Annotated in this window: 187 protein-coding genes and 5 tRNA genes (2 of these 192 running past the window's edge); 111 read left to right on the forward strand and 81 right to left on the reverse strand. The window is 64.5% G+C overall.

The window, feature by feature from the left end; genetic code table 11:
• Window positions 1-1,337 carry the 5' portion of a penicillin-binding protein 1A gene (locus AB2N08_RS00270; protein ID WP_367609425.1) on the reverse strand. Its footprint begins 1,081 nt before the window's first position, so 1,337 of the gene's 2,418 nt are visible here — the first part of the coding sequence; the start codon lies at window positions 1,335-1,337; its stop codon lies beyond the left edge, outside the window.
• A 193-nt stretch (window positions 1,338-1,530) separates the two neighbouring features.
• Here AB2N08_RS00270 and AB2N08_RS00275 point away from each other — a divergent pair, with 193 nt between their 5' ends.
• Window positions 1,531-3,786, forward strand: a complete 2,256-nt coding sequence (locus AB2N08_RS00275; RefSeq protein WP_367608627.1) for an OPT family oligopeptide transporter — start codon at window positions 1,531-1,533, stop codon at window positions 3,784-3,786.
• A gap of 295 nt (window positions 3,787-4,081) precedes the next feature.
• On the opposite strand, the gene AB2N08_RS00280 is transcribed toward AB2N08_RS00275, so the two are convergent.
• Window positions 4,082-5,587, reverse strand: a complete 1,506-nt coding sequence (locus tag AB2N08_RS00280) for a peptide MFS transporter (RefSeq protein WP_367608628.1) — start codon at window positions 5,585-5,587, stop codon at window positions 4,082-4,084.
• Window positions 5,588-5,859: 272 nt separating this feature from the next.
• On the opposite strand from AB2N08_RS00280, the gene ppnN reads away from it, so the two are divergent.
• Window positions 5,860-7,281 (forward strand): nucleotide 5'-monophosphate nucleosidase PpnN, encoded by a 1,422-nt coding sequence (gene ppnN, locus AB2N08_RS00285; protein ID WP_367608629.1) that lies wholly within the window; start codon window positions 5,860-5,862, stop codon window positions 7,279-7,281.
• A gap of 220 nt (window positions 7,282-7,501) precedes the next feature.
• Here ppnN and lysS read toward each other — a convergent pair whose 3' ends face one another.
• Window positions 7,502-9,034, reverse strand: coding sequence for a lysine--tRNA ligase (gene lysS, locus AB2N08_RS00290; protein ID WP_367608630.1), 1,533 nt, complete (start codon window positions 9,032-9,034; stop codon window positions 7,502-7,504).
• A 22-nt stretch (window positions 9,035-9,056) separates the two neighbouring features.
• A protein-coding gene (prfB, locus tag AB2N08_RS00295) for a peptide chain release factor 2 (protein WP_367608631.1) occupies window positions 9,057-10,161 on the reverse strand; the annotation gives its coding sequence in 2 pieces (ribosomal slippage) (window positions 9,057-10,079 and window positions 10,081-10,161; 1,104 coding nt in all).
• 146 nt (window positions 10,162-10,307) lie between these two features.
• Between prfB and AB2N08_RS00300 the strand changes: the two genes are divergently transcribed.
• Window positions 10,308-12,320, forward strand: a complete 2,013-nt coding sequence (locus AB2N08_RS00300) for a bifunctional 2',3'-cyclic-nucleotide 2'-phosphodiesterase/3'-nucleotidase (RefSeq protein ID WP_367608632.1) — start codon at window positions 10,308-10,310, stop codon at window positions 12,318-12,320.
• Between the two features lie 181 nt (window positions 12,321-12,501).
• On the opposite strand, the gene AB2N08_RS00305 is transcribed toward AB2N08_RS00300, so the two are convergent.
• The 9 genes from AB2N08_RS00305 to AB2N08_RS00345 form a co-directional block, all read right to left on the reverse strand.
• Complete coding sequence (locus tag AB2N08_RS00305; protein WP_367608633.1) at window positions 12,502-12,822, reverse strand: DUF2288 domain-containing protein; 321 nt, start codon at window positions 12,820-12,822, stop codon at window positions 12,502-12,504.
• A gap of 16 nt (window positions 12,823-12,838) precedes the next feature.
• On the reverse strand, window positions 12,839-13,525 hold the full coding sequence (locus tag AB2N08_RS00310; protein WP_367608634.1) for an RES family NAD+ phosphorylase: 687 nt from the start codon (window positions 13,523-13,525) through the stop codon (window positions 12,839-12,841).
• 23 nt (window positions 13,526-13,548) lie between these two features.
• A complete protein-coding gene (locus tag AB2N08_RS00315) occupies window positions 13,549-13,986 on the reverse strand; it encodes an MbcA/ParS/Xre antitoxin family protein (RefSeq protein ID WP_367608635.1) in 438 nt (145 codons plus the stop codon).
• Window positions 13,987-14,086: 100 nt separating this feature from the next.
• Window positions 14,087-14,899: a hypothetical protein gene (locus AB2N08_RS00320; RefSeq protein ID WP_367608636.1), complete on the reverse strand. Its 813-nt coding sequence runs from the start codon at window positions 14,897-14,899 to the stop codon at window positions 14,087-14,089.
• Window positions 14,889-15,623, reverse strand: a complete 735-nt coding sequence (locus tag AB2N08_RS00325) for a hypothetical protein (protein ID WP_367608637.1) — start codon at window positions 15,621-15,623, stop codon at window positions 14,889-14,891. The genes AB2N08_RS00320 and AB2N08_RS00325 overlap by 11 nt, the downstream gene beginning before the upstream one ends.
• On the reverse strand, window positions 15,623-16,786 hold the full coding sequence (locus AB2N08_RS00330) for a sialidase family protein (protein WP_367608638.1): 1,164 nt from the start codon (window positions 16,784-16,786) through the stop codon (window positions 15,623-15,625). The genes AB2N08_RS00325 and AB2N08_RS00330 overlap by 1 nt, the downstream gene beginning before the upstream one ends.
• A gap of 255 nt (window positions 16,787-17,041) precedes the next feature.
• On the reverse strand, window positions 17,042-18,151 hold the full coding sequence (locus AB2N08_RS00335; RefSeq protein ID WP_367608639.1) for a metallophosphoesterase: 1,110 nt from the start codon (window positions 18,149-18,151) through the stop codon (window positions 17,042-17,044).
• A 271-nt stretch (window positions 18,152-18,422) separates the two neighbouring features.
• Window positions 18,423-20,126, reverse strand: a complete 1,704-nt coding sequence (gene recJ, locus AB2N08_RS00340; protein WP_367608640.1) for a single-stranded-DNA-specific exonuclease RecJ — start codon at window positions 20,124-20,126, stop codon at window positions 18,423-18,425.
• Between the two features lie 22 nt (window positions 20,127-20,148).
• Window positions 20,149-21,165, reverse strand: a complete 1,017-nt coding sequence (locus AB2N08_RS00345) for a hypothetical protein (RefSeq protein ID WP_367608641.1) — start codon at window positions 21,163-21,165, stop codon at window positions 20,149-20,151.
• A 212-nt stretch (window positions 21,166-21,377) separates the two neighbouring features.
• Here AB2N08_RS00345 and AB2N08_RS00350 point away from each other — a divergent pair, with 212 nt between their 5' ends.
• From AB2N08_RS00350 to AB2N08_RS00385, 8 genes are all read left to right on the forward strand, one after another.
• Window positions 21,378-22,661, forward strand: a complete 1,284-nt coding sequence (locus tag AB2N08_RS00350; protein WP_367608642.1) for a lipoprotein-releasing ABC transporter permease subunit — start codon at window positions 21,378-21,380, stop codon at window positions 22,659-22,661.
• Between the two features lie 48 nt (window positions 22,662-22,709).
• A complete protein-coding gene (locus AB2N08_RS00355; RefSeq protein WP_367608643.1) occupies window positions 22,710-23,975 on the forward strand; it encodes a lipoprotein-releasing ABC transporter permease subunit in 1,266 nt (421 codons plus the stop codon).
• 4 nt (window positions 23,976-23,979) lie between these two features.
• On the forward strand, window positions 23,980-24,687 hold the full coding sequence (gene lolD, locus AB2N08_RS00360; protein WP_367608644.1) for a lipoprotein-releasing ABC transporter ATP-binding protein LolD: 708 nt from the start codon (window positions 23,980-23,982) through the stop codon (window positions 24,685-24,687).
• Window positions 24,688-24,691: 4 nt separating this feature from the next.
• The gene (locus AB2N08_RS00365; protein WP_367608645.1) at window positions 24,692-25,498 is read left to right on the forward strand and encodes a TatD family hydrolase; all 807 of its coding nucleotides are present in this window, start codon (window positions 24,692-24,694) and stop codon (window positions 25,496-25,498) included.
• Window positions 25,499-25,623: 125 nt separating this feature from the next.
• A complete protein-coding gene (locus AB2N08_RS00370) occupies window positions 25,624-28,413 on the forward strand; it encodes a type VI secretion system Vgr family protein (protein ID WP_367608646.1) in 2,790 nt (929 codons plus the stop codon).
• Between the two features lie 24 nt (window positions 28,414-28,437).
• Complete coding sequence (locus tag AB2N08_RS00375; RefSeq protein ID WP_367608647.1) at window positions 28,438-30,177, forward strand: esterase/lipase family protein; 1,740 nt, start codon at window positions 28,438-28,440, stop codon at window positions 30,175-30,177.
• 134 nt (window positions 30,178-30,311) lie between these two features.
• Window positions 30,312-31,967, forward strand: a complete 1,656-nt coding sequence (locus tag AB2N08_RS00380) for a T6SS immunity protein Tli4 family protein (RefSeq protein ID WP_367608648.1) — start codon at window positions 30,312-30,314, stop codon at window positions 31,965-31,967.
• 82 nt (window positions 31,968-32,049) lie between these two features.
• Window positions 32,050-34,401, forward strand: a complete 2,352-nt coding sequence (locus AB2N08_RS00385; RefSeq protein ID WP_367608649.1) for a DNA internalization-related competence protein ComEC/Rec2 — start codon at window positions 32,050-32,052, stop codon at window positions 34,399-34,401.
• Window positions 34,402-34,408: 7 nt separating this feature from the next.
• Here the strand turns inward: AB2N08_RS00385 and AB2N08_RS00390 are convergent, their stop codons facing one another.
• Both AB2N08_RS00390 and AB2N08_RS00395 read right to left on the reverse strand, forming a co-directional pair.
• Complete coding sequence (locus AB2N08_RS00390; RefSeq protein WP_367608650.1) at window positions 34,409-35,830, reverse strand: sensor histidine kinase; 1,422 nt, start codon at window positions 35,828-35,830, stop codon at window positions 34,409-34,411.
• Window position 35,831: 1 nt separating this feature from the next.
• A complete protein-coding gene (locus AB2N08_RS00395) occupies window positions 35,832-36,518 on the reverse strand; it encodes a response regulator transcription factor (RefSeq protein ID WP_367609426.1) in 687 nt (228 codons plus the stop codon).
• Window positions 36,519-36,639: 121 nt separating this feature from the next.
• On the opposite strand from AB2N08_RS00395, the gene AB2N08_RS00400 reads away from it, so the two are divergent.
• The 3 genes from AB2N08_RS00400 to AB2N08_RS00410 all read left to right on the forward strand — a co-directional run bounded on the left by AB2N08_RS00400 (window position 36,640) and on the right by AB2N08_RS00410 (window position 38,948).
• A complete protein-coding gene (locus AB2N08_RS00400) occupies window positions 36,640-37,170 on the forward strand; it encodes a Spy/CpxP family protein refolding chaperone (protein ID WP_367608651.1) in 531 nt (176 codons plus the stop codon).
• Complete coding sequence (locus AB2N08_RS00405) at window positions 37,167-38,054, forward strand: intradiol ring-cleavage dioxygenase (RefSeq protein WP_367608652.1); 888 nt, start codon at window positions 37,167-37,169, stop codon at window positions 38,052-38,054. Before AB2N08_RS00400 ends, AB2N08_RS00405 begins: the two co-directional genes overlap by 4 nt.
• Before the next feature lie 78 nt (window positions 38,055-38,132).
• Window positions 38,133-38,948, forward strand: a complete 816-nt coding sequence (locus AB2N08_RS00410) for an alpha/beta fold hydrolase (protein WP_367608653.1) — start codon at window positions 38,133-38,135, stop codon at window positions 38,946-38,948.
• Window positions 38,949-38,956: 8 nt separating this feature from the next.
• Here the strand turns inward: AB2N08_RS00410 and AB2N08_RS00415 are convergent, their stop codons facing one another.
• The gene (locus tag AB2N08_RS00415) at window positions 38,957-39,217 is read right to left on the reverse strand and encodes a hypothetical protein (protein WP_367608654.1); all 261 of its coding nucleotides are present in this window, start codon (window positions 39,215-39,217) and stop codon (window positions 38,957-38,959) included.
• Between the two features lie 134 nt (window positions 39,218-39,351).
• On the opposite strand from AB2N08_RS00415, the gene dcd reads away from it, so the two are divergent.
• On the forward strand, window positions 39,352-39,918 hold the full coding sequence (dcd, locus tag AB2N08_RS00420) for a dCTP deaminase (protein WP_367608655.1): 567 nt from the start codon (window positions 39,352-39,354) through the stop codon (window positions 39,916-39,918).
• A 284-nt stretch (window positions 39,919-40,202) separates the two neighbouring features.
• Here dcd and AB2N08_RS00425 read toward each other — a convergent pair whose 3' ends face one another.
• From AB2N08_RS00425 to AB2N08_RS00435, 3 genes are all read right to left on the reverse strand, one after another.
• Window positions 40,203-42,464 (reverse strand): Orn/Lys/Arg decarboxylase N-terminal domain-containing protein, encoded by a 2,262-nt coding sequence (locus AB2N08_RS00425; protein WP_367608656.1) that lies wholly within the window; start codon window positions 42,462-42,464, stop codon window positions 40,203-40,205.
• Window positions 42,465-42,643: 179 nt separating this feature from the next.
• Window positions 42,644-43,279, reverse strand: a complete 636-nt coding sequence (locus AB2N08_RS00430) for a DUF4337 domain-containing protein (protein WP_367608657.1) — start codon at window positions 43,277-43,279, stop codon at window positions 42,644-42,646.
• Window positions 43,276-43,788 carry a dihydrofolate reductase gene (locus AB2N08_RS00435; RefSeq protein WP_367608658.1) on the reverse strand — a complete coding sequence of 171 codons (513 nt, stop codon included), beginning with the start codon at window positions 43,786-43,788 and terminating at the stop codon, window positions 43,276-43,278. The genes AB2N08_RS00430 and AB2N08_RS00435 overlap by 4 nt, the downstream gene beginning before the upstream one ends.
• A 105-nt stretch (window positions 43,789-43,893) precedes the next feature.
• Here AB2N08_RS00435 and AB2N08_RS00440 point away from each other — a divergent pair, with 105 nt between their 5' ends.
• The 13 genes from AB2N08_RS00440 to AB2N08_RS00500 all read left to right on the forward strand — a co-directional run bounded on the left by AB2N08_RS00440 (window position 43,894) and on the right by AB2N08_RS00500 (window position 59,596).
• On the forward strand, window positions 43,894-44,070 hold the full coding sequence (locus AB2N08_RS00440) for a hypothetical protein (protein ID WP_367608659.1): 177 nt from the start codon (window positions 43,894-43,896) through the stop codon (window positions 44,068-44,070).
• Between the two features lie 427 nt (window positions 44,071-44,497).
• Window positions 44,498-46,003: an undecaprenyl-phosphate glucose phosphotransferase gene (locus tag AB2N08_RS00445; RefSeq protein WP_367608660.1), complete on the forward strand. Its 1,506-nt coding sequence runs from the start codon at window positions 44,498-44,500 to the stop codon at window positions 46,001-46,003.
• A 69-nt stretch (window positions 46,004-46,072) separates the two neighbouring features.
• A complete protein-coding gene (gene epsL / locus AB2N08_RS00450) occupies window positions 46,073-47,356 on the forward strand; it encodes an XrtB/PEP-CTERM-associated polysaccharide biosynthesis outer membrane protein EpsL (protein ID WP_367608661.1) in 1,284 nt (427 codons plus the stop codon).
• A gap of 102 nt (window positions 47,357-47,458) precedes the next feature.
• The gene (epsE, locus tag AB2N08_RS00455) at window positions 47,459-48,247 is read left to right on the forward strand and encodes a polysaccharide export protein EpsE (protein WP_367608662.1); all 789 of its coding nucleotides are present in this window, start codon (window positions 47,459-47,461) and stop codon (window positions 48,245-48,247) included.
• A 67-nt stretch (window positions 48,248-48,314) separates the two neighbouring features.
• Window positions 48,315-49,742: a chain length determinant protein EpsF gene (epsF, locus tag AB2N08_RS00460; RefSeq protein ID WP_367608663.1), complete on the forward strand. Its 1,428-nt coding sequence runs from the start codon at window positions 48,315-48,317 to the stop codon at window positions 49,740-49,742.
• A gap of 15 nt (window positions 49,743-49,757) precedes the next feature.
• Window positions 49,758-50,663 (forward strand): chain length determinant protein tyrosine kinase EpsG, encoded by a 906-nt coding sequence (gene epsG / locus AB2N08_RS00465; RefSeq protein WP_367608664.1) that lies wholly within the window; start codon window positions 49,758-49,760, stop codon window positions 50,661-50,663.
• 77 nt (window positions 50,664-50,740) lie between these two features.
• On the forward strand, window positions 50,741-52,048 hold the full coding sequence (locus AB2N08_RS00470) for a lipopolysaccharide biosynthesis protein (protein WP_367608665.1): 1,308 nt from the start codon (window positions 50,741-50,743) through the stop codon (window positions 52,046-52,048).
• Window positions 52,049-52,069: 21 nt separating this feature from the next.
• On the forward strand, window positions 52,070-53,011 hold the full coding sequence (locus tag AB2N08_RS00475) for a polysaccharide pyruvyl transferase family protein (RefSeq protein WP_367608666.1): 942 nt from the start codon (window positions 52,070-52,072) through the stop codon (window positions 53,009-53,011).
• A gap of 2 nt (window positions 53,012-53,013) precedes the next feature.
• Complete coding sequence (locus AB2N08_RS00480; protein ID WP_367608667.1) at window positions 53,014-53,973, forward strand: beta-1,6-N-acetylglucosaminyltransferase; 960 nt, start codon at window positions 53,014-53,016, stop codon at window positions 53,971-53,973.
• Window positions 53,960-55,033, forward strand: a complete 1,074-nt coding sequence (locus AB2N08_RS00485) for a glycosyltransferase family 2 protein (RefSeq protein ID WP_367608668.1) — start codon at window positions 53,960-53,962, stop codon at window positions 55,031-55,033. Before AB2N08_RS00480 ends, AB2N08_RS00485 begins: the two co-directional genes overlap by 14 nt.
• Window positions 55,034-55,130: 97 nt before the next feature.
• A complete protein-coding gene (locus tag AB2N08_RS00490; protein ID WP_367608669.1) occupies window positions 55,131-56,441 on the forward strand; it encodes an O-antigen ligase family protein in 1,311 nt (436 codons plus the stop codon).
• 45 nt (window positions 56,442-56,486) lie between these two features.
• Window positions 56,487-58,352 carry an acyltransferase family protein gene (locus tag AB2N08_RS00495; RefSeq protein WP_367608670.1) on the forward strand — a complete coding sequence of 622 codons (1,866 nt, stop codon included), beginning with the start codon at window positions 56,487-56,489 and terminating at the stop codon, window positions 58,350-58,352.
• 41 nt (window positions 58,353-58,393) lie between these two features.
• Window positions 58,394-59,596 (forward strand): glycosyltransferase, encoded by a 1,203-nt coding sequence (locus tag AB2N08_RS00500; RefSeq protein WP_367608671.1) that lies wholly within the window; start codon window positions 58,394-58,396, stop codon window positions 59,594-59,596.
• On the opposite strand, the gene AB2N08_RS00505 is transcribed toward AB2N08_RS00500, so the two are convergent.
• The 6 genes from AB2N08_RS00505 to AB2N08_RS00530 form a co-directional block, all read right to left on the reverse strand.
• Entirely contained in the window at window positions 59,586-60,689 is a 1,104-nt protein-coding gene (locus AB2N08_RS00505; protein WP_367608672.1) for an acyltransferase family protein, read from the reverse strand. The genes AB2N08_RS00500 and AB2N08_RS00505 overlap by 11 nt on opposite strands.
• A 191-nt stretch (window positions 60,690-60,880) precedes the next feature.
• The gene (locus AB2N08_RS00510; protein ID WP_367608673.1) at window positions 60,881-61,924 is read right to left on the reverse strand and encodes a glycosyltransferase family 4 protein; all 1,044 of its coding nucleotides are present in this window, start codon (window positions 61,922-61,924) and stop codon (window positions 60,881-60,883) included.
• 7 nt (window positions 61,925-61,931) lie between these two features.
• On the reverse strand, window positions 61,932-63,116 hold the full coding sequence (locus AB2N08_RS00515; protein WP_367608674.1) for a WecB/TagA/CpsF family glycosyltransferase: 1,185 nt from the start codon (window positions 63,114-63,116) through the stop codon (window positions 61,932-61,934).
• Window positions 63,103-64,227, reverse strand: a complete 1,125-nt coding sequence (locus AB2N08_RS00520) for a glycosyltransferase family 2 protein (RefSeq protein WP_367608675.1) — start codon at window positions 64,225-64,227, stop codon at window positions 63,103-63,105. The genes AB2N08_RS00515 and AB2N08_RS00520 overlap by 14 nt, the downstream gene beginning before the upstream one ends.
• 322 nt (window positions 64,228-64,549) lie before the next feature.
• On the reverse strand, window positions 64,550-65,086 hold the full coding sequence (locus AB2N08_RS00525) for a serine O-acetyltransferase (protein WP_367608676.1): 537 nt from the start codon (window positions 65,084-65,086) through the stop codon (window positions 64,550-64,552).
• Window positions 65,087-65,220: 134 nt separating this feature from the next.
• Window positions 65,221-66,837, reverse strand: coding sequence for an Atrophin-1 multi-domain protein (locus AB2N08_RS00530; protein ID WP_367608677.1), 1,617 nt, complete (start codon window positions 66,835-66,837; stop codon window positions 65,221-65,223).
• 754 nt (window positions 66,838-67,591) lie between these two features.
• Here AB2N08_RS00530 and AB2N08_RS00535 point away from each other — a divergent pair.
• Window positions 67,592-68,356, forward strand: coding sequence for a hypothetical protein (locus AB2N08_RS00535; protein ID WP_367608678.1), 765 nt, complete (start codon window positions 67,592-67,594; stop codon window positions 68,354-68,356).
• 17 nt (window positions 68,357-68,373) lie between these two features.
• Here AB2N08_RS00535 and AB2N08_RS00540 read toward each other — a convergent pair whose 3' ends face one another.
• The 12 genes from AB2N08_RS00540 to wrbA (AB2N08_RS00595) all read right to left on the reverse strand — a co-directional run bounded on the left by AB2N08_RS00540 (window position 68,374) and on the right by wrbA (AB2N08_RS00595) (window position 83,627).
• The gene (locus tag AB2N08_RS00540; RefSeq protein ID WP_367608679.1) at window positions 68,374-69,273 is read right to left on the reverse strand and encodes a rhamnan synthesis F family protein; all 900 of its coding nucleotides are present in this window, start codon (window positions 69,271-69,273) and stop codon (window positions 68,374-68,376) included.
• Between the two features lie 180 nt (window positions 69,274-69,453).
• A complete protein-coding gene (locus AB2N08_RS00545; RefSeq protein WP_367608680.1) occupies window positions 69,454-70,920 on the reverse strand; it encodes an Atrophin-1 multi-domain protein in 1,467 nt (488 codons plus the stop codon).
• Window positions 70,921-70,985: 65 nt separating this feature from the next.
• Complete coding sequence (thyA, locus tag AB2N08_RS00550; RefSeq protein WP_367608681.1) at window positions 70,986-71,780, reverse strand: thymidylate synthase; 795 nt, start codon at window positions 71,778-71,780, stop codon at window positions 70,986-70,988.
• Between the two features lie 42 nt (window positions 71,781-71,822).
• On the reverse strand, window positions 71,823-72,941 hold the full coding sequence (locus AB2N08_RS00555) for a threonine aldolase family protein (protein WP_367608682.1): 1,119 nt from the start codon (window positions 72,939-72,941) through the stop codon (window positions 71,823-71,825).
• An 88-nt stretch (window positions 72,942-73,029) separates the two neighbouring features.
• The gene (locus AB2N08_RS00560; RefSeq protein ID WP_367608683.1) at window positions 73,030-75,066 is read right to left on the reverse strand and encodes a methyl-accepting chemotaxis protein; all 2,037 of its coding nucleotides are present in this window, start codon (window positions 75,064-75,066) and stop codon (window positions 73,030-73,032) included.
• Window positions 75,067-75,246: 180 nt separating this feature from the next.
• Window positions 75,247-77,082, reverse strand: a complete 1,836-nt coding sequence (locus tag AB2N08_RS00565) for an ABC transporter transmembrane domain-containing protein (protein WP_367608684.1) — start codon at window positions 77,080-77,082, stop codon at window positions 75,247-75,249.
• 18 nt (window positions 77,083-77,100) lie between these two features.
• The gene (locus AB2N08_RS00570) at window positions 77,101-78,177 is read right to left on the reverse strand and encodes a lipocalin-like domain-containing protein (RefSeq protein WP_367608685.1); all 1,077 of its coding nucleotides are present in this window, start codon (window positions 78,175-78,177) and stop codon (window positions 77,101-77,103) included.
• Entirely contained in the window at window positions 78,177-80,732 is a 2,556-nt protein-coding gene (locus AB2N08_RS00575) for an FtsX-like permease family protein (RefSeq protein WP_367608686.1), read from the reverse strand. Before AB2N08_RS00575 ends, AB2N08_RS00570 begins: the two co-directional genes overlap by 1 nt.
• Window positions 80,729-81,190, reverse strand: coding sequence for a DUF4124 domain-containing protein (locus AB2N08_RS00580; protein WP_367608687.1), 462 nt, complete (start codon window positions 81,188-81,190; stop codon window positions 80,729-80,731). Before AB2N08_RS00580 ends, AB2N08_RS00575 begins: the two co-directional genes overlap by 4 nt.
• 13 nt (window positions 81,191-81,203) lie before the next feature.
• Window positions 81,204-82,625, reverse strand: a complete 1,422-nt coding sequence (locus AB2N08_RS00585; protein ID WP_367608688.1) for an FAD-binding oxidoreductase — start codon at window positions 82,623-82,625, stop codon at window positions 81,204-81,206.
• Window positions 82,618-83,016, reverse strand: a complete 399-nt coding sequence (locus tag AB2N08_RS00590; protein WP_367608689.1) for a DUF2069 domain-containing protein — start codon at window positions 83,014-83,016, stop codon at window positions 82,618-82,620. The genes AB2N08_RS00585 and AB2N08_RS00590 overlap by 8 nt, the downstream gene beginning before the upstream one ends.
• Window positions 83,016-83,627 (reverse strand): NAD(P)H:quinone oxidoreductase, encoded by a 612-nt coding sequence (wrbA, locus tag AB2N08_RS00595; protein WP_367608690.1) that lies wholly within the window; start codon window positions 83,625-83,627, stop codon window positions 83,016-83,018. Before wrbA (AB2N08_RS00595) ends, AB2N08_RS00590 begins: the two co-directional genes overlap by 1 nt.
• 83 nt (window positions 83,628-83,710) lie before the next feature.
• Here wrbA (AB2N08_RS00595) and AB2N08_RS00600 point away from each other — a divergent pair, with 83 nt between their 5' ends.
• On the forward strand, window positions 83,711-85,108 hold the full coding sequence (locus tag AB2N08_RS00600) for a YihY family inner membrane protein (RefSeq protein ID WP_367608691.1): 1,398 nt from the start codon (window positions 83,711-83,713) through the stop codon (window positions 85,106-85,108).
• Here the strand turns inward: AB2N08_RS00600 and AB2N08_RS00605 are convergent.
• Window positions 85,101-85,892 carry an alpha/beta fold hydrolase gene (locus AB2N08_RS00605; protein ID WP_367608692.1) on the reverse strand — a complete coding sequence of 264 codons (792 nt, stop codon included), beginning with the start codon at window positions 85,890-85,892 and terminating at the stop codon, window positions 85,101-85,103. The genes AB2N08_RS00600 and AB2N08_RS00605 overlap by 8 nt on opposite strands.
• Before the next feature lie 201 nt (window positions 85,893-86,093).
• Here AB2N08_RS00605 and AB2N08_RS00610 point away from each other — a divergent pair, with 201 nt between their 5' ends.
• Window positions 86,094-86,546, forward strand: coding sequence for a CBS domain-containing protein (locus tag AB2N08_RS00610; protein WP_343028101.1), 453 nt, complete (start codon window positions 86,094-86,096; stop codon window positions 86,544-86,546).
• Window positions 86,547-86,558: 12 nt separating this feature from the next.
• On the opposite strand, the gene AB2N08_RS00615 is transcribed toward AB2N08_RS00610, so the two are convergent.
• Window positions 86,559-88,856 (reverse strand): EAL domain-containing response regulator, encoded by a 2,298-nt coding sequence (locus AB2N08_RS00615; RefSeq protein ID WP_367608693.1) that lies wholly within the window; start codon window positions 88,854-88,856, stop codon window positions 86,559-86,561.
• Between the two features lie 213 nt (window positions 88,857-89,069).
• On the opposite strand from AB2N08_RS00615, the gene aroC reads away from it, so the two are divergent.
• Window positions 89,070-90,164: a chorismate synthase gene (gene aroC, locus AB2N08_RS00620; protein ID WP_367608694.1), complete on the forward strand. Its 1,095-nt coding sequence runs from the start codon at window positions 89,070-89,072 to the stop codon at window positions 90,162-90,164.
• Between the two features lie 472 nt (window positions 90,165-90,636).
• Here the strand turns inward: aroC and AB2N08_RS00625 are convergent, their stop codons facing one another.
• On the reverse strand, window positions 90,637-92,130 hold the full coding sequence (locus AB2N08_RS00625; protein ID WP_367608695.1) for an HDOD domain-containing protein: 1,494 nt from the start codon (window positions 92,128-92,130) through the stop codon (window positions 90,637-90,639).
• Window positions 92,127-93,818, reverse strand: a complete 1,692-nt coding sequence (locus AB2N08_RS00630; protein WP_367609427.1) for a putative bifunctional diguanylate cyclase/phosphodiesterase — start codon at window positions 93,816-93,818, stop codon at window positions 92,127-92,129. Before AB2N08_RS00630 ends, AB2N08_RS00625 begins: the two co-directional genes overlap by 4 nt.
• A gap of 559 nt (window positions 93,819-94,377) precedes the next feature.
• Here AB2N08_RS00630 and upp point away from each other — a divergent pair.
• The 3 genes from upp to AB2N08_RS00645 all read left to right on the forward strand — a co-directional run bounded on the left by upp (window position 94,378) and on the right by AB2N08_RS00645 (window position 95,931).
• The gene (gene upp, locus AB2N08_RS00635; protein ID WP_367608696.1) at window positions 94,378-95,028 is read left to right on the forward strand and encodes a uracil phosphoribosyltransferase; all 651 of its coding nucleotides are present in this window, start codon (window positions 94,378-94,380) and stop codon (window positions 95,026-95,028) included.
• 13 nt (window positions 95,029-95,041) lie between these two features.
• Window positions 95,042-95,407 (forward strand): Hpt domain-containing protein, encoded by a 366-nt coding sequence (locus tag AB2N08_RS00640; RefSeq protein ID WP_367608697.1) that lies wholly within the window; start codon window positions 95,042-95,044, stop codon window positions 95,405-95,407.
• Between the two features lie 320 nt (window positions 95,408-95,727).
• Window positions 95,728-95,931, forward strand: coding sequence for a cold-shock protein (locus AB2N08_RS00645; protein WP_137176112.1), 204 nt, complete (start codon window positions 95,728-95,730; stop codon window positions 95,929-95,931).
• A 118-nt stretch (window positions 95,932-96,049) separates the two neighbouring features.
• Here AB2N08_RS00645 and AB2N08_RS00650 read toward each other — a convergent pair whose 3' ends face one another.
• Entirely contained in the window at window positions 96,050-96,955 is a 906-nt protein-coding gene (locus AB2N08_RS00650; protein ID WP_367608698.1) for a LysR family transcriptional regulator, read from the reverse strand.
• A gap of 171 nt (window positions 96,956-97,126) precedes the next feature.
• Between AB2N08_RS00650 and aceB the strand changes: the two genes are divergently transcribed.
• The gene (aceB, locus tag AB2N08_RS00655; protein ID WP_367608699.1) at window positions 97,127-98,716 is read left to right on the forward strand and encodes a malate synthase A; all 1,590 of its coding nucleotides are present in this window, start codon (window positions 97,127-97,129) and stop codon (window positions 98,714-98,716) included.
• 6 nt (window positions 98,717-98,722) lie between these two features.
• On the opposite strand, the gene gloB is transcribed toward aceB, so the two are convergent.
• Window positions 98,723-99,523: a hydroxyacylglutathione hydrolase gene (gene gloB / locus AB2N08_RS00660; RefSeq protein WP_370662391.1), complete on the reverse strand. Its 801-nt coding sequence runs from the start codon at window positions 99,521-99,523 to the stop codon at window positions 98,723-98,725.
• 26 nt (window positions 99,524-99,549) lie between these two features.
• Here gloB and AB2N08_RS00665 point away from each other — a divergent pair, with 26 nt between their 5' ends.
• The 7 genes from AB2N08_RS00665 to AB2N08_RS00695 all read left to right on the forward strand — a co-directional run bounded on the left by AB2N08_RS00665 (window position 99,550) and on the right by AB2N08_RS00695 (window position 104,779).
• Window positions 99,550-100,338 (forward strand): class I SAM-dependent methyltransferase, encoded by a 789-nt coding sequence (locus AB2N08_RS00665; RefSeq protein ID WP_367608701.1) that lies wholly within the window; start codon window positions 99,550-99,552, stop codon window positions 100,336-100,338.
• Window positions 100,339-100,345: 7 nt separating this feature from the next.
• Window positions 100,346-100,822, forward strand: a complete 477-nt coding sequence (gene rnhA, locus AB2N08_RS00670; RefSeq protein ID WP_367608702.1) for a ribonuclease HI — start codon at window positions 100,346-100,348, stop codon at window positions 100,820-100,822.
• A gap of 65 nt (window positions 100,823-100,887) precedes the next feature.
• On the forward strand, window positions 100,888-101,595 hold the full coding sequence (gene dnaQ, locus AB2N08_RS00675) for a DNA polymerase III subunit epsilon (protein WP_367608703.1): 708 nt from the start codon (window positions 100,888-100,890) through the stop codon (window positions 101,593-101,595).
• Window positions 101,596-101,632: 37 nt separating this feature from the next.
• Window positions 101,633-101,707: transfer RNA gene (locus tag AB2N08_RS00680), tRNA-Val, on the forward strand.
• A gap of 130 nt (window positions 101,708-101,837) precedes the next feature.
• Window positions 101,838-101,912, forward strand: a tRNA-Val gene (locus AB2N08_RS00685).
• Window positions 101,913-102,080: 168 nt separating this feature from the next.
• Window positions 102,081-102,593, forward strand: a complete 513-nt coding sequence (locus tag AB2N08_RS00690) for a hypothetical protein (RefSeq protein ID WP_367608704.1) — start codon at window positions 102,081-102,083, stop codon at window positions 102,591-102,593.
• Between the two features lie 215 nt (window positions 102,594-102,808).
• The gene (locus tag AB2N08_RS00695; RefSeq protein WP_367608705.1) at window positions 102,809-104,779 is read left to right on the forward strand and encodes an MHYT domain-containing protein; all 1,971 of its coding nucleotides are present in this window, start codon (window positions 102,809-102,811) and stop codon (window positions 104,777-104,779) included.
• Between the two features lie 3 nt (window positions 104,780-104,782).
• Here the strand turns inward: AB2N08_RS00695 and AB2N08_RS00700 are convergent, their stop codons facing one another.
• Complete coding sequence (locus AB2N08_RS00700) at window positions 104,783-106,819, reverse strand: diguanylate cyclase (protein WP_367608706.1); 2,037 nt, start codon at window positions 106,817-106,819, stop codon at window positions 104,783-104,785.
• Between the two features lie 376 nt (window positions 106,820-107,195).
• Between AB2N08_RS00700 and AB2N08_RS00705 the strand changes: the two genes are divergently transcribed.
• From AB2N08_RS00705 to cphA (AB2N08_RS00720), 4 genes are all read left to right on the forward strand, one after another.
• On the forward strand, window positions 107,196-108,593 hold the full coding sequence (locus AB2N08_RS00705; protein ID WP_367608707.1) for an amino acid permease: 1,398 nt from the start codon (window positions 107,196-107,198) through the stop codon (window positions 108,591-108,593).
• A 99-nt stretch (window positions 108,594-108,692) separates the two neighbouring features.
• Window positions 108,693-109,307 (forward strand): isochorismatase family protein, encoded by a 615-nt coding sequence (locus AB2N08_RS00710; protein WP_367608708.1) that lies wholly within the window; start codon window positions 108,693-108,695, stop codon window positions 109,305-109,307.
• A 133-nt stretch (window positions 109,308-109,440) separates the two neighbouring features.
• Complete coding sequence (locus AB2N08_RS00715) at window positions 109,441-110,901, forward strand: iron-containing redox enzyme family protein (protein ID WP_367608709.1); 1,461 nt, start codon at window positions 109,441-109,443, stop codon at window positions 110,899-110,901.
• A gap of 91 nt (window positions 110,902-110,992) precedes the next feature.
• Window positions 110,993-113,626: a cyanophycin synthetase gene (gene cphA / locus AB2N08_RS00720; RefSeq protein WP_367608710.1), complete on the forward strand. Its 2,634-nt coding sequence runs from the start codon at window positions 110,993-110,995 to the stop codon at window positions 113,624-113,626.
• Window positions 113,627-113,904: 278 nt separating this feature from the next.
• Here cphA (AB2N08_RS00720) and cphA (AB2N08_RS00725) read toward each other — a convergent pair whose 3' ends face one another.
• The 3 genes from cphA (AB2N08_RS00725) to AB2N08_RS00735 are packed head-to-tail and all read right to left on the reverse strand — an operon-like array spanning window position 113,905 to window position 118,279.
• Complete coding sequence (gene cphA, locus AB2N08_RS00725; RefSeq protein WP_367608711.1) at window positions 113,905-116,493, reverse strand: cyanophycin synthetase; 2,589 nt, start codon at window positions 116,491-116,493, stop codon at window positions 113,905-113,907.
• Window positions 116,490-117,371, reverse strand: a complete 882-nt coding sequence (locus tag AB2N08_RS00730; RefSeq protein ID WP_367608712.1) for a cyanophycinase — start codon at window positions 117,369-117,371, stop codon at window positions 116,490-116,492. The genes cphA (AB2N08_RS00725) and AB2N08_RS00730 overlap by 4 nt, the downstream gene beginning before the upstream one ends.
• Window positions 117,368-118,279 (reverse strand): isoaspartyl peptidase/L-asparaginase, encoded by a 912-nt coding sequence (locus AB2N08_RS00735; protein WP_367608713.1) that lies wholly within the window; start codon window positions 118,277-118,279, stop codon window positions 117,368-117,370. The genes AB2N08_RS00730 and AB2N08_RS00735 overlap by 4 nt, the downstream gene beginning before the upstream one ends.
• A 234-nt stretch (window positions 118,280-118,513) precedes the next feature.
• On the opposite strand from AB2N08_RS00735, the gene AB2N08_RS00740 reads away from it, so the two are divergent.
• The 4 genes from AB2N08_RS00740 (at window position 118,514) to AB2N08_RS00755 (ending at window position 123,534) form a co-directional block, all read left to right on the forward strand.
• On the forward strand, window positions 118,514-119,779 hold the full coding sequence (locus AB2N08_RS00740; RefSeq protein WP_367608714.1) for an Hsp70 family protein: 1,266 nt from the start codon (window positions 118,514-118,516) through the stop codon (window positions 119,777-119,779).
• Between the two features lie 65 nt (window positions 119,780-119,844).
• Complete coding sequence (locus tag AB2N08_RS00745) at window positions 119,845-120,504, forward strand: 3'-5' exonuclease (protein WP_370662392.1); 660 nt, start codon at window positions 119,845-119,847, stop codon at window positions 120,502-120,504.
• Window positions 120,505-120,612: 108 nt separating this feature from the next.
• Window positions 120,613-121,260, forward strand: a complete 648-nt coding sequence (locus tag AB2N08_RS00750) for a tetratricopeptide repeat protein (protein ID WP_367608716.1) — start codon at window positions 120,613-120,615, stop codon at window positions 121,258-121,260.
• A 93-nt stretch (window positions 121,261-121,353) separates the two neighbouring features.
• The gene (locus AB2N08_RS00755) at window positions 121,354-123,534 is read left to right on the forward strand and encodes a prolyl oligopeptidase family serine peptidase (RefSeq protein WP_367608717.1); all 2,181 of its coding nucleotides are present in this window, start codon (window positions 121,354-121,356) and stop codon (window positions 123,532-123,534) included.
• A 65-nt stretch (window positions 123,535-123,599) separates the two neighbouring features.
• On the opposite strand, the gene AB2N08_RS00760 is transcribed toward AB2N08_RS00755, so the two are convergent.
• Window positions 123,600-124,175, reverse strand: coding sequence for a helix-turn-helix domain-containing protein (locus tag AB2N08_RS00760; protein WP_367608718.1), 576 nt, complete (start codon window positions 124,173-124,175; stop codon window positions 123,600-123,602).
• A gap of 174 nt (window positions 124,176-124,349) precedes the next feature.
• Between AB2N08_RS00760 and AB2N08_RS00765 the strand changes: the two genes are divergently transcribed.
• The 6 genes from AB2N08_RS00765 (at window position 124,350) to moaD (ending at window position 131,252) form a co-directional block, all read left to right on the forward strand.
• Window positions 124,350-125,555, forward strand: a complete 1,206-nt coding sequence (locus AB2N08_RS00765) for a glycine C-acetyltransferase (RefSeq protein ID WP_367608719.1) — start codon at window positions 124,350-124,352, stop codon at window positions 125,553-125,555.
• 19 nt (window positions 125,556-125,574) lie between these two features.
• Window positions 125,575-126,537 carry an NAD-dependent epimerase/dehydratase family protein gene (locus tag AB2N08_RS00770; RefSeq protein ID WP_367608720.1) on the forward strand — a complete coding sequence of 321 codons (963 nt, stop codon included), beginning with the start codon at window positions 125,575-125,577 and terminating at the stop codon, window positions 126,535-126,537.
• A gap of 68 nt (window positions 126,538-126,605) precedes the next feature.
• Entirely contained in the window at window positions 126,606-127,988 is a 1,383-nt protein-coding gene (locus AB2N08_RS00775) for an L-serine ammonia-lyase (RefSeq protein WP_367608721.1), read from the forward strand.
• A gap of 260 nt (window positions 127,989-128,248) precedes the next feature.
• Entirely contained in the window at window positions 128,249-129,724 is a 1,476-nt protein-coding gene (thrC, locus tag AB2N08_RS00780; RefSeq protein ID WP_367608722.1) for a threonine synthase, read from the forward strand.
• 1 nt (window position 129,725) lies between these two features.
• A complete protein-coding gene (locus AB2N08_RS00785; RefSeq protein WP_367608723.1) occupies window positions 129,726-130,973 on the forward strand; it encodes a molybdopterin molybdotransferase MoeA in 1,248 nt (415 codons plus the stop codon).
• 21 nt (window positions 130,974-130,994) lie between these two features.
• Window positions 130,995-131,252, forward strand: coding sequence for a molybdopterin converting factor subunit 1 (gene moaD / locus AB2N08_RS00790; protein WP_367608724.1), 258 nt, complete (start codon window positions 130,995-130,997; stop codon window positions 131,250-131,252).
• 12 nt (window positions 131,253-131,264) lie between these two features.
• On the opposite strand, the gene dctP is transcribed toward moaD, so the two are convergent.
• From dctP to AB2N08_RS00815, 5 genes are all read right to left on the reverse strand, one after another.
• Complete coding sequence (dctP, locus tag AB2N08_RS00795) at window positions 131,265-132,305, reverse strand: TRAP transporter substrate-binding protein DctP (RefSeq protein WP_367608725.1); 1,041 nt, start codon at window positions 132,303-132,305, stop codon at window positions 131,265-131,267.
• A gap of 180 nt (window positions 132,306-132,485) precedes the next feature.
• Window positions 132,486-132,710, reverse strand: coding sequence for a hypothetical protein (locus AB2N08_RS00800; protein ID WP_367608726.1), 225 nt, complete (start codon window positions 132,708-132,710; stop codon window positions 132,486-132,488).
• A 14-nt stretch (window positions 132,711-132,724) separates the two neighbouring features.
• Window positions 132,725-133,672: an alpha/beta fold hydrolase gene (locus AB2N08_RS00805; protein WP_367608727.1), complete on the reverse strand. Its 948-nt coding sequence runs from the start codon at window positions 133,670-133,672 to the stop codon at window positions 132,725-132,727.
• Window positions 133,669-133,872 carry a helix-turn-helix transcriptional regulator gene (locus tag AB2N08_RS00810; RefSeq protein ID WP_367608728.1) on the reverse strand — a complete coding sequence of 68 codons (204 nt, stop codon included), beginning with the start codon at window positions 133,870-133,872 and terminating at the stop codon, window positions 133,669-133,671. The genes AB2N08_RS00805 and AB2N08_RS00810 overlap by 4 nt, the downstream gene beginning before the upstream one ends.
• Complete coding sequence (locus AB2N08_RS00815) at window positions 133,869-134,279, reverse strand: hypothetical protein (protein ID WP_367608729.1); 411 nt, start codon at window positions 134,277-134,279, stop codon at window positions 133,869-133,871. Before AB2N08_RS00815 ends, AB2N08_RS00810 begins: the two co-directional genes overlap by 4 nt.
• 137 nt (window positions 134,280-134,416) lie before the next feature.
• On the opposite strand from AB2N08_RS00815, the gene AB2N08_RS00820 reads away from it, so the two are divergent.
• From AB2N08_RS00820 to AB2N08_RS00830, 3 genes are all read left to right on the forward strand, one after another.
• Window positions 134,417-135,682, forward strand: a complete 1,266-nt coding sequence (locus tag AB2N08_RS00820) for a TIGR03862 family flavoprotein (protein WP_367608730.1) — start codon at window positions 134,417-134,419, stop codon at window positions 135,680-135,682.
• Window positions 135,683-135,746: 64 nt separating this feature from the next.
• The gene (locus AB2N08_RS00825; RefSeq protein ID WP_367608731.1) at window positions 135,747-136,934 is read left to right on the forward strand and encodes a tetratricopeptide repeat protein; all 1,188 of its coding nucleotides are present in this window, start codon (window positions 135,747-135,749) and stop codon (window positions 136,932-136,934) included.
• A gap of 81 nt (window positions 136,935-137,015) precedes the next feature.
• Window positions 137,016-137,357: a hypothetical protein gene (locus AB2N08_RS00830; RefSeq protein WP_367608732.1), complete on the forward strand. Its 342-nt coding sequence runs from the start codon at window positions 137,016-137,018 to the stop codon at window positions 137,355-137,357.
• A 7-nt stretch (window positions 137,358-137,364) separates the two neighbouring features.
• On the opposite strand, the gene arfB is transcribed toward AB2N08_RS00830, so the two are convergent.
• Window positions 137,365-137,772 (reverse strand): alternative ribosome rescue aminoacyl-tRNA hydrolase ArfB, encoded by a 408-nt coding sequence (gene arfB, locus AB2N08_RS00835; RefSeq protein WP_367608733.1) that lies wholly within the window; start codon window positions 137,770-137,772, stop codon window positions 137,365-137,367.
• 179 nt (window positions 137,773-137,951) lie between these two features.
• Between arfB and AB2N08_RS00840 the strand changes: the two genes are divergently transcribed.
• Window positions 137,952-139,169: a YeeE/YedE family protein gene (locus AB2N08_RS00840; RefSeq protein WP_367608735.1), complete on the forward strand. Its 1,218-nt coding sequence runs from the start codon at window positions 137,952-137,954 to the stop codon at window positions 139,167-139,169.
• Window positions 139,170-139,401: 232 nt separating this feature from the next.
• On the opposite strand, the gene AB2N08_RS00845 is transcribed toward AB2N08_RS00840, so the two are convergent.
• The 6 genes from AB2N08_RS00845 to hpnC all read right to left on the reverse strand — a co-directional run bounded on the left by AB2N08_RS00845 (window position 139,402) and on the right by hpnC (window position 144,376).
• Window positions 139,402-140,208, reverse strand: coding sequence for a head GIN domain-containing protein (locus AB2N08_RS00845; protein ID WP_367608736.1), 807 nt, complete (start codon window positions 140,206-140,208; stop codon window positions 139,402-139,404).
• 5 nt (window positions 140,209-140,213) lie between these two features.
• Window positions 140,214-141,023 carry a DUF1700 domain-containing protein gene (locus tag AB2N08_RS00850; RefSeq protein ID WP_367608737.1) on the reverse strand — a complete coding sequence of 270 codons (810 nt, stop codon included), beginning with the start codon at window positions 141,021-141,023 and terminating at the stop codon, window positions 140,214-140,216.
• A 15-nt stretch (window positions 141,024-141,038) separates the two neighbouring features.
• Window positions 141,039-141,188 (reverse strand): hypothetical protein, encoded by a 150-nt coding sequence (locus tag AB2N08_RS00855; RefSeq protein ID WP_367608738.1) that lies wholly within the window; start codon window positions 141,186-141,188, stop codon window positions 141,039-141,041.
• Between the two features lie 31 nt (window positions 141,189-141,219).
• Window positions 141,220-142,650 (reverse strand): hydroxysqualene dehydroxylase HpnE, encoded by a 1,431-nt coding sequence (gene hpnE / locus AB2N08_RS00860; protein ID WP_367608739.1) that lies wholly within the window; start codon window positions 142,648-142,650, stop codon window positions 141,220-141,222.
• Window positions 142,637-143,470, reverse strand: a complete 834-nt coding sequence (gene hpnD, locus AB2N08_RS00865; protein WP_367608740.1) for a presqualene diphosphate synthase HpnD — start codon at window positions 143,468-143,470, stop codon at window positions 142,637-142,639. Before hpnD ends, hpnE begins: the two co-directional genes overlap by 14 nt.
• A gap of 96 nt (window positions 143,471-143,566) precedes the next feature.
• Window positions 143,567-144,376, reverse strand: coding sequence for a squalene synthase HpnC (gene hpnC, locus AB2N08_RS00870; RefSeq protein WP_367608741.1), 810 nt, complete (start codon window positions 144,374-144,376; stop codon window positions 143,567-143,569).
• 129 nt (window positions 144,377-144,505) lie between these two features.
• On the opposite strand from hpnC, the gene AB2N08_RS00875 reads away from it, so the two are divergent.
• The 12 genes from AB2N08_RS00875 (at window position 144,506) to AB2N08_RS00930 (ending at window position 160,472) form a co-directional block, all read left to right on the forward strand.
• The gene (locus AB2N08_RS00875; RefSeq protein WP_367608742.1) at window positions 144,506-145,645 is read left to right on the forward strand and encodes an efflux RND transporter periplasmic adaptor subunit; all 1,140 of its coding nucleotides are present in this window, start codon (window positions 144,506-144,508) and stop codon (window positions 145,643-145,645) included.
• Window positions 145,642-148,740 (forward strand): efflux RND transporter permease subunit, encoded by a 3,099-nt coding sequence (locus AB2N08_RS00880; RefSeq protein WP_367608743.1) that lies wholly within the window; start codon window positions 145,642-145,644, stop codon window positions 148,738-148,740. The genes AB2N08_RS00875 and AB2N08_RS00880 overlap by 4 nt, the downstream gene beginning before the upstream one ends.
• A gap of 293 nt (window positions 148,741-149,033) precedes the next feature.
• Window positions 149,034-149,120 (forward strand) — tRNA-Leu (locus AB2N08_RS00885).
• A 31-nt stretch (window positions 149,121-149,151) separates the two neighbouring features.
• On the forward strand, window positions 149,152-150,492 hold the full coding sequence (gene tig / locus AB2N08_RS00890; protein WP_367608744.1) for a trigger factor: 1,341 nt from the start codon (window positions 149,152-149,154) through the stop codon (window positions 150,490-150,492).
• Window positions 150,493-150,570: 78 nt separating this feature from the next.
• On the forward strand, window positions 150,571-151,188 hold the full coding sequence (gene clpP / locus AB2N08_RS00895; RefSeq protein ID WP_367608745.1) for an ATP-dependent Clp endopeptidase proteolytic subunit ClpP: 618 nt from the start codon (window positions 150,571-150,573) through the stop codon (window positions 151,186-151,188).
• A 181-nt stretch (window positions 151,189-151,369) separates the two neighbouring features.
• Window positions 151,370-152,638 carry an ATP-dependent Clp protease ATP-binding subunit ClpX gene (clpX, locus tag AB2N08_RS00900; RefSeq protein WP_367608746.1) on the forward strand — a complete coding sequence of 423 codons (1,269 nt, stop codon included), beginning with the start codon at window positions 151,370-151,372 and terminating at the stop codon, window positions 152,636-152,638.
• A gap of 270 nt (window positions 152,639-152,908) precedes the next feature.
• Entirely contained in the window at window positions 152,909-155,323 is a 2,415-nt protein-coding gene (gene lon / locus AB2N08_RS00905) for an endopeptidase La (RefSeq protein WP_367608747.1), read from the forward strand.
• Window positions 155,324-155,622: 299 nt separating this feature from the next.
• The gene (locus AB2N08_RS00910) at window positions 155,623-155,895 is read left to right on the forward strand and encodes an HU family DNA-binding protein (protein WP_367608748.1); all 273 of its coding nucleotides are present in this window, start codon (window positions 155,623-155,625) and stop codon (window positions 155,893-155,895) included.
• Between the two features lie 82 nt (window positions 155,896-155,977).
• Window positions 155,978-156,054: transfer RNA gene (locus tag AB2N08_RS00915), tRNA-Asp, on the forward strand.
• 25 nt (window positions 156,055-156,079) lie between these two features.
• Window positions 156,080-156,156, forward strand: a tRNA-Asp gene (locus AB2N08_RS00920).
• A gap of 115 nt (window positions 156,157-156,271) precedes the next feature.
• On the forward strand, window positions 156,272-158,191 hold the full coding sequence (locus tag AB2N08_RS00925) for a SurA N-terminal domain-containing protein (RefSeq protein WP_367608749.1): 1,920 nt from the start codon (window positions 156,272-156,274) through the stop codon (window positions 158,189-158,191).
• 151 nt (window positions 158,192-158,342) lie between these two features.
• Window positions 158,343-160,472, forward strand: coding sequence for a glycoside hydrolase family 3 C-terminal domain-containing protein (locus AB2N08_RS00930; protein ID WP_367608750.1), 2,130 nt, complete (start codon window positions 158,343-158,345; stop codon window positions 160,470-160,472).
• Window positions 160,473-160,474: 2 nt separating this feature from the next.
• Here AB2N08_RS00930 and mnmH read toward each other — a convergent pair whose 3' ends face one another.
• Window positions 160,475-161,536: a tRNA 2-selenouridine(34) synthase MnmH gene (gene mnmH, locus AB2N08_RS00935; protein ID WP_367608751.1), complete on the reverse strand. Its 1,062-nt coding sequence runs from the start codon at window positions 161,534-161,536 to the stop codon at window positions 160,475-160,477.
• Entirely contained in the window at window positions 161,533-162,186 is a 654-nt protein-coding gene (locus AB2N08_RS00940) for an arylesterase (protein ID WP_367608752.1), read from the reverse strand. Before AB2N08_RS00940 ends, mnmH begins: the two co-directional genes overlap by 4 nt.
• 85 nt (window positions 162,187-162,271) lie before the next feature.
• Between AB2N08_RS00940 and AB2N08_RS00945 the strand changes: the two genes are divergently transcribed.
• Window positions 162,272-162,913, forward strand: a complete 642-nt coding sequence (locus AB2N08_RS00945; RefSeq protein ID WP_367609428.1) for an ABC transporter ATP-binding protein — start codon at window positions 162,272-162,274, stop codon at window positions 162,911-162,913.
• Here the strand turns inward: AB2N08_RS00945 and AB2N08_RS00950 are convergent, their stop codons facing one another.
• Window positions 162,914-164,446, reverse strand: coding sequence for an NAD(P)H-hydrate dehydratase (locus AB2N08_RS00950; protein WP_367608753.1), 1,533 nt, complete (start codon window positions 164,444-164,446; stop codon window positions 162,914-162,916). It abuts the gene before it with no gap.
• A 110-nt stretch (window positions 164,447-164,556) separates the two neighbouring features.
• On the opposite strand from AB2N08_RS00950, the gene AB2N08_RS00955 reads away from it, so the two are divergent.
• Together AB2N08_RS00955 and AB2N08_RS00960 are read left to right on the forward strand one after the other, a co-directional pair.
• Window positions 164,557-168,156 carry a hydantoinase B/oxoprolinase family protein gene (locus AB2N08_RS00955; RefSeq protein ID WP_367608754.1) on the forward strand — a complete coding sequence of 1,200 codons (3,600 nt, stop codon included), beginning with the start codon at window positions 164,557-164,559 and terminating at the stop codon, window positions 168,154-168,156.
• A 95-nt stretch (window positions 168,157-168,251) separates the two neighbouring features.
• Window positions 168,252-168,692 carry an FKBP-type peptidyl-prolyl cis-trans isomerase gene (locus AB2N08_RS00960; RefSeq protein ID WP_367608755.1) on the forward strand — a complete coding sequence of 147 codons (441 nt, stop codon included), beginning with the start codon at window positions 168,252-168,254 and terminating at the stop codon, window positions 168,690-168,692.
• Here AB2N08_RS00960 and AB2N08_RS00965 read toward each other — a convergent pair.
• The 3 genes from AB2N08_RS00965 to AB2N08_RS00975 form a co-directional block, all read right to left on the reverse strand.
• Window positions 168,689-169,597, reverse strand: coding sequence for a YdcF family protein (locus AB2N08_RS00965; protein WP_367608756.1), 909 nt, complete (start codon window positions 169,595-169,597; stop codon window positions 168,689-168,691). The two genes, AB2N08_RS00960 and AB2N08_RS00965, sit on opposite strands and share 4 nt — an antisense overlap.
• A gap of 129 nt (window positions 169,598-169,726) precedes the next feature.
• Window positions 169,727-171,031, reverse strand: a complete 1,305-nt coding sequence (locus tag AB2N08_RS00970) for a TonB family protein (RefSeq protein ID WP_367608757.1) — start codon at window positions 171,029-171,031, stop codon at window positions 169,727-169,729.
• A gap of 11 nt (window positions 171,032-171,042) precedes the next feature.
• A complete protein-coding gene (locus AB2N08_RS00975; RefSeq protein WP_367608758.1) occupies window positions 171,043-172,674 on the reverse strand; it encodes a response regulator in 1,632 nt (543 codons plus the stop codon).
• A 226-nt stretch (window positions 172,675-172,900) separates the two neighbouring features.
• On the opposite strand from AB2N08_RS00975, the gene purL reads away from it, so the two are divergent.
• Window positions 172,901-176,932, forward strand: a complete 4,032-nt coding sequence (gene purL, locus AB2N08_RS00980; protein ID WP_367608759.1) for a phosphoribosylformylglycinamidine synthase — start codon at window positions 172,901-172,903, stop codon at window positions 176,930-176,932.
• Window positions 176,933-176,974: 42 nt separating this feature from the next.
• On the opposite strand, the gene AB2N08_RS00985 is transcribed toward purL, so the two are convergent.
• From AB2N08_RS00985 to AB2N08_RS01015, 7 genes are all read right to left on the reverse strand, one after another.
• A complete protein-coding gene (locus AB2N08_RS00985; protein ID WP_367608760.1) occupies window positions 176,975-177,379 on the reverse strand; it encodes a GNAT family N-acetyltransferase in 405 nt (134 codons plus the stop codon).
• Between the two features lie 112 nt (window positions 177,380-177,491).
• Window positions 177,492-178,268 carry a peptidylprolyl isomerase gene (locus AB2N08_RS00990; RefSeq protein WP_367608761.1) on the reverse strand — a complete coding sequence of 259 codons (777 nt, stop codon included), beginning with the start codon at window positions 178,266-178,268 and terminating at the stop codon, window positions 177,492-177,494.
• Between the two features lie 84 nt (window positions 178,269-178,352).
• Window positions 178,353-179,132 carry a peptidylprolyl isomerase gene (locus AB2N08_RS00995; RefSeq protein WP_367608762.1) on the reverse strand — a complete coding sequence of 260 codons (780 nt, stop codon included), beginning with the start codon at window positions 179,130-179,132 and terminating at the stop codon, window positions 178,353-178,355.
• A 104-nt stretch (window positions 179,133-179,236) separates the two neighbouring features.
• On the reverse strand, window positions 179,237-179,530 hold the full coding sequence (locus tag AB2N08_RS01000) for a BolA family protein (RefSeq protein ID WP_367608763.1): 294 nt from the start codon (window positions 179,528-179,530) through the stop codon (window positions 179,237-179,239).
• The gene (locus AB2N08_RS01005; RefSeq protein WP_367608764.1) at window positions 179,527-180,159 is read right to left on the reverse strand and encodes a septation protein A; all 633 of its coding nucleotides are present in this window, start codon (window positions 180,157-180,159) and stop codon (window positions 179,527-179,529) included. The genes AB2N08_RS01000 and AB2N08_RS01005 overlap by 4 nt, the downstream gene beginning before the upstream one ends.
• A 13-nt stretch (window positions 180,160-180,172) precedes the next feature.
• Window positions 180,173-180,568: a peptide-methionine (R)-S-oxide reductase MsrB gene (gene msrB / locus AB2N08_RS01010; protein ID WP_367608765.1), complete on the reverse strand. Its 396-nt coding sequence runs from the start codon at window positions 180,566-180,568 to the stop codon at window positions 180,173-180,175.
• A 30-nt stretch (window positions 180,569-180,598) separates the two neighbouring features.
• A complete protein-coding gene (locus AB2N08_RS01015) occupies window positions 180,599-182,089 on the reverse strand; it encodes a YdiU family protein (RefSeq protein ID WP_367608766.1) in 1,491 nt (496 codons plus the stop codon).
• 177 nt (window positions 182,090-182,266) lie between these two features.
• On the opposite strand from AB2N08_RS01015, the gene AB2N08_RS01020 reads away from it, so the two are divergent.
• The 4 genes from AB2N08_RS01020 to AB2N08_RS01035 all read left to right on the forward strand — a co-directional run bounded on the left by AB2N08_RS01020 (window position 182,267) and on the right by AB2N08_RS01035 (window position 187,232).
• Window positions 182,267-183,919 (forward strand): 3-(methylthio)propionyl-CoA ligase, encoded by a 1,653-nt coding sequence (locus AB2N08_RS01020; protein WP_367608767.1) that lies wholly within the window; start codon window positions 182,267-182,269, stop codon window positions 183,917-183,919.
• A gap of 17 nt (window positions 183,920-183,936) precedes the next feature.
• Complete coding sequence (locus tag AB2N08_RS01025) at window positions 183,937-184,779, forward strand: DUF817 domain-containing protein (protein ID WP_367609429.1); 843 nt, start codon at window positions 183,937-183,939, stop codon at window positions 184,777-184,779.
• Between the two features lie 72 nt (window positions 184,780-184,851).
• Window positions 184,852-185,049 carry a YqaE/Pmp3 family membrane protein gene (locus AB2N08_RS01030; RefSeq protein ID WP_367608768.1) on the forward strand — a complete coding sequence of 66 codons (198 nt, stop codon included), beginning with the start codon at window positions 184,852-184,854 and terminating at the stop codon, window positions 185,047-185,049.
• A 92-nt stretch (window positions 185,050-185,141) separates the two neighbouring features.
• Window positions 185,142-187,232 carry a 3-hydroxyacyl-CoA dehydrogenase NAD-binding domain-containing protein gene (locus AB2N08_RS01035; RefSeq protein ID WP_367608769.1) on the forward strand — a complete coding sequence of 697 codons (2,091 nt, stop codon included), beginning with the start codon at window positions 185,142-185,144 and terminating at the stop codon, window positions 187,230-187,232.
• Window positions 187,233-187,353: 121 nt separating this feature from the next.
• Here the strand turns inward: AB2N08_RS01035 and AB2N08_RS01040 are convergent, their stop codons facing one another.
• A complete protein-coding gene (locus AB2N08_RS01040; RefSeq protein WP_367608770.1) occupies window positions 187,354-189,054 on the reverse strand; it encodes an MFS transporter in 1,701 nt (566 codons plus the stop codon).
• 480 nt (window positions 189,055-189,534) lie between these two features.
• Here AB2N08_RS01040 and AB2N08_RS01045 point away from each other — a divergent pair, with 480 nt between their 5' ends.
• The 4 genes from AB2N08_RS01045 to AB2N08_RS01060 all read left to right on the forward strand — a co-directional run bounded on the left by AB2N08_RS01045 (window position 189,535) and on the right by AB2N08_RS01060 (window position 192,666).
• The gene (locus AB2N08_RS01045; protein WP_367608771.1) at window positions 189,535-190,431 is read left to right on the forward strand and encodes a hypothetical protein; all 897 of its coding nucleotides are present in this window, start codon (window positions 189,535-189,537) and stop codon (window positions 190,429-190,431) included.
• Window positions 190,432-190,643: 212 nt separating this feature from the next.
• Window positions 190,644-190,946: a Dabb family protein gene (locus AB2N08_RS01050; protein WP_367608772.1), complete on the forward strand. Its 303-nt coding sequence runs from the start codon at window positions 190,644-190,646 to the stop codon at window positions 190,944-190,946.
• A 5-nt stretch (window positions 190,947-190,951) separates the two neighbouring features.
• On the forward strand, window positions 190,952-191,734 hold the full coding sequence (locus AB2N08_RS01055) for an SDR family oxidoreductase (protein ID WP_367608773.1): 783 nt from the start codon (window positions 190,952-190,954) through the stop codon (window positions 191,732-191,734).
• 23 nt (window positions 191,735-191,757) lie between these two features.
• Window positions 191,758-192,666 (forward strand): SDR family oxidoreductase, encoded by a 909-nt coding sequence (locus AB2N08_RS01060; RefSeq protein ID WP_367608774.1) that lies wholly within the window; start codon window positions 191,758-191,760, stop codon window positions 192,664-192,666.
• Window positions 192,667-192,827: 161 nt separating this feature from the next.
• Here the strand turns inward: AB2N08_RS01060 and AB2N08_RS01065 are convergent, their stop codons facing one another.
• The 3 genes from AB2N08_RS01065 to ygfZ are packed head-to-tail and all read right to left on the reverse strand — an operon-like array spanning window position 192,828 to window position 194,940.
• Window positions 192,828-193,589, reverse strand: a complete 762-nt coding sequence (locus AB2N08_RS01065) for an NRDE family protein (protein ID WP_367608775.1) — start codon at window positions 193,587-193,589, stop codon at window positions 192,828-192,830.
• Window positions 193,580-193,870 (reverse strand): DUF4936 family protein, encoded by a 291-nt coding sequence (locus tag AB2N08_RS01070; RefSeq protein WP_367608776.1) that lies wholly within the window; start codon window positions 193,868-193,870, stop codon window positions 193,580-193,582. The genes AB2N08_RS01065 and AB2N08_RS01070 overlap by 10 nt, the downstream gene beginning before the upstream one ends.
• 2 nt (window positions 193,871-193,872) lie before the next feature.
• Window positions 193,873-194,940, reverse strand: a complete 1,068-nt coding sequence (gene ygfZ / locus AB2N08_RS01075) for a CAF17-like 4Fe-4S cluster assembly/insertion protein YgfZ (protein WP_367608777.1) — start codon at window positions 194,938-194,940, stop codon at window positions 193,873-193,875.
• A 113-nt stretch (window positions 194,941-195,053) separates the two neighbouring features.
• On the opposite strand from ygfZ, the gene mltG reads away from it, so the two are divergent.
• From mltG to AB2N08_RS01140, 13 genes are all read left to right on the forward strand, one after another.
• The gene (gene mltG, locus AB2N08_RS01080) at window positions 195,054-196,055 is read left to right on the forward strand and encodes an endolytic transglycosylase MltG (RefSeq protein WP_367608778.1); all 1,002 of its coding nucleotides are present in this window, start codon (window positions 195,054-195,056) and stop codon (window positions 196,053-196,055) included.
• The gene (gene tmk, locus AB2N08_RS01085; RefSeq protein WP_367608779.1) at window positions 196,052-196,678 is read left to right on the forward strand and encodes a dTMP kinase; all 627 of its coding nucleotides are present in this window, start codon (window positions 196,052-196,054) and stop codon (window positions 196,676-196,678) included. The genes mltG and tmk overlap by 4 nt, the downstream gene beginning before the upstream one ends.
• Before the next feature lie 2 nt (window positions 196,679-196,680).
• On the forward strand, window positions 196,681-197,703 hold the full coding sequence (locus AB2N08_RS01090) for a DNA polymerase III subunit delta' (protein WP_367609430.1): 1,023 nt from the start codon (window positions 196,681-196,683) through the stop codon (window positions 197,701-197,703).
• Window positions 197,704-197,713: 10 nt separating this feature from the next.
• Window positions 197,714-198,091, forward strand: coding sequence for a PilZ domain-containing protein (locus tag AB2N08_RS01095; RefSeq protein WP_367608780.1), 378 nt, complete (start codon window positions 197,714-197,716; stop codon window positions 198,089-198,091).
• A 44-nt stretch (window positions 198,092-198,135) separates the two neighbouring features.
• Window positions 198,136-198,654 carry a GNAT family N-acetyltransferase gene (locus tag AB2N08_RS01100; RefSeq protein WP_367608781.1) on the forward strand — a complete coding sequence of 173 codons (519 nt, stop codon included), beginning with the start codon at window positions 198,136-198,138 and terminating at the stop codon, window positions 198,652-198,654.
• A gap of 89 nt (window positions 198,655-198,743) precedes the next feature.
• Entirely contained in the window at window positions 198,744-199,526 is a 783-nt protein-coding gene (locus AB2N08_RS01105; RefSeq protein WP_367608782.1) for a TatD family hydrolase, read from the forward strand.
• A 4-nt stretch (window positions 199,527-199,530) separates the two neighbouring features.
• A complete protein-coding gene (locus AB2N08_RS01110) occupies window positions 199,531-200,208 on the forward strand; it encodes an ankyrin repeat domain-containing protein (RefSeq protein WP_367608783.1) in 678 nt (225 codons plus the stop codon).
• 125 nt (window positions 200,209-200,333) lie between these two features.
• Entirely contained in the window at window positions 200,334-201,248 is a 915-nt protein-coding gene (locus AB2N08_RS01115; RefSeq protein WP_367608784.1) for a methyltransferase domain-containing protein, read from the forward strand.
• A gap of 320 nt (window positions 201,249-201,568) precedes the next feature.
• On the forward strand, window positions 201,569-201,769 hold the full coding sequence (locus AB2N08_RS01120; RefSeq protein ID WP_367608785.1) for a hypothetical protein: 201 nt from the start codon (window positions 201,569-201,571) through the stop codon (window positions 201,767-201,769).
• Window positions 201,770-201,876: 107 nt separating this feature from the next.
• A complete protein-coding gene (locus AB2N08_RS01125) occupies window positions 201,877-202,104 on the forward strand; it encodes a DUF6139 family protein (protein ID WP_367608786.1) in 228 nt (75 codons plus the stop codon).
• 181 nt (window positions 202,105-202,285) lie between these two features.
• The gene (gene lpxO / locus AB2N08_RS01130) at window positions 202,286-203,185 is read left to right on the forward strand and encodes a lipid A hydroxylase LpxO (RefSeq protein WP_367608787.1); all 900 of its coding nucleotides are present in this window, start codon (window positions 202,286-202,288) and stop codon (window positions 203,183-203,185) included.
• Window positions 203,186-203,332: 147 nt separating this feature from the next.
• Entirely contained in the window at window positions 203,333-203,932 is a 600-nt protein-coding gene (gene wrbA / locus AB2N08_RS01135) for an NAD(P)H:quinone oxidoreductase (RefSeq protein ID WP_367608788.1), read from the forward strand.
• Window positions 203,933-203,950: 18 nt separating this feature from the next.
• Window positions 203,951-204,649, forward strand: coding sequence for a glutathione binding-like protein (locus AB2N08_RS01140; RefSeq protein ID WP_367608789.1), 699 nt, complete (start codon window positions 203,951-203,953; stop codon window positions 204,647-204,649).
• Window positions 204,650-204,655: 6 nt separating this feature from the next.
• On the opposite strand, the gene AB2N08_RS01145 is transcribed toward AB2N08_RS01140, so the two are convergent.
• Together AB2N08_RS01145 and AB2N08_RS01150 are read right to left on the reverse strand one after the other, a co-directional pair.
• Window positions 204,656-205,390, reverse strand: a complete 735-nt coding sequence (locus AB2N08_RS01145) for an SDR family oxidoreductase (protein ID WP_367608790.1) — start codon at window positions 205,388-205,390, stop codon at window positions 204,656-204,658.
• 146 nt (window positions 205,391-205,536) lie between these two features.
• Window positions 205,537-207,507, reverse strand: a complete 1,971-nt coding sequence (locus tag AB2N08_RS01150; RefSeq protein WP_367608791.1) for a peptidase U32 family protein — start codon at window positions 207,505-207,507, stop codon at window positions 205,537-205,539.
• 228 nt (window positions 207,508-207,735) lie between these two features.
• Between AB2N08_RS01150 and AB2N08_RS01155 the strand changes: the two genes are divergently transcribed.
• The 8 genes from AB2N08_RS01155 to AB2N08_RS01190 all read left to right on the forward strand — a co-directional run bounded on the left by AB2N08_RS01155 (window position 207,736) and on the right by AB2N08_RS01190 (window position 217,989).
• Window positions 207,736-208,839 (forward strand): LacI family DNA-binding transcriptional regulator, encoded by a 1,104-nt coding sequence (locus AB2N08_RS01155; protein ID WP_367608792.1) that lies wholly within the window; start codon window positions 207,736-207,738, stop codon window positions 208,837-208,839.
• Window positions 208,840-209,325: 486 nt separating this feature from the next.
• Window positions 209,326-210,522: a fumarylacetoacetate hydrolase family protein gene (locus tag AB2N08_RS01160; protein WP_367608793.1), complete on the forward strand. Its 1,197-nt coding sequence runs from the start codon at window positions 209,326-209,328 to the stop codon at window positions 210,520-210,522.
• A 41-nt stretch (window positions 210,523-210,563) separates the two neighbouring features.
• Window positions 210,564-211,367: an SDR family NAD(P)-dependent oxidoreductase gene (locus AB2N08_RS01165; RefSeq protein WP_367608794.1), complete on the forward strand. Its 804-nt coding sequence runs from the start codon at window positions 210,564-210,566 to the stop codon at window positions 211,365-211,367.
• A complete protein-coding gene (locus AB2N08_RS01170) occupies window positions 211,364-212,248 on the forward strand; it encodes an SMP-30/gluconolactonase/LRE family protein (RefSeq protein WP_367608795.1) in 885 nt (294 codons plus the stop codon). The genes AB2N08_RS01165 and AB2N08_RS01170 overlap by 4 nt, the downstream gene beginning before the upstream one ends.
• A 22-nt stretch (window positions 212,249-212,270) precedes the next feature.
• Window positions 212,271-214,052 carry an IlvD/Edd family dehydratase gene (locus tag AB2N08_RS01175; RefSeq protein ID WP_367608796.1) on the forward strand — a complete coding sequence of 594 codons (1,782 nt, stop codon included), beginning with the start codon at window positions 212,271-212,273 and terminating at the stop codon, window positions 214,050-214,052.
• 113 nt (window positions 214,053-214,165) lie between these two features.
• Window positions 214,166-215,176: a D-xylose ABC transporter substrate-binding protein gene (gene xylF, locus AB2N08_RS01180; protein WP_367608797.1), complete on the forward strand. Its 1,011-nt coding sequence runs from the start codon at window positions 214,166-214,168 to the stop codon at window positions 215,174-215,176.
• 109 nt (window positions 215,177-215,285) lie between these two features.
• Window positions 215,286-216,830 (forward strand): D-xylose ABC transporter ATP-binding protein, encoded by a 1,545-nt coding sequence (xylG, locus tag AB2N08_RS01185; protein WP_367608798.1) that lies wholly within the window; start codon window positions 215,286-215,288, stop codon window positions 216,828-216,830.
• A gap of 16 nt (window positions 216,831-216,846) precedes the next feature.
• On the forward strand, window positions 216,847-217,989 hold the full coding sequence (locus tag AB2N08_RS01190) for a sugar ABC transporter permease (protein WP_367608799.1): 1,143 nt from the start codon (window positions 216,847-216,849) through the stop codon (window positions 217,987-217,989).
• 21 nt (window positions 217,990-218,010) lie between these two features.
• Here AB2N08_RS01190 and AB2N08_RS01195 read toward each other — a convergent pair whose 3' ends face one another.
• Together AB2N08_RS01195 and AB2N08_RS01200 are read right to left on the reverse strand one after the other, a co-directional pair.
• Window positions 218,011-218,979, reverse strand: a complete 969-nt coding sequence (locus AB2N08_RS01195; protein WP_367608800.1) for an IS1595 family transposase — start codon at window positions 218,977-218,979, stop codon at window positions 218,011-218,013.
• Window positions 218,980-219,124: 145 nt separating this feature from the next.
• A complete protein-coding gene (locus AB2N08_RS01200; protein WP_367608801.1) occupies window positions 219,125-220,705 on the reverse strand; it encodes an aldehyde dehydrogenase (NADP(+)) in 1,581 nt (526 codons plus the stop codon).
• A 227-nt stretch (window positions 220,706-220,932) separates the two neighbouring features.
• On the opposite strand from AB2N08_RS01200, the gene AB2N08_RS01205 reads away from it, so the two are divergent.
• The 5 genes from AB2N08_RS01205 to AB2N08_RS01225 all read left to right on the forward strand — a co-directional run.
• Window positions 220,933-223,155 carry an exo-alpha-sialidase gene (locus AB2N08_RS01205; protein WP_367608802.1) on the forward strand — a complete coding sequence of 741 codons (2,223 nt, stop codon included), beginning with the start codon at window positions 220,933-220,935 and terminating at the stop codon, window positions 223,153-223,155.
• Window positions 223,152-225,443: a glycoside hydrolase family 95 protein gene (locus AB2N08_RS01210; RefSeq protein WP_367608803.1), complete on the forward strand. Its 2,292-nt coding sequence runs from the start codon at window positions 223,152-223,154 to the stop codon at window positions 225,441-225,443. The genes AB2N08_RS01205 and AB2N08_RS01210 overlap by 4 nt, the downstream gene beginning before the upstream one ends.
• Window positions 225,444-225,488: 45 nt before the next feature.
• A complete protein-coding gene (locus AB2N08_RS01215; protein ID WP_367608804.1) occupies window positions 225,489-227,168 on the forward strand; it encodes a GH35 family beta-galactosidase in 1,680 nt (559 codons plus the stop codon).
• A gap of 65 nt (window positions 227,169-227,233) precedes the next feature.
• Window positions 227,234-230,104, forward strand: coding sequence for a glycoside hydrolase family 31 protein (locus AB2N08_RS01220; RefSeq protein WP_367608805.1), 2,871 nt, complete (start codon window positions 227,234-227,236; stop codon window positions 230,102-230,104).
• Between the two features lie 61 nt (window positions 230,105-230,165).
• Window positions 230,166-230,686: the 5' end (the start) of an SGNH/GDSL hydrolase family protein gene (locus AB2N08_RS01225; RefSeq protein ID WP_367608806.1), read on the forward strand. 574 nt of this gene lie beyond the right edge of the window; only the first 521 of its 1,095 coding nucleotides appear in the window; the start codon lies at window positions 230,166-230,168; the stop codon falls past the right edge of the window.

Raw genomic sequence — 230,686 nt, forward strand, 5'->3', positions numbered from 1 at the left:
AGGTTGTAGTCGAAGCCGCCCACCAGCGCGTGGTAGGCGCCGGTATCGGCATCGATCGCGACGAACGCCGCTTCCACCTGTGGCACCTGCACGATGGCCCAGTCGCCGGCCTTGTTCTTCGATACGCGAATGACAGCGCCCGGCGTGAGCCGCAAAGCCTCGCGCGCGCTGGGCTGCAAGCCGGGGCTGGCAAACTTCAGGCCGGCGCCCTTGATCACGGCGTCTTCACCGGACATCAGCGACACCCGCACCTCGCTCGGGCTGGCCGCCAGCACGACAGCCACCAGCAAACCATCGCTGGAACGGCGTGCCTGCAGCGCATCGGCAATGGCTTCATCGCGCTGCTCGGGATCAAGCGGCAACTCGACGCGCGCCTCGGGGCCGCGGTAGCCGTGGCGGCCGTCGTAGGCCAGCACATTGCGCCGCACCGATTCATAGGCCGCCTTTTGCTCGGCCGCGCGGATGGTGGTCGTGACCACGATGCCGCGCGTGTAGGCTTCTTCGCCGAATTGCTCGTAGACGGCCTGGCGCGCCAGTTCCGCCACATACTGGGCCGGCGTGTCGAAGGTCTGGCCGGCGTCGCGCTTGACGCGCAGCGGCTCGGCGAGGGCGGCTTCGTATTGGGCCCGCGTGATGTCGCCCAGTTCGAGCAGGCGCTTGAGGATCGCGTGCTGGCGCGCTGCGGCGCGCTTCGGGTTCGACACCGGATTGGTGCGCGCCGGGTTTTGCGGCAGGCCGGCCAGCATTGCCGTTTCGGCCAGCGACAAGTCATCGAGCGTCTTGCCGAAGTAACTGCGCGCGGCGCTCGAGAAGCCGTACGAGCGCTGTCCCAGGTAGATCTGGTTCATGTACAGCTCGAGGATCTGGTCCTTGGTGAGCGAATCCTCGATCTTGTAGGCCAGCGCGACCTCGGTCAGCTTGCGCGAGATGGTTTTCTCGTTGGTGAGGAAGAAGTTGCGCGCCACCTGCATCGTGATGGTCGACGCGCCCTGGCGAAAGCCGCCGCGCAGATTCGCGCGCGCCGCGCCCATCGCGCGAATGAAGTCGATGCCGCCGTGTTCATAGAAGCGCGTGTCTTCGATCGCCAGCACGGCGTTTTTCATCATGGCCGGGATCTTCGCAATCGGCACGAAGTCGCGGTGCTCGACGCCGAACTGGCCGATCAGCACATTGTCTTGCGTGTAGATGCGCAGCGGGATCTTGGGGCGGTAGTCGGTGACGGCGTCAATTGGCGGCACCTTGTGGCTGATCGCGCTCCACACGCCGATGGCCAGGCCGGCCGCGATGAGCACGAGCGCAGCGAAGAAGATCAGGATGAAGGCGTACGCGCGCTTCATGCCGAGCAGGGTTTTTCCGGACTTCTGGTTGGTCGTGCTCAATGCCGAACTCTCGCTGTAAGGCCGTGGTGCGGCCAGGATCGGGCGATTATAGTCCGCTTTCAGCCGGCGCTTTCTTTCCGTTCGTGCATGTGCCATATTCCTGCTTTTGGTTCGTCCGTCGGGGCGAGCCGCGCCTGCAATGAAGGACACCATGCCCCCTGATTCAAGCACTTCCACGTTCAAACCTTACATCCCCGCCCACGCCCACCTGGCCGAAATGACGCCGCGCGCTTTGATCATGGGCGTCATCCTGGGCATGATCTTCGGCGCGTCGTCGCTGTACCTGGTGCTGAAGGTCGGCCTGACCGTCAGCGCCTCGATCCCGGTCGCCGTCATCGCCATCACGCTGTTCGGCGTGGCGAAGCAGCTCGGCGCGCGCGAGTCGACCATCCTCGAGAACAGTATCGCGCAGACCGCCGGTTCGGCCGGCGAATCGCTGGCATTTGGCCTGGGCGTGACGATGCCGGCGATTTTGATCCTTGGCTTCGATCTCGAGATCTCGCGCGTGCTGCTGGTTGGCGTGCTCGGTGGCCTGCTCGGCATCCTGATGATGATCCCGCTGCGCCGCACGCTCATCGTCGACCAGCACCGTGAACTCAAATACCCGGAAGGCACGGCCTGCGCGGAAGTGCTCAAGGCCGCCGCCACCGACGTCTCGCGCGATGCCGCCGGCGAAGTGCGCATGCCTGGCAGCGACGCGGCCCGGATCGCCAAGCGCCGCGCGCTGCTGATCTTCGGGGGCTTTGGCATCGGCATCCTGTACAAGACGCTCTCGGTGTCGTTCAAGGGCTGGCGCGACACGGTCAACTTCGAGCTCGGCGCGCCCCTCAAGACCGGCAGCATCGGCGCCGAAATCTCGCCCGAACTGGTGGGCGTGGGCTACATCATCGGCCCGCGTATCGCGTACACGATGGCCGCTGGCGGCGTGCTGGCATCACTGATGCTGGTCCCGATGATCAAGTTCTTCGGCGAGCTGGCCAGCACGCCGCTTTCGCCCGGCACGATTCCGATCCGCGACATGACGGGCGACGATATCCGCAGCGCCTATATCCTCTATATCGGTGCCGGCGCAGTGGCCACGGGCGGCCTGATTTCGCTGGCGCGCTCGCTGCCGACGATCTGGAACGGCTTGCGCGGCGGCCTGGCCGGCATGAAGAACGGTAGCACCGGTGACGCTTCGTCGCGCACTGACCGTGACATCCCGATGAAGTGGGTCGTCATCGGCTGCCTGGCGATCATCGCCGTGATCTCGCTGGCGACGCCGCTGCACATGAACGTGCTCGGTGCGGTGCTGATCCTGGTGTTCGGCTTCCTGTTTGCCACCGTGTCGTCGCGGCTCGTCGGCGAGATCGGCTCGTCGTCCAATCCCATCTCGGGCATGGCCGTGGCCACGCTGCTGTTTACCTGCCTGATCTTTTTGCTCATGGGCTGGACGGGCGGGCAGTATTACGTGACTGCGCTGTCGGTCGGCGCGATCGTGTGTATTGCCGCCAGCAATGCCGGCACCACGTCGCAGGATCTGAAGACCGGCTATCTGGTCGGCTCGACGCCGCGCATGCAGCAGTACGCGATCCTGTGCGGCGCGTTTGCGTCGGCGCTGATCCTGGGGCCGGTGCTGCTGAAACTGAACGAGGCGGGCACCGTGTACGTGCCGGCGGCGCAGGTGGCGCCTGGCCTCACGGTCGATGCGACCACACTGACCGACACCGGCACGCTGCACGGCCCGCAGGCCGACACCGACCCGAATACCTATAAGGTCTGGCACAAGACCGACACCGTTGGCGGCCCGGCCGGCAAGTACTTCGTCGATAACGCGGGCAAGGCCGTGTACCTGGTCGACCCGGGCATCAACGGCCACCACAAGACGCGCCCGGACGGCACCGAGGTAAAGAAATACGACGCGCCGAAAGCGGTCCTGATGTCGTACATCATCAAGGGCATCCTCGATCGCGAACTGCCATGGACGCTGGTGCTTTTCGGCGTGATGATCGCCATCGTGCTCGAGATGGCGGGGATCGCGTCGCTGGCGTTCTCGGTGGGCGTGTACCTGCCGCTGGTGGCGACGCTGCCGATTGCCATCGGCGGCACGGTGCGCTGGCTGGCCGATCGGCGCAATAACCAGCTGCCGCAGAACGTGGGCCTGAATGAAGAAGAACGCCAGGCCGCGAACGACCGCAGTTCGGGCGTGCTGCTGGCATCGGGTTATATCGCCGGTGGCGCGCTGGCCGGGATCATCATCGCGATCACGGCGGGCGTGCTGACCGACTTCGATGCCGCTGCTGCCCAGTGGGCCGAGGCGTACAACCCGTTCTTCTCGGGCGCCAGCGCGAATGTGCTGAGCATGCTGCCGTACGCGGTGATCGTGGCGCTGCTGTATTGGGTAGCGCGTGAAAAGCCGGTGAAGTAAGGTGGACAGGGACGCGCAGTCAGCTATGCCGTCCATCCCAACAGCCGGTGTCAGGTCTGACATTTAGACACGACCTCAGCCCTAGCCACTTCCAGTGCCGCGTTGCCGGTATTAGCATGGCTCTCTGTCAGCTAGATGGGCTAGCCGAATGTCGAGCTTGTGTCCGAATGTCAGACCTGACACTGGCTGTGACCTCACCTGTTGCGGATGTTGCTAGGTCCTCATAACGATGCAAGGTGGTTGAAATGAAAACGGCGGCCCGCAGGCCGCCGTTTTTTTATTGGTGCAACGACGCTTACTTCACGCCGTGCATCAGCTTCTGGATCACCGGCGCCAGCAGCACCAGCAGGATGCCGCCGCCCAGCAACGACAGCAGGCCGAAGTTGTAGCCACTGAGCGCCGAGGCCACCGTCATGCCGGTTTCACCGGAGACGTGCGAGGCGAAGATGCCAGACAGGTTGTTGCCGATACCGGTCGACAGGAACCAGCCGCCCATGCCCAGGCCAACCAGGCGGGTAGGGGCCAGCTTGGTGACCATCGACAGGCCGATCGGCGACAGGCACAGCTCACCGATCGACTGGATCACGTACACCGCAAACAGGGTCCAGAACGGGATCTTGCCGTTGCCGTCGATCAGCTGCGACAGTGCGAACACCAACAGGCCGAACGCGATGCCGTTGAAGATCAGGCCCAGGCCGAATTTGCGCGGGATCGACGGATTCGCGTTGCGCTTGCCCAGCCACACCCAGACTGCGGCGATGATCGGCGCAAAGACGATGATGGCGATCGAGTTCACCGACTGGAACCAGGCAACCGGGAAGGTCCAGCTACCGATGTCGCGATCGACGATGTTATCGGCCAGGAAGGTAAACGAGCTGCCGGCCTGCTCGAAGAAGCACCAGAACAGGACGTTGAAGAAGAAGATGATCATCATCGCCCAGGTCTTGTCGCGGGCAACTTTGCCTTCGCGGATACCTTCGATGATCAGCATCGCTGCCAGGCCGATGAACAGCACGGTCAGCAGGATCTGCAGATTGGCGGCGCCAGCCTGCAGCAGCATGTACACGATCGGGATCACGATCAGCGAGCCGATCACGACGATGGCAAGCCGTTTCGGGCTGGCCAGTTCGCCGACCGGCGCGCCGATGCCCTTGAGCGTCTTGCGGCCGATGAAGAACCAGACCAGCGAGATCAGCATGCCGATGCCCGAGGCCAGGAACACGATCTTGTACGATGGCATGGCGGCGGTGCCGAATACTTTTTCGGCCAGCAGCTGGGTCAGGATCGGTGCGAAGAATGCGCCGACGTTGATGCCCATGTAGAAGATGGTGAAGCCGGAATCGCGGCGGGTGTCGTTCAGCGCGTACAACTGGCCGACCATGGCCGAGATGTTCGGCTTGAACATGCCGTTACCGACGATGATGGTCGCCAGGCCCAGCTTGAAGACGTCTTCGTTCGGGATCGAAATCATGAACAGGCCGGTCGCCATGAAGATGGCGCCGACCAGGATCGAACGTTGATATCCGATGACGCGGTCGGCCACGTAGCCGCCGAAGACCGCGCCGGCGTACACCAGCGCGAGGTAGGAACCGTAGGTGAGGTTGGCACTGGCCTGGCCGGCAGCATCGCCCGCGTAGAATTGGCCGACGATATAAAGAACGAGTGCCCAACGAATGCCGTAGAAAGCGAAGCGCTCCCAGAATTCAGTCATGAACAGCATCCACAGCGGTGCTGGATGGCCCATGATCTGTTTGAATTCTGGAATCGGTCCCTTGGCTGGGGTAGTAGCTGCACCGCTCATGCGGTTCCTCCCGAAAATGTAATGACAAGGTAATAGATATATGGCGCTATTCGACGGGCGAACATTCCAATAGGCACGCATTCTAGTGCATATCCTGCATCACAAGAAGTTTTTTTCCGGATGTGCTAATGCGTCCCGAACATGGTGCACGGGACGCTATTTTGGGGCACGCATGCGCCATCGGATTGGCGTATATTGCTGTACAGGACGGTCAGAATCCTGGCAATCCGCACCGCAGAACGCACCACAGAGCAGAACGAGGACACCAGATCATGACGCCAGCAGGACATGAAGTACCCGTAGTAGATACAGAACTGCCGCCGGAGAGCCGGCAGGTGGTCGATACGCTGATTTCCCCCGAAGGCCAGCTCGAAGTGCTGTCCAAATCCGAAGTAAGCAAACTGCTCGACACCGGCCGCACCGGCCTGTATGACGTGTTTCGCAAATGCGCGCTGGCGGTGCTCAATAGCGGCAGCGACATCGACGACGGCAAGGAACTGCTCGAACGTTACGCGAGCTTCGACATCAGCATCCTGCAGCGCGAGCGCGGCATCAAACTCGATATCCGCGGTGCGCCGGCCAGCGCGTTCGTCGATGGCAAGATGATCCGCGGGATCCACGAGCACCTGTTCGCCGTGCTGCGCGATATCGTGTTCGTCAGCTTCGATGTCACGGATAACCCCAAGTTCGACCTGACCCGCACCGACGGCATCACTGACGCCGTGTTTCACATCCTGCGCAATGCCAACGTGCTGCAGGCGCAGCGCAATCCGAACCTGGTCGTGTGCTGGGGCGGGCATTCGATCAGCCGCATCGAATACAACTACACCAAGAAGGTCGGCTATGCGCTGGGCCTGCGCGAACTCGATATCTGCACCGGCTGCGGCCCGGGCGCGATGAAGGGTCCGATGAAGGGCGCGACAATCGGCCACTCGAAGCAGCGGCTGCCGGGCGGGCGTTATCTCGGCATCTCGGAGCCGGGCATCATCGCGGCCGAATCGCCGAACCCGATCGTCAACGACCTGGTGATCATGCCGGACATCGAAAAGCGCCTGGAAGCATTCGTGCGCACCGGGCATGGCATCGTCGTGTTCCCGGGCGGCGCCGGCACAGCCGAAGAGATCCTGTACATCCTGGGCATCCTGCTGCATCCTGATAATGCCGAGATTCCGTTCCCGCTCATCTTCACGGGCCCGGCATCGGCGCGCGATTACTTCACGCAGATCGATGCGTTCCTGGCCTTGACACTGGGCGAGGCCGCGCAGCAGCGCTACCAGATCATCATCGACGATCCGGACGCGGTGGCGGTGGCGATGGTGAAGGGGATCAGCGAAGTGCGGGCCTTCCGCAAGGCGCACAGCGACGCCTATTACTACAACTGGCGCCTGAAGATCGACCACGAATTCCAGAAGCCGTTCCGGCCGACGCACGAGAACATGCGCAACCTGGACCTGCACCGGGGGATCCCGACGCACCTGCTGGCGGCGAATCTACGCCGCGCGTTTTCGGGCGTGGTGGCGGGGAACGTGAAAGAAGAAGGGATTCGCGCGATCGAGCAGTTCGGCAAATACGAGATCCACGGCGAGGCCGCGATCATGGGGCCGATGGATGCGCTCCTGGCGTCGTTCGTGGAGCAGAGCCGGATGAAGCTGCCTGGCAAGGCGTATGTGCCTTGCTATACGATTGTGCAGTGAGCTGACGACCTGCGCATTCATCGGCCCGCGCCCTCAGCACGTCGTTCCCGCGTAGGCGGGAACCGCAGTTCTTCGAGCCGCCACTAGCTTCAATTGTACTGGCGGCTCAAGCACACTTGGATTCCCGCCTCCGCGGGAATGACGTTCTGAGGTAGCAGGCCAGATGTAAAAAGGCCGCCTTCCGGCGGCCTTTGTCATGTCAGCGTTTGCAGCCCGACACTCAGTCCTCTTTACGCAAGTGCGGGAACAGCAGCACGTCGCGAATATTCGGCGAATCCGTAATCAGCATCATCAAACGATCGATGCCGATGCCGCAACCACCTGCCGGCGGCATGCCGTATTCGAGTGCGCGGATGTAGTCGGCGTCGTAGAACATCGCCTCTTCATCGCCTGCATCCTTGGCTTCGACCTGCGCCAGGAAGCGCGCGGCCTGGTCTTCAGGATCGTTCAGCTCCGAGAAGCCGTTGGCGATCTCGCGGCCGACCATGAACAGCTCGAAACGCTCGGTCACACCGGCGCGTGTGTCCGATGCGCGCGCCAGTGGCGACACTTCGGCCGGGTAGTCGACGATGAAGGTCGGTTCCCACAGCTGCGCTTCGGCGGTTTCTTCGAACAGCGCCAGTTGCAGCGCGCCCAGGCCGGCAGTGGCGAATGGCTTGACGCCGAACTTCTTCAGTTCGACCTTGATGAACTCGGCGTCGTTCAGCTGCTCGGGCGTGTAGCCCGGCGCGTACTTGTCGATCGCTTCGATGATCGTCAGGCGCTGGAACGGCTTGGACAGGTCGAGCTCACGGCCACCGTACGACAGCACGGCGCTGCCATGCGCATCGACGGCTGCCTGGCGGATCACCTGTTCGGTGAAGTTCATGATCCACTTGTAGTCGGTGTACGCCGCATAGAATTCCATCATCGTGAATTCAGGGTTGTGACGGACCGACACGCCTTCGTTGCGGAAGTTGCGGTTCACTTCGAACACGCGATCGAAGCCGCCGACCACCAGGCGCTTGAGGTACAGCTCGGGGGCGATGCGCAGGTACATTTCCATGTCCAGCGCATTGTGGTGCGTGACGAACGGTTTCGCAGCAGCGCCGCCCGGGATCGGGTGCAGCATCGGCGTCTCGACTTCCATGAAGCCGTTGTCTTCCATGAAGCGGCGCATCGACGACATCGCGGCGGTACGCGCCTTGAACGTGCGGCGCGTCTCTTCGTTCATGATCAGGTCGACGTAACGCTGGCGGTACTTGGTTTCTTGGTCGGCCAGGCCGTGGAATTTGTCCGGCAGCGGACGGATCGCTTTCGTGATCAGGCGCAGCTGGCTGACCTTGACGGTGAGTTCGTCGACCTTGGTCTTGAACAGCGTGCCTTCGACGCCGAGGATGTCGCCCAGGTCGTAGCTGCGCAGTTCTTCCATCGCCGCTTCACCGGCGCTGTCGAGGGTAATGTAGATCTGGATGCGGCCGCTGGCGGACGGGCCAGAGCTGTCTTGCAGCGTCGCGAACGCGGCTTTCTTGCCCGCTTCACGGCGCAGCATCATGCGCCCGGCCAGCACCACCGGTACCGGTTCGGCTTCGAGTTCTTCGCGCGTCTTGCCGCCGTAGGTGTCCACCAGATCGGCTGCCTTGTGCTGCGGGACGAAGTCGTTCGGGAACGCGACGCCTTTTTCGCGGATCGCCGCCAGCTTGACGCGGCGCTCGGCCATGATCTTGTTTTCGTCGGCGCCCAGGGGCGCCTGTTCTTGATGTTCCGTGGTCATAGGATCGTGATCTTGTAGGGTGTCAGACGTTCTGCTTGAGCGATGCCGAGATGAAATCATCGAGGTCGCCATCCAGGACGTTCTTGGTATTGCCGGTCTCGAAGCCGGTACGCAAATCCTTGATGCGCGACTGGTCGAGCACGTACGAGCGGATCTGGTGGCCCCAGCCGACGTCGGTCTTGGAATCCTCGAGCTTCTGCTGTTCGCTCATGCGGTTGCGCAGTTCAAGCTCGTACAGCTTGGCGCGCAGCATGTCCCAGGCCTCGGCCTTGTTGCGGTGCTGCGAGCGGTCGTTCTGGCACTGGACCACGATGCCCGACGGGCCGTGCGTCAGGCGCACCGCGGAGTCGGTCTTGTTGATGTGCTGACCGCCGGCGCCGGACGCGCGATAGGTATCGATGCGCACGTCGGCCGGGTTGATTTCGATCTCGATTGAATCGTCGACTTCCGGATACACGAACAGCGACGTAAACGACGTGTGGCGGCCGTTGGCCGAGTCGAACGGCGACTTGCGCACGAGGCGGTGCACGCCGGTTTCGGTGCGCAGGTGGCCGTAGGCGTACTCGCCGTCGACCTTGATGGTCGCGGTCTTGATGCCCGCGACTTCACCGTCGGACTGCTCGAGGATCTCGGCCTTGAAACCCTTGCGTTCGCAGTAGCGCAGGTATTGACGCAGCAGCATCGAGGCCCAGTCCTGCGCCTCGGTGCCGCCGGCGCCGGCCTGGATGTCGATGAAGCAGCTCGCGTGGTCCATCGGGTTGCTGAACATGCGGCGGAACTCCATCGCCTCGATGATCTTCTGGATCGCTTCGGTGTCGCCGGCGACGGCTTCGATGGTGTCATCGTCGCCTTCTTCGCGCGCCATCTGGAACAGGTCGAGCGCGTCGGCCAGGTCGGCCTTGGCTTTCTCGAGCGTCAGTACGACGCCCTCGAGCGCCTTCTTCTCTTTGCCCATTTCCTGGGCGCGCTTCTGGTCGTTCCAGATGGTCGGGTCTTCCAGCTCCTGGTTGACCTGTTCTAGTTTCTCTGACTTCTTATCGAAGTCAAAGATACCTCCGAAGTTCGGCCTCACGACCCGTCAGGTCGTTCAGCAGGGCGGAAATGGCGTTGATGCGTTCGGCTTCCATGGTCTCGGCAGTCTCATTGTTGGTTGAAATCGAACCGGGGATTATACCCGATGAATGCCCCGATACCTGCATGGCCGACCCCTGTATGGCTTGCCGCGCAGCAGGGCAAGCGGTACCATCGCCCGGTCTTGTTACCCGGATTACCCATGAACCGCTCCCTGCGTTACCAAATCAGCATCGCTTTCTCGTCCCTGCTGATTGTTCTTCCTGCCCACGCTCTCGATAAAGCGCCCACCGGCGCCACCGCCGTCCTGGCCGTGCTGGAGACGTCCGACCTGCACGCCAACGTGGTCGGCTACGACTACTACAAGCTGGCGCCCGAGCCATCGATCGGCGTCGACCGCACCGCCACGCTGATTAAAGCGGCGCGCAAGGAGTTCGCCAACACGCTGTTGCTCGACAACGGCGACACGATCCAGGGCACGGCCTTTGCCGACTACCAGGCGCTGGTCAAGCAGCCCGCCTGCGGCGAGGTGCTGGGCATCTACAAGATCATGAATGCGCTTGGCTATGAGGGCGGCACGGTCGGCAACCACGAATTCAACTACGGCCTGCCGTTCCTGAACCGGATCACGGGCAGCGCCTTCCAGGTCAAGGGCGTGGAAAAGGGGGCAACATGCGCCGGCCCGGCGTTCCCGATCGTGCTGGCCAACGTCACGAGTTTGCAGACCAAGCGGCCGCTGTTCGCGCCGTACCAGATCATCGACAAGAAGATCACGGCGCGCGGGCCCGATGGCAAGCCGGTCGAGACGACTGTGAAAGTGGGCATCATCGGCTTCACGCCGCCGGACATCATGTCGTGGGACAAGCGCTGGCTGGAAGGCCGCGTGGCGGTCGCCGGCGTGCGTGAAACCGCCGAAAAATACATTCCGGAGATGCGCAAGAAGGGTGCGCAACTGATCGTGGCCCTGTCGCACGGCGGCCTGGATGACAGCCCGTATTCGCCGAAGATGGAAAACGCCAACTGGCACCTGGCCAAGGTGCCGGGCGTCGACGTCATGCTGCTGGGGCATGCGCACCAGCTGTTCCCGAACGCCGAGAGCACGGTCGGACAGTTCAACCTGCCGGGCGTGGACAAGGTGCGCGGCCTCGTGCACGGCGTGCCGGCCGTGATGCCGAGCCAGTGGGGCAAGCACCTGGGCGTGGTCCAGCTGCACCTGACCTATGACGGCAAGGCGTGGTCGGTCGACAAGGACAAGACGGTGGTGCAGGCGCGCGCCACGCAGACGGGCGCCAAGACCTTCGTCGAGCCGGACGCGCAGGTGGCCGCGCTGGTGAAGGCCGAGCACGAGGCGACGATCGCATACGTGAAAACGCCGGTCGGCCGCTCGGCGTTTCGCATGACGAGTTATTTCGCCGATGTGGGCGATCCGTCGGCGCTCGAAGTCGTCAACCGCGCGCAGGCCGAGTACGTGAGCCAGTACGTGAAGGCGAACCTGCCGCAGTACGCCACGCTGCCGGTGCTGTCGGTGTCGGCGCCCTTCAAGGCGGGCTTCCCGGGCGTGACCGATTACACCGACGTGCCGGCGGGCGACCTGGCGCTGAACAATGCGGCCGACCTGTACCTGTTCCCGAACTCGCTGTATGCGGTGAAGGTCGATGGCGCGGGCCTGAAGGCGTGGCTGGAAACGGCGGCGCAGCGCTTCAACACGATCGATCCGGCACTGAGCACGCCGCAGGAACTGGTCAATGCGCGCTTCCCGAGTTTTAACTTCGACACCATCACGTCGAAGGATGTCGCCTACGAGATTGACGTCACGAAGAAGCCGGGCGAGCGCATCGTGGAGCTGACGTATCTGGGCAAGCCGGTGACGCCGAAGCAGGAGTTCCTGGTCGCGACGAATAACTATCGGGCCAGTGGCGGTGGCGGGTTCCCGGGGCTGGATGGCGGCAATGTGGTCATCGCGTCGCCCGACAACAACCGCGACATCCTGATCGCGCACATCCGCGCGGCGAAGGAACTCACGCGCGCGTCGCACGGCGCGGCGCGCAGCTGGCGTTTTGCGCGGGTCGAAACCAGGGGGCCAGTGGTATTCCACTCGGCGCCGGATCTGGAAGCGCTGGCGCGCGAGGCGGGGCTAAGTAATGTCAGCCAGGTCAAGGCCGACGATGGCAGTGGCAAGGGGACGGCGTTGTACGCGGTCGATTTGTCGAAATGATGTTGGCTACGGCCCGCGCCTTGTAAACGTCATCCCAGCGGAGGCTGGGACCCAAGTAAGCGTACAGTCCCGGTACTCTCGAAACGGCCGGCTGCGCTGAGGACTTGGATTCCCGCCTTCGCGGGAATGACGTTTTCGCGCTAACGAAGGACGGCACGGCTACCGTCCTTCGAGCAGCACTTCAATGCACCTGCTGCTTCTCTTCCTGCACCAGCACGAACGGACTCACGACCGACGCCCACAGCGTTGCATCGGTCTCCATCCAGGCCCGGGCCTGTTCGTCGCTCACCTTGGCCATCCGACCGTCAGTCATCCAGCGCGTGATGCTGTCACGGTCGTCGTGCGCGATGCGCAGGGCGACGTCGATCAAGTCCAGCGCGCCCGCTACCCACACCACGCTGCCGCTGGCGAAGTGGCGTTCGAGCTCGCGCCATTTGACGCGGCCGGTTTCGCGGTTGATCTTGTCGTGCAGTTCGGTGTCGTTCTCGGGTTTGGTCTTCATGTGCGTGTAAATCGGGTCAAAGAATCTCGACCGCAGGATGCGGCGAACCCGCCCATGTTAACCGATAGGTCTGCGCCTTGCGCACATTGCCCACCAGCGCCGGGCGGAAGCACGCCAGGCAGGTGCCGCCGGCGTGGCGCACGCTGGGGAAGATCACACCGAGAGAACCGGCGCCCAGCAAGTCGTTCGCCAGCGCCTGCGAGGCGATGTAGCTGGCCGGGTCGAGACACGCTTCAAAGGCCGCAATGCCGCGCAGGTCGTGGAAGGTCGCGCTGAAATCGGCCAGCAGGCACTGGTAACTGACGCTGTCGTCGAAGCGGTCGATCTCGGCGTATTCGACGGTCTTGTGGAAGATGACTTCGGCCAGCGACGTCTCCGCGTCGAAGCCGCAATACCAGGCGCCGCGCTCGCCGTCGTTGAAACGGCTGCCTTCCGGGCGTGCATACGTGAACGCGGCATTGATGATGCGAAAGTTGGGCACGCCGAACACCAGTTCGTCCATGCCGATGCCCGGCGCCTGGCCCGATTCGGCGCGCAGGCGTTCGCTGGTGGCGTTATCGAGGTCGAACAGGTCGCGCAATGCGGCGTCGGTCTCGGCCAGGGGCGCGAGCACCGAGTCTTCGACGTCGGCGAAGCGCGACGGGATCAGGCGGCAGGTGTCGAGCTGGCGCAGGAGCGTCAGGCGTGGCGTAACCCTGGGCATAACGCGTGTGGTGTTGCGGGAACTCACAGGCCGCCGCGCCGGGCATCGAGCAGCTTGCGCACCGTTTGCATCGCCAGCAGGCCGCCGGCCTGCATGAACGCGAGCGGCGTGCGGCCCCCGAAGATCGGGTTGGTATTGGGCAGGCGCACCCATTCGTCGGCGAGCTTGTCGCCGTACAGGATGTGCAGGCTTTTATAGATGCCGAGCAGGTAGGAGATGCGCGTGATGCGATCGACTTCGAGCACCCGGTCCGGGTTTTTCTTCCAGTCGTAGAACGAGGATGACGACAGGCCGCCGAGCAGTTCGCGCGCATCGTCGTCGCGCAGGCCCCAGGCGGTGGCAAGGCGGAAGAAGCCGGTCAGGGCCGAACGCGACAGGCGCTCGCGCTCGGCCTTCGAGGTGAGGTCGACCAGCGTCGCCGGCTCGAAACGGCTCTTGGGGTAGGCATAGGCTAAGCTCATGGTTCCTCCGGTTTTGGAGTATTTATACTCCAATTCAGAACCGCTTGCAAGCGCCGTATGGCAAGCGCGCGGGCGGCTGCCCGGCGCGCGCGACGTCAGATCAGTCGCCGCCGACCGCCGTGAGGACCGCGCCGGCGCCGGCGCTGAGCATCCAGCCGGTCATGAGCAGATAGAACATCAGCAGCGTAAACAGCACCGACACGCGGCGCGCGTCCAGGCCGGCGAACAGCGGCTTCTTGTCGTAGGCAACGCCGACGAAGTAGGCGCCGAACACGGTGGCCAGGTAATGCACCGCGCCGAACGTCTCGCCCAGCTCACCCTTGCGCGGATGGTCGATCAAGAGGTGCGACAGGATCACCAGCACCAGGTACGGGATCGACGCGGCCAGCGGCGGCAGGTAGACGCCGAAACGCTCGACGAAGGTGCGGACCGCCGGACGCTTTCGCGCCAGCAGCGGCAGGAACAGGTTGTGGATCAGGCCCGAGATCAGGATGAGCTTGAGCAGCACGGCCTTGTGCAGGCTTTCTTCGCCAAAGCCCAGGTTATGCAGATTGGTTTCGGCCTGGCGGTTATTTTGCAGAAAGAACTCGGGCGACTGGATCTGCAGGATGCGCTGGAACCAGCTGATTTCTTCCAGCGCGGCCAGGGCGACCAGGCCGGTCAGGCCGAGCAGCACCAGCACTTCGAGACGCATGCCGCCGTTCTTCCAGCGGTCGATGGCCACGTAACCTAACAGCCCCGCGGTGAGCGAGAAGGCCAGGAACTGCATCCATTCGACGATGCCGTCCTCGACCAGCAGGCGCGAGAGTTCATGGGGATTGCCCGACCACGCCAGCGCCAGCAGCAGGATGAATGCGTTGATGATGCTGGCCGAAATGATGACCGGATGTTTGTACCACTGATTATTGACCACCAACTTGCTCCTTCAGAGACGAAAAATGTTCAGCCGCGAGCGGCTGGAGTGCGGGGCCCGGCACGGGTTCGGCGTCGAATTCGACGTCAATCGAGCCAATCCGGTCCGAGGCGCGCCGGCCCGTGCGGCGCAGGGCGCCGGCCAGCAGCGCGACGAGCGCCCAGCCGAACAGCAGCGGATCGAGCAGGGCGTCCCACAGGTTCCCGCTTGGCAGGCGCAGGACCGAGAACAGGACGACGGCGCCCAGGATTGCCGCTGCGGTGCCACGCGCGTGCCCCTGGACGATCGCCAGCGCGCAGGCGCCGGCCGCGATGACCGCGACGACCGGCGTCAGGACGCCGCCGAAACCGGCGTAATAATAGCCGCTCGTGAGAAGGCCGAGCGCATCGAGATACAGCAGCAGGCCGGCCACGGCGAGCACGCCGGCCAGCGACTGCGGCATGGCCTGGCTGCGGCGCACGCCGTTCCAGCGTTCGGTCAGGCGCAGCAGGCAGCAGCCCACCAGCAGGCCGCTCGGATACTGGAACGCCAGGCCCAGGTACCAGGCCGGGGACAGGTTGCCCGGCAGGGCCATCGTGGCCAGCGATCCGGCCATGATGGTGGCCAGCATGCTGCGCGAGATGGGCGCGGCGCCGCGCCACAGGGCGCAGACCACGGTGGCGGCGACGATCGCCCAGCCGAGGCGGCCGTACAGGATTTGGCTTGCGAGATCCGGCAATGTCATCAGGTCGTGCCTTCCGGTTGGATGCGGTAGCGATGGTGGGCAATCGCCTGGCGTTGCCAGGTGTACGTCACGTGCAGCTCGTTGCCGACCTGCTGCATCGATGGATACGAAAATTCGTCGCCGGCCGGCCCCTTGGCGATGTCGGCGATCGTGCGCCAGGTGCGCATGTCATCCGAGATCGACAGGCGCAGGATGCTGCGCGACGACGCGCCGCCCTCGACGTGATTATGCAGCATCAGGAACTGGCCGCTCGACAGGCGTATCGCGGCGACCGACGTGCTGTAGTTCGGCAGGTCGAGCGCCGGCAGGTCTTGCCAGGTGGCGCCGCCGTCATGACTCGATGCATGCTGGACCAGCTGCTGGTCGCTGTCGTCGCGCATCAGGGCCCGCACCTCGTTCTTCGACACGGCGACAATGGCCGGCTGCAGCGTCGAGGTGCTGTTGCCGATGCGCGCCAGCGTGGTCGGATTGCCGTCGGCGTCGAACGCCATCAGCATCGGATACTTGTTGCCGATCTCGAAATACACGGGGAGCCACCAGCCGCCGTCGTCCAGTGTCAGCGGCGCGGTGCGTACCAGCGCGCTGGTGTTGAACAGGGGCGACGTGGGCAGGATGCGGCGCACCTGGAAGCTCTTGCCCTGGTCTTGCGAGACCAGGTGGGCGATGCGCGCCGCAGCCCAGCCGCCCAGGCCCGTGGCCACGACGTACAGGTGGATCCGGCCGGCGCGGTCGGCCCAGGCGACCGGGTTGCCGACGCGGCGCACGCCGAAGCCCAGTTCAGCGCCGAGCGAATCGCGGCTGACCACCATCGTCGGTGCGCTCCAGGCGCCATTGGCCCAGGTGGAGGCGAACACCTTGACATCCGGGCCGCTCTCGCGGCTGCCAGCCCACCAGAACGCGAGCATGCGGTTGCCTGGCAGCGCTGCGAGCGTGCTGGCGTGGGCCGATGGCATGCCTTGCGGCGCAGGGATGTGGGCGTGCGACAGTTCGGTGAGCGTTACGCGGCCAGGTTTGGTCGTGCTCAAGCTGGGTACGGCCGCTGCGGCTGCGGGCGCGCTGCGCCAGCGCAGTGCTTCCGCAGCGATCACGAGCACGACGAGCAGCACACAGCCGAGCAGGATCGCATGATGTCTACGCGGCCGGGTGATCGCGGGAGTCTCCATTCGCTTCCAGTAGAGGAACCCGGCCAGTGCGCGGGCATTGAACGTCCCGCCGTTAGTGACTTGCCAATGTCGCGGGAGGCGGCCGGAAATCACGGCCGGGAAAAGGCGCTATCCTACCGGAAAGAAGCGGAAAAGAACATTGGCCGAGTGTAAAAGACGCGTCTGTACGCCGTGAAACGACGCGACTATTTGCCTTGGTGGCGATGTTGGCAACATGATTTCTAGTGTCCTTTTTGACAGACGGGTGCGGTGCGATCAAGGCTGGGCGCGCAAGGTCAGCTTGAGGATCTCGCCTGGTTGCCAGAGGCGCATGCGCGGGCCCCAGCCACCGGCGCCGCGACTGACGACCAGTTGCATGTCGCCGATGCGGTACCAGCCCACCAGGTAGGGAAACTCGCGCTGGGCCAGATAGGTGAATGGCCAGACCTGACCGCCGTGCGTGTGCCCGGACAGCATCAGGTCGATGTTCTTTTGCGCGGCACGCTCGATCAGGCCGGGTGCGGGAATGTGCGCGAGCAGGATCGTGGCGCCGTCCAGCCGCGTGGGGAGCGTGCGTTCGAGGCCGGCATTGATGTCGCGGCCGCCGCGCATGGCGCGTCCGATATCGTCCAGGCCCGCAAGGTGCAGGCCCGGTGCGATCTCGACATGCTGGTCGCGCAGCCATTTCACGCCGCCGGCCGCAAACTCGTCGATCGTGCCGCCGGCATCGCCGTAGTATTCATGGTTGCCGGTGACGGCCCATACGCCCAATGGCGGGCGCAAGCGCTTGAGGACAGGCGCGAGCAGGGCGTCGTTGATCGGCTCATCTTCGACCTGGTCGCCCAGCATTACCACGGCATCGGGCCTCAGCGCATTGATCTGGTCGACCCGCCCGCCGAGCCATTCTGCGCGGCGCTGGGCGCCGAGGTGGGTGTCGCTGATCGCGACCAGTACGGTGCCATCGAGCGCCTGTGGCAGGCCAGGCAGTGTCAGTTCCTGCTCGACGATCGCGGGCGCGCGCACCGCCTGGAAAATGGCAAAGGCGCTGACCGACACCCCGGCGATCGCCCCCAGCGCGAGAATGCGCGGCGCCCAGGTACGCCACCAGAACCCGAAGCCGGTGATCACGTCGGCCAGTAGCAGATATTGCGTCATGCAGAACAGCGCCCCGAGCCACGTCATCGAAAATTGCCCGGGCCACCAGCGCCAGTCCAGCGCCGAATCGCCAAGCTGCACACCCCACAGATAAAACGCCCACAGCGCCACGACGCCCACCCACCAGACCCGTGCCGGCACATGCGATCGCACGGGCCCGAGCGCGTACAAGCGATGGGCGACATAGAAATGCATCAGCGAGCCGAGGTAATTAATGATGATCGAAAACATGCAAGCTCCCGCCAGCTGTCAGCCAGCGCGTAATGTCAGTGAACGGGGAATGAAACGCGCCGCGGCAGTACGGCGTGCAGACAAACCGGCCCATCATAGCGAACCGCTCAAAATCATGTCGCCTGTAACTATCGCTAACGCATCAAAGTTATCAAACAATTTGACTCTGACCCTAATTGTTACCTTGACTGCAGAGTCCGTTTCACAATTAGGGTCAGAGTCGAATTGTTGAGCAATTGCTCGCGGGTTTGCCTGCACATTTGCAGCATGATCAGGCGGATTCGGCGTGCTCGACAAGGAGCTGGACTTTGGTGACGCCGTTGTATTCGTTGGCGTCGAGGCGGAAGGCGACGCGGGCGCGGTCGCTCAGGCTGTCGGTGTGGCCGAACCAGATGGCGTCGTAGCGGCGGCCGTTTTTTTCCAGCTGCAGTTTCAGGTGGCGCTCTTTCAGGATGCGCTGGCTGACGACGCGGAACTCGTCGCAGAAGACCGGTGGCGCGAAGCCCTGGCCCCAGACCTGGCCGTCCATCAGTTCGATGAACTGGGTCGAGTAGAATTCGTCTTCGAGCGGGCCGTCGGTTTCAATGATGCGTTCGAGTTGCGCTGCCGTCAGCCAGGCCTGGCCGACTGCCTCGAATGCCTGGCAGAAGGTGTCGAAATTAGCGTGGCGCAGCGACAGGCCGGCTGCCATCGCGTGGCCGCCGAACTTGTCGATCAGGCCCGGCACGCGTTTGGAGACCAGGTCGAGCGCATCGCGCAGGTGAAAGCCCGGGATCGAACGCCCCGAACCCTTGATCATGCCGTCGCCGGCCGGTGCGAAGGTAAACGTCGGACGGTAGAACTTTTCTTTCAGGCGCGAGGCGACGATGCCGATCACGCCCTGGTGCCAGCCTTCGTCGAACACGGTGATGGTGCTGGCGCCGGTCGGCTCGAATGTATCGAGGTGCAGCAGGGCGGTGTCCTGCATCTCGGCCTCGATTTCGCGCCGCTTGAGGTTGATCTCGTTGAGCTGCTGGGCGATGGCCCAGGCGCGGCCTTGGTCGTCGGTGGTCAGGCATTCAATGCCGAGCGCCATATCCTGCAGGCGGCCGGCGGCGTTCAGGCGCGGGCCGACCGCGAAGCCCAGGTCGAACGGGGTGGCGCAGCGCGCTTCGCGGCCCGCGACCCGGAACAGCGCCGCCACGCCCGCATGCATGCGGCCCGCGCGCATGCGCTTGAGACCCTGCGCGACGAGGATGCGGTTGTTGGCGTCGAGTTTCACGACGTCGGCCACCGTGCCCAAGGCAACCAGGTCGAGCAGATTGTCGAGCTTGGGCTGCGTCTGCGCATCGAACACGCCGCGCCGGCGCAATTCGGCGCGCAGGGCCAGCAGCACGTAGAAGACCACGCCCACGCCCGCCAGGTTCTTGCTCGGGAAGCCGCATTCAGGCTGGTTCGGGTTGACGATCACGCGCGCCGCAGGCAGTGCGTCGCCCGGCAAGTGGTGGTCGGTGACGACGACTTCGATGCCCAGCGCGTTCGCCGCCAGCACGCCGTCGACGCTGGCGATGCCATTGTCGACCGTGACGATGATGTCGGGCGCTTTTTCGCGCGCGGTCAGGGCGACGATTTCGGGCGTGAGGCCATAGCCGTATTCAAAACGATTCGGGACGATGTAGTCGACCTGCGCGCCCATCGCGCGCAAGCCGCGCAGGGCGACGGCGCAGGCGGTGGCGCCGTCGCAGTCGTAGTCGGCGACGATGGTCATGCGCTTGCCGGCGGCGATGGCGTCGGCGAGAAACGCCGCGGCGACATCGATGTGTTTCAGGCCGGACGGCGGCGACAGGGCCGCCAGCTCGCTCGAGAGTTCACGCGCGTTGAGCAGGCCCCGCGCCGCGTAGATCCGCGCCAGCACGGGGTGCACGCCGTCCTGGCGCAGCAGTTCGGCGGTGCGAAACGGGCAGGGGCGGGTTGAAAGTCGGGTCTTGATGGTCAATGTCGATCTCGGTATGAATAACTTACTTGAGCAGATCCAGGCTCGGGCTGCGCCAGAATTTGCGCTGCGCCATGGCGCTCGTCGTGGCCTCGAGCAGGCCTTCGCGGCTGCTCAGCACCAGGTGCAGCTTGCCCACGCGGCCAGCCTTCACGGCCGCCAGGAGCGGCGCGAACAGCGTCGTTTCCAGTTGCGCCATCTCTTGCAGCCAGACGCCCCAGTCAGATGCCTGCGCCGATTCGGCCAGCGTGCCGACCACCAGCGTGCGGTCGGTGGCGAGCAACCCGTCCAGCCGGTCGAGTGAGCCAGGCCGCTGTTCGCCGAGCGCGCCCAGCCAGCCCGGGACCGCAACGCTGGCCAGCGGCTGCCCCGGTGCGGGCGCCGTGCTGCCGGCGCCCCATACCCAGAACGCGTTCACGACCGGCAGCCGCCGCGTTTCGCGCGCGGCGTTCACCGGATGCGCGTGCCACGCCATCTGCACCTCGTTCTGCAGGCGCCGGTAGGCCAGCGCCGGCTGCCCCTTCGGCATGAAATCGGTCAGGTCCATGTTCACGACCGTGTCGGGACTGGCGGTCTCGAAACCGGTCCAGTCGTCCGCGCGCAGGAACCACGTGTGCGCGTCGCCGTAGCGCAGCGCGTGGCCGATGTCTTCACACAGGTCGGCGGCTGCTGCGAACAGCGCGCGGCTGTCGTCATCGCTCAATGGCACCTGACGCGTATCGGCCATCGTCAGGTGCGTGCGGGCGATCTGGATGTGACCGGGGCTGACGATGTACCAGGTGCCTCCCTCCGGATCCAACCCGAAGCCACGCATCGCGGCGACAGCGACATCGAGCCGGCCCTCCGCGCCCAGACCGAGCGCGCGCGCCAGCCAGGTTTCGTGGGGCAGGGCGTGGGTGCTCTCGGCGACCCGGGCGCGGGTGACATGCGAGGTGCGCGAAAGTAGCGAAGACAGCGCCGGCGTGTTCATGGCGCGGACCAGGTCGGGAGCAAATTCAGGGAGCGGCAGGGCGAACGGCAGGACGAGCGTAATATGAGCCATCCCGCTATTCTAGGGCAAATCGCCGCCGCCAGTGGACCGCTGCGGCGATTCTCCACCGCGATTCTGCACCACATGCTCAGTAGAACGAGCTCGTGGGTTTTTGATAATTGCGCCACAATCGTGGTTTGTCTGGCAAACTGCCGGGCTGGCGCAGCTACGGCTGGCGCAGCTACCTACAAAAAGATTTACGCGGATCGGTCGACACACACAGCATGAGCATCACCCACAAACTCCCCTACGAATGGCAGATCGGCCTGCGCTACACGCGCGCCGGCAAGCGCAGTGCCCGCAACAGCTTCATCTCGTTCATTTCGATGGCATCGGTGGCCGGCATCGCCCTCGGCGTGGCCGCGCTGATCGTCGTGCTGTCGGTGATGAACGGCTTCCAGAAAGAAGTCACCAACCGCATGCTGTCGATGCTGGCCCACGTCGAGGTGTTCGACAGCCGCGGCGCGCTGCCCGACTGGCGCGCCACCAGCCTGCAGGCGCTGCGCAACCCGCAAGTAAAAGCTGCCGCGCCGTTCATCGATGCGCAGTCGATGCTCCTGGTCGACGGCGTCATGAAGCCGGCGCTGCTGCGCGGCGTGGCGCCGGTCGAAGAAGCGCAGGTATCGGACATCACGCGCCAGATGAAGGCCGGCAGTTTCGCGTCGCTGCGCGCGGGCTCGTTCAACGTGGTGCTGGGCCGCGCGCTGGCCAAGTCGCTCGGGGTCGAGGTGGGCGACCGCGTCACGCTGCTCGTGGCGAGCAGCGGGATACTGGGCGGCGCCAGCACGCCGGGCGAGAACCCGCTGCCGCGCACGCGCGCGCTGACGGTATCGGGCATCTTCGAGGCCGGCCATTTCGAGTTCGATTCCACGCTGGCGCTGATCAATATCGACGACGCCCAGGTGGCAACGGGCGCCACGGCGCCGGCCGGCATCCGCCTGCGCCTGCAAGACCTGCACCAGGCGCCGCAAGTGGCGTACGAACTGCAGCGGTCGATGCAGGGCGAATTGATCATGCGCGACTGGACCAAGGTTAACACCGTCTGGTTCGCGGCCGTGCAGTCGCAGAAGAACATGATGTTCATTATCCTGACGATGATCGTGGCGGTGGCCGCGTTCAATCTGGTGTCGACGCTCGTCATGACCGTCAAGGACAAGCAGGCCGACATCGCCATCCTGCGCACGCTGGGCGCCTCGCCGCGCGCGATCATGAAAATCTTCATGGTGCAGGGCACGCTGGTCGGCTTGCTGGGCGGGTTGTCAGGGGTGGCCCTGGGCGTGCTGGTGGCGCTCAATGTCGACGTGATCGTGCCGGCGATCGAGCGTTTGTCGGGCGTGCACTTCCTGTCGCAAGAGGTATACCTGATCAGCGAGATGCCGTCCGAACTGCTGTGGGCCGACGTTGGCTGGATCGGCGGCGTGGCCGTGCTGCTGTCGTTCCTGGCCACGATCTATCCAAGCTGGGCGGCCTCGCGCGTGAAACCGGCGGAGGCGCTGCGGTATGAATAAGCGCGCGTGCGGCGACCGTGTCGATTCCAATTTCAACGATAAGAATTCATGAGCATCATCCACAAACTGCCGTACGAGTGGCAGGTCGGCCTGCGCTACACGCGCGCCGGCAAGAGCAGCGGGCGTAGCAGCTTCATTTCATTCATCTCGCTCATTTCCGTGGCCGGCATCGCGCTTGGCGTGGCGGCCCTGATCATCGTGCTGTCGGTGATGAACGGCTTCCAGAAGCAGGTCACCGATCGCATGCTGTCGGTGCTGGCCCATATCGAAGTGTTCGACGCCTCGGGCAGCATGCCGGATTGGCAGGCCAGGGCAAAAGAAGCGGCGCAGAATCCGGCCGTACTGGGATCGGCGCCATTCGTCGAAACCCAGGGTTTATTGGTGCGCGACGGGATCATGCGCCCGTCGATCGTGCGCGGCGTGCTGCCGGGTGTCGAAGACAATGTGTCGACCGTCGCACAGCAGATCCGCGCCGGCAGCTTCGATGCCTTGAAGCCCGGCAGCTTCAATATCGTGCTGGGTTACGCGCTGGCGCGCGCGCTCGGCGTGGGCCTGGGCGACAAGGTGACGATGGTGCTGGCCCAGGGCCAGGTCACGCCGGCCGGCATGGTGCCGCGCACGCGCAGCTTCACGGTGGCCGGGATCTTCGAGGCCGGGCACTTCGACTTCGATGCGGCGCTGTCATTCGTCCACATCGAGGATGCGCAGCGCCTCGAACGGCAGCAGGCGCCATCGGGCCTGCGCCTGCGCATCGCGAACATGCGCGAAGCGCCCCAAGTCGCAGCGGAGTTGAAGGCCTCCATGGAGGGCGACCTGGTCGTGCGCGACTGGCCCAAGCTCAATGCCAACTGGTACGCTGCGGTGCAGACCGAAAAAAAGATGATGTTCATTATCCTGACGCTGATCATCGCGGTGGCCGCCTTCAACCTGGTCTCGAGCCTGGTGATGACGGTGACCGAGAAGCAGGCCGACATCGCGATCCTGCGCACGCTGGGCGCATCGCCCGGCTCGATCATGAAAATCTTCATGGTGCAGGGCGCGGTGGTCGGTGTGCTCGGCACGCTCGCGGGGGTGGCGATGGGGGTGGGCTTCAGCTTGAACATCGGTGTCATCGTCCCGTTCATCGAACGGTTGCTGGGAGTGGAGTTCTTGTCCAAGGATATATATTTGATCAGTACCGTGCCGTCCGAGCTGTACACGCCGGACGTCGTCACCATCGGCATCGTGTCGGTGGTGCTGGCCTTTGCGGCCACGATTTACCCAAGCTGGGCCGCTTCGCGTGTGAAGCCGGCGGAGGCGCTGCGCTATGAATGATGTCATGAACCACGAATCGAATACAACCAACGTACCCGTGCTGGCCTGCCGTGGCCTGGGCAAAACTTTCAGCCAGGGCGACGCCATCGTGCGCGTCATCGACGGCATCGACTTCGCCGTGTACCGCGGCGAGCGCGTGGCCATCGTTGGCGCGTCGGGCTCTGGCAAGTCGACGCTGCTGCACCTGCTCGGCGGCCTGGATACGCCCAGCAGCGGCACGGTGAGCCTGCGCGGCGAAGATTTCGCGAGCCTGTCCGAATCGCGCCGCGGCGAATTGCGCAACACGGCGCTGGGCTTCGTCTACCAGTTCCACCACCTGCTGCCCGAATTCACGGCGCTCGACAATGTGATGATGCCGCTGCTGATCCGCCGCATGCCGCGCGCGGACGCGCTGGTGCAGGCGCAGGCGATCCTCGAGCGCGTGGGCCTGGGCAAACGCGTGATGCACCGGCCGGGCGAACTATCAGGGGGCGAGCGGCAACGCGTCGCGCTGGCGCGCGCGCTGGTCACGCAGCCAGCCTGCGTGCTGGCCGATGAACCGACCGGTAACCTCGATCACACGACGGCGCAGGTCATCTTCGACCTGATGCTCGAACTGTCGCGCACCCTCGGCACCGCGTTCGTGATCGTCACGCACGACATGGAACTGGCGCGCCGCTGCGACCGCGTGCTGCGCATGACCGAGCACGGGCTGCAAGCGGCGGAGAGCTAAGGCCATGTGGATCGACACGCACGTTCACCTCGACGCCCGCGAATACGGCGGCGATGGCGTCGGCGTCGCACGCAAGGCGCAGGCGGCCGGCGTGTCGATGATCGTCATCATGGCGGTCGAGCGGGGTAACTTCGATGCGGTCGCCGGCCTGGCTGCGGCCAGCCCGAACGCCTGCTATGCGCTGGGCATCCACCCGATCTGCGTACCGCAGGCGCAGGACGACGACCTGGCGTATCTGCGCACGCGCGTGGAAGCGGCGCTGGACGATCCGCGCTTCGTGGGCATCGGCGAGATCGGCCTGGATTTTTTCATCCCCGAACTAACAACGCCCGAGATGCGCGCCAAGCAGGAGCGGTTCTTCCGCGAACAGCTGCGCATCGCGCGCGACTTCGGCCTGCCCGTCATGACGCACGTGCGCCGCTCGCAAGACCAGGTGCTCAAGCACCTGCGCCAGATTCGCCCGCCGGGCGGGATCGCGCACGCGTTCAATGGCAGCTTCCAGCAGGCGCAGAATTTCATCGACCTGGGCATGCACCTGGGCTTTGGGGGCAACCTGACGTTCACGCGCGCGCTGCAGATCCGGCGCCTGGCCACCGAGTTGCCGCTCGAGTCGATTGTGCTCGAGACCGATTCACCGGACATCGCGCCGAGCTGGATTCATCCCGGCCGCAACAGCCCCGATCAACTGCCCGGCATCGGCGCAGCCCTGGCCGCATTGCGCGGCCTCGATGTTGATGTGGTGCGCATCGCAGCCCATCGCGCCTCGCTTGCGGCCATCCCGCGCCTTGCCGGCTTGTGCGGCATCCTCTGAAGCAGCCGCTTCCGTAAAGTTCCCGTAATCTCACTCGACAATTGTGACACCTGACAAATCGCTGTAAGGACAGCGTGCCAAGATGTGCTTCCACGAGAATCACATTGAATGGACAGGAGATCCACTTGGACAGCGCCAGCGAATTCCTGCGCATGCTGCAGCACGAACGTTCGCTGACGGCGGCCCACCGGCCGATCCGGCTGCGCCTCGGGTCTGCCGATCATCTGTTCGACACCGTCCTGCTGCCACAACGCGTTACCGGCAGCGAAGCCATTTGCGGCGGCCTTGAATACACTGTTACTTGCGTCGCTTCCACACCGTGCCTGCCGCTCAAGGAACTGATTGCGCTGCCGGCCGACATCCAAATGGTCACCGACCGCGGCCAGTTGCGCGGCGCCTGCGGCATCGTCGCCGAAGCACGCGCCGGCGATTTCGACGGTGGCCTGGGCGTGTATCAGCTGGTGATCCGCGACGCGCTGGCGATCATGGAAAAGCGCGTCAACAGCCGCGTGTTCCGCTACCAGAATGAACTCGAGATCGTGCAGGTGCTGTTCGACGAATGGCGCCAATCCAACGGCGTGCTGGCCAGCGCTTTTGAGTACGAACTCGATCCGCTGTTCGACATGCGCCAGTTCCCGCCGCGCGAACAGACCATGCAATACAACGAATCCGACGCCGCCTTCGTGCGGCGCCTGCTGCGCCGGCGCGGCGTGGCCTGGACCTTCCGCCCCGGCCACGCGCGCACCAAAACGCAGGGCGCAGAACGCGACGCCTCGCCCACGCACACGCTGGTGCTGTTCAACGATCCCAACTCGCTGCCGAAGAACAGCGCCGGCGCCGTGCGCTACCACCAGGGCGGCGCCAGCGAAGAGCGCGACACGATTGTTTCGTGGTGCGCCGCGCGCCGCCTGCAGGCCGGCAGCACCACGCGTCACAGCTGGGACTATCGCAATCCGCTGGGCACCCAGTTCATGACCGCCACCGCGCGCGGCATGGCCGACCAGGGCCCCAGCGGCAACCAGCTGGCCGCGAGCCTTGACGACTACCAGGTCGAGATGCCGCATGCCGGCAACGACGTCGAAGACCACTGGCGCCTGGGCCAGTTGCGGATGAACCGGCACGAACTCGATACCAAGTGCTTCCACGGCGAAGGCAATGTGCGCGATCTGCGCGCCGGCGAGTGGTTCACGCTGAGCGGGCACCCCGAGATCGACACACACCCGGCCCCCGAGCGCGAGTTCGTCATCACCGCATTGCACCTGGAGGCCGAGAACAACCTGCCAGGCGACGTCGCCACCCGCGTGCGGCGCCTGATGGGCGCGTTGTTGCCCGGCGCCGAGACCGCATTCACCGCGGCAACGCCCACGCTCGATGCGATGCATGTGCGGGTGAGCTTCGACGCCGTGCGGCGTGGTATTGCGCTGGCCCCGGGGTTCGATCCGGGCGCCGATCTGCCGCATCCGCAACTGCAAAGCGCGATCGTCACCGGGCCGCCCGGCGAAGAGGTCCATTGCGATGCGCTGGGAAGAGTAAAAATTCGGTTTCCCGGGATGCGCACGGGCGACCATCGGCATGCCCACGGGGCAGGGGCGTCGGACACGCCGGCCGATTCGGCCTGGGTGCGCGTTGCATCGAACTGGGCGGGCAACGGCCCGGGGAGCCGCCAGCAATTGGGCTCGCTCAGTTTGCCGCGCGTTGGCACCGAGGTACTGGTCGCCTTCCTCGGCGGCGATCCGGACCGGCCCGTTATTTTGTCGCAGGTGTTCAACCAGCGTGGCGATCCGCCGGCGTTGAGTGCGCGGGGCGGATTGCCAGGCAACCGGTACCAGTCTGGCATGCGGAGCAGGGAAGCTGGCGGTCTTCAGGGTAACCAGCTGCGCTTTGACGATACGCCGGGTGAGATCGGCGCGCAGCTGGCGAGCGATCACGCTGCGTCGCAGCTGAATCTCGGCTGGCTGGGGCAGCCCAGAGACAACGGCGTGGCAGCGCCCCGCGGTGACGGCGCCGAGTTGCGTAGCGACGGGCACACCGCCGTGCGCGGGCAGGCCGGCGTCCTGATCACGGCTGAAGCATCCGACAGCAGCGGTGGACACCAGATGGATCGCGCTGGACTGATCGGTTTGGCTGAACTCATGCAAAGCGTCGTGGACCAGGTGGCGAAGTTGGCTGAACCGCACACAGCCGACGAGGCGACAACCGGCAACCTGGCGGAACTGGTCGACAAGCTCAAGCGATGGGACGCCAGCTCGACGACGTCGCCGGGCGCCACGGGTGCGGCCCCGATTGTCGCAGTGACGGCGCCGGCGGGCATTATTCTTGGCAGTCACGCCAATGTCGCCCTCAGTTCGGAAACAAAGATCGATCTCGCCAGTGGAGGCGACGCCGCCGTTTCTGCCGGGCGCAATGTGTTTGTGCGCGCCGCCCGTGGCATCAGCGCTTTCGCCCAGGCCCTGGGTATCAAGCTCATTGCGGGCCGGGGCAGTGTAACGGTCGAAGCGCACCAGGGCACGGTCGATATCAAGTCGTCGGGCCGGATCAGCCTGATTTCCGCCGAGGCCATCTACATCGAAGCGCCATCGGTGCGCATCGTGTCGCAGGGAGCACAAACCGAATGGGCGAATGGCCGACTCGTTCAGCAAAGCAGCGGCGAGCACGTGGTCAAGGCTGCGTCGCACGTGTATGGCGACCCCGGGGGCAGCAGCCTGCTGGCGCCGGCATTCACGGGCAGCGACTTGCGAACCGACGAACGCATACTTTTGCGCCATTTGCAAACGCGGGAACCTATTCCAGGTCAACGGTACATCGCGCACCTTGAAGATGGCAGGACTGTCGAAGGAATGAGCGACGCGCACGGGCGGACGGCGCTGGTCCAAAGCGACACGCTCGGCCCGGTTCGCTTCGAACTTCTCCCATAACTTCACCGCAAAGGCTGTACGGACATGAGTGAAACCACCCGCCCGCTCCCATCACTCATTCCGTTGCCGCACGGCGGGTGGCAAGTCAACTCCTACATGTCGTCAACGGCGTACACACTGCGGGGCCTGAGCCTCATACCGCCCAACAAGGTGATTCCGGTCATCGTCGTCCCTGGCATCATGGGGACCAATTTGCGCGCCAGGAAAACGCCGCGCCTCGGTCGCGTCGATGACGAACGCAATGGCGTGGCCGCACCTGGCCGGCCCGTCTGGCGCCCTCCCAATGGCGACTTGAGCGGACTCAGTGCCGCGAGGGCATGGGACAGGTACACACCGCGAGAGCGCCAGTTGCTGTTCAACGCCGCCACGCTCGAAGTGGACGACAGTGGCCCCGTGGTCATGCCCGGTGCCGGGGACGGCTATGTGCTGACCGAACCCGAGGTGCGAGAACGCGGCTGGGGCGAGGTCCACGCCGCCTCTTATGGCGCCTTGCTGTATGGATTGCAAACGCGCCTGAATCAGACGTTCGGGTTCGACGAGCAGGGCAATCAACGCTTCATCCAGCCGCACTGGAAAGACGTGATGGACTGCGACCCGCAGCACTGGGGCCTGCGACAGTTTCCGCCATTGACCGAAGACCATTTGGTAAAACATGCCCAGTATTATTTTCCGGTGTACGCGGCGGGCTACTGCTGGCTACAAGACTGCAAGACGTCAGCGGCGCTGCTTGAAGAGCGCATCTTGCAGATTATCGCGTCATGGACGCGTACCAGGCGAGAATGCACCAAGGTGATTCTGGTGACCCACTCGATGGGGGGCCTGGTGGCCAGGGCTTGTGCCAAGCGAATCCCGAATCACATCGCTGGCGTGATTCATGGGGTGATGCCTGCTTTAGGCGCACCGGTAGCCTATCGCAGGACTGCTTGCGGCACCGAGCCGTTCAACCCCGTGAGTTACCCGCTAGGCAAGCTCGAGGGGGCCGGGCTGGCAATGGTCCTGGGGACCACCACCGAAAAAACGACGCCCGTGCTGGCGACATCGCCCGGCGCGCTCGAACTCTTGCCCAATCATCTGTATCCGGCGCCATGGCTGCACGTGCGTGTAATCAGGTTTGCGGGCGGTGCGGCAGTCATGAATCATGCCGAAAGTCGGGCGGCAGGCGGGTACCAGACCAAACCATATGATGCATTGCATTTTCCAAATGCGAACCTGCAGAATCCCTACGACTTGTATCGTGACCTCACATCCTGGTTTCGTTTGATTAACCCACGGCTTGCGGATCCAGCCGATCAGTATGTAAAGAAGCGGCGCGGTATAGAAGCCGAGGTCAGGGCCGCAGTCAGCACGGCAGAAGCATTCCACAGAGAGTTGGGGGATTACTACCACCCGAATACGTATGCCTTCTACGGCAACGACAAGGCGCAGCTGTCGTTCGGCCAGATTCGATGGGTCGCTTTTCAGCAAACCAGTTCAGCGGTAACTCTCACGCCCGCCAACCTGGCGACCGCGCGCTATATGGGGCAGAGCGCCACCGGACAGCGGCGCGTGCTGGTCGAGGAAAAGAGCGAACTTCGGTTCGCTCCGGATCAGCAGGAAACGCGCGGCGATGGCACCGTGCCGCATCAATCCGGCGCCGGACCCGCGGGCAAGGTAAAGCAGGTGTTTGCAACCGAGGGGCACGACCATCTGGGAGCGTACAACAATGAGCATGTGCTCATGTTGACCCTCCGATTGATTACCAAGATTGTCCAGGAGATCTCGTGACCGGTCGGCTCCGGAGCAGGCTGGCGAATATGCTGGCCGGGGCCCTGTTTGCCGGATTGGTGGCCACGTGGGCAGTGGGAAAGGTCCTGGATCAACGCGATGTAGTTCGCCAGGACCAACACGAGGTAGCGCGCATGACTGACAAGATGAAAACAGTGTGTGTCGGAAGATTCCTGATCGACATGCCAGAAGAAGCGCAAGTCGAGTTGAGCCAGACTCGGGTCGATGGTTTCACGATTTCGGCATTCGACGAATCCGAAGAGGCGTTCCAGAGACGCGTGGCCGCGCGCGAGACGCAACTTGCGGCGACGCCAGACCGGCCCGGTGGTCACAAGAATCTTGAATCCGTGAAGCACGTAAGCACTGCAAACGGTTTGACAGGCAAGATATTCACACATGGCCGCACTGTCGTCGAAGGAACACGCGGCAACGGGCTGGGCGTCGAGCGCTATCTCGACGAAGGCATCACCGTCGAGGCGCTGGTGCACGGCAGCGGCATCAGCATTGATCTGTCGTTCGAAGATCGCGGCCTCGAATGGGTCGACGATTTGCCCAGACTGGTCAACAGGCTGGTTGCGAATCCCGATAACCGCATCCCTGCCGAGCCGGGATTCTGCACCGACCGCGCTTTCTTCCAGGACCCACTCACCGCCGATCAGCGTGAACAAATCATGATGGTTGCACGCCTGCCGAGTCATCCGGATATCGAGTTCATGCTGATTCTCGCTGCCGGAGGCAAGCCGGAACAGCAAGGCGTGCTGGCGCGATCCGATGCGGCGGACGAGGGTTTGCCGGCAGCGCAGCGAATGCGTATTTCAAGACTGCGGGCGGCGCCCAGGCAGATCGGCGGACTTGCCGGCGAAGAGTTGGTTGAACTGGTCGTCGAAGACAATGAGGCCCGCGTCCACAGCTTCTGGTGGGAAGTGGCCGGCACCGAGGACGACGTCCTTACGCCACATCTCGTCTTCAGGATGAATACCGGCCATGGCAACTACGAGCCCGTCTCTTCCTCGCTCTCCGATGGTGCCGCGATAGGGCTATGGCACCGTGTCGCCACCAGCATTCGCCTGCGCTCTGCCAACCCTGTAGTCGCCAGCCCGGACGAGAGGCCGTCAACAACACTCGGCACTTACGCAGCGGCAGGCGAACAGTGTCCCGCTAGCGGCTGGTGGCTGTGCGCTGATGGCGGCAAGGGCTTTGGCGTGCTTGGTGGTCAACGACAATTCCTCACGAAGGGCGCCAGGATGCCGCAGGCGCTGTTGCTTCCGCGGCGCACTTTCTTGGAAAGAGTGCGTGGCGTTCAACCCAGCTTTGAATTTACCAGCCGCACGTTCTGGCGACTTGTCGACAAGCGGACCCGCGAACGTTTGCCACCGCTGCAGTCGCTGGCGCTGCCTGTCGTTCCCGGCCACGCCCAGCTCGCCGGCAGCCCTGACGGCGAGTATCGACCGACGGATGGGCTCGCCGGAAGTGTTGCTGGAAGTGTCGCCGGAAGTGTCGCCGAAAGTGTCGCCATCACCGGCGCGCCGTGCCCGGTGAGCGGGTGGTGGCGTTGCGAACTGTCTCAGGCACTGGACGGCACCCGCTGGTTCGCGCAAGGCGCCTTGCTCCCGCCGGCAACCATCGCTGGCCCGGCGGGCATGCTCGCTCGTTCGATCAACCGGCCGGCAACGGTCCAGCGCCGGGTCGCATGGCGCCTGGTGCGTCGCGCAGACGTACCGACGCATGGCGACGCCAGTGCCGCCATGGAAGGATCATCGGCGCATCAACCGCAGGCCCAGGAATCCTAGCGCTGTGGTCACGCCAGAACGGCAAGCCGCCTGGCAGGCGCCAGCGCGCGCTGCCACCCGACGCAGCGCCACCGGATAGCCGATGCGCAGCGCCATCCTCGCATTCGCCGCAGGCGCTGCCTGGATTCAAACCCAGTCAGCATTGCCCGAGCCGGTCGTTCTCGCGGCGTGCAGCGGTGGCGCCATCGCCGCCAGCCTGTGCTTGCGCGGCATTGTCCGGATGCTGGTCGCCGGCCTGCTGCTCGGCGCCTGCTGGGCCGCATTGCTCGCCCACCTGGCATTGCACGAATCCCTGCCGAGTACCGACGAAGGCCGCGACATCGCCATCACCGGCGCCATCGCCAGCCTGCCGCACCGCTTCGACGGCGGCGTGCGTTTCCAGTTCGACGTGGCGCAGGTCGACACGCCCGGCGCGACCGTGCCGCCGAAAATCATCCTGTCATGGTACGGCGCTACCGCCGCCGACCCATCCTTTGGCCACCCCGGTGAACGCTGGCGCCTCGTCGTACGCTTGCAGCGCCCGCACGGCAACGCGAATCCGCATGGCTTCGACTACGAAGCGTGGCTGCTCGGGCAAGGCATCCGCGCCACAGGCTACGTGCGCCCGGCCGGCCAGCGTAACGAACGCCTGGACGCATGGACCCCGGGTGCGGGCTACGCCGTGGAGCGGGCGCGCGGCTGGCTGCGCGCCCGCATCCTGGCGGTCCTGGACGGCGAGCCGTATGCCGGCGTGATCGTCGCGCTGGTGATCGGCGACCAGCGCGGCATCGACCAGGACGACTGGGACGTGTTCAACCGAACCGGCATCAGTCACCTCGTCTCGATCTCCGGCTTGCACATCACGATGCTCGCGGGCCTGGCCGCGTGGGCGATGTCGTGGCTGTGGCGCCGCTCGTTCTGGACCGCTGCCAACCTCCCGCTACGCCTGCCGGCCCAGAAAGCGGCGGCGCTGGCCGGCGCCACGGTCGCTTTGCTGTACGTGCTGCTGGCGGGGTTTGGCGTGCCGGCCCAGCGCACCTTGTATATGCTGGCGGTCGTCGCGTTGGCGCTGTGGACCGGGCGCATCGCGTCGATGTCGCATGTGCTGTGCCTCGCGCTGGGCGTGGTCGTGCTGCGCGATCCGTGGGCGATGCTGTGGCCCGGCTTCTGGCTGTCGTTCGGGGCGGTGGCCGCGATCCTGTACGCGTGCAGCGGGCGACTGGGCGTGCCCACGCGCGGCTGGCGCGCCGGCCTGGCAGTGGCCGCGCGCACCCAGTGGGCCGTCACGCTTGGCTTGGCGCCGCTGACGCTCCTGTTGTTCGGCCAGGTTTCGCTGGTCAGCCCGATCGCCAACGCGGTGGCCATCCCCGTCATCAGCCTGTTCGTTACGCCGCTGGCGCTGGTGGGCAGCGTGCTGCCGTCGCCGCTGGCCGCCGTGGTGCTCGGCATCGCGCACCTGGCGATCGTCTGGCTGGTGTGGCCCTTGCAGCACCTGTCCGCGCCCGCGTTCGCGGTGTGGACCGCCCCGGCGCCGGCGCCATGGATCCTCGTGCTGGCACTGGCCGGCACCGCGTGGATGCTGGCGCCGCGCGGCTGGCCGCAGCGCTGGGTGGGCCTGGCCGCATGGACGCCGCTGCTGACCCAGTTGCCAAGCGCGCCGATGGCGGGCCAGTTCGACGTCACCGCGTTCGACGTCGGCCAGGGCATGGCGCTGCTGGTCGAAACACGGCACCATCGCCTGCTGTATGACACTGGTCCGCTGTATGCACCCGGCGCGAGCGGCGCCACGCGCGTGATCCTGCCGTACCTGCGCGGGCGGGGCATCGGCCGGCTCGATGCGCTGGTGATTTCGCATAGCGACCTCGATCACGTGGGCGGCGCCGCCGCGGTGCTAGGGACGCTGCGGGTAGGGCAGATGATCTCGTCGCTGCCGCATGGCCACGGCCTGCTGCGCAAGACGACATCGCCAGGCCGCTGCAGCGCCGGCCAGACGTGGTCGTGGGATGGCGTGCGCTTCGAGATGCTCGGACCCGATGTCGCCAGCTACGCCAACCCACGCCTGAAATCCAACGCGCGCAGCTGCGTGCTGCGCATCAGCGCGGGCGGCAAGGCGATCCTGCTGGCCGGCGATATCGAAGCGGCGCAGGAAGCGGCATTGCTGCGCACCGATGCAAAACGGCTGCGCGCCGACGTGCTGCTGGCGCCACACCACGGCAGCGGCACGTCGTCGAGCGCGGCGTTCCTGAGCGCTGTAGGGCCGCAGTTGGGTATTTTCCAGGTGGGCCATCGCAATCGTTATCGCCACCCGCAGAAAGCGGTTTACGCACGTTATGGCGCGATGGGCATCGCGCGTCTGCGCACCGATGAGCGCGGCGCCGTCACGCTGTCGTTCGGCCCAGGCGTGGCCGTGGCGACTTACCGCGCCACGCACGCCCGCTATTGGCACGGACGCTAAGCGATGCTCAAGCGCGCGGCAGGGTAATCGTCACCTGCAAACCGCCGCCCTCACGATTAGATGCCGCGATCTCGCCACCATGTGCCTGCACCACACGCTGCGCGATGGCCAGCCCCAGGCCATGCCCATCGACTCCGGTGCGCGAAGCGCCAGAGCGGAAGAACGGCTGGAAAATCGCCGGCAGATCGTCTGGCGCGATGCCCGGCCCGCGATCGAGCACCTCGACCCGTGCCACGCCGTCCACAGCGCGCACGGACACCGACACGATGCCGCCGGGCGCGCCATGTCTGGCCGCATTGCGCACCACGTTCTCGAGTGCGCTCCAGAGCAGATCGGGGTCGCCGCTCACGCCGACGTTGTCACCGGCGTCGAATGCCAGCTGCAGTGCAGCGCCGCCGTCGGCCTGCCCAGCTTCAAAGCGCGCATCGGCCACGATGCCGTCGACCAGATCGACCAGGTCGACCGGCTCGCGCCGCAGCACGTCGGGCGAGGCTTCCAGGCGCGAGAGCGTCAGCAGTTCGCCGACCAGTTTGTCCATGCGGTTGCTTTCGCGCTCGATGCGCTCGAGCGTGATGCCGACCTTGTCGGGCTGCTGGTGCGCCAGGCCAAGGGCGGCCTGCATCCGCGCCAGCGGCGAGCGCAGTTCGTGCGAGACGTCGTGCAGCAGGCGGCGCTGCCCATCCATCAACGCGCGCAGGCGCGCGCTCATGCGGTCGAAGTCGCGGCCCAGGTCGATCAACTCGTCGCCGCTTTTCGAGCCCGGCCCGAAGCGGGGCGCGAGGTCGCCAGCGGCGGCGGCCTCGAAGGCGCTGCGCAGGGCGCGGATGGGCCGCGAGAAATACCAGGCCAGCAGCGCCGCGAACAGCAGGCTGGCCAGCACCGCGGCGCCGATCACGACGGTCTGGCCGATGCGGCGCCGGGCGCCGGGGTCGAGGGCAGGGGCCAGCGGATCGGGGCCGCCGCCATCACGCGCACCATCATGCGCACCATCATTGCGCCCGATCTGGCGGCCGAAATCGCGCGAGACGAACGCGATATAGCCCTCGCCGCCTGGGGCGACCAGGCGCCGCGCACCGCGCCACACCGCGCCTTCGCCGGCCTGCGCGCCATTGCGCAACTCGCGCTCGACTTCATGTATCAATTCGGCCGGCACCGTGCGGCCGAGCAGTTCGCGGCGCGACGCGTCGAGCACGAACAGCTGCGGGCGCCGCATATCGTGCAACAGGCCGCGCAGGGCGGGCAAGCCGCCGTGGCGCAGCGTGGCGGCGGCGGCGTCCAGGGCGATGGCCGCCGGCGGGCCGCTGTCGAGCACTGGCGTCGTGCGCTGGCGCGCCTGGTCGCGCAGCCAGAACGCGCCGCCCACGCCGATCGTCGCCGCCACCTGCGCCAGCAGGATACACAGGAAGAACTTCCAGAACAGCCGGCCCATGCTACTCCTTGATCAGCTGGTAGCCCTGGCGGTAGATCGTCTGCAGGCACGAGCGGCCATCGGACAACGGCCCCAGTTTGTGGCGCAGGCTGCTCAGGTGGACATCGATATTGCGATCGAAGCGCGCCAGCGGCCGGCCCAGGCCCTGCTCGGACAATTCGTTCTTGCTCACCGGGCGCCCGGCATTGCGGGCCAATACTTCGAGCAGGTTGAATTCGGTGCTGGTCAGGTCGAGTGCCTGGCCGTCCCAGGTTGCGCGGCGCTGCTCGGGCAGCATGGTCAGCTTGCCGACGCTGAGCACGACGCCCGGCCCGCTGTCGGGCGCGGCCTGGGTGCGGCGCAGGATGGCGCGCACGCGCGCCGTCAGTTCGCGCGGCGTGCACGGCTTGGCCACGTAATCGTCCGCGCCCAGCTCGAGGCCGAGGATGCGGTCGGCGTCGTCGCCGCGCGCGGTCAGCATCAACACCGGCATGCGGCTGCCGGCGCGGATCTGGCGCAGCGCCTCGATGCCGCCCGCGCCCGGCATCATGACGTCGAGGATGGCGATGGCGTACTGGCCGGCCAGCGCCGCGCGCGCGCCGTCCTCGCCATTGTGCACGCAGGTGACAGGAAAGCCTTCCTGTTCGAGGTATTCGGCAAACATGCCAACCAGTTCGACGTCGTCGTCGATGAGTAATACGTGATTCATGTCGACAGAATAGCGCAGCACGTCAAAGTCGTCTGCATCGCTTTACCCGGATTTACCTGCCTTCAACGCGCTTTACACGGCGCCGCCACACAATGGCGACTCCAACTACGCGAGGTCCACGATGACACTACATTCAAAATTGAGCGGCCTGCGCGCCGCGACCGCGTTCTCGGTCTGCCTCCTGGGCACGCCCGCCGCCCTGGCCCAGGCCATGCCGCCACCGGATGGTCCGGACCACGACGGTCCGCCGTTCGGTCAGATGCATGAGCGTGACGGCGAACCGGGCCCGTTCGGGACGCCGCCATTCCTGCGCGGCCTCGGCCTGACCGATGCGCAGAACGACCGCGTCTTCACGATCCTGCACAGCCAGGCGCCCAAGCGCCGCGCGCTTGAAATGGCCGAGCGCAAGGCCGACGAATCCTTGCGCGAGGTGGCGCAGACGCCGGAACTCGACCAGGCCGCGGCGTCTGCCGCTGCGCAGGCGCTGGGCCAGGCGATCGCCGACCAGGAGCTGCTGCGCCTGCAAACGCGCGCCCAGCTCAAGGCGGTGCTGACGCCGCAACAACGCGCGCAGCTTGACGCGCCACGTGGCAAAGGCCGCAACGTCGAGCGCGCCCGCAAGAAAGCCAGGCAGGAAGGCGCCAGCCAATGAACGCGCCTCGTAATTGCCTGTCCGTGCACGACGATCACCATCAGGGCCTCGGCGCCGACCTGACACGAATGCTGGCCCAGCCGGCGACGCGGCGCCAGTCGCTGCGCTGGCTGTTTGCCGGCGCGGGCAGTGCCGTATTGCCCCTGGCCGGTTGCGGCGGCGGCAGCGCCGACGACAGCTTCGGCCTGTCCAGCTCCACCACCACGACCGGCTCCGGCAGCACCACCGGCAGCGCGGTCTGTTCGGTGATTCCCGAAGAAACGGGCGGCCCGTATCCGGCCGACGGCACCAACCGCAATACCAGCGGCGTGGCCAATGCGCTGGTCTTGTCCGGCATCGTGCGCAGCGATATCCGGGCCAGCGTGGCCGGGGCCAGCGGCGTCGCAGCGGGCGTGCCACTGACCATTCGCCTGAAGATCGAGAACGTGGCGCAAGGCTGCGCGGCCGCCGCTGGCGCCACCGTCTACCTGTGGCACTGCACGCGCGAAGGCGGCTATTCGATGTACAGCAATGGCATCGTGGGGGAAAATTATCTGCGCGGCGTGCAGGAAGCCGACAGCGAAGGCTATGTCACGTTTACCACCATCTTCCCGGGTTGCTACGAGGGGCGCATGCCGCACGTGCACTTCGAGGTGTATCCCACGCTGGCCAAATCGACGAGCGCGGCCAACCGCATCAAGACGTCGCAGTTCGCGTTCCCGCTGGCGATCACCAATGAGGCCTACACCAGCAGCGGCTATGCGAGCAGCGTGAGTAACCTGGCGCGCATCAGCTTCGCCACTGACAACGTGTTTTCAGATGGCACGGCGCTGCAGATGGCAAGCGTCACCGGCACGGCGAGCCAGGGCTACAACGCCACCCTGACAGTAGGTGTCAGCATGTAAAATTTGTACCAAAGATCGGCGCCGGGGCGGTGCGCGCCATTACAATAGGCCGCTGAAACCGGCCACCGCTCCCCATCCATGTCCAAACCGCTGCTGCACTTCGCCCACGGGAACAGTTACCCGGCCGGCACCTACAACCGCCTGCTGGCGCTGCTCGCCGAGCATTACGACGTGCGCACGCTCGACATGCACGGCCACGATCCGCGCTACCCGGTCGGCGACGGCTGGAACACGCTGGCCGATGAACTGATCGCGCACCTGGAAGGGTATGGCCAGCCGGCGATCCTGGTAGGCCACTCGCTGGGCGGCGCGCTGTGCACGATGGCGGCGCGGCGCCGGCCCGACCTGGCGCGCTGCGTGGTGATGCTCGATTCGCCCGTGGTGGCCGGCTGGCGCGCGCTGGCCTGGCGCCTGGCCAAGCTGGCAGGGTGGGGCGGCCGGCTTTCGCCCGCGCGCTTCTCATACAAGCGGCGCGAACGCTGGCCGGACCGCGACGCCGCCTACCGCCACTTCAACGCCAAGTCGATCTTCCAGGCCTGGGCGCCGGGCGCGCTTGACGATTATATGGAGCATGGCCTGGCGCCGCATCCCGAGGGCGTCACGCTGCGCTTCAGGCGCGACGTCGAATCGGCCATTTATCAAACGCTGCCGCATCACATGGGCGCCGTGATTCGCGCGCCGTTCCCGGTGCCGGTCGGCTTCATCGCCGGGACCGAGTCCGAAGAGATGCGCCGCGCCGGGCTGGCGCCCACGCGCAAGCTGGTGGGCGAGCACCTGGTCATGATCGAAGGCGGGCATTTGTATCCGCTGGAGAAGCCGGCCGAAACGGCGCGGCTCACGCATGCGATGGTGCAGAGCTTGTTGCGCCAGTCCGGGGCACCGGACCCGCGCTAACGACGCCGTCAAGGGTTCGAGTTCAATGGTTGCAGCGCGCTGTCCATCGCATCGCGCGCATCCTGGGCGCCGACGGTCTTGAGCATGCGGTCGGTGCTCTTGCGCTGCGGGATGCGCGAGCCAGTCATCAACTGGTCTTCGGGCACGACTGCCGCGATGGCGGGCGCCGTTGCGGCGGGCGTGTTCACCGGCTGCGTCGGCGGCGGTGTCGTGCAAGCGGCAAGCGCCGTCAGACAGGCAGCCAGCGTGGCTTTCATTGCATTGTGCATGCGTATCTCCCAGGTTGGTTGGTGACTTATAGTAGCGATACATTGTGAAGCTCACAATCATTCATTCCCATAGGCTCACGAGCGGCCCCTTTTCGCGTAAAATCGCGTGATTTTCTCCCTGCTGGAAACCACAAATGACTATCAAGAGCGACAACTGGATCCGCCGCATGGCGCAAAGCACTGGCATGATCGAGCCATTCGAGCCGCAGCAGGTGCGCGAGCAGGATGGTCGCCGGATCATCTCGTTCGGCACCTCGTCGTACGGCTATGACATCCGCTGCGCCGATGAATTCAAGGTCTTCACCAACATCAACAGCACGATCGTCGACCCGAAGAATTTCGATTCCAATTCGTTCGTCGACATCAAGAGCGACGTCTGCATCATCCCGCCGAACTCGTTCGCGCTGGCGCGCACCATCGAGTACTTCCGCATCCCGCGCAACGTGCTGACGATCTGCCTTGGCAAATCGACCTACGCGCGCTGCGGCATCATCGTCAACGTGACGCCGTTCGAACCGGAATGGGAAGGCTACGTGACCCTCGAATTCTCGAACACGACCCCGCTGCCGGCCAAGATCTACGCCGGCGAAGGCTGCGCGCAGGTGCTGTTCTTCGAGAGCGACGAAGTGTGCGAAACCTCGTACAAGGACCGCGGCGGCAAGTACCAGGGCCAGAGCGGCGTGACGCTGCCGAAGACCTGATGTGACAGGCCGGTGGCCTGCTGCAGGCGCGCCGCATCTTCTGCCGCCGACACGTCGTTCCCGCGCAGGCGGGAACCCAAGCCTTGTATGCCGCTACTAGCACATGGGCGTTCGGCGGCTCGGAGAAACTTGGGTTCCCGCCTTCGCGGGAACGACGGGTTAACGGATCCTGGTAACATCAGCACGATGCAGCATCGGTCTCCCCGCCACATCGCGTCATGAAGAAAAAGGCCCGGATCGCTCCGGGCCTTTTTTTGCGCTCTCGAATGACGAGCGCTCTTGTCTTACGCGTCGTCCTGCCGCACGCAGTCGACGAAGTAGCCACGCTTGCCATCGACCTCGCGCTTGACCAGGCCGTGCACGTCGGTCTCGAAGCCCGGGAAGCGCTCGTTGAAGTCACGCGCAAAACGCAGGTAATCGACGATCGTGCGGTTGAAACGTTCGCCCGGGATCAGCAGCGGGATGCCCGGCGGATACGGCGTGAGCAGGATCGCCGTGATGCGGCCTTCGAGTTCGTCGATCGCCACGCGCTCGATCTTGCGGTGCGCCATGTGCGCGAACGCATCCGACGGCTTCATCGCCGGGATCATGTCCGACAGGTACATCTCGGTCGTCAGGCGCGCCACGTCGCGCGACTTGTAGAACGTGTGGATTTCGGTGCACAGGTCACGCAGGCCATGGGTCTCGTAGCGCGGATTGGCCGCGGCGAACTGCGGCATTGCGCGCCACATCTGCGCGTTGCGGTCATAGTCGTCCTTGAACTGCTGCAGCGCCGTCACCAGGGTATTCCAGCGGCCCTTGGTAATCCCGATGGTAAACATGATGAAGAACGAGTACAGCCCGCACTTCTCGATGATCACGCCGTGTTCGGCCAGGTACTTGGTGACGATCGACGCCGGAATGCCCGTGTCGCCGAACTGGCCCGACAAATCCAGGCCTGGCGTGACGATGGTGGCCTTGATCGGGTCGAGCATATTGAAGCCCGGCGCCAGGTCGCCAAAACCGTGCCACGATTCTTCGGCGCGGATCATCCAGTCGTCCTGGGTGCCGATGCCTTCTTCCGAGAATTTGTCCGGGCCCCAGACCTGGAACCACCAGTCGGTGCCAAAGTCCTGGTCGACCTTCTTCATGGCGCGGCGGAAGTCCAGCGCTTCCAGGATCGATTCTTCCACCAGTGCGGTGCCACCCGGCGCTTCCATCATCGCGGCGGCGACGTCGCACGAGGCGATGATCGAGTACTGCGGCGACGTCGAGGTGTGCATCAGGTAAGCCTCGTTGAAGGCATCCTGGTCGAGCTTGACCGCCTGCGATTCGCGCACCAGCACCTGCGACGCCTGCGACAACCCTGCCAGCAATTTGTGCGTGGACTGGGTCGAGAAGATCATCGACTCTTTTGCGCGCGGGCGGTTCTGGCCGATCGCGTGCATGTTCTTGTAGAAGTCGTGGAAGGTCGCATGCGGCAGCCACGCTTCGTCGAAGTGCAGCGTGTCGATTTTACCGTCCAGCATTTCGCGCAGCGTCTCGACGTTGTAGACCACGCCGTCGTAGGTCGACTGGGTGATGGTGAGGATGCGCGGCTTCTTGTTGACGGCTTCGCGGGCGAACGGATTGGCCTCGATCTTGCGGGCGATCGATTCGGGCGTGAACTCGGACAGCGGAATCGGGCCGATGATGCCCAGGTTGTTCCGGGTCGGCATCAGGAACACGGGGATCGCGCCGCACATGATGATCGAGTGCAGGATCGACTTGTGGCAGTTGCGGTCGACCACGACGATGTCGCCCGGCGCGACGGTGGAGTGCCACACCATCTTGTTCGAGGTCGAGGTGCCGTTGGTCACGAAGTAGCAATGGTCGGCGCCGTAGATGCGCGCGGCGTTGCGTTCGGACTTGGCGATCGGGCCGGTGTGGTCGAGCAGCTGGCCGAGTTCTTCGACCGCGTTGCAGACGTCGGCGCGCAGCATGTTCTCGCCGAAGAACTGGTGGAACATCTGGCCGATCGGCGACTTCAAAAAGGCGACGCCGCCCGAGTGGCCGGGGCAGTGCCACGAGTACGAACCGTCGTAGGCGTAGTTCACCAGCGCGCGGAAGAACGGCGGGGCCAGGCTGTCCAGATATGCCTTGGCTTCGCGGATGATGTGGCGCGCCACGAATTCGGGCGTGTCTTCGAACATGTGGATGAAGCCGTGCAGCTCTTTGAGCACATCGTTCGGGATGTGGCGGCTGGTGCGCGTCTCGCCATAGATGTAGATCGGGATGTCCGCGTTCTTGTGGCGGATTTCCTTCACAAAGGCGCGCAGGCCGACCAGCGCCGAATCGGTATCCTCCAGCGAGCCGCTGCCGAATTCCTCGTCATCGATCGACAGCACGAACGCGGATGCGCGCGACTGCTGCTGGGCGAACTGCGACAAGTCGCCATAGCTGGTCACGCCAACGACCTCCATGCCTTCTTGTTCCATCGCCGCCGCGAGGGCGCGAATGCCAAGGCCGGAGGTGTTCTCCGAGCGGAAGTCCTCGTCGATGATGACGATGGGGAAACGAAATTTCATGGACAGCTCCAAAGCGAAGCGCCGTACGGAGCGGCCGCGCCACAGCGGATCATTCCGAAGTGGGGCAGGGCCGCCGCGCACGGCACCGTAGAAAATGAGAAGCGGATTTTCGCAGAAATTGCGGGTTCCGGTGCAGGTTTTTTGCTAGATTAGCCACTCAGGCGGATCGGTGTCGCACCCTAGCTCCCGAAGCGGCGCCCGGCGCGCCGGATCCCTTCGGTCAGCAGTGCGGCAGCCAGCGCGGCGCCCAAGGGCACGGGCGAAAGAGCAGTGGTGCTGTCGTGCAAAAAAGCGAACAGCCCGAGCGTGATGCCGAAGGTGGCCACGGCGCCGGTGAGCGTGAGCAGCCAGGTGCGGCGCGCCAGCAGCGTGATGGCCGCCAGCGAGATCGCGATCTGCTGCGCCACCGACGCTGCGGCCCACTGCCGCTGGCGGTGCAGCGCTTCTTCGGAGCGCTTGTTCCATTCACTCGACGATGCTTCCCAGCGCTCGGCGTCCTTGCGGATGACTTCCTTCTCGAGCCGATAGCGCTCGGCATCCTGGCTATAGCGGCCAGTGTCGACACCGGGCAGCGTCGCGGCCAGTTCGGCCAGGTTCTGGCGGCTCGACTTGGCCTGGTAATGGGCCCAGGCGTTGGCGGCGCTGGTCTTCTCCATCGCGGCCGTCGTCTTGAACAGGCTGGCGTCGTTGTGCGACGAGGTGCCCAGGAACGCGAACAGCGTACCCACCGTGGCCAGCACCGCGATCAATACCGCGATGCGGCCGGCGAAGCCGTCGCCGCCGCGCGATCCAGGTGGTCGAAGCATGTCGCTCATGGTGTGTCCTTGCTGCTGCGTTGTTCGCTGCGTTGATAGGTGACGTAGGCGTAATCGAAACCCTGCTCGCCGGCGTGGTGGGTCTCGCGCGCGGTTTCATGCCACACGGTGGGGTCGATCGTGGGGAAGAACGTGTCGCAGGTGAAGCGGTGATCGATGTGCGTGACGATCATGGTGTCAGCCAGGTCCATCGATGCGTTGAAGATCTGCGCGCCACCAATGATGCTTGCTGGCGCGCCGTCCAGCAGCGCAATGGCTGCGGCAAGCGATGCCGCGCGCTCGGCGCCGTCGTGCGACCAGTCGGCGTTGCGGGTGATGACGATATTGCGCCGGCCGGGCAGGGCGCGACCGATCGAGTCGAACGTCTTGCGACCCATGATCACCGGTTTGCCAAGCGTGACGCGCTTGAAGTGCGCCAGGTCTTGCGGCAGGTGCCAGGGCATGCGGTTGTCGATGCCAATGCCGTTGTCCAGGTCAACGGCCACCACCAGGGTCAGCTGCGCAATCATGACGGCGTGCGCGCGAAGGTGGTTGCGTGAGAGTCGTACATGGATGTCCTGTCGTCGTGCGGTAATGAAGACCTTGCATGATACCAACATCCAGGGGGTTTATCGATGGGCAACAGGCAGAAACTGGCAGTTCGGCGCCGTCTTGACAACAGTCTGGCGCGCGGTGCCAGCGTGAGTCGTTATGCCGATCGACAAGGCGAGCGACCGATTGATATCGGCGATTTAAAACGTTTCGATTTCGAGGGAAATAAAGCGCGTACGAAACTTGATTTGCAGGAATGAAATGCGTATTGCTTAAAATAATTACAATATTTTGCTGCATCGCGTCAAATCGGCTGACATCTCGAGAAAATTAGCATATAGTTTTAATTAACGTGTTGACCTAAATCAGCAAATCCAAGCTTTATTTTCTGTTTCGCAGCATGGAATAGTTTCATTTTTCCTGTTTCCAGGCAGAATCTGTTACGCGGCGCTGCACCATAAGGCGTGACGCAGCAATCGTTTCGCCGGACGGCGAGATCATGGCGATCAGGAGTCAAAAAATACAATCTTGCGGCGCTGAATAGCGATTCTCCGGAAACAGTCGAGCACTTGCATATCTTGCTTCCATCGATGATTTCCGCAGACTCGCCAAGTGGGCGCGCAATTCGGTGCCTGTCTTAAAACAGCAGTGCAATTTATTCAGTTATTAGTGATTGGATCTGTCACGATGAACAACTTTGATCCCGCTGCCGTCGTAGGCAAACACGGCGAACATCTTCCGCGCGATGCGGCCGGCGACATCGGCTCGTTGCTGAAAAAGCCCCGAGCGCAATCGTCGGCCAGATACTGGCTGCCGTTCTTCATCAACCTCCTCAAGCTCTCCGATATCGTGGTCTTGCTGTTCGCAGGCTTCGGTGGCTTTTTCGTGCGCTTCGGGCTGGATGCCAAGCTGACACCGCCCGGCCACCTCTTCATTTATCTGAGTACGCTCGTGATTATCGTGTCGCTGCATTGCGCGCAGGCCTACCGAGAGCGCGAAATCCTGTCGCTGAACTCGCTCTTGAGCACGCTCGGACTGGGCTTCATGGGCGGCCTGTCGCTGATCCTGACCGTGGGCTACCTGTCCGGTACCTTGTCGGAGTATTCGCGCGTGTGGGTGGCGACCAGCGCCTGCGCCTGGTTTGTCCTGCTGCTGGCCAACCGGCTCGTGCTCACGCGGGTCATCTACCGCGCACGCCTGGCAAACATGCTCGACGAGTCGATCATCATTGTCGGCGCCAACGAACGCGCCGAACTGATTGTCAATGCGCTCAAGCGTAACGGCCACTCGAATATCAAGGTGCTCGGCATCTTCGATGACCGGATCGAGCGCGGCGTTCCTGCGTCGCTGCTTCCCCATATTCTGGGCTCGACCTGCACGATGCTCAACTATATCCGTTCCAATCCTGTCGACCGTGTCGTGGTAGCGCTACCTTGGCTGGCGACGGAGCGCGTCGAGGCGCTGCTGAAGAAACTGCGCACCGTCCCGGTCCGGATCGACCTGGTGCCGAACAACGTCGTGTGGCAATTCCCATCGATTAATATGGAGCGCCTCGCGGGGGTGCCGGTCCTGACGATTGCCAATAGTCGCATCGGCGAGCAAATGGGACGCCTCAAGCGGATCGAAGACCTCGTGATCTCCAGCATTCTGCTTTTGCTGGTCAGCCCGGTACTGGCGATCTGCGCGCTCGCCGTCAAGCTCGATAGTCCCGGCCCCGTGATTTTCAAGCAGCGCCGCCATGGTTTCAATAACCAGGAATTCGAAGTCTGGAAGTTCCGCTCGATGAAGGCCGGCGACTGCGCCAGTACGGACGTGAAGCAGGCCACCAGGAATGACACCCGGATCACCCGCGTTGGCAGCTTCCTGCGCCGCAGCAGTCTGGACGAGTTGCCGCAGCTGTTCAATGTGCTGTTTGGCCATATGTCGATCGTCGGCCCGCGCCCTCATGCCATTAAGCACAACCTGGAATTCGGCGCGATCATTTCCGAGTATTACGCACGCCACAACGTCAAGCCGGGCATCACCGGTTGGGCACAGGTGAATGGATTCCGAGGGGAAACAGATACGCTTGATAAAATGCAGCGTCGTGTCGAGCATGATCTCCATTACATCGAGCACTGGTCGCTGATGCTGGATTTGAAGATTCTCGTCATGACGGCGTTTGCAGTGTGGTTTCACAAGACTGCATATTGAGTACTGGCCAGACGTTGACAGCGCGATTGGCGTGCTGGCGAGTGAATATATTCTCGGATTGGATGAGTCTTGGTTTTAACGCAGAGCGGCAAAAATGATGGATGGTCGGTTTCTAATGTCTCGTTACGCCAGTCGCCGGGCGACGCTTCTTTCGTGACGCTATTAAGAGCGGGATTGGTGACATTGATGTGCTCAGCGATTAGCATGCCCGCGTTGTCAGACACATTCCAGCCGTTTGTCCAGGCGGGTATCGATCATGACGACAATCTGTTCCGCACGCCCGAAGGGCAGACGCGGGGCAGTAATGGCGGTTCCGATACCGCCCGGACGGTAGGTGGCGGGACCCGGTTCGAACTCCCCGTCAGTCGCCAGTTATTCAGCGGTATTGCGGAAGCGGTGTCCGTCAAATTCGATCACAATCGCCAGCTGGACCATACACGCAAGAATCTGCGGGGCGACTGGCACTGGTTCGTCGCCAGGAACTTCGAGGGTCATATTGGCGGCCGCTACGTGCAGGAGCTGCCGTCATTTTCCGATTTTAATTCCGATCAGCGCAATCTGCGCACGAGCAAGCGGCGCTACGCGGACGGCAGCTGGCGTTTCCATTCGAGCTGGCGCTGGCATGCCGGCTATGCCAAGGATGAATTCTCCTACGATCTGGCATCCCAGCGCACGAGCGCCCGTACGGAAGAAGCCAAATTGACAGGTGTCGATTATCTGGCCCGCAGCGGCAGCACGGTCGGCGTGCAATTGCGCCGGCTCGAGGGAAAGTATCCGTTCCGGTCATCGTTCGGCGGCACCGATCTGTTTGCCAACGGCTACATCCAGGACGAGGCGAAACTCAATGTGCTGTGGTTGGCATCGGGGCGCACGCAGGTTCTGTTTCTCGGCGGCTGGGTCCAGCGCAAGCAGAAATCGGATATCGAGCGCGCCAAGAGCGGCACGAACGCGCGCCTGATTGTCAACTGGGCGCCGACCGGGCGCATCAAGCTGTCAGGGCAGGCCTGGCGCGAGTTTTCCGCCATCGACGGCGCGCTGATCGACAGCGCCCTGAATGACGGCGCGAGCGCCGCGATGACCTGGGATTTCTCCGAAAAAATCCAGGGCGTTGTCGACCTGAAGCACGAAGACCGGACATTCTCACCCTATGGCGGCTCCGGCGCGCAGATGGGCTGGACGTCGACCAGCGACAGCAGCAAGACGCACTCCGTGGGCCTGATCTACAAGCCGCTGCGCAGCATCACGCTCAAGGCGACCGCATTTCGGGACGAGCGCGCCGGTAGCGTGATCGCTGGCACCAGGAGCTTCAAGGCGAACGGCGCCGCCCTCAGTGCGATCCTGGAATTTAATTGAATGAATTTTTGCTAAGTAAAATGTCACAAAAGGCAATTTTCCTTGGTAAAATTTCAATGAATCGCAGCAGCAACGACACTTGGTAAAAGGAATCCGCAGAATATGAAACGAATCTTGCTTGGGATCTTCGCCGCATTACTGGCGTGGGGAAGTGGCAGTGCGTACGCCGATGAGATGGTGCTGGGCGGCGGCGACGTCGTCAAGATTTCCGTGTTCGGCAATCCCGACCTGACGGTGGAAACACGTGTCAGTGAAGCAGGCTTCATCACCATGCCGCTGGTCGGCCAGGTTCCCGTGGCCGGCCTGTCGGCGGCCGCCGCGGAAGCGAATATCGCCACCATGCTCGAGCGGGGCGGCTTCGTCAAGAAGCCCCAGGTCAACCTGTTGATCACGGCGCTGACCAGCCAGCAGGTGTCGGTGCTGGGCCAGGTCACGCGCGCCGGCCGCTATCCGATCGATGGCCGCCGCAGCGTGCTGGACTTGCTGGCGCTTGCCGGTGGCATCGGCCCCGACGGCGGCGACGTCGTCACCGTGATCCGCAAGCGTGACGGCAAGGTGCGCAAGGAGCAGGTCGACACTGCCGTACTGATGAAGAATGCCGACATGACGAGCAACTTCGACGTGCAGGGCGGCGACATCATCTTTGTCGAGCGCGCGCCGCGCTTCTACATTTACGGCGAAGTCCAGAAGCCGGGCATGCTGCGCCTCGAGCGCCAGATGACCGTGCTGCAGGCGCTGTCGGCCGGCGGCGGCCTGACCCCGCGCGGCACCGAACGCGGCCTGCGCGTCAAGCGTCGCGACGAACAGGGCAAGCTGCAGATCGTTTCCGTAAAGGGCGACGATCTGTTGCTGCCGGACGATGTGGTGTACGTCAAGGAAAGCCTGTTTTGAACCGCACGCCTTGCCCAGCCGCTGAGCGCGCCGCGCGCGTGTCATTGCACGTCATCGAAAGCCAATCATGAATCCAAGCCAGTTGTTACTCGCCTTGCGCGCCCGCTACAAGATCGTCCTGCTCGCGCTGGGCATGACCATTCTCGGCGCCGTGGCGATCAGCCTGATGCAGTCGAAGACCTACACGGCCGGGGTGTCGATGGTCGTGAACTACAAGGGCGTCGATCCCGTGACCGGCCTGAGCGCGCCGGCCCAGCTGATGCCCGGCTATATCGCCACCCAGGTCGATATCATCCGCAGCAAGAGCGTCGCACTGAAAGTGGTCGACGACCTTGGGCTGGCAAACAAACCCGAAACGCAGGCGGCATTCAAGGAAGCCACCGGCGGGCGCGGCACGGTGCGCGACTGGGTCGCCGACGGCCTCTTGACCAAACTGGACGTGGTGCCGGCGCGCGAAAGCAGCGTGCTGTCCATCAATTTCCGTGGCAGCGACCCGCAGTATGTCTCGACGGTGGCCAATGCGTTTGCCAACGCCTACCTCGACGTGAGCGTGCAGCTCAAGACCGATCCAGTGCAGCGCGCCAGCGGCTACATCACGAGCCAGATCAAGACCCTGCGTGATCGCTACGAACAGGCGCAAAAGCGTCTGTCGGCCTACCAGAAAGAAAACGATATCTACAGCGCGGACAACCGCCTGGACGTCGAGACGACGCGCCTGAACGAACTGTCGAACCAGCTCGTGATGGTGCAGAGCCAGAGCATGGACGCAGCGTCGCGCCGCCGCCAGGTGGAGGGCAATGCCGGCAACTCGCCGGACGTGATGAACAATCCGCTGATCCAGACCCTGCAAAGCAGCCTGTCGCTGGCCGAGGCCAAGCTGGCCGACACCGCGCAGCGTCTATCGCCGAACCATCCGCAGTACATCGCCGCCAAGTCGGAAGTCGACAAGCTGCGTTCGAACCTGCAGGCGCAGATCCGCAGTTCGTCGAACAGCGTGGTCGCCACCGCCGACATCACGCAGCGCCGCGAAGGCGAGCTGCGCGCGGCCGTGGCGGCGCAAAAAGCCAAGGTGCAAGCCCTGAACGGTGCGCGCAACAGCTTCGACGTCCTGACCAATGAAACGGAAAACGCCCGCCGTGCCTACGAGGCGGCAAGCCAGCGCCTGAACCTGATCAGTCTGGAAGGCGAGTCCAAGCAGGCCGATATCGCCGTGCTGACCGCCGCGACGCCGCCGCTGTACGCGTCCGGTCCACGCATGCTGATCAATATTGCGCTGGCCATCGTTGCCGGCACCATCTTTGGCCTGGGCGCCGTGCTGGTCCTGGAACTGCTGGACACGCGCATCCGTTCCGCATCCCACCTGGCCGACGCGTTCGACCTGCCGCTGCTGGGCGTGATCGGCAAGCCGCGTGTCGCCGTCAAGAAGAAAAAAGTGCTTACGGGACCGCCTGGTGGCGGTCGCGCAGGCAATCCGGCGCATCAGCCTACCGTCTAGATTGGAGCGTCAACCATGAATTCCACTATTTCATCCGTCGCGTTTGCCGCCGACCCGGAGCGCAACGAGCGCGGCGCCAGCCGCCAGCAAGATGACTCCATTGGCGCCATCCTGGTGAGCAGCGGCCGCCTGTCGACCGTCGACGCCGACAAGGTGATGCGGTTTTCGCTCGAGCGCAAGCTGCGCTTTGGCGATGCGGCCATCGAGCTGGGTCTGTTGACCCCGGCCGACATTGACCTGGCGTTATCGCGCCAGTACGAATATGCGTATTTGCTGCCTGGCCAGAGCGCCATCAGCGATGAAGTGATCGCGGCCTACGAGCCGTTCACGGCGCGGGTCGAAGCGCTGCGCGCGCTGCGTCACCAGCTGATGTGGCGCTGGTTCGATACCGGCCCCGAGCGCCGCGCGCTGGCGATCACCGGCGCCGAAGCCGGCGATGGCCGCAGCTTCCTTGCGGCCAACCTGGCTGTGGTGTTCTCGCAGCAGCATCAGCGCACCTTGCTGATCGATGCCGATCTGCGTGCACCGCGCCAGCATGCGCTGTTTGCACTGGATAGCCGTACCGGCCTGGCGGCCATCCTGGCCGGGCGCAGCGGTACGGAAGCGATCCAGCGCGTGCCCGCGCTGTCCGGCCTGTCGGTACTGACGGCCGGCGCAGCGGCGCCGAATCCTTCCGAACTGCTGGGCCTGCCAGCGTTTGGCCGCCTGCTGCGCGATCTGGCTGCCGATTACGACGTGATCCTGATCGATACCCCGGCGGGCGATGCTTATTCTGACGCGCAACTGGTTGCCAGCCGCGCCGGCGCCGCCGTGATCGTGGCGCACCAGGACGCCAGCCAGTTGAAGAAGATGCGCGAGCTGGTCGGGTTGTTGACCGATGCCCGCGTGCATCTGGTGGGAACCGTACTCAACGAGTACTGATCCATGACGATGACCATCAGCCGTTTCATTCGTCCCTGCTTGAACACCCTGACCGCCACGGCGCCAGGGGCGGGGGCATGAGCGCGGCTGCCTCACCGATGCCGGGGATTTCGCGAGCGTTCGGCAAGACCCTGATGACCACCATGGGCATGACCGTGGTGGGCTTCATCTCGTCCGTCATCACCGCACGCATCCTGGGTCCTGAGGGCCGCGGCCTGCTGTCGGCGGCCATCCTGATCGGTTCGATCTCCGCTGGCGTGGCGCAGTTTGGCATGGGCAGCAGCTATGTCTACCATTTTGGCGCGGCCAGACGTTTTCCTTACTTGCGCTTCTTCTTGGGCGCGCTGCTGAGCATCTGCATCCTTGCCACCGGCCTGGCGGTCGCGGGCTTGCGATTGAGCGACGAGGTGCAGCTGCACCGCTTCACGTGGCTGATCCTGGCATTCACGGCGTTCATGGCGAGCCAGAGCTATATCTTTTCACTCACACAACTGCATTCCGATCTCCATTTCTTTAACATCATGCGGTTCACGCAGGTGTTCGGGAACCTGGTGCTGATGCTGCCGCTGGTGCTGTGGTTCGACGTGGTGTCGTTCGAGCAGATCCTGTTCGCACAGGTTCTGATGCTGATCAGCGTCACCGTCATGGGTCTGTGGTGGGCGCGCAAGCACCGGATCTGGCAGTTGAAGGTGGAGGTCAAGGAACCGGTGCGGCCGTGGTTTGTCATGCGCTACGGTTTTCACCAGCATGGCATTGGCATGCTGAGCCTGTTCCTGCTGAACTTCGACAAGATCTTCCTGCTCAACCGCGGAACGATTGCAGAGTACGGCTACTACATGCTGGCGTTCTCCACGTCGCGGATGATCGGCGCCGTGCAGGACGCGATCTCGGTCGCGCTGTTTTCGCGCTTTGCCGGTCGCGATGAACAACAACTGGGCCAGGCCGTTCGCAACGCGTTTCGGGTGAGCTTCTTGCCGCTGTTGGCGATTGCGACGGTGATCGCGGCGGTATCGCCGTGGGCCCTGAGCCTGGTCTACGGCAAATCCTTCGCCGCGATGACCCTGCCGTTCGCCATTCTGCTGTTCGAGTGCGTGATTGGCGGCGCCAGCTGGACCCTCGCGCAGCGCTTCAACGCCGCCGGCCAGCCGGGGCTGGTGTTGGCGCGCCAGTTGATTTCGATTGTCCCGGTGCTGATCGCGATCCCGTTCTTGCCGAGCGAGAACACCTATGTCTACCTGGCGCTCTTGATGCTGTGCGGTGCGTGCCTGCGCCTGGTCACGACGCTTTACCTTGGCGTTACCCGGCTCAAGGAGCCGATGCCCGGTTTTATCCCAACGCGACAAGACCTGGACCTTATGCGCCGTCTGCTGACGCGTTCCAAATAAATCGCATTTTTCGGAGCTACCTTGAAAAACCACCGCTTGATGATGTCAGAACTGCAAAAAAAACACGACATCATTCATGATTTGTTGATTGGTAAAGATTTTCATTACATCGACATCCCGATGCACGACAATATCGGTGATCTGTTGATCATGCAGGGCACGCTTGCGTTCTTCAAGAAAAAGAACCTGTCGCCGAAGACGACGTCGACGTCGTGGGGCTTCGATCCGGCGTGGGTCAAGCCGGGCGATATCCTGGTGTTCCACGGCGGCGGCAACTTCGGCGACCTGTATTCGAACATCAACGACCTGCGTGAAGAGATCATCACGCGTTTCCCGAATAACCGCATCGTGATGCTGCCGCAAACCATATTCTTCACGAGTGAAGAAAAGCGCGACCGCTCGGCGGCGGTGTTCCGTCGCCATCCCGACGTGCACATTTTCATTCGCGACCGGGTGTCGCAGCAACTCGCCGCGCTGTTCTCGGATCACGTCTATCTGGTGCCGGACATGGCGCACCAGCTGTATCCCATCAAGAGCGACAACAGCGCAAAAGGGGTGCTGCGTATCGAACGCGTGGACGTGGAGAAGCCTGTGGTGCCGGAGTCGCTCAAGGATCTGCGCTTCGACACCCGCACGGACTGGGTCGAAGTGGTGGGCGAGGAAAAACGTCTGATCGCCTTTGGCTGGCGCATGCAGGGCGGTTTCATCAAGTATGGTTGGCAACCGTTCCGCAAACGCCTGGGGCCGTGGTACTGGGTGCCGGTCGCCCAGCGTTTCTCGTCCCGGGCGGTGGCCCTGTTTTCGCGCCACGACCATATCGTCACCGACCGCCTGCACGGCCATATCCTGTCGTGCCTGATGGACAAGAAGAACACCGTGATCGACAACAGCTACGGCAAGAATTCCACGTACATCGCTGAATGGACCGGCGAGAGCGATCTGGTGCAACTGGTGAAGGTCTGACCGTGCGGATTGCCTATCTGATCTTGGCGCATAACGATCCCGCGCACCTCCAGCGGCTGGTACAGCGTCTGGCAGCGCCAGGGGCGGCATTTTTTGTGCACCTCGACGCCAAGTCGGATATCAACGCGTTCGCATCACTCGGGTCGGCCGTGACGTTCTGCGAGCGTCGTGTCAACTGCGGCTGGGGCGACATCTCGCTCGTCGATGCGACGCTGGAATTGATGCGGTGCGCAGCAGCGGCGCCGGGCGGCTTCGACCGTTTCGTACTGCTGAGCGGCGCCTGCTACCCGGTGCAAACGCCGGCCTATATCGAAGCGTTCCTGGCTAACCATCGCGACACCGAGTTCATCGAAGTGTTTGCACTGCCAAACGTCCGGTACGAAAAGCGCCTGGAGAGAATCACGCGCGTCTGGATTCGCAAAGGCAAACCCCTTGCGCGGCTGCGCTGGCCGCTGCAGCGTGTGCTCAACAAGATCCTGCCCGAGCGTAACTATGAAAAGGTGCTTGCAGGCGGTGAACCGGTCACCGGGTCACAGTGGTGGTGCCTGACCGGCGAGGCGGTGCATCACGTGCTCGACGTCACCTCACGGCAGCCGGCTCTCTACCGTTTCTGCAAGTTCGTCGACTGTCCCGACGAGTTTTACTTACAGTTCATTTTGTGGAATTCGCGCTTCCGCTCACACATCAGCCATAGCCTGACGTTCACGCACTGGGCGCCCGGCAAAACCGGTCCGGAGATGCTCGATGCCAGTTTCTTGCCGCAATTCGAAGGGCCGGTCGTTCGAGACTCCGAGAGCAATAATGCGCCCGGCGACAAGCGCGAGGTGCTGTTTGCGCGCAAGTTCTCCAGTGCGTCAGGCCCTGTGCTAGACGCGATCGATGGCATGGCCGCGCGGCGCCAGCAGCGGACGGATGATCGGAGACATGTGATTCAACATAAGGTAAGTAATGGCCAAAATTGATATTTTGCTGCCGGTGAAAAACGGCAAGGATTTTTTGGCCGAGGCGATCGACAGTGTGCGTGCGCAGACGGTGACCGACTGGCGGCTGCTCGTGCTCGACCACGGCTCGACCGATGGCAGCCGTGAATTGGCCGAGGCCTGCCATGTGCGCGACGCGCGCATCGAAGTGCACAGCTTCCCGCAGGCGCAGGGCTTGTCGGGCTTGCTGAACTGCGGCCTCGAGATCGCCGATTGCGAATATGTCATGCGCCACGATGCCGACGATGTATGCATGCCGGACCGGATGGCGGTGACGCTGGCCGCATTCGAGGCGCTGCCCGACTGCGTGGCCATCGGTGGCCAGGCCGAACTCGTCGACACGACCGGCCAGCATCTTGGCAATATGGACATGCCGGTGGGCGTGGCGCGTGTCAGCGCGGCCAGCCTGTTTCGCAATCCGGTGGCGCACCCGACCGCCATGCTGCGCTTCGATGCATTGACGCGTCTTGGTGTGCGTTATGGCGCTGACTTCCTGAAGGTGTTGCCCGCGCATCAGAGCATCGAGGTCAGCAACCTGGCCGAGGATTACTTCCTGTTCGGGCAGCTGGCCGTCCTTGGCCGCTGTGCCAACGTTCCGCAGCGCCTGATACGCTACCGCCTGCACGGAAACAACGTCAGTGCAACCAGGTATGCGGACCAGGTTGCACTCTCGCTCGTCATCTCGCGTTTCCTGACACGGTCGTTCTGCGCGCTGCACGGCCTGCCATGGTTCGACCCGGCGCCGTTTTGCAATCACGGCGGCCTGCTGCTCGATGTCGACGGCCAGATGAACTTCGATGCTGAATTCGAGACCATGGCCGGAGCGCTGCGGCGCGGTTTCGGGGCGTCCCCGGACCTGGAACGCGAACTGCGCTTCCGCAAGATGATTTCGACCCGCAACGAGGCGGCGCTGCTCTGGCGATACGGCCGTTTTCGCAGCGCCCACGTGCCTGAAAACGACGAACGTAGCGCCGTGCGCTACTGGCTGTCGCGACGCCTTCCTGGCAAGCGCCGGATCAGCGTTGCCCCGGAACTTGCGTGATGACGTTCCCTAATTCTTTCATGGGTCATACACAATGCGTGCCTGGTTGAGAAACCCGTTCGGAATGCCGCTGTTGACGGTATCGGGGATCGCCGTAATGTGCCTGCTCATCGGCGCCGTCATCCCCGGGTTTGTCGACGTCATGGGCGGGCAGTTCGGTCGCCTGGCCGCCTTGCCGGCCCTGCTGTTGTTTGGCTTGCTGCTGATCTACGACTATAAAAAGTTGTTGATGCTGATCTTGCTGTTGCGATCGGTCGGCGACATGGCGCTGGAATCGACGCAGTTCGGGATCGGCGGCGCGCGCATGGGCATCGGCGGTCTGATCAACCTGGTGGTGATCATGATCGCCTGCATCATGGTGCTGGAAAAGCCGCAAGGTTTCCCGAGCAGGCTGGCGCGTTACTGGACGCCGCTGGTACTGATGATGGGGGTCGGTGTCATCATCTCGTTCGACAAGACCAGTGCCATCAAGCAGTATCTGGGCTTTTTGTCGAATTTCGCCATCTTCATCATTGCCGTGTACATGGTGCGCTCCGTCGAGGATTTCAACAAGGCCGTGCGGATCGTGGTCTGGTCGTCGTTGATTCCATCGCTGTATTCGCTGGTCGATGTCGCGTTGAACATGCATGACAGCGGCTTCCGGCTTCGCTCGACCTTTTCTCACGCCAATGTACTCGCCTTTTACCTGACGCTGATGCTGGTGCTGTGTCTGTATCAGCTCAAGAGCCGCCTGTCGACCATCGGGTCAACGGGGCGCGTGGTGATCTGTTGCTATATGCCGGTGCTGGTGGGGCAGTTGCTGCTGACCCAGACCCGCAGTGCCTGGCTGGCCTGTTTCCTGGTATTCGTGCTGTATGCATTCCTGTTCGAGCGCAAATACCTGCTGTACTTGCTCCTTCTGCCACTGGCGGCGGTGCTCATTCCTTCAGTGTCCGAGCGTCTCATGGATCTGAGCCAGGGCAACGAAGTTGGCCGCTACGCCCGCCTCAATTCCTTCGCCTGGCGGGTAACGCTGTGGGAATCGGCGATTCACTGGATGGAGCCAGCGCGGCTCATCTACGGGTATGGGCTGGGTGGCTTCGAATACTTCTCGTCGACATTCTTCGACATGGCCGGCGACACCAAATGGAGTGCTCACAATGTGTATGTCGAGCAGCTGTTCGATGTGGGCGCGATCGGCTTGGTGTGCTACCTGTGGCTCTATGCGCGTGTGCTATTGACCATCCGCCACTTCGCGCGCATGGATGCGGTGTCCGGTTTCCTGCTGATGGCAGTCGTGGTGCAGTACCTGATCGTGTCGCTGTCCGACAATATGTTTGGTTACCTGGTATTCAACTGGTACTTCTGGTTCACGGTGGGTGGCGCGTGCGCCTTGGTGAATCTGCAGTCCCGGACCAAGCCGGCGTGAGCCGGGTCCGCTGCATCTCACTGTATCTCACTGGAGTAAGCACGTATGAAATACGTCCCAGAGATAAATGGTATCCGCGCGCTCGCTGTACTCGCAGTCTTCCTGTTCCACCTGAACGTTGCCAGCGTTCCAGGTGGATTCGTGGGCGTCGATGCGTTCTTTGTCATATCGGGGTATCTGATCACCTCGATCATCGGTGTCGACCTGGCGCGCAAGCGTTTTTCGTTCCGCGAATTCTACGCACGGCGCATGCTGCGTATCCTGCCTGCCTTGTTTGTCGTGACGCTCGGCACGGCACTGGTGTTTTCCCTGATGTTCCCGCCGAGTACGTCCGACCGGCTTCTGCGCTCCTTGTTCGCCGGTCTGTTGTCGTACTCGAATATCTGGTTCTACTTCACGGTCGATTACTTCGCCGTCAACCTGACCGAGCCGACTTTGCACTACTGGTCGCTGGCAGTGGAGGAGCAGTTTTATCTCGTGATGCCGGTCTTGTTCTGGCTGGCGTGGCGCCAGGGCGGCCGCAAATTCGCTCTGGGTTTCTTCGCTGTGTTGTTTGCGGTCTCACTGCTGGCGAGCGGCTACGTGGTGGTGCACGATCAGCCCCAGGCGTTCTACATGCCCTGGTTGCGGGCCTGGGAGTTGTTGGTCGGCTCTCTCGCTTCTTTCGTGCAGCGTGATCGGCTGCCCCAGGCCTTGCGCCGTGCGCTGGCCGAGACAGGCATGCTGGTCTTGTTGGCGACCATCTTCCTGTACGACGAAAAACTGCTGTTTCCCGGCTTCTCCGCATTGCCGCCGGTAATGGCGACGGTGGCGCTGATACTGGGCGCCGACAGCCGCAGCCTCGCCGGTTGGGTGCTCAAGACGCCACCGGCCCAATGGTTCGGCAAGATTTCCTACTCGCTGTACCTGGTGCACTGGCCGGCGATCTGCCTGCTGTCTCTCGTGTTCACCTTGACCACCAAATACAAGATCGGCATCTTCCTGATCAGCGTGGTGCTGGCATGGGTGTTATGGCGTTTCGTGGAGGCGCGGTATCGGGTTGCTCCGGGGCAGGCCGGGTGGAATAAAGTGTTCGTGCGCACCGGCGCGGTGACCGTACTGTGCGCCATGGCGTTCACCTCCGCCAACCTCGCCGGACTGCGGCTTTGGCAAAGCAATCCGGCTGCGATCGCGTATGCGGCCGTCAACCTCGATACCTCCTACTTCAATCGCAATACCTGCTTCCTGACGGACCAATCGGACTCGCTGCGCTTCTACCGCCAGGACCTGTGCTTGCAATTGAGCAGTGACCGCAAGAATGTACTGGTGATGGGCGACAGCCATGCCGCCAATATCGTCGAGGCGCTCAAGCGCCAATATGCAACGGTCAACGTGATGCAGGCAACCGCCGTTGGCTGCAGGCCGCTGCTGGGCAACCGGGGCGCCAAACGCTGCACCGACCTGGTCGATTACATCTACCGCGATTGGTATCCGCGCAATGCGTCCCGTGTCCACAAGGTGATCCTGGCCGGCCGCTGGGAGGATGGCGACCTTGCCGATTTCGAGCGTTCCATCGGCGCGCTGAAAGCACTGCAAGCCTCCATCATCGTCTACGGTCCGGTGCCCGAATACATCGTGCCGGTGCCGCTGATCCTCGCCTACCAGGAAATCGGCCGCATTCCGCTGAGCATGAATCTGAAGCGTCCGGACCGTGAACGGATCGACACGCTGATGCGCCAGCGCCTGGACCTTGAAGTCGCGTACTTTTCTCCGTACCGGAAACTATGCGGCGCAGTCACCTGCCTCGTCGACGAAGGGGGCGCGTCGCTATACCTGGATCGCGATCACCTCACGTCGCGTGGCGCCGATCTCGCCGTTGTCGGCATGCCGATCGTGGGCGTGCCGGATCAGATCGCCATACGCAAGAATTGAACAATGGAAGGCCGTTGGCCACCGCATCGATAAAGAGAAACATGAAGATTGCATATTTGGTAAATCAGTATCCTAAAATTAGCCACAGTTTCATCCGGCGCGAGATCCTGGCCCTCGAGCGCCAGGGCTATGAAGTGCAGCGCCTCGCCATGCGCGGCTGGGGCGACGAACTGCGCGACGAGGAAGACGTGCGCGAGCGCGCTCTCACGCGCTATGTGCTGCAGGACGGCGCCCTGGCGATGGGCCTGGCTGTGATGCGCATGGCCATGAAGCGGCCGGGCCGCTTCATGAAAGCGCTGGCGCTGGCCTGCAAGATCGGGTTGCGTTCAGACCGACCGCTACCGCTGCACCTGATCTACCTGGCCGAAGCATGCCGGATTGTGCCGTGGATGGCCGAGCATGGCGCGCGCCACTTGCACGCCCACTTCGGCACCAATTCCGCCGAGGTGGCGATGCTCGCCGGCATGCTGGGCGGCCCGGCGTACAGCTTCACCGTGCATGGCCCTGAAGAATTCGATAAGCCGGAACGCCTCTGGCTTGCAGAAAAGATCAGGCGCTCTGCCTTTGTGGTCGCGGTCAGCTCGTTCGGCCGCAGCCAGTTGTTCCGCTGGGCGGCCTACGCCGACTGGCCGAAGGTGCAAGTCGTTCATTGCGGGATCGATCCGGGTTTTCACGCGGTCCCAGTGCGCCGGATCCCGGCCGCGCCGCGGCTGGTCTGCGTTGGCCGCTTGTGCGAGCAGAAGGGCCAGATGCTGCTCGTGCGCGCCGTGCAGGCAGTGGTGGCCAAGGGCATCCCGATCCACCTCGTGCTGGCCGGCGACGGCGAGATGCGCGGCGCGATCGAAGCGCTGATCAAAGAGTGCGCGTTGGAGGACCACATCAGCATTACCGGCTGGATCAATGGTGACCAGGTGCGCGAGGAAATGCTGTCGGCGCGCGCCATGGTGCTCCCGAGCTTTGCCGAGGGCTTGCCGGTGGTGGTGATGGAAGCGATGGCGTTGCGCCGTCCTGTGCTGACCACCTATATCGCCGGCATTCCGGAACTGGTACGTCACGGTGAAACGGGCTGGCTGTTCCCGGCCGGCGATGTCGCCGAGCTGGCCAAGGTGCTGGAAGACTGTCTGGCCGCGTCGCCCGAGCAACTGGAGACGATGGGGGAGGCCGGCTACCAGCGCGTCCTGGCGCGGCACGCGGTCGACACCGAAGCGGCAAAACTGGCTCGTTTGCTCAACATCACTTGCTAACCGTGACGACCCTGGCTCGACCAAGCTTATCCAGACCATGCAGGCCGAGCGCCAATGCGCGGCGCCGGATCGGCATATCGTAGTATCGATCCAGCACCCAGCACAGGGGTAGCAAGAATGCGATAAAGCCGATGCCAACCCACAGGGGCTGGCTGTTCAGATTCACGCCGCTGTCGCGCAGGACGATCGGAATCCATTTCGCCAGCGGCACGTGCAGGACGTAGACGGGATACGATATCAGCCCGAGAAACTTGAAAATCGGCGCGCTCGCATGGCCGGGATTGAAGATCATCGCAACGAGAATCAGGGCAGGGAAGATCGCTGTCACGCAGACGAAGTCGAATATCGCCTGCATCGTGCGATGGGGCGAGGCGCTCAGGAGCAGGGCGACAATCACGAGGATTATCCACGGGACGAATCTCGCGCCAGTCATCTTGCTATGGCGCTGCAATCCACGTGCGCAAAACAACCTCCAGATCAGGATGCCGGCCGAAAAAGAATAAGCGACCCGGCACAGACCCGGCACAATATCTCTGGCGTCATAGCCGAAATTGAGGCTGCCATTCCAATACAGAACGAGCGTGATCCACAGCGCGGCCACGCTCGCTATCGCCAGCAAGACACTGCGGTTCAGCCAGCGCAAGGAAAAGGCATACACGATATTTGCCAGCATTTCCGAAAACAGCGACCAGGCGGGCCCATTGAGCGGAAACGGACTATTCTGCCCGGAGACATTTGGTATCAGGAATAGTGCGGAGATCGCGATCACGACGGCATGTCCAACCGGCGATATATCCATCGCGATCCAATAGACGCCAGTGACCGCGCAGCCGAGCAAATACAGGGGATAGATCCGTACGATACGCATCCATACGAACTGGACTGGCGAGAGATCGCGTTTCAAACGTTCTTGATACGCGTTTGAGATGACAACGCCGCTCAGGATAAAAAAAAGATCGACGGCCAGGTAGCTTTGTTGAAAGTCCAAGCCACCGAAAAATGGTACGTGCCGCACGAGCACGAGCAGCGCCGCAATGCCGCGGATGCCGTCGAGCGTACTGAAGATATGCGTCTTGGCGCGAACATTATTCAATCAGGATCTCCTTTTGGCACGGGAAAGATTCGATCCGGATTGTTTTTATGTGCGCACCGTATTTACAATTATTCTATAACATACCTTCGGTAAAAACCATTAATTATATAATTGGTTAGTCGAGATTGTCCTGGACGCGACACCACTAACGCACTATGGGCGCTCTTCGCAGTGTTCCTCGACCGCGCCATTCAGGATGGCCGGCGATTCGCGCCAGCCTGCTTGCCGGCCAGCTGATTCATCAGATCCGTCAGGCTGGCGGCGGCAGCTGGGAAGCTGAACTTGTCGAGCGAAGCCTGGCGCGCGCGTTGCGATAATGTCTGGCGCAGTGCGGCGTCGTCCCAGACCGCGCGCAGTGCGCTGACCATGGCCGGCACGTCTCCGGGTGCAACGAGGATGCCGTCGACGCCGTCGGCGATATAGTCATTGGTGCCGGCGCAGGCGGTGGCCACAAGCGGCACGCCGCGCATCATCGATTCGATCACCGTCACCTGGCCCGATGGCGCGTCGATGTCGGCGATCGGAATCACGTTGATTCGCGAACCCAGCGCCAACTGGTGGCATTGCGCCAGCGACAGGCCGGAGCGGAAGCTCACGCAGGGCGGCGGATCGATGTGGGCGGTGGCGTGTGGGCCGGCCACAATGATGGTCTTGTAGCCTAGCTGGCCTGCAGCTTCGGCCAGAAGCGCATAGTCGCGGTTGGCCGTACCGAGCGCAACGATGTAAGGCTCATCCGAATGCTCGGCCCAGGTCTCGCCGGCCGGCAATTCGGCGCTCAGCGGCACGAACACGAAGCGTTCGCGCGGCAGTTGCAACCAGTTGCTGTAGATGTCGATCTCGGCGCGCGAGTGCACCACGAACACATCCACCGCCGGCAGGCAGAAGCGCGCCAGTTTCCCCTTGATGCCGCCGTAAGGCTGGGCCAGGTTAAAGCACCAGGCGATCAATGGCAGGTTCTTGCGCCCGCTGAGACGCTTCAATAGCGCGACGATTACCGCCAGTTGCGGGAACGTGGTGACGATGCCGGTCGGGCGCTTGCCGAATGTCTGCACAAAGCCTTGCCAGCCGTGGCGCAGGTAATCGAGCCACTGGCGTCCCGACGATACGGCGCGTGAACGGTCATGCTCGTAGAGGGCGGGAATCTGATGGGTGCGGTGATGCCGGGCATCGATGAAAGGCATCAACCAGCCGGGTTCCGTGGTCTTGACGAACGGCGACAATACAATCCAATCCATGCTGTTCTTATCTTGGTGTCATGAGCCCTGGGGCGGTTGACGGCGTCGCTACGCCATCGAGTCCCTCGAGCAAAAATTTAACATTCTGCAAACGCATGGCGCGCCGCGCTTCAGCGCCCTGCGCCTGCACACTCAGCGGTGCGCCGACCTTGCTCTGGTGGCCGTACAGCAGCAGCAGCAGGCCCAGCGCTGCACTGTCGAGGCTGCAATCGGCCAGCAACTCGAGGCGGATGTGGCGCCGCTGTCCGGTCGCGCGCGCCAATGCCGCGCGCAGTTCTGCCAGCCCAGCATCGTGCCACGCGCCGCCCAGTGTCAGGGCATAGTGCCGGCCATCGTCCCGTTCGTGGAGTACTGGCGGCGCCGTGGCGGCCCGGGCTTTGCGGGCAGCCAGCGCCCCGGGCAGGGCCCGGGTGGTAAGCAGGCGCAGCAGCGCTACGCCGTCGCTCCAGTAGCGCCGCCACAAGGCCGGTTCTTCTTTGATCCGCCATAACCATTCCAGGCCAAACCGGCCCACGCCGGCGGGCGCGCGGCTGACGGTGCCGGCAACGAAATTGACCACCGCGCCCAGATGGCTGATCAACGGTGTCTGCAGCGCGTCCAGGTTGTGTTCGATCCAGGCCTGGCCGCGCTTGGCGCCCAGCGCCACCACCAGCAGGTCGGCATCGCTGGCATTGATCTGCTCGATCACGGCGGGCGTGCTCATCTCTGCCAGCGTGCCGAAACCAGGCGAGTACGCGCCCACGCAGCGCATGCCCCCCTGATCGGCGTTCAGGGCATCGGCTGCCTGCTGCGCCACGCCGTCCGGTCCACCGAAGAAATACACCTTGAGTGGCGTGGTGCGTTGCGCGCGCAGTTGTTCGAAAACGGTGGAGCCGGCAACCCGTTCGGTGAACGGCAAGCCGAGCAACCGGGCCAGCCAGATCACGGGCATTCCGTCCGCCAATGACAGGGAGGAGCGCATCACGGAGTCGCGAAACGCCGGATCCTGCCCGCTGGCGATCAAGAAATTCAGGTTGGGCGTCGAGAAGAAGCAGCGCTCGCCATCGCGCGCGCGCGCCAGCAACAGCTGCACGGTTTGCCCGGTATCGATCGCATCGAACGGCAAGCCGAGCACGCAATACACGCGGCGCGTGAAGTCGGTCGCGACAGGATCGCTGGCGGACGGCGCCGCTTGAAGATTATTCGCTATCACGTTTGGACCTCACCCAGGCAACTTGACGCTGGAACAGAAAGCGGAAATACAGCGGTATTTTCGCCAAGACATAGACGACGGCCAATCCGAGTTCCTTGCCGCTCAGCACTGCGCGCCCGTGGCGCGACCATGCAAGCAGGATGGCCGCGCCGAGCATTGCCCCCGCCAGCAGGGCGACCACCAGCGGCGCAATCGGGCCGCCAAACAGGGCAAGCAACACGCCCAGGCCAGCCAGCGAACACACCAGAAGAACCAGCAAGGCCAGCGGCGGTACGCACAGATCGAGACCGAAGGCAAACAGACTGGCGCTGGCGCGGCGAACCCCGGCGAACAAGGTGGCGGGCGCCAGGCTGGTGATCATGCTCAGATGGCCATGCTCCCAGCGCGTACGCTGGCTCTGCACGCCCTCGTTGCTGGTCGGGAAAACACTGTGGACCAGCGCATGAGGGCAAAACATGGGCGCGCTGCCAGCGACTGCCAGGTCTGCCCCGAGCTTCATGTCCTCGACGATATGGCCAGTGGCCAGGCGCGCGGCACTGATTGTCTGCCAGGGAAAGGCCATGCCGGTGCCCATCAGCTGGCATGGCCAGTGGAGGCGGAACCAGCCAAGCGGCCGGACCTTGTTCTTCACGATCCAGGCAAATTCGGCAATCTTCTTCAGTGCGCTGGCCCCGGCCGGTGAGTGCATCAGGTACAGCGCCTGCACGGGACGATGGTGTTGCGCAGCCAGGCCTGCGAGGCGCGCGATGGCGCCGTCGGCAACGATACAGTCGGCATCGACAATTACCACCACGTCAGGCGGTGTGGCCGCGAGCGCCTGGACGCCGAAGTCCAGCGCGTATCCCTTGCCGCGCAATTGGTCATGGTGGCGTTCGATCACGTCAACGCCGGCCATGCGGGCGACGTCGGCGGTCCGGTCGCGGCAATTGTCGGCAACCACCAGGATGCGGTCGCCCGGGGCGAGCTGCGGCTGGAGGCTGGCCAGCGTTGCCAGCAGGCCCGCTTCTTCATTGTGGGCCGGTATCAATATGGCAGTGCGTGGACGCGAACGGGGCAGCGCAGCGGCGGCCCGCACGGGGAACAGCGCCAGCAGCACCTGTGCCAGCAGCACCAATACTGGTACGGACACGATGCAAAGTACCACTAGCAAAGCGGTCGAAAGGGCAGATATCAAGTTGATCCTTCCTGGAGTCGAGCGACGCGAATGCGCGAAGCGTTGGGTGCAGATCTGCCTGCCTGACCCTTGGGGAATGGTCACGCCAACCAATGTTGCTGGTCAGCACGTCGATGTCCTAGTGACCTCGATCAATATAATAAACGCAATTTCTGCTTAGCGATAAGTTATGCGAAAACTTTTCTTTTAGTGATTTATGGGTGAGGGTTGCACCGGGGCCCCAAGGAGCCGCCGTCGCGTCTGGCTGCTTTTGAGGAAGCTAGTCGACAGGCTTGGGCTGCGCCTTGGGAATGTTAATCACACGTGCCGGCGACCCCACTGCCGTACTTCCATCTGGCATATCGTGTAACACGACCGACATGGCGCCGATGCGGCAATTGTTGCCGATCTTGATGCCACCCAGAATTTGCGCGTAGGCGCCGAGTTCGACATTGTCACCCAGCACAGGCACCGGACCGTCGACGTAGCGGTTTCCGATCGTCACCCCCTGGCGCACGGTGCAGTTCGCGCCGATGATCGTGTCGGGGTGAATGAAGATATTTCCGAAATGCCAAATACGCAAGCCAGGACCGATGGTGGCGGCCTTGGGAAGGCTGACGCCAGTGAATGTCTCGATCAGGCGGAAAGCCAGCCAATACAGTTTCATGAGGCATTTTTTGCCCAGGCCGTCCGGGCGCAAGTCAAGACGACGCCCACGTCGATACAACCAGACAGCCCAGATTGACTGCTCGCTGAGGAACGGGCGCCGCAAGCCATACCGTGCCAGATCGCAGTCCCAATCGTGCCTATCCTGCATTATGTCCTCGAGGTAAGATTCCGCAAGGGCGTAGTGTAACGAATTTTTTCGCTCACGAAATTCTTGCGAAGCGTAACCACGAAAAAAAAGCCGCGCTGAGGGCGCGGCTTTTAGTGACGGCTACTGCGCCGCGATCAAGTCGACGGGACAAGCTCCGCTTTGACCGATGACGCGCCGCTGGCGCCGCTGGTAGCGATCAGCGTGACCATCGCATTGGCTGGCCACAGGAAGCGCACCGACTGCCCATTCCCCAAATCGCCGGTATTGAACGTCTGCGTGCCGGTTGCCGATACGTGCAGTCGCAGCGTCGCGCCGCCAGTGGCGGTAACGGTGTATTTGACATAGGTGCCGGCGGCAGGAATCGCCCACTTCACGCGGGTCAGGCCCGTGTTATTGGCGTTCGAGTAGATCGTCTTCTTGGTTGCGCCTTCAAACTCCAGGCTTTGCAGGTCAGAATTGAATTTCGCCGTGGCCGTCCCCGACTGCCGATACCAGCCGCCGCGCACCGACAAGATGTTCATGTTCTTTTGCGCCTGGATAGCGGCAGCTGCGGAGTTGCCGTTGCCGTCGACCCAAGTCTGGGCCGAGACCACCTGGCGCAGGCCGCCACGGATCTGGTCGAGCTGGCCGGCGATCGTGTTGTCCCAGCCTTTTGGCATCAGGCTGAAGCCGGAATCGTTTTCGACATAAATCACGAATGGCGTACCGGTGTTGCGATCGACGACATAGGCGCCGTACGTCTTGAGGGTCTCGACGATCTTCTTCAGATCGGGATTGACGATCGCGCTGCTGTCGAAACTTTGCGGCAGCATCAGCAATGCGCCTTGCGGAATGGCGCCGGTGTTGGCGGATGCCGAATTGTCGGCCGATGTCGCCGGAAACACATAAGCGGGGCTGCTGACGCCGTTGGCCAGGCCGTTGTGGGCCAGCGACATGGCAAGCGCGTGCGGGTAGGTGGCCTGACCATCCTTGACTTCGTGCTTGCGGATCAGCCCGGCAGTCGGCGGGATGCCGACCGCGCGGGCGCCCTGGTAGTAGTGCGCGGGATCGCCCCAGCCCGTGCCGGACAACTTGGCCCACGAATACATGGCCGCTTTCCATTGACCATTGACGTTCCTGAGATACCAGAACGAATGGATCGTGTTCGTGACCGGGTCGACGATATCGGCATGGCCATCGGTACCCAGGGCCGGCAGGACGCCTGCAGGCCAACGGGGGATGGTGATGATACGGCTGCCGCCGTTGTCCGGGTCCGCCACGCCGACCGTGTTGGTATCGGTGGAGCTGGAGCCGATGACGGTGACCGGCCCGTCAGTGGGGGACGCGAGGAACACGCCGGTCGAATAACCGCCCGATGCAACGGTCGGGAAGTAGCTGGACTTCGGAATGACGTAGGTGCCAAACACCGGATTGACCGGACGCGAATTCCATAACGAGTCAGCCGCGTAGGGACGCAGGAAGGTGCCATAGACGCTGGCGCCCGTATTGGCAGCGTTGGTCGGCGTCGAGGTCGACGTGGCTGGCGTGGCCGGGGTGGGTGCGACGACGGGATCGGGGGTGATTGTCGGCGTGACGACTGCGGTCACAGGCGGTGTGATCGTTGGCGTTGGCGTTGGCGCTGGGCTGACGGCAGGCGCAGTCACTTGCGGCGTCGCGACTGCGGGCGAGCTCTCCGTAGCGGTCGCAGGCTTGGTAGCCGCAGGCTTGGTTGTCTCGGTGGCAGGCGTGGCGGCCGGGGTAAACGCGGACACGGAACGCGCTGCAGTCGCGGAATCAGTGTCAGTGATGCTGTCACCGCCACCGCCGCATGCTGCGAGCGTTGTAAGTACCAGAGTTGAAAGGACCCATCGGGTCGTGGTGTTTAGTGAGAGTGTCATATTGGGGGTCGTAAGGTTCGGTATTCGTGGATGCGGCTTCAGGCTCTTCAATTTAGGCCTGTGGAATAACGTAATCTTACGGCACAGCAATAGATTCCACACGGAAAAAAAGATTTTTTAAGGGAACTTTGGGAATTTTGCGACAGAACATTGACGACATTTCTATTGCCGTTAATAAACCAATATTTCTATTAGTTATCGGCGTGAAATGATTTGTTCATTCTGTAAGGCTCGACGTTCAACGCTTGGCTTTTCATTTCGACAAATCGAATAGGAATCATGCAAAGTTGTCGAAGACTTCATGCGACCGCACCGGAATGTACTTACATCTGGTGGTCGTTGATATATTTCAATATATAAACGATATGCGCTAAACCGCAATGAATATTAATTCATAGAAATATTTGAAGTATCTTGCGCACGGCTGAAATGTACTTTCATGCACGCTGCTCAATCGTTCAAAAAATGCAATAAAATAACCCAAGCGCCTGCCCAGATGATTTATCCTTACTCATCGGGCAACACGGCGAACGGTCTTCGTCCGGCACGAATACAGGCTGGACCAATGTGTTGGCCTGCAGTGCCAGAATCCATTCGGATGCCATCCAGTTAAACAAGACGGAATACTATGTCGAAGCTAAAAAAGCCCAATGTGATCCTCATGTCGGCGACGATTACGCCATCGAAGGACATGCCAGGTTCAACGCGGATGGATCCAGCAATCCGGATGAACGACTATATCGAAGCACTGAAGTATTACGAGTCGGTGGCGCCGGACGTGGTGGATCGCATCGTGTTCCTTGAAAACTCCGATACCGATCTCGCGCCGCTGAAGAACGCCTTGCAGCGCAAGTCATACAAGAACGTCGAATTCATCAGCGTCAGCTCGGACTATCCGCCATCGAAAGGCAAGGGATATGGCGAGTTCCGGATGTTCGATGAAGGCCTGTTGGCCAGTGAGGTCATCGGGATGGACGACCATATCTGGAAGGTGACGGGAAGGTTGAAGATACTGAATATCGAACAACTGATCCTGTCAGCGCCGGCGGATTACGAGGTGTATTGCGACCTTAGAGACGTGCCGTTGATCGGGGAGTCTTTAGGGGGCAACCTCTGGATGGAGTTGCGTACCTTTGCATTTCGTCGTGACGCGTATGACCGCTATTTCAGGGGCGAGTTTTCCAAATCGTTCGTGCTGGAAAAGACGTTCTTCGAGATCATGAAGAATGAATTGAACAATCCGGGTGCCCAGATCGTGCCGCGCTTTCGCGTGCAACCGATTATCGATGGGTATTCAGGGTATTCCAATGCCAATTATCGTAGCACCAGCTACAAGGCAAAGGAGAAGCTGCGCATGATTGCAAGAAAAGTGGCGCCTGGTTTATGGCTCTGAGCCGGGTGCCGGCATCATCACCAGGGATGCCCTTGGCTCGCCAGGAACGCATGCAGTGCATCGCGTGAATGGAGATGGGAATTCACGCCGAATAGCGAGCGCTTCAGGAACGGGAATCCCGCGGCAACCAGTTCCATGGGCTTGTAGAGGGAGGGGTTGCCTGATATTTCGACCTTGCCATACCAGTGCGCGCCTACGGACATATGCCTCGCTGCCACCCTTGCGAAACGCGTTTCCTGGGTTCGAACGACATGCCGCATATTGTTCAAGCTGATTACTGGAAAGAGCACCGGGGTCAGCGCCAGCATCTTCCTTCTGGTGAAATCTTTGAGTACAAATGCGTAGGACTGAATATGGTTTTCCAGTTCTGACGATGCAGTAAAGCCCGTCAAATCCCACTTGGCCGTTTCGATCATTGCTCTGGTTCCAGTAAATGGTCCCAGTACGGAATCGTTCATCACCAGGACATTCGCATGCTCGGATTTTTGACTGATTTCGCTTAGCCCCAATCGGTATGCGGAAAAGTCAAATCCATTCAGGGCCTTCCAGTACAGCGCATCTGCGTAAGCGGAAAGCTCTTGCGGCATGTTCGATCTGTCGCTGGTAGCGACAATCACGCACAGCGCGACGCCTGAATCCCGTAGCCGTGACAGGGAAAAGACATGCGCCTTGGTGAGTACACCCGAAGGCGCAAAGATGAAGTAGATCACCCAATCCGGCTTCGCCGTGACCGCCGTGATTACTTCGTAGTCAGGCTGCAGTTGACTATCGAACACAATGCGCTTGATCACTTCGCACGGCCGCCACCAAGGCACGTTATCAGGAATAAAATCCCAATTCATGGAAAGTCCGGTCACGCTGTGGGCTGCCGGCGCAACAGTGGGAAGTTCGCTTTCCACGCATGGATTCAGCTGCATATCGACACCGCTTTGTTGTCCGGATTTCTCGAAATTCAGGTCAAGCCGCCTGACCCACGTAATTTTTAACGTGCGTAAATATAGTAGTCGACTTTTAGCTAAAAATTAACTTATCCGGAAAACTCTTTGGCAGAAAGCCACGCTCCTGGCGCGGTTGCTTGCTTCAAGCCACGTGCGATATCACGGTGATGGTGCGAGATGCGCTTTCACCGAGGATGGGCCACCCGTGCCGCTGGTCGCGACCAAAGTCAGCCTGGCGTCAGCAGGCCAGCTGAACCGTAGCGACTGTCCGTCCGCCAGATCCTTGCTCTCTTGCACCAGGCGCTTGTTGGACAGCACGTGCACGCGCAGGGTCGCGCCGCCAGTGGCGGCCACCGTGAATGTCATGTCAGTCCCTGGCGCCGGCACCGCCCAATTTACTCGGGTGAGCCCCGTGTTTGCGTCATTGATCTGCACGGATTTGGTCGTGGCCGCATCGAAGACCAGGCTCTGCGTGGCCTGGTCGTAGTTCGCAGACGCCGTGCCGGATTGTCGTTGCCACGGGCCGCGCATCGACAGGATGTTGCCCTTCTTCTGCGCCTTGACGGAGGCCGAGACGGATTTGCCATCAGCGCCGATCCAGTCCTGCGCCGATACCACCTGGCGCAGGCCGGCACGGATCTGGTCGAGCTGGCCGGCGATCGTGTTGTCCCAGCCCTTTGGCATCAGCTTGAATCCGGCATCGTTTTCGACATAGATGACGAACGGGGTGCCAGTGTTACGGTCAACGACGTAGGCGCCGTACACCTTGAGCGTCTCGACGATCTTCTTGAGGTCGGGATTGACGATCGCGCTGCCGTCAAAGTCAGGGGGCAGCATCATCAACGCGCCTTGCGGGATGGCGCCGGTATTGGCCGATGCGTCATTATCGGCTGCGGTTGCCGGGAACACGTAGGCGGGGCTGCTCTTGCCGTTGGCCAGGGCGTTGAAGGTCAGCGACATGGCCAGCGCGTGGGGATAGATCGCCTGGCCATCCCTGATTTCGTGCTTGCGTATCAGGCCAGCCGTCGGCGGGACGCCGACCGCGCGCGCGCCCTGGTAATGGTGCGCCGGGTCGCCCCAGCCTGTGCCGTTCAATTTGCTCCACGAATACATCGCCGCCTTCCACTGACCATCCACGTTTCTGAGATACCAGAATGAATGGATCGTCTTCGTGATGGGGTCGATGATATCGGCATGGCCGTCCGTGCCCACGGCAGGCAGGACGCCGGCAGGCCAGCGGGGGATCGTGATCAAGCGGCTCGCACCGTTGTCGGGATCGGCCACGCCCACCGTCTTGGTGTCGGTGGAGCGGGAACCGATGACGGTCACGGGCGGGTCCGTGGCGGCGGCGAGGAAGACGCCGGTGGAGTAACCGCCCGAGGCAACGGTGGGGAAGTAGCTGGACTTTGGCACCTCGAACGTGCCGAACACCGGCTTGACCGGACGTGCATTCCACAACGAGCTGGCCGCATAGGGCCGCAGAAAGTGGCCAACGGTGTTCGTGCCGGCGGCCGCCGTCTGCGACGGCTTGGCCGGCCGGTCGGCGCAGATGCCGACCGCTGCCAGCCCCGTGCTGACGAGGGCGAGCAGGATGCGCAGGGTCAACGTGCTTGATGCGGGTGTCATGTCGATCCCTTCAGTGTTGGGTCAAGGATTGCCGCCCCAGGCGCGTCGCCAGGCACCCGTGCAGATCAAACGGCCACCGGCGCCTTGATCCCCGGATGCGGATCGTATCCCGTGATCTCGAAATCGTCGAACCGGTAATCGAACAGCGAATCCGGCTTGCGCTTGATGATCAGCTGCGGCAAGGCGCGCATCTCGCGCGACAGTTGCAGGTCGACCTGCTCCATGTGATTGGCGTACAAATGGCAGTCGCCGCCGGTCCAGATGAAGTCACCGACTTCCAGGCCCGCCTGCTGCGCCATCATGTGGGTCAGGATCGCGTACGAGGCGATATTGAATGGCACGCCCAGGAAGATGTCGGCGCTGCGCTGGTACAGCTGGCACGACAGCTTGCCATCGGCCACGTAGAACTGGAACAGCGCGTGGCAGGGCGGCAGTTTCATCGACGGCACGTCGGCCACGTTCCAGGCCGAGACAATCATGCGGCGCGAATCGGGCGTGGTCCGGATCTGTTCGAGCACCTGTGCGATCTGGTCGATATGTTCGCCCGTCGGGGTCGGCCAGTTGCGCCACTGGTAACCGTACACCGGTCCCAGATTGCCGTCGGCGTCGGCCCATTCGTCCCAAATCGACACGCCGTTCTCTTTCAGATAGGCGATGTTGGTCGAGCCCTGCAGGAACCAGATCAGTTCATGGATGATCGACTTCAGGTGCACTTTCTTCGTGGTCAGGAGCGGGAAGCCGTCCTGCAGATTGAAACGCATCTGGTAGCCGAACACCGAGAGGGTGCCGGTGCCGGTGCGGTCGGTCTTGGTGGCGCCATGCTGTTGAACATGGCGCATGAATTCGAGATATTGGCGCATTGCGGGTCTGTGGTAGGTACGGTATGACACCCCGTCATTCTATCATTCGGTGTGGCGGTGGCTGCCGGCGCCGGTCGGCTCGGCCAGGCGGTCGGCAAAACGCTGCAGCGCGAGGCGCAGCGCGTCGTCGGGCATCGCCAGCAGGTTGTCGCCGACGTAGATTTCAACGATGCTCGTCGCGGGCAGGGCGCCATGGCCGGCCCGGTTGAACAGCCAGATGCCGTCCTCGCGCGCGAGTGTGTCGCGGATCGCCAGAGCGCTGTCGCGGTCCACCGGCAAATGCAAGTGGAGCATGTTCGCCTGGGGCGCTGCCGGATTGACGCGGATCGCCGGATGCGCACGCAGCGCGGCGTACAGAAATTGCGTGCGCTTGAAGTAGTCGGGCATGGCGCCCAGGCGTGCGTCGAACTCCATGGCGGCGGCCACCACATATGGCGAGCGGTGAATGACGTTGCCGCCCTGGCGCCGGAACCACTCGGCGCAGCGCGCCACGAACTCGCGGCTGCCGGCCAGCATGGCGCCACCCAGGCCGCCGATACCCTTGTACAGCGAGACATATACCGAGTCGAATCCGGCGGCGATCTGCGCCGGGCTGCGGCCATAGCCAGCCGCCGCTTCCCACAGGCGGGCGCCGTCCATGTGCAGGTGGATGCCGCGCTCGCGGCAGCCGCGCTTGATCGCGTCGAGTTCGTCCCAGGTCGAGAGCTGGCCGCCGATCTCGCGCATCGGAATCTCCATGCCGACGGCGCCCAGGCGGTCAGGCACGGCCAGCAGATCGGCGGCCGTCCAGGGCCGGTGCCGGTCGCCAACGGGCAGCGCCTGGAAGTGGTCAAGCAGTTGGTAGTTGGCGCGTTCGTGCACGAAGATGTGCGAGGTCGGGTGCAGGGCGACGAGGCGGCTGGCCCGGTCGGCAGAGGCCAGGCGCAGCGCCGTCACCTGCGCCATCGTGCCGCTCACGCAAAACACGGCGGCCTCGAAGCCGAGCGTCGCGGCGACCTTGGCTTCGAATGATTGGATCAGCTCGCCATTGCCATAGACATCGTGATCGATGTCGTGCTGCTCGCACCAGGCGGCCATCGCGGCGAATTGCTCCGCAGGACGGCGCTGGCGATGGCCGGGGAAGATGGTGTGGCAGTGACGTTGCAGGGCGGGTTCTGACAAGGCGCTCTCCGAGGGACGGGAACGCTACTGTACACCGCTGCGGTCGAACCAAGGGAGCGCCCGGCCGGATGGCCGGGCGCGGGCGCGATCAGCCGTGGGTCAGTGCCGGACGGCGCGGGGTCGATGCGGGGGCATCAACACCGACGGCAGGATCGTCTTCGGACAGGCGGAAGCTGCGCACCGAGCGGGCCAGCGCGTCGGCCTGCTCGTGCATCGCCTGCGCTGCGGCGCTGGCTTCTTCGACCAGCGCGGCGTTTTGCTGGGTCGTCGTGTCCATCTCGACCACGGCGCGGTTGACTTCCTCGATGCCCTGGGTCTGTTCCTGGCTGGCGTTGCTGATCTCGGCCATGATATCGGTCACGCGCTGCACGCTGGAGAGCACTTCCTGCATCGTGCTGCCGGCTTGCGCCACCAGTGCGCTGCCGGCATCGACTTCCTGGTTCGATGCGTCGATCAGGCCCTTGATTTCCTTGGCCGCCGCCGCGCTGCGCTGCGCCAGGTTGCGCACCTCGGACGCCACGACCGCAAAGCCGCGACCCTGCTCGCCGGCGCGCGCCGCTTCCACGGCCGCGTTCAGGGCCAGGATATTGGTCTGGAAGGCGATGCCGTCGATCACGCTCGTGATTTCCGAAATCTTGCGCGAGGCGTTCGTGATCGAATCCATGCGCGAGACGACCTGCGAGACTGTGTCGCCGCCTTTCTGCGCCACGCTCGATGCGCTGCGGGCAAATTCATTGGCCTGGCGCGCATTGTCGGCATTCTGGCGTACGGTCGTGGTCAGTTCGTCCATCGACGACGCAGTCGTGGCCAGGCTGGCCGCCTGTTCTTCGGTGCGGCTGCACAGGTCCAGGTTGCCGGTCGAGATTTGCTGCGAGGCGGCGGCGATGTGCTCGGCGCCGTCGCGCACTTTGCCGACCACGCCCGACAGGCTCTCGCCGATCTCGTTGATGGCAACCGTCAGGCGACCGATTTCATCGTTGTTGCGCGGCGCGCTCCTGGCGGTCAGGTCGCCGCCGGCGATGCGGCGGGCCACGGCTTCGACTGCGGCCAATGGGCGCGTCACGCTCGAGCGCACCAGCAGGTACAGCAGGGTGGCCAGCACGGCCAGCGCTGCGATGCCGAACAGGATGAAGCGGTTGCGCAGTTCGGTGGCGGCCGCAGTGATTTCGTCGGCGTAGGTGCCGCCGGCGATGATCCAGTTCCACTCTTTCATGTGCGTATAGGCGGCGAACTTTTCACGCGAGGCCGATTCGCCCGGATTTTGCCAGTCGTAGCGGATCGTGCCTTCCTTGTTCTCCAGCATCTCCTTGATGAACTCGTGGCCATCAGCCGATTTGCTCTCGAGGATATTCTTGCCCTCGCTGGTCGGGTGCACCAGCAGTTCGCCGTAGGTCTTGCCCGGCACGGCCGACAGCACGAAGAAGTAACCGGTGTCGCCGACCTTGATCGCGTTGATGCGCTCCTTGAGGAAGGCGATGTCCTTGCTGATGTCCACGCCCACGTACAGGGCCCCGACGACCTTGCCGGCGCTGTTGCGCACCGGTTCGTACTGGGTGATGAACTGCTTGCCGAACAGCGCGGCCAGGCCGACGTAGGTGCGACCGGCGCGCAGCGCCGCGTAGGCAGGCGAGGCCTTGTCCAGCGCCGTGCCGACGGCGCGCTCGCCGTTTTCCTTCTTGACCGACGTGGTCACGCGCACGAAATCCTCGCCGGCGACGGCGAATACGGTGGCATTGGCGCCGGTGCGTTCGGTGAAGCTGTCCGGCACGCCGAAGTCGAGGTTGAGCGCCTTGCCGGCCACGCTCAGGGTCGGCACCTGGCGCCCGCCGATGTCGACCATGGTGGTCTCATCGAGCGCGTATTCGCCTTGCAGGCTCGAGCTGAAGATGCGGCCGAAGCTGACCGCCTGGCTGGACACCGTCTTGTTGAACAGTTCGACGGTGCTGGCGACGCCATGCAGCTCGCTGCTCACGCTCTGGATTGCGCGCTTTTCCAGCATGCTCGAGGTTGACATCGTGATCGTGCCGATCAGGACGGCAATGATGATGCCGGCCAGAGCGAACGTCACGGCGCTGATACGCGTGCCAACATTCCAGCTGGATAAACTAAATTTGTGGTTGCTCATGAAAAGTGAGGAAGGTTAGGTGATATAACCCGCGATCATACCTGCCAAGCTTTTCTTGCGGCAATAAATAGTGAGTTCTGGCAGTCGATTAAGTGTTGCGATGCAACACCGCAACGGAATGTGTCGCAAATTAACGTATTGGATCGGCGCTGGCCGCGCCGACCGCCAGGCGGCCTTCCGTCAGGCCGCTACCGGCGCGTGGGTCTGGAACTGCAGCGCCGCCAGGTTGGCATACACGCCGCGCAGGGCAACCAGTTCGTGGTGCGTCCCCATCTCGACGATCTTGCCGCCGTCAAGCACGACGATGCGGTCGGCACGCTGCACGGTGGCCAGGCGGTGGGCGATGATGATCGTGGTACGGCCCACCATCGCCGCTTCGAGTGCGCGCTGCACGAGGCGCTCGGATTCGGCGTCGAGGGCGCTGGTGGCTTCGTCGAGCAGCAGCAGCGGCGGGTTCTTGAGCAGCGCGCGCGCAATGGCGATGCGCTGGCGCTGGCCGCCCGACAGGCGTACGCCGCGCTCGCCAAGGAACGAACGGTAGCCTTCCGGCAGGCGCTCGATGAATTCATGCGCCGCCGCCATGCGCGCGGCCGCGATCACTTCGTCGTCGGTGGCGTCGGGGCGGCCGTAGCGGATGTTTTCCATCGCGTCGAGCGAGAACACCACGGTATCCTGCGGCACGATGCCGACCGCGCCGCGCAGCGCCTGCAGCGACAGGTCGCGCACGTCGACGCCGTCGAGGCGAATACTGCCCGACTGCGGATCGTAGAAGCGCAGCAGCATCTGGAACAGCGTGGTCTTGCCGGCGCCGGACGGGCCGACCACGGCGACCGTCTCGCCGGGCTGGATGTCGAGTGCCAGGTGCGACAGGGCCGCTTCGTGCAGGCGCGATGGATAGGCGAAGGTGACGTCATCGAGCGTCACGCGCGCGCCGTTGGCGGTGCGGGCCGGCAGGACGGCCGGATGCAGCGGGTCCTGGATTTCCGAGCGCGCCGCCAACAGTTCAAGCAGGCGTTCGGTGGCGCCGGCGGCGCGCTGGGCGTCGCCCATCACTTCGGACAGCGCACCGACCGAGCCGGCCACGATGCCGGCGTACAGGATGAACTGACCGAGTTCGCCGCCGGTCATGGTGCCGGCAATGACAGCGTGCGCGCCCAGCCACAGCACGAACACGATCGCCCCGAAGATCAATACGATGGCCAGCAGCGTCAGGGTGGCGCGCGCGCGGATGCGGCGCATGGCGGTGGCAAACGCGCTTTCGACCTCGGTGCCGAAACGCCCGGCCTCATAGCCTTCGCGGGTAAACGCCTGCACGGTGGGCATTGCGTTGAGGATTTCGCCGGCAACGGCCGACGCATCGGCGATGCGGTCTTGCGAATCGCGCGAGAGCTTGCGCACGCGGCGTCCGAACAGCACGATCGGCAGCACGACCAGCACCAGCAGGCCCAGGATGATGGACGTCAGGCGCGGGCTCGTGATGAACAGCATGACCAGGCCGCCGACGAACAGCAGCGTGTTGCGCAGCGCAAGCGAGATGCTGGTGCCGACGATCGCCTGGATCAGCGTGGTGTCGGTGGTCAGGCGCGACAACACTTCGCCGGTGCGCGTGGTCTCGAAAAACTCGGGACTCTGGCGCACCACGTGGCGGTATACGGCGCTGCGGATATCGGCGGTGACGCGTTCGCCCAGCCACGACACCATGTAGAAGCGCGCGGCGGTGGCCACCGCCAGCACGGCGGCCACGCCGAACAGCGCCAGGAAGGTGGCGTTGACGTTCTCGATGCCGCGCGCGGTGGCCGAGGCGCCGAAGCCCAGGTCGATCATCTGCTTGAAGGCGGCCGGAATGGCCAGCGTGGCGCCGGCCGCGAACAGCAGCGCGATGCCGGCCAGGATGAACTGGCGGCGATACGGCGCCATGAAGGGCGTCAACCCCTTCAGGGTGGACAGGCTGCTCTTGCGGGAGACATCGGCGTCGGCGGAGGCGGAAGCGGTGGAGCTGGTAGAGCGGGTGGTCATCGTGTCTTCGTGGGATTCTTATAATTTCATCGGCTGCACATAGCCGCTCATTTCCAGGTAGCCGCGGCCGACGCGGCGGCCATTTTGCTGGATCGTTACCGCGCCTTCCCAGTACACGGCGCCGGTCGAGCGGCGCGAATCGAGTTCCTGGTCGTTCTGCAGCGGGGCGATCTGCCACACCTGGTCGCCGGTGGTGACCGTGGTGGCGATCGGATAGGTGGCCTGCGTGCGCGGCGATGTCCACAGCGTTTTTGGCGTGAACGTGATCTGCTCCGGCGCGTAGTGCGTCACCTTGCCCGCCTTGTCGCGCCGCGTGGCGTGCGCCCATAGTTTACCACCTTGGCTGTCGCGGACCTGGAAAGCCATCAGCGCGCCGCCGTCGTCCAGATTGGCGCCGACCCAGTTCCAGCCCACGGCGTCGGGTTGCAATGCTTCGCTCGACCATTCGTGATCGAGCCAGGCGCTGCCGGTGACGGCGGTGGCGGCCATGCCGGCGCGGCCCACGCTGCCCGTGACGGCCAGTTGCGGCTCGCTGTAGTAGTAGCTGGCGTGCTGCGAACTGGGGCCCTTGCGCGAATAGCCGCCCTGGCCCTGCACCAGCACGGGCTGGGTCGGGCGCATGCGCAATTCCAGCGTGAGCTGGTTCGAGCGGATCGTGACACGGTAGTTGCCGTCCTTGTCGCGCACCATGCGCCAGTCGTCGAGTTTCAGGTCGGTGTTGCCGGGGCGGGCCCAGGCCAGGCTGAAGCCTTCGCGCGCGCTGCGCTGGTCGTGCACGAGGCGGCCCACCGATGGATCGGACAGCGCCGCATGGCCGATCACCAGCTGGCGCGGAGCGAAGTGGCTCGGATTGGCGTTATCGACGCCGGTGCGGCTGCGAAAGAACGTGACCTGGAAGCCGAGCGGGCGCTTGTCGGGCGTCTCGACCCAGCCGGTGACATACCACCACTCGGTGCGAAATTCGGGATGGGCGCCGTAGTCGCGCGGGAACGACAGCGCGGCGCCGGGCGTGACCGGGGCGAACACGGGCGGCTGGGCCAGGGCCGACAACGGCAGTGCCAGCAACCATACCAGCAGAAACAAGATAAGACGCATTACCAATCCTCTCTGACAGCGCGCACCGGGCCGCCCGACAACGCCTGGCGGCCCGACACGAGCGCGGTAGCGACGGACGCGGCGACCAGCACCGCGGCCACGCTGCCAAGCAATGGCCAGGGCAGGTGCAGGCCCATGGTCCAGTGAAACGACTGCGGGTTGATCACGAAGACCAGGATCAGGCTGATCACCAGCCCGAGCACGAAACCGGCGATGACGCCCAGGCCGGTGAGCAGGCCGCCTTCAAAGGCGAGCAGCTGCAAGACCTGGCGCCGCGTGACGCCGACGTGGCGCAGCATACCGAATTCTCGCGCCCGTGCCAAAGTCTGGGCCGAAAAACTGGCCGCGATGCCCGATAGGCCGATGGCGATGGCAATCGCTTCGAGCAGGTACGTGACCGCGAAACTGCGGTCGAAAATCTTCAGGCTCGCGGCGCGGATGTCGCCCGGGCGCATGAAGGTGAGCGCCGCGCCAAACGGCAGCGCGCGCAACTGCGTCTCCAGCGCGGCGGCATCGACGCCGTCAGCCGTCCACAGCGCGGCGTCGGTGACGGAACTTTCGCCCGTGAGCCGGCGGTAATCCGCCAACTGGATGACGACCGAGCCGCCCTGGTTCGCGTAATCGCGCCAGGCGCCGGCGACGAAGAACGGGGTCTCGGCGCCGCCCAGCGGCAGGCGCAAGGTCTGGCCAACGCGCGCGCCGTACAGGTCGAGCAGCGCCTCGGAGACCCAGGCCGGCCGCGCACCGCTTGGCACCGGCACGCTGGCGCCGACCAGATACAAGAGGCGCGCCGGATCGCGCACGTCGATGTCGCGCGCGATGACGACCACCGGCGGACGCTCGGGCGCGAGCGACACGCGCCGCGTGCGCAGGAATTGGATTTGCTCCACGCCCGGCAGCGCGGTCAACGCAGCCTGCTGCTGTGGACTCAGGTAGCCGGTGCCGCCGGCGTCCAGCGTGCGCACATACAGGTCGGCCGGCAGGATGTGCCCCATCCAGTCGTCGACCGACACGCGAAAACTCGAAACCATGATCCCCATCGCCACCATCAGGCTGAAACTGGCCAGGATGCCGCCCAGCGCAATCGATGCCTGGCCCGGCGCATTGGCCAGGCGTCCGAGCGACAGCGCCAGCACCGGCATGGGCCGGCGCTGCCGCGCCAGCAGGGATTCGAGCGCGCGGAAGGTGACGGCGGCAAAGCGCGGCATCAGGCCGATGCCGCCGATCAGCAGCAGAGCAATGGCCAGGTAGCCGAACAGCGGCAGCTCGAACACGGGCGGCGCGAACGCAAACAGCGTGGCCAGCACGAGGCACACGAGCGACGGCCAGACGCGCGCCAGGCGCGACAGCGGCGCTTCGTCGGCGCCCGATTTGATGGCCACCGCCGGCCGTGCGCGCGCCGCTTCCCACGCCGGTGCGAGGCAGCCGAGCAATGCCACCCCCAAGCCCAGTGCGAAGAACACGAGCGCGGCGCCGGGCGTAAACGCCACCTGCGGACGGATGCCGGGGAAGTAACCGGCGCCGAGGTCGCCGCCAAAATAATGCAGGGCAGTGGCGGCCAGCGCATAGCCGGCGCCGATGCCCAGCAGGCTGCCGGCCGCGCCCAGGCTTGCGCCTTCGAGCAGCACCTGGCGCAGCAGCTGGCCGCGCTCGAAACCGAGCACGCGCAGCAGCGCGAACTGGCTGCGCCGGCGCATGACCGACAGCGCCTGGGTCGAGAACACGAGGAAGGCGCCGGTGAATAGCGCCACCAGCGCCAGCACCGTGAGATTGACACGGTAAGCGCGGCTCATGTTCGCCGTGCGGCTTTCCTGGTCGGCGTCGTTCGGCTGGCCGACCGCATACCGGCCCGGCCAGGTGCGCTCGAGATCGGTCGCCAGCGCGCGCTGGAACGCGGCGCGGTCGACGCCGCTGCGCAGTTTGAGATCCACGCGCGACAGCTTGCCGACGCGATCGAAGCGCCATTGCAGCGCGCCGATGTCCATCACCGCCAGGCGCTGCCCGCTGCGCGCACGCTGCACGGGGCCGGCCACGCGCAGATCGAGGACGCCGGTGCCCGCGCGCAGGTTCAGGGTGTCGCCGCGGCGCTTGCCCAGCCACGCCTCGGCGGCGGGCGAAAGAAACAGCGCGTCGTCGGCCAGCACATCGGTCATGCGGCCCTGGGCCGGCACACCGGTGAGGTCGGGCGCGATGAAGCCGGCGCGGAAGGCGTCGATGCCGATGATGCGCAAGGGGCTGTCCTGGCCGGGCACGCCGGCCTGTACTTCGAGGACCGGTGCGGCCACGGCGACGTCCGGGTGATTGGCCAGGCGCGGATACACGGCTTCGTCGAACAGCAGCTCGCGGCCCTGAACCTGGATATCGGCCTGGCCCGACAGGCTCTTGACGGCGGCCGAGAATTCATTGAAGGCGGCTGCGTTGATCAGGTGGATGGCGAACCCCATCGACACGCCGACGGCGATGGCGGCGATGGCCACCAGCGCGCGGATCGGATGCGCGCGCCACTCGCCCAGCAGCAGCCAGCGCGTCAGACGTGCGTCGAATCGCCGCTTCACGCCGGACATTGCTCAGCAACTAACCTGGCGCGCTCGCGCAGATTGGCCTTGGCCTGGCTTTCCCGCCATGGTTTCTGGTCGAGCCGAGCGTTGCCGATGGTCCGTTGATCCCTCTCGGCTGCGTCCATGTGGCGCAGGCGCAGATTACTGCAATACGTGCGTTTTTCGCTGGCGGCATCATGCTGACGGCGCGCGGCTTGCTGCGCCAGCTGTGCGTCGTGGGTGTCTTGCGCCGCGCGCTTCGATGCAAGGCTCGCGACATAGTTGCGCGCGCTGGCAAGGCGCGCCTCGAGCGCCGGGTCGGGCGGCGGCGGCGGGCGCACGGCGAAGGCCGCGCTCTTGCCGCTGCAGGGCCGATCGCCATAGGTGACGCGGCCGCCGTCCGTGCATTTATAGAGGTTGTCGGCGTGGGCGGGCGCCGTGAGACAAAACACCACCAACAAAACGAGTGCGCGCATGCTGCGTTCCTGTTCAAAGAATTTTCCCGGGATTCATGATGCCGAGCGGGTCGAGCGCGGCTTTGATGGCACGCATCATGTCAAGTTCGACTGGCGACTTGGTGCGCGCCAGTTCGGCGCGTTTCATGGCGCCGATGCCATGTTCGGCCGAGATCGAGCCGGCGAACGCCACCACCGCGTCATGCACGATGCGGTTGACGGCGTCCTGGTGCAGCAGGAATGCGGCGTGCGCCACGCCGGCGGGCGGGGCGACGTTGTAGTGCAGGTTGCCGTCGCCCAGGTGGCCGAAGGTCACCAGCACGCAGCCGGGGAAGGCCCGTTCCAGCGCAGCGTCGGTGTGGGCGATGAAGTCTGGAATCGTCGAGATCGGCAGCGAGATGTCGTGCTTGATGTTCTTGCCGGCCGCCGCCTGCGCCAGCGGAATATGTTCGCGCAGGCGCCACAGGCCCAGGGCTTGCTGGCTGGACGTTGCCACGACGGCGTCGCGGGCGACGCCGTGTTCCAATGCGGCGCCGATGCCTGACTCGAGCAGGGCTTGGGCATGCGGTTCGGATTCGTTGCTCGACAATTCCACCAGCGCATACTGGGGATGGCGTTCGGCGAACGGCTGCGGCAGCGCAGGAAATTCGCTGGCGACCAGGTCCAGGCACACAGCCGACATCAACTCGAAACCGGTGAGCGCAGCGCCGCAGCGCGCCTGCAGCAGATTGAGCAGCTCGAGTACCCGGCGCGGCGAGTCCAGTGCGACAAGGGCCGTGAGCATGCCGCGCGGGGCCGGGTAGAGTGTCAGGACCGCGGCCGTGATCACGCCCAGGGTACCCTCGGCGCCGATGAACAGCTCGCGCAGCGCATAGCCCGTGTTGTCCTTGCGCAGGGCACGCAAGCCATCCCAGATGTCGCCCTGGGCGGTGACGACTTCGAGGCCCAGGCACAGCGCGCGCGTGTTCCCGTAGCGCAGCACGGCAGTGCCGCCGGCATTGGTCGACAGGTTGCCGCCGATGGTGCAGGAGCCTTCGGCGGCCAGCGAGAGCGGAAACAGCATGCCGGCCCTTTCGGCGGCGGCCTGGATGTCGGCCAGGATGCAACCGGCATCGACCGTCATGGTGCGGTTGGCCGGGTCGAGCGTGCGGATGCGGTTCAGGCGGCGCAGCGACAGCACGATGGCCTCGCCCGACGTATCGGGCACGCTGCCCATCACCAGGCCCGTGCGACCGCCTTGCGGCACGATCGGGACACCGGCGCCGGCGCACAGGCGCACGACCGCGGCGACCTGCGCCGTGTCGAGCGGCAGCACGACGGCGCGCGCGCGCCCGTTGTAGCGGCCGCGCCAGTCGGCCAGGTAGGTGGCCATGTCGGCCTCATGCGTGACGACGTGGTCGGTGCCGACGATGGCACGCAGATGCTGCAGGAAGGCCTGGGCCGACGTGTCACCCATGCGGCACTTTGACCTTGTCCAGCAATTCCTTGGCCATGCGCTGCGCGTCCTTCTTGAACGGCCGCAGGTAGAGCAGGGCGCAGACATAGAACACCACCACCAGCACCACTTCGCCGATGGCCATCTGGCGCGACAGCGGATTGGTGTCGGCCCAGGCCCGCACGGCGCCTTCGGCAAAGTACAGCAGGATCAGCATCGACGACCATTGCAGCGTGTACAGGTCGCGCTTGATCACGCCGCGCAGCGGCAGCAACAACGGCAGCGCTTTGAGGGCCAGCAGCCAGCTGCCCGGCTGCAGCGGTGCGACGAACGCTTCCCACGCCACCAGCCAGCCGACCAGCCACACCAGGCTGAGCACCGCACCGATATGAAATACTCTGCCTTTGCCCATTATTGACCTTCGTGCAGTTTAAGGGCCGCCAATGCCAGGCGGCGACCGAGCGCGATCGAGAGGGTACGCTCGTCCTCGGTGATGGCGCGCTTGCCATCGACACCGGCCCAGTGGGTGGCGCCGTACGGGCTGCCGCCGCTGGCGGTGTTCATCAGTTCGGGATGCGTGTACGGCAGGCCCATCACGAGCATGCCGTGGTGCAGCAAGGGAATCATCATCGACAGCAGGGTCGCTTCCTGGCCGCCATGCAGGCTGCCGGTGGACGTGAACACGACGGCCGGCTTGCCGGCCAGCGTGCCGTTGACCCACTGGGCGGCGGTGCCGTCGAGGAAGTACTTCATGCTCGAGGCCATATTGCCAAAGCGCGTGGGCGAACCAAGCGCCAGGCCGGCGCACTCGGCCAGGTCGATCGCTTCGACATACGGCGCGCCGTCGTCGGGAATCGACGGCGCCGTGGCCTCGGCCACCGACGAGACCGCGGGCACGGTGCGCAGGCGCGCCTCGGCCCCGGGGACGCTGTCGACCCCCTGGGCGATCAGTTCAGCCAGCTTTCGCGTGGCGCCGTGGCGGGAATAGTACAAAACCAGGATGCTCAAAGGGATCGTCTTCATCCTTGGTATTATAGTGCGCTTTGTTGAATTGACATGCCCGGGTTGATGCCTGCCCGTGGCCCGAATCGGGTACCCCCATCGCCATGCCGAACCAGCCATTGAACCACCCGTCGTACCGTGTTGGCGAGTCCGCAGATGGGGGCGCCGAGCGTAGCCTGACGCGGGCCGAGGCGAAGGATCTCGTGCGCTTCGCACTGCGCCGCCTGCGCGAAGAACGCCTGCCGCAGGTGGCCGGCAGCCTGACGTTTACCAGCACGCTGGCGCTGGTGCCGCTGCTCACCATTGTGCTGGCCATTTTCACCATGTTCCCGGCCTTCGGCCAGGTGCGCACGATGATCGACGCCTGGTTCGTGCAGAACCTGATGCCGCAAGCCATTGCCAGCACGATCAGCGGCAACCTGACCCAGTTCGCCAGCAAGGCGCGCGGCCTGTCGGCACTGGGTGGGGTGGCGCTGCTGGTCACGACGTCGGCGACCATGAGCCTGATCGAGCGCGTCTTCAACCAGATCTGGGGCGTGCGCCAACCGCGCCCGTGGGCCCAGCGCCTGCTCGTGTACTGGGCCTTGCTCTCGCTCGGACCGGTGCTGTTTGCAATGTCGCTGAGCTTCACCTCGCAACTGGTCGACGTCACCGGCGGCCTGGAACGCGATGCAAGCGCACTGGCCACGCTGGCGTTTACGCTGGCCTCGATCGCCGTGACGACCGGCGGCTACACGCTGCTGTATGTCTCGGTACCCAACCGCAATGTCGCCTGGCGCGACGCGTTCTGGGGTGCGCTGGCCGCCGCCATTGCGTTCGAGATCGCCAAGCGCGTGTTCGGTCTGTTCATTGCCCAGTTCCCGACCTACGCGATCATCTATGGCGCGCTGGCGGCATTGCCGCTGTTCCTGGTCTGGATCTATGTCACCTGGATGATCACGCTGGTGGGCGCGGTGCTGACCGCCGCGCTGCCGGTGGTGAAGTACGAGCGCTGGTGGTACCAGGCCGCGCCGGGCGGCGCCTTTGTCGATGCGATGTCGATCCTGAAGGTATTGCACGGCAATGCCCGACTCAGCGGCACTGCGCTGGTGTCGAGCAGCACGATCCGCCGCCACACGCGCATCGGTTACGACGAACTGGAGCGTCTGCTGCGGCGGATGGTGGCCGAGGGCTGGGTCGGCCGCGTGTACGATGAGGCGCCGGCGACGATCGGCTGGCGCCACCGCAAGCGCGCCAGCCAGGAGCACTGGGTGCTGCTGGCCGATCCGGATGCCTTGCGCCTGGCCGATGTGTACCGCCTGTTCGTGTTTGACTACGCCGTGCTTGACGCCGTGCAGCGCGAAGAGGACGCCAGCCCGAGCACCGCGCTGTCGCTCGACACCGGCGTGCTGGCGCGCCAGGTCGAAGAGGCGGTCGAGGCCGGCCTGGACCAGACCTTGAGCGCGCATTTCGGCGACCCGGAGCAGGCGGTGGTGGCCGAGATCGCAAAGCGCGTCAGCTAGCCAGTACCATGGCCTGCGCCAGCAGCGCATCGAGCACCGCCTCGGGCGCTTCCTGCAGCATCGCGTGGCCGGCCTCGACCGTGACGATGGTTGCTTGCGGGATGGCGTCGGTCAGCAAGCCGGCCTTGCGTGGCGGCGTCATTTTGTCCATGGTTCCCTGAACCAGCACGACCGGACACGTGACCGAACCGGCCGCGGCCGCGCCATTCGTGTAGGCGTTGCAGGCCGCGAGATCGATATGCAGCAAGGGCTCCTCGCTGCCATCGGCCAGGCGCCGCATCAGCGAGCGCGCCGCGTCGGCAACCGACGGGTCGGGCGACGACGGCGCATGGGACCACGCCACCACCATGTCGATGGCTGCGCGCACATCCAGGAGGGCCGTGGTGAGCAGGGCCTCGGCGACATTCATCGGCAATGTCGCGCCCAGCAGGGCCAGGCCCGCGGCGCGCGGCGGCGCCCGGTGCGCCGCTTCCAGCACGACCAGCGAACCCATGCTGTGGCCGGCCAGCAGCGCACGCGGCACGTCGGCGGCATCGAGCAAGGCGAGCAGCCAATCGGCCAGCGCCTCGACCGAGCGCAGGGCGGGCCCGCTGCTGCGTCCATGGCCGGGCAGGTCGGGCGCCAGCACGGCGTACCCGCGCGCGGCCAGCGCCCGGCTTTGCTGCCGCCACACCGAGTGGTCGTTCAGGGCGCCGTGGACCAGCACGACCGTGGGTAGTGCCGGATCGAACGGGGTGTCGCCGGTGTGGCAATGGATGGTGCGGCCATCGATCTCGAGTTGCATGGCAGGGAGCTTGTATGTTGGTAACAGGCTCATCCTAGCAGTGCCAGAAGGTTGCGCAATCTGCACTGCACCATTCTGCAGCCGTGCCCGCACCATGATGCAGCGCAAGGGTGGATTTTTTACCGGGCATAGGCTACAGTCGGCGTTATGCCTTATACAAATTTATCCAACAGCAGTATTGATCGCGCGGGGGTGGCCAGCATGAAAGTTTCGGAAATCCTGCAAGTGAAGGGCAATATCCTGTACACCGTGACACCAGACCAGCCGCTGGTCGAGGCCGTGACCACGATGTCCGAGAACGATATCGGCTCGCTCGTCGTGATGGAATACGGCGACCTGGTCGGCATGCTGACGTTCCGCGAGGTGCTCAAGGCGCTGCACGCCAATGGCGGTGCGGTGGGCGCCGGCACGGTGCGTCGTCACATGGACGACAGCCCGATCACGGTCACGCCAGACACCGAGGTCAACGAGGTGCGCCGCATCATGCTCGAGAAGCACGCGCGCTACCTGCCGGTGATGGATGCCCGCACGCTGCTGGGCGTGATTTCGTTCTACGACGTGGCGCGCGCGGTGCTGGAAGCGCAAAGCTTTGAAAACCGCATGCTCAAGGCGTACATCCGCGACTGGCCGGCCGAGCAGAACGCCCCGGACTGAGCGCCGCTGCGGTCAGGCCGCGCGCGTGACCGTTTCATCGGCCAGCCAGGCCAGCAAGGCCTTCGGCGACAATGGTCGCGCATACAGGAACCCCTGCGCCAGCGGACAGCCGAGCTGGCGCAGGATCTGCGCCTGCCGCTCGTCTTCGACACCTTCCGCGATGACCGACAAGCCGAGGTTGCGGCCCAGTTGCACCACCATCTGGGCGATGCTGCTGCCGCGCGCCGAGCCGGTGATCTCGGTGACGAACGTGCGGTCGATCTTCAGGCGGTCGACCTGCAGCCGCTGCAGGTGCGACAGCGACGAAAAGCCGGTGCCGAAATCGTCGATCGCGATCGATACGCCAGTGCGCTTGACGTGTTCCAGCGTTTCCACCAGCACGGCCGGCTCTTCCATTGCCATCGATTCGGTGATTTCCAGTTCGATGAATGCGGGCGGCGCGCCGGTGTCGTCCAGCGCGCGGCGCAGCATGTCGAGAAAATGGGGATGGCGTAACTGCACCTGCGAGACATTGACCGACATCGTGAATGCCACGTGGCCGGCCGCGCGCAGGCGCATCAATTCGGCGCAGGCCTGGCGCAGCACCCATTCGCCGATCTCGACGATCAGGCCCGAGTATTCGGCAATCGGGATGAAGCGATCGGGCGGGACCAGGTGGCCGTCGCCGTGCTGCCAGCGCAGCAGCGCCTCGGCGCCGAACGCGCGGTTGGTGGCCAGATCGATCTGCGGCTGATAATGCAAGAACAGTTCGCCGCGCCGAAAGCCGCTGCGCAGCGCGTGCATCATGCGCACGCGTTCGCGGATCTCGACGCCCATGCTGCGCGAAAAATAAAAGTGGCCGGTGCGCTGCTGCAGCTTGGCGCGCTTGAGCGCGATGTCGGCATCCTTGAGCGCATCGGCGCCGCTGCCGTCGTGCTCGAGCAGCCGCACCAGGCCCAGCGTGGACGAGACCTGCACGTCCTGGCCGTCGATGTGGAACGAGTCGCGAAACAGCGTTTGCAACTGCGCTGGCTGGACGAGTTCGGCGTCGCCGAGCACGCAGAAGATATCGCTGCCGATGCGCCCGATGTCCAGGCCTGGGGCCAGGCGCGTGCACAGGCGCTGGCCGACCGCGGCCAGCAGCAGGTCGCCGAAGCGGTGCCCGAGGGCGTCATTGGTTTCGGCGAAGTGATCCAGGTCGACCAGGGCCAGCACGGCGCCATTGTCGGCGGCCTTGACCAGCCTGGCGTCGATCAGTTCGACCATTCGGGTGCGGTTGGGCAGGCCGGTAAGGGGATCGTGGAAAGCTGATTTGTTGAGGTCGGTGACCAGTTCGCAATTGTCCAGGCACACGGCGACCATGCCGCAAAAGACCTTCAGCAGGCGGTGTTCGACGTCGCTGATCGTGCGCCCGAGCGGGATGCAGGCCGCGAAATCGCGGCCTGCCTTGCCGGGGAAGTACAAGGCAAGCATCCCGTCGTCGGCCGAGCACGCGCGCTGCGCGAGCGTCTTCTCGGCGGCCAGCGCGAGCCGGGTGACGTGCCGATCGTCGTACTGGCCGTCGAGCTGGCAGCCGTCCAGGTCGCGGCTGGCGCCGCACGCGGCGACCACGCACAACCGCCCGTATCCGTCGGCGCCGCCGCTGGTGCCGACGTGACTGCCAGTTTCGCGGGTGCACAGGACGCCATCGGCCGCTTGCCCGACCAGCCCGCCAGCCTGGGCCAGGATGCCGTACGCCACGTCGCGCACGCCATGCAATGCCATCAATTGCGCGCAGGCGGCGACGATGCGCTCCATGCCGATCCGGTTCGCCTCGAGCGCGCAGATCTGCTCGTAGGAGCGGATGGCGGCGGCCACGGCGGTGTAGAGCCTGGTGCGGGTGAGTTCCGACTTGGTGCGGTAATCGTTGATGTCGTAGCCGCGAATCGCTTCCATTTCTGGCGCATAGCCGGGCTGGCCGGTGCGCAGGATGATGCGCACGTCGTGCAGGCCCAGTTCGTCGCGAATGCGGCGCACCAGCTGCAGGCCGGCGTCAGCCCGCTCCATCACCACGTCCAGCAGGATGACAGCGACATCGCTTTCGCGCCGCAGGAGCGCGAACGCTTCGGCCGCCGAATAAGCGTGCAGGAAGGCCAGCGGGCGGCCCTGCATGTTGACGTTGCCAAGCGCAAAGGTGGTGGTCGAATGCACGTCGGCATCGTCGTCGACGATCAGGATTCGCCATGGCGGACGCGCGCTGGCGGCCACCGTGGCGACTTCCGGGGCGAAGACGAGGTCGTCCATCATGTGGTCATCCTGCGGCGGTCCGGATGGCGGCGTGGAAGCTGGCATGTGCTACATCTCCAGGGAGTCTTGGCATGATCTTGGCATGTACACGGCGAGTATATCTGCATTTGTAATCAGGAAAGACAATCACAAGTTGCTGAAATGAGAATATATCCTGCTGGCAACATTTAAGCGAGCGGTGATTTCAGATTGTCCATTTCTGCCGCTTGGATGGCCTGTTAAAATGCCATTCCGATCAAACCGCACACACACTCTCCCATGTCCGGCAATACATTTGGCAAGCTGTTCTCCGTCACCACCTTCGGCGAGTCGCACGGTCCCGCGATCGGTTGCGTCATCGATGGCTGCCCGCCCGGTATGCTGCTCGGCGAGGCCGATATCCAGATCGAGCTCGACCGGCGCAAGCCCGGCACCTCGCGCCATGTCACCCAGCGCCAGGAACCCGACCGGGTCGAGATCCTGTCCGGTGTCTACCAGGGCGTTACCACCGGCACCCCGATTGCGCTCCTGATTCGCAACGAAGACCAGCGCAGCAAGGATTACGGCAATATTGCCGAGAGCTTCCGCCCCGGCCACGCCGACTATACCTACTGGCACAAGTACGGCGTGCGCGATCCGCGCGGAGGCGGGCGCTCGTCGGCCCGGCTGACCGCGCCGGTGGTCGGCGCCGGCGCCGTCGCCAAGAAGTGGCTGCGTGAAAAATACGGTACCGAGTTCATGGGCTGCATGCGCGCGCTGGGCGACATTGATGTGCCATTCGAAGGCTGGGAACACGTGCATGCCAATCCGTTCTTCGCCGCCACGGGCGACGCCGCGCTGCTGCAGCGGATGGAAGACGCGATGGACCAGTTGCGCCGCGACGGCGATTCGATCGGCGCGCGCATCGACGTCACCGCGCGTGGCGTGCCGGTCGGCTGGGGCCAGCCGATCTACGACAAGCTGGATGCCGACATCGCCTACGCGATGATGGGCATCAATGCGGTCAAGGGCGTGGAAATCGGCGCCGGGTTCGCGTCGGTAGCCCAGCGCGGCTCCGAGCATGGCGACGAATTGACGCAAGAAGGTTTCATCGGCAACCATGCCGGCGGGGTGCTGGGCGGTATTTCGACGGGGCAGGACATCACGGTGTCCCTGGCGATCAAGCCGACGTCATCGATCCGCGTGCCGCGCCGCTCGATCGACAAGGAAGGCATGCCGGCGCTGGTGGAAACCTTTGGCCGCCACGATCCGTGCGTGGGCATTCGCGCCACGCCGATCGCCGAGGCGATGCTGGCGCTGGTGCTGATCGATCATGCGCTGATGCAGCGCGCGCAATGCGGCGATGTGCAGGTCGCCACGCCCAAGCTGAAATAATTGCGGGTTTGACGTCGCGCTGCGGCGTGCGTTGTGTAGATCAGCGACGTGAAAACGTCGTTCCAGCGAAGGCTGGAACCCAAGTCCCTGGCGCAGCCGACAACGCACACCTTTGTGGCTGCGCTGACAAACTTGGGTTCCCGCCTGCGCGCACTGCTGTCCGGGATAATTCTGAGTGCTTGAATGAGGCCGCCTCATAGGGAGAACCACGTCGTTCCCGCCCTCGCCGGGCGCCTTGGCGGGAACCTAAGTGTCGCCGGCTAGCGGCCTAAAAATCGCCCTTCGATGAACGTTCTGGCCACGCAAGAGAATGAGCATTCTGTAACTGCACTTGGATTCCCGCCAAGGTGGCCGACGAGGCCGGGAATGACGTGCATACTTTTGCGTATGAATATTCCGGACAGCAGTGCGCCTGCGCGGGAACGACGTAGGTTAGCCAACGCTGCCTTAGGGCGTCGCGCCATGGGCCCACTCACACCCGCGTGACGATCGCTTCCATCTGATGCCGCCGCTCGACCGTGCGCACGACCAGTGCGCGCAGGTCGTTCAGCAGTGAAAACTCGGTCTGGCTCAGGATCACTTGCGGGTAGGTGTCGTCCCAGTCGCCATAGATGAAGCCGGCCGGCTGGCCGTGCGCGCACAGCGGAATCACGATGAAGCAGCGCGCCTCCGACAGCGTGCCTTTCCACCAGCCCGGCAATTTGGCGGCGAACTTGGCGTCGTGCGCATTCTCGATGAAGATCACCCGGTCGCTGCCCAGCGCCGCGTGGAACACGTTGGCCTCGTAGGTATCGTCGAAGGTCAGGTTCGGCTGCAGGGTCTTGGCGTTTTCGCCCAGCGCCAGGCGCGCCGAGTAGCGGCCTTCGCGCCGGTTGCGCAAGAAGGCAAACGAGCGCGCGAACGACAAGCCATTGTGCATGGTCTCGAGCGCCAGCGACATCATCTGGCCGGCGGTGGCGTTCACGCCCGCGTCGCGCATGTCGGCCACGCCGGCCATCAAGATCTTGTTGCCGGCGATGCGGTTGCGCGTCGCGGCGGCCAGGCGCGCCCGTTTCTCGGCTGGTTTGGACAACGGCGCGATGGACAGATCGGCCGCCGCCTCGACCTTGGCCTTGTCGATCGACGCCAGGATGCCGGCCGGCGAGATGCCCAGCATCGGCGCGAACTGCTCGGCCAGCACGGCCACTTTCTCGGCGCCGGCGGCGTCGTCGGCCCACAGCGCATCGGCGGCGCGGGTGGACATCGTGCCCAGCGCCGCCAGCCAGTCGTCGTGCTCGAAGGCTTCGCCCGGTTCGCCCGGTTCCACGCGGCGCATCCCGGCCACCAGATTGCCGGGCAGGCCCCAGTGGGCGGCGGTGGCGCGACCCAGTTCTTCGAGGCTCAGCCCGAGCACGTCGTGGGCGGCAGCCGTGTCGTCGCCGCCGGCCGTTGCTTCCTGGATCAGGGTCCAGCGCTCGGGCATGTAGAAAGTGATCATCATCCGGCCCAGCGAGTGCAGGATCGAGCAGACAACGGCCTCTTCGGGATTGCGCCAGTGCGCCCCCTGGGCCAGTTGCTGCGCCACCATCCCGGCCAGCACGGCTTTTTCCATTTCGATGTGGGCGATCTCGGTGTCCGGCGTGCTGCGCCCGAGCTCTTCGATGAGTTTCAGGCCCAGCGCCAGGTGACCGATGCTCTCGGTACCAAGCACCAGCACCGCCTTGGAAATCGTGTTGACGTGCCGACCGAACGCCGCATACATGCTGCTGTTGGCCAGACGCAAGACCTTCTGGGTGAGCACGGGGTCGGACAGCACGGTCTGCGTCATCGAGAAATCGCGCTCGTCCTCGCCGCGCATCGACGCCAGGATGGCATTGATCGCCTTGGTAAAGCCCGGCATATCGCCCTGGCGGCGGATGCGTTCCCACAGCAGGGCGAGGGTGGCTTGCGCTTGCGCCGGGCGCGCGCTGTTCAGTGGTATGGTCATGATTTCCCGGTCCGGGTGTCGGCCGGCAGTAGCGCGGTGTAGAGGTTTTCCTTGAGGGCCGTGACGGCGACATTGGCCGGCATCGGCTTGCCGGTGAGGTAGCCCTGGACATAATGGCAGCCCTGTTCGTCCATCCAGGTCAGCTGCTCTTCGGTTTCGACGCCTTCGGCCACCACCGACAGGCTCAGGTGCCGGGCCAGGTCGAGCACGACCTTGCAGATCGCGGCGTCCTTTTGCGATGCAGGCAGGTCCTTCACGAAGGCGCGGTCGATCTTGAGCACCGAGATCGGGAAGCGTTTCAGGTACGCCAGCGACGAGTAGCCGGTGCCGAAATCGTCGATTGCAATGCGCACATTGCGCTCGACCATTTTTGCCATGATCGTCTCGGCATGGGTCGGGTCGACCATCAGCGTGCCTTCGGTGATTTCCAGCACCAGCTGGTGGCCCTGGGCGCCGGACAGCGCCAGCGCGTCGTCGAGCACCGACAGGAAGCGGTCGCTGCGGAACTGGCGCGGGCTGATGTTGACCGAAATGTACAGCTCGCGGCCGGCCACTTCCTGGAACTGGCGGATCTGCATGCAAGCGGCTTTCAGCGCCCAGGCGCCCAGCAGGTTGATCAGGCCATTGCTTTCGGCGATCGGGATGAAGCGCACCGGCGGCACCATGCCGAGCGTCGGGTGCTTCCAGCGCATCAAGGTTTCAAAACCTTCGATCGTGCGGGTGCGGGCGTCGACGATCGGCTGGTAATACAGCAAAAATTCGCCTTCGCGCACGGCCTTGAACATGGCCGCTTCGAGCGAGATGTCGTGCTCGGGTGGGCCCTGGTCGCCCGGCCTGTAGAGCACCGTGCGGCCCTTGCCGGTTTCTTTCGCGCGCGAAAGCGCGGCGTCGGCCAGCGTCACCAGGCGTACTTCGTCTTCGGCGTGGTCCGGATACACCGTCACGCCGATCGAGGCGCCCAGATAGATCGTGTGGCCGCCCGTCTCGAAAGGCGATTGCAGCGTGGCCATCAAGCGCCCGGTGACGAGTTTGATCTGGGCCTCGCTGAAGGTGCCGGGCAGCACAGCGACGAACTCGTCGCCGCCGACCCGCGCCAGCGTGTCGCTGTCACGCAAGATCCGGCGCATGCGCGCGGCGGCCATCTGCAGTACCGCGTCTCCGAGTGGATGGCCCAGGCCGTCATTGACCTTCTTGAACCCGTCCAGGCCGATCGCGACCACCGAAAAACCCTGGCCGGAGCGGCGCGCATTGGCGATCACCATGCGGATGCGGTCGGCCAGCAGCAGGCGGTTCGGCAATTCGGTCAGTGCATCGTGGGTTGCCATATGGCGCAGCCGCTCTTCGGTAGCATGCTGCGACGACATGTCGCGCCCGATCACGAGAATTTGCGCATCGTCACCGGTCGTGAGCTGCGCAATGCGCAGTTCGAACCAGATGTCGCGCTCACCGATGCGAAAACGCGCCTCGACCAGCGCCGCTTCGAGCGCCGTGCCGGCGCCGTCGAGCGCGTGGCGCAGCGCGCCCTGGTCGACATCGTGCACGAGCGAGACCAGCGAGCAGCCCGGCGCATACCCGTACAGGCGCTGGGCCCGGGTGCCCGCCGCGCGGATCGCCCCGCAAGATGACACCCGGAACACGGCGTCGCCTGCGCTTTCCAGCAGACCGTCGAGCAGCGGCGCCTGCAGCATTGGCGCTGCAGGCGCATGTGACGCGGCGGTGGGAGGGATGTGCATGGTCGGTCAGGGCTCTCGTTTCGCGGCATGCCGAAGTCATGCCGATGTCATCTTGTAATCCGTGCCGGGCGAACAAACCACGGACGACTGTATCACTGAAAAATTCCGCACGGCATCAGAATGCACAACTTACGGCAGGGTTGCATCCATTCTTGAGTCTGCGCACATCATTGTCTTGACAGCAGACGCGTCATGGACGCCGACCCATGTGCCGAGCACCACCGTATTGTCGCTGATTATTGCTGGGTAGAAAATGTCCAACACACAATTTGGTGCCTTAATGCAACGATTTGTGTGTCGCCGCGTCACATTTGCGTGCTGAACGGAGGGATGAGCAGGCGCCGAAATGCGATGAGGGTAAAAAAGGCGGTGTGCCGGCCGCAGGCAGCGTGCGCCGTGTCGCGCGCACTGGTGTCATATTTGCACAATTATTTCGCGCCAGGCCGGGACAAACCACCTTGTGGCTGTGATAATGCTGGCTTACAAGTTTCATCGAATGAATCCGAGCCCCGCCATGAACCAAGATCCGCGCTTCCCGAACCTTTTCATCCTGAACCACCCGCTGATCCTGCACAAGCTGTCGCATATGCGCGAGCACGACACGTCGACGCGCACGTTTCGCGAGCTGCTGCGCGAGATCACGCTCTTGATGGGTTACGAGATCACGCGCGACCTGCCTTTGACCACGCGCCAGATCCGCACGCCGCTGGTGACGATCGATGCGCCGGTGATCGCCGGCAAGAAGCTGGCGGTGGTGCCGATCCTGCGTGCCGGCATCGGCATGAGCGATGGCCTGCTCGAGCTGGTGCCGTCGGCGCGCGTCGGCCACATCGGCGTGTTCCGCGATCCCGAAACGCACGAGCCGGTCGAGTACATGGTTCGGTTGCCGGACACCACCGATCGCACCTTCATCCTGTGCGACCCGATGGTTGCCACCGGTAATTCGGCGGTGCACGCGATCGACGTGCTCAAGAAGCGCGGCGTGCCGGACGAGCAGATCCTGTTCCTGGCGCTGGTCGCCGCGCCCGAAGGCGTGCAGGTGGTGCAGGATGCGCATCCGAACGTCAAGGTGTTCGTCGCCTCGCTCGACTCGCACCTGGACGAACACGCTTACATCATTCCCGGCCTGGGCGATGCGGGCGACCGTATCTTCGGCACCAAATAGCGCCGGCATGACCATGACGCAGCCTGCCGACCAGCAGTTCTTTGCCCGCCTGGCCGAGCTGAACGACAAGTTCGCGGCGCGCCTGCCGTCCACGTTCGAGCGCCTGGCCCAGTTGTCGAGCGACCTGGCCCCGGCCGGCGCGCCCGGGTTCGACCCGGCCCCGCCGGCCGGGGAGTTGCAGGCGATGCTGCACACGCTGGCCGGCTCGGCCGCCACGTTCGGCTTTCGCGGCCTGGGCCACCACGCACGCCTGCTAGAGCAGCGCTTGCGCGTACTGCGCGCGTTCGAGACCGTCGCCGCCAGCGAGTGGTCAGCCTGGCGCGCGGAGCTCGACGAATACATCGCCGTCGCGCTGCGCGACCCCAAGGCACTGACCTGAAAAGCCCGTCGCGCAAGGGCCACGCGCAATTGTCGAGCAGAGCGTAATTTGATTCAACGCAAACAAATCAATGGTCCTTGCGCCTATTCTTTGCTTCATACCGAGTTAAAAAATCGCGCTGTCGTATTTATTGACACTGGGAATCGTTGAGCTACTTACGTATTTTTATTTCACGAATAGGGCATGCGCGAGAAATATTCGGTATAATGCGGGATCGTTGGGTTCGAGGTAGTAGTGCAGTCTGTCTGTCATTTCTTTCTTGCTTCTTCAAACGATCTAAAACGGGCGTAAGCCCAACTTAACCGAAATAGGAAATTGTAATGGCAACTGGCATCGTTAAATGGTTCAATGACTCGAAGGGCTTCGGCTTCATCACCCCTGATGAAGGCGGCGAAGATCTGTTCGCGCACTTCTCGGCTATCCAGAGCAACGGCTTCAAGTCGCTGCAGGAAAACCAGCGCGTTTCGTTCGACGTGACCACCGGCCCTAAGGGCAAGCAAGCCTCGAACATCCAGCCTCTGTAATCGCCTAGCAGGCATTGCGAGACCAAAATCCCCGGAACTGCCGGGGATTTTTTTCGCCTGTAGCTTTGGTGCGCCGCCTTGGCGCACCGCCTTGGCGCACCACCGTAGCACGTCAGGATCAGCGCTGGCGCCAGTAGTCGGGCGCCGCATAGCTGCGGCGCAAGAAGTCGACAAAGGCGCGGATTCGCAGCGGCAGGTGACGGCGCTGGGCAAACACGGCGTGGATGTCGTTGCCCGGCGCGGCGAAGTCGTCCAGCACCGTGCACAGTTCGCCACTGGCGATCTGGTCGCCCACTTCCCACATCGAGCGCCACGCCAGGCCCTTGCCGGCCAGCGCCCAGGCATGCAGCACGGCGCCATCGTTGCACACCATATTGCCGCTCACTTTCAGCGTAACCGGCTTGCCATTGTCGAGAAATGTCCAGCCGCGCTGGCTGCCTTCGCTGCTGATCGCCAGGCAATTGTGGCGCGCCAGGTCGGCCGGCACGCGCGGCGTGCCATGGCGTTTCAGGTAGGCGGGCGCGGCCACCAGCACGCGCCCGTTGTCGGCCAGCTTCACACCGACCAGGTTCGAGTCGCCCAGGCTGGCGATGCGGATCGCCACGTCGACGCCATCGCCGACGAGGTCGATGACGCGGTCGTTCAGGTTCAGGTTGACCGTCACGTCGCGGTGCTCGGCCAGGAACGAGGGGAGCAGCGGCGCCACGTGCTGGCGCCCGAAACCGGCCGGCGCCGACACCGTCAGGTGCCCCGAGGCGCGCGCACTGCGCTCCGAGATTGCCGATTCGGCCTCGTTCACTTCGGCCAGGATGCGTTGGCAATCCTCGAGAAACGCCACGCCTTCGTCGGTCAGCACGAGCTTGCGCGTGGTCCTTTGTAGCAGCTTGACGCCGAGCCGTGACTCCAGCGCATCGAGGCGGCGGCCGATCATGGCCGGCGCGATGCCTTCGGCGCGCGCCGCCCCCGACAGGCTGCCGCGCGCCACGACCTCGACAAATGTTGCCATCTGGGTAAAGGTGCCCATCCGTCCATCCTGTTCCATGCGTTGATCTGATACAAAAACGCACAGATGAAGTGCGTAATTGTCTCGTTTAGCGTTACGCAGGTGAATATACTGGATGCCAACATGAACGCCAAGCGCGGTGGGTCCCGTCGCGGCGTTGCACGCGATCTTCACTCATTGTCAGGAGTTACTATGTCCCTCAGCATCCCCCAAGGTATGGAAATCACCGGCGCCTTCAAGCCGGCCTACGAGCAGATCCTGACGCCAGACGCGCTGGCGCTGGTAGCCACGCTCACGCGCGCGTTCGAGCCGCGCCGGCAACAGCTGCTCGCCGCGCGCGCCGAACGCGCCGCGCGCCTGGATGCCGGCGAGCGGCCCGACTTCTTGGCCGAGACGGCCCATATTCGAGACGGCGACTGGCGCATCGCGCCGATCCCCGCCGCGCTGCATTGCCGCCGCGTCGAGATCACGGGGCCGGTCGAGCGCAAGATGGTCATCAACGCGCTCAATTCGGGCGCCGACAGCTATATGACCGACTTCGAGGATTCGAACACGCCCAACTGGGCCAACCAGATCGAAGGCCAGATCAACCTGTCCGACGCGATCCGCAAGACCATCTCGCTCGAGCAGAACGGCAAATCGTATCGCCTGGGCGACAGGGTCGCCACGCTGCTGGTGCGCCCGCGCGGCTGGCATCTCGATGAAAAGCACGTGCTGGTCGACGGCAAGCGCGTCTCGGGCGGCATCTTTGATTTCGCGCTGTTCATGGTCCATAACGCGAAAGAATTGCTGGCACGCGGCGCCGGGCCGTATTTCTACCTGCCGAAACTCGAGTCGCACCTGGAAGCGCGCCTGTGGAACGACATCTTCGTGATGACGCAAGACCTGCTGGGCATCCCGCAGGGCACGATCAAGGCCACGGTACTGATTGAAACGATCCTGGCCGCGTTCGAGATGGACGAGATCCTGTACGAGCTGCGCGAGCACAGCGCCGGCCTGAACGCCGGTCGCTGGGATTACATTTTCTCGTGCATCAAGAAGTTCAAGCTCGACACCGATTTTTGCCTGGCCGACCGCGCCAAGGTGACGATGACGGCGCCGTTCATGCGTGCCTACGCGCTGTTGCTGCTCAAGACCTGTCATGCACGCGGCGCGCCGGCCATCGGCGGCATGGCCGCGCTCATTCCGATCAAGAACGATCCCGAGAAAAACGAGATCGCCATGGGCGGCGTGCGCACTGACAAAGCGCGCGATGCCACCGATGGCTACGACGGCGGCTGGGTCGCGCACCCGGGGCTGGTGGGCCTGGCGATGGAAGAGTTCACCAAAGTGCTCGGTGACCGGCCGAACCAGTTCGACAAGCAGCGTCCTGACGTGAACGTCACGGCGGCGCAGCTGCTCGACTTCAAGCCGGAGGCGCCGATCACCGAGGCGGGCCTGCGCTACAACATCAACGTGGGCATCCATTACCTGGGCGCCTGGCTGGCCGGCAACGGCTGCGTGCCGATCCACAATCTGATGGAAGATGCGGCGACGGCCGAGATCAGCCGTTCGCAGGTGTGGCAGTGGATCCGGTCATCGAAAGGCGTGCTGGAAGACGGTCGCAAGGTGACGGCCGACATGGTGCGCGCGATGATTCCGCAAGAGCTGGAGAAGGTGAAGCTGGTGGCGGCCGATGGCACGCATGCGAGCTACGAACGCGCCGCCACCATCTTCGAAGACATGTCGACGGCCGACGCGTTCGCGGAATTTCTGACCCTGCCGCTGTACGAAGAAATCTGAGGTTGGCTAGTAGGTATTCTTCCACTCCCGCAGCGCCGCGAACGCCTCCACCGGCGCTGCACCTTCGGTCAGTCGACCAGCGGCCACCAGGCTGCGCACGATCGCCGGCGTCGTCTCGCGCAAGAACGGGTTGGTCGCTTTTTCCAGCGCGATCGTCGATGGAATGGTCGGCTGACCGTCGGCGCGCTTCGCGCCATCGGCCAGCACGCGCGCGTTCAGGGCCGTATTGTCCCCATCGACCGCCTGCGCGAATGCGAGGTTCGACAGCGTGTACTCGTGCGCGCAATACACCAGCGTGTCGTCGGGCAGTTGCGCGAGTTGCGCGAGCGAGGCAGCCATCTGCGCCGGCGTGCCTTCGAACAATCGCCCGCAACCGGCGCCGAACAGGGTGTCGCCGCAGAACAGCCAATTCGCGCTGTCATCCTGCCGCACATAGGCGATGTGCCCCAGCGTATGGCCCGGCACGTCGAGCACGTCCAGCGTCAAGCCGATGCCTGGAACCTCGATGGACTCGCCCTGCACCAGCGGATGTGTCACGAGGGCGATGCCATCGTTCTTCGGCCCGAACACGGGCACGGCCCACTCGGTCAGCAAGGCCGGAACGCCGCCAATATGGTCAGCATGATGATGGGTGAGTAGAATGGCAGTCAGGCGCAGGTCGTGCGCGGCCAGCGCCGCGTGGATCGGCGCTGCGTCGCCCGGGTCGACGACGGCCGCATGCGTGCCGTCGTGAATCAGCCAGAGGTAATTGTCTTTGAAGGCCGGCACTGTCAGTACCGACAGGGCCGGCTGCCGTGGAGGTGTCATGGTCATGTGGTTGGTCAAGAGGTGGCATGGATAGCGCTGCCGAGAAATCCATTATAGCGCTCGACAACTGGCTCCAATCGCCGGCCGGCGTTTACGTGCGCGCGTTCGAGCAAGCCTGCCTCGGTGAATTGACGGCCGATATTTTCGGCTACAACGCGCTGCAGATCGGCGTGCCGCAGCTCGACGCGCTGGCTGCCAGCCGCATGCCCAACAGGTGGCAGGTCGCCACGCGCACCTCGAATGCCGACGAGCTTGCATTTGCCTCGAGCGGGCGCCAGATCGCCGCGGCGGTCGACTTCGCCGAGCTGCCGTTTGCGTCGAACAGCATCGACCTGGTGGTGCTGCCGCACGTGCTCGAGTTCGCCGCGGAGCCGCACCAGGTCTTGCGCGAAGTCGAGCGCGTATTGATTCCAGAAGGGCAGGTGATCATCTGCGGCTTCAATCCGGCCAGTCTGTGGGGCATGCGCCAGGGGCTTGGACGGGTCACGCGCAGCGGCTACTTGCCTGACACCGGCGAATTCATTTCTATGCCGCGCCTGAAAGACTGGCTAAAATTGCTTAACCTGAGCGCCACGCGCAGCCACTTCGGCTGCTACGCGCCGCCATGCCGCACTGCCCAATGGCTCAGCCGCTTCGCGATGATGGAGTCGGCGGGCGGGCGCTGGTGGCCCTATCTGGGCGCCGTCTACGTGGTGCACGCGATCAAGCGGGTCAAGGGCATGCACCTCATCGGTCCCGCATGGAACAAGAAAACGAGCAAGCGGCCGGCGGCAGTGCCGGCTGCCAATCGGATTGAACGAATAGAAAGTGATTAAGCAGGGCATGAGCGAACAGACGAACGAAGCTGCAAACCAAGCAACCTCGACCCAGGTCGAAATTTTTACCGACGGCGCTTGCAAGGGCAATCCCGGTACCGGCGGTTGGGGCGCGCTGCTGGTGGCGAACGGCCACGAAAAAGAAATCTTCGGCGGCGAGCCGAACACCACCAACAACCGCATGGAATTGCGCGCCGTGATCGAGGCGCTGGGCGTGCTGAACCGCCCGTGCCAGGTGGTGCTGCACACCGACAGCCAATACGTGCAAAAAGGAATCTCCGAATGGATCCATGGCTGGAAGGCGCGCGGCTGGAAAACCGCGGCAAAAGAGCCCGTGAAAAACGAAGACCTGTGGAAGGCGCTCGACCTGGCCCAGCAGCAGCACGCCGTTGAATGGCGCTGGGTGCGCGGCCACAACGGCCACCCGGGCAATGAGCGGGCCGACGTATTGGCCAATCGCGGGGCAGCATCGGCCCGGCGTTGAACGCCACTGCGCCACCCTTGGTATACTGCACTGGCTATACCGCACCCACTTTTTAGAATTGCACCATGCGTCAGATCGTTCTCGATACCGAAACCACAGGCCTCAATCCGCGCACCGGCGACCGCGTCATCGAAGTCGGCTGCGTTGAAATTTTCAATCGCAAGCTGACCGGCAATAACTACCACGTCTACATCAACCCCGAACGCGATTCGGACGAGGGCGCGCTGGCAGTGCACGGCTTGACCACCGAGTTCCTGAGCGACAAGCCGAAGTTCCACGAGATCGCCCATCAGCTGCGCGACTTCATCGAAGGCGCGCAAGTGATCATCCACAACGCGCCATTCGACCTGGGATTTCTGAATGCCGAGTTCACACGCATGGGCCTGCCGCCATTCGTCCAGTATTGCGACGGCGTGATCGACACGCTGGTGCAGGCGAAGGAACTGCATCCCGGCAAGCGCAACTCGCTCGATGCGCTGTGCGACCGCTACGACATCTCGAACGCGCACCGCAAGCTGCACGGCGCGCTGCTTGACTCGGAGTTGCTGGCCGATGTGTATCTGGCGATGACGCGCGGTCAGAATTCGCTGACCATGGATGTGGAAGAAGAATCGACGCATGATGGCGAGAAGCTCGAGATCGTGCCGCTCGGCGAGATCATCGTGGTGACGGCCAGCGCCGACGAACTGGCCGAGCACGATGGCGTGCTGGCTGGCCTCGACAAGAGCGTGAAGGGCAGCTGCGTGTGGCGCAATTATGCGGCGCAGGGGTGACGCCGAAATAATTCTATGCCATAATATGCCTCGCTTCGGGAGGTTAGCTCAGGGGTAGAGCACTGCATTCACACTGCAGGGGTCGCAAGTTCGAAACTTGCACTTCCCACCAAGAATATGCAAGGCCAGCAGAGATGCTGGCCTTGTTCGTTTCTGCGCCGCTTTTTGCGCCGGCGTGGGCGGACAATCCGCGGATTGCCATTTGGCATAATGTTTCGGCTGTGGCATAATACGGCCTCGCTGGGAGGTTAGCTCAGGGGTAGAGCACTGCATTCACACTGCAGGGGTCGGCAGTTCGAAACTGCCACTTCCCACCAACGAATATGTTTCACCAAAAAGGCCTGCACAGTAATGTGCAGGCCTTTTTTGCTTCATGGTCGTCAGCACGGCCGGACGAGGGCGCTCACTGGCAATACCTGCCCGTTGACACACCTCGGTAATAATTGCCTTGTAGAATTATTTTCTCCACAGGCCCCAGGTTACCGATGCTCGCCGATCCACCACACGCCCATGCCGCGCCGGCCGATGTCGCCTATACCAAGACGGTGAAAGGTCGGGACGAAGTCGCGCAGCGGCGCGGCGGCTTGACCAGCCGGCAGCGCAGCATCCTGATCATGCTCGATGGCCAGAAAGGCGTCGGCGCCCTCGGTGGACTGATGCCGGCGGATCAGGTGCGCACCATTCTTGGCGAACTCTCTGCCCTGGGCCTGATTGCACCCGCCAGCGAGAAGCCGGCACCGACACCGGCACCGGCTGCGGACGATGCGCGGCTCGCACCCGTCAAGGAGATGATGCGCCGCACCGCGACGACCTGCCTTGGTCCGATGGCCGCCGAACTGGTGCGCCAGATCGATGCTGCCAACGACGAGGTTGCATTGCAGCGCGCGCTGGCCCACTGGCATATGGCGATGCAGGCGTCAAAATACGGGAAAGACGTGGCCGAGCAACATCTGGCGCTGATCCGGGCCAGTGTGCGTGAGGCGTTTGCTGCGCACTAACCTGCAGCGCTGCGCCTTCAGCAGTAAAGCCCGGGCGCCCGGCGCGTTTCTGACATGCCCAATTGTCCATCAAGGAAGGTGAAATGGGTGGTCCGACAACCGGAATTCACCCGTGCCCATCGGTTCGCCCTGTACACTTGCCGCATACAAAGTACGGCGTGGGCTCTGCCCAAGGTAACGGCCGGTATCCAACACACTCAACCGGCGAACCCTGTATGGTAGATGGCCATTATCAACCCTGGCTGGTCGTTATCTCGATCATGGTCGGCATCCTTGCCTCTTACACGGCGCTGAGCCTGGCTATCCGCGTCAAGCAGGCGCGCGGGCGTGCACGCTATCTGTGGGTTGCCGGCGGCGCCCTGACCATGGGCAGCGGCATCTGGGCGATGCACTTCATCGGCATGCTGGCGTTCCGCCTGCCATTGCCGATGGGCTACGATCCACTGACGAGTCTGGTTTCGTGGGTGTTGCCGGTCGTGTCTTCCGGTCTGGCCCTGTGGCATTTTCGGCACCGCACACCACGACCGCGCCAGCTGGCAATCAGCGCGCTGCTGATGGGGTTGGGCATCATTGCCATGCACTACACCGGCATGGCCAGCATGCAAATGCACCCGGCCATCACCTATTCACCGTGGCTGTTTGCGCTGTCGATCGCCATCGCGATCGGCGCGTCGGCGCTGGCGCTGCAGATCGGCGCCCGCATGCATGAAGAAGGGCGCTCGCGCCGCACGTTGCAACTGGCTGCCAGTGTGGTCATGGGCGGGGCGATCGCCGGCATGCACTACACCGGCATGGCCGCCGCGCACTTTGCGCCCGGCAGCGTGTGTGGCGCCGCGCTGGTCGGCGTCGATCAGGATCACCTGGCGGCGCTGGTGACGATTGCCACGGTGTCGCTGCTGAGCATCACGTTGCTGGCCACGATTTTCGATGCGCGTCTTGAAGCGCGCAACCGCATTATCGCCGCCTCGCTGGTGGCCGCCGCCGAGCGCCAGAAGCTGTTCCTGATCGAGCAGCAGGCGCGGCTCGACGCCGAAAACGTCAGCCAGATGAAGGATGAATTCCTGGCCACGCTGTCGCACGAATTGCGCACGCCGCTCAACGCCATGCTTGGCTGGTCGCAATTGCTGCTGCAGGGCGGGCGCGACGATGCTTCGCTGAAGCGCGGCCTGTGCACGATCGAGCGCAATGCGCGTGCGCAGTCCGAACTGATCGAAGACATGCTCGACATGAGCCGGCTACTGGCCGGCAAGGTGCGGATCGACCTCGCGCCATTGTGGCCCCGGGATTTCATCAACGCAGCGCTCGACACGACGCGCCCAGCGGCGCTGGCGCGCCAGGTCGCGCTGGTGGCGCAGCTCGATGCTGACGCCGGCCGCATCGATGGCGACAGTGGCCGCCTGCAGCAGGTGATGGTGAACCTGCTGTCGAATGCCATCAAGTTCAGCGAGCCGGGTGGGGTCGTGACGGTGTCGCTGCGCAGCGCCGGCGGCGCGTGCGAGATCGCCGTGCAGGATACCGGCGCCGGCATACCGGCGGCTTTTCTGCCGTTCGTGTTTGACCGCTTCCGCCAGGCCGATGCCTCATCGACGCGGCGCCACGGGGGGCTGGGCCTGGGGCTGGCGATTGCGCGCCAGCTCATCGATCTTCAGGGCGGCGTGCTGAGCGTGGCCAGCGACGGCGAAGGGCAGGGCGCCACGTTTTTGCTGCGCATGCCTTTGTCGGACGCCTGCACCGCGCTGCCCGCCGCAGCGGCGCACGTGCCAGGCCAGCCTCTGGCAGCGCTCGTGCTGCAAGGGTTGACGGTGCTGGTGATCGACGATGCGCTCGATTCGCTCGAGCTGGTGCAGGAAGTGCTGGCGCTCAGCCAGGCCACGATCCTGACCGCCAGCAGCGCCCAGGAAGCCCTGCGCCTGATCGCGCTGCACTCGCCCGACCTGATCATCAGCGACATCGGCATGCCGGTGGTCGATGGTTTCGAGTTCATTCGCCGGCTGCGCGCCTTGCCGGATAGGGTGATCGCCAGCGTGCCGGTGATTGCCCTGACAGCATTTGCGCGCCAGGAAGACGAGCAGCAGGCGCTGGCGGCGGGGTTCGATGACTTTCTCGCCAAGCCGCTGGTGCCGGCGGCGCTGCTGCAGACCGTGGCGGCAGTCAGTGCGCGCCGCAGCCCGGTTTCTACGGTGTAGCGCTCAAGCCGGGACGCCCGGCAACACCAGGTCGAGCCGCAGAGCACCTTCGGGGCGCTGCAGGCCCGCCACGATATAGGCGCGGTTGCGGCCTGCTTCCTTGCCCTTGTACATGGCGCGGTCGGCCAGGGCGATGGCTTGCTGCCAATCCATCGGCATCGCGGGCGCATCGTCCTGATCGACTGCGAACGGCAGCGAGACGGCGCCGGCTGTCGCGCTGACGGCCAGCTGGGTACCGTCGGCCAGCAACACCGGCGCACTGGCCAGTGCGTCGAGGATGCGGCGTACGAGCAGTGGCCGCTGCGCCGGCGTGACGCCCTGCGAATACACGAGGAATTCTTCGCCGCCCCAGCGCAGCACCATGTCCGACTCGCGCAGCGTTGCGCGCAGGCGCTTGCCCACTTCGATCAGCACGGCGTCGCCGGCGGCGTGCCCGTACTCGTCGTTGATGCGCTTGAAATGGTCGATGTCCAGCAGCGTGAAGCAGTCCGCCGCATCGGGCTGCGGCGCCGCCTCGCCGGTGCGGCTGCGCATGCGGTCCTGGAACGAGCGCCGGTTGTGCAGGCCCGTGAGCGGATCGTGCGCCGAATGATGCGCCAGCTCGGCGTTCAGCTCCGACAGGCGCTGGCCGGTACGTTCCGATTTGCGGTACAGCCACAGCACGCCAGCGCACAGCAGCAGCGCCAGCGCCGCGCCCAGCGAAGCGGCAGTCTGGATCAGTGTGCGATGGCGCAGTTCGGCGTCCTTGGCGGCATTTTCCAGGCGCAGGCTGTCGATCTGGGCCGCACGCTCGCGCGACTTGAACTGTTCTTGCAGCGCCGAAATTGCCTTGTTGCGGTCGTTCAGCGCCAGTTGCTGCATCACGGTGTCCCGTTCGCGCAGCGTGGCCAGCGCTTCCTTGAAACGGCCGGCCTGTTCCAATGCCTGGCTCTTCTCGGCCAGAATGCGCGCGAGCGTGGACATGGCGCCCGCTTGGCGCATGTCCACGCACACTTCATCGACCAAGCGCATGCCCTCTTGAAAACGGCGCTGGCCGAACAGCGCAAAGCCCAGATTCGCCTTCGCCATCTGCAGGCTGATCTTGTCTTCGCTTTTTTGCGCCGGCATCAGGGCAGCGCGCGCCGCCGCTTCGGCGTCGACATAATTGCCCATCTTGAGGTAGGCATTCGCGATATTGCCCAGCACATTGGCCTGAACCGAAATCAACTGGTGCGTCCGGGCCAGCGCCAGCGCCCGTTCAAAGGCCAGCAGGCCGGCTTGGGGCTGCTCCTGCGCGACCAGGGCGCGGCCCTCGAAGAACGACGCCGCAGCGTCGAGACGCGGCGGCAGGCGCTTTTCGCCGGTGCGCACTTCGCGCAGCGTCTCGAGTGCGCGTGCCGGATCGCGTGAATTGACGTACATGCGCGCCATGGCCAGCAGGATGTCGGCTTCGCGCGGGCTCCACAGGTCCGGGTAATTGTGGACCAGCTCGAGAGAACGCAGGAAATGCTGCAGGGCGCGGTCGTACTGGCCCACGGCGCTGTAGGCGCCACCCTTGAGCGCGTCGAAGCCGGCCTTGAATTCCATGCTGTCGAGATCGCGGTAGCGGGCGCCGAGCGTTTCCAGCAGGCCGAGTGCGCCGGCCGGATCGTTATTGTCGATCAGGCGATACACGCGACCCAGGCTGGCCACCGCCAGGTTGCGCGGATCGCTTGCCGCCGTGGCCAGGGTGATGATCTGCTCGTTCGTCTCATACGCATCGCGCAGATTGCCGCCATCGGCTTGCACCCGGCGCAGCAGGAACAGATAGCGTATCCGTACGTCGTACGGGGCGCCAGCGATGAGCGTCGGACCATCTCGCACCAATGTGGTGCGCGCCAGCGCATTATTTTGCTCGGCCATGGTCGCGATGTCAGCCAGACGGGCTTCCGGACTGGGGGCCGCCAGCGCGCTGCCGAGTGTCAACGCCAGGATGCCGGCCGCCAGCGCGCGTTGCCAGCCGTACCGGCCTGGTGAGGGCGGCGCCACCGCAGTCGGCAGATGTCCGGGAGAGATAATCATGGTGGCGGGAACGGCGGTGTCCGGGAAGCGGGAGGCGGCCCATGTGGGATGGGTGAAATGCTTCCTGTCATTATCGAATGTTGACTATGGGAAATCAAGCGCCGTGACGCCAGGCGCGCGGTTTACGCAACGCTTGTCAAATTTGCCTGCGGGCACGTAAATTGCAGCTGTTTCACTAGATTGCTTTGATTCGAGACAACATTCTGGTTATATTGGCACACCTGTAAAAAGCTGGACGGTTACAGGCGCAGCAACGGCGGTTTCCAGGTCAGGCAAGCCGGCCCACCAGGCAGGATCTCGAGAGCGCTCGCCCAACCGGCAGGCGCGGTAATGACAAGACGCGGGACCACACCATTATTTGATTGGAGAACACGTAGTGAGTATTTTTAGAACCAAGAATCTGGACGCCATGATCGCCGCAAGCGCCAAGCCGGGCGGCCTTAAAAAGGTGCTCGGCCCAACCGACCTGATCCTGCTGGGCATCGGCGCCATCGTCGGCACCGGTATCTTCGTGCTGACCGGCACCGGCGCCGTCACGGCCGGCCCAGGCCTGTCGCTGTCGTTCGTCATCGCGGCGATGGCCTGCTGCTTCGCGGCCCTGTGCTACGCCGAGTTCGCCTCGACCGTCCCGGTCGCCGGTTCCATCTATACCTACAGCTACGCCACGTTGGGCGAATTTGTCGCCTGGATGATCGGCTGGGACTTGTTGCTCGAGTACGGCTTGGCAACCTCGACCGTTGCCGTCGGCTGGTCGGGCTATTTCCAGTCGCTGCTGTCGGGCTTCGGCGTCGTGCTGCCGGACGCGCTGACCGCCGCCCCGGGCGCCCGTCCCGGCGTCGAGACCTTGTTCAACCTGCCGGCCTTTTTGATCATGATGGCCATCACGTTCCTGCTGTCGCTGGGCATGCGTGAATCGGCGCGTCTGAACAACATCATGGTGATCATCAAGATCGGCGTCGTGCTGCTGTTCATCGCCGTCGGCGTCGGCCACGTCAAGCCGGAGAACTGGCAGCCGTACATGCCTTATGGCATGACCGGCGTGATGAGCGCCGCGGCACTGGTGTTCTTCGCCTTTATCGGCTTCGACGCCGTGACCTCGGCCGCAGAGGAAGTCAAGAACCCGGCGCGCGACCTGCCGATCGGCATCATCGGTTCGCTGATCATCTGCACCATCCTGTACGTGGTGGTGGCTGCGATCATGACGGGCATCGTGCCGCACATGGATTTCAAGGGCGTCGACCACCCGGTGTCGCTGGCGCTGCAGGTCGCTGGCGAAGACTGGGTCGCCGGCTTCGTCGACCTGGCTGCAATTCTGGGCATGAGCACCGTGATGCTGGTGATGGCGTATGGCCAGACCCGCATCCTGTTCGCGATGTCGCGCGACGGCCTGATGCCGGCGCGCCTGTCGAAGGTGCACCCGAAATACGGTACGCCATTCTTCGCCACCTGGCTGGTAGGCATCATCTTCGGCTTGATCGCCGCCGTGGTGCCGCTGACGGTGCTGGCCGAACTGGTCAATATCGGCACGCTGGCTGCCTTCACGCTGGTCTCGGTCGCCGTCATCGTGCTGCGCAAGAAGCGTCCTGATCTGCCACGCGCGTTCCGCTGCCCGGCCGTGCCTTTGATCCCGATCCTGGCGATCATCTTCTGCCTGGTGCTGATGTCGTTCCTGAGCTGGCATACCTGGGTTGCGTTCGCGATCTGGCTGTCGATCGGCGCGGTCGTGTACTTCGGTTATGCGCAGAAGCGCTCGCTGCTGAACACGCCGCAGTAACGTCGTTCTCGACGCCCCTGCCGGCACGGGGGCTTCATGGTAGGCTCTCATCTTCGGCGCGATCACCGCGTTGCGTGAATGAAGATGCAAGGAGAAACCATGAGTGCCATCGTGCTGGGCGGGGGCGACGCCCTCCTGATCGTCGACCCGCAGGTCGACTTCCTTCCCGGCGGCAGCCTGGGCGTCCCGCAGGGCGACGCCGTGCTGGCCCCGATCAATCGCCTGATCGACCTGTACCGTGCGCAAGCGCTGCCCGTGTACGTGTCGCGCGACTGGCATCCTGCGCTGCACTGCTCGTTTGCCGCCCAGGGCGGGCCGTGGCCGGTGCACTGCGTGGCCGGCAGCGATGGCGCCCGCTTTGCTGCGGCGCTGCAGCTTGACGCCGCCGTCGTCGTCTCCAAGGCAACCACGATCGAACTCGACGCCTATTCGGCCTTCAACGGCACCGGCCTGGCCGACGCTCTGCGCGCGCGCGGCATCCGGCGGCTTGCCGTGTGTGGACTGGCAACGGACTATTGCGTGCTCAATACCGTCGTCGACGGGCTGGCGGCCGGCTTCGAGGTCTTGCTCGTGACCGAGGCGATCCGCGCCGTGGATGTCACTGCCGGCGATGGCGATCGCGCGCTGGGGCGCATGCTCGATAGCGGGGCAGTGCCGGTTCAGCTGTCGGGCGCCGGTCTGGTGGCCAACCTGGCCATTGGTGCGGCGGCATGAAAATATTGCATCGCACGATAATATTTTTGTAATCCCTATCTTACAGCCATACAGCGCGCCTACCGATTCACCCGACATGGTTCAGCACGGATAATGCCTCACCGTCCTTAGAACGCATTTCAAGAATCGAGACATGAGCCCAATGTTGTTAGCCGACGCGCCAGGCGTCCAGAACGCGCCGCTGCCTACCGAGCAGGGGCAGCGCGCGAGGAATCTGTACTTTTCGCTGTACGCCGATCCGGCCGCGCAGCCTGAACTCGCCAAGTCATTCGTCGACGACCATATCGCGCTCGCGCGCGACTTGCCCGTCGACCTGCCATCGAACATCAATGACCTGCAAGCGTGGATCGAGGAGCGTACCGAGATCGTCGGCCAGGAATATCGTGAATACCTGGCTGCGCGCAAGAACGGCGCGCCGCGCCGCTATTTCAGTTGCCGCGCCCATGCGCTGTATTTCATCAAGGGCGTGGCCCCGACCAAGCTGGTCGATGGCGCCTGGCTGTATGGCCTGGTGCGCCAGTGGGACGACGTCGCGTTTCATCCGCTGATCAAGACCTATCTCGAAGAGCTGGGCGATGGCTTGCCCGACAAGAACCACGTCACGCTGTACCGCAAGCTGCTGGCCACGCACGGCTGCGACAGCTGGCAAGGGTTGAACGATGACCATTTCCTGCAAGGTGCGCTGCAACTGGCGCTGGGCCATCATGCCGAACACTACCTGCCCGAGATCATCGGCTACAACCTCGGCTACGAACAATTGCCGCTGCACCTCTTGATCACATCCTACGAGCTCAATGAACTGGGCATCGACCCGTATTACTTCACATTGCACGTGACGGTCGACAATGCCACCAGCGGCCATGCCCGCAAAGCGGTGCAGTCGGTGCATGACCTGATGCCGCGCGTGGGTGACCGCGACGTGTTCTGGCAGCGCGTCGTCAACGGCTATCGCCTCAATGAACTGGGCGCCAGCACGACGTCGGTCATCGGCGAATTCGACCTGCAGGACGAGCTGGTCGACATCCTGGCGGCCAAAAGCGTCGTCGGCAAGAACATGCATTCCGATTACTGCCGCGTGGCGGGGCGCTCGGTCAATGACTGGCTGACCGAGCCGTCGCAGATCCCGGCGTTCCTCGCGGCGCTGGAAGGCGCCGGCTGGATCAAGCGCGGCGAAGAGGTGGAACACAGCCGGTTCTGGCGCCTGGTCGAAGGCGAGCGCGCCGAAATGTTCGGCGTGTTCAACGCCTACGAGTTGCAGGTGCTGCGCGACTGGATCACCAGCAGCCCGGACGGCCGCCAAGCGGCCGGGCCGCGCGTGCTGACCGCGCGCGCGCGCCAGCGCACGCTCGACCAGCATGGCCTGGGCACCGAACGCGGCACGGCGTTCCCGGTGCGCGGCCTGATCCGCCGGCATCCGGGCGCGGTCGAGCAAGACGCCGGCAACGAGCTGCGCGTGCTCGAGCAGCAGGTGGCGGCCAGCAGCGGCAAACAAGAAGCCATGGCGCTGCTGGGGCGTCTGCTGTCGCCCGAAGTGCACCACACCACGGTGGGCCTGATGGCCACCCGGATGTACACGCAACTGTTCGACGCCTGAGGCGTACGGGCAGTGCAAACAAGCGGCCGGTGCGCGTAGAGAGCGTGTACCGGCCGCCGCTTCATCAACACCATAACAAGGGAACACCAACGTGCAAATCCTGGAACAACGCTTCCTGCGCGGACCGAACGTCCACGCCGATTCCCCATGCCTGCTGTCCGTGATCGATCTGGAAGAACAGTACGGCCGCTCTACCAAGGACATCCCCGGCTTCAACCAGGCCTTGCTCGAGATGCTGCCCCTGCTGGGCGGCGCGCGCCTGTCCGATGGCGCACTGGGCGGTTTCGCGCAGCGCCTGGCCGCCGGAACCTACCTGGGTCGCGTGATCGAGACGGTCGCTCTCGAACTGCAATCGCTGGCTGGCGCACCGGCCAACTTTGGCCGTACCCGCCCGGTGAACGGGCATCCGGGCCAGTTCCGCGTCGTCGTTGCGTACACTTGCGAGAAGCTGGCCGAGCCGGCGTTCGATCTCGCCGTCGATCTGGTCACGGCGCTGGCGCGCGGCGAAGCCTTTGCGCTCGAACCACGACTGGAAGAATTACGCGACATGGCCGGGCGCTATGCAATTGGCACCAGCACCGCAGCCGTGCTGGCGGCGGCGCACGAGCGGGGCATCCCGACCCAGCGCATCACCGAAGAAGCGAACCTGTTCCTGCTCGGTTGGGGTGTCAAGCAAAAACGCCTGCAAGCGACAACCACCGGAGAGACCAGCTTCATCGCCGTGAAGATCGCCAGCGACAAGCAACTGACCAAGGCGTTGCTGAAGGAAGCCGGCGTGCCGGTGCCCGAGGGCGACGTGGTTACCACCGTGGAGGCGGCGCAGCGCGTAGCGCGCCGGCTGGCGGTGCCGGTGACGCTCAAACCGCTCGACGGCAACCAGGGCAAGGGCGTCACGGTGGCATGCGCAACGCCGGACGATGTGGCGCTGGCGTTCGAGTTCGCGCGCGGCTTCGGCCGGCGCGTGATCGTCGAGCGCCACGTCGAAGGACGCGATTACCGCGTGCTGGTGGCCTGCGGGCGCGTGGCAGCCGCCTCGTGTCGCCGTCCGGCGCATGTCGTCGGCGACGGCAACCGCACGGTGCGCGAACTGGTCGAGATCGAAAACGCGAACCCGGCGCGCGGCGCCGGCCATGCGACCATCCTCACCCGCATCACGCTCGACGAGCACGCGAGCGACATGCTGGCGCGCCAGGGCTTTGCACTGGACAGCGTGCTGCCGGTGGGCGTGACGGCCGAACTGCGCGGCAACGCGAACCTGTCGACCGGCGGCACCGCCGAAGACGTGACCGACCTGCTGCCCGAATCGACGCGCCTGCTGTGCGTGCGCGCCGCCGCCAAGATCGGCCTGGACGTGGCCGGCATCGACATCGTGTGCCAGGATATCTCGCAGCCGCTCGCGGTGCAGCGGGGCGCGGTCATCGAAGTCAATGCTGCGCCGGGCATTCGCATGCACCAGTACCCGAGCGCGGGCGAGCCGCGCGATGCCGGCGACGCCATCGTCGAGGGCTTGATGGGCGACACCGACGGACGTATCCCGGTGATCGCGCTGACCGGTACCAACGGCAAGACCACGACCACCTTGCTGGTCGCGCACGCGGCGCGCATGGCGGGCAAGGTGACAGGCGTGACGACCACCGAAGGCGTGTTCATCGACGGCAAGCAGGTCGTCAAGGGCGACTGCACCGGCTACTGGTCGGCGCGGACCGTGCTGGGCGCACCGGAAGTCGAGGTCGCAGTGCTGGAAACGGCGCGCGGCGGCATCCTGAAACGCGGCCTGGCGTTTGATCGCTGCGACGTTGCGATCGTGCTCAACATCGCGGCAGATCACCTGGGCCTGGACGGCGTCGACACGATCGAAGACCTGGCGCAGGTGAAAGCCGTGGTGGCGCAGTCGGCGTCGAAGGCGGTGGTGCTCAATGCCGAAGATGCGCTGTGCGTGCAGATGGCGCGCCGCGTCAAGCCGGGCGCAGAAGTACTGTTCTTCTCGATGGACGCCGAAAGCCCGGTGATGCTCAAGCACCTGGAAGACGGCGGGCGCGGCGCCTACCTGCAGGACGGCGCGGTGGTGCTGGCCGATGGCCACAGCCAGCAAGCGGTGCTGCGTGTAGAGAGCATGCCGGTGGCGTTCGGCGGCCTGGCGCGCTTCAACATTGCCAACGCACTGGCGGCGGCGGCGGGCCTGATGGCAGCCAATTTTAACCACCTGCAGATCGCCGCCGGCCTGTCGACGTTCGTCTCCAACGGCCGCACCAACCCGCTGCGCACGAATATGTTCGAGGTGCGCGGTGTGACGGTGATCGTCGACTACGCCCACAACCCGGCCGCCTACGCCGCCATGGCCGACATGGCGCGCGGCATGCTGCCGGGCCAACTGATCGGCATCGTGACAGCGCCCGGCGACCGCCGCGACACCGACCTGGAGCAGATCGGCCGCGTGTGCGGCGAGCGCTTCGACGAGCTGGTGGTGTACGAGTCGCAAAGCCGCGGCCGCGAACCGGGCGAAGCGGTCGACCTGATCCTCGCCGGCGCCGAAGAGGTAGTCGGCATCAGCGACACGCTGCACCGCGAGCTCGAAGTGGGCAACGCGATCCGCCTTGGCTTGAGCCTGTGCGAGCCGGGCGACGTGCTGGTCTTCGCCTGCGGCTCGTCGCTGCAAGTCTTCGTCGACGCCATCCGCGCCACCGACCCCGAAAGCGCCGCCCTGATCGCCGCCCAGACCGCCTGATTCAATCTACGGCTTGATTACGCATCAATTAGGGTCAGAGTAAAATTGTTGAGCAATTTCTCCCGAAAAAAGCGGGCTCATGTATTTGAGCCCGCTTTTTTTTGAAATGTTGTCAAAGAATTCGACACTGACCCTAATTGTTCAGTTTCTCGGTTTATATCGGTAGTGAAATCTTCAATTAGGGTCAGGGTCGAATTGTTGAGCAATTGATTCGGATTTGCGGTTACTTGGACGAAAAAAAACGGCCTGTGAAGGGCCGTCTGTCTCGCGGAGTTGGTTCAGATCGCGGCGGCTTCGATCGTGTTCGCCAGGTCCGGGCGCGTCGGGCGCAGGGCTTCGGTCAGTTCGGAGATCGACGAGCCGCAGCCGAAGACCAGGACGTCGCCTGCCACGCAGCGCGACAAGCCGAGCCGGATGGCGCAATGGACGTCGTGCTCGACTTGCAGCTGGTCGTCGCCGAGCCTGGCCAGCTTTGCGCCGCGCGCGATCAGCGTTGCGGATTCGCCTTCGGCGCGGCCGCGGGCTTCGCTTTCGTACACGATCAACTCGTCGAAGCCGGCGGCGCACGTGCGGCCGATGTCGATCAGGTCGGCGTCGCGGCGGTCGCCCGGTGCGGCGACCACGCCGACCAGGCGGCCGGCGGTCATGGCCCGCGCCATCTCGGCCAGCGCGGCGTAGGCGGCGCAGTTGTGGGCGTAGTCGACGATGACCGTGACGCCGTCGATATCGAACAGGTTCGAGCGCAGCGGATTGTGCTTGCTGTCGGAGACAAAGCTGCGCAAACCTGCGGCGATCTCGGCGTGACTGAACCCGCTCGCCATCAGCGCCCCCGCTGCCGCCATCGCGTTGGCGATGTTGTAGCGCGCGCGTCCGCCCAGTGAGACGGGCATGGCCTGGACCTCGAGCAGCGCTTCATGCCGCACGCCGCCGGCCATGACGATCGTCGCGTCCTGCAGGTACACGCCGCGTCCACCATGTTCGATGTGGCGCAGCAGGGTCGGGTCTTCGGCGTCCAGCGCGAAGTAAATGCGTTCGACGGTGTCGGCCAGCGTGTCCGCCATCTGCACGCAGTACGCGTCTTCGGCATTGAGCACCACCGCGCGCGACGCCCGGGATGCCACCAGGGCCTTCACCCGGGCCAGGTCGTCGATCGTGTCGATGCCGTCCAGCCCGAGATGGTCGGCCGAGACGTTCAGCACCACCGCCACGTCGCAGCGGTCGAACGCCAGGCCGCGTTTCAGGATGCCGCCGCGCGCCGTTTCCAGCACCGCGAAGTCCACGTCCGGCGAACCCAGTACGCTGCGCGCCGAATGGTAGCCGGTGCAGTCGCCTTCATACGCCAGCAGCCCGTTCAGATACACGCCGCTCGTCGTGGTCACGCCGGTGCGCAGGCCCGCAAGGCGGACCGCGTGTTCGATCAGCAGGCTCGTGGTCGTCTTGCCGTTGGTGCCCGTCACCGCGACCACCGGAATGCGGCCATCGCCATCGCCGAACAGTGCCTCGATGATGGCGTCACCGGCATCGCGCGGCGCGCCGCGACTCGGATACCGGTGCATGCGGATGCCCGGTGCGGCATTGACTTCGATGACGCCGCCGTGCTGCGTCCGCAAGGGCAGGGCGATGTCGTCGCAGATGATGTCGATGCCGGCGACATCCAGGCCGATCGTGCGCGCGGCGCGCAGACACAGGTCGCGCGTTTCTTCCGGCAGCAGGTCGGTCACGTCTTCGGCGGTGCCGCCGGTGGACAGATTCGCGTTGCCGCGCAAGTCGGCGCTGATCCCGGCCGTGAGCACGGTACCCGGCGCATAGCCTTGCTTCGCCAGCGTCTCGAGTGCCAACGCGTCGAGGGGAATCTTGGTCAGGATATTGGCATGCCCATCGCCACGCGCCGGATTGCGGTTTTCAAGCGCCACCAGTTCGCGAATCGTCGAATGCCCATCGCCCGTCACGCCCGGCGGTCGGCGCCACGACGCGGCGGCGATCCGGTTGCCGGTGACGAGCACGCGGTAATCGCGCCCCCGCAGATATTCTTCGACGATCACACGCCGGCCATGCTGTCGGGCGTGCGCGAAGGCCCGCTCGATGGCATCCGCCGTGGCGCAATCGACCGTCACGCCCTTGCCCTGGTTCGCGTCCAGTGGTTTGACCACCACCGCGCACCCGAGGCGACGCGCCACGCGCTGGGCCGCCGCGCAGGTGGCGACGACCTCGCCACGCGGCACGGGCACGCCGGCCTGGCCGAGCAGGGCCTTGGTCAGGTGCTTGTCGCCCGCGATGCTCACCGCAATGGAATTGGTAGCGCTGGTAATGGTTGCCTGCAGGCGCTTCTGGCGGCTGCCCCAGCCCAGCTGGAACAGGTTGGCGTCGTCGGTCAACCGCCGCGACGGAATGCCGCGCCGGTGCGCCGCATCGAGCACGGCGCCCGTACTGGTGCCGATCGCGTGCTTCTCGCACAGATCGCGCAGGATTGCTACGGCCGCATCGAGATCGAACGCTTCATCGCGCGTCAGCGCACCCAGTAGCTTCACGCCGACCTGCAGCGCCTCGCTCGCGACCTGTTCGACAGCATAGCCGCAGACGATGCGGCGTCGCCCATCGTGGCCCGCCACCGGCATCGTCGCACAATGCCTGCCTGCGGCGCCGGCCAGCCGTTGCAGTTCCATGACCACCGGCTCAAGCGCATCGACCGGCAGCGCATCGTCCAGCAGGCGCACGGCCGCGGAAGGCGGCAGCGCCGGCATCAGCGCCAGCAGACGCGCGCCGAAGCCGCGGCCCTTCATGCCGCCGTTGTCGACCAGCGCCATCAGCGATGGGGACTCGGCATACAGGTTCGGGCCGCGCAGCAATCGTTTTTCCCTGATCTTCATGAGATGGGCGTGCGCTTGGTGACAATCTGCAGAAAATCCAGCAGCGATGCGGGAATGCGCTTGCCGACCGGTTCGTCGCCCACCGGCAGCGAATACCTGGCGCCAGACGGCAGCAGGTGCAGCCGCACGTCGATCAATTCGGGCGTGGCCCGGTCCTTGATCTCGGCGACATTCGTGCTCATCGAGCGCCCGTCGACGACCGTCACCGCGCCTTCGCCGAGCACCTCGATGCCCACGCCGCGCTCGATCACGAGCGCCGTGTCTTCATCGATCCCGATCCCCTGCAGGTACGGGTTTTGCGCGACGATCGACAACAGCCGCGACAAACGCTGGCGCTCCGAGAAATGCTGGTCGACCACCACGCGGTGCAGAAAGCCCAGGCCAGCGCCCAGGCTCACCGAGCCTTTTTCGGGCAGCAGGTCGGTGCGGCCCTGCGCGAGCATATGGCCCGACATGGCCGACGCGCCGGCGCTGGTGCCGCCGATGGTTGCGCCGCGCACTTTCAGCGCCATGTGCATCTCGGCGTCCAGTGCGGTGCCGCCGATCAGCGCCAGCAGGCGTTTCTGGTCGCCGCCGGTCATGAAGATGCCGTCGGCCTCGGCGACCTGGCGCACGAAGTTGTCGTCGTTCGCGTCTTCGCGGCTCGTGATCTCGAGGTGGCTGCGGCGCGTCACGCCGAGCGCGCCAAAGGCTTCATCGTAGATATGCCACATCTCGTCGGCGATCTGGCTCGCTGCCGTGATCACGACGATGCGCGCATCGATGCCGCCGGCCAGTTCGACAAAGCGCGACAGGATCTGCATATCGTGCTGGCGGTCTTCGCTGCCGCCGATGATGACGAGGTGGCCATTACGCTGTACTTCGGGTTCTTGAATCATCGTTGGATCATTTTCGAGGTGGGCATATCGCTGTTGCTGAACGCGCCGGCGTCACTGCGGCTCACCGCAATCAGGCCGACCTTGATATCGGGCGAAAACAGGGCGACACCGCGCTGCAAGGCGTCAGCCAGCAGCATGCCGTCGGCGATCCAGCCGTATACGGTGCGTGCAAGCAGGTGCCGCACGATCTGCTCGCCAATGCCGGTGGCGGCAACGGCGCCTTCAGGCCCGGCAAAGAAACCGCTGCCGATGATCGGCGTGTCACCGACACGGCCCAGGAGTGCGGGGGATGAGCCGCCGCTCGAACAGGCGACGGCAAAATGACCATCGGCGCCGCGCACGACCGCGCCGACGGTGTCGCAGGCCACGCCTTCGGGCAGTCGCAGCGGCGTGTTGTAGTTCCAGTAATGCTCGATCAGGTCGCGGTCCAGGCCCGGCATCATCGGCATCGAACCGGCCAGTTGCGACATCAGTGTGCGGTGGGCCGTGCGCTGGCGGTCCGACACGGGGGCGGCTTCACGCATGCCGATCGTGCTTGCAAACCGGCTGGCGCCTTCCGCGACGAGCAGCCAGTGCGGCGTGTCGGCCACCGCGCGCGCCAATTGCACCGGGTTCATCACCCCCTGTACACAGGCGACCGCGCCCAGGCGCCCGCGCGTGTCCATGATCGAGGCATCCATTTCGACGGTGGCGCCATCGAGGCCCAGTACCGAACCGCTGCCGGCATTGAAGCGGCCATCATCTTCCATCGTGGTGACGGCGCCGATTGCCGCGTCGAGCGCGTCGCCATTGATTTCAAGCTGCGCCAGCGCGCGGCGCGCAGCCAGCACGCAACCGTCTTCATGGTTGCGCGACGCACCGGCGCCGCCGTGAACAACGACGGCGCCAGCGTGGGGGGTATTGCTCATCCGGTCAATCTTTCTGCTTTATTGTTGTGATGTCTTCTAGAAGCTGGCGCACTCGTGGCGCGCCATTTAGCAATTATGCAATGTTCTTCGATACAGCCATATCGGTACGCCTGCCGCCTCCCTGTAAGAGCTTGCTTACAGGCAGAAAAACAGGCGCAAATAATGGACGCAAGAGCGGGAAGCTATACCGCGAGGAATCTGTTACCATACCGCCCCTTCTAGATAAAGGTTCCTATGGTGCACGCTTGCGGCGTTGACTTCGGCACGTCAAATTCCACGGTCGGCTGGTATCGGCCCGACACCATGCAATCCGCTCCGACGGCGCTGTTGACCCTCGAGGATGGCAAGCCGACGCTGCCGTCGGTGGTGTTCTTCAACGCCGACGACGAGCGCGTCAGCTATGGCCGCGCCGCGCTGGCCGAATATCTCGAAGGCTACGAAGGCCGCCTGATGCGCTCGCTGAAGAGCCTGCTCGGCACCAGCCTGATCGACGGCCAGACCGAGGTCGCGGGCCGCTCGGTGTCGTTCCGCTCGCTGCTCGCGCAATTCATCGGCGAGGTCAAGCGGCGCGCCGAGACCCAGGCCGGCCAGCCGTTCGAGAGCGCCGTGTTCGGCCGGCCCGTGTTCTTCATCGACGACGACGCCCAGGCCGACCGGCTGGCCCAGGATACGCTCGAGGACGTCGCGCGCTCGGTCGGTTTTCGCGAGATCGGCTTCCAGTATGAGCCGATCGCCGCGGCCTTCGACTACGAGTCGCGCATCGAACGCGAAGAACTGGTCCTGATCGCCGACATCGGCGGCGGTACGTCCGACTTTTCGCTGGTGCGCCTCGGCCCCGAGCGCGCTGGACGGCTTGATCGCCGCGACGACATCCTGGCCAACGGCGGCGTGCACATCGGCGGCACCGATTTCGACAAGTACCTGAGCCTGGCGGGCGTCATGCCGCTGCTCGGCTACGGCAGCAAGCTGCGCTCGGGCGCCGAGATCCCGTCGAGCTACTATTTCAACCTGGCCACCTGGCACACGATCAACCAGGCGTACACGCGCAAGAGCGTGACGCAACTGGCCGACCTCGCGCGCGACGCGGCCGAGCCGGCCCGCATCGCGCGCCTGCAAAACCTGATCGAAGACCGCTCGGGCCACTGGCTGGCGATGCAGGTGGAAGGCGCCAAGATCGCGTTGTCCGACGCCGACATGGTCAATCTGCAGCTTGACCGCTTGTCGCCGCCCGAGTCGCTCGATATCGCGCGCGCGCAGTTCGAAGCGGCGATCGCGCAACTGGTGGAGCAGGTGGCCACCACAGTCGGTAAACTATTCGTCGACGCCGGCGTGGGGCCCGGCGATGTCGACACGGTCTTCTTCACCGGCGGCTCGAGCGGCGTGGGGCTCTTGCGCGCACGGATCGGCGCGATGGTGCCGGATGCGCGCCGCGTCGAGGGCGACCTGTTCGGCAGCATCGGCACGGGCCTGGCGCTCGACGCGCTGCGCAAGTTCGGCTAACGGGCCGGCTGAAGGTTCGGCCGAAGGTTGGCTGCACTCGCACACAACAAGGAGCAATGATGAGTATGTACGACCGACCGCTGGTGATGCTCGACTTCGAGACCACCGGCCTGTCGCCCGACATGGGCGACCGCATCACGGAAGTCGCGGCCCTGCGCATCGTCGGCGGCGAAGTGACCGAGCGCTACGTCTCGCTCGTCAATTGTGGCGTGCGCGTGCCGTCCTTCATCACGGCCCTGACCGGCATCACGCAGCAGATGGTCGACAGCGCGCCACCGGCCTACCAGGTGGTGCCGGAACTGATCGATTTCATCGGCGGCGATGTGCTGTCGGCGCACAACGCCAGCTTCGACGAGAAATTCCTGAAAGCCGAAGGCGCGCGCCTTGGCCGCACGACCCAGCACATCGGCCTGGTGTGTTCGCTGAAGCTGTCGCGCCGCCTGTTCCCGGGCCTGGCCAGCTACAAGCTGGGCCAGCTGTCGAGCCAGCTTGGCATTCCGTTCGTCGGCACCGCCCACCGGGCCGAGGCCGATGCCCAGGTCGCCGCCGAGGTGCTGCTGCATGCCGCGCGGCATCTCGGGCGCACTTGCGGTATCGACCGGGTCGAGCCGAGCTTGCTGGTGTCGATCAACAAGGTGGCCGCCGCGAAGATCCCGGTCTTTCTCGAGAAATACGCCGCGACCGTGCGCGAACGCCAGATCGCGGTTGCCGCAGCCGCCGCCTGACGCCCCCATTGTGCGGTCGCAAACCGCGCCATCCACGATTTAATTAAACTTTTGGCAATGAAACGGCCGCTTCTGCGGCCGTCCGCACGACTTGTCGAAAGGATCTGGATGACCCCCGAACATGCCGCCCGCGCAGGCGCCGATACGTTCACCTGGTACCACCGCGCCGCCTGGAACGGCGACCCGTACGCCCAGTTCAACCTCGCCCAGCTCTACCTGCGCGGCCACGGCGTCGAGCGCGACGACGCCCAGGCCGCCGTCTGGATGACGCGCGCGGCCTCGCGCGGCCTGGCCTATGCCCAGAACCACCTCGGCGCCATGTACTACAACGGCCGGGGTCTCGCCGCCGACCACGTCCACGCCGCCCGCTGGTTTCGGCGCGCCGCGCAGCAGGGCGATCGCTCGGCGCAATACAATCTGGGGCTGCTGTACCGCAAGGGGCGCGGCGTGGCCCTGTCGCACCAGGCTGCGCTCAGCTGGTTCTACCGCGCTGCCGAGCAGGGCATGGCGCGTGCCCAGGCCCAGCTCGCGCACGGCTACCTGCACGGCCTGGGCGTCGCGGTCAGCCACCCGCTGGCGATGGCGTGGTACCGCAAGGCCGCACTGCAAGGCCACGTGGCGGCGCAAGTCCAGCTGGCGCATATGTATGCCCGCGGCCTGGGCGTGGCCGCCAGCAGCGCGCAGGCGCTGTACTGGTACCGCCATGCGGCCGAGGCCGGCAATCCCGTGGCCCGGCAGGCGCTCGGCCTGCTGTAAGCGTCGCCGCCCATCGGTTTGCACTGTTGTCGTTTCGCGCTATGATGCCCTGCGGCCACAAGCCGACCTCATCATTCACAGAACGAGAACAATATGCACATGAAACTTGCCAAGGGCGCGACGCTGGCCGCCGTGCTGGCCACGACCTTCAGCGCCAATCCAGCGTTCGCACAAAGCTGTTCCCCGGGCGGCGCCGGGCCGACCTACCCGGTGTCGAAAAAAGTCGACCAGACTGACAACTACCACGGCACCGTGGTCGCCGACCCTTACCGCTGGCTCGAAGACGCCAACAGCGCCGAGACCAAAAGCTGGGTCGACGCCCAGAACAAGGTGACCCAGGCCTACCTGGCGCAGATCCCGCAACGCGAAGCGATCCGCCAGCGCCTGACGCAGCTGTGGAACTACGAGCGCTACAGCGTGCCGGGCAAAGAGGGCGGCCGCTACTTCTACACCCGCAACGATGGCCTGCAGAACCAGTCGGTGCTCTACACGCTGACAAACCTGGACGACGAGCCGCGCCTGCTGCTTGATCCGAACACCCTTGCCGCCGACGGTACCGTCGCCCTGGCCGGCGCCGAAGTGAGCCCCGACGGCAAGCTGCTGGCCTACAGCATCGCCGCCTCGGGCTCGGACTGGAACGAGATCAAGCTGCGCGACATCGAGACCGGCAAGGATCTGCCGGACCACATCAAGTGGGTCAAGTTCTCGAGCACCGCCTGGACGAAGGACGGCAAGGGCTTCTTCTACAGCCGCTACGACGAGCCGAAAGAAGCGACCAAGCTGGCCGATGTGAACTACTTCCAGAAGCTGTACTACCACCGCATCGGCACGCCGCAAAGCGCCGACACGCTGGTGTACGACCGCGCCGACCAGAAAGAATGGGGCTTCGGCGGCCAGACCACCGACGACGGCCGCTTCCTGATCATCACCACCACCAAGGGCACCGCGCCGAAGTACCGCGTGTCGTACAAGGACCTGTCCAGGTCTGATGCCAAGGTGGTCGACCTGATCGACAACTTCGACGCCGGCTACGACTTCATCGACAACGTCGGCAGCGTGTTCTACTTCAGCACCGACCGCAAGGCGCCGAAGAAGCGCATCATTGCCATCGACGTCAGCAAGCCGGCAGAATCGAACTGGAAAGAAATCGTCGCCGAAAGCGCCGATACGCTCACCGGCGCCGACATCGTCAACAACCAGCTCGTGCTCGAATACCTGAAGGACGCTCGCAGCGTCGTGCGCGTCGTCTCCCTCGACGGCAAGCCGGTACGCGAGATCGCGCTGCCGGGCATCGGCACCGTTGGCGGCCTGTCGGGCAAGCGCGGCGACACCGAGACCTTCTACTCGTTCACCGGTTTCACGAATCCGACCACGATCTACCGCCTGAACATGACCACGGGCGAGAGCACCGTGTTCCGCCAGCCGAAGGTCGCGTTCAATCCGGCCGACTATGAAACGCGCCAGCAGTTCTACACGAGCCGCGACGGCACCAAGGTGCCGATGTTCATCGTGTCGAAAAAAGGACTCAAGCTCGATGGCTCGAATCCGACCTACCTGTACGGCTACGGCGGCTTCAATATCTCGATGACCCCTGGCTTCTCGCCGGCCAACCTGGCGTGGATGGAAATGGGCGGCGTATACGTCGTGGCCAACCTGCGCGGCGGCGGCGAGTACGGCGAAGCCTGGCACCAGGCCGGCACCAAGCTGCAAAAGCAGAACGTGTTCGATGACTTCATCGGTGCGGCCGAGTGGCTGGTGAAAAACAAGGTAACATCGCCGCAGAAGCTGGCCATTGGCGGCGGCAGCAACGGCGGCCTGCTGGTGGGCGCGGCGACCACCCAGCGGCCGGACCTGTTTGCAGCGGCCATTCCATCGGTGGGCGTGATGGACATGCTGCGCTTCCACAAATTTACCATTGGCTGGGCCTGGACCTCGGACTACGGTTCGTCCGAGAACGCCGATGAATTCAAGGCGCTGGTCAAGTATTCGCCGCTGCACAACCTGAAGGCCGGCACCTGCTACCCGGCGACGATGGTCACGACGGCCGATCACGATGACCGCGTGGTGCCGGCGCACAGCTTCAAGTACGCCGCCGCCGCCCAGGCCGCGCAGGCCGGCAGCGCGCCGATCCTGATCCGCATCGACACCAAGGCGGGTCATGGCGCAGGCAAGCCAACCGGCAAGCAGATCGAGGAAGTGGCTGATCGCTGGGGCTTCCTGTCGCGCGAGCTGCACATGAACGACGCGACCAGGACGGTCGGCGGCGCAAAATAACGCGCCCCAAATACAATGGCCGCCGGAGCGATCCGGCGGCCGTTTTATGTATGCTGTGTCGAACCTTACCGGTGCACCACCACCAGCAGCGCCTTGGCCTCGGTCTTGCCGGTATTGCGAATCACGTGATCCTGGTCGGCCGGATAGCGCGCCGTCGCGCCGTGCCGCACTTTTTTCTTCTCAAGCCCTACCTCGAGCTCCACGGTCCCGGTGATCACCGTCAGGTGCTCGCCCGTGCCGGGATCGTGCGCCTGCGACGCCAGTGCGCCACCGGGCGCCAGGGTCAGCTCATACCATTCATACTTGCCCGCTAAATCCATCGGCCCCAGGATGCGCAGCGAATAGCCGGCGTGCGCGCCGGGCAGGGTGGGGATCTCGTGCGCATCCACCAGGCGGATGAGTTCGGTCGGGCGTACCTCGGACGTCAGCAATTCGCCGATCTGTACACCGAGCGCATTGGCCAGGCGCCAGGTGATGGCGATCGTGGGATTGGCTTTTTCGCGTTCGATCTGCGACAGCATCGATTTGGACACGCCGGCGATGCGCGACAGGTCTTCCAGCGTCAGGCCGCGGGCCAGGCGCAGGCGCTGCAGCGTGGCGCCAACTTCGGGCGGGGCGTTGTTTGTTAAAATTTTATTCATTGCCGCATCACGTTATTCAGGATGGCTTGCCAAGTTCATGGCACGCGGGTAATATCCACTATATTGAATTTGAGTTCGATATACAGGATTAGTCTTCTACATCGAACCTACCAACGGTACAGCATCCGCCAACCGCCGGTCAAGCCGGCTTCACCCCGGAACAGGAAAAACACCATGAGCGACCAAACCTTCTACAGTGGCCTGCAGCAAAAACTCGACACCTTGCGCAGCGATGGACTGTTCAAGCCCGAGCGCGTGCTGGCGTCGCGCCAGGGCGCCGAAGTGGTCGCGCAGGATGGCCGCACCCTGATCAATATGTGCGCAAATAACTACCTGGGTTTGTCGGGCGACGTCGAAACGCAGCAGGCAGCCGCCGCCGCGCTTGAAAAATACGGTTATGGCCTGTCGTCGGTGCGCTTCATCTGCGGCACGCAAACCGTGCACAAGGAACTGGAATCGGCGTTGTCGAACTTCCTCGGTACCGAAGACACGATCCTGTACGCGGCGGCGTTCGACGCCAACGGCGGCGTGTTCGAGCCGCTGTTCGACGACAACGACGCGATCATCTCCGACGCGCTGAACCACGCCTCGATCATCGACGGCGTGCGCCTGTGCAAGGCGGCGCGCTACCGCTACGCCAACAACGATATGGCCGACCTGGAGAAGCAGCTGATCGCGGCGACCGAAGCTGGCAAACGTCACAAGATCATCGTCACCGACGGCGTGTTCTCGATGGACGGCACGATCGCCCAGCTGGACAAGATCGTCGCGCTGGCCGAGCAATACGGCGCGCTGACGATGATCGACGAGTCGCACGCCTCGGGCTTCATGGGCGCGACCGGTCGCGGCACGCACGAACACTGCGGCGTGATCGGCAAGATCGACATCATCACCGGCACGCTGGGCAAGGCCCTGGGCGGCGCGATGGGCGGTTTCACGTCAGGTAAAAAAGAAGTGATCGAGACGCTGCGCCAGAAATCGCGCCCGTACCTGTTCTCGAACACGCTCGCGCCGATGATCGCCGGCGCCTCGCTCGCGGTACTCGAGCGCATCTCGAAGTCCACCGAGCTGCGCGACCGCCTGCACGAGAACACCGCGTACTTCCGCGCCGAGATCGAGCGCATCGGTTTTACCATCAAGCCGGGCACGCACCCGGTGGTCCCGGTGATGCTGTTCGACGCGCCGATTGCGCAGAAATTTGCGGCGCGCATGTTCGAACTGGGCGTGCTGCTGTCGGGCTTCTTCTATCCGGTGGTACCAATGGGCCAGGCGCGCGTGCGCGTGCAACTGTCGGCGGCGCACACCCGCGAGCAGCTCGACTTCGTGCTCAAGGCATTCGAACAAGCCGGCCGTGAGCTGGACATCATCAAGAATACATAATCAAGCAAGGAATCACAGCATGGAACGCATCCTCATCATCGGCGCCAACGGCCAGATCGGCAGTGAACTGGTCAGCGCGCTCGCCGACAAGCACGGCGCGCAGAACGTCATCGCGTCGGACATCGGCGAGCATAATCTGTACGGCGCCGCGCGCTATACGCGCCTGGACGTACTGGACAAGGATGCCCTGGCGCGCCTGGTCGCCGGCGAATCGATCACCCAGGTCTACCAGCTGGCCGCCATGCTGTCGGCCACCGGCGAAAAAGCGCCACTCAAGGCCTGGACCCTGAACATGGACGGCCTGCTCAACATTCTCGAAATCGCGCGCGAACGCGGCGAGGCCGGCAAACCGCTCAAGGTGTTCTGGCCATCGTCGATCGCCGCCTTCGGGCCGAACACGCCAAGCGAGAACACGCCGCAGTTCACGATCATGGACCCCACCACCGTGTACGGCATCAGCAAGCTGGCCGGCGAGCGCCTGTGCGAGTACTACCACAGCAAATATGGCGTCGATGTGCGCAGCATCCGCTACCCGGGCATCATCAGCTACAAGTCGCCACCGGGCGGCGGCACCACTGACTACGCCATCGCGATCTTCCACGCGGCGCTGCGCGGCGAAACGTATGAATGCTTCCTCGGCCCGGAGACCACGCTGCCGATGATCTACATGCCCGACGCGATCCGCGCCACGGTCGAACTGATGGAAGCGCCGGGCGAGCAGGTGGCGATCCGTTCGTCGTACAACGTGGCCGGCGTCTCGTTCAACCCGCGCGAACTGGCCGCTGCGATCAAGAAGGCGCGGCCCGAGTTCGCCATCGCCTACGCGCCTGACAGCCGCCAGCAGATCGCCGATTCATGGCCGAAAAGCCTGGACGACAGCCGGGCGACGCAGGACTGGGCCTGGCAAGCCCGCATCGGTATCGACGAGATGGTCGATTCGATGCTGAAAAATATCGACGTGGGCGCCACGCTCGCGGCATAATCTTCCATTGGCCTGGCGTGCAAACGCCAGGCCGTTTTCTTATCAAGAACGGGAACGGAAAAATCAAGATGGACATGAGCGTGTTTGATTTGTTCAAGATTGGCATCGGGCCGTCGAGCTCCCACACGGTGGGCCCGATGGTCGCGGCGCGCCGCTTTCTGCTCGAGTGCGGGATGCTGGACGACGCGGTCGGCGTCGAAGCCCACCTGTATGGCTCGCTGGCGCTGACGGGCGTCGGCCACGCGACCGACAAGGCCGTGATCCTCGGCCTGATGGGCGAGACGCCGCAGGAGCTCGATCCGGCCTCGGTCGACGACAAACTGGATACCGCCGCGCTCGATGGGCAAATCGCACTGCTGGGCATCAAGATCGTCCCGTTCGACGCCAAGGTCAATCTGGTCTGGCACAAGGCCTCGACCCTGCCGGAACACCCGAACGGCATGCGCTTCGTGCTGCAACTGCGTGACGGCAGCATCATCGAACGCATTTACTATTCGGTCGGTGGCGGCTTCATCACCGCGGCTGGCGAAGCGCAGGCGCGCACGGCCGAACCCGTGGGCACGCCGGTGCCGTTCCCGTTCGATACGATGGTCCAGCTGCTCGAGCACGGTCGCACGCATGGCTTGAGCATTCCGCACATGCTGCGCGCGAACGAGCGTGTGCGCATGAGCGAGGAAGAACTCGACGCGGGCCTGGATCGCCTGTGGGGCGTGATGCGCGACTGTATCTGCCAGGGCCTCAAGACCGAAGGGCGCCTGCCCGGTGGCCTGAACGTGCGCCGCCGCGCGGCCGCGCTGTGGCGGCAGGCGCAAGAGACGCAACCGCAGAACGCGCTGCCGCACGACGCCGTGCAGCAGGTCAGCCTGTACGCGATGGCCGTGAACGAAGAAAACGCGGCCGGCGGCCGGGTCGTCACGGCCCCGACCAATGGTGCGGCCGGCATTATCCCGGCCGTGCTGCGCTACTACGCCGAAGACTGTCGCCCGATCGATCCGCAGCGCGGCGTGCGCGACTTTCTGCTGACGTCGGCGGCGATCGGCATGCTGTGCAAAAAGAACGCATCGATCTCGGGCGCAGAGGTCGGCTGCCAGGGTGAAGTCGGCGTGGCCTGCGCGATGGCGGCGGCGGGGCTGGTGGCGGCGCTGGGCGGCACCAACGAGCAGATCGAGAACGCGGCCGAAATCGGCATCGAACACCACCTTGGCATGACATGCGACCCGATCGGCGGGCTGGTGCAGATTCCGTGCATCGAGCGCAACGGCATGGGCGCCATCAAGGCGATCACCGCGGCCTCGCTGGCGCTCAAGGGCGATGGCGTGCACTTCGTGAGCCTCGATAGCGTGATCGAAACGATGCGCCAGACCGGCGCGGACATGCAAGTCAAGTACAAGGAAACGTCGCTGGGTGGGTTGGCGATTCACGTCGTGACCGTCAATCACGCAGCTTGCTGAGGCGTTGTGGCTGCGGTGCTGACTTGGATTTCCGCCTTCGCGGGAATGACGGTTTCGAGTGCAGTGGCAAAAACGGCATTTGCCTGCAGCAGAAGCACGTCATTCCCGCGGAGGCGGGCATCCAAGTCCGCCGAATAGCCCACATCCGTCCCGCCACCCAATTTTATTCTCCCAACTGCCTTTTTCGCAGCACAGCATACATTTTCCCCGGCGCCCACTATAATTAAGTATCAATCTGAGCCAACTGGATCTTCTACCGTATGCACTATGTGTCCACCCGCGCGACGAGCGCATCCGCAGCACGCAATCCCCAGAACTTCTGTGACATCCTGCTCGGCGGCCTCGCCCCGGACGGCGGCCTGTATCTGCCGGCAGAATATCCACAAGTCACGAGCGCCGAACTCGACGCGTGGCGCAAGCTGTCCTACGCCGACCTGGCCTTCGAGATCCTGCGCAAGTTCGCTACCGATATCCCGGAAGCCGACCTCAAGGCCATCACGGCGCGCACCTACACGCCGGCGGTGTACTGCAACGCCCGCGCCGACGAGTCGGCGGGCGAGATCACCCCGCTGCGCGTGCTCGAAGACGGCCCGCGCGGCAAGCTGATCCTGCAAGCACTGTCGAATGGTCCGACGCTCGCGTTCAAGGACATGGCGATGCAGTTGCTCGGCAACCTGTTCGAGTACGCGCTGGCCAAGCACAACGATGAATTGAATATTTTCGGCGCGACATCGGGCGACACCGGCAGCGCCGCCGAATACGCGATGCGCGGCAAGCGCGGCGTGCGCGTGTTCATGCTCTCGCCGCACAAGCGCATGAGCGCCTTCCAGACCGCGCAGATGTTCAGCCTGCAAGACCCGAACATCTTCAATATCGCGGTGAAGGGCAACTTCGACGATTGCCAGGACCTGGTCAAGGCCGTCTCGAACGACCTGACCTTCAAGGCGCGCCAGAAGATCGGCACCGTCAACTCGATCAACTGGGCGCGCGTCGTCGCGCAGGTGGTGTATTACTTCCGCGGCTACCTGGCGGCCACGACGAGTAATGACCAGAAGGTCTCGTTCACCGTCCCGTCGGGCAACTTCGGCAATATCTGCGCGGGCCACATCGCCCGCATGATGGGCCTGCCGATCGACAAGCTGGTGGCCGCCACCAACGAGAACGACGTGCTCGACGAATTCTTCCGCACCGGCGTGTACCGCGTGCGCAAAGCCTCGGAAACCTTCCACACCAGCAGCCCGTCGATGGACATCTCGAAAGCGTCGAACTTCGAACGCTTCGTGTATGACCTGGTCGGGCGCGACGCCGAGCGCACCCATGCGCTGTTTCGCAAGGTCGACACGCACGGCGGGTTTGACCTGTCCGGCACGCCGGGCAGCGATGGCGACGAGTTCAGGCAGGTCGCGAAATTCGGCTTCCTGTCGGGCCGCTCGACGCACAATGACCGCGTCGACACCATCCGCGACGTGGCCGACGATTACGACATCACGATCGACACCCATACCGCCGATGGCATCAAGGTCGCGCGCGAGCACATGGCGCCGCGCGTGCCGATGATCGTGCTCGAGACTGCGCTGGCCGCCAAGTTCAATGAAACGATCCTCGAAGCGCTGGGCACCGACGCTGCGCGTCCGGCCGGTTTCGAAGACATCGAATCGCTGCCGCAGCGCTTCGTGGTGATGCCCGCCGACGTCGACCAGATGAAGGCGTACATCGCCGACCACACGGGCCTGTGACATGAGTGCACCAGGACAAAGACCACCGCTGCTGACGGTGCGCGAGGCGCTGGACGTGCTGCTGGCAGCAAGCCGGCCAGTGCCGGACGTCGACACCATCCCCACGCTGGCCGCCAACGGCCGCGTGCTGGCCGCCGATCAGCTGGCCACGATCGACGTGCCATCGGCCGACAACACGCAGATGGATGGCTACGCCGTGCGCTTTGCCGACTGCACGAGCGGCCAGGCGACGCTGCGCGTGACGCAGCGCATCCCGGCCGGCCACGTCGGGCATGAGCTCGAACCCGGCACGGCGGCGCGCATCTTCACCGGCGCCCTGATTCCGCCGGGCGCCGACGCCGTCGTCATGCAGGAGCAGTGCGAGGCGGTGGGCGACAGCGTCACGATCCACCACGCGCCGCGCGACGGCGAATGGATCCGCCGCAAGGGCGAAGACATCGGCAACGGCGGCGTCATCCTGACGGCGGGCAGCCGCCTGCGCAGCCAGGAACTCGGGCTGGCCGCATCGGTCGGCCTGGCCACGCTGCCGGTGCACCGGCGCCTGCGCGTGGCCGTGTTCTTTACCGGCGACGAGTTGACGATGCCGGGCGACGTCGCCGCGAGCGACCTGAAGCCGGGCGCGATCTACAATTCGAACCGCTTCACATTGCGCGGCCTGCTGGAGAATTTCGGCTGCGAGATCACCGACTTCGGCATCGTGCCCGACACGCTGGACGCCACGCGCGCCACCTTGCGCGACGCTGCGCGCGAGCATGACCTGATCATCACGTCGGGTGGCGTGTCGGTTGGCGAAGAAGACCACATCAAGCCGGCGGTGGAAGCGGAAGGGCGCTTGTCGATGTGGCAGATCGCCGTCAAGCCGGGCAAGCCACTGGCGTTCGGCGAGGTGCGGCGTGCTGAAGGCACTGCCTTCTTTATCGGCTTGCCCGGCAATCCGGTCTCGAGCTTCGTGACCTTCCTGTTGTTCGTGCGGCCGTTCCTGTTGCGCCTGCAGGGCGTGCGCGGGCCGGTCGAACCGCAAGGGTATATGGTGCGGGCCGACTTCGACCTGCCCAAGGGCGACCGCCGCAATGAATTCTTGCGTGCGCGGATGAACGCGGCCGGTGGCCTCGAGCTGTTCCCGAACCAGGGTTCCGGCGTGCTCACGTCGACCGTGTGGGGCGATGGGCTGATCGACAACCCGCCGGACAAGGCGATTGCGGCGGGCGATCTGGTACGTTTCATTCCGTTCGCCGAACTACAGCATTAGGCTACCAAGAAGAAGAGCGTCATGAAAATCAACGTGAAGTATTTTGCCGCGCTGCGTGAAGCAGTCGGCACGGGGCAAGAGCAACTGGATTTGCCGCCGGAGGTCGCGACCGTGGGCGCGGTGCGGGACCTGCTGCGCGCGCGCGGTGGGGTCTGGGCCGACGCGCTGGCGCCCGAGCGCGCGGTGCGCATGGCATGCCAGCAGGTGATGTGTCGTGGCGAGACCCCGGTACCCGATGGCGCCGAGGTGGCGTTCTTCCCGCCCGTGACGGGCGGGTAGTCAGCGCAAGACCTACAGCGCCGCGATCGACTGTTCGGCCAGCGCCATCAGTTTCGCGCAGTTGCTGTTACGCGATGCGAAATCCTTCCAGGCCGTATTGCGCGCTACTTCCTGCCAGCCGCGCAGCGCTTCGGGATTCAGGTCGACCACGCGCGCACCGACGCCGCGAAACACCGTCGCCACCGCCGCATCGTCCATGCGCGCCGATTTCATCGCGAATTTTTCCAGGTCGGCGCCCACCGCCATCACTGCCTGCTGCTGCGGCTTGCTCAGGCGTTCGAACACGGAGCGCGACATCAGCAAGGGCTCGAACATGAACCAGTACGAGCCGCCGCGCGCCGTGGTCAGCGAACGCGCCGTCTCTTGCAGGCGGAACGAAATGAGCGACGTCGACGATGTGAGCGCCGCATCGAGCGCGCCGCTGCGCATGGCGTTGTAGATCTCGTTGGACGGCATGTTGACGACGGTGGCGCCGGCGTCCTGCAGCAGCATGTCCATCTCGCGCGAGCCGCCGCGCACCTTCAGGCCGCGCGCGTCTTCCGGCGTGACGATCGGATCGCCGCGCGACGCCACGCCGCCCGCTTGCCAGATCCAGCTGACGATCACCAGGCCTTGTTCGGCCAGGATGCGGGCCAGTTCACGCCCGATGGGCGCATTGCGCCAGCCGTAACCCTGTTCGTACGACGTGACGAGAGCCGGCATCAGGCCAATATTCGCCTCCGGCGCTTCGGCGCCGGCATACGATAACGGCACCAGCGCCATGTCGAGCTTGCCGCCACGCAGCGCGCCGAACTGGGCGCCCGGCTGCATGAGGGACGAGGCTGGGTAGATCGAGAACTTCACGCCGCCGCGCGTGCGCTTTTCCACTTCGGATGCGAACATGCGGCACAGGCGGTCGCGAAAGTCGCCCTGTGCGATGCTGCCGCCGGGGAACTGGTGCGAGATCTTGAGATTGTTCGGCTGGGCCCAGGCCGGCCCCATCCAGAGTGGGCTGGTGGCAAGCGCGCCGAGGATCGTTCGGCGCGTGGTGAACGTGTTCTTCTCTACCGACATATACATCCTCCAAGATGTTGTAACGGACTGCCGGGCGAGTCGTGGCGGGCCTCGTCGATGCGGGCGCCATCGTTCGCAGCTGGCCACTACAAGAATATTCCTGCTGCGCGGCATGTCAAGCGGAATATTGCAGCTCTGACAAAAGGCACATCCTGGAGGATCGGGGCGGTGTGCTGGCCCTCAGCGCACCTGTTCGTCCTTGCATGCGGCGCAGTCGATGCCCTTGCTGGCCTGGCGCCAGCGCGAGGCGACGAAGATTGCCGCCGCTGCCCCCGACCAGGCCAGGGTGTCAGGCCAGGTGGCGGCCAGGCTGTCGCCGCGCATCAGGTCGACGGCGGCGAGCAGCAGGAACATGGTGCCGGCGGCCAGCAGGTATTGGCCGATCCAGTAAGTAGCAGGGCGCATGGGAAGGACTCCTTTCAACGACGGTCAAAAAAGCGGCGCAGGATGCCGGCCAGTGCCAGCGGCTGGTCGATCATGAGGAAGTGCCGCGACGGCGCGACCGGCACTACCTCGACCGACCGGATGCCCTCGACCAGGCTGCGGTAATGCGCGACCTTGTCGTCTGCCGTCATGGCGTCCTGCGCGCCATCGTACTGGTAAAACGGCGCCACGACCAGCACCGGCGCGGTGACCTTGTCCAGCCCCGGACGCAGGTCGAGCGCGAGCGCATCGGCCACGTAGGCGCCGACGGCGGCGCGGTCGCTGCGCAGCAGCAGCGGCGTGATGTCGTCGGCCTTGCCGATATCGAGCACACCCTGGCCGCGCATGTACTGGCGCTGCTGGGCGGCCCAGGCGTTTGGATCGTTGACCGCCATTGTGTCGCGCACGCGCTGCGCCGCCTGCGGGCGCTGCTCGGGCGGCATGTTCTCGGTGCCGGGGAAGACCGGCAATCCGTCCAGCGCCACCACGCCGCCGATGCCGGTCCCCAGGTCTTGCGCCACGGCGTAGGCCAGCGTGCCGCCCAGGCTGTGGCCGACCAGGATCGGCCTGGCGAGCTTGCGCTGTGCAATCAGTTCGCGCAGCGCCGCGCGCGCGCCTTCAAACGGCGCACCTGTTGCTGCAGGCCGGCCGTCGAAGCCGGGCAGCGTGACCACGTACAGCGTGAACTCGTCCTTGAACTGGCGGATCACGTCTTGCCACACCCATGGGCCGCTGGCCAGGCCGGGGATCAGGATGACCGGGCGGCCCTTGCTGCCGTGGCGCTCGACCAGCAGCGTACCGGATTCAAAGGTTTCCGCCGGCTTGATGCTGGCGGCGAAACGGTTGGCCTGGATTGCTGGCGCCGGCGCCGGTGTCTGGGCCTGGACTGTGGTGGCGACAGCGGCGGCTTTCATCGCCAGGGTGAACATCAGTACAGCTTTCATGCGGTCTCCTGATCAGGTGTGAAGATGGCTTCGACCGGCAGGCCGAACAGCCGTGAAATGGCAAAGGCGAGGGGCAGGCTCGGGTCGTAGCGGCCGGTCTCGATGGCGTTGACGCTCTGGCGCGACACGTCCAGGCGCTCGGCCAGGTCGGCCTGGCTCCAGCCATGTTCGGCGCGCAGTTCGCGAATACGGTTGTTCATCGTGTCTGCCGTTTCGCGTGCACCGAGCGCACCAGGCACACGAGCATGGTGGCGCCGCACAGCACCATCCATACCGAGAACATCGAGATGCGCGGATAGCCGGCGGTCTCCAGAAAGCCGTAGCTGAAGGTCAGCCCGGCCGTCAGTGCGCTGGCCAGCGCGAACGACTCAAGCAGGAACATGCGCAGGTATTCGTCGACCCGGCCCAGGTGACGTGCAATGGCCCACAGCACCAGGCAAAACCCGATCATCGGCGAGAGCAGCAACAGCAGGCGCACGGCGCCGTCTTCCAGCGGCCGGCCATAGCGGATGGACGCCACCAGCAGCACCGCATAGACCAGGAACCCGCCGGCCATCTCGCGCAGGTAAGCCTTGCCGACCCGCTTCTCGTGTTTGCTCGCAGCCATGTGACGCCTCTCGTTGGTTAGTAAAGGATGCTTTACATCGTAAGTCCGTCGTTTTGCGATGTCAAGCACCCTTTACATGATTTTTTGGGGCGTGAAACCGACTACAATGCTGCTCCTGCTTTTTCTCGTGCCTCGCCATGACCCAGCCCGTCGTCTCTCCTGTTGTTCCCGGCTCGCCCCGTGTCGCCGTGATCGGCGGCGGCCCCGCGGGCCTGATGGCGGCCGAAGTCCTGGCCGCGGCGGGCGTGCAGGTCGACGTCTACGATGCGATGGCCAGCGTCGGCCGCAAGTTCCTGCTGGCCGGGAAGGGCGGCATGAACATCACGCATTCCGAGCCGTATCCTGACTTCGTGCGGCGCTATGGCGCGCGCCACGCGCAGGTGGCCGACTGGCTCGGCGACTTCGACGCCGACGCGGTGCGCGGCTGGATCCACGAGCTGGGCATCGAGACATTCGTCGGCACGTCGGGCCGCGTGTTCCCGCTCGAGATGAAAGCCGCGCCGCTGCTGCGCGCCTGGCTGCACCGCCTGAAAGAAAGCGGGGTGCGCTTTCACATGCGCCATCGCTGGCTCGGCTGGCAGGATGGGCAGTTGCGGGTCGCCACGCCGGACGGCGAACACCTGATCGATGCCGACGCGACGATTCTTGCGCTCGGTGGCGCGAGCTGGGCGCGGCTTGGCTCGGACGGCGCGTGGGTGCCGCTGCTGGCGGAGCGCGGTGTCGATGTGGCGCCGCTCATCCCGGCCAACTGCGGCTTCGACGTTCGATGGAGCCCACACTTCAGCGAGCGCTTCGCCGGCGCGCCGTTGCTGACGGTGGCAGCGGGCGTGCGGGGTGCGGATGGCGCGATCGCCTGGCGCAAAGGCCAGTTTGTTGTCACGCAAGGCGGCGTCGAGGGCAGCCTGGTGTACGCGTTGTCGGCGCGTTTGCGCAACGCGATTGTGCGCGATGGCGCGGCCACCCTGTGGCTCGACCTGGCGCCGGATCACGATGCGGGGCGCGTGTTCGACGAGGTCACGCGCGGGCGCGGCTCGCGCTCGATGGCCAGCCATTTGCAAAGCCGGCTGGGGATCAAGGGCGTCAAGGCGGGGCTGCTGCACGAGTGCCTGTCGAAAGCCGACTACGCCGATCCGGCGCGCCTGGCCTCCGCTATCAAGGCGCTGCCGGTGACGCTGGTGCGGCCGCGACCGATCGATGAAGCGATCAGCAGCGCGGGCGGCGTGCGCTTCGAAGCGCTGGCAGAGCGCAGCGCCATGCTGCGCGCGCTGCCGGGCGTGTTCGTGGCCGGCGAGATGGTGGACTGGGAAGCGCCAACCGGCGGCTATCTGCTTACCGCGTGTTTTGCCAGCGGCCGGGCGGCGGGGCGCGCCGCGCTGGCCTGGCTGGCCTCCAGGGGGCAGTGACATTTCGTGAGCCATTGCGGGTAGTGCGCTTGGTAAGATAAGCGTTTCCTGCCACGGCGACTTCATGCAATCCATCCGCGTCTTGACGCTAGCAGTGTTCCTTTTCAGCGGCGCGTCAAGCGCGCGGGCCGACATCGGCTGCGGCCAGCCATGCCGTGGCCTGCTGCTCGAAGCCCAGACGCTGGAAAGCCAAGCCAGGTACCAGGAAGCGCTTGCTAAGTACAAGGAAGCCGAACAGGCCGATCCGAAGGCTTCCGTCCCGCTCTCGCTGGCGGCCGGCCTGGTGCTGAAGCTGTCGACGGTGGCGCCGAAGGACAAGGCGCCGCAGCTGCGCGATATGTCGCGGGACCTGGCCGAACGGGCGGCGGCGCTGGAGGCCGACGATCCGGTGGCGCAGGAGGTGCTGCGCATGCTCGACGATCCGGGCCCGTCGCCGCTGCACGTGCCGAACGCCAGAGCGGCCAGGCTGATGGCCGAAGGCGAGGCCGCATTTGCGCGCCAGGACTTCAAGGCGGCGCTGCCCAGGTACGAAGCGACAATGCTGGCCGACCCGCAGTATTCCAGCGCGTGGGTCGCCGCCGGTAATTGTCACTACGTGCAGAAGGACTGGACGCGCGCCGAGGCGCTGTTCCGGCAAGCGACCGAGATCGAGCCGCACAACTCGCAGGCCTGGCGCTACCTGTCCGATGCGCTGCTGTACCAGAACAAGCGGGCCGCGGCCGAAGCGGCGCTGTACAAGGCGATCGAGGCCGATCCGTCGCAGCGGCCGAACTGGGGCAAGCTGGCCGTCTACAGGGCCGGCGCCGGCATGCCACTGAAAACGTTGGGGCTGCGGCGCGGTGTGCGGGTGTCGCAAGACCTGCAGAACGCCGACGGGAAGTTTGAGATCAGGCTCGATGCGCAGACCGATGCGGAGAAGACGCCCGACCATGCGTTTCGGATCGCACTGGGGATGAGCGAAGTGAAGCTGCGCACCGACGACATCGACAAGCGCAAGTCGGCGTTCGAGATCGAGCTGGAAGCGTGGCGCCTGGCTTTGAAGATCGCCGACGAAGCTGAGGCCAATAGTGGCGAAGGCATCACCGATCCGGGCCTGCTGCAGGTGAGGGCGCTGGCGCGTGACGGGCAGCTCGAGCCGGCGATCCTGCTGTTGATGTTCCGGCAGGCGTACCGGCCGGCCCTGCAAGCGTGGATGGCTGCGAATCCGGGCGGGGTCAAGTACTTCATCGATCGGTATGGCGTGCAGCCTTGATCGTCTTTTGTCGGGTTCTTCGGTGGCCACGGCCAGACAGGCGGGCGCTGGGAACCTGCCCCGGCGGGTATAGTTCACGGCATGCCATCTTCCGCCAATTATCCCAATACGCCTGACGGGCGCTACTTCGTCGTCAAGGGTCGTCTCTGGCGCAGCAGCAATCCGCAACTGGCGCCGGAAGAACGGCAGCAACTGGTCGACCGGTTGATGGATGCGCGGCGGCAGGTTGGGGCAGCGCTCAGGGCGCGCGACGAGGCGGCCGAGCGCGGGGCGCGTGCGAGTGTCGACGAGGCCAAGCGCGCGCTGGGTGAGCGTGGGCCGGTCTGGTGGACCGACGGGGCGCCCGATTACAACCGGCGCATGGTGGTCAATACGCCGTATGCGGCGTGGCATGCGGGGCTTGCCTCGACGCCGAATGATTGACCTTCATTCAGTCAGTGACCTTGCCCCGCAGGGCCTTGGTCTGGCTGCTGCGCGTCTTGCCGTCGAGCCGCCGCAACTGCGAGCCGCGTGTCGGGCGGGTCGGGCGGCGGGTAACGGGCACGATCGCTGCCTTGTCGACCAGTTCCTGCAGGCGCCGCAGGGCATCTTCCTTGTTTTGTTCCAGGCTGCGCGATTGCTGCGCCTTCAGCACCAGCACACCTTCCTGCGTGATGCGCGCGTCGCGCATCGCCAATAACCGCTCCTTGACCGGCTGCGGCAGCGACGACGCGGCGATATCGAAGCGCGCATGAACGGCGCACGAGACCTTGTTGACGTTTTGCCCGCCCGGGCCCTGGGCCCGGATCGCGGTAAATTCGACGTCGGCTGGATTGACTACGGGAGTGACTGCGGCCATCTTCGTCCTGTGTGCGTGACGTGCCCACGCAGGTTCGCGAGCGCAGGCGCATTGTAAGCGCTGGCGCGCGGACCTGTTGCGCGCACTTGCCACACCCTCGCCCCAAACCTGTGCGGCGCCAGCACCGTTTGGCAAAAGCGACGACAATATCGGCCTACTTTTCTCTCGCACTGTCTCTCATGTCCAATTCTTCCAATCTGTCCAGGGCGCCCCGCATCGATCTGAACGTGCGCCCGCTTGGCGTGGCATTGTTCCTGCTCGTGCTCGGCGCGTGGTATCTCGCGCAAGCGGTAAGCGGGCGCCAGTCGGCGCTGTACATCGTCGGCGCGCTGCTCGGCGTGGCGCTGTATCACGCGGCGTTCGGCTTCACGTCGGCCTGGCGCGTGTTCATCGCCGACGGCCGCGGCGCCGGCCTGCGCGCGCAGATGGTCATGCTCGCCGTCGGCGTGGCGCTGTTCTTCCCGGCGCTGGCCGCCGGCACGCTGTTCGGCACGCCCGTGACGGGCCTGGTGCAGCCGGCCGGCACGTCGGTGATCTTCGGCGCCTTCATCTTCGGCATCGGCATGCAGCTGGGCGGCGGTTGCGCGTCCGGCACGCTGTACACAGTCGGTGGCGGCAGCACGCGCATGATCGTCACGCTGCTCTTCTTCATCGTCGGCTCGCTGATCGGCACTGCGCACATGCCGTTCTGGACGTCGATGCCGCAACTGGCGCCGATGTCAGCGGTCAAGGAACTGGGCCTGGCGCCGGCGCTGGCGCTGAACTGGGGCATCTTCGCGCTGATCGCGTTCGTCACGATCGTCGTCGAGAAGCGCCGCCACGGCAAACTGGTGCCGGCCCATGTGCAGCCGCCACATCGCTCGCCATGGCTGCACGGCCCGTGGCCGCTGCTGGCTGGCGCGCTCGCGCTGGTGGTGCTCAACTTCGCGACGCTGGCGTTGTCCGGGCGGCCGTGGGGCGTGACGTCTGCCTTTGCGCTGTGGGGCGCGAAAGCGGCTGCGGTGATCGGCATCGACACCGCCAGTTGGACCTACTGGTCCACGAAAGCCAACGCGGCCGCGCTGGCGGCACCGATTTCGCAAGACGTCACATCGGTGATGGACATCGGCATCGTCCTGGGTGCGATGCTGGCGGCAGCACTGGCCGGCCGCTACGCGCCAGTCTGGCGCCTGCCAATGCGCTCGCTGATCGCCGCGGTCGTCGGCGGCCTGCTGCTGGGCTACGGCGCACGCCTGGCCTACGGCTGCAATATCGGCGCTTACTTCAGTGGCATCCTGTCAGGCAGCCTGCACGGCTGGCTGTGGCTCGTGGTCGCCTTCCTGGGCAACGTCGTCGGCACCCGCCTGCGCCCCTTCTTCGGCCTCGAAGTCGAACGCCTGAAACCAACCGCCTGCTAATCGCCAAACCGCTCCTCAAGCAATAGCCCAACAATTAGGGTCGGAGTCGATTTAATGAGCAACTGATTAACTGAAGTTGTCAAACAATCCGACGCTGACCCTACATAGTCGGCAAGCAATTACCCAACAATTGGGGTCAGAGTAGAATTGTTGAGCAACTGATTTACTGAAGTTGTCAAACAATTCGACTCCGACCCCATTTGTTCGAGAGGGGTGGGGATTTTGGGGCTGCTTATTCTTCGTAGGTGACGCTGCCGCTGCCGGTGCGGCTGGCGCTGCGTTCGGCGGGGTTGCCGTAGACTTCGACGTCGCCGCTGCCACTCAAGGTGACCTTGACTTTGTCGCGCGCTTGTATGGCGCTGTCGCCGGAGCCGGACTGGCTCAGCGTGACCTCAGCGGCGCGCAGGTGTTCGGCGTCCAGGCGGCCGGAGCCGGTCGTGTCGGCCTCCAGTGCGCGGGCGGTGCCCACGACCGTGATGCTGCCCGAGCCCATCAGGCGCGTTTCGACGCGGTCCATCGCGGCGCCGCCGTTCACGTCCAGATCGCCGCTGCCGCTCAGGCCGACCCTGGCGTCGCGGTAGCGGCCGTTGAAGCGCACGCTGCCCGAGCCGTTCAGCTGGACGGCGATCGCGTCGCCCGAGAAACCGTTGATCGTGCTGTCGCCGCTGCCTTCGATCGTCACCGCCGTCAGCGCCGGCAACACCAGTTCGACCACCAGCGGTTCGCGGTGGCGCAGCACCATGCCGCGGATGCCGATGTGCAGTACCTTGCCGTCGCCCGTGACTTCGACATTGCCCAGCATGCGCTGTTCGCCGCTCACCCGCAACATTGGCGTCGCGCCGTAGCGCAGGTTCAGGTCGATCGGGCCGTCGACTTCGACGATCTCGACCCCGGCCGGCACCGGGCGCGTGTCGTGCGCCACTTCGCGGCCTTCGGCGGCGCTGACCGTGCCGCTCGCCCGAAGCATGCTGTAGCTCAGCGCCACCAGCACCGCCGCCAGCAGCAGCAGGCTGAAACCGACTTTCATCAATGAGCGCATGACGGTTACCCCTTCAACAACGACATGTTCATGTTCACGTAGCGGCGGATGCCGGCGATCGTGTATTTGCTGAACACCAGCGCCAGCAAGAACAGCGCGATGCCGCCCAGGATCAGCCCGCAGCCCAGCACCACCTGCGTCGTGCGCGAATCGGGATCGAGGTCGGTCGTGATCTGGATGCGACGCTCGGCCACCGCTTCGGCGCCGCGCAGCACGCGCGAGCGCCGGTTGCCATCTTCGATGACGATGTCAGCGGCCGGCTCGCCGCTACGGGCATCCCCGCGCGGCACCGGTTCTTCGTAGACGTTGACGCCATGCTCGCCGATCGACACCCGCGTCTGCGTCTCGGTCGTGCCGTTGTCGTTCGTGACTTCCAGGCGGCTGAGCGGCGCGCTCAGCACCAGTTCGTTCGAGCCGGCCAGGCCGCTGGCGGTCACGGCAATCCCCGAGACATAAACACCGAAGGCCGACAAGTACAGCGCCATCAGGAGCGACGCGAATACCGCCGCCGGGATCAGCATGAACAGGTTGAACACCAGGAGACCAAAGCCCGACACCAGGGTGCGCGCGACGGTGCTCGGCGCCGGCTTGTCTTTCAGTTGCTCGAAGTGGGCGTTGGTGCGCAGGGTGAGGGCGACGTCGCGCGGGTCGCCCAGTTCTTCGGCCACCTCTTGTTCGCGGCGGCCCAGTGCGGCGCCATCGACGAAGCGCTGTTCGTACCAGGCGAGCGTCCTGGCCTGCACCTCGGGCGGGAGTCCCATCAGCGAACGCTTGAGCGCGTCGAGGTAGTCGAGTTTGGAGAAAAAGTACGCCATGGGATGGACGAACGCCTAATGGTGGCCGATGGCCGGAATCGCGCCGATGGCGCTGGCGGTGCCGTGCGCGGCGCCGCCGATCAGTTCGGGCATGACGAGTACGAGCGTGCTCGCGGCCACCAGCAGCAGCAGGGCGACGGTACGCAGTCCGAGTCGGGGTGTCATGGTTGTTTCCATCAGGCGTGTTTCGATGTTGCTACTGTACCGAGCCGGACGTGGGCTCACCATTGTCGTGCGACAGGCTGCGCTTTTCGCGGGGCAGGGCGCCATAGGCCAGGATGGCCGTCGCCGCCGCCTGGCCGCTGCGCACCGCCGTCTCGAGGGTGGCCGGGTAGTCGCTGGCCGTGTAATCGCCAGCCAGGACCACGCCCGGCAGCGGCGTGGCGTTATCCGGGCGCAACAATCCGGGCGCGCAGGTGAACGTGGCCCGCTTCTCGGTGATCAGCTGGGTCCAGACGGGCAAGCCCAGTTCTGGCCGGCCAAAGTCCTGCGCCAGTTGCGCCGCGATGGCGCTCGCGAGCGCCTCGCGCGGCAGCGCCGCCGCAGCGCCGGCAGCGCTGACCACGACGGCGAGCAAGCCGTCCTGGGCGGGGTCGAGCTGTGCGCGGTCGAACACGAACTGGCCCCAGCGCCCGCCTTGCGGATCGTCCAGCAGTGCGTAGAACGGCAGGTCGAGGCGCGTGCCCGGCGCGTATTGCAGGTAGCAGGTGGCAATCGGTTCGTGGGTAAAACCGTCCAGTTGCGTGAGCAGCGCTGCGCACCCGGCGAACGGCGCGAGCAGGGCGGCGCTGATCGAGGCCGGCGTGGCCAGCACCACGGCGTCCACCTGTTCGTCGCCAGCGCTGGTGGCGAGCCGCCAACCGCCGCCTGCGCGCGCGATCGACGCGACTTTCACGCCGGGATGCACGGCATGCCCTTCACGGACCAGCCAGGCGCCGGCCGGTTCCGGGAACAGCGCGCCCATCGCCACGCGGGGCAGCAGCATGTCGGATGCCGCTCGCCGTCTGGCGCCCAGGCTGTCGCGCAGTACGGCCAAAAACACATTGGCCGACGCCCGTTCGGGCGGCGTATTGAGCGCCGCGATGCACAGCGGTCGCCACATCAACGTGGTCAGGCGCTCGGTCTGGTCGAAGCGCTCGAGCAGTTCGGCCACCGTGCAATCGACGTCAAGCTTCCAGCCCATCCAGCGCCCGGCGCTGTTGAAGCGGGCCAGCGCCAGCTTGTCGGCGCGTGCCAGGCCCTTGGCGCGCAGCAGCGCGAATGCCAGGTGCAGCGGGGCGGGAAGGCGCGGCGCGACGAAGTCCATGCCATCGCCGCCCGCCGGGTAGCGCATCTGCACCGGCAGGCGCAGCATCGCCGCGTCAGGATCGACGCCCACCTGGCGCATCATGCGCAGCGATTCGGCGTAGGCGCCCAGCAGGATGTGCTGGCCGTTGTCCAGCGCCAGGCCCCGTACCTCGACCCCGCGCGCGCGCCCCCCGAGCGTGCGCGCCGCTTCGAACAGGATGACTTCCACGCCTTTGTTTGCCAGCGCGACCGCCGCCGCGCACCCGGCCCAGCCGCCGCCAGCGACCGCGACCCGCAGCCGGGCCCCGGTCCTGGCCCCATCTCCGCTAGGTGCGGACATACGTCTTCCACGCCAGCCACAGCTTGCGCAGCGGCGTGAGCGAGATGCGCTGGTTCAGCACGTGGTAGCCGTCGCGCTGGATTTCATCCAGCAGCGTGCGGTAGATCGCCGCCATCATCAGGCCCGGTCGCTGGGCGCGCCGGTCTTCCTTCGGCAGCAGGGCCAGGGCTTCGTCATACATGGCTTGCGCGCGCTTGGCCTGGAACGCCATCAGGGCCTCGAACTTGTCGCTGTGCTGGAGCTTGAGCAGGTCGTTGGCGGTCACGCCGAACTGCTGGAGCTCATTGACCGGCAAATAGATGCGGCCCTTGCGCGCGTCGTCGCCGACGTCGCGGATGATGTTCGTCAGCTGGAACGCGAGGCCCAGCTTTTCGGCATACGCCAGCGTTTGCGGATTGGTGTAGCCGAAGATGCTGGCCGACAGGATGCCCACCACGCCGGCCACGTGCCAGCAATAGCGCTGCAGGCCGGGATAATCGAGGTAGCGGCTCTGGTCGAGATCCATCTCCATGCCGTCGACGATCGCCTGCAGGTGCTGTTCCTCGAGCTTGTAGGTGGCGATATGCGGCTGCAGCGCCAGCATCACGGGATGCGTCGGGGTGCCCGCATACATCTTGGAAACCTCGGTGCGCCACCAGGCCAGCTTGATGCGGGCGACCGAACCGTCGGTGGCTTCGTCGACCGTGTCGTCCACCTCGCGGCAGAAAGCGTACAGCGCCGTGATCGCGCGCCGGCGTTCGGGCGGGAGGAACAGGAAGCTGTAATAGAAACTGGAGCCGCTTTGAACGGTCTTTTGCTGGCAGTATTCGTCTGGAGACATGAAAATCGTCGTGGAAAGGCGGGTTGGGCGGCTGGCGCACGGCTGTGCTGTCAAGCGCGCATTTTAGCAGGGTGGACAGCAATGCCGTCGACCGGTTTACATGCGCAGCGCGCCCCAGCCCACGGCGACCCAGTCCGGCGCGGCCAGCACCGGGCGGCGCCGATACACGTCGTAGCTGGCGCGCTCGATCCGGTCGAGGATGCGCAGGCCGCCCTGCACGATCATGCGCAGCTCCCAGCCGATGCGCCCCGGCAGCCGCTTGGCCAGCGGCGCCCCGGAAAGCATCAGCGCGCGGGCGCGCTCGACCTGAAAGCGCATCAGGGCCTGGAACGGCGCATCGGCGAGGCCCGCCTTGAGCGCCGTTTCGCTGACGTTAAAGCGCGCCAGGTCTTCCAGCGGCAGGTAGATGCGGCCCTTGGTCAGGTCGATCGCGACATCCTGGATGAAGTTGATCAGCTGAAGCGCGCTGCAGATCGCATCCGAATCGCGCAGGTTGGCCGCGTCGTCCGCCTCGTACAGGGCCAGCATCAGGCGCCCGACCGGGTCGGCCGAGCGGCGGCAGTAATCGAGCAGGCTCGCATATTCCTGATAACGCGGCGTCACCACATCCTGTTTGAACGCCGACAGCAGGTCGCGCATGGGGTTCACCGACAGCCGGTATTGCGCGACGACGCCGGCCAGCCGCGCGAACATTGGCTCGTCGGGAACGACGCCAGCCTCGATGGCGTCCAACCGCTGCGCATACGCTTGCAGCGCCGCCAGCCGCTCGCCGGGCGTGGCGTCGCCTTCGTCGGCCAGGTCATCGGCGCTGCGGGCAAAAGCATAGATCGCCTCGACGGCAGGCACCAGGCGGCGCGGCAGCAGGATCGACGCAACAGGAAAGTTTTCGTAGTGGTTGACGGCCATGTTTTAAATCGGTGACGCTAAAGTCGTCACATTGTCTATTTGCATGATTATAATTGCTGGATTACAAACTGGCGCTAATGCAGCCAGCTTCGGCTCGAGACGCCGCCGCCCAGTCAAAGGATCGCCACCGTGTTTGTTCGATTTTCTTCCCCAACCTTGCGCGCCGCTGTCGCCGCGACCTGTGTCATCGGCGCGCTGGCCGCCTGCTCCAAGCCGGCGCCGCCGGCCGCAGACATTCGCCCGGTGCGCATCATCCAGCTGGTGGCCGACAAGGGGGGCGAGCGGGCCCGGTTCTCGGGCGACGTGCGCGCGCGTTACGAGTCGCATTTGGGCTTTCGGGTCGGTGGCAAGATCGTCGAGCGCAAGGTGGACGTGGGCGCGCTTGTCAAGCGGGGTACGGTGTTGATGCGGCTCGATCCGCAAGACCTCGAGCTGGCCGAGAGCCAGGCGCGCTCCTCGCTGCGCGCCGCCGAAACCGAGCGCGAACTGGCCGCCGCCGACTACAAGCGGCACGTCAACCTGCGCAGCCAGAATTTCGTCAGCCAGGCTGTCCTGGACACCAAGCAAAGCACCCTCAAGGCGGCCCAGGCCAATGTCGAAGCGGCGCGGGCCGGCTTGCGCGGCCAGTCGAACCAGGCCAATTACTCGACCCTGATGGCCGATGTCGATGGCGTCGTCACGGCGATCGACGCCGAAGTAGGGCAGGTGGTGCAGCCCGGCACGCCCGTAGTGCGGGTCGCGCGCACGGTCGAGAAGGAGGTCGTGATCGGCATCCCGGAAGACAAGGTCGAGGGCCTGCGCCAGTCGGGGGCGGTGGTGGTGCGCCTGTGGGCCGATGCCAACCAGACCATTCCCGGCACGATCCGCGAGATTTCCCCGGTGGCCGATGCCGCGACCCGCACCTACACCGTCAAGGTCGCGCTTCCCGAGAGCGCCGACGTGCGCCTGGGGATGAGTGCGACGGTGGAACTCGCGACCGGCGCGGCGTCCACCGGTGCGCTGCGCGTGCCGCTCACGGCCCTCGTCAACAACAAGGGTGCGAGCAGCGTCTGGATCGTCGAGAACGGCGCCGTGAAGCTCGTGCCGGTGCAGGTAACGGGCCAGGTCGACAACGACGTGCTGGTCACCGGCGCCGTGCGCGCGGGCCAGAACGTGGTCACGGCCGGCGTGAACCTGCTCAATCCGGGCCAGAAGGTGCGCATCCTCACGGGTGACATCTCGCGCCGCCAGGATGCCGAAACGCTGGTGTCGGGCGAGGCCCCTAAATGAAAGGCTTCAACCTGTCGCGCTGGGCGCTGGAACACATCCCGCTCACGCGCTTCCTGATCGCCGCCTGCCTGCTGTTCGGCATCCTGAGCTACTTCGAACTGGGGCAGGACGAAGACCCGCCGTTCACCTTCCGCGCAATGGTCGTGCGCGCCGTGTGGCCGGGCGCCACCGCGCTGCAGATGGCCGAGCAGGTTACCGACCCCCTCGAGCGCAAGCTGCAAGAGACACCGTACATCGACCGCATCCGCAGTTTTTCCAAGCCGGGCGAGACCACCATCATCCTGGAACTGCGCGAATCGACGCCGCCCAAAGAAACAGGGCCGGCCTGGTACCAGGTGCGCAAGAAGATCGGCGACATGGCAGGCACGCTGCCGCAAGGCGTGATCGGCCCGTTCTTCAACGACGAATTCGGCGACACCTACGGTTCGATCTTCGCGCTCTCGGGCGACGGCTTCACCTACGGCGAGATGCGCGATTACGCCGACTTCGTGCGCCAGCAACTGCTGCGCGTGCCGCTGGTGGCCAAGGTCGAGCAGTTCGGCGTGCAGGACGAAAAAGTCTATATCGAGTTCTCGAGTAAAAAATTCGCGCAGCTGGGCGTGCCGTTCGAGCAAATTGTGAATCAGATCGCCACGCAGAATGCCGTCGAGGCCAGCGGCGTGCTGGTCACGCCCACCGACAACCTGTCGGTACGCGTGACCGGTGCGCTGCGCACCTTGGGCCAGATCGAAGAGCTGCAACTGCGCGCGGGCGGCACCACGTTCCGCCTCGGCGACTTCGCCACCGTCAAGCGCGGCTATCAAGACCCGCCGGCCGACAAGATGCGCTTCAACGGCAAGGACGTCATCGGCCTGGGCGTGTCGATGGAAAAGGGCGGCAATATCATCACGATGGGCGAGGGCCTGGCCGATACGGTGGCCCGCATCCGCGCGCAACTGCCGGTCGGGATCGAGCTCGAACGCGTGGCCGACCAGCCGCAGGCCGTCACGCAATCGGTCGGCGAATTCGTCAAGGTGCTGATCGAGGCAGTGGTGATCGTGCTGGCCGTGTCGTTCCTGGCGCTGGGCCTGCACACCAAGCCCAAATGGCGCGTCGATATCTATCCCGGGCTGGTAGTGGCGCTGTCGATCCCGCTGGTGCTGGCCATCACGTTCCTGGCCATGCGCATGCTCGATATCTCGCTGCACAAGATTTCGCTGGGCGCCCTGATCATCGCGCTGGGCCTGCTGGTCGACGACGCCATCATCGCCGTCGAAATGATGGTGCGTAAAATGGAAGAGGGCCTGTCGCGCTTCGAGGCCGCCACCTTCGCCTACACGTCGACCGCGATGCCGATGTTGACCGGAACCCTGATCACGGCGGCGGGTTTCCTGCCGATCGGCCTGGCCGAATCCACGGCGGGCGAGTACACGTTCACGATGTTCTCGGTGAACGGCCTGGCGCTGTTGATCTCGTGGGTGGTGGCAGTCATGTTTACACCTTATATCGGCTTCATGCTGCTGAAGGTAAAACCGCACGCCCACGGCGAGAGCGGCCACGATGTCTTCGATTCGCCGGCGTACCGGCGCTTCCGGCGCATCGTGAGCTGGTGCGTCGAGTGGCGCAAGACCACCATTGCGCTCTCGCTCGGCGTGTTCGCACTGGGGATTTTCGGCTTCACGTTCATCGAGAAGCAGTTCTTCCCGGATTCGAGCCGGCCCGAGTTGATGGTGGAGTTATGGTCGCCCGAGGGCACCAGCTTTGCCGCCAACGAAGCGGTGGTCAAGCGCTTCGAAGGTTTTCTCGCGAAGCAGGAGGGCGTGCAGAGCGTGACGAGCTATGTCGGCACCGGCAGCCCGCGTTTCTATCTGCCGCTGGACCAGATCTTCCCGCAGTCGAACGTCTCGCAGGTGGTCGTGCTGCCGGTCGATACGGCAGCGCGCGAGCTGCTCCGCCTGAAGATCATCGACGTGTTCAAGCGCGATTTCCCCGAGGTGCGCGGGCGCGTCAAGCTCCTGCCCAACGGGCCGCCGGTGCCGTATCCGGTGCAGTTCCAGGTGCTGGGGCCCGACATCGGCATCGTGCGCGGCATCGCCGACCAGGTCAAGGCCACCATGGCCGCCAATCCGAACACGGTGGGCGTGAACGACAACTGGAACGAGTCGGTCAAAGTGCTGCGGCTCGACCTGGACCAGGACAAGTTGCGCGCACTTGGCGTGACATCGCAGGCCGTGCGGCGCGTGGTCAATACCACGCTCACCGGCACGACGGTCGGCCAGTTCCGCGAATCGAACCGCCTGATCGACATGGTGGTGCGCCAGCCGCTCGAGGAACGTTCGACCATCACGCGCCTGTCCGAGGCGCTCGTGCCGACTGCCGGCGGGCGCGCCGTGACCATCGGCCAGGTGGCGCGCGTGCACTTCGTGTGGGAGCCGGGCGTCGTCTGGCGCGAGGGGCGGGAGTGGGCGATCATGGTCCAGACGGATGTCATCGATGGCATCCAGGGGCCGACGGTGACGGCGCAGGTAAATACGGAGCTCGAGGCGATCCGGGCCAAACTGCCGGCCGGCTACCGCCTGACGATCGAAGGCGCCGCCGCCGACAGCTCGGAGGCGGAAGCGTCGATCGCGGCCAATGTGCCGCTGGTGCTGTTCATCGTGTTTGCGCTGTTGATGCTGCAATTGCACAGCTTCTCGCGCTCGCTGCTGGTGTTCCTGACGGGCCCGCTGGGGGTGGCCGGCGCGGCGATGGCGCTGCTGATCCTCGACCGGCCATTTGGCTTCGTGGCCAACCTCGGCGTGATCGCGCTGTTCGGCATGATCATCCGTAACTCGGTGATCCTGGTCGACCAGATCGAGCAGGACATCGCTGCTGGCAGCCAGCCGTGGGATGCGATCGTGGAAGCAGCCGTGCGCCGCTGCCGGCCGATCCTGCTCACGGCCGCCGCCGCGGCGCTGGCGATGATCCCGTTGTCGCGTTCGACATTCTGGGGGCCGATGGCGGTGGCCATCATGGGCGGCCTGCTGGTGGCGACGGCATTGACGCTGCTCTTCTTGCCGGCCTTGTATGCTGCGTGGTTCCGGGTCAAGAAGCCTGAGCCAGCCGCGAAAGTTTGATGTCTGCGTCGACATCAGCACGTCATTCCCGCGCAGGCGGGAATCCAAGTTTGCTGGCGTCGCGGCATCTCAAGCAACTTGGGTTCCCGCCTCCGCGGGAACGACGTGCAGCCGCTATCTGTGCAATCAAACTGCGGCTGCTTCCCCGCGCACGGCAAAAAATGATGCCCAATAGTGTCAGAAATTCCAGTAAAATAATCGATTGAAGTTGTAGCCCCTAAACAATGGAGTGCAGGGCGGCCGGTTTCTATCGACGGGCGCCCTTTGTTTTTGAGGCAATATTGCAATCCTGAGCGAGGATGGCGAAATTGGTAGACGCACCAGGTTTAGGTCCTGACGCCAGCAATGGTGTGGGGGTTCGAGTCCCCCTCCTCGCACCACGAATAATTATTTTTTTGGACGATTTTTACAATGGCAACTGCAGTCGAAACCCTGGGTAAACTCGAACGTCGCTTGACGATCTCTTTTCCGGTCGCTGACGTCCGCACCGAAGTCGAGAAGCGCCTGAAACAGCAGGCCAAGACGGCCAAGGCCCCGGGCTTCCGTCCGGGCAAAGTGCCGCTCAAGATGGTCGCTGCCCAGTACGGCTACCAGATCGAATCCGACGTGCTCAACGACAAAGTTGGCCGCGCATTCAACGAAGCCGCTGTCGCCAACGAACTGCGCGTTGCCGGTTTCCCGAAAATCGAGCCAAAGGACGACGCTGCCGAAGGCGTCCTGGAATTCAATGCCACGTTCGAAGTCTACCCGGAAGTCGTTATCGGCGACCTGGCCGCGGTTGACGTCGAAACCGTCGTGACCGAAGTGTCCGACGTCGAAATCGACAAGACCATCGACATCCTGCGCAAGCAGCGCGTGCACTACCACACCAAGGGTGAAGAAGGCGAACACGGCACCGGCGGCGAGCCAGTCGCAGCCGATGGCGACCGCGTCACCGTCGACTTCGTGGGTACCCTGGACGGCGTCGAATTCGACGGCGGCAAGGCCGAAGGTTACGCCTTCGTGCTGGGTGAGGGCCGCATGCTGCCCGAGTTCGAAGCCGCCACGATCGGCCTGAAGGTCGGCGAAGCCAAGACCTTCCCGCTGGCCTTCCCGGAGGACTACCATGGCAAGGACGTCGCCGGTAAAACCGCCGAGTTCACCATCACCCTGAAGGCACTCGAGTGGGCGCACATGCCTGCAGTCGACACCGAATTCGCCCAGTCGCTGGGGATCGAAGACGGCTCGATCGAGAAAATGCGCGAAGACATCAAGGTCAACCTGGAGCGCGAAGTGCGCGCCCGCGTCAAGGCCCGCAACAAGGAAGCCGTGATGGATGCATTGGTCAAGGCCACCGAACTGGACGTGCCGACCGTGATGGTCGAGCAGGATTCGGAGCGCCTGGCTGAAATGACCCGCGCGGACATGGCCCAGCGCGGCATGGATGTGGCCAAGCTGCCATTCCCGGCCGAGATGTTCAAGGACAAGGCCGAGCGCCGCGTGCGCCTGGGTCTGATCCTGTCGCAACTGGTCGCTGACAACAATCTGCAAGCAACCCAGGATCAGGTGAAAGCCCAGATCGAAGATTTCTCGCAAAGCTACGAAGACCCGAAAGAAGTCCTGAAGTACTACTTCAGCGACCGTCGTCGCCTCGGTGAAGTCGAAGCCCTTGTTTTGGAAGAAAACGTCGTCAACTACGTACTCGGCAAGGCCAAGGTCTCGAACAAGACCGTCGCTTTCGATGAACTGATGGGCAGCGTCCCACAGGCTTAAGAAAAGCAGGCCGGCCCCTCGAGGCCGGCTTTTTTCAATGGCCCATTTGACCAACCCCTAACAAGGAACGAGACAGGTATGATGCACAATCCAGCACTGGATACACAGGCACTCGGCTTGGTGCCGATGGTCGTCGAGCAAAGCGGTCGCGGCGAACGCGCCTACGACATTTACTCGCGCCTCTTGAAAGAACGCGTAATTTTCCTGGTCGGTCCTGTCAACGACCAGATGGCGAACCTGATCGTCGCCCAGTTGCTGTTCCTGGAAAGCGAAAATCCCGACAAGGATATCTCGCTGTACATCAACTCGCCTGGTGGCTCGGTCTCGGCTGGTCTGGCGATCCTGGACACGATGAACTTCATCAAGCCGGACGTCTCGACGCTGTGCACCGGCCTGGCCGCCTCGATGGGCGCCTTCTTGCTGGCTGCCGGCGCGAAGGGCAAGCGTTTCTCGCTGCCGAACTCGCGCGTCATGATTCACCAGCCATCTGGCGGCTCGCAGGGCATGGCCTCGGACATCGAGATCCAGGCGAAAGAAATCCTGTACCTGCGCGAGCGTCTTGCCCGCATCATGGCCGATAACACCGGCCAGAGCATCGAGCAGATCCACCGCGACACCGACCGTGACCGCTTCATGTCGGCCGAAGAGTCGGTGGAATATGGCCTGATCGACAAGGTCCTGACCCACCGCGGTTAAGCAGTACCCGAGCAGCCAACGAGGTGTTGGAAAAAAACGCCCGGACGCGAACACGTTCGGGCGTTTGTTTTTTATTTCGGGTAGCATGTTCGCATGCGCGCCAGTTGCGCCCATGGATTTGCACTTGTTGCGTTTCCGTATAAGCGTTATATTCATAGCAATTCAATAGAGTCCTGCCCCCATGTCAGAGAAAAAATCCTCCAGCGGCGAAAAACTTTTGTACTGCTCGTTCTGCGGAAAGAGCCAGCACGAAGTTAAAAAGCTGATCGCGGGACCGTCGGTGTTCATCTGCGATGAATGCATCGACTTGTGCAACGACATCATCCGCGATGAAACATCGAACGTCGAAACGGTCGCCGGCGCCAAGTCCGACCTGCCGACGCCACTTGAAATCACCGAGCTGCTCGACCAGTATGTGATCGGTCAGCAAACGGCCAAGCGCATCCTGTCAGTGGCGGTGTACAACCACTACAAGCGCCTCAAGCACCTGGGCAAGAAAGACGAAGTCGAACTGGCCAAGAGCAATATCCTTTTGGTCGGCCCCACCGGCTCCGGCAAGACCTTGCTGGCCCAGACGCTGGCCCGTATGCTGAACGTGCCGTTCGTCATTGCGGACGCAACCACGCTGACCGAAGCCGGCTATGTCGGTGAAGACGTCGAGAACATCATCCAGAAGCTGCTGCAAAGCTGCAACTATGAGGTGGAAAAAGCGCAGCGCGGCATCGTCTACATCGATGAGATCGATAAAATCTCGCGCAAGTCCGACAATCCTTCCATCACCCGCGACGTCTCGGGCGAGGGCGTGCAGCAGGCGCTGCTCAAGCTGATCGAGGGCACGATGGCCTCGGTGCCGCCGCAGGGCGGTCGCAAGCACCCGAACCAGGACTTCGTCCAGATCGACACGACCAACATCATGTTCATCTGCGGCGGCGCCTTTGACGGCCTGGCCAAGGTGATCCAGAACCGTTCGGTCAAGAGCGGCATCGGTTTCGGCGCCACGGTCAAGAGCCTCGATTCCGGCTACAACGCCGAGATCCTGCTCGAAGCCGAACCCGAAGACCTGATCAAGTTCGGCCTGATCCCTGAACTGGTCGGTCGTCTGCCGGTGGTGGCAGCACTGTCCGAGCTGACCGAAGAAGCGCTGATCCAGATTCTGATCGAGCCAAAGAATGCGCTGATCAAGCAGTATTCAAAATTGCTTGAAATGGAAGGCGCCGAACTGGAGATTCGTCCAGCAGCGCTGCATGCGATTGCCAAGAAAGCATTGGCACGCAAAACCGGTGCGCGCGGCCTGCGTTCGATTCTCGAACATGCGCTGCTTGATGTAATGTATGAATTGCCAGGCCAGACGAATGTCGTGAAAGTCGTGATCGATGAAAATACGATCACAAACGGCGCGAAACCTTTGCTGATTTACAGCGAAACTGCAAAAGCATCGGGAGAAAACTGAAGAAAGGCCGCGCGCAAGCCACAAATTGCTTGCCGCACGGACTCAACTCGGTACAATCAATCTCAATAAGAGATTCCCGGCTTCATTCGAAAAGCCACTCGCGGTTCGCCGCGTGGTGGCTTTTTCATTTTGCATCGGGCTTTTATTGGAACGGCTATATTCTCTGACAAGTAGAATTTCTTTTACTTACAGAAAATATTTTCATCGGATGGTCTTGTGTTTTGACCGTCCAGTGCCCAAGTTCAGAACACGCTTTTTATAAGGTATGCCATGACAACTTCGAAATTAACCGAGCAAACGACGCTGCCACTTCTGCCGTTGCGCGATGTGGTTGTGTTCCCGCATATGGTGATACCTCTGTTTGTTGGCCGCCCTAAATCGATCAAGGCCCTCGAAGCCGCGATGGAGCAGGGCAAGAGCATCATGCTGGCCGCCCAGAAGGCCGCCGCCAAGGACGAACCTTCCGCCGCAGACATCTACGAGATCGGCTGCGTGGCCAATATTCTGCAAATGCTGAAACTCCCCGACGGCACTGTCAAGGTCCTGGTCGAGGGTTCCCAGCGGGCGCGCATCGATACCATTACCGATGGCGCCACGCACTTCACGGCGCAACTCACGCCGGTCGAATCGGAAGTCGGCGACGATTCCGAAGTCGAGGCAATGCGCCGCGCGATCGTGCAGCAGTTCGACCAGTACGTCAAACTCAATAAAAAGATTCCTCCCGAGATCCTGGCTTCGCTGGCCGGCATCGATGACGCGGGCCGCCTGGCCGATACCGTCGCCGCCCACTTGCCGCTCAAGCTCGAGCAGAAGCAAGTCATTCTCGAGATCTTCAACGTCGCCAAGCGCCTCGAGCACCTGCTCGGCCAGCTGGAAGGCGAACTGGATATCCTGCAAGTTGAAAAGCGCATCCGTGGCCGCGTCAAGCGCCAGATGGAAAAGTCGCAGCGCGAGTATTACCTGAACGAGCAGGTCAAGGCCATTCAGAAAGAGCTGGGCGAGGGCGAAGAGGGCGCCGACATCGAGGAGCTCGAGAAGAAAGTCGTCGCTGCCAAGATGCCGAAAGAAGCCATGGAAAAAGCCCAGGCCGAAATCCGCAAGCTCAAGCTGATGTCGCCGATGTCGGCCGAAGCGACTGTCGTGCGCAATTACATTGACACGCTGGTCTCGCTCCCATGGCGCAAGAAGTCGAAGGTCGCGATCGACCTGGCCAGTGCCGAAGCGGTGCTCGAACAAGACCACTACGGCCTCGACAAGATTAAAGAACGCATCCTGGAATACCTCGCGGTGCAACAGCGCGTCGACAAATTGAAGGCGCCGATCCTGTGCTTCGTCGGTCCACCAGGCGTCGGTAAAACGTCGCTCGGCCAATCCATCGCCCGGGCCACGAACCGCAAGTTCGTGCGCATGGCGCTGGGTGGCGTGCGTGACGAGGCCGAGATCCGCGGCCACCGCCGCACGTATATCGGCTCGATGCCCGGCAAGGTGCTGCAATCGCTGGCGAAAGTCGGCGTGCGCAACCCGCTGTTCCTGCTCGATGAGATCGACAAGATGGGCGCCGATTTCCGTGGCGATCCGTCGTCGGCGCTGCTCGAGGTGCTGGACCCGGAACAGAATCACACGTTCTCGGATCACTACCTGGAAGTGGACTTCGACCTGTCGGACGTGATGTTCGTGGCGACGTCGAACTCGTACAACATCCCGCCGGCGCTGCTCGACCGCATGGAAGTCATTCGCCTGTCGGGTTATACCGAAGACGAAAAGACCAGCATCGCGCTGCGTTACCTGCTGCCGAAGCAACTGAAGAACAACGGCTTGAAGGAAGAGGAAATCAAGGTCGAAGAGACCGCGATCCGCGACATCATCCGTTATTACACCCGCGAAGCCGGCGTGCGGTCGCTGGAACGCGAAGTGTCGAAAATCTGCCGCAAGGTCGTCAAGATGCTGCTGCTGAAAAAGCCGGGCGCTGGCGCCGAGAAACGCGTGATCGTCAACGGCAAGAACCTGGATAAATTCCTGGGTGTGCGTCGTTATGATTTCGGCGTGGCCGAGAAAGACAACCAGGTTGGCCAGGTGGTCGGTCTGGCATGGACAGAAGTCGGTGGTGACTTGCTGACTATCGAAGCTGTGAACGTGCCTGGCAAGGGCGCCATCATCCGAACCGGTACGCTGGGCGACGTGATGAAGGAATCGATCGAAGCAGCCCGCACCGTGGTGCGCAGCCGCGCCGCGCGCCTCGGTATCAAGAACGAGGCGTTCGAGAAGGCCGATATCCACATCCACGTGCCGGAAGGCGCAACGCCAAAGGATGGTCCATCGGCCGGTATCGGCATGACGACGGCGCTGGTATCGGCCTTCACCGGCATCCCGGTGCGCGCCGACGTGGCGATGACGGGCGAGATCACGCTGCGCGGCGAAGTGCTGCCGATTGGCGGCCTGAAAGAGAAACTGCTGGCGGCGCATCGCGGCGGCATCAAGACGGTATTGATCCCCGAGCAGAACGTGAAGGACCTGGCCGAGATTCCGGACAACGTCAAGAACAAGCTCGAGATCGTACCGGTGCGCTGGATCGAGAAGGTGCTGGAGATTGCACTGGAACGTCAGCCGCAAGCGCTGGTGGAAGATCCTGCAGTGGCCGTGGCGCCAGCGCCGGTGGACACCAAGCCAGAGGTGGTCAAGCACTAAGCTGCTTGCCAGCTTCATGAAACAGGCGCCCGTGTGGCGCCTGTTTTTTTGAGCTGTCGGATTGTTGCAGCCCTCCGCAGCCAGCACGCGGCCCGCACCACCGGCACGTCGTTCCAGCCTCCGCTGGAACGACGTTGGTTGATTATCAGGCGACGCGAACTGCAGCGGCTCCGGCAGCCACAACCGAAGCATTCCTCAAGCCACCTCGCTTGACATCCCCATGTTGCCCTTGTTTAATACGGCCTGCACTTTTGCAGTAGCGGCGCGTGTGCGTCACGATCGACGAAACGAGGGAACGAGTGAACAAGACAGAACTGATCGAAGAAATCGCGAAGTCCGCGGACATTACCAAGGCATCGGCAACGCGTGCCCTCGACGCCGTGATCGAAGCCGTTACCGAAACCCTGAAAAAGAATGAGAGCGTTACTCTGGTGGGCTTTGGCACCTTCACGGTGGGTGAGCGCGCTGCACGTACCGGTCGCGATCCGCGCACCAAAGAACCTATTAAAATCAAGGCCGCACGCGTCCCGAAATTTAAGGCTGGTAAAGCTCTGAAAGATGCTGTAAACTAATGCCTTCTTCGCGGTGACATGCGAAGGAAAGCTGCAAGAGTGAGTTGATCAGCTCTTGAAGTTTGTTGGTGTGTTTTTTGCTGGAGCGGTAGTTCAGTTGGTTAGAATACCGGCCTGTCACGCCGGGGGTCGCGGGTTCGAGCCCCGTCCGCTCCGCCACAAAAAACGCACGGACTTTATGTCTGGAGCGGTAGTTCAGTTGGTTAGAATACCGGCCTGTCACGCCGGGGGTCGCGGGTTCGAGTCCCGTCCGCTCCGCCAGAATATAGTAGTATGGGGTGCCTCACGAGGTAGCCCCTCCAGAAGAGGCGAACGCGAGTTCGCCTTTTTTTTTAACTTGTGCTGTTATTGCATTCTCAACCTTGAATGGCTGACCATGTTTGAATTTATTCGGAACAACAAGCGTTGGATGTACGGGATCCTGCTCCTTTTGATTATCCCGTCGTTCGTGTTTGTGGGGATGGAGAGTTACCAGAGTAACGATGCCGGCAATAACGTCGCCACTGTCGGCGGCGAAAAGATCTCCCAGCAAGAGTGGGAAGACGCGCAGCGGCGCCAGATTGACCAGGCGCGCCAGATGATGGGCGCCCAGTTCGACCAGAAGATGTTCGAGACCGCAGAAGCGAAAAAGACCATTCTCAACAATCTGGTCGGCGAACGCGCCATCAGCGCCGAGATCGCCCGTTCGCACATGAACGTGGGCGACGCGACGCTGCAAAAGACCATCATGGAAATCCAGCAGTTCCGCCAGCCGGATGGCGGCTTCGACATGGAAGGCTACAAGGCCGCCCTGGCAGCGCAAGGCATGACGCCGGCGATGTTCGACCAGCGCCTGCGCCGCGACCTCACCGTGCAGCAACTGACCGGTTCGATCCAGGCCACTGCGTTCGCGCCGCGCAGCGTCGCCACGCGCCTGTCGGACATCAACGACCAGGAACGCGAAGTGCAAGAGCTCGTGTTCCCGATCGCGACCTACCTGCCGCAGGTAAAAGTCACCGACGCCATGGTCAAGGCCTACTATGACAAGAACGCGCCGTTGTTCCAGATCCCCGAACAGATCAAGGCCGAGTACGTCGTATTCAACGCCGCGACCGTCGAAGGCCAGGTGCAGGTGTCGGATGCCGAAATCAGCGACTTCTACAACAAGAACCTGAAGAACTACACGACGCCCGAACAGCGCAGCGCCAGCCACATCCTGATCACCGTGGCCAAGGACGCCAATGCGGCGGCCCAGGCGGCAGCCAAGACAAAGGCCGAAGCCGTGCTCGCGCAAGTGCGCGCGGCGCCGCAGAACTTCGCCGCCATTGCCAAGGCCAACTCGCAAGACCCGGGCTCGGCCCAGTCGGGCGGCGACCTGGGCGTGGTCGAGAAGGGCCTGTTCGTGAAGTCGGTCGAAGAGTCGATCTACGCACTGAAAGAAGGTGAGACGAGCGGTCTGGTGCAGTCGGAATTCGGCTGGCACATCATCAAGCTGAACTCGGTCAAGCCGGCCTCGCAAAAGTCGCTCGAGTCGGCGCGTGAACAGATCGCAGGCGACCTCAAGAAGCAGAAGATGGCCGCCAAGTACACCGAACTGGCTGGCGTGTTCAGCGAGACGGCGTATGACCAATCCGAGAGCTTGAAGCCGGTCGCCGACAAGCTCAAGCTGCAGATCCAGACTGCCGACAACCTGACCCGTACGCCGAACCCGGCACTGGGCGATGCACCGTTCAACAACGCCAAGTTCCTGACCGCACTGTTCGGTAACGATGCGATCAAGAACAAGCGCAATACCGAAGCCGTGGAAGTCGCGCCAAGCGTGCTCGTCGCAGGCCGCGTCGTGGCGTTCCGCCCGGCCGCCAAGCGTCCTCTGGCGGAAGTCGACGCGCAGATCCGTCAGCGCGTGACAATCGAAGAAGCGGCGCGCCTGGCTCGCCAGGCCGGCGAAGCCAAGCTGGCAGCGGCCAAGGCTGCTGGCGACGCCGCCGGTTTCGGTGCGCCAGTGAGCGTGTCGCGCACCAAGCAGCCAACGATCAACCAGGCCGGCGCCATTGCCGTGCTCAAGGCTGATGCGACGAAGCTGCCGGCGTATGTCGGTGTCGACGTGCCGGGCCAGGGTTACGCCGTGTACCGTATCGGCAAGGTGTCGCAGCCGGCGCAGCTCGATGCCGCACGCCGCAAGCAGGAAGCCGACCAGATCGGCAGCCTGGTGGGCCAGCAGCAGATGGTCGACTATGTCGAGGCGTTGAAGGTCAAGGCCAAGGCCAAAGTGACGGCGACGCCGGAGCAGCTGGGCGTGCGTACCGACGCGCCGTAATCCTTCGCGTCATCATCCGAGAAAGCCCGGCTGCGAAAGTGGCCGGGCTTTTTTATTTGCTTCGATGTTAGCGAAGTGCTTAACCGACCCGGGAAGCGGAATCTGAAACACTGGTGCGACTGAACCCAAAGGCCTTGAAAGGACTGCTCCATTGAACACCGCTACCACCAACCGTGCGCGAGACCTGGTCGCGCAAATGACCGAGGACGAAAAGTTCGCCTGGCTGTCCGGCCCCATGGCCATTCCCTTGACGGACGAACTGAAAGCGCAGGGCGCCATCGGCTCGGCCGCGTTCTATCCCGGGATCCCGCGCCTTGGCATCCCGGCCATGCAGCAGGCTGACGCCAGCCTAGGCGTCAGCAACATCGGCGGCGTGCGCCCGGGCGACCATGCAACCGGCTTGCCGAGTTCCTTGCTGCTTGGCGCAACCTTCAACCGCGAACTGGCGCGCGAGGGGGGCGCACTGGTCGGCCGCGAGGCCAGGGCCAAGGGATTCAATGTGCAGCTTGCAGGTGGCGCGAATCTGATTCGCGAACCGCGCGGTGGCCGCAACTTCGAATACATCTCGGAAGACCCGTTGCTGACCGGTGTGCTGGCCGGCCACTCGGTTGCCGGCATCCAGGCGCAAGGCGTCGTCTCGACGGTAAAACACTTCGTGGCCAACAGCCAGGAGACCGGGCGCGTGATGGTCAGCTCGAACCTGGCCGAAGCGGCGCTGCGCGAATCCGATCTGCTGGCCTTCCAGATCGCCATCGAGATCGGCCAGCCGGGCGCCGTCATGCCGGGCTATAACCTCGTCAATGGTGACTACGCGTCCGAGAATGCCTTCCTGCTGCAGCATGTGCTCAAGGATGAATGGGGCTTTCCCGGCTGGGTCATGGCCGACTGGGGCGCGACGCATTCGACCGTCAAGGCGGCGCTGGCCGGACTGGACGTGCAATCGGGCGCCAACCTCGACGATGCCCACCACTTTGGCCAGGCCCTGCGCGATGCCGTGCGCGACGGCGCAGTGCCGCAGTCGCGCATCGACAATATGGTCGAGCGCATCCTCACGAGCCTCATCAGCGTCGGCGCGCTCGATGCGGCGCCACATGAAAAGCGCGAGCAGCCGATCGACTTCAGCCAGCACAAGCTGATCGCGCAGCGCCAGGCCGAAGAGGGCATCGTGCTACTCGCGAATGAAAGAGCCGTATTGCCGCTGCCGCAGCGTCTGGCCAAGCTGCTGATCGTCGGCGAGCATGCCGACCATGGCGTGCTCTGTGGCGGCGGCTCGTCGGCCGTGTCGCCGATCGGCAGCCTGCAGCTACCCGGGACCAGCATCATGGGCATGGACGTCGCCAAGGTCGTCCAGCCGTCGTCGCTCGTCACGGCGATTGCCGAGGAAAGCGCGGCCCGTGACGTCGTGTTCCTCGACGGCCTGGATCGCGAGCGCGTGCTGGAGCAGGCGAAGTCGGCCGACGCGGTGATCGTGTTTGCCCAGGAGTGGCGCTCGGAAGGACTGGACGCCGTCGGCCTCGCGCTGCCCGGCGACCAGGATGCGTTGATCGCAGCGATTGCCGGCGTCAACCAGGCGACGATCGTCGTGATCCAGTCGGGCGGCCCGGTGACGATGCCATGGCGGGGCGACGTGGCGGCGATCCTGGCAGCGTGGTATCCCGGTTCCGGCGGCGGGCCCGCCGTGGCTGGCGTGCTGTTCGGGCGCGTGAATCCCTCGGGCCGCCTGCCGGTCACGTTCCCCGCGAGCGAAGCGCAACTGCCGCGCCCGAACCAGATCGATCCGGACACCACGACGTCGAACCCGGGCATGCCACGCAAGGGCGCCATCATCCCGATCGACCACGATATCGAAGGTTCCGACGTCGGCTATCGCTGGTTCGCGCGACAAGGATTGACACCGCTGTTCCCGTTCGGGTTCGGCTTGTCGTACACGACGTTTGCGTTGTCAGACCTGCAGGTGAGCGTCGACGGGCGTTACCGGGCCAGCGTGCAGGTTGCCAATACCGGCGCGCGAGCCGGTGCGGCCGTGGTGCAGATCTATGTCGCCAGGCCGGGCGCCGGCGGCTTCGTCAAGCGCCTGGCCGGTTTTGCAAAAATCATGTTGGCCGCAGGGGAGCGCCGCAGCATCGGGATCGACCTGGAGCCGCGCATCTTCGCACGCTATCGGGACGCCGGCTTCGAGATCGCCCAGGGGACGTGCCGCGTCTGGGCGGCGCACGACGCCAGCGACGACGCCCTCTGGACGGATGTCGTGATCGACGCCGCGCGCCCGATCACGACGTAACCTCAGCCTGCCGCGTCGTGCAGCGCACGCGCGGCAGCCAAAAAATCGCCAGGCGCGATGTCGGCCAGCGCCACCACCTGCGCCTGCGGGTACTGCACGAAATTGCGATCGATCGAGCGCAGGTAGGCCGGATCGTAATGCTGCACCAGCAGCTCGTCGACCAGGTGCGGCAGGGCGCCGCCTTGCGCCATTGCCCGCCACGCCTCGATCTTCGCGCGGCCATGCACCAGCGTCAGGTGCACCAGTTGATCGGCCAGCACGGAAGGCTCGGCGCAGAAGTGCTGGTAGTCTTCCATCAGCAGCCGCACGCGCTCTGGCCGCGCCAGTTGCAGGTCGATGCAGGGCGCCGCGCGCATGCGCGTCATCACGGCATCGGGCACGCGCAGGTTGCCCACTTTCTTGCTCTCGGCCTCGACGAATACAGGCCGGCTCAGGTCGAAACCGCGCAGCTTGGCCAGCACCCGCGTCTCGAACAGCTTCTGGCTTGGCTGCGGCGCGTCAGGCAAGTGCCCCAGCACCGAGCCGCGGTGCGCGGCCAGCTGCTCCAGGTCGAGCACCTGCGCGCCGATGCTGTCCATGGTTTCGAGCAGGCGGCTCTTGCCGCTGCCGGTGGGCCCGCACACGACGCGAAAATCGACTGCAGGCGGCTCGGCCAGCACCGCGCTGACCCAGGCGCGGTAATTCTTGTAGCCGCCTTCGAGCTGCGCCACCGGCCAGCCGATGCGCGCCATGATCAGTGCCATGGCGCCGCTGCGATTGCCGCCGCGCCAGCAGTAGACCAGCGGGCGCCAGTCGCGTGGCTTGTCGTGAAACAGCGTGTCGATGTGGTGCGCAATATTGCGCGCAATGATCGGCGCGCCGAGCTTCTTGGCCTCGAACGCGCCGGTTTGTTTGTACATGGTGCCGACCGCGATGCGCTGCGCGTTGTCCAGCACCGGGCAGTTGATCGCGCCGGGAATATGATCGAGCGCGAATTCGGCTTCGCTGCGCACGTCGATGATGGCGCCGAATTCGTTCAGGCGAGGGAGCAGGGCGTCGAAGCCTGCGACTTCCGGGTACTTCATGGCTGCTTCACCATCTTTGAAAAGGTTGGCCAGATATTGTTCAGGATGATCGGGTGCGCCTGCGCGGTCGGATGCAGGCGGTCTTGCTGGAACAGGGCCGGCTTGTCGGCCACGCCCTCGAGCATGAACGGCACCAGCGGCGACTTCGTCGAGGTCGACACGGTCTTGAACATCCCGAAGAAGCGTTCGGTGTAAGCACGCCCGTAATTCGGCGGCATGCGCATGCCCACCAGTAGCACGCGCGCTTTCTGCGCTTGCGCCGCGGCGATCATCGCGCGCAGGTTCGCTTCGGCCGACGGCACCGGCAAGCCGCGCAAGCCGTCGTTGGCGCCCAGTTCGATCACGACGACATCCGGCTTGTGCTGGCCAAGCAGCGCAGGCAGGCGCGCGCGGCCGCCGCTGGTGGTCTCGCCGCTGATGCTGGCGTTGACGATCTTCGCGTCGATTTTTTCCGCTTTCATTTTTTGCTCGAGCAGCGCTACCCAACCGGCGCCGCGTGCGATGCCATATTCGGCCGACAGGCTGTCGCCCACCACGAGTACGGTTTTTGGTGCAGAATAAGCGTTCGCCGTCGCCGCCAGGGTGAATACACCCAGTGCAGCGCCGACAGTCAATCTACCTAGAACTGCGTTCTTAAGAAAAGCAAGCATGCGTGATCATCCCGAGGCATTCAAAAATAACGTCACTGACGTCGATGTACTGACAGACCGGCCGCCTGCAATCGCTGTCAGCGGTTTGTCGAAGAAGGTCGCTGATGCCAGCGGCGAGCTGACCATCCTGCAAGAGATTGATTTTACCGTGCAACCGGCAGAGACGCTCGCGCTCGTCGGCGCATCGGGCTCGGGCAAGTCGACCTTGCTGGGCCTGCTGGCTGGCCTGGACACGCCGTCAAGCGGCACCGTGCGGCTCGATGGCACCGACATCTTCGCGCTCGACGAAGACGGCCGCGCCGCGTTTCGCAAGGCCAAGCTGGGCTTCGTGTTCCAGTCGTTCCAGCTGCTCGCGCATCTGAACGCCCTTGAAAACGTGATGCTCCCGCTCGAACTGCGTGGCGAGTCCGGCGCCCTGGAGAAGGCCACCGAGATGCTGGGCCGCGTGGGCCTGGGCAGCCGCCTGAAGCACTATCCCAAGTTTCTCTCGGGCGGCGAGCAGCAGCGCGTCGCGCTGGCGCGCGCCTTTGTCACGCAGCCGCCATTGCTGTTTGCCGATGAACCGACCGGCAGCCTCGATGCCGCCACCGGTGAATCGATCATTCAACTGATGTTCGAACTCAATCGCGAACGCGGCTCGACCCTGGTGCTGGTCACGCACGATCCAGGCATGGCCGCGCGTTGCGGCCGCACGATCACGATTGCGGCCGGGCGCCTCGTCAGCTGATCAGGCCGCCGCGCGCACCTGTGTCTGCATCTGTGCCTGCATCTGTGCCTGCACCTGCTCGTTGAGCACCTTGCGCACGGCTGCCGGCAGCTCGCCGGCGGTCAGGCCGATCGGCCCCACGCCGTCCGCGACCAGCGCGTCGGCGGCCGCGCCATGCAGCCAGGTGGCTGCTGCCGCCGCCTCCCAGCCCGGCCAGCCTTGCGCGAGCAGGGCGCCGCAGAGCCCCGCCAGCACGTCGCCGCTGCCTGCCGTGGCCAGGCCCGCGTTGCCGGTCGGGTTGATCAGAACCTGGCCATCCGGCCGTGCGATCACGCTGCCAGCCCCCTTGAGAATCACGATCGCGTTCATGCGCAGCGCCAGTTCGCGCGCGCTGGCCAGGCGGTCGGCCTGCACCACCGAGACCGTCATGCCCAGCATGCGCGCCGCTTCCAGGGGATGCGGCGTCAGAACGCCTGGCGCGCCGCGCGTTGCCAGGCGTGCCTGCAGGTCGGGACTGGCGCCGATCAGGTTCAGTGCATCGGCGTCGATCACCAGCGGGCTGTCGCCATCGAGCGCCTTGACGACCAGCCGGATGGCATCGACCGAGTCACCCATGCCCGGCCCGATCACCAGGGTGCGGCCGAAGAAATCGAAGTCGTCAGCGGCACGGAACATGATTTCGGGCTGGCTGCTGTCGTAGCCGGGGGGCGCGTTCAATGCTGCGACATACACGCGCCCCGCGCCGGCGTACAGCGCGCCGCGCGCGGCCAGCACCTGCGCGCCGGCCATGCCGTGCGCGCCGCCGATCACGGCGACGTCGCCGAAGCTGCCCTTGTGCGAGTTCTGGCGACGCGCGGTGAAGCGCTGTGCGAACACTGGCAGGCCGTTGACGCTGGCTGACGAGGGCGTGCCCGTCACATCGACGCCGAGCGTGTCGACGCGCACGATGCCCGCATGATCGCGGCCATCGGCCGTATGCAGGCCCGGCTTGTCGGCGATGAAGGTGATCGTGTGGGTGGCGCGCACGGCCACGCCGTCCGGCCCGATCACCGCGCCCGTATCGGCATCCAGGCCACTGGGCACGTCGAGGGCCAGGATCGGGCAGCGCAGGGCGTCGAGGCCCGCGACCACGTCGCGGTACTCGCCCGCGAGCGCGCGGGTCAGGCCGATGCCGAACAGGCCGTCGACCACCAGGCGCCACTGGCCATCGGGCGGCAGCATGTCGAGCCAGCCGACCGTGCCGGCGCGTGCGCGCCCGTAGGCGGCAGCCGTTTCGCTCGACGCGTCGTCATTGCCGTCGCCCGGCAGATGCAGCACGGTGGCATCCACGCCTGCCTCGGCCAGGTTGGCCGCCACCTCGAGCGCATCGCCGCCATTATTGCCCGGACCGGCCAGTACCAGCACCGGCGCGCCGCGCGCGTCGCCCAATAGTTCGAGCGCGTAATCGGCGGCGGCCCTGCCGGCGCGGGTCATCAGGGCGCCCGGCGCGAGCGCGCTGCTGGCGGATTGTTCGATGGCGCGCACTTGCGCGACGGTATACAGAGCTTGAGCCATGGTCGTTTGCGTGAAGGAGAAATGAAACCATTGTCGTGCATTCTCGCCAACGTCGGCGCGCCGTCCGCACTACAATGGCTGCCATCACTTGGCTAGCAGATGGAGTTGGTATGGATTGGCAGTTCTGGATCGACCGCGGCGGCACATTCACCGATATCGTGGGGCGCCGCCCGGATGGGCAACTCGTCACGCACAAGCTCTTGTCCGAGCACCCGGAGCGGTATCGCGACGCGGCGGTGGCTGGCATCCGCCACCTGCTCGGCGTCGCTGCGGGCGCGCCGTTGCCGGCATCCGGCATCGAGGCCGTCAAGATGGGCACGACGGTTGCGACCAATGCGCTGCTCGAGCGCAAGGGCGAGCCGACGGTGCTGGCCATCACGCGCGGCTACCGCGATGCGCTGCGCATCGCCTACCAGAACCGGCCACGCCTGTTCGACCGGCACATCGTGCTGCCCGAACTGCTGTACGCACAGGTCATTGAAATCGACGAGCGCGTGGGCGCGCATGGCGACGTGGTGCAACCGCTGGACGAGGCGGCGGCGCGGGCCAGCCTGCAGGGCGCGTTCGAGGCTGGCTTGCGCTCGCTCGCGATCGTCTTCATGCACGGTTACCGGCACACGGCGCACGAAGCAGCCGTAGCCCGCATCGCGCGCGATATCGGCTTCACGCAAGTGTCGGTCTCGCACGAAGTGAGCCCAATGATGAAGCTCGTCGCGCGTGGCGACACCACCGTCGTCGACGCCTACCTGTCGCCGATCCTGCGCCGCTATGTCGACCAGGTGGCCGATGAACTGCCGGGCGTGAACCTGCAATTCATGCAGTCCAACGGCGGCCTGACCGACGCGCGCGCGTTCCAGGGCAAGGACAGCATCCTGTCCGGGCCTGCGGGCGGTATCGTGGGCATGGTGCGCGCCAGCCAGCAGGCCGGCTTCGAGCGCGTGATCGGCTTCGACATGGGCGGTACTTCCACCGACGTCTCGCACTTCTCGGGCGAGTTTGAACGCGTGTTCGAAACGCAGGTGGCCGGCGTGCGCATGCGCGCGCCGATGATGAGCATCCACACGGTTGCCGCTGGCGGCGGGTCGATCCTGCACTTCGACGGCAGCCGCTATCGCGTGGGGCCCGACAGCGCCGGCGCCAATCCGGGCCCGGCCAGTTATCGACGGGGTGGCCCGCTCGCGGTCACCGACTGCAACGTCATGCTTGGCAAGGTCCAGCCGGCGTACTTCCCCCGCCTGTTCGGCCCGCGCGGCAATGTTGCGTTGGACGTCGGCGCCGTGCGTCGTCGCTTCGATGCGCTGGCCATCGAGATCGGCGCGGCTACCGGCGAGCGGCCCACGCCGGAAAGCGTGGCCGAAGGCTTCATCGATATCGCGGTGGGCAATATGGCCAATGCGATCAAGCAGATTTCGGTGCAGCGCGGCCACGACGTGACCGAGTATGTGCTCACCAGTTTCGGCGGCGCCGGCGGCCAGCACGCGTGCCTGGTGGCCGACGCCCTCGGCATGAAGACGGTGTTCATCCACTCGCTGGCCGGGGTGCTGTCGGCCTACGGCATGGGCCTGGCCGACCAGAGCGCGATGCGCGAGCAGGCGGTCGAAGAACGTTTGTCCGATACCGTGCTGCCGGGGCTGGCCGAGCGCCTTGGCGTGCTGGGCGAGGCCGCCCGCGGGCAGTTGCTGGCGCAGGGCGTGGCGCCTGGCCGCATCGCGCTGGTCGAACGCGTGCACCTGCGCTACGAAGGCACCGACTCGGCGCTTGTCGTGCTGGCGGGCGACATGGCGGCAATGAGCGCGCAGTTCGAGCAAGCGTACAAACGCCGCTACTCGTTCCTGATGCCGTCGCGCGCGCTGATCGTCGAAGCGGTGTCGGTCGAAGCGATTGGCCAGTCCGATGCGCCGGCGGAGCAGCCGGTGGCGGCGCCGGCGCCGCTTGACCAACCCGGGCCGCAGGAAACCGTACGCATGTACAGCGCCAGCCGCTGGCACGACACGGGCGTGTTCGCACGCGCCGCGCTGCAGCCCGGGCACGCCGTGCGCGGCCCGGCGATCATCGCCGAAGACAATGCGACCACGGTCGTGGAGCCAGGCTGGGAAGCGCGCGTGACGCCGTACAACCACCTGGTGCTGCAACGTGTGGAAGCCTTGCCCGAGCGGCGCGCGATCGGCACCACGGCCGATCCGGTGATGCTCGAGATCTTCAACAACCTGTTCATGTCGATCGCCGAGCAAATGGGCCTGCGCCTGCAGAACACGGCGTACTCGGTGAACATCAAGGAGCGCCTGGACTTCAGCTGCGCGATCTTCGACCAGGACGGCAACCTGGTGGCCAACGCGCCGCACATGCCGGTGCACCTGGGCTCCATGGGCGAGAGCATCAAGACCGTGATGCGCGAGAACGCCGGCCGCATGCACGCGGGCGACGTCTACATTCTCAACGATCCGTACCACGGCGGCACGCACTTGCCGGACGTGACGGTGATCTCGCCGGTGTTCGACGAAGCGGGCCTAGAGATCCTGTTCTACGTCGGCTCGCGCGGCCACCACGCCGACATTGGCGGCACCACGCCGGGCTCGATGCCGCCTGACTCGAGCCATATCGAGCAAGAGGGCGTCCTGATCAACAACTTCAAGTTGATCGACGGGCAGGACGGGGTGCTGCGCGAAGACGCCGCGCGCGCGCTGCTCACCGGCGCCCGCTACCCGGCGCGCAATCCCGATCAGAACATGGCCGACCTGCGCGCGCAGGTGGCGGCCAACCAGAAGGGCGTCGAAGAGCTGCACAAGATGGTCGCGCATTTCGGCCTGGCCGTCGTGCGCGCCTATATGGGCCATGTGCAGGACAATGCCGAAGAAGCGGTGCGGCGCGTGATCTCGGCGTTACGAGACGGCAGCTTCCACTACCAGCTCGATAACGGCGCCCACATCGACGTGGCGATTCGCGTCGATGCGGCGACGCGCAGCGCCGAGATCGACTTCACCGGCACGTCCGGCCAGCTGCCGAACAATTTCAATGCGCCGTCGGCCGTGTGCATGGCGGCAGTGTTGTACGTGTTCCGCACGCTGGTGGACGATGAGATTCCGCTCAATGCCGGCTGCCTGAAACCTTTGACGATCATCATCCCTCCCGGCTCGATGCTCAACCCGCACTATCCGGCATCGGTCGTGTCGGGCAACGTCGAGACCTCGACCTGCATCACCAATGCGCTGTACGGCGCGCTGGGCGTGATGGCGGCGGCGCAGGGCACGATGAACAACTTCACGTTCGGGAACGCGCGCTACCAGTACTACGAAACCATCTCGGGCGGTTCCGGCGCGGGTGAGGGTTTCCATGGCACCGACGTGGTCCAGACCAATATGACCAACTCGCGCCTGACCGATCCCGAGATCCTCGAGTTCCGCTTCCCGGTGCGCTTGGAGAGCTACGAGATTCGCCCGGGATCGGGCGGGGCGGGGCGCTGGCATGGGGGCAATGGCGGCGTGCGCCGCGTGCGTTTTCTGGAGCCGATGACGGCGGCGATCCTGTCGAACAACCGGATCCACGCGCCGTTCGGCATGGCCGGCGGCGGCGAGGCCGAACGGGGGCGCAACAGCGTGGTGCGTGCGGATGGGCGCGTCGAGCAACTGGGGCATATCGGCAAGATCGACATGGACGCGGGCGATGTGTTCGTCATCGAGACGCCGGGCGGCGGCGGCTACGGCAATGAATAGAATGGGGCGGCATATTGTGGGCGGATCGATCGCCCTGTATGCTGCACCGGCATCGATTTTCATCACCGATTTTCATTACTACCACGAGAGATACCATGAAACGTCTACTGACCTGCTCCGCCCTGGCCGCGGCCATGCTGCTGAGCGTCACCGCCTGCAAACGCGCCGAAGCACCGGCCACCGCCGCTGCGCCGGCCGTGGCGTCGCAACAGATCGACACCGTCGTCGGCACCGGCAAGGAAGCCACTGCCGGCACCACCGCCGTCGTCAACTATACCGGCTGGCTGTACGAGCCGGCTGCCGAACAGCAGCGCGGCAAACAGTTCGATTCGTCGGTCGGGCGCGAGCCGTTCAGCTTCCAGCTGGGCGCCGGCCAGGTCATCAAGGGTTGGGATGTGGGCGTGCAGGGCATGAAGGTCGGCGGCAAGCGCACGCTGATCGTGCCGGCCGAGATGGGCTATGGCGCCGGCGGCGCAGGCCCGATCCCGCCGAACGCCACCCTGGTGTTCGAAGTCGAACTGCTCGACGTGCGTTAATTCGCGGCCGGTGCTGTTGCTGGCGCTGTTGCTGGCGCTGGCGTCGGCGCCAATGCCGGCAACGGCGCTGGCGCGGGCCGGCGCGGTGGACTCGCCACCGGGTCCTGTTTCACCCCCGGCGCTTCGCGATCGCGGATCCGGTACCACGCAAGGCCCAGCAGTTCATAGGTCGCATACCACGAGCGCCGCATGCCTTCCGCGCTTGGCAGCCAACCATCGAATCCATGGTTCGCGTTGTAGACGAACATCGTCGGCGCCTCGACGACCTCGAGTCCTTCGCGCTCGAACACGCCGCGCGCGCGGTGCATGTGCATCGCATCGGTCACGAGCAGGATACGTTTCACGCCCGCTTTACGTAGCAGCACATTGCTGTAGATGGCATTCTCGCCCGTATCGCGTGAGCGCCGCTCGATCCACTTGACTGGCACCCCGAAGTCTTCGCGCAGCGCCCTGGCCATCGCGTCGGCCTTGGTGTAGGCCATGTCGATCGTAGCCGGATCGGCGCCACTGCCGCCATTGCCGCCGGTGACCAGGATCGGCAGGCCGGTGCGCCGCTGCAGGTGTGCACCGTAGCGCAGACGCGCGAGCGCCGTGTGATCGGGGATGTCGCGGTTATCGTATTCGCCCGCACTGCGCAACCGGCCGGCGGCCAGCACGACGATGGCCTGGGCGCCGGCGCTTTCCGGCCGTGCTAACGGCCTGGTCATGCGTTCCAGCGGTTCGACCAGGTAGCTCGATCCCGCATTGCTCGACATGAAGGTCAGCAGCGCCATGCCGGTACCGGCGACGATACGTCCGGTGCGCGGCCAGAAACGCCACAGCAATAAACCCAGGGCGATGATCAGGAACAGGCTGGTGGGAGGCAGGAAGAGGTTACGGGGAAGGGCGTTGATTAAGTCGAGCAAAATGGGAGGCGAGCGGGCGCTGTAGTGAGAATGACATCGACAGTAGACCGTAACTGGCGTGGTGCGTCAAGTTGGCGCCCAAAGCCGCAGGCCAGGGTGGCAGGCCAGGGTGGCAGGCCCCGGGTGCAGTCAGAGTTGCGGCGGCAGATCGGCCGCGGCCTTGGCCGTGCATTGCCGGCCTCGTTCTACCCAGTGCGGTGGATGACTGTCGATGGGATCGTTGGCCAGTGCGACCGGCCGCAGTTCCACATACTTGCGAATCGCATCGCAACTGCCTCTCCATCCACCGAGCTTGTAGAGGGCGCCGGCCAGCGCGATATCGCCGCGCTGTTCCAGGAGCAGGCCATACCGGTAAAAGGCGGCGGCGTGGCGTGCCGACATGCCTTGTTCGTACAGGCGCGCCGCATCTTCGTGGCCCAGCGCCGGCGTGCGGCCCGCCTCGATCAGCATGCCCAGTGCGGTTTCGGCGCGCCCTTCAGTGCGCCCGAGCGCCCTGCGATACAGCGCCGCCGCCTGCGCATCGTCCTGCTGGTTGCCCAAGCCCAGTTCAACGCTGCGGCCCAGCAGGTACAGCCCCGACGGGTCATCTTGCGCTGCGGCGCGCGCCAGCCATGCGGCAGCGCCGGCGCGCTCGGTATCGTCGCCTGCGTCATGCATCGCCCTGGTGCCAAGCCGCACCTGGGCGTCGGCCAGCCCGCCGTCGGCCGCTTTCGTCAGCCAGTACAGTGCGGTGACGGGATTGATGTCGTTGCCGAGCGTATGCTCGTAGGCCCACGCCAGGTTGGCCTGCCCCCAGCCATGGCCCTGCTCGGCGGCCTTTTCGTACCAGTAGGCGGCCTGGCGCGCATCGCGTGGTACGCCCGCGCCCCGGAAATACAAGACGCCGAGATTGTTCTGCGCGTACGCGTTCCCGCTCAGCGCTGCCCGTTCATACCAGATGGCCGCCTGCGCCGGATCGGCCTTGACGTGGGCGCCGTGCTGGTACCAGCTGCCCAGCAGGTTTTGCGCGGCCGGGTCGCCCGCATCCGCGCCCGCCCGGATGGAGGCCAGTGTCGGGCCGTCAGGCGGCACGGCCGCGCTGCCGGGGACCCATCGGTACTGCGTCCTGAGCCAGCCAGTCGGCGCTTCGCCCGTGGCCAGTACGGCGGGGAATGGACAGTTGCGCATGGCCGCCAGTGCGGCGGCGTCCAGGTCGGGCCTGCCGCTTGAGGCCGTGATACGCCCGTCGATGACCAGGCCGGATTCACCGATCCGCACTTCAAGGGTGCTCGTGCGGCTGGTGCGCTCTGCGAGGGCCGCCTTGGGCCAGGCGGGGCGCTCGCATGCATACAGGTCGAATCGCAAGACCGCTTGCGCGCTGGGGCCAGCGGCGGCAATGGCCTGGCTGGCATGGATGGCTGCTGCAGCCAGAAAGACCAGGCGCGTGAATTGCATCGTGCCCGGCGTCACGCAGCCGCGATACCGTATTTGCGGCGCGCCGCCTGGTATTCCTCGGTCAAGGCAGCCAGCCGTGGATGCTGCGCATCCTGGGCGCGGATGCCCTCGAGCAGACCGGCCGCAGCCTGCCCCAGCGGATGGTCCCAGCCAAGCTCGTTGATCTGGCGAAGGATGCCGCCGGCGGTGGCGACCATGACCTGCAGGTTGCGCGGCACCAGGTGCAGCGCTTCGAGCAGCGTCTGGACCGCGCCGCGCACGTCGCCCATATTGCGCTTTTCGTCGGCCACGCCCAGCAGGATCTGCGCCTGCGCCTTGAGCTGCTGGCCCATGTTCTCGAGCAGGTCGTTGCGCCCGGCGTTGACGAACACGTTCATCGCCTGCTCGGGCGAGATGCCGCTGGCCGCGTCGTTCACGACGGTGAGCATCACGCCGGCCGCCTGTTCGTCGAGCCGGTGCGCCAGGCAGGCGCGCGCCAGTTCCATCTTGAGGCTGGACGACAGCGCATTGTTGGCGCGCACCGCCGACACGGCGGCCTGCAGTTCGGCTACCGCGGCGCTGCCGTTGCCGGTCTTGTCGTGCAGGAGCGCGTTGGCGTATGCGCGGCAGGCGTCGTAGGCCGGCGCCGTGCGCAGCGAGCGTTCGAGGTCGCGGATCACGCCGGTGGCCTGCAGCAGGTCGCCGCGGGTCACCAGGGTCTTGACCAGGCTGACGTGGTCTTCGGGATCGCGAAACTCGGAGTAGCGCGCCTTGGTCACGACCTGGCGGAACGATTTCTCGGCCACTTCCACGTCGCCGGCGGCCAGCGACAGGTCGCCCAGTTTGCGCAGGCGCCGCACGACGTGCGGCGAGATCGCCACCGCGTCGGCCAGCACATCGCGCGCCAGTGCCGGCTCGCCGCTCGACTCGAGGCAGCGCGCCAGCAAGTCGTAGGCAGCCATCAGGCGGGGATTGGCGGCCAGCAGTTCGTCCAGGATCGCGCGGGCGTCGTCAACCTGGCCGAGGGCAACCAGCGTGCGCGCCAGGCCCAGCGCGGCCCAGCCGAGAGGGCGTTCGGCCAGCACGTCGCGGTAGACGGCGGCGGCTTCGGCATGTTCGCCCAGCGTCGTGTGCAGCTCGGCGCGCACGCGCGCGAAGTCGGCGGCAAAGCGCGGGTGTTCGTCGGCGCCGTTGGCGCAGGCCATGATCGCCTCGCGCAGCTTGCCCTGCGCGGCCAGTTGCCAGGCCGGGAGCAGGGCGCCGCGCCGTTCGAGCGCGCGCCTGATGCGGGTGCTGATCAGCTCCACCGTAAACGGCTTGAGCACGTAGTCGGTGGGGGCCAGTTCGGCGGCGCTGACGACTTTTTCACGCTCGGTCTCGGACGTCAGCATGATGAAGATCGTCGACGGCGTGATCAGGCGGTGGTGGCGCAGGTCTTCCAGCAGCTGCTGGCCATCCTGGCCTTCGCCAGCGCCGCTGGCCAGGTCGTATTCGCACAGGATGATGTCGTAGGCGCGCTTTTGCAACTGGCGAATCGCCGTGTTGGCGTTGATCGCGTAGTCGACCTTGGTGATGCCGACCAGGCCCAGCATGTTTTGCAGGCTGGTGCGCATGCCGGGATTCGGGTCGACGACCAGCACCGCCAGGTTCGCGTTCTCTTGCATGTTCGCTCTCGTCTCTGTTGGCGGCGGGCGCCAGGCGGCGCGCATCGCAAGATTGTCTACCGTTAAGATACCGGCAAGTCCGGAATCGATCAAGGAAACCAGTTCGCCGGGCGCCGCCGGTGATGACGGCCCGGCAACTAGGGCAAGGCTAACTGGGACAAGCCTGTATAATACCGGCCTATCTTCCACCCTAGCAGCGACGCTGCATCAACCGACTGTCCAAGCCATGTTGATTCTGCCGGGTTCCAATGCCCTGTCCGCCTTCCGTAGCCAACGCCTCCTGAGCCAACTGCAAGCTGTCGCCCCGTCGATCGCCGCCGTCCAGGGCCGTTTCTACCATTTCATCGACACCAGCGCGCCACTGTCCATCGACGACACGGCGCGCCTGTCGGCCATGCTCACCTATGGCGAGCCTGCGCCAGAGACCCTGTACGAGGGCGTGACCGAAGAATTCTTCGTCATCCCGCGCCTGGGCACGATTTCGCCGTGGGCCTCGAAGGCGACCGATATCGCGCGCAACTGCGGCATGGGCCATGTCCATCGCATCGAGCGCGGCATCGGGTTCACCGTGGTGCTCAAGACCGGCATCCTCGGCAGCAGCTTCGGCGCGCCGAAGAAGCTGGCCGACGCCGAGCTGCAAGCTGTGATCGCGTTGCTGCACGACCGCATGACCGACACGGTCTTGCGCAGCGCCGACGACGCCCGGCACCTGTTCAATGAACTTGAGGGCAAGCAGCTCGAGAGCATCGACGTACTGGGCCTGGGTCGCGACGCACTGGTGCGCGCCAACACGGAACTCGGTCTGGCGATGTCGGACGACGAAGTCGACTACCTGAACGAAGCGTTCACGAAAGCGCAGCGCAACCCGACCGACGTCGAGCTGATGATGTTCGCCCAGGCGAACTCGGAGCACTGCCGCCACAAGATCTTCAATGCCGACTGGATCATCGACGGCGAGAAGCAGAGTATCTCGCTGTTCGGCATGATCAAGAACACGCACCAGTTGAACCCGCGCGGCACCGTGGTCGCCTACAGCGACAACTCGTCGATCATCGAGGGCGCGACGGTCACCCGTTTCTTCCCGCGCGACGGCGAAGAATACGGCCCGTCGACGGAGCTCGTGCACACCCTGATGAAGGTCGAGACGCACAATCACCCGACCGCGATCTCGCCATTCCCGGGCGCCTCCACCGGCGCCGGCGGCGAAATCCGCGACGAAGGTGCGACCGGCCGTGGCGCCAAGCCAAAGGCCGGCCTGACCGGCTTCACGGTGTCGAACCTGGTGATCCCGGACGCCGTGCGTCCGTGGGAAAACGCGTCGGACGTGACCACGACCGCCCGCACTGACGGGCTGTATGGTAAACCTGAACGCATCGCCTCGCCTCTGGACATCATGATCGACGGTCCGATCGGCGGCGCCGCATTCAGCAACGAATTCGGCCGCCCGGTGCTGGGTGGTTACTTCCGTACCTATGAACAGAACGTCGGCGCAGCCGGCGCGGTGTACGGCTATCACAAGCCGATCATGATCGCCGGCGGCATCGGCAGCATCTCGGCCGCGCACACGCACAAGGACGAGATCCCGGTCGGCAGCCTGCTCATTCAACTGGGCGGCCCCGGCATGCGCATCGGCATGGGCGGCAGCGCCGCCTCGTCGATGGCCACCGGCACCAACACGGCCGACCTGGACTTCGACTCGGTCCAACGCGGCAACCCCGAGATGGAACGCCGCGCGCAGGAAGTCATCAACGGCTGCTGGCAGCTGGGCGAGCACAATCCGATCATCTCGATCCACGACGTGGGCGCGGGCGGCCTGTCGAACGCATTCCCCGAGATTGTCAACGACGCCAAGCGCGGCGCGATCTTCGACCTGCGCAAGGTGCCGCTCGAAGAGAGCGGCCTGGCGCCGAAAGAAATCTGGTCTAACGAGTCACAGGAACGCTATGTGCTGGCGATCGCACCGGAGAGCCTGGCGAAATTCGCATCGCTGTGCCAGCGCGAGCGCTGCCCGTTCGCCGTCGTCGGCACTGCCACCGAAGAGCGTCAGCTGCGCCTGATCGACGAGCAGCAGGCGGGTGGGCCAAATGCATCACCGGTCGACATGCCGATGGACGTCCTGCTCGGCAAACCGCCGAAGATGACGCGCGATGTCGCCCACGTGCAGAACGCGTTCCCACCGGTCGACCTGACCGGCATCGAACTCGTGGAAGCCGCGCGCCGCGTGCTGCTCAATCCGACCGTGGCCGACAAGTCGTTCCTGATCACGATCGGCGACCGTACGGTCGGCGGCATGACGGTGCGCGACCAGATGGTCGGCCCGTGGCAGGTGCCGGTGGCCAACTGCGCCGTCACCGCGATGGCCTATGAAGGCTTCCTGGGCGAAGCGATGGCGATGGGCGAGCGCACGCCGCTGGCCGTCATCGACGCCGCCGCGTCGGGCAGGATGGCCGTTGGCGAAGCAGTCATGAATATCGCGGCCGCCGCGATCGACGATATCTCGGACATCAAGCTGTCGGCCAACTGGATGGCGGCCTGCGGCCAGCCAGGCCAGGACGCCGCGCTGTTCGACACCGTGAAAGCCGTCGGCATGGAACTGTGCCCGGCGCTGGGCGTGTCGATCCCGGTCGGCAAGGATTCGCTGTCGATGCGCACCACCTGGAACGACGATGGCCAAGCCAAGGCCGTGATCTCGCCGGTCTCGCTGATCGTCTCGGCGTTCGCGCCGGTGACCGATATCCGCCGCTCGCTCACGCCGCAACTGCGCACGGACGCCGGCGAGACGGCCCTGATCCTGGTCGACCTGGGTCGCGGCAAGAACCGCCTGGGCGCCTCGATCCTGGCGCAAGTCACGCAGCAACTGGGTGACTCGGTGCCGGACGTCGATTCGCCGGCCGACCTGAAAGCCCTGTTCAAGGCCATCCAGGCGCTGAACAAGGACGGCAAGCTGCTGGCGTACCACGACCGTTCGGACGGTGGCCTGTTTGCGACGCTGGCCGAGATGGCCTTTGCCGGCCGCACGGGCGTGTCGGTCAACCTCGACATCCTGACGATGGACAGCGGCCATGGCGCCGACTGGGGCGATGCCAAGAACTGGACCGGCCAGGTGGCCGAGCGCCGCAACGAGATGACGCTGCGCGCGCTGTTCAGTGAAGAACTGGGCGCCGTGATCCAGGTGCGCGCGGAGGACAAGAGCGCGGTCATGAACGTGCTGCGCGAAGGTGGCCTGGGCGCCTCCAGCCACATCATCGGCAAACTCAATGACCGTGGCGCGGTGGAATTCACGCGCGACGCGAAAGTGATTTACAGCGAAACCCGCAGCAGCCTGCATCGCCTGTGGAGTGAAACCAGCTGGCGCATCGCGCGCCTGCGCGACAATCCGGCATGCGCGGATGCCGAATACGACCGCCTGCTCGACGAGCACGATATCGGCATGACGCCGAAGATCAGCTTCAACCTGAGCGAGGACGTCGCTGCGCCGTTCATCGCCACTGGCGTGCGCCCGCGCGTGGCCATCCTGCGCGAGCAGGGCGTCAACTCGCACATCGAAACGGCGTGGGTGATGCACCAGGCGGGCTTTGCGGCCATCGACGTGCACATGAGCGACCTGATTGCCGGCCGCGCCAGGCTGGACGACTTCCATGGCGTGATCGCCGTGGGCGGCTTCTCGTACGGCGACGTGCTGGGCGCCGGCGAAGGCTGGGCCAAGACCATCCTGTTCAACCCGCAGCTGGCCGAGCAGTTCGCCCGCTTCTTTGCGCGCCAGGATACCTTCGGCCTGGGCGTGTGCAACGGCTGCCAGATGATGAGCAACCTGAAGTCGATCATCCCGGGCGCGCAGGCATGGCCGAAGTTCACCCGCAACAAGTCGGAACAGTTCGAAGCGCGCTTCGGCATGGTCGAAGTGCTCGAGTCGCCATCGATCTTCTTCCAGGGCATGGCCGGCACGCACGCGCCGATCGCCATCGCGCACGGTGAGGGCTTTGCCGACTTCTCGCTGACGGGCGACTACGATGCGTCGATCAAGGCGATGCGCTTTGTCGATAACCGCGGGCAGGCCACGGAGACGTATCCATTCAACCCGAATGGCTCGCCAGGCGGCCTGACGTCGGTGACGACGGCGGATGGCCGCTTCACGGTCCTGATGCCGCACGCCGAACGCGTGTTCCGCGGCGCCGTGCACTCGTGGGCGCCGGAGTCGTGGGGCGATGAATCGCCATGGATGCGGATGTTCCGCAACGCGCGCAAGTGGGTTGGCTGATCGGACCACTGATGTGAAAAACGCCTCGCAAGAGGCGTTTTTTCATGGCGGCGTGGATTGGCCTGAAGAAGGGGAGTCGAGCACGAAGTGCGCTTCGTCGCTGTGCGTCGTGTCGCGCCGCCAGCCAAGCCGCGCGTAGAACCCCTCGGCCCTGGTGCCGATCCCCGTGCTCAGCGTCACGCGAGTAAAACCCAGCGAGAACAACCAGCCGGTTGCCAGCGCCAACAAGGGTCTGCCGAGTCCCTGGCCTTCGCAGCGCGGGTCGACGAACAGGGCCCAGATCGAGCCATCGCGCCGGTTCGCATAGCTGAAGGCGACGGTCGCGCCATCGACCTCCGCGACCCACCCACGGCCATCTTTCCCGAGAAAGTCTTCATACATCTGGCGCGTGACGCGCGACGGGTCGCGCAGGACGTTCTCGGTGACCGCCAGGCGAATGCGCGTCATCTGCGGTATATCCTCGAGCACTGCTTGTCGAAATACGGTGTGCATAAACTGGAAATCCAAATAAAAAAGCGCGCCCTCAGGCGCGCTTTTTACAGTCAAACCAGGCAGTGGATTACTGCACTTTGGCCTTCTTGACCAGGGTCTCGCGATAGGCTGCCAGCTGACGCTGCTGCAGGCCTTCGGTGACTTGCTGCTTGACTTCTTCCAGTGCCGGCACCTTGGCAGCGCGCACGTCTTCCAGCTTGATGACGTGGAAACCGAACTGCGATTTCACTGGCGTTTCGGTGATGGCGCCTTTTTGCAGGGCGACCATGGCTTTCGAGAACTCAGGCACGTAGGTGGCCGCGCTGGCCCAGCCCAGGTCGCCACCATTCGCTGCGCTGCCGTCTTTCGACTGCTTGGCCAGTTCGTCGAACTTGCCGCCGGCTTTCAGCTTGGCGATGATGTCCTTGGCAGTGGCTTCGGAATCGACCAGGATGTGACGCGCGTGGTATTCCTTGTCGCCAATCAGGGCCTTCTGCTTGTCGTACTCGGCCTTGATGTCGGCATCTTTCACCGGGTTTTTCTTGACGTAGTCGGCCAGCATCGCGTTGATGATGATGCTTTGACGGGCGTTGTCGATGGCCGACTTGACGTCGGCACGGGCGCCGATGTTTTGCTTGTCGGCTTCCTGGATCAATACTTCGCGGCTGATCAGGTCTTTCTTGATCGCTTCGCGCAGGTCAGGAGAGTCCGCAGCGCGGCCCTGGGCCACGACCTGCTTGACCAGCTGGTCGACCCGAGCTTGCGGGATTGCCTTGCCATTGACGGTAGCGGCGTTCTGCGCGAGGGCAGGCACGGCAACGACTGCAATCATGGCGAACAACAGGCTGGCTGGCTTCAAAATCATCGTTGAGATCCTATATAAACTCGAAAAGTATCGCCGCAGGCGACGAATGCCGGCTCGCATCATGCGCGCCGGCGACAGCACATCTTACTGCACCTTTGCCTTCTTGACCATTTGCTCCTGGAAGTCACGCAGCTTCTCTTGCGCGAGCGTTTCGGAGATTTGTGGCTTGACCTGCTCCAGTGGCGGCAACTGCGTCGCACGGGTGTCGTCCAGCTTGATCACGTGGAAACCGGCATTGGTCTTGACCGGCACGTCGGTGACCGCGCCCTTGGCAAGCTTGGTGAAGCCGGCCGAAAATTCTGGCGGCATCGTGTTCGGGGTGACCCAGTCCAGGTCGCCGCCGGTGTTGGCAGTGCCAGTGTCCTTCGACGTCTTGGCCACTTCTTCGAACTTGGCGCCGCCCTTGATCTTGGCGATGGCGGCCTTGGCGTCGGCTTCGGTGGACATCAGGATGTGGCGCACGTGGTATTCCTTGTCGCCGGTTTCAGCCTTGACCTTGTCGTAGGCGGTCTTGATCTGGGCGTCGGTCACCGGGTTCTTGGTGATGTAGTCGCGGGCCAGGGCATTGACGACGATCGACTGACGCGCGCTGTCCAGTGCTTCGCGCACTTCAGGCTTCTTGTCCCAGCCTTGCTTGACGGCTTCTTGCATCAGCACTTCGCGGGCGATCAGGTCGTTCTTGACGGCTTCGCGCAGCTGCGGCGTGTCCTGGCCCTGGTTCTGGGCAACGACCTGCTTGACGACGGCGTCGGCGCGTGCCGAAGGAATCGCCTTGCCGTTGACCACTGCGAGGTTTTGGGCAAAGGCCGGGGCCGATGCGATGGCAACGAGGGCTAACAGCAGGCGAGCAGGCTTAAAGGTCATGTGTATTCCTGTGACGGGTTTTAACTGGACGAGAGAAGTTTAGTTCTTGTACTTATCTGTTTTATTGTCGGGCAAATTTCTTAAAACTGCCTGAAAGCCGACCTTCAGGACAGCTCGGAAGGCGCGATGGCGTTGATGGCCAATGCGTGGATTTCCGCCTTGTTGATCATATCGTGAACGGCATCATACACAAGACGATGGCGCATGACCAGCTTGAGGCCCTCGAAGCGCGAGGACACGATTTTGACCGAATAATGGCTGCCGCCGGAGGCTGCACCGGCATGGCCCGCATGCAGGTGCGAGTCGTCGCTGATCTCGAGCAGGGTAGGGGTCAGCCCGGCTTCGAGCAGGGCGCGCATGCGCGGTTCGCGGTCGCTTTTATCTGGAACGTTGGTCATGCGTCTTCCTCCTTGATGTATTTGTAGAGCATCATCGTCTGGATCATGATGAAGGCAAAGAATATGGCGGTGAAGCCGAACAGCTTGAAGCTGACCCAGGCGCCGGTATCGTTATTGAAGACCACGAACGCCATCAACAAGTTCAGCAAGCCCATGCCGACAAAGAACGCCATCCAGATGTAGCCGATGCGGTTCCACAGCGGCTCGGGCAGCTTCATGTTCGGCTCCATCACCGAGCGGATCAGGTTCTTGCGGTAGAACACCTGCGCGATGAACAGACCCAGCGCGAACGCCCAGTACAGGATCGTCGGCTTCCACTTGATGAAGACCTCGTCGTGAAAATAGATCGTGGCGCCTCCGGCCACCAGGATCACGCCCAGCGTCAGCCACATCGCATTGTCGACCTTGCGCCCGCGCGCGAGCAGGTAACCCACTTGCAGCACGGTGGCGATGATGGCCACGGCGGTCGCGAGCAGGATGGCCGATTGCGACGGCGGCACGCCGCCGCCCGCGATCAATGGCCCCAGGAACTCGACGGCCATGCGATGCGCCCAGGCCTGGTTGCTGTCGCCATATTTATAGACGCCGAAGAACAGCAGGACCGGGAAAAAGTCGAACAAAAATTTCATCGTGCAACCACTCTCAGATCGGGTCGAACCGCATCGAGGCGGAGTTGATGCAATAGCGCAGGCCGGTCGGCGGCGGGCCGTCCGGGAACACGTGGCCCAGGTGGGCGTCGCACACGCCGCAGATGACCTCGGTGCGCACCATGCCGTGGGTGCGGTCGGTTTTCTCGACCACGTTGGCCGGGTCGAGCGCGCGGAAGTAGCTTGGCCAGCCGCAGCCGGAATCGAACTTGGTGTCCGATTCGAACAGCGGCGTGTTGCAGCACACGCAGCTGTAGATGCCATGCTCGTGGTGGTCCCAGAACTTGCCGGTAAAGGCCCGTTCGGTGGCCGCGTGGCGCGTCACTTCGTATTCCATCGGGTCGAGCTGGTTGCGCCATTCGGCGTCGGTCTTGACGACTTTATCGGTCATGATGTGGTGTCCTTGTCTCGGTTGATTTGATTATGAAGAGCAGCTCACTTCGAGATGCGCGGCCCAATCGGGCGGCAGCTCGGCGTAGGCAGCGTGTTCGGGTTGTTCGTCGAACGGCCGCTCGAGCACGGCCAGCAGCGTGTGCACGCCGCTGAAGTCGCCGTTCTGGGCTTGTTCGATGGCCGTCTGGGCCAGGTAGTTGCGCAGGATGTACTTGGGATTGACCAGGTTCATCGCCACGCGGCGCGCCGCATCGTCACGGTTCTCGTCCATCAGGCGCGCGCGGTAGATCGCAGCCCAGGCGTCGAACGACGCGCGGTCGATGAACAGGTCGCGCAGCGGTTCGTCGCTTGCGGGCTCGGCCACGCGCAGGTCGCCCAGCAAGCGGAAGAACAGCGTGAAGTCGGCGTGGTTCGCCTGCAGCAGCTCGATCGTGTCTTCGAACAGCTTGGCGTCGCCCTCGCGGCTTTCCAGCAAGCCGAGCTTGCCGTGCATGAGCAGATCCATCTGGCGGCCGAATTCGGGGCGATACACGGCCAGGGCTTCCTCGGCCACGTCAGGCTCGCCGATCAGGGGCAGCATAGCATTCCCCAGCGCATAGCAGTTCCAGTGGCCGACCGGCACCTGGTTGGCATACGAATAGCGCCCGCCCTGGTCGGTGTGGTTGCAGATGTGGCGCGCGTCGAACGCTTCCATGAAGCCGAACGGGCCATAGTCGAGCGTCAGGCCCAGGATCGACATATTGTCGGTGTTCATCACGCCGTGCATGAAGCCCACTGCCTGCCAGTGCGCGATCATGCGCGCGGTGCGGCGCGTGACTTCGGCCAGCAATTCCTTGTACGGATTGGCGGCGCCCTCGAACTCGGGATAGAAATTGTGAATGACGAAATCGGCAAGCGTGCGCAATTCGTCCTCGCGCCCCTGCGAGGCCCAGTGCTCGAACGAGCCGAAGCGCACGAAGGTCGGCGCCATGCGCGTCACCACGGCGGCGGTCTCGAGCGTCTCGCGGGCGATGCCTTGCGGCGAGCCGGTCAGGCACAGCGCGCGCGTGGTCGGGATGCCGAGCGCCGCCATCGCTTCGGAGCACAGAAATTCGCGGATCGACGAGCGCAGCACGGCGCGCCCGTCGCCCATGCGTGAATACGGGGTACGGCCGGCGCCCTTGAGCTGGATTTCCATCGGCCCGGTGGCCGTGGCGATGTCGCCCAGCGTGATCGCGCGGCCATCGCCCAGCTGGCCGGCCCAGACGCCGAACTGGTGGCCCGAATACACGGCGGCAATCGGCTGCGAACGTTGCGCCACCTTGTTGCCGGTGAAGACGTCGACAAAGTCGGGGCGCGCGAGATCGTCCGCGGTCAGCCCGATCAGGGCAGCGGCGGGTGCGCTGGCCGCGATGAAGTGCGGCGCAGGTAACGGCGTGGGCATCAGGCGCGTGTAAAACGCTGGCGGCAATTCGGCGAACGAATTGTTCAGTGCAAGTGCGTCGGCAGTGATGGCAGTCCCCGTGGCATTGGTCGGCAATGGAGCGATTTTACCCGACAGTGATTTTATGCGTGCTCGGGGACGCCCGCTCGCGAACGTTACATATGGTAACGCCCGATGATGCACTGCATCATCGAATTGCGTTGACGCCATGCTGCGTCGCGGATGACACTTTCCTCGTCATCAAGAACTTGCAACCAAGAGCCTGGAGGCCGAATGCATGCGTACCCCATGAGTCCCCTGCAAGGCCAGATGATGGACGAACCTTTGCTGGTCTCGGGCATCATCGAATTCGCGGCGCGCCATTACGGAGAAGGCGAAATCGTCTCGCGCCGCGTCGAGGGCGACCTGCACCGCTACACCTGGCGCGACGCGGCGGCGCGGGCCCGCCAGCTGGCCAACGCGCTTGGCAGCCTGGGCATCGGCATGGGCGACCGCGTCGCCACCCTGGCCTGGAACGGTTACCGGCACCTGGAGCTGTACTACGGCGTCTCCGGCTCCGGCGCCGTTCTGCACACGATCAATCCGCGCCTGCATCCCGAGCAGATCGCCTATATCGTGGGCCACGCCGAGGACCAGGTGCTGTTCTTCGACCTGACCTTCCTGCCGGCCATCGTGGCCATGGCGCGCCAATGCAAGACCGTCAAGGCTTACGTGGCCCTGTGCGACGGGGCAGCGCTGCCCCGCGATTCGGGCATCGACAATTTGCTGTGCTACGAAGACCTGATCGGCGCGCAATCGACCGACTATGCCTGGCCGCAGTTCGACGAACGCTCGGCCGCCAGCCTGTGCTACACGTCCGGCACCACCGGCAATCCGAAAGGCGCGCTGTATTCGCACCGTTCGACGGTCTTGCACGCGTATGCGTCAAGCATGCCCAACGCGCTCAATGTGTCGGCGCGCGACGTCGTGCTGCCGGTGGTGCCGATGTTCCATGTGAACGCCTGGGGCTTGCCGTATTCGGTGCCGCTGTCGGGCGCCAAGCTGGTGTTTCCGGGTCCGGCGCTGGACGGGCGCTCGCTGTACGACCTGTTCGAAGGCGAAGGCGTGACCTTTTCGGCGGGCGTGCCGACCGTGTGGCTGGGGCTTGTCAACCACGTGGTGGAGCATGATCTCGAATTCTCCACCTTCCGCCGCACCGTGATCGGCGGCTCGGCCTGCCCGCCGGCGCTGATGGACACGCTGATCGATCGCTGCGGCGTCGAGGTCGTGCATGCCTGGGGCATGACCGAGATGTCGCCGCTGGGCACGACCTGCACGCTCGGTAACCAGCACGCGGCGCTCACGCCCGACGCCCAGCGCCTCGTACTGCGCAAGCAGGGCCACGCCATCTATGGCGTCGACCTGAAAATCGTCGACGACGACGGCGCCGAACTGGCGTGGGATGGCGTCACCTTTGGCCACCTGCTGGTAAAGGGGCCGTGGGTCGTGTCCGGTTACTTTCGCGATGAAGGCGGCGACGTGCTGGTCGACGGCTGGTTTCCGACCGGCGACGTGGCCACGATCGACGCCGATGGCTACCTGGCAATCACCGATCGCAGCAAGGACGTGATCAAGTCGGGCGGCGAGTGGATCGGCACCATCGACCTGGAAAACGTGGCGATGGGGCACCCGGCGGTGCTGCAGGCGGCGTGCATCGGGGTCGCGCATCCCAAATGGGCCGAGCGCCCGTTGCTGGTGGTCGTGCGCCGGCCCGGCATGGACGTCACGCGCGACGCGTTGATCCGCTGGTTCGATGGCAAGGTGGCGCGCTGGTGGACGCCGGACGACGTCGTGTTCGCCGACAGCCTGCCGGTCGGCGGCACCGGCAAGGTGCAGAAGAACCGCTTGCGCGAAGCCTACGCACGGCACCGCCTGCCGACGTATTGAGGACGCCCCGCTTGACGATGCTCGCCACGATCGACCGCCATTTGATGGATGCGCGGCCACGGGCCCTTGGCGGCGTGCGCCGTGGCCTGATCGAATTTCTGTACTTCGGCATCAAGGAAGCGCGCGCCTGCGTGTTCGTGGCCGGGTTTTTCCTGGCGATCCTCGTCACGCCGCGCGCGGGCGTGCTGGGCATCCCGCGCTACGACGTGCTGCTGGTGGTCGCGGTTGCGCTGCAGGCCTGGCTCGTGTGGTCGCGCCTCGAGACGCGTGATGAGCTCAAGGCCGTGTGCCTGTTTCATGCAGTGGGCTTCGCGCTCGAAGTGTTCAAGGTGTCGGGCGCCATAGGGTCGTGGAGTTATCCGGACTTCGGCTATACCAAGGTCTGGGGCGTGCCGCTGTTTGCCGGCTTCATGTACGCGTCGGTCGGCAGCTACATCATCCAGGCCTGGCGCCTGCTCGACCTGCGCATCCGCCATCACCCGCCGTATCCGCTGGCGGCCGCCATTGCGATCCTGATCTACCTGAACTTCTTCACCCATCACTATATCGGCGACTACCGCTGGTACCTGGCCGCCTGCGCGCTGGGCCTGTACGCGCGCACCGTCGTCGTGTTTCGCCCGCTCGACCGCGACCGGCGCATGCCGCTGTTGCTCGGTTTCGTGCTGACCGGCTTCTTCATCTGGCTGGCCGAAAATATCGGCACCTTCTGGGGCGTGTGGCGCTATCCCAATCAGCTTGGCGCCTGGTCGGCGGTCCATCTGAGCAAGTGGAGCTCATGGTCGCTGCTGGTGATCATGACATTCACGATCGTGGCCAGTCTCAAGCATGTCAAGGCGACGGTGCACGTTGCCGGCCGGTAGCTGTGCGACGCGCTTTACGCCCGCCGGGTAGAGTTGTGTCACTTTTAACAATCTTCTACCACAGGAATTCCCATGCGCCTTCTTATTGCCCTCATTCTCCCTTGGCTCACGTTCTTCACGATTGGCCGTCCGGTCGCCGGCGTTATCTGCCTGATCCTGCAAATCACCCTGGTCGGCTGGCTGCCTGCCGCCATCTGGGCCGTGTACGCGCTGAGCCAGTACAAGACCGACAAGAAGATCGCCGCAGCGAGCCAGCGCGGGCAATTCTAAGCGGCCCTTGCCGCCCGAATAATACGTTCGTGCGTTTATTTGCGGTATAGTCGGCAGCGCAGTCATTTCCACTTTCAGGAGACGTAACCGACATGAGCGCCGACTATCAGGTGTACGGCAGCGTTGCCGTCATCACGCTGAACAACCCACCGGTCAATGGCCTCGGCCTGGCCACTCGCACTGCGCTTGTCGCCGGCATCCGCCAGGCCGAAGCCGACCCCACCGTCACGGCGATCGTGATCACCGGCGCCGGCAAGGCCTTTTCGGGCGGCGCCGACATCCGTGAATTCAACTCCCCCAAGGCGCTCACCGAGCCGACCCTGCATACGCTGATCGCCGTCGCCGAGGGCGCGCGCAAGCCGGTCGTGGCCGCGATCCACAGCGTGTGCATGGGCGGCGGCCTGGAGCTGGCGCTCGGTTGCCACTATCGCGTCGCCGCGCCGGGCGCCCAGATCGCCCTGCCCGAAGTCAAGCTCGGCCTGTTGCCCGGCGCCGGCGGCACGCAGCGCCTGCCGCGCGTGCTCGGCCTGGAAGCCGCCCTCGACATGATCCTCACCGGTGCGCCGGTATTGTCCGACAAACTGGCCGGTACGCCGCTGTTCGACCGCGTGTTCGACGCAGGTAGCGACCTGCTGCCGGCAGCGGTGGCCTTTGCCGAAACGATCGGTGCCATTCGCCCGCTGCCGAAGGTGCGCGAGCGCGCCGTCGTGCATCCGGACGCCGCCGGTTTCCTGGCAGCCGCGCGTGCACGTGTCGACGCGACGGCCGGCCCATTCCCGGCGCCGCGCGAGTGCGTCGAGGCGGTGGCCGCATCAGTCACTGCCGATTCGTTCGAGGCCGGCTTGCGCTTCGAGCGCGAACGCTTCATGTACCTGACCACGACGCCCGAATCGAAGGCGCTGCGCCATGCGTTCTTCGCCGAGCGCGCGGCTGGCAAGGTGCCTGGCGTCGCGCCCGACACGCGCCCGCGCCCGATCGCCAGCGCGGCGGTGGTGGGCAGCGGCACCATGGGTGCGGGCATTGCAATGAACTTCGCCAATGCCGGCATCCCCGTCACCATTCTCGAGATGAAGCAAGAAGCGCTGGACAAGGGCCTGGCCGGCATCCGCAAGGTATACGAGAGCAGTGTCGTCAAAGGCAAGCTCGCGGCCGACAAGCTCGAAGGCCGCATGGCCTTGATCACCGGCACGCTGTCCTACGACGCAGTGGCGCAGGCCGACATCGTCGTCGAAGCGGTGTTCGAAGACATGGACGTCAAGGAGCTCGTGTTTCGCGAGTTGGGGCAGGTGATGAAGCCGGGCGCGATCCTGGCGACCAATACGTCGACGCTCGACGTGAACCGCATCGCCGCGTTCACGGGCCGGCCGCAGGACGTCATCGGCCTGCATTTCTTCAGCCCCGCGCACGTGATGAAGCTGCTCGAAATCGTGCGCGGTGCGCAGACTGCGGACGACGTGCTGGTCACGGCGCTGGCGCTGGCGAAAAAACTCAAGAAGACCGGCGTGGTGTCGGGCGTGTGCGATGGCTTCATTGGCAACCGCATGCTCGAGCAGTATCTGCGCCAGGCGTATTGGCTGCTCGAAGAAGGCGCGCTGCCGGCGCAGGTCGACCGTGCCATTGAGGCGTTCGGGTTTGCCATGGGGCCGTTCAGGATGAGTGACCTGGCCGGCAATGATATCGGCTGGCATATCCACAAGCGGCGCGCGGTCGAGTCGCCGGGCTTTGTGTATTCAAAGCTGCCGGACCGCTTGTGCGAACAGGGACGGTTCGGGCAGAAGACGGGCGCCGGCTGGTATGACTACCAGGCCGGTGCGCGGGCCGCCGTGCCATCTGGCGTGGTCGATGACATGGTCCTGGCGTATGCGGGCGAGATCGGCGTTGTCCGGCGCGAGATTGCCGATACCGAGATCGTCGAGCGGCTGGTGTACGCGCTGGTCAATGAGGGCGCGAAGATCCTGGAAGAGGGCATTGCGTTGCGGGCGTCCGATATCGACATGGTATACCTGAGCGGCTATGGGTTCCCGCTGCATCGCGGTGGGCCGATGCTGTATGCCGATATGGTGGGGCTACCGGTGGTGCTGGCGCAGATCGAAGCCTTTGCGCGCACACGGCAAGGCGAGGCGTGGACGCCGGCGCCGCTGCTGGTGCAGCTGGCGGAAGAGGGCCGGCGTTTCAACGATTAGTCAGCCCCAAGACCGTCGTTCCCGCGCAGGCGGGAACCCAAGTTTTGTGCGTTGCCACAAGCGATTGCGCTAGTGGCAGCTGTGAATCCTTGGGTTCCCGCCTCCGCGGGAACGACGTATTTCAATCGTTCGCGTAAATATCGTTGTCCTTGGTCTCCCGCACAAACAGCGCCCCGATCACGAACGTGATGAGTGCGATGATGATCGGATACCACAGGCCGTAATAGATATCGCCCTTGAACGCCACCAGCGCGAACGCGGTCGTCGGCAGCAATCCGCCGAACCAGCCATTCCCGATGTGATACGGCAGCGACATCGACGTGTACCGGATCCGCGTCGGGAACATCTCCACCAGCATCGCCGCGATCGGCCCGTACACCATCGTCACGTACAGCACGAGGATGAACAGCAGAACAACCAGCATCGGCTTGTTGATCTGCGCCGGGTCGGCTTTTTCCGGATACCCCGCCGCAGCCAGCGCCCCCGTCACTTCCTTCTTGAGCGCCGTTTCGCTGGCCTTCGATGCATCGTTGAAGTTGAGGTTATCCGGCGTCATGACCGCATTGAACGAGTTGAACTCGGTCGCACCGATCTTGATGGTGGCCACCGTGCCGGCCGGCGCATCGATGCGGTTGTAGCTGACCGAGGCAGCGGTCAGCATGCGCGTGGCGATGTCGCACGACGACGGGAACTTGCGGGTGCCGGTCGCGTCGATCTGGAAGCTGCAGGTAGCCGGGTCGGCCACGACGAACACGGGCGCGGTGCGCAGCGCCGTTTCGAGCGCCGGATTGCCGTAGTGGGTGATGGCCTTGAAGATCGGGAAGTAGGTCGCCGCCGCGATCGCGCAGCCGCCCAGGATGATCCACTTGCGGCCGATCTTGTCCGACAGCGCGCCGAAGATGATGAAGAACGGCGTGGCCAGCAACAGGGCGATGGCAATCAGGATGTTCGCGGTCGGATCGGCGATCTTGAGCGTCTTGGTCAGGAAGAACAGTGCGTAGAACTGGCCGGTGTACCAGACCACGGCCTGGCCCATCGTCAGGCCGAGCAGCGCCAGCAGGGCGATCTTGGCGTTCTTCGGTTTCAAGAACGCCTCCGACAGAGGCGCTTTTGACGTCTTGCCTTCGGCCTTCATCTTGGCAAAGGCCGGCGACTCGTTCATCGACAGGCGGATCCACACCGAAATCCCCAGCAGCACGACCGAGATCAGGAACGGAATGCGCCAGCCCCAGGCCTGGAATTCCTCTTCGCCGATCAGCGTGCGGGTGCCCAGGATAACCAGCAGCGACAGGAACAGGCCGATCGTCGCCGTGGTCTGGATGAACGCCGTGAACAAGCCGCGCTTGCCGTGCGGCGCGTGCTCGGCCACGTAGGTCGCGGCGCCGCCGTATTCGCCGCCCAGCGCCAGGCCCTGCAGGATGCGCAGCGTGACGAGGATGATCGGCGCGGCGATCCCGATCTGCGCGTAACTGGGCAGGATCCCGACCAGGAAGGTGGAGGCACCCATCAGGAGGATCGTGATCAGGAAGGTGTACTTGCGGCCGATCATGTCCCCGAGGCGGCCGAACACGAGCGCGCCGAACGGGCGCACGATGAAGCCGGCGGCGAAGGCCAGCAGCGCGAAGATGAAGGTGGTGTTGGGGTCGCCGATGAAGAACTGCTTGGCGATGATGGTAGCGAGCGAGCCGTACAGGTAGAAATCGTACCACTCGAACACGGTGCCGAGCGAGGACGCGGCAATGACCTTGCGTTCTTCCTTGGTCAGGCCTGCGGTGGTGGGTGCGGGTACGGCGCCGACAGTGCTGCCGGGTGTGATGGCCATGGGTTGTCTCCGTTGTGTAGTTATGTATGTAACCGGACAGGCTGATTGTTGGTCAGCCAACAGAAATGTGCGCCCCGAAACTTACGCGAATCTTGCAAAAATCGGCGGAGTGTAAATATGTTTCGGCCTTGTCTGGTCAACCGTCATGCGCTCACGATACTGGGGGGCAAGCCGACAGCGGATTCGTTTCCGACGCCCGCCGCTACAGGTCAGATCCGGGCCAGGCACCAGCGCCCGCCGAACCCCGAAGGCGGGCACAAAGCACAACCATTGATCTTTATCAACGGCCAGAAGCTCGACCTGTCAGAACTGGTAGTGTCGGATCGGTTGGCATCGACCCTACTCTGGGGGGGCTGGAAAGCTCTGGAACACTGAACTGGCGCTATCTGGTACTTACGCAACATTTGCATGAAGCCCATGTTCCCCGGCGCCGGTTGGCACGTTCCGCCATCGGCGCTTCACCTCACCAGGAGATCCATCATGTCGAACGAAGCTTTGTATCGCGAATCTGCTGTAAACAAAATCGAACACCTTGCAGCCCGGTTTTCGCAATCGGGCAGCAAGCGCATCATGTGCTCACGAGACCCGGATGTGGCATCGATGGAAGAAGATCTGGTGGACCTCATTCCCGCCGACTTCGACGGCGTCAAACGGTTCTTCCTGCCGATTGCACCGGTTCTGCCAAAGGGTGGAACCGGTCGCTACAGCGCCTACTACGCGCAGCTTGCGCCGAACACCGTGGTGCCGATGACCGCGAACGAGTCCGAGCACTATGCCTTGAAGGTAGTGCTTATCGGGTCCATCCGCTACGACAACCGCTGGCTCACCGCCGGGGACTGGCTCTGGATTCCGGCCGGCGAGTCGTATGCGTTCACATGCGGGAATTTCGGCGCGCTCCTGCTCACGACCTTGCCCTACTGTGAAACCGACGAGCGCTACGAGTCGGTCTTCGGCAAGGTCGATGAGGCGGAGGCCTTCGTGAAGAATGGAACGGGAGGCCGCGCCACGAGCTGCAACGGGGCGATCACAAAGTCAGCAATGAAGCAACTGCGCGGCATTAGCGAACACGTGGCGGAACAGGTCGATGGCGTCGATCACTGGTTCCTGCCGTTCGCACCCTTGATGCCGTCGAACGAGTCGAAGGACGGCCGCTACTTCGCATGGATTTCCACGTTGACGCCCAATACGGTCATTCCCAGCCACTCCCACACGATGGAGAAACTGGGCGACATGAAGGTCGTCATCAGCGGGTCCATTTTCCACGACGACGAAGAGCTCACTGCGGGAGACTGGCTGTGGATTCCGGCGGGCGAAAAATACACCTTCACGGTCGGCAGCAAGGGGGCTACCACTATCTCCATGTGGCCCTGGAACTGATGCCTGGCGCTGCGCCTGAGCGCAATCCCGGACCGTGCAGTGGCAATTACGGTTCGGTTCCGTCGCATTGACGAAGTTCGGTGGGCCGATCAGCACGAGTCGTCCCACCCCACGACTCGGATTGGTCCTCCAGAATCCGGTACCGGAAAAAAATCAGCATTGGGCTGACACCCCCTATACTGAGGCCTTGACCCCACCGAACCGGAGACCGAATGATCAAGCACATCGTCATGTGGAAACTGAAGGAACAGGCCGAAGGCGCGAACCGCGCCACCAATGCCGGCGAAATGAAACGCCGGCTCGACGAATGCGCGGCGATCGTTCCCGGCATCATCACCTTCGAAGTCACCCTGGCCCAGCCAGGGCTCGAAGCGACCTACGACGTGGTGCTGTATTCGGAGTTCACCGACCGCGCTGCCCTGGCAGCCTACGTGCAGCATCCGGTGCATCAGGCCGTCGTCCCGTTCATCGGGGCGATCCGCGAGGGCCGGCAGTGCATGGACTACGAGGTCTGACTGCCATGCGCACGACGCGCGAACTGTTTTCCCTCGAAGGCAAGACCGCCATCGTCACCGGCGGCTCGCGCGGGCTCGGTCTGCAGATGGCGCAGGCGCTGGGCGAGCAGGGTGCGCGCCTCGTGATCGCCTCGCGCAAGCAGGATGAACTCGACGCCACCGTGGCGCAATTGCATGCACTCGGGATCGAGGCCACCTGCTTTGCCGGCGACCTGTCCGACCCCGTGCAGGCAAACAGCCTGGTCGAGACGGCGATCGCGCGCCTGGGTCACATCGATATCCTGATCAATAACGCCGGCGCCACCTGGGGCGCGCCCGCCGAGGATTATCCGCTCGAGGCCTGGGACAAGGTGATGAACCTGAACGTGCGCTCGGTGTTCCTGGTTTCGCAAGCCGTGGGCAAGCTGTCGATGATCCCGCGCCGCTACGGGCGCATCGTCAATATCGCGTCGATCGCGGGCCTGGCCGGCAATCCGCCCGATGCGATGCAGACGATCGCCTACAACACGTCCAAGGGCGCGGTGGTCAATTTCACGCGCACGCTGGCCGGCGAATGGGGCCGCCACGGCATCACGGTCAATGCGATCGCGCCGGGGTTCTTCCCATCGAAGATGACGCGCGGCGTGCTGGCAACCTACGGTGCCGAAGGCCTGGCTGCCGCTGCACCGTTGCGGCGCCTGGGCGACGACGAGGACCTGAAGGGTGCGGTGGTGCTGTTCGCCTCCGACGCCGGCAAGCACATTACCGGACAAATACTGGCGGTCGACGGTGGCGTGACCGCTGTCTGAACGCCCACTGAAAGGACATGACAATGGATGATTTTCAGGGCAAGGTCGCGGTCATTACCGGCGCGGCCAGCGGCATGGGGCGCGAATTCGCCACGCTGGCGGCCAGCCTGGGCATGAAACTGGTGCTGGGCGACGTGCAGCGCAAGGCGCTCGAGAAAGCGGCCGAAGAATTGATGGACGGCGGCGCCGAAGTGATCGCGATGGTGTGCGACGTGAGAAAAAGCGCGCACGTGCAGGAGTTGGCCGATTCGGCGATGGCGCGCTTCGGCGCCGTGCACCTGGTGTTCAACAATGCAGGCGTGGGCGCCGGTGGCCTGATCTGGGAAAACTCGGAAGAAGACTGGGAATGGGTGCTGGGCGTGAACCTGTACGGCGTGGTCAACGGCGTGCGCGCGTTCATCCCCGTGATGCTCGAATGCGCGGCGAAGGACCCGGCGTACCGCGGGTATGTCGTGAACACGGCGTCGATGGCAGGGCTGATCAATTCGCCCGCGCTGGGGCTGTACAATGTGTCCAAGCATGCGGTGGTGGCGTTGACCGAAACGCTGTATCACGACCTCAAGCTGGTCGACGCGCCGATCGGCACGTCGGTGCTGTGCCCGTACTTCATCCCGACCCAGATCGCGCACTCGCACAAGCACCGGCCGGACGAATTGCGCACCGACGAGATCATGACGGCGAGCCAGATGGCGGCGCAGGCGCTGACCGAGAAAGCGGTCGGCTCGGGCAAGGTGTCGGCGGCCCAGGTGGCGCAGTTGACGTTCGATGCCATTCGCGCCGAGCGGTTCTACGTGTTCTCGCATCCGCAGGCATTGAAGGCGGTGGCCGACCATGCCGACGCACTGGTGCATGGCAGGCAGCCGCCGGACCCGTATGCGGCGACGCCGCATTTGAGGGATATTCTGAAGGTGGGGTTGAAGGGGCGGCATTGATTCTATGCTGCGGGCCTGCTGGCAAGCTTGGGTTCCCGCCTCTGCGGGAACGACGTGCGAAGGTTGTCGATTCACGGGACGTCAGCTTTAATCCCCAGCCTGAAAACCGTCGTTCCCGCGGAGGCGGGAACCCAAGTCTTGAGCGCACCCACAAAACAACCTTAGACCACGAACTGCTCCCCAGGCACCACCACCCGCTCGTGCAGTTCCGGCGCCGCATTCCGATACAGCTTGACCACCGTCGACGTGCGCGTGCCGTATTCCGCCGACTCGATGCACACCGACGACAGCATCCGCTCCACCTCGAGCGGCACGCCGGTTTCCGGCAAGCGCAGGTCCGGCGCGCGCGTCGTATCGGCCAGCATTTCAAAGTACGCATCTTCCGGCGCGCCCTGGCACAGCAGGCTCGCGAACTGCGCTTTTGTACGCAGCACCTTCGGCCACGGCGCGTCGAGCAAGCCATTCGAAATGCCGTAGATCCGCCCGCGCTCGAGCGGCTGGCCGTTGCGCGGGTCTTGCTGCCCGCGATTCGAATACCAGTACAGCGCCTCGCCATCGCCCAGCACCAGGTTGTAGCCGTTGTACCGGTCCGGCTGCGCCGCCAGCGCCGCGATGTAGTCGGCCGCATCGATGTCGCCGGCCAGGAAGTCGGCCACCAGCGCGCCGCGCGACGGCGCATCGAGCTGGCGCTCGCTCGGACTGCGGATATTGGTCAGGGCCGCAAAGCGCGGGCCGTTGGCGCCCGTGAGCGACACGCCCATCCAGCTGCCGCCGCCACGCAGATCGCGCCCGGCGATCACGTGCGGCTGCTCGGGCCACGGCGCCGCGGGCAGGGCGGGGCGGTCATAGAATTCGTCGCGGTTGGCCGCGGCGATGACGGGCACGCCGGGAACGACGTGCCATGCGAAGACGATCAGGCACATGGCGGCAGGTCCGTAAATACTTCGGCGCGGCGGGGGCCGGCAAGAAGGGGTTCGAGGCCCGCATCCAGCACGGCGCGGGCCAGCGCGGCGTCAAAACCTGCCGGCACGGCCGGATAGACTTCCATCCAGGTCTGCAGCCCGTCGGCATTGCCGGGACGGCGCTTGAGCTGCACGCTCACGCCTTCGCTGGCCGCCAGTTGCGCCTGCATCGCGCGCACCAGCGGGGCCAGTTGCGCGGTGTCGGCGTCGCGCACCTTGTAGTAGACGTACAGGTCGACCATGATCAGTCGTCGAGCGCGTCGAGGCTGTACGGCATCGGCAGGAACGTCACGCGTGCGCCGCTGGCCGAGCCAAGATGCACGGCGTCGTTCAACTGGGCCAGCTTGATTTCGACCAGCGCATCCGCGCCGCCAATCCCGTTGGGCGCAACGTTCACGACCATGCCGCACGGCTGGCTCGGGTCGAGCGTCGAGAACACTTCGTCGCCGGACCGCGCATTGGCGTCGTCGATCCGCGCGAGCGCCGCGCGGCGTTTGATCTTGCCAAGGTACTTGGTGCGCGCGACGATTTCCTGGCCCGGATAGCAGCCTTTCTTGAAATTGACGCCGCCGAGCAGCTCGAGATTGATCATTTGCGGCACGAACTGTTCTTGCGTGGCGGGGCCCACCTGCGGCTCGGCCGCATGGATCGACGCCAGCTGCCAGGCCTGGTCGCCGCCGACGGCCAGCTGGGTACCCAGCGCAGCCAGCACGGCGTTCGCGGTGTCAGGCGACGTGAGCCACAGATAGCGCGGCGCGCCAAACGCATCGTTCAGGCGCAGCACGGTGCCGAACGCGCCATCGGTTTTGGTCATTGGCGTGGTCGGGAGCGTCGGCACGATCTGGCCCAGCGCGGCTTGCGCCTTGGCGCCGCCGAGGCCCAGCACCGTGGCGAACGGCGCCGCATCGGTCGCGTCGACCAGCCTGGCTTTGGACCGCATGACAAACATCGACAGCCGTTTTTGCAGCGGCGCCTGGATCGTGCGCGGCAGTTGCAGGTAGACGGCGTCAAGGTCGCGCCACATCAGGAAGCTCGCCTGCAGGCGGCCCTTCGGCGTGCAAAAGCCGGCGAAGCGCACGTCGCCGGGCGTCAGGTGTTCGACGTCGTTGGTCAGTTGCGTGTGCAGGAACTTGGCGGCGTCGTCACCGCTCACCGCGATGAGGCCCTGGTCGCGCACGGTCGCGACGAAGCCGGCAGCGACATCGTCGATCGTCAGCTGCGGGCCGGTCTCTACGGCCTGCGCAGCTTCGTCAATACGGCCGGGGGCAGGCACTGGCAACGGCGCGTTCGGGATGTCTGTCTGGTTAGTCATGAAAATCCGCTTATATTTAGGCAATTAGGCTTTATCATTACGGCCTCATTATAGAGTTGTGTGGAAAATCGCGCCGGGCGCGGTCCATTTCGCACAGCGACCCGCGCAAACCCATGGCACTGATAAAAAAATTACTCGTTACCGGCGTCATCGTTTCGGTTGCCGCCGCCAGCGGCTTCGCCTGGTGGACCAAGCAGGCGCTGCCCGTTCCCGCCACACCGATTGAATTCACCATCAACCCCGGCAGCGGCGTGGCCGCGAGCGCGCAGCAGATGGCTGCTGCCGGCGTGCCCGTCAACCCGGCGCTGTTCGCGCTGCTGGCGCGCCTGACTGGCGACGCCGGCCGCATCAAGGCCGGCAGTTATGAGCTCAAACCCGGCGCGACGCCGCGCAGCCTGCTGACCCAACTGGTGCGCGGCGAATTCGCGCAAGAGGCCGTGACGATCATCGAAGGCTGGAGCTTCAGGCAGATGCGCCAGGCGATCAGCAGCCACACGCGCCTGAAACACGATACCGTCAAGCTGACCGACGCCGAACTGATGGCGAAGATCTCGACCGAGTACAAAGATCCGGAAGGCCTGTTCTTCCCCGACACGTATCTGTTCGCGAAGGGCTCGTCCGAGATCGAGATCTACCGCCGCGCGCACCAGGCGATGCTCGAGCACCTGAACGCCGCCTGGGAAAAGCGCAACAAGGAACTGCCATACAAGACGCCGTACGAAGCGCTGATCATGGCCTCGATCGTCGAGAAAGAGACGGGGCAAAAGAGCGAGCGCACGATGATCGCCGGCGTGTTCGTCAACCGCCTGCGCACCGGCATGCTGCTGCAGACCGATCCGACGGTCATCTACGGCATGGGCGATGCATTCGTCGGCAAGATCGGCAAGAAGGACCTGCTGACCGACACGCCGTACAATACCTACACGCGCGGCGGCTTGCCGCCGACGCCGATTTCGCTGCCGGGCCTGCAGTCGCTGCACGCGGCGCTCGAGCCGGCCGAGACGCCGGCGCTGTATTTCGTCTCGCGCGGCGACGGCACCAGCCAGTTCTCCAATAATCTGCCGGACCATAACCGCGCCGTGAATCGCTACCAGCGCGGGATCACCACTCAATGACAGAAGGTCGTTTCATGCAGGGCAAATTCATCACCTTCGAAGGCATCGACGGCGCCGGAAAATCGACCCATATCGGTTTCGTCACCGATTTCCTCGCCACGCGGGGCAAGACCGTCGTGGCCTCGCGCGAGCCGGGCGGCACGGCGCTGGGCGAAAAGCTGCGCGACGTGCTGCTGCACGAGAAAATGCATCTTGAGACCGAGGCGCTGTTGATGTTCGCCAGCCGCCGCGAGCACATCGCCCAGGTGATCGCGCCGAACCTGGCGCAAGGCCACTGGGTGCTGTCGGACCGGTTTACCGATGCCAGTTTTGCTTACCAGAGCGGTGGCCGGGGCCTGGAGCGCGACAAGATGGAAGCGCTCGAGGCGTGGGTGCATCCAGCGTTGCAGCCCGACCTGACGCTGCTGTTCGACGTGCCACTGGAGGTTGCACGCGAACGGCTGGACGCCTCGCGCACGCTCGACAAATTCGAGCGTGAGCAGGCCGATTTCTTTGCCAGGTGCCGCGCCGAATATCTGCGCCGCGCGGCGCAGTTCCCGCAGCGCTTCGCGATTGTGGATTCGACGCGCAGCATCGTCGACATCCAGGCCGAATTGACCAATGTACTGGAGCGGCTGCTGTGACGATGTACCCATGGCAGGGCGCCGCCTGGACGCAACTGCAAGCGCTGCGCGCGCGCCTGCCGCACGCGATCCTGTTCCATGGCCCTGCCGGCACCGGCAAGGCCGACTTCATCGAGGCGTTTGCCCAGTCGCTGCTGTGCGAGAACGCGCGGCCCGATGGCCACGCGTGCGGCGCCTGCGCATCGTGCGGCTGGTTCGCCCAGCACAACCATCCCGATTACCGCCGCGTGCGGCCCGAAGCGCTCGAAGACGAGCCGGGCGCGGGCGATGGCGAGGGCGAGGGCGACGGCGAGCGTAAATCGAAGTCGACCAAGGCGCCGTCGAAAGAGATCAAGATCGAGCAGATCCGGGCATTGGCCGACTTCATGAATATCTCGACCCACCGCCAGGGATTGCGGGTGGTCGTGCTGTATCCGGCCGAGGCCTTGAACACGCCGGCCTCGAACGCACTGCTCAAGACGCTCGAGGAACCGCCGCCTGGCACGGTGTTCTTGCTGTCGTCGAACAGCCTGGACCGGCTGCTGCCGACGATCCTGTCGCGCTGCCGCAAGTTCGCGCTGCCGATGCCATCGCATGACGACGCGCTGGCCTGGCTCAAGGCGCAAAGCGTGCCGGACGCCGACAGCTGGCTGCGCGAGCAGGGCGGCGCCCCACTGGCGGCACTGGCTGAATCGGCGCACGGCAGCCGCGAAGAACTCGACGTGCTGCTGAACTTCCTGGCGCGGCCGGCGCCCGATGCAGCGCTGCGCGCGGCCGACAAGCTGGCCAAGGCCGAGCTGCCGGCACTGGTCGCCTGGACCCAGCGCTGGCTGTACGATGTGTTTTCGTATAAATTGTCGGGCAATATCCGGTACTATCCGCGCTACCAGAAAGACCTGGCGGCGCTGGCGGGCCGGGCGCAGACAGGCAACCTGCTGCGTGCGATCAAGGCCATGAACGAGCGGCGCGCCGTGGCAGATCATCCGCTGTCGGCAAAATTATTTGTCGAGGACATGTTGCTTGAGTACACTACCTGCTGTACATGAGAGGACCACGATGAGCGCCAATCCGCCCGATGCAAACGCAGCCCAGGCCCCGCGGCCATCCGTGCTGTCATTGGCGATCAAGGAGAAAGCGGCGTTGTACGCGGCCTACATGCCATTTTTGCGCAACGGCGGCATGTTCGTCCCGACCAGCAAGCCGTATCACATCGGTGACGAGATCTACCTGATCCTGGCGCTGATGGACGACCCGAACAAATACCCGATCGCCGGCACCGTCGCCTGGATCACGCCGACCGGCGCCAACAACAACAAGGCGCAAGGCATCGGCGTGCATTTCCCGGCCGACGAATCGGGCCAGCGCGCGCGCCAGCGCATCGAAGAAATCCTCGGCGCCGCGCTGCGCTCGTCGCGCGCGACGCATACGCTTTGATACCCGTGTTGTAATCCTCCCTGTAACCCAATTCAATCTGCTGCATGCCTTCCTACGTCCATCGCCTGGCCCGACGCGACGACCTGCCGGTCATCGTCGATATCTATAATTCCACGATCGCCTCGCGCGACGTGACGGCCGATACCGAACCGGTGTCGGTGCAGTCGCGCGAAGCCTGGTTCAATGAGCACACGCCCGACCGGCGCCCGCTGTGGGTGATCCACGAAGCGGCCGATACGAGCGAGAACCCGGCGGTGATCGGCTGGTTGTCGTACTCGAACTTCTATGGCCGGCCGGCGTATTCGGGCACGGCGGAGGTGTCGATCTATATTGCCGAGGCGGCGCGTGGCCGTGGCCTGGGGCGCTACTGCCTTGAACTGGCGATCGCGTTCGCGCCCGAAGTCAAGGTTCATACTCTGCTGGGCTTCATCTTCGGCCACAATGCGCCAAGCCTGGCGCTGTTCGGCAAGTTCGGCTTCGAGACCTGGGCCAACTTCCCGCGCGTGGCGAACCTCGATGGCATCGAGCGCGACCTGATCATCCTGGGCAAGCGCGTCGCCTAGGCGCATCGCGCAAGCGCGTCGCCCAGGCGCATGGCCTGAAGCGCCGGGGCGCCCGTGCTGCGGCCTGGCGCCTCGCGTACAATGGCGGGATGTTTATCGATTCCCACTGCCATATCAATTTCCCGGAACTGGCCGCCCGCATGCCCGAGGTGCTGGCCAAGATGGCCGAGAACCAGGTCACGCATGCCTTGTGCGTATCGGTCGACCTGCCGGACTTTCCGCAAGTGCTCGCGCTGGCCGAGCAGTATCCGCATATCTTCGCATCGGTCGGCGTCCATCCCGATTACGAAGACACGCCTGAACCGACCGTGCAGCAGCTGGTCGAGCTGGCCGACCATCCGAAGATCGTCGCCATCGGCGAGACGGGCCTGGACTATTACCGTCTCAAGGGCGATCTCGAATGGCAGCGCGAGCGTTTTCGGGTGCACATCCGGGCGTCGCGCGAGACCCGCAAACCGTTGATCATCCACACGCGTGCGGCCAGCGAAGACACGATCCGCCTGATGAAGGAAGAGGGCGCCGGCACCGAAGCCGGTGGCGTGGCGGGCGTGATGCATTGCTTCACCGAGTCGCTGGACGTCGCGCAGGCCGCGATGGAACAGGGCTTTTATATTTCGTTCTCCGGTATCGTCACCTTCAAGAGCGCCAAGGATTTGCAGGCGGTTGCGCTGGCCGTGCCGCTCGAGCGCATGCTGATCGAGACCGATTCGCCGTATCTGGCGCCGGTGCCGTTTCGCGGGCGCATGAACGAGCCGGGATATGTGGCGCACGTGGCCGAGTACATCGCCACGCTCAAGGGCGTGTCGCTGCGCGATGTGGCGGCGCAGACGAGCGAGAATTTTTTCAATCTGTTCCAGACAGCCAGGAGCTGACGCCATGCCGATTTCCCGTTCGATGACACGCCTGTGCGTTGGTGGCCTTGCCGGCCTGCTGGCTGCGGCGTGCTGTCATGCCGGCGCGGCCCAGCCGCCAACCGAAAAGCAGGTGTCGTCGTTCTTCCGCGCCGTGCAGATGGATGACGCGAGCACGGTGCGCAAGATGGTCGGCACGGTCGTCAACGCCAACGAACTCAATCCGCTGGGCGGCGAGCCGGCGCTGGTGCTGGCGATCCGGGAAGGCGCGAAAGAGGTCGTGCAGGATTTGCTGGCGCATCCGGGCACCGACCTGGAACGCAAGGCGGTCAACGGCAATACGGCGCTGATGATGGCGGCGTTCAAACGCGACGGCGACACCACGCGCGCGCTGCTGGACAAGGGCGCCAGGGTCAATCAGGCCGGGTGGACCGCGCTGCATTACGCGGCCGCCAGCGGCGACGACAAGATCGCGCAATTGCTGATCGCGCGCGGCGCGCAGGTCGATGCGTTGTCGCCGCGCGCAACCGGAGCCGTGACGCCGCTGATGATGGCGGCGCGAGAAGGGCAGGATGCGATGGTACGGCTGCTGCTGGCCAAGGGGGCGAAGCCGGGGCTGAAGAACACCGAGGGGTTCACTGCGGCGCAACTGGCGAAGCAGGCTGGGCACGACAAGCTGTCCGAGCTACTCGGCGGCCGCTAATCTGGCGAGGGCATTGGCTTAGTTTGAATTGGGCGTAAAATCCCCCTCATCTCGGCAGATTGCGCTCAAGCAATGGTATCCATAATAGTCGTACGGTCCCACACCACAGGACGACGAGGATAATCATGCTGAACGAACGCGAAATCGAAAGCTGCTACCTGGGGCAGTTCATTCCAGTCCACTACCATCACAATATGCTGATGGACCAGAACCGGATGCACAGCTTCAAGTCCGCCATCCACTACTCGGTCTTCCCTGGCGCCAAGGTGCTGGAACTGGGCGGCGGCACCGGCGTGCTGTCGTTCTTCGCGGCGCAGAAAGCGTCGAAAGTCTATTGCGTCGAATACAACCCGGACATGGTGCGTGAAGCGCGCCGCTTCCTGGGCATGAATCCGAACGGTCACAAGGTTGAAGTCGTGCACGCCGATGCCTTCGACTACCTGCCGCCGGAGCCGGTCGACGTCGTGATCTGCGAGATGATCCACGTCGGCATGCTGCGCGAAAAGCAGGTCGAAGTGATCGAATCGTTCAAGCGCCGCTACCTCGCCAAATTCGGCGGCCCGCTGCCGCTGTTCATGCCGGAAGCCGTGATCATGGCGGTCCAGCCGCTCCAGCAAGAATACGACTTCGACGGCTTCTACGCCCCGATCGTCCAGTTCCAGGAAACGGGCGTCGTGCAGCCGGGCACCGTCGAACTGTCGCAGCCGGCCGTCTACAGCATCATCGACTTCGGCCAACCGGTCGACAGCCTGATCGCCTGGGAAGGTTCTGTCCTGGTCGAAAAGTCCGGCACGCTGAACGCGATGCGCTTCGTGACCAAAAACGTGCTGGCGATCGTGCAGGAACACGCAACGACGATCGACTGGCTGAACCACTACATGACGCTGCCGCTGTACACCCCGGTGACGGTCAAGGCCGGCGACTTGCTGCGCCTGTCGTTCGCCTACCGCGCCGGCGGCTCGATCCCCTCGCTGCAAGCCTCGATCAAAGCCGAGGTTGTCACCCACGACGCCACCGAACAAATCCCCGAATTCGCCTGATCCAATTGGGGTCGGAGTCGAATTGTTTGACAACTTCAGTAAATCAGTTGCTCAACAATTCTACTCTGACCCCAATTGTTGGGTAATTGAGCTTTGAATAGATAGGGTCAGTGTCGAATTGTTTGACAACTTCAGTAAATAAGTTGCTCGATAATTCGACGCTGACCCTATTTGTTTGGATTTGGCTTCGCGGTAATTGTTCAGGGCCGCTTATCGGGGGAGATGACCGCTCATCACATGAAATCGACGGTGTGTCGGAATTGAATGGGTCAGCGTGCTTGCTACGGCTAGAGTGCTTCCATGTTCAATGTGGAGGCAATATGCTGAGTTTTCTGGTGTGGGTGCTGTTGTTGATGGTGTGCTGGCCAATCGCGTTGCTGGCGCTCCTGTTGTATCCTTTGGTGTGGCTGTTGCTGTTGCCGCTCAGGTTGCTGGGGATTGGCGTCGATGCCGTATTTAGTTTGCTCAAGGCCATTGTCATGCTACCGGCGCGGGTGCTTGGCCATAACCCGGCTCGCTGATGGGCTAGCCTGAGTGTTGGGCAATTAACAGACGGTACGGCCCCGATCTTCTACTGTGAAGATGCTCGCTTTCATCCGAAAGCAATCATTGAATAGAGGAAATTAATATGCGCCTGGATATCTACCGCAGAGCCGAACATGACGGCAAATTCTCTTACCTGGCAGTGCCGGAAGCTAAGAATATTCCCGAGGAAGCCACCAACACCGACTGGGAAATCGAAGCCCGCGCCTACGAGGTCGAAGACAACGCCGACCAGATCGCGGATTTCGACATCGAACACCTGAGCGACCAGATCGCCGAAAAAGGGTATGCGATGACGTCGGTGGTGCACTAGGATTATCTCGGCGGGCCGCCCGGCCCGCCATTGCCGGCAAGCCAGTATTCCGATGCTCGCCGGCTCGCCGGGGTCTCCCCCAGAGAACCCGGCCCGCCTGCAACGGCCCAATAGCCGTTGTGGTATTCTGCGTCCTCGATTAAGCAAGCCAGCCACGCGTTGGGCTAGGACGGAGGATGGTATGAAGTGGGTTGTCGTTGGTTTTTATATTTTGTCGATCCTGCACATCCATTTCCGCGGACGCGTTCGTCTACCGTTCCGTCGCCAGATCTTCGATCACTCGTCGTTCATGGCGCCGATCAATATCTTCATGCACAAATTCTCGCGCGTGCCGAACACGCCGTTCACGCCGCTCAGCGAGTTTCCCGAATTGGCGCGCCTGCAAGAGAACTGGCCGATCATCCGCGCCGAAGCCGAAAGCATGCTTGCGCTCAAGAAGATCAAGGCTGCCGAGCAGAACGATGATGCCGGTTTTAATTCCTTCTTCAAGAACGGCTGGAAGCGCTTTTACCTGAAGTGGTATGACGCCAGCCACCCGTCTGCCGAACGCCTGTGCCCGCAAACCTATGCGCTGCTGCAATCGATCCCGTCGGTCAAGGCCGCGATGTTCGCCGAGCTGCCACCAGGCGGCAAATTGAACCCACACCGTGATCCGTTCGCCGGCTCGATGCGTTATCACCTCGGCCTGGCCACGCCGAACGATGACCGCTGCTTCATCGAAGTCGACGGTGAGCGCCACAGCTGGCGCGACGGCGAAGGCGTCGTCTTCGACGAAACCTATATTCATTGGGCAATCAACGGCAGCGAAAGCGACCGCATCATCCTGTTCTGCGACGTCGAGCGCCCGATGCGCTATCGCTGGATGCAGAGCGTCAATCGCTGGCTCGGCCGCAACCTGATGACCGCCGCCGCATCGCCCAACGAAACGGGCGACCAGGTCGGCCTGGTCAGCAAGCTGTTCCGCATCTCGTTCCACATGGGCCAGTACCGCCGCCGCCTCAAGGCATGGAACAGGACGGTCTACAACATTACGCGCATTGCGCTGGTCGTTGCGCTGGCCGCCTTCATCTACTGGATCTGATGCGACATTGACGAGCGCGCGCGGTCGTTCAGGCTGACGCCAGCCGGCGCCAGTGCGTGGATAACACACCAGGCCATTGTAGCGAAACGGGCAAGTTTGCCGATCTCGCTACAATGGCCTTTCTGTTCCCACTCATCGGAGAAGTCCATGGCAAAAGTACTGGTTCTGTATTACTCGACATATGGCCACATCGAAACGATGGCCAACGCAGTCGCCGAAGGCGCGCGCGGCGCCGGCGCAACGGTCGACGTGAAGCGCGTCCCTGAAACCGTTCCCGAAGACGTTGCCAAGAATGGCCACTTCAAGCTGCAGCAGGCGGCCCCCGTCGCCAAGCCGGACGAGCTGGCCGACTACGACGCCATCATCATCGGCGCGCCCACGCGCTACGGCCGCATGCCGAGCCAGATGGCGGCCTTCCTCGACCAGACCGGCGGCCTGTGGGCGCGCGGCGCACTGAACGGCAAAGTGGGCGGCGCCTTCACCTCGACCGCCACCCAGCACGGCGGCCAGGAAGCCACGCTGTTCTCGATCATCACGAATCTGCTGCACTTCGGCATGACCATCGTCGGCCTGCCGTACAGCTACCAGGAACAGATGACGCTGGACGAAGTCGCCGGCGGGAGCCCGTATGGCGCGACCACCATTGCCGGCGGCCAGGGCCAGCGCCAGCCAAGCGAGATCGACCTGGGCGGCGCGCGCCACCAGGGCAAGCTGATCGCCGAGACCGCCAACAAGCTGTTCGGCTAAGCCGGGAGAAAATCCACCATGACCGATCTCTCCGCATTTGCCATCACCCAAAAATGGCCGGCGCAGCACCCGGACCGGCTGCAGCTGTACTCGCTGCCGACGCCAAATGGCGTCAAGATCCCGATCATGCTGGAAGAGATCGGCCTGCCGTACGAAGTTCACAAGGTCGACTTCGCCAAGGACGACCAGCACTCGCCGGCCTTCCTGTCGCTCAATCCGAACAACAAGATTCCCGCGATCATTGACCCGGACGGTCCGGGCGGTGAGCCGTTGCCGCTGTTCGAGTCCGGCGCCATCCTGATCTATCTGGCGGACAAGACCGGCAAGCTCTTGCCGCAAGATCCGATTGCGCGCTATCAGGCGATTCAATGGCTGATGTTCCAGATCGGCAGCGTTGGGCCAATGTTCGGCCAGCTCGGCTTCTTCCACAAGTTCGCCGGCAAGGATTACGAGGACAAGCGCCCGCGCGACCGCTACGCCGACGAATCACGGCGCCTGCTGGGCGTCATCGATGAGCAACTGGCGCAGCACGCGTGGATTGCGGGCGACGAATTCACGATCGCCGATATCGCGGTATTCCCGTGGATCAATGGCCTACTCAATTTCTACAAAGCAGGCGACCTGGTCGGGAGTGCGGATTTTCATCACGTAATAAGCGCGCTGGAAACCTTCCTGGCACGACCGTCCGTGCAAAAAGGCCTCAAGATTCCGGCGTAAGACCCATCAATACGGGCTGGCCGTCGGCCGCACGATCAGCTCGCTGACATCCACGTCCGCCGGCTGGTCGATCGCGAACCCGATCGCCCGCGCAATGGCGTCCGGCTTGATCGCCACCTTGCGGAAATCGCGCATCGCCTCGCGCGCGCCGGCGTCCGAGATCGACTCGGCCAGCTCCGACTCCACCACGCCGGGCGAGACCAGCGTGACGCGGATATCGCCGCCAACTTCCTGTCGCAAGCCATCGGTGATGGCGGCCACCGCAAACTTGGTCGCGCAATACACGGCCGCCGTCGGGCTGACTGCATACGCGCCGATCGACGCGATGTTGATGATCTGACCGCTACGCCGCGACTGCATCCCCGGCAACACGGCGGCAATTCCATGCAGCACCCCGCGAATGTTCACGTCGATCATGCGGTTCCACTCGTCGATCTTGCGCTCTTCGAGCTTTGACAGCGGCATCACGCCCGCATTATTGATCAGCACGTCGACCTGGCCATGGCAGTCGAGCGCGAGCTCGACAAAGGCCTGCATGCTGTCCATGCTGGTGACGTCGAGCTGGGCGACGTCGGCCGTCCCACCGGCGGCGCGAATCTCGCCCGCCAGTGTCACCAGTCGCTCGGTGCGGCGTGCCCCGAGAATGACCCGGTGCCCCTGCGCGGAGAGAAAACGGGCGGTGGCTTCGCCGATGCCGCTACTGGCGCCGGTGATGAGGACGACTTTCGATGCGTGTTCCATGATAGGACTCCTGGTGTGTTGAACAAGTGGAGCCAGTATGGACACGCAGCGGCGCGCCGCCCATGCCGAAACCTCGCCATCGATTGCACGATCCTCCGGAAATGCAAAACGGCGCCCGCAGGCGCCGTTTGAGGGACAACGACAGATCAGGCGCGCGGCCGCTGGCGATGGAACGTCAACGGCGTGTGCGACACCGCCGACGGTGGCGGCTGCTTCAGGATGTTCGAGCGCATCGCGCCGACCACGTGCATTTCACACGGCTTGCAGTCAAAGCGCAGCGTGTAGCGGTCCTCGCCACTGACCAGCGTCATCGGTTCGGCCTTCACCTGGCCCTGTACGCCTTGCACGCCCTTGGCTTGCTTCGGGCACAGGTTGAACGAGAAGCGCAGGCAGTGCTTGGTGATCATCAAGGACACTTCGCCAGCTTCCTCGTGCGCCTCGTAGGCCGCGTCGATCAGTTGCACGCCGTGCTTCTGGTAAAACGCGCGCGCCTTGTCGTTATACACATTGGCCAGATAGCTCAGTTGCAAGTCCGGATACACGGCCGGTGGTACGCTCGCCGCCTTGCGCTCGGGCCGCTGCCAGGCCGCCAGTCGCGCCGCTTCGTGCGCCGCAATCGCGTCGCGCCGCAGCGCATTGATCGCCGCGCTCGGCACGAACCATGGCTGACTCAGCTTGAGCTCGACATGGCCGGCCTCGAACATCGTGTTGCCGAGTTTGGCGACGCTGGATCGCAGCGCGGCATCGGCCTGCGCTGCCTGCTGGGCCGGCTGCAGTGCAATGGCCGCCGCCGCACCCGAGGCGATGCCGTCTTCATCGATGATATCCAGGCGCAGCCCGTCAGCCTGTTCGCTCAGGATCAGTTCAAGCGCCACTTTGCGCTCGGCCGACTTCTTATTCAGCGTCGCTTCCCAGCCGTGGTCGCGGTTGCGGTGGATGACCGTACCGACCTTCAGGCCAGCCAGGGTCTGCATCGGTTCGTTCGGATACACGCGCCAGCGCTGGCCATCGGCCTCGTCGCCGAGCTTGTCGGCTTTATTCGCCTGGATGCCCACCGTGTCGCGCTTGTACATATAGTTCAGGCCATCGCCATTGGCCATCGGCGCACCCGTGACGACATCGAAGCTGTCGCCGTTCAGGCGCGCGACGATGCCCAGTTCGACGCCAACGTATTTCGGCGAATCGAAGGCGCCGATATCGGTCAGGCGACCCTGCGCGAAGTATTCGGTATGGCCGCGGTGGAAGTTCTTGTCGACGTCCGGGGTGAACATCACGCGGGTGCGGCCGCTCGAGGCGCGCACGAATTCCGGGCGCTGCTCCAGCAGTTCGTCGAGCAGCAGGCGGTAATGGGCCGTGATGTTTTTCACGTAACCCATGTCCTTGTAGCGGCCTTCGATCTTGAACGAGCGGATGCCGGCATCGACCAGCGCGCCCAGGTTGCGACTCTGGTCATTGTCCTTCATCGACAGCAGGTGCTTGTCGAACGCGACCACGCGGCCCTGGCCATCGCTCAGCGTATAGGGCAGGCGGCAGTTCTGCGAGCAGTCGCCGCGGTTGGCCGAGCGGCCGTTGTCGGCGTGCGAGATATAGCACTGGCCCGAATACGCCACGCACAGCGCGCCGTGCACGAAGTATTCGAGCGGCGTGTCGGTCACTTGATGGATCTTGCGGATTTGCTCGACCGTCAGTTCGCGCGCCAGCACCAGTTGCGAAAAGCCGACGTCAGCGAGGAATTTCGCCTTCTCGGCCCCCCGGATATCGCACTGGGTACTGGCATGCAGCTGGATCGGCGGCAGGTCGAGTTCGAGCAAGCCCATGTCCTGGATGATCAGCGCATCGACGCCGGCCTCGTACAGCTGCCAGATCTGCTTGCGCGCCAGCTCGAGTTCGCTGTCGTGCATGATCGTGTTCATGGTGACGAAAATGCGCGCCCGGTAGGCGTGCGCGAACTGCACCAACCCGGCGATGTCCTCGAGCGGGTTGCTGGCATTGTGCCGCGCACCGAACGCCGGCCCGCCGATGTACACGGCGTCGGCCCCGTGCAGGATCGCCTCGCGCCCGATCTCGGCGGTTTTGGCGGGCGACAGCAATTCAAGCTCGTGGGCTAGCAATGACATGGTGAATCCTTCGATGCGAAGTCCGGGATTATAGCCAGTCGGCGTGCCGCCGTCATGTGCGGCGCACGTCGCGCCGCCGATGCCGCCACACCGTGTGGTCACACTCGCAAGCAGGCGTCGCCCGGCGCGTTAGTTGCGGCCACCGTCAAGCCGTCGATGTTAGCGCAAACTGACGCTGCGCTGTGCTAACATCGAACCTCTTCCCCTGGCCCTGAAAACATTCCCAACATGAGTAAAGCGACGATCGACGCCATCCGAGAATCGATGGAGCACGGTAAACCCACCATGGTGGACGTCGCGAAACTGGCCGGCGTGTCGGCCATGACGGTGTCGCGCGTGATGAATGGCAAGACCCTGGTGCGCGAGAGCACCCGGCGCAAGGTGGCCGACGCCGTGGCTGCACTGAATTACACGCCGAACCAGGAAGCGCGCAACCTGGCCGGCTCCAAGCCGATCCGGGTAGGCTTTTTATACAGCAACCCGAGCGCGGCCTACCTCAGCGAATTTCTCGTCGGCCTGCTGAACCAGTCGGGCCTGAACAATGTCCAACTCTTCGTCGAGAAGTGCGAGGCGGGCAACCACGAAACCGAACACACCCAGCGCCTGATCGACAACGGCCTCGATGGCGTCATCCTGCCGCCGCCGCTGTGCGACAGCGAAGCGGTGCTCGGCTGCGTGGCGCGCGCCGGCATTCCGGCCGTGGTCGTCGCCTGTGGCTCGCCCGCCGCCGGGCTGGGTGCGGTGAGCATTGACGACTTCGACGCCGCCCACTACATGACGCGCCACCTGATCGCCCTGGGCCACCAGCGCATCGGCTTCATCGTCGGCCACCCGAACCAGAGCGCCAGCGCGCGCCGGCTCGCCGGCTACCAAGCGGCAATTGCAGAGATGAACGCCGACGCGTCCGACGAACTCGTGGTGCAGGGCATGTTCACCTACCGTTCGGGCCTGGACGCTGCCGAGCAGTTGCTGGCGCTGGCCGAACGGCCCACGGCCATTTTTGCCAGCAACGACGACATGGCCGCCGCCACGGTGGCCGTCGCGCACCGGCTGGCGCTGGACGTGCCGGGCGACCTCACCGTCACTGGCTTCGACGATACCGCGCTGGCCACCACCATCTGGCCCGAACTGACCACCGTGCGCCAGCCGATTGCCGAGATGGCGCGCGAAGCGGTGCAGGCGCTGGTGCGCCGGGTGCGGGCGATGCGCGAAGAAGAACCGGCCGAACCCGAGCAGACGCGCATGGACTTCGTGCTCGTGCGGCGCCAGTCCGACGCCGCGCCGCGCGTGCGCCCGCCGGCACGCTTGCCGGCAGCGGCGCGGGCGCTCTGAGGCCACCCTCGACATTACAGAGTCCATTCGGCAAGCCCGGCGCGCGTGCGCGTCGATAGCAGGGCGGTCTTGCAGCCTTCTCGCTGTCCATCGAGGTTTCCGAGCGCGGCGTTCGCGCAGGGCGCGTGCGAGGAATTGGCTGCCCACATCGTCACCTGATTCGCGACGTGATTCACATCCATCCCGGCCGCCGGCAAGCTTTCCAATAATTCGTTGACAACCGTCGGAACAGAAGTTTAGACTGCAATGGTTGCGCTAACAATCCTGTTAATGGATTGTTGTGAAGCGACATAAAAATAATGAGAAAGTTTCAGGAGACGACCATGCCAGACCCGCACACCCGGCTTCCCGCCGGCGTGGCCGCAGCGATGCTGCGCCGCGCGCCTTCCCGTCACGCCTCCTGAGTCCCGACTTGTCCCGGCCCGCGCGACGCCATCTGCCCACGTCCGCCGCGACCGCGATCCGTTACCACGAACGAGAGAGATCATGACCGCACATCCTGTCAATGCGCTACCCGACGATATCGCGTCGGCCCTGCTGGTCGGCCGCGTCTGGCGCCCGGCGCCGGTCGACGGTCCGGCCGTCGTCGCCGTGCGCGCCGGCCGCCTGATCGACATCACGCACCATGCGGCCACCGTTGCCGACCTGTTCGAGCGCGACGCCGCCGATATGCTGGCCATCGTCAAGAGCGCCGACGGCGACGACCTGGGCGCCGCCGCCAGCCTGCTGCAGGCTGCGATCGAGGGCGGCCTGGGCGAAGGCGGTCTTCAATTGCTTGCGCCCTGCGATCTGCAGGCGATCAAGGCCGCCGGCGTGACCTTTGCCGTCAGCCTGCTCGAGCGCGTCATCGAAGAACAGGCCAAGGGCGTGCCAGCCCGCGCCGCCGAACTGCGCACCGAGCTGCAGGCAACGATCGGCACCAACCTGGCCGAGATGGTGCCGGGCTCCGACGCCGCGATGCGCCTGAAAACCGAACTGACCGCGCGCGGCCTGTGGTCGCAGTACATGGAAGTGGGCATCGGCCCCGACGCCGAAGTGTTCACCAAGTCGCAGCCGATGTCGTCGGTCGGCCACGGCGCGGTGGTCGGCCTGCATCCAACCTCGCACTGGAACAACCCGGAACCCGAGATCGTGTTGGCCGTGAACAGCCGCGCCGAGATCGTCGGCGCCGCGCTCGGCAACGACGTGAACCTGCGCGACATCGAAGGGCGCAGCGCGCTGCTGCTCGGCAAAGCCAAGGACAATAACGGCTCGTGCGCGATCGGCCCGTTCGTGCGCGTGTTCGACGGCGACTTCACGCTCGACACGCTGCGTGGCTGCGAAGTGGGCATGCTGATCGAAGGCGCCGACGACGGCTTCACGCTGGCCGGTTCGAGCCGCATGCGCGAGATCAGTCGCGACCCGCTCGACCTGGTCGCCCAGACCTGCGGTGCACACCACCAGTACCCGGACGGCTTCATGCTGTTTTTGGGGACGATGTTCTCGCCAATCAAGGACCGCGATGCGGCCGGCGGCGGCTTTACGCACCACCCGGGCGACACGGTCACCATCTCGACGCCGGCGCTGGGCGCCCTGGTCAACACGGTCGGTCGCAGCGACGCCATCGCCCCATGGACCTTCGGCGTGCGCGCCCTGTACCAGAACCTGGCCCGCCGCAAGCTGCTGGCCGGCCTCCCATCATGACCCCGCCCGACAGCGCGCTCCACGATAACCACGAGCTTACGATGCACGATTCGACCCTTGATTCTACGCCTGCCAACCTGGTCTACGCGACCTATCCCGACCTGCGCAACAAGCGCGTCGTCATCACCGGTGGCGGCACCGGCATCGGCAGCGAACTGGTAACGGCGTTCGCCAGCCAGGGCGCCCAGGTCTGGTTCCTCGACATCGCCGAAGCCGCCTCACGCGCGCTGGCCGACTCGCTGGGCGGGTCCGCGCACAAGCCGCGCTTCATGCCGTGCGACCTGACCGACCTCGATGCGCTGGCCGCGACCTTCGCCGCCATCGAGCAGGATGCCGGTGGCATCGATATCCTGCTCAATAACGCGGCCAACGACGACCGCCACGGCATCGACGACGTGACGCCCGCCTACTATGAAAGCCGGATGGCGGTCAATCTGCGCCACACCTACTTCTGCACGCAGGCGGCCGTGGCCATGATGCGGCGCCAGGGCGGTGGCGTGATCCTGAACTTCGGTTCGATCTCGTGGTACCTGGCCTCGAACCAGCTGTCGCTGTACATGATGGCCAAGGCGGCCATCGAAGCGATGAGCCGCGGCCTGGCGCGTGACCTCGGCCCCGACAATATCCGCGTCAACACCGTGATCCCGGGCGCCGTGCGCACCCCGCGCCAGCAGGCGCTGTGGCACACGCCGGAAGAAGAAGCGCGCATCCTGGCGGGCCAGTGCCTGCCGCAGCGCGTCGAGATGCAGGACGTGGCGGCGCTGTCGCTGTTCCTGGCGTCCGACAACGCGCGCCGCTGCAGCGGCCGCGAATACTTCGTCGACGCCGGCTGGTACGGCGCATGACCGCCGTCGCGACACCCCCCGTGCACTGCCTGTGGGACGTGGCGGCAACGCTGGGCGAGGGCGCCTTGTGGGATGCAGTGCGGCGCCAGATCTGGTTCGTCGACATCAAGGGCCGCCGCATCCATCGCTGCAACGAAGATGGCGGTGCGCGCCAGAGCTGGGACGCGCCATCGCAGATCGGCTTTCTCGCGCCGGTGGCCGGCGGCGGCATGGTATGCGGCCTCGAAGATGGCCTGTACCGTTTTGCCGAGAACGACGGCGCCTTCATGTCGCTGGCGCGCATCGAGGCCGACCTGCCGGGCAACCGCTTCAACGACGGTCACGTCGATGCAGCAGGCCGGCTGTGGTTTGGCTCGATGGACAACGGCGAAGCCAACGCCACCGGCGCGCTGTACCGCTTCACTGGCGCGGGCACGCCCGCGCGCAGCATGGATACCGGCTACATCATCACCAACGGCCCGGCCGTCTGTCCGCATGGCGCCACGCTGTATCACACCGACACGCTGGCCCGCGAAATCTACGCGTTCGACCTGACCGCGTCGGGTGACATCGCCGGCAAGCGCCTGTTCATCCGGCACGAAGGCAGCGGCCATCCGGATGGCATGGCCGTCGATGCCGAAGGGTATCTGTGGGTTGCGGTCTTCGGCGGCTGGCGCATCGACCGCTACGACCAGCAAGGGCGCAAGGTCGGCGAAGTGCGCTTCCCGTGCGCGAACATCACCAAGCCGGCCTTTGGGGGCGACGACCTGCGCACCGTGTTCGCGACCACCGCACGCAAGGGCCTGTCGGACGCCGACCTGCTGGCGCAGCCGCTGGCCGGCGGCCTGTTTACGTTCCGCGCCGAGACGCCGGGACTGCCGCAACACGCGCTGCACCTGTAACGCGAACTGGAGAATCATCAGCATGACCAAGCAGCAATCCACCTTCCGCTTCCGGTCGCAAGACTGGTTCGACAATCCGGAGCGGATCGACATGACGGCGCTGTACCTCGAGCGCTTCATGAACTACGGGATCACGCCCGACGAACTGCGCTCGGGCAAACCGATCATCGGCATCGCCCAGAGCGGCAGCGACATCACGCCGTGCAACCGCATCCACCTGGAACTGGTGAAGCGCGTGCGCGACGGGATCCGCGACGCCGGCGGCATCCCGATGGAATTCCCGCTGCACCCGATTTTCGAGAACTGTCGCCGTCCGACCGCGGCGCTCGACCGCAACCTGGCCTATCTGGGCCTGGTCGAGATCCTGCACGGCTACCCGATCGATGCGGTGGTGCTCACCACCGGCTGCGACAAGACCACGCCGGCCCAGCTCATGGCCGTGTCCACCGTTGACATGCCGGCCATCGTGCTGTCGGGCGGCCCGATGCTCGACGGCTGGTTCGACGGTGAGCTGGTCGGTTCAGGCGCGGCGATCTGGAAGGCGCGCCGCCAGCTGGCCGCCGGCACGATCGACGAGCAGAAATTCATGAACATCGCCACCGCCTCGGCGCCGTCCGCCGGCCACTGCAACACAATGGGCACGGCGTCGACGATGAACGCCGTGGCCGAAGCGCTGGGCATGTCGCTCACCGGTTGCGCCGCGATTCCCGCGCCGTACCGCGAGCGCGGCCAGATGGCCTACGAGACGGGCCGGCGCATCGTCGGCCTGGCGATGGAAGACGTGCGGCCATCCAAGATCCTCACGCGCGACGCGTTCCTCGATGCGATCGTGGTCAACGCGGCCATCGGCGGCTCGAGCAATGCGCAGCCGCACATCATGGCCATGGCGCGCCATGCGGGCGTGGAGATCACGACCGAAGACTGGATGACCTACGGCTACGAAGTGCCGCTGCTGCTGAATATGCAGCCGGCCGGTAAATACCTGGGCGAGCGCTTCCATCGCGCGGGCGGCGTGCCGGCCGTGATGTGGGAGCTCGATCAGGCTGGCCTGCTGCGTTCGGACCGGCTGACAGTGACCGGCACCACCGTGGCGCAGAACGTCGTCATGCACCAGACGATGGACCGCGAGATGATCCGCCCGTTCGCCGATCCGCTCAAGGAAAATGCTGGCTTCCTGGTCTTGAAGGGCAATCTGTTCGACTTCGCGATCATGAAGACGAGCGTGATTTCACCAAGTTTCCGTGCGCGCTACCTGGCCACGCCGGGCGCCGAGAACTGCTTCGAGTGCAAGGTCGTCGTGTTCGACGGCTCGGACGACTATCACGCGCGCATCAACGATCCGGCCCTCGGCATCGACGAGCACACGATGCTGGTCATTCGCGGCGCGGGGCCGATTGGCTGGCCTGGTTCGGCCGAAGTGGTCAATATGCAGCCGCCCGACGCCCTGATCAAGCAGGGCATCAGCAACCTGCCGACGCTTGGCGACGGGCGCCAGTCGGGCACCTCGGACAGCCCGTCGATCCTGAATGCGTCGCCCGAAAGCGCGGCCGGCGGCAACCTGGCGCTGCTGCGCACGGGCGACGTGGTTCGCGTGGACCTGGTGCACGGGCGCTGCGACGTGCTGCTGCCGGATGCCGAACTCGAGGCACGCAAGCTCGATACACCACCGGCGATTCCGCCAAGCCAGACCCCGTGGCAAGAGATCTATCGCGCCACGGTCGGCCAGCTTCACACGGGCGCCTGCATGGAACTGGCCTTGCCGTATCGGGCCGTGGCCGGTGCGATGCCAAGGCATAACCATTAAGCCCTACTAAAAGTGGCGTAATGATTGGCATAAATACCAATTCTTGAGCAGAATGACGGTACTTCGCCGGAACGGTAGCGTTCAGGCGTCGATCAATAATCAGGAGACAAAGCATGAAAAAACTTATCACCGCAGTCGGCATCGGTTGCGCCGTCTTGTTCGCGTCCGTATCCGCGCCCGCCATGGCCGACGCCAAGAATCCGAAGATCGGTTTTTCGATCGACGACCTGCGCCTGGAGCGCTGGACGCGCGACCGCGACTACTTCATCGGCGCGGCCGAAAAGCTCGGCGCCAAGGTGTACGTACAATCGGCCGACGCCAGCGAGCAGCGCCAGATCGCCCAGATCGAGAACCTGATCTCGCGCGGCGTCGACGTGCTGGTCATCGTGCCGTACAACGCCACTGTGCTGAATAACGCGATCCGCGAAGCGAAGAAGGCCAAGATCAAGGTGCTGTCGTACGACCGCCTGATCCTGAACGCCGACGTCGACGCCTACATCTCGTTCGACAACAAGGCCGTGGGCCAGCTGCAGGCGCAGGCGATCGTCGCGCTCAAACCGAAAGGCAGCTACTACTTGCTGGGCGGCGCGCCGACCGACAACAATGCCAAGATCCTGCGCGAAGGCCAGATGACCGTGCTGCAGCCGCTGATCGACAAGGGCGACATCAAGGTCGTCGGCCGCCAGTGGGTCAAGGACTGGAGCCCGTCCGAAGCGATGGCCATCGTCGAGAATGCGCTGACCGCCAACGGCAACAAGATCGACGCCGTCGTGGCCTCCAACGACGCCACCGCTGGCGGCGCGATCCAGGCGCTGGCCTCGCAGAAGCTGGCCGGCAAGGTGCCGGTGTCGGGCCAGGACGCCGACCTGGCGGCAGTGCGCCGCGTGATCGCCGGCACACAGTCGATGACGGTCTACAAACCGCTGCGCAATATCGCTACCAGCGCCGCGACGCTGGCCGTGCAACTGGTGCGCAACGAGAAGCCCGCCTACAACGCGCAACTCAATAACGGCTTCAAGCAGGTCAACACCGTGCTGCTCAAGCCGATCCTGCTCAACAAGGGCAACGTCGACCTGCTGGTCAAGGACGGTTTCTATACCCAGGGCCAGCTCGCGGGTAAATGAATCGCAACTGAGTGAGTCGCAACTGAGTGAGTCGCAACTGACTCTCAGCTCAATTGCAGCGCCCGCGCCGCTCGGCCGGGTGGTGTCATGTTTGGAGGCGCGTCGTTCGATGTCCGGCTATCTGCTTGAAATGAAGGGAATCGCCAAGCGATTCAATGGGGTGCCTGCGCTCGACGGCATCGACCTGGCGATCCGGCCGGGCGAATGCATCGGCCTGTGCGGCGAAAACGGGGCCGGCAAATCGACCCTGATGAAGGTACTGTCGGCGGTCTACCCGCACGGCACCTGGGAGGGCGAGATCGTCTTCGATGGCCAGCCGTTGCGCGCGCGTTCGGTGCGCGAGACCGAAGACGCCGGCATCATCATCATCCACCAGGAACTGATGCTCGTGCCCGAACTGAGCGTGGCCGAGAATATCTTCCTTGGCAACGAGATCACGCTGCCCGGCGGGCGCATGGATTATCCGGCGATGAACCACAAGGCCCAGGAGATACTGCGCGGCCTGAAGCTGCCCGACGTAAACGTGGTGCTGCCGGTGAAGCATTACGGCGGCGGGCACCAGCAGCTGATCGAGATCGGCAAGGCGCTGAACAAGAACGCGCGCATCCTGATCCTCGACGAGCCATCGGCGTCGCTCACGGCGTCCGAGATTGCCGTCCTGCTCGACATCATCCGCGACCTGAAAAGCCGGGGTGTCGCGTGCGTGTACATCTCGCACAAGCTCGAAGAAGTCGCGGCCATCTGCGACACGGTCGTCGTCATCCGCGACGGCAAGCATATCGCCACCACGCCGATGGACGCGATGAGCGTGGATCGCATCGTCAGCCAGATGTGCGGGCGCGAGATGAGCCAGATGTACCCGTCGCTCCCGCATCCGGTGGGCGAGGTGGTCATGGAGGCGCGCCACATCACCTGCTACGACCCGGAGCAACCGCGCCGCAAGAAGGTCGACGACGTGTCGTTCCAGGTGCGGCGCGGCGAAATCCTCGGTATCGCCGGCATTGTCGGCGCCGGCCGCACCGAGCTCGTGACGGCCATCTTCGGCGCGTATCCGGGCAAGCACGAAGGCGAAGTCTGGCTCGAGGGCAGCAAGGCCGATACGTCCGAGCCCTTGAAAGCCATCCGCGCCGGCTTCGCGCTGGTGCCCGAAGACCGCAAGCACCACGGCATCGTGCGCGACCTGTCGGTGGGCGAGAACATCACGCTGTCGGTGCTGCCGCGCTTTTCGCATGGCAGCCGCATCGACGACAACGAAGAAGCCGGCGCGGTCAGCGAGCAAATCAGCCGGCTGGCGCTCAAGACCGCCACGCCGGCCTTGCCGATTACATCGCTCTCGGGCGGCAACCAGCAAAAGGCGGTGCTGGCCAAGATGCTGCTGACCGGCCCGAAAGTGCTGATCCTGGACGAACCGACGCGCGGCGTGGACGTCGGCGCCAAGTTCGAGATCTACAAACTGATGCTGGAGCTGGCGGCGCAGGGCATCGCGATCATCATGGTCTCGTCCGAGCTGGCCGAAGTACTGGGCGTGTCCGACCGCGTGCTGGTGATGAAGGAAGGGCGCCTGTGCGGCGACTTCGTCAACCAGAACCTGAGCCAGGAAACGGTGCTTGCCGCCGCCCTGGGCCAGGCAGCTTCACCATCGAACCACACATGACAACCGACATCACACAATGAACACGACGACCTTCAAACGCATTTTCACGCAGTACAAAATTCTGGCGCTGCTGGTGGCGATCGCGCTGATCTGGGCGTTCTTCAGCTGGAAGACGGACGGCGGCTTCACGTCGGCGCGCAACCTGTCGAACCTGATGCGCCAGATGTCGATCACCGGCATCCTCGCCTGCGGCATGGTGTTCGTCATCATCGCCGGCGAAATCGACCTGTCCATCGGCTCGCTCCTTGGGCTATTGGGCGGCATGGCGGCGGTGCTCGACGTCACGCACGGCTTGCCGTTGCCCATGTCGGTGGCGATCGTGCTGGGCGCGGGCCTGTTGTGCGGGTTCCTCAACGGCTACCTGACGGCGTATGCGGGCATACCCTCGTTCATTGTCGGCCTTGGCGGGATGCTGGCGTATCGCGGGGTCGTGCTCGGCCTGACCGATGGCGCCACCATCGCGCCCGTCTCGCCGGGTATGGAGCAGCTGGGCCAGGCCTATCTGCCGCCATTGTGGGGCAGTATCCTGGGCGTGGGCCTGTTCATCCTGAGCTGCGTGCTCGTCTGGCGCCAGCGCGCGAGCCAGGCGCGCCACAAGCTGCCGGTGATTCCGATGTGGCGTTCGGCGCTGCGCGTGGTAGTGGCGGGCGTTGTCCTGGCCGGCCTGATCTCGACCTTCAACAGCTATGAAGGTATTCCGCTGCCGGTGCTGATCCTGCTGGTGCTGCTGGGCGTGTTCAGCTATATCGCGCGCCAGACCGTGTTCGGTCGGCGCATCTACGCGGTGGGCAGCAATATGGAAGCGACGCGCCTGTCGGGCATTGACGTGCGCAAGGTCAAGCTGTGGATCTTCGGCCTGATGGGCCTGATGTGCGCGCTGGCTGGCCTGATCAACACGGCGCGCCTGGCGGCCGGTTCGCCGTCGGCCGGCGTGTCGGCGGAGCTGGACGTGATTGCAGCCTGCTTCATCGGCGGCACCTCGATGCGCGGCGGTGCAGGCACCGTGCATGGCGCGCTGGTCGGGGCGCTGGTGATGGCGAGCCTGGATAACGGCATGTCGATGCTGGACGTCGACGCCTACTGGCAGATGATCGTCAAGGGTTTGATCCTGACGCTGGCGGTGTGGCTGGATGTAGCGACGCGCAGCAGCACGCGCTAAGTATAAAAGGCGCAGTACACATTAGGTGTTGATGACCTCGATCGCGATGCTCATCAATTGTTCTGCGGACTTGATCCGGCGGCCGTCGAGCGCCCAGCGCCAGCCCAGATAGTTGGGCAGGTAGCGCGATGCTACGCCGCGAAAGCCCAGCAGCCAGGCCTTGAAGCGCTGGTGATAGCCATTGACGTTCTGAACGTGGATGGCGCTGGTGCCCGCGTTTCTGACCCGCACGCCGGCGCGCAGATTGACGGCCTCGTGCGCAATCTTGTGCTTGCGTGAAAAGGCGCGGTAGGCGGCATTGCTGTCCGTAGCCAGCAGTGCCTGCCGGTCGAGCTTGGGCAGCAAGTCGCGTTCGAGTTGCGCCGCCGTGAGTGCGCCGCGGCCGGTGACAGCATCGATGGTGTTGCCATGACGGTCGCGCGCCACCAGGATGCAGTCGAGTTCACGCGAGATGCCGCGTGTGCTGGCACGCCCGCCGCGACGGCGCGCTGGCCGGTCGAGCTTGCGTGAACCTTTTTGCGATTCGAGCAAAAACGTCTCATCGGCCTCGACGATGCCAGTCAGGCAGGCTGGACGGTCGAGCTTGACCCAGGTCAGGAAGCGGTGGCGCCATCGGAATGCCGTGTTGCGATGGACGCCGATCCGGTCTGCCGCCTTGCGCACCGGAAGGGAATCGAGCAGCGTTTGCGAATACTCGAGCCACTTGGCCTTGAGCCTGAGCCGCGCCAGCGGCGTGCCGCTCAGGTCATTGAACGTGCGTCCGCAGGCACAGCAGCGAAAGCGTTGCAGATCGTTGGCGACACCGTGCCGGTGGCAGCGCGCGCCACCACAGCTGGGACAGCAGCGACCGGGCGACCGGACTTGATCGATCAGGGCGACCACTTGGTCGAGCCCGGCCAAGGGACGTAGTGCATCGAGTACCTGCCGGCGCTGCGGCCCGTTCAGCACTGGCAGCCTGGCAAACCAACTCTTGAAACGCGGCGTCTTCATGGGCGACTCCTGCTGATGGCGGCAGGAGTTGGACCACGGGACTGCTCATCAGTTCAATGCTGGCCCCTATTTAACGTTGACAGCGCCGTATAAAAAGGGGTCGAACCTGCGTTCGACCCCGGTCTGTCTACTGACTGCGCTGCCCTTATGCCGGCAGCGTCATTTCACCATCGACAAGGCGCGCGATCCGCAATGGATTGCCATCCTTGAGCGCATCCGGCAGCAGGCCGGCCGGTACATCCTGGTAGCACACCGGGCGCAGGAAGCGCTCGATCGCGGTCGCGCCCACCGATGTGCTGCGCGGATCGGTCGTGGCCGGGAACGGCCCGCCATGCACCATCGCATGCGACACCTCGACACCGGTCGGAAAGCCATTGAACAGGATGCGGCCCACTTTACGTTCGAGCAGCGTCAGCAGGGCGCCGGCCAGCGCATGGTCGCTCGCGACCGCATGCACGGTGGCCGTCAGCTGGCCTTCCAGGTGGCGCGTCACGGCCAGTATCTCTGCCTCGTCGCGGCAGGCGATCAAGAGCGACACCGGGCCGAAGATTTCTTCTTCCAGCGCCGGATTGGCCAGGAACGTGGCGGCGTCGCACTCGTACAGCGCCGCTTTCGCCGCGCAGCCCGCGCCTTCGCTGCTGCCATGGGCGACGAGCGTGACGCCAGCAATGCCGGCGCGCAGGCCCACGGCCTTCGAATAAGCGTCATGGATGCCTGCCGTGAGCATCGTGCCGGCCGGCTTGAGTTGCAGCGCTGCCGTCGCTGCGCTGCGGAAGGCGTCGAGCTGCGGCCCGGCCTGCGCGATCACCAGGCCCGGGTTGGTGCAGAACTGGCCCACGCCCATGGTCAGTGAATCGACGAAGGCGCCGGCAAGCGTGGCGCCGCCGGCGGCCAGGGCGCCCGGCAGAAGGTAGACCGGGTTGATGCTGCTCATTTCGGCGTACACGGGAATAGGTTCCTTGCGGCGGCTGGCGATTTGCGCCAGCGCCAGGCCGCCGGCGCGCGAGCCGGTGAAGCCGACTGCGCGAATCGCCGGGTGGCTCACCAGGTCGCCGCCGACCTGGTTGCCTTCGCCGATCAGCAGCGAGAACACGCCTTCGGGCATGCCGCAGTCGAGCGCCGCCTGCAAGACCGCCTTGCCCACGAGTTCTGACGTGCCAAGGTGCGCATTGTGCGCCTTGACGACGACCGGGCAGCCGGCCGCCAGCGCCGAGGCGGTGTCGCCGCCGGCCACCGAGAAAGCAAGCGGGAAGTTACTGGCGCCGAACACGGCGACTGCGCCCACCGGGATTTTTCGCATGCGCAGATCGGCGCGTGGCGGCGTGCGCTGGGGCAGGGCCGAGTCGAGCGTCGCTTCCAGGAACAGGCCGTCCCGCACGACCTTGGCGAACAGGCGCAGTTGACCCACCGTGCGACCGCGTTCGCCTTCGAGGCGCGCCGTCGGCAAGCCGCTTTCCTGGCTGGCGCGCTCGATCAGCGCCGGGCCCAGGTCGAGGATGCGCTGGGCGATCGTCTCGAGAAAGTTGGCGCGTTCTTCGAGGCTCAGCGCGCGGTACGGCTCGACGGCGGCGTCGGCCAGGGCGCAGGCGCTGGCCAGGTCGTCGGCTGTCGCCAGGCCGAATTCGGGCTCGATATCCTGCTTCGTGGTCGGGTTGCAGGCGCGGACAGTGCCGGCTGCGCCGCGCACGATGCGCTGGCCAATGATCATTTCACCGCTGATGTTCATGCTATCTCCTGGTTTGGAATTGGTCTAGGTCGACAATGTTATACGCAATCATGGCTCCGTGCAGAACGCAGGAAGAATCTCTCCGCGTATCCTGTAAATTGTTTGTTAGCGCGAACATTCTGCTTGCCAGCGCCGTCTGTATTGTTTAGCATGGTTTGCAGCAAGCTAATAAGCGCTGCACATGGATGTGCACAAAGCGCGGCAGATAAAAACAATCAGGAGACAGTATGCCTTCCACGTACGCGCGCCAGCTCGGCGTGTTCGTGGGCGCGGTTGCGGCCATCGTCGTCGCAGCCGCCGCCACGGCCACGGCCACGAATTCATCCACCGCCAGTTCGGTCACCCCGGCGTCCCCGGCCAGTCCCGTGCCAACGGATACCGTCTATCTCTGGGACAGCGTCGCTATCGGTGGCGGCGGCTTCGTCACCGCCGTCATCCCGAGCCGCAGCGAGCCGGACGTGGCTTACGCCCGCACCGACGTCGGCGGCGCCTACCGCTGGAGCGCGAAGGAAGGCCGCTGGCACCCGCTGCTCGACTGGGTTGGCGAAGACCAGACGGGCTTCCTGGGCATCGATGCGCTGGCAATCGACCCGCACAACGCCGCCAACGTCTGGCTGCTGGCCGGCATCGCCTACCTGAACGGCGGCCGCAGCGCCATCCTGCGCTCGACCGACTACGGCAAGACCTTCGACGTCGTCGATGTCACGACCCAGTTCAAAACCCACGGCAATGGCTTCGGCCGGCAAAACGGTGAACGGCTCGCGGTCGATCCTGGATCGAATCAGCACCTGTACCTCGGCTCGCGTCGCGACGGCCTGTTCACCAGCAGCGATGCAGGTAAAACCTGGCAGCGTAACGCCGCGCTGCCGGTAACGACCACGCCGAACGACGTCGGCCTGAACATCGTGCTGCCCGACCCGGCCAGCGTCAATGGCGGCGGCGCGCGCCGCGTCTTTGTCGGCGTCTCGCGCTTCGGCAGCGTCGGCCCCAATCTGTACCGCAGCGACGACGCCGGCGCAAGCTTCAAGCCGGTTGCCGGCGCACCGACAACCTTGATGCCGCAACGCGCCGCATTCGACGGCGCGGGCAATCTGTACATTGCCTATGCCGACGGCGCCGGCCCGCACCCGGACAAGCGCGGCCTGGAACCGATGCAGCGCGGCCAGGTGTGGCGCTACGCGATCGCCAGCGGGGCATGGACCGACATCACGCCCGCCGGCTGGACGCGCCCGTTCGCCGGGATCAGCGTCGACCCGACCAACCCGCGCCGGCTCGTCGTCTCGACCATCAACACGTTCATCCGTCAGGGCGACGCCAAGGGCGACCGCATCCTGGTGTCGAATGACGCGGGGGCCACCTGGACCGACGTCATCGCACGGGGCTTCAAGCGCGATGCCGCCGGCGTGCCGTGGCTCGAAGGCCACGCCATCCACTGGGCCGGGTCCGTCGAATTCGATCCGCGCGACCCGCGCGCAGTGTGGGTCACGTCCGGCAATGGCGTCTTTCGCACCGCGAACATCGATGCCGCGCCGGCCACCTGGACGTTCACCGTCAAGGGCCTCGAAGAGACGGTGCCGCTTGGGTTGGTCAGCATGCCCGGCGCGCCGCTGGTGTCGGCGATTGGCGACTACGACGGCTTCGTGCACGACGACCCGACGCGCCATGGCCGCATCCACAAGCCCGAGATCGGCACGACCACCGGCCTCGATGCGGCGGCGCGCCGGCCCGGCACCATGGTCCGCGTCGGCGACGCGATGCTGGTCACCCGCGACGGCGGCGCCAGCTGGCGCAAGACCGCGACGATGCAGGGCAAGCGCGGCCAGGTCGCCATCTCGAGCGACGGCGCCACGATCGTGCACACGCCGCAAGATTCGACAACCTCGTTCCGGTCCGGCGACACGGGCGCCACCTGGACGCCGGTGGCAGGTTTGAACGGCAACCGGATGCGCGCCGTCGCCGATCCGGTGCGCGGCAACGTGTTCTACGCGTATGATGACAAGGCCCTGGTCGCAAGCAGCGACAGCGGCGCCACGTTTGCGCCGCGCGCCAGCCTGCCGGCAGGCGGCTCGCGCCTGATCCGCGCAGCGCCCGAACGCGAAGGCGACCTCTGGGCGCCGCTCAGGCAGGGCGGCCTGGCGCGCTCGATTGATGGCGGCGCCAATTTCAAGCCGGTATTCGATATCGACTACTGCGGCGCGGTTGGTTTCGGCAAGGCGGCCCAGGGCAAAACTTATCCGACGGTGTTCATCTGGGGCAGCGTGAAGGGCGTGCGCGGCATCTACCGCTCGCTCGACACGGGCCTCACCTGGCAGCGCATCAACGATGACGCGCACCAGTATGGCGGCCCTGGCGACGGCCACTTCATCGTCGGCGACATGAACCGCTTCGGCGTCGTCTACATGAGCACTGCCGGACGCGGCATCGTGCATGGAAGGCCTGTTACCCAATGAATCTACATCACACGCTTCGCATGGCGCTTGCCGCCGCTACCCTGGTCTGTGCCGGCGCCGCGCTGGCCACCCCCGACCTCGTGCTGCGCTACGACACTCCTGCACAAGACAATGACACCGGCTGGGAAAAAGAAGCGCTCCCGATCGGCAATGGCCGCATCGGCGCCATGGTCTTCGGCCAGCCGGGCCGCGAGCATCTGCAATTCAATGACATCACGCTCTGGACTGGCGACGACAGGACGATGGGCGCCTTCCAGCCGTTCGGCGACCTGCTGGTCGACCTGCCGGCCCACGCTGCGGGGGCCACCAACTACCGCCGCACGCTCGACCTGGTGCGCGGCGTGCACACTGTCACCTACACCCACAATGGCGTGAACTACAAGCGCGAAGCCTGGGCCAGCCATCCGGCGCAGGTGATCGTGCTGCGTCTTTCTGCCGACAAGCCGGGCCGCTACACGGGCAGCGTCGCGCTGACGGACCGCCACGGCGCCCATCTGGCTGTCACGGGCAACCGCCTGTATGCATCGGGCACACTGGCCGGCTTTGTGCTGCCGGACCAGACCCCCAGCACCAATGTGATGAGTTACGCCAGCCAGGTGCAGGTGCTGCATGACGGTGGCAAGCTGGCGGTCGACGGCAAGGGGATCGGCTTCACGAACGCCAATTCGGTGACGCTGGTGCTCGGCGCCGGCACCAGCTTCGTGCTCGATGCGGCGCGCGCTTTCGAGGGCGGGCATCCGCTCGCACGCGTCACCCAGCAAGTGAGCACCGCCGCCGCGCGGCCGGTCGACGAGCTGCGCAGCGAGCATGAGCGCGACCTGGGCAGCCTGCTCAAGCGGGTCGAGATCGACCTGGGCCCCACGCTTGCCGAGCGCCGCGCGCTGCCGACCGATGCGCGCCTGCTCGCCTACACGAAGGAAGGGGGCGACCCGGAACTCGAAGCCCAGTACTTCCAGTACGGCCGCTACCTGCTCACCGCCAGCTCGCGCGGCTCGCTACCGGCCAATCTGCAAGGCCTGTGGAACAACAGCTACGCGCCGCCGTGGAACTCGGACTACCACACCAACATCAACATCCAGATGAATTACTGGCCGGCCGAGGTGGCCAACCTGAGCGAGCTGGCCGAACCGTTCTTCGGTTTCGTGAACGGCCTGGCGCCGGTATGGCGCCAGCAGACGGCGCAGGAGTTCAAGGGCAAGGACGGCGCGCCGATCCGCGGCTGGACGCTGCGCACCGAATCGAATCCGTTCGGCGCGATGGGCTACCTGTGGAACAAGACCGGCAACGCCTGGTACGCCCAGCACTTCTGGGAGCACTACGCATTCACCCGCGACGAGCGCTTCCTGCGCGAGAACGCCTATCCGATGATGAAGGAAGCGGCCTTGTTCTGGCAGGACTATTTGAAGGTGCTGCCGGACGGTCGCCTGGTGGCCCCGCAGGGCTGGTCGCCCGAGCACGGCCCGGTCGAAGACGGCATCGCGTATGACCAGCAAATCGTGTGGGACCTGTTTAACAACACGATCGAGGCGGCCGGCATCCTGAAGATGGATCCCGAATGGCGCGCCGAGTTGACCAATATGCGCGACCGCCTGGCCGGCCCGCGCATCGGCAGCTGGGGCCAGTTGCTCGAGTGGCTCGACGAAAAGCATGACCCGATCCTCGACACGCCCAGCGACACGCACCGTCACGTCTCGCACCTGTTCGCGCTGTTCCCGGGGCGCCAGATCGGGCCCGTGAAGACGCCCGAGCTGGCGGCGGCCGCCAAACGCACGCTGGAAGCGCGGGGCGACGCCGGCACCGGCTGGTCGATGGCCTGGAAGATGGCGTTCTGGGCCCGCCTGCACGACGGCGAGCGCGCCTACCGCATGCTGCGCGGCGTATTGGCCGCGCCGGGCGCGCGCGCGTCCGAACAGGGCGGCATCTTCTCGGAGCATAACAACGCCGGCGGCACCTATCCGAACATGCTCGACGCGCATCCGCCATTCCAGATCGACGGCAATTTCGGCGCGACGGCCGCTGTCGCCGAGATGCTGGTGCAGTCGCACGCCGACGAGATCCAGGTCTTGCCTGCGCTGCCCAAGGCCTGGGCCACCGGCTCGGTCAAGGGACTGCGCGCACGCGGCGGCTTCGAGGTCGACATCGTCTGGCGCAAGGGCCTGCTCAAGAACGTCACCGTCCGCGCGCCGTCAGTGGACGGCAAGGTCAAGCTGCGCTATGGCGCCTGGGTGACCGAGGTCGAACTCAAGAAAGGGCAGAGCCGCACGGTATCCGCCTCGCTGTTCAAGTGAAAAAAACCAGATAGAAAAAACGACACCACGAAGGAGACAACCCGCATGACCCTGAACCAGATTGCCCGCCGCCTGCGGTATGCCGCGCCGCTGTGCATGGCCTTGATGGCCCACAGCGCGCTGGCCGCGTCCGAGCTGCCACGCCTGGAAACCAAGGATGGCCGCCACGCCCTGATCGTCGATGGCGCGCCGTTCTTGATGCTGGCGGGCCAGGCCCACAACTCCAGCAACTATCCGGCCGCCTTGCCGAAGGTGTGGGCCGCGCTCAAGGACGCCAGGGCCAACACGCTCGAGATGCCGATCGCATGGGAACAGATCGAGCCTAAGGAAGGCAGCTTCGATTTCAGCTTCCTCGACGCGTTGGTGAAGGGCGCGCGCGAGAACAATATCCGTCTCGTGATCGTCTGGTTCGGCACCTGGAAAAATACGGGCCCCGGCTACCTGCCTGAATGGGTCAAGTTCGACAACCAGCGCTTTCCGCGCATGAAGGATAAAGACGGCAAGACCGTCTACAGCCACTCGCCGTTTGCCGAAGAGACGCTCAGGCTGGACCGGCGCGCATTCGTGCGCATGATGGAGCACATCAAGAAGATCGACAGCGCGCAGCGCACGGTGATCATGGTGCAGGTCGAGAACGAGGTGGGCACGTATGGTTTTGCACGCGACTACGGCCAGCGCGCACAAGCCGCGTTCGAGCAGCCGGTGCCGGCGGCCGTCGTGGCGCGCCAGGCGCCGAAGGTACCGGGCGTGAAGAGCGGCACCTGGACGCAGGTGTATGGCGACTACGCCGACCAGTACTTCCATTCGTGGGCGATCGCCAGCTACATCGAGTCGATCGCCAAGGCCGGCCGCGCCGTCTACGACCTGCCGATGTTTGTCAACAACGCGCTGCGCGAACCGGCGCTGGCGGATGAGCCGGCGACGCCGTGGAAGGGCAACTTCGCCAGCGGCGGCCCGACGTACGACGTGCTCGATATCTATAAAGCTGCGGCGCCTCACATCGATTTCGCCGCACCCGACATCTACATGCCCGAGTCGAACAAGGTGACGGCGATCCTTAAATCGTTCCAACGGCCCGACAACGCGCTGATGATTCCCGAGATGGGCAATGCGCCGGCGTATGCGCGCTACGTGTACCAGGCGTTCGGCATGGGCGCGATCGGCGTCGCGCCATTCGGTCTCGATTACGCCGAGTACAGCAACTACCCGCTGGGCGCCAAACACACCGATAAACGGATGGTCGAGCCATTCGCGAAGGTGTACGGCGTGTTCGCGCCGATGGCGCGTCAGTGGGCGCGCTGGGCGCTCGAAGGCCGGACCTACGGCGTGGCCGAGGGCGACGACCGCGCTGCGCAGACGGTGGCGATGAAAGGCTGGAAGGCGAACGTCGAGTTCCGCGAATTCCAGTTCGGCGAGCGCCAGTACCTCAAGGACAAGAACGAGTACCAGTCGGGCACCGAGCAGCCAAGCGGCGGCGTCGCGTTCGCGCAGATCGGCGACAACGAATTCGTCATCGTTGGCCAGCAGGCGCGTGTGAAGCTGTCCGGCAGCGGCGCCAACGACGGCAAGCCGTCGATGCTTGCGCGCGTGGAAGAAGGGCGCTTCGACGCCAGCGGCAAATGGGTCATGGAGCGCAACTGGAATGGCGACCAGACCGACTATGGCCTGAACCTGCCGGCCACGCCGACCGTCCTCAAGGTCAGGCTGGGCACCTATCAAGAGTAAGCAGAACAAGAGTAACGCGCCGGTCATCGGGACCGGCAGCGCAGAACACAACAGGAGATCGACAAATGCGTATGACACAAGTGGCGGCCGCAGCGCTGACCTTGGTTGCAAGCCTCGGGGCCGATGCCGGCACCTTCCAGCAAACGGCCACCGGCATCGAAGTGCGGCCGGACAGCGGCGCCAAGGTGGTGCGGCTGAACCTCATGAGCGACAACATCGTCCAGGTGGTCAAGCTCGACCAGGCCGACAAGACCCTGACGCCGTCCTTGATGACCGTCGCCAAGCCGTGCGCGAGCAGCTGCGCCTTCACCGTCACGCCAGGCAAGGACTCGGTCCAGCTCAAGGCCGGCAAGATCGCCGCCACCGTGTCGCTGAAGGACGGCCAGGTCGCCTTTTTCGACGCCGCCGGCAAGCGCTTCCTGGCGCAGGCGTCCGAGTCGATGACGCCCGTCACCGTGGGCGGCAAGCCTTTCGTGGCGATCAAGCAGGGCTTCAACCACGGCACGAAGGATGCGTACTACGGCCTGGGCCAGCACCAGAACAACCAGATGAACTACAACGGGGAAGACGTGCTGCTGCAGCAGCATAATATGATCGCCGCGGTGCCGTTCGTCGTGTCCGACAAGGGCTATGGCGTCCTGTGGGACAACAACTCGATCTCGCGCTTTGGCGACCAGACGCCGTACGACCATATGTCGCGCGACCTGGTGCTGCGCGGCGCGGATGGCAAGAGCGAAGGCCTGACGGCGCGCTACTACATCGGCGGCAAGCTGGCGCTCACGCGGCAAGAGAAAGACATCGATTACCAGTACCTGAAAGACCTCGACGACAACTGGCCGAAAGAACTCGGCCCGCACAAGGAGCTGAAAGACGTGCGCGTGGTCTGGGAAGGCACCATGAGCAGCGACAAGCCGGGCGTGCACAAGATGCAGCTGTACTCGTCGGACTACGCCAAGCTGACGGTCGACGGCAAGGAAGTCATGGACGTGTGGCGCATGGGCTGGAACCCGTGGTACCACAACTTCGAGGTCAAGTTCGCGAAGAACAAGCCGGTCAAGCTGCACCTCGAATGGAAGCCGTCGGGCGGCATGGTCGCGATCACCCACAACAATCCGCTGCCGTCCCCCGAGCGCCATTCGCTGACGCTGTCGTCCGAAATCGCCGAAGGGATCAACTACTACGTCATCAGCGGCGAGAACATGGACCGCGCCATCGCCGGCTACCGCCACCTGACGGGCCAGCAGCCGATGATGCCGAAATGGTCGTACGGCTTCTGGCAATCGCGCCAGCGCTACGAAACGCAGCAGCAGTTGCTCGACACGGTGAGCGAATACCGCAAGCGCGGCTGGCCGCTCGATAACATCGTGCAGGACTGGTTCTACTGGCCCGAAGACGGCTGGGGTTCGCACGACTTCGACAAGACCCGCTTCCCGGATCCGAAAGGCATGGTCGACGCGGTGCACAAGCAGAACGCGCGCATCATGCTGTCCGTGTGGGGCAAGTTCTACGCCAACACCGACAACTACAAGGAGTTCGAGTCCAAGGGCTTCATGTGGACCAAGAACGTCGAGAATGGCTCGCGCGACTGGGTCGGCAAGGGTTACCTGAACAGCCACTACGATCCGTACACCAAGGAAGCGCGCGATATCTACTATCGCCAGATGAAGACGAAGCTCGTCGACCTGGGCTTTGACGCCTGGTGGATGGACAATACCGAACCTGACGTCTTGTCGAACAGCCGCCTGGAAGACTTCAAGGAGCTGATTGGCCCGACCGTCTACGGCGCCGGCGAAATCACGTTCAACCCCTACAGCCTGGTCAGCACGGGCGCGATGGCCGATGGACTGGCGCGCGACCAGCCGGACAAGCGTCAGTTCATCCTGTCGCGCTCGGGCTTCGCCGGCATCCAGCGGCACTCGGTGGCGGTATGGAGTGGCGATACGGTCGGGCGCTGGAACAATCTGTACGACCAGATTGCGTCGGGCACGAATATGTCGATGTCGGGCGTCCCGAACTGGACCCACGATATCGGCGGCTATGCCCAGGAAGTGCGCTACCAGACGGGCGACGTGGGGTCGGCCCAGGAAAATCGCGTCACCTCGCGCGCCGATGCGAATCCGGAAGACATGAAGGAATGGCGTGAGCTGAACCAGCGCTGGTTCCAGTTCGGCGCCTTCACGCCGCTGTTCCGTTCGCACGGCGAAGTCGTCAAGCGCGAGATCTACAATATCGCCAATGGCGACGACGCCATGCGCGACAATATGGTGTGGTACCTGAAGCTGCGCTACCGCCTGATGCCGTACATTTACACGATGGCGGCCGACACCCACTACGCGTCCGGCACGATGATGCGCGGCCTGGTGATGGACTTCCCGCACGACGAGAAGGTCAAGAACATCAAGGACCAGTACATGTTCGGTCCATCGTTCCTGGTGGCGCCGGTGTACGAGTACAAGGCAACGTCGCGCCAGGTGTACCTGCCTGCAGGCGCCGACTGGTATGACTTCCATACCGGCGAACGGTTCAAGGGCGGCGCCTCGCGCACCGTGCAGGCGCCGCGCGAACGCATGCCGCTGTTCGTCAAGGCGGGTTCGGTCATCACGGCTGGCCCGGTGACGCAGTACGTCGATGAGAAGCCGGATGCGCCGGTGACGCTGTTCGTCTATGCCGGCGCCAATGGCGTGGCCACGCTGTATGAGGATGACGGCGTGACCAATGCCTACCAGCGCGGTGAAGCCAGCCGCATCCCGATCGCGTACGACGACAAGACGGGCGTCGTGCAGATCGGCGAGCGCGCCGGCCAGTACAAGGGCATGCCGATGAAGCGCGAGTTCAAGGTGCGCCTGATCAAGCCGGGCGTGTCGACGGCGGACAATCTGGACGCGGCCGACAAGTCGGTGTCGTATGACGGCAAGGCGGTGACCATCAAGCTGTAAGGGCAATACTGGTTCGAACCGGGCCGGGTGCATGCACCCGGCCTTTTCCATTGAGGATTCCATGAAAAAGCTTGCCCACCTGCTCACGCTGGCCGTTGTCGGCCTGCTTCACCTGGTCCCGGCGTCGGCGGTCAACCGCATCGCGCCCGACCACGACTACCTGCAATACACGGGCCGCATCGATGACCGTGACAAGACCGCGCCGATCCTGAGCTGGGCGGGCACGCAGATCGCCGGCCGTTTCACCGGCACGTCGCTGGCGATCGTGCTCGACGACGAGCGCGGCCAGAATTTCTATAACGTCTTCATCGACGGCGCCCGCCAGCCGGTCATCCTGCAGGCCGACAAGGGAAGCAAGGCGTATGTGGTTGCCAACGGCCTGGCGCCGGGCGCACACCGCTTTCTGGTGACCAAGCGGACCGAAGGCGCCGAGGGCCCCACTGTGTTCAAGGGGCTGGAACTGGATGACAAGGCGGCCCTGTTGCCGCCACCGCCACGGCCAAGCCGCCGGATCGAATTCTTTGGCGACTCGATCACGAGCGGCATGGGCAACGAAGCCCCCGACGATGGGCGGGACGACCT

Source organism: Massilia aurea, assembly GCF_040790145.1.
Taxonomy (GTDB): Bacteria; Pseudomonadota; Gammaproteobacteria; order Burkholderiales; family Burkholderiaceae_D; genus Telluria; species Telluria aurea_C.

What these genes read in the sequence shown, in the direction of transcription:
- AB2N08_RS00275 (WP_367608627.1), top strand. Translation starts at nt 1,531, where the DNA reads ATGCCCCCTGATTCAAGCACTTCCACGTTCAAACCTTACATCCCCGCC.
- AB2N08_RS00280 (WP_367608628.1), bottom strand. Translation starts at nt 5,587, where the DNA reads ATGAGCGGTGCAGCTACTACCCCAGCCAAGGGACCGATTCCAGAATTC.
- ppnN (WP_367608629.1), top strand. Translation starts at nt 5,860, where the DNA reads ATGACGCCAGCAGGACATGAAGTACCCGTAGTAGATACAGAACTGCCG.
- lysS (WP_367608630.1), bottom strand. Translation starts at nt 9,034, where the DNA reads ATGACCACGGAACATCAAGAACAGGCGCCCCTGGGCGCCGACGAAAAC.
- AB2N08_RS00300 (WP_367608632.1), top strand. Translation starts at nt 10,308, where the DNA reads ATGAACCGCTCCCTGCGTTACCAAATCAGCATCGCTTTCTCGTCCCTG.
- AB2N08_RS00305 (WP_367608633.1), bottom strand. Translation starts at nt 12,822, where the DNA reads ATGAAGACCAAACCCGAGAACGACACCGAACTGCACGACAAGATCAAC.
- AB2N08_RS00310 (WP_367608634.1), bottom strand. Translation starts at nt 13,525, where the DNA reads ATGCCCAGGGTTACGCCACGCCTGACGCTCCTGCGCCAGCTCGACACC.
- AB2N08_RS00315 (WP_367608635.1), bottom strand. Translation starts at nt 13,986, where the DNA reads ATGAGCTTAGCCTATGCCTACCCCAAGAGCCGTTTCGAGCCGGCGACG.
- AB2N08_RS00325 (WP_367608637.1), bottom strand. Translation starts at nt 15,623, where the DNA reads ATGACATTGCCGGATCTCGCAAGCCAAATCCTGTACGGCCGCCTCGGC.
- AB2N08_RS00330 (WP_367608638.1), bottom strand. Translation starts at nt 16,786, where the DNA reads ATGGAGACTCCCGCGATCACCCGGCCGCGTAGACATCATGCGATCCTG.
- AB2N08_RS00335 (WP_367608639.1), bottom strand. Translation starts at nt 18,151, where the DNA reads ATGTTTTCGATCATCATTAATTACCTCGGCTCGCTGATGCATTTCTAT.
- AB2N08_RS00345 (WP_367608641.1), bottom strand. Translation starts at nt 21,165, where the DNA reads ATGGCTCATATTACGCTCGTCCTGCCGTTCGCCCTGCCGCTCCCTGAA.
- AB2N08_RS00350 (WP_367608642.1), top strand. Translation starts at nt 21,378, where the DNA reads ATGAGCATCACCCACAAACTCCCCTACGAATGGCAGATCGGCCTGCGC.
- AB2N08_RS00355 (WP_367608643.1), top strand. Translation starts at nt 22,710, where the DNA reads ATGAGCATCATCCACAAACTGCCGTACGAGTGGCAGGTCGGCCTGCGC.
- lolD (WP_367608644.1), top strand. Translation starts at nt 23,980, where the DNA reads ATGAACCACGAATCGAATACAACCAACGTACCCGTGCTGGCCTGCCGT.
- AB2N08_RS00365 (WP_367608645.1), top strand. Translation starts at nt 24,692, where the DNA reads ATGTGGATCGACACGCACGTTCACCTCGACGCCCGCGAATACGGCGGC.
- AB2N08_RS00375 (WP_367608647.1), top strand. Translation starts at nt 28,438, where the DNA reads ATGAGTGAAACCACCCGCCCGCTCCCATCACTCATTCCGTTGCCGCAC.
- AB2N08_RS00380 (WP_367608648.1), top strand. Translation starts at nt 30,312, where the DNA reads ATGACTGACAAGATGAAAACAGTGTGTGTCGGAAGATTCCTGATCGAC.
- AB2N08_RS00385 (WP_367608649.1), top strand. Translation starts at nt 32,050, where the DNA reads ATGCGCAGCGCCATCCTCGCATTCGCCGCAGGCGCTGCCTGGATTCAA.
- AB2N08_RS00390 (WP_367608650.1), bottom strand. Translation starts at nt 35,830, where the DNA reads ATGGGCCGGCTGTTCTGGAAGTTCTTCCTGTGTATCCTGCTGGCGCAG.
- AB2N08_RS00395 (WP_367609426.1), bottom strand. Translation starts at nt 36,518, where the DNA reads ATGAATCACGTATTACTCATCGACGACGACGTCGAACTGGTTGGCATG.
- AB2N08_RS00400 (WP_367608651.1), top strand. Translation starts at nt 36,640, where the DNA reads ATGACACTACATTCAAAATTGAGCGGCCTGCGCGCCGCGACCGCGTTC.
- AB2N08_RS00405 (WP_367608652.1), top strand. Translation starts at nt 37,167, where the DNA reads ATGAACGCGCCTCGTAATTGCCTGTCCGTGCACGACGATCACCATCAG.
- AB2N08_RS00410 (WP_367608653.1), top strand. Translation starts at nt 38,133, where the DNA reads ATGTCCAAACCGCTGCTGCACTTCGCCCACGGGAACAGTTACCCGGCC.
- AB2N08_RS00415 (WP_367608654.1), bottom strand. Translation starts at nt 39,217, where the DNA reads ATGCACAATGCAATGAAAGCCACGCTGGCTGCCTGTCTGACGGCGCTT.
- dcd (WP_367608655.1), top strand. Translation starts at nt 39,352, where the DNA reads ATGACTATCAAGAGCGACAACTGGATCCGCCGCATGGCGCAAAGCACT.
- AB2N08_RS00425 (WP_367608656.1), bottom strand. Translation starts at nt 42,464, where the DNA reads ATGAAATTTCGTTTCCCCATCGTCATCATCGACGAGGACTTCCGCTCG.
- AB2N08_RS00430 (WP_367608657.1), bottom strand. Translation starts at nt 43,279, where the DNA reads ATGAGCGACATGCTTCGACCACCTGGATCGCGCGGCGGCGACGGCTTC.
- AB2N08_RS00435 (WP_367608658.1), bottom strand. Translation starts at nt 43,788, where the DNA reads ATGATTGCGCAGCTGACCCTGGTGGTGGCCGTTGACCTGGACAACGGC.
- AB2N08_RS00440 (WP_367608659.1), top strand. Translation starts at nt 43,894, where the DNA reads ATGGGCAACAGGCAGAAACTGGCAGTTCGGCGCCGTCTTGACAACAGT.
- AB2N08_RS00445 (WP_367608660.1), top strand. Translation starts at nt 44,498, where the DNA reads ATGAACAACTTTGATCCCGCTGCCGTCGTAGGCAAACACGGCGAACAT.
- epsE (WP_367608662.1), top strand. Translation starts at nt 47,459, where the DNA reads ATGAAACGAATCTTGCTTGGGATCTTCGCCGCATTACTGGCGTGGGGA.
- epsF (WP_367608663.1), top strand. Translation starts at nt 48,315, where the DNA reads ATGAATCCAAGCCAGTTGTTACTCGCCTTGCGCGCCCGCTACAAGATC.
- epsG (WP_367608664.1), top strand. Translation starts at nt 49,758, where the DNA reads ATGAATTCCACTATTTCATCCGTCGCGTTTGCCGCCGACCCGGAGCGC.
- AB2N08_RS00470 (WP_367608665.1), top strand. Translation starts at nt 50,741, where the DNA reads ATGAGCGCGGCTGCCTCACCGATGCCGGGGATTTCGCGAGCGTTCGGC.
- AB2N08_RS00485 (WP_367608668.1), top strand. Translation starts at nt 53,960, where the DNA reads ATGGCCAAAATTGATATTTTGCTGCCGGTGAAAAACGGCAAGGATTTT.
- AB2N08_RS00490 (WP_367608669.1), top strand. Translation starts at nt 55,131, where the DNA reads ATGTGCCTGCTCATCGGCGCCGTCATCCCCGGGTTTGTCGACGTCATG.
- AB2N08_RS00495 (WP_367608670.1), top strand. Translation starts at nt 56,487, where the DNA reads ATGAAATACGTCCCAGAGATAAATGGTATCCGCGCGCTCGCTGTACTC.
- AB2N08_RS00500 (WP_367608671.1), top strand. Translation starts at nt 58,394, where the DNA reads ATGAAGATTGCATATTTGGTAAATCAGTATCCTAAAATTAGCCACAGT.
- AB2N08_RS00510 (WP_367608673.1), bottom strand. Translation starts at nt 61,924, where the DNA reads ATGGATTGGATTGTATTGTCGCCGTTCGTCAAGACCACGGAACCCGGC.
- AB2N08_RS00525 (WP_367608676.1), bottom strand. Translation starts at nt 65,086, where the DNA reads ATGCAGGATAGGCACGATTGGGACTGCGATCTGGCACGGTATGGCTTG.
- AB2N08_RS00535 (WP_367608678.1), top strand. Translation starts at nt 67,592, where the DNA reads ATGTCGAAGCTAAAAAAGCCCAATGTGATCCTCATGTCGGCGACGATT.
- AB2N08_RS00540 (WP_367608679.1), bottom strand. Translation starts at nt 69,273, where the DNA reads ATGCAGCTGAATCCATGCGTGGAAAGCGAACTTCCCACTGTTGCGCCG.
- AB2N08_RS00545 (WP_367608680.1), bottom strand. Translation starts at nt 70,920, where the DNA reads ATGACACCCGCATCAAGCACGTTGACCCTGCGCATCCTGCTCGCCCTC.
- thyA (WP_367608681.1), bottom strand. Translation starts at nt 71,780, where the DNA reads ATGCGCCAATATCTCGAATTCATGCGCCATGTTCAACAGCATGGCGCC.
- AB2N08_RS00560 (WP_367608683.1), bottom strand. Translation starts at nt 75,066, where the DNA reads ATGAGCAACCACAAATTTAGTTTATCCAGCTGGAATGTTGGCACGCGT.
- AB2N08_RS00565 (WP_367608684.1), bottom strand. Translation starts at nt 77,082, where the DNA reads ATGACCACCCGCTCTACCAGCTCCACCGCTTCCGCCTCCGCCGACGCC.
- AB2N08_RS00570 (WP_367608685.1), bottom strand. Translation starts at nt 78,177, where the DNA reads ATGCGTCTTATCTTGTTTCTGCTGGTATGGTTGCTGGCACTGCCGTTG.
- AB2N08_RS00580 (WP_367608687.1), bottom strand. Translation starts at nt 81,190, where the DNA reads ATGCGCGCACTCGTTTTGTTGGTGGTGTTTTGTCTCACGGCGCCCGCC.
- AB2N08_RS00585 (WP_367608688.1), bottom strand. Translation starts at nt 82,625, where the DNA reads ATGGGTGACACGTCGGCCCAGGCCTTCCTGCAGCATCTGCGTGCCATC.
- AB2N08_RS00590 (WP_367608689.1), bottom strand. Translation starts at nt 83,016, where the DNA reads ATGGGCAAAGGCAGAGTATTTCATATCGGTGCGGTGCTCAGCCTGGTG.
- wrbA (WP_367608690.1), bottom strand. Translation starts at nt 83,627, where the DNA reads ATGAAGACGATCCCTTTGAGCATCCTGGTTTTGTACTATTCCCGCCAC.
- AB2N08_RS00600 (WP_367608691.1), top strand. Translation starts at nt 83,711, where the DNA reads ATGCCGAACCAGCCATTGAACCACCCGTCGTACCGTGTTGGCGAGTCC.
- AB2N08_RS00605 (WP_367608692.1), bottom strand. Translation starts at nt 85,892, where the DNA reads ATGCAACTCGAGATCGATGGCCGCACCATCCATTGCCACACCGGCGAC.
- AB2N08_RS00610 (WP_343028101.1), top strand. Translation starts at nt 86,094, where the DNA reads ATGAAAGTTTCGGAAATCCTGCAAGTGAAGGGCAATATCCTGTACACC.
- AB2N08_RS00615 (WP_367608693.1), bottom strand. Translation starts at nt 88,856, where the DNA reads ATGCCAGCTTCCACGCCGCCATCCGGACCGCCGCAGGATGACCACATG.
- aroC (WP_367608694.1), top strand. Translation starts at nt 89,070, where the DNA reads ATGTCCGGCAATACATTTGGCAAGCTGTTCTCCGTCACCACCTTCGGC.
- AB2N08_RS00625 (WP_367608695.1), bottom strand. Translation starts at nt 92,130, where the DNA reads ATGACCATACCACTGAACAGCGCGCGCCCGGCGCAAGCGCAAGCCACC.
- AB2N08_RS00630 (WP_367609427.1), bottom strand. Translation starts at nt 93,818, where the DNA reads ATGCTGCAGGCGCCGCTGCTCGACGGTCTGCTGGAAAGCGCAGGCGAC.
- upp (WP_367608696.1), top strand. Translation starts at nt 94,378, where the DNA reads ATGAACCAAGATCCGCGCTTCCCGAACCTTTTCATCCTGAACCACCCG.
- AB2N08_RS00640 (WP_367608697.1), top strand. Translation starts at nt 95,042, where the DNA reads ATGACGCAGCCTGCCGACCAGCAGTTCTTTGCCCGCCTGGCCGAGCTG.
- AB2N08_RS00645 (WP_137176112.1), top strand. Translation starts at nt 95,728, where the DNA reads ATGGCAACTGGCATCGTTAAATGGTTCAATGACTCGAAGGGCTTCGGC.
- AB2N08_RS00650 (WP_367608698.1), bottom strand. Translation starts at nt 96,955, where the DNA reads ATGGGCACCTTTACCCAGATGGCAACATTTGTCGAGGTCGTGGCGCGC.
- aceB (WP_367608699.1), top strand. Translation starts at nt 97,127, where the DNA reads ATGTCCCTCAGCATCCCCCAAGGTATGGAAATCACCGGCGCCTTCAAG.
- gloB (WP_370662391.1), bottom strand. Translation starts at nt 99,523, where the DNA reads ATGACACCTCCACGGCAGCCGGCCCTGTCGGTACTGACAGTGCCGGCC.
- AB2N08_RS00665 (WP_367608701.1), top strand. Translation starts at nt 99,550, where the DNA reads ATGGATAGCGCTGCCGAGAAATCCATTATAGCGCTCGACAACTGGCTC.
- rnhA (WP_367608702.1), top strand. Translation starts at nt 100,346, where the DNA reads ATGAGCGAACAGACGAACGAAGCTGCAAACCAAGCAACCTCGACCCAG.
- dnaQ (WP_367608703.1), top strand. Translation starts at nt 100,888, where the DNA reads ATGCGTCAGATCGTTCTCGATACCGAAACCACAGGCCTCAATCCGCGC.
- AB2N08_RS00690 (WP_367608704.1), top strand. Translation starts at nt 102,081, where the DNA reads ATGCTCGCCGATCCACCACACGCCCATGCCGCGCCGGCCGATGTCGCC.
- AB2N08_RS00695 (WP_367608705.1), top strand. Translation starts at nt 102,809, where the DNA reads ATGGTAGATGGCCATTATCAACCCTGGCTGGTCGTTATCTCGATCATG.
- AB2N08_RS00700 (WP_367608706.1), bottom strand. Translation starts at nt 106,819, where the DNA reads ATGATTATCTCTCCCGGACATCTGCCGACTGCGGTGGCGCCGCCCTCA.
- AB2N08_RS00710 (WP_367608708.1), top strand. Translation starts at nt 108,693, where the DNA reads ATGAGTGCCATCGTGCTGGGCGGGGGCGACGCCCTCCTGATCGTCGAC.
- AB2N08_RS00715 (WP_367608709.1), top strand. Translation starts at nt 109,441, where the DNA reads ATGAGCCCAATGTTGTTAGCCGACGCGCCAGGCGTCCAGAACGCGCCG.
- cphA (WP_367608711.1), bottom strand. Translation starts at nt 116,493, where the DNA reads ATGAAGATCAGGGAAAAACGATTGCTGCGCGGCCCGAACCTGTATGCC.
- AB2N08_RS00730 (WP_367608712.1), bottom strand. Translation starts at nt 117,371, where the DNA reads ATGATTCAAGAACCCGAAGTACAGCGTAATGGCCACCTCGTCATCATC.
- AB2N08_RS00735 (WP_367608713.1), bottom strand. Translation starts at nt 118,279, where the DNA reads ATGAGCAATACCCCCCACGCTGGCGCCGTCGTTGTTCACGGCGGCGCC.
- AB2N08_RS00740 (WP_367608714.1), top strand. Translation starts at nt 118,514, where the DNA reads ATGGTGCACGCTTGCGGCGTTGACTTCGGCACGTCAAATTCCACGGTC.
- AB2N08_RS00745 (WP_370662392.1), top strand. Translation starts at nt 119,845, where the DNA reads ATGTACGACCGACCGCTGGTGATGCTCGACTTCGAGACCACCGGCCTG.
- AB2N08_RS00750 (WP_367608716.1), top strand. Translation starts at nt 120,613, where the DNA reads ATGACCCCCGAACATGCCGCCCGCGCAGGCGCCGATACGTTCACCTGG.
- AB2N08_RS00755 (WP_367608717.1), top strand. Translation starts at nt 121,354, where the DNA reads ATGCACATGAAACTTGCCAAGGGCGCGACGCTGGCCGCCGTGCTGGCC.
- AB2N08_RS00760 (WP_367608718.1), bottom strand. Translation starts at nt 124,175, where the DNA reads ATGAATAAAATTTTAACAAACAACGCCCCGCCCGAAGTTGGCGCCACG.
- AB2N08_RS00765 (WP_367608719.1), top strand. Translation starts at nt 124,350, where the DNA reads ATGAGCGACCAAACCTTCTACAGTGGCCTGCAGCAAAAACTCGACACC.
- AB2N08_RS00770 (WP_367608720.1), top strand. Translation starts at nt 125,575, where the DNA reads ATGGAACGCATCCTCATCATCGGCGCCAACGGCCAGATCGGCAGTGAA.
- AB2N08_RS00775 (WP_367608721.1), top strand. Translation starts at nt 126,606, where the DNA reads ATGGACATGAGCGTGTTTGATTTGTTCAAGATTGGCATCGGGCCGTCG.
- thrC (WP_367608722.1), top strand. Translation starts at nt 128,249, where the DNA reads ATGCACTATGTGTCCACCCGCGCGACGAGCGCATCCGCAGCACGCAAT.
- AB2N08_RS00785 (WP_367608723.1), top strand. Translation starts at nt 129,726, where the DNA reads ATGAGTGCACCAGGACAAAGACCACCGCTGCTGACGGTGCGCGAGGCG.
- moaD (WP_367608724.1), top strand. Translation starts at nt 130,995, where the DNA reads ATGAAAATCAACGTGAAGTATTTTGCCGCGCTGCGTGAAGCAGTCGGC.
- dctP (WP_367608725.1), bottom strand. Translation starts at nt 132,305, where the DNA reads ATGTCGGTAGAGAAGAACACGTTCACCACGCGCCGAACGATCCTCGGC.
- AB2N08_RS00800 (WP_367608726.1), bottom strand. Translation starts at nt 132,710, where the DNA reads ATGCGCCCTGCTACTTACTGGATCGGCCAATACCTGCTGGCCGCCGGC.
- AB2N08_RS00805 (WP_367608727.1), bottom strand. Translation starts at nt 133,672, where the DNA reads ATGAAAGCTGTACTGATGTTCACCCTGGCGATGAAAGCCGCCGCTGTC.
- AB2N08_RS00810 (WP_367608728.1), bottom strand. Translation starts at nt 133,872, where the DNA reads ATGAACAACCGTATTCGCGAACTGCGCGCCGAACATGGCTGGAGCCAG.
- AB2N08_RS00815 (WP_367608729.1), bottom strand. Translation starts at nt 134,279, where the DNA reads ATGGCTGCGAGCAAACACGAGAAGCGGGTCGGCAAGGCTTACCTGCGC.
- AB2N08_RS00820 (WP_367608730.1), top strand. Translation starts at nt 134,417, where the DNA reads ATGACCCAGCCCGTCGTCTCTCCTGTTGTTCCCGGCTCGCCCCGTGTC.
- AB2N08_RS00825 (WP_367608731.1), top strand. Translation starts at nt 135,747, where the DNA reads ATGCAATCCATCCGCGTCTTGACGCTAGCAGTGTTCCTTTTCAGCGGC.
- AB2N08_RS00830 (WP_367608732.1), top strand. Translation starts at nt 137,016, where the DNA reads ATGCCATCTTCCGCCAATTATCCCAATACGCCTGACGGGCGCTACTTC.
- arfB (WP_367608733.1), bottom strand. Translation starts at nt 137,772, where the DNA reads ATGGCCGCAGTCACTCCCGTAGTCAATCCAGCCGACGTCGAATTTACC.
- AB2N08_RS00840 (WP_367608735.1), top strand. Translation starts at nt 137,952, where the DNA reads ATGTCCAATTCTTCCAATCTGTCCAGGGCGCCCCGCATCGATCTGAAC.
- AB2N08_RS00845 (WP_367608736.1), bottom strand. Translation starts at nt 140,208, where the DNA reads ATGCGCTCATTGATGAAAGTCGGTTTCAGCCTGCTGCTGCTGGCGGCG.
- AB2N08_RS00850 (WP_367608737.1), bottom strand. Translation starts at nt 141,023, where the DNA reads ATGGCGTACTTTTTCTCCAAACTCGACTACCTCGACGCGCTCAAGCGT.
- AB2N08_RS00855 (WP_367608738.1), bottom strand. Translation starts at nt 141,188, where the DNA reads ATGACACCCCGACTCGGACTGCGTACCGTCGCCCTGCTGCTGCTGGTG.
- hpnE (WP_367608739.1), bottom strand. Translation starts at nt 142,650, where the DNA reads ATGTCCGCACCTAGCGGAGATGGGGCCAGGACCGGGGCCCGGCTGCGG.
- hpnD (WP_367608740.1), bottom strand. Translation starts at nt 143,470, where the DNA reads ATGTCTCCAGACGAATACTGCCAGCAAAAGACCGTTCAAAGCGGCTCC.
- hpnC (WP_367608741.1), bottom strand. Translation starts at nt 144,376, where the DNA reads ATGGCCGTCAACCACTACGAAAACTTTCCTGTTGCGTCGATCCTGCTG.
- AB2N08_RS00880 (WP_367608743.1), top strand. Translation starts at nt 145,642, where the DNA reads ATGAAAGGCTTCAACCTGTCGCGCTGGGCGCTGGAACACATCCCGCTC.
- tig (WP_367608744.1), top strand. Translation starts at nt 149,152, where the DNA reads ATGGCAACTGCAGTCGAAACCCTGGGTAAACTCGAACGTCGCTTGACG.
- clpP (WP_367608745.1), top strand. Translation starts at nt 150,571, where the DNA reads ATGATGCACAATCCAGCACTGGATACACAGGCACTCGGCTTGGTGCCG.
- clpX (WP_367608746.1), top strand. Translation starts at nt 151,370, where the DNA reads ATGTCAGAGAAAAAATCCTCCAGCGGCGAAAAACTTTTGTACTGCTCG.
- lon (WP_367608747.1), top strand. Translation starts at nt 152,909, where the DNA reads ATGACAACTTCGAAATTAACCGAGCAAACGACGCTGCCACTTCTGCCG.
- AB2N08_RS00925 (WP_367608749.1), top strand. Translation starts at nt 156,272, where the DNA reads ATGTTTGAATTTATTCGGAACAACAAGCGTTGGATGTACGGGATCCTG.
- mnmH (WP_367608751.1), bottom strand. Translation starts at nt 161,536, where the DNA reads ATGAAGTACCCGGAAGTCGCAGGCTTCGACGCCCTGCTCCCTCGCCTG.
- AB2N08_RS00940 (WP_367608752.1), bottom strand. Translation starts at nt 162,186, where the DNA reads ATGCTTGCTTTTCTTAAGAACGCAGTTCTAGGTAGATTGACTGTCGGC.
- AB2N08_RS00950 (WP_367608753.1), bottom strand. Translation starts at nt 164,446, where the DNA reads ATGGCTCAAGCTCTGTATACCGTCGCGCAAGTGCGCGCCATCGAACAA.
- AB2N08_RS00955 (WP_367608754.1), top strand. Translation starts at nt 164,557, where the DNA reads ATGGATTGGCAGTTCTGGATCGACCGCGGCGGCACATTCACCGATATC.
- AB2N08_RS00960 (WP_367608755.1), top strand. Translation starts at nt 168,252, where the DNA reads ATGAAACGTCTACTGACCTGCTCCGCCCTGGCCGCGGCCATGCTGCTG.
- AB2N08_RS00970 (WP_367608757.1), bottom strand. Translation starts at nt 171,031, where the DNA reads ATGCAATTCACGCGCCTGGTCTTTCTGGCTGCAGCAGCCATCCATGCC.
- AB2N08_RS00975 (WP_367608758.1), bottom strand. Translation starts at nt 172,674, where the DNA reads ATGCAAGAGAACGCGAACCTGGCGGTGCTGGTCGTCGACCCGAATCCC.
- purL (WP_367608759.1), top strand. Translation starts at nt 172,901, where the DNA reads ATGTTGATTCTGCCGGGTTCCAATGCCCTGTCCGCCTTCCGTAGCCAA.
- AB2N08_RS00985 (WP_367608760.1), bottom strand. Translation starts at nt 177,379, where the DNA reads ATGACGCGCATTCGCCTGGCGGTCACCGAGAACGTCCTGCGCGACCCG.
- AB2N08_RS00990 (WP_367608761.1), bottom strand. Translation starts at nt 178,268, where the DNA reads ATGATTTTGAAGCCAGCCAGCCTGTTGTTCGCCATGATTGCAGTCGTT.
- AB2N08_RS00995 (WP_367608762.1), bottom strand. Translation starts at nt 179,132, where the DNA reads ATGACCTTTAAGCCTGCTCGCCTGCTGTTAGCCCTCGTTGCCATCGCA.
- AB2N08_RS01000 (WP_367608763.1), bottom strand. Translation starts at nt 179,530, where the DNA reads ATGACCAACGTTCCAGATAAAAGCGACCGCGAACCGCGCATGCGCGCC.
- AB2N08_RS01005 (WP_367608764.1), bottom strand. Translation starts at nt 180,159, where the DNA reads ATGAAATTTTTGTTCGACTTTTTCCCGGTCCTGCTGTTCTTCGGCGTC.
- msrB (WP_367608765.1), bottom strand. Translation starts at nt 180,568, where the DNA reads ATGACCGATAAAGTCGTCAAGACCGACGCCGAATGGCGCAACCAGCTC.
- AB2N08_RS01020 (WP_367608767.1), top strand. Translation starts at nt 182,267, where the DNA reads ATGCATGCGTACCCCATGAGTCCCCTGCAAGGCCAGATGATGGACGAA.
- AB2N08_RS01025 (WP_367609429.1), top strand. Translation starts at nt 183,937, where the DNA reads ATGCTCGCCACGATCGACCGCCATTTGATGGATGCGCGGCCACGGGCC.
- AB2N08_RS01030 (WP_367608768.1), top strand. Translation starts at nt 184,852, where the DNA reads ATGCGCCTTCTTATTGCCCTCATTCTCCCTTGGCTCACGTTCTTCACG.
- AB2N08_RS01035 (WP_367608769.1), top strand. Translation starts at nt 185,142, where the DNA reads ATGAGCGCCGACTATCAGGTGTACGGCAGCGTTGCCGTCATCACGCTG.
- AB2N08_RS01040 (WP_367608770.1), bottom strand. Translation starts at nt 189,054, where the DNA reads ATGGCCATCACACCCGGCAGCACTGTCGGCGCCGTACCCGCACCCACC.
- AB2N08_RS01045 (WP_367608771.1), top strand. Translation starts at nt 189,535, where the DNA reads ATGTCGAACGAAGCTTTGTATCGCGAATCTGCTGTAAACAAAATCGAA.
- AB2N08_RS01050 (WP_367608772.1), top strand. Translation starts at nt 190,644, where the DNA reads ATGATCAAGCACATCGTCATGTGGAAACTGAAGGAACAGGCCGAAGGC.
- AB2N08_RS01055 (WP_367608773.1), top strand. Translation starts at nt 190,952, where the DNA reads ATGCGCACGACGCGCGAACTGTTTTCCCTCGAAGGCAAGACCGCCATC.
- AB2N08_RS01060 (WP_367608774.1), top strand. Translation starts at nt 191,758, where the DNA reads ATGGATGATTTTCAGGGCAAGGTCGCGGTCATTACCGGCGCGGCCAGC.
- AB2N08_RS01065 (WP_367608775.1), bottom strand. Translation starts at nt 193,589, where the DNA reads ATGTGCCTGATCGTCTTCGCATGGCACGTCGTTCCCGGCGTGCCCGTC.
- AB2N08_RS01070 (WP_367608776.1), bottom strand. Translation starts at nt 193,870, where the DNA reads ATGGTCGACCTGTACGTCTACTACAAGGTGCGCGACGCCGACACCGCG.
- ygfZ (WP_367608777.1), bottom strand. Translation starts at nt 194,940, where the DNA reads ATGACTAACCAGACAGACATCCCGAACGCGCCGTTGCCAGTGCCTGCC.
- mltG (WP_367608778.1), top strand. Translation starts at nt 195,054, where the DNA reads ATGGCACTGATAAAAAAATTACTCGTTACCGGCGTCATCGTTTCGGTT.
- tmk (WP_367608779.1), top strand. Translation starts at nt 196,052, where the DNA reads ATGACAGAAGGTCGTTTCATGCAGGGCAAATTCATCACCTTCGAAGGC.
- AB2N08_RS01090 (WP_367609430.1), top strand. Translation starts at nt 196,681, where the DNA reads ATGTACCCATGGCAGGGCGCCGCCTGGACGCAACTGCAAGCGCTGCGC.
- AB2N08_RS01095 (WP_367608780.1), top strand. Translation starts at nt 197,714, where the DNA reads ATGAGCGCCAATCCGCCCGATGCAAACGCAGCCCAGGCCCCGCGGCCA.
- AB2N08_RS01100 (WP_367608781.1), top strand. Translation starts at nt 198,136, where the DNA reads ATGCCTTCCTACGTCCATCGCCTGGCCCGACGCGACGACCTGCCGGTC.
- AB2N08_RS01105 (WP_367608782.1), top strand. Translation starts at nt 198,744, where the DNA reads ATGTTTATCGATTCCCACTGCCATATCAATTTCCCGGAACTGGCCGCC.
- AB2N08_RS01110 (WP_367608783.1), top strand. Translation starts at nt 199,531, where the DNA reads ATGCCGATTTCCCGTTCGATGACACGCCTGTGCGTTGGTGGCCTTGCC.
- AB2N08_RS01115 (WP_367608784.1), top strand. Translation starts at nt 200,334, where the DNA reads ATGCTGAACGAACGCGAAATCGAAAGCTGCTACCTGGGGCAGTTCATT.
- AB2N08_RS01120 (WP_367608785.1), top strand. Translation starts at nt 201,569, where the DNA reads ATGCTGAGTTTTCTGGTGTGGGTGCTGTTGTTGATGGTGTGCTGGCCA.
- AB2N08_RS01125 (WP_367608786.1), top strand. Translation starts at nt 201,877, where the DNA reads ATGCGCCTGGATATCTACCGCAGAGCCGAACATGACGGCAAATTCTCT.
- lpxO (WP_367608787.1), top strand. Translation starts at nt 202,286, where the DNA reads ATGAAGTGGGTTGTCGTTGGTTTTTATATTTTGTCGATCCTGCACATC.
- wrbA (WP_367608788.1), top strand. Translation starts at nt 203,333, where the DNA reads ATGGCAAAAGTACTGGTTCTGTATTACTCGACATATGGCCACATCGAA.
- AB2N08_RS01140 (WP_367608789.1), top strand. Translation starts at nt 203,951, where the DNA reads ATGACCGATCTCTCCGCATTTGCCATCACCCAAAAATGGCCGGCGCAG.
- AB2N08_RS01145 (WP_367608790.1), bottom strand. Translation starts at nt 205,390, where the DNA reads ATGGAACACGCATCGAAAGTCGTCCTCATCACCGGCGCCAGTAGCGGC.
- AB2N08_RS01150 (WP_367608791.1), bottom strand. Translation starts at nt 207,507, where the DNA reads ATGTCATTGCTAGCCCACGAGCTTGAATTGCTGTCGCCCGCCAAAACC.
- AB2N08_RS01155 (WP_367608792.1), top strand. Translation starts at nt 207,736, where the DNA reads ATGAGTAAAGCGACGATCGACGCCATCCGAGAATCGATGGAGCACGGT.
- AB2N08_RS01160 (WP_367608793.1), top strand. Translation starts at nt 209,326, where the DNA reads ATGACCGCACATCCTGTCAATGCGCTACCCGACGATATCGCGTCGGCC.
- AB2N08_RS01165 (WP_367608794.1), top strand. Translation starts at nt 210,564, where the DNA reads ATGCACGATTCGACCCTTGATTCTACGCCTGCCAACCTGGTCTACGCG.
- AB2N08_RS01170 (WP_367608795.1), top strand. Translation starts at nt 211,364, where the DNA reads ATGACCGCCGTCGCGACACCCCCCGTGCACTGCCTGTGGGACGTGGCG.
- AB2N08_RS01175 (WP_367608796.1), top strand. Translation starts at nt 212,271, where the DNA reads ATGACCAAGCAGCAATCCACCTTCCGCTTCCGGTCGCAAGACTGGTTC.
- xylF (WP_367608797.1), top strand. Translation starts at nt 214,166, where the DNA reads ATGAAAAAACTTATCACCGCAGTCGGCATCGGTTGCGCCGTCTTGTTC.
- xylG (WP_367608798.1), top strand. Translation starts at nt 215,286, where the DNA reads ATGTCCGGCTATCTGCTTGAAATGAAGGGAATCGCCAAGCGATTCAAT.
- AB2N08_RS01190 (WP_367608799.1), top strand. Translation starts at nt 216,847, where the DNA reads ATGAACACGACGACCTTCAAACGCATTTTCACGCAGTACAAAATTCTG.
- AB2N08_RS01195 (WP_367608800.1), bottom strand. Translation starts at nt 218,979, where the DNA reads ATGAAGACGCCGCGTTTCAAGAGTTGGTTTGCCAGGCTGCCAGTGCTG.
- AB2N08_RS01200 (WP_367608801.1), bottom strand. Translation starts at nt 220,705, where the DNA reads ATGAACATCAGCGGTGAAATGATCATTGGCCAGCGCATCGTGCGCGGC.
- AB2N08_RS01205 (WP_367608802.1), top strand. Translation starts at nt 220,933, where the DNA reads ATGCCTTCCACGTACGCGCGCCAGCTCGGCGTGTTCGTGGGCGCGGTT.
- AB2N08_RS01210 (WP_367608803.1), top strand. Translation starts at nt 223,152, where the DNA reads ATGAATCTACATCACACGCTTCGCATGGCGCTTGCCGCCGCTACCCTG.
- AB2N08_RS01215 (WP_367608804.1), top strand. Translation starts at nt 225,489, where the DNA reads ATGACCCTGAACCAGATTGCCCGCCGCCTGCGGTATGCCGCGCCGCTG.
- AB2N08_RS01220 (WP_367608805.1), top strand. Translation starts at nt 227,234, where the DNA reads ATGCGTATGACACAAGTGGCGGCCGCAGCGCTGACCTTGGTTGCAAGC.